Source organism: Rhizobium sp. BK181, from assembly GCF_014193305.1.
In the GTDB taxonomy this organism is placed as follows: Bacteria; Pseudomonadota; Alphaproteobacteria; order Rhizobiales; family Rhizobiaceae; genus Rhizobium.
The window spans coordinates 1-181,485 of record NZ_JACHZA010000011.1 but is presented as its reverse complement, the minus strand read 5'-3'; the positions used below and the strand labels follow the sequence as shown (position 1 = coordinate 181,485).

The following is a 181,485-nucleotide window of genomic DNA, read 5'->3' as shown; positions in this document are numbered from 1 at the left end:
CAGCAGACCACGACGACAGGACAACAAGGCCAGCAAGGCTCCAGGGGAACACCGCGATGATCACCACCACCAGCGACAAGACCGGCACCGACAAGACCGGCACCGACAAGACCGGCACCGACAAGGCCGGCAGCGACAAGGCCAAGGCCGCCGACAAGGCCAGGCAGAACGCCCGGCAGTTCGGCATCACCTCGCGCATCGTCGCCTCCTCGGCACTGGCCGGCGTGCTGGTCTTCGGCATCGGCGGCTGGGCCGCCCAGGCGAAGCTGTCGGGCGCCGTCATCACCCATGGCCAGGTGGTCGTCTCCGAGCAGGTCAAGACCATCCAGCACCGCGACGGCGGCATCATCGCCGCCATCCGCGTCGACAACGGCACCGTCGTCAAAAAGGGCGACGTCCTGCTCGTCCTCGACGACACCCAGACCCGCGTCGAGCTGTCGATCGTCAAGGCGCAGCTGCAGCAGCTGACCGCCGCCCATGCCAGGCTGGTGGCCGAGCGCGACGAGGCAGACACCGTCGACTTCGCGGCGCTCGACCTGTCCGCCGCGGTGATATCAGGCGAGACCAGGCTGTTTGAGGCCAACCGCCGCATGGTCGCCAACCAGAAGGAACAGCTGCGCCTGCAGATCGTCCAGCTCGACGAACAGGTGCGCGGCTTCAAGGCGCAGAGCCGCTCCAACGACAGCGAGGCCGAGATCGTCGAGCAGGAGCTCGCCAAGACCGAGAAGCTGCTTCAAAGCCAGCTGGTGCCGATCTCGCAGAAGCGCGACCTGTTGCGCCAGCGCGCCCGCATCGAGGGCAGCCGCGGCGAGTTGATTGCCAAGGTCGCCGAGGCCGAGGGTGAGATCAGCGAGCTCAACATGAAGCTCATCTCCATCGACCAGACCACCCGCAAGGAGGCGCAGACCGAGATCGTCAACCTGCTCGCCAAGATCGCCGAGCTCAACGAGCGCGAGATCGCCGCCCGCGACCGCCTCACCCGCATGGAGGTGCGCGCCCCCGTCGACGGCTTCGTCTATGACCTGCAGGTCCACACCATCGGCGGCATCATCGCGCCGGGCGCCACCGTCATGTCGGTCGTCCCGAAAAGCGAGCACCTCAGCATCGAGGTCCGCATTCCCCCCGTCGACATCGACCGCGTCTCACCCGGCCAGCCGGCCCGCATGCGCTTCACCGCCTTCAACCAGCGCACCACCCCGGAACTGCACGGCAAGGTCGACGTCGTCGCCGCCGCAACCACGCTTGATCGCGCCACCGGCCAGCCCTACTACCTCGCCTCCCTGTCGCTTAACGACCAGAACCTCCTCAAGGACAACAAGCTCATCCCCGGAATGCCCGTCGAGGTCTTCGTCCAAACCGCCGAGCGAACCGCCCTCTCATACCTCCTCAAGCCATTCACCGACCAAATGATGAAGGCATTCAGAGAGGAATAAGGGGCAAGAAGGGAGACGCAGCGGCAGGCAGATGCCATCATGGCGGTCGGATCGTGGAAAGCGCCCCAAGCCGAACGGATCGATGACGCTTCTACGCATTTGGTATCCCTGAGCGCCCCTAAGCAAAAAGGGCGCTGCGAAGGACAACAAAGTCGATCAAATGATTTCGATATGGTGCGAGCGACGGGGATCGAACCCGTATGACCGAAGTCGAGGGATTTTAAGTCCCTTGCGTCTACCAGTTTCGCCACGCTCGCGCAGGCTCCTCCTTCAACGACTGATGCGATTCAGTCAAGAGCGCCAAGGCCTGTCACGGTCGCGAAAGGTTTGCTGCCGACTTGGCGATGCGGATCTTGTTCAATAGGCAACCGATCGACACGCCCAGGGATGCGCCGAGAATCTTCACGGCGGCATCATGCAGGCGCGCGTGGCGCGTCGGAGACAAATATTGCAGGTATTCAATCGCCAAGGCGCCGGCAACCAGGAGAAAGGCAACCACTATCCAGTGCCGCGGATAGGCAATCGCGAACATGAAGCCGACGACCAAGTAGGCTAACGCGCGGTCGAGATTGACCGAGGTTACCGTATGTGGCCGCAGCCCGATCGGCGACAGCGTGACGAAAATAATCGCCGCGAGAAGCAGCCAAGCGATCGGTCGTGCAAATTTACTTGAGATCATTGCTGCGATGTAGCCTCATCGCGGATGAATTGGTAGCGCACAATTGCGTTATTGTATCGGCCGCAGTACCGCTCGAAAGGATGACGATCTGAGTAAACAATATTGGCCGATATGGGCTTTTTCCCGCAGCCCGCTTATGTGATAGCGGCAACGGCAACAGGAATAGATGAATGACCGTGACCAGACAGGATGTCGAGAGCGCCGAGACGGCAATGCGTAGCCTCTTTCCAGCAACGCCGCTGCAGCTGAACGAACATCTGTCGGCGCGTTATGGCGCCGACATCTGGCTTAAGCGCGAAGATCTGTCGCCGGTACGCTCCTACAAGATTCGCGGGGCGTTCAATTTCTTCCGCAAGGCGATCGCCGAGGGTGCCGGCAACAGGACCTTCGTATGCGCCTCGGCCGGCAATCATGCTCAGGGCTTTGCCTTCGTCTGCCGGCATTTTGGCGTGTCCGGCGTTGTTTTCATGCCGGTGACGACGCCGCAGCAGAAGATCGACAAGACCCGCATATTCGGGGCGGAGTTCATCACCATCAAGCTGACGGGCGATTTCTTCGATCAATGCTACCAAGCCGCTCGCGACCACGTCGACGCCATCGACGGCGTCATGGTGCCGCCTTTCGATCACCCAGACATCATCGAGGGCCAGGCAACGGTTGCCGCGGAAATCCTCCAGCAGCTCCCTGACGGGACGGTCCCTGACATCATCGTAATGCCGGTCGGCGGCGGTGGTCTCGCTGCAGGTATCACCGGCTATCTCGATGGCGTCATGCCTAAGTCCGGCTTCATCTTCACGGAGCCGGCAGGGGCACCGAGCCTGAAGCGAAGCATCGAGGCTGGGCACTTGGTGACGCTGAGCAAGGTTGACAATTTCGTCGATGGCGCTGCCGTGGCGCGGATCGGCGACCTGAACTTCGCAGCCTTGGAGGCTTTCCCGACCGAGCAGGTCATGCTGATGCCGGAAAACGCCATCTGCGTGACCATTGGCGAGATGCTTAATGTGGAAGGCGTCGTGCTCGAGCCGGCAGGCGCGTTGTCGCTGACCGCGATTGCGGCGATGGACCCGGATGCCTTGAGAGGCAAGACGGTCATCGCCGTCGTATCCGGCGGCAACTTCGATTTCGAACGCCTTCCGGATGTGAAGGAGCGCGCCATGCGCTATGCTGGTTTGAAGAAGTATTTCATCTTGCGGATGCCGCAGCGTCCGGGTGCATTGCGTGACTTCCTGAACCTGCTTGGCCCGGACGACGATATCGCCAGGTTCGAATATCTGAAGAAGACGGCTCGCAATTTCGGCTCGGTGCTGATCGGCATCGAAACCAAGGCGCCGGAGAATTTCGCGCAGCTGATCGCAAACTTCGAAAAGGCTGCCATCGGCTTTGAGGACATCACCGAAAACGAGATCCTCGCAAACCTCATCATTTAGCTTTTCCGGCACGGGCCGGCATGGTAAGGCGAAACATGGCTTCGATCTTTTCCAGCATTTTCTCAATGTTTTCAGGCGGCGGTAAATCGGCTGACGCCCCGGCAGGCGCCTCGTCCGAGCCTCAGCTCTATGGGGACTGCACGATCTACGCGGAACCCCAGAAAGAGGGCGGCCAGTATCGCCTTGCGGGGCGCATTGAGAAGACCGTCGGTGGAGAAGTTCTCGTTCGCAACTTCATCCGTGCCGACATGTTCGGCTCGTCGGATGACGCGATCGAGTGCACGGTGCGCAAGGCGCAGCAGATCATCGATCAGAATGGCCCGTCGCTATTCAGCGATGGTGCAAAAGTTCGGCAGGTCTGATCCACTCATTCGGGTCCGATCCACGTCTGCGCAGGGTTTCGGTACCTGGCGAATTGGATTCCGCCTAACTCAATAGTCCCAGTATCCGCGGTGTTTGCCGTCGGTATCGGCGCGAGAAAGGCTGATACCAACGACGTGGGATACTGGCGATCACCCTGCACGAAACATCTTGGCGCCCGAAGGTGCACTCGTGGCACCGCCGTCAACGACGATCTCGATTCCCGTGACGTTGGACGAGTCGCTTGAAGCGAAATAGAGCGCGGCCTTGGCGATTTCTTCCGCTTCGCTCATCCGCCCGAGAAGGCTCATGCCGCCCAGCCGGGCTTCGAGCCCGGACATCGCGTCGGCCGTGGATGCGAGCGGTTGCCAAATCGGCGTCTTTGTGCCGCCTGGCGTCACCTGATTGACGCGGATGCCGCGCGGCGCGAGTTCTGACGCCATATTGCGGGTCAAGGCGCGCACCGCACCCTTGGTGGCGGCATAGGCCGACCAGCCGGGTGCACCCAATACGGCGTGCACCGATCCATTGAGAATGACAGAACCGCCGTCGTTGAGATGTGGCAGCGCCGACTGGACCGTAAAGAACACGGCGGTCAGGTTCGTGTTGATGATGGCATTGAATTGTTCGAGCGACGTGGCTCCAAGCGGTGTCGTGCCGGCAACACCGGCATTTGCAAACAGCACATCGAACTTGCCGGCCTTTTCAGCGGCTTCAGCGAATGCGCGTTCCGTTACCGCGACGTCCGTAACGTCGACTTTTAGCGTGAGCACGTTGCCGCCGAGTGCTTTTCCGGCAGCGGCAAGAGTCTCGGCATTCCGGCCCGTAATCACCACCTTGGCCCCTTCTTCGAGGAAGACCTTGGCGGTCGCAAGACCGATGCCACTGTTTCCGCCCGTGATGAGGGCGACCTTATTCTGCAGACGCATTGCGTGACTCCTCTTGGAAAAATCTGCGATCTGGATTACGATCAATATCCATGAGGATTATGACCGTAATCTACGTTAGTCAACAGCTGTCGGAAGAGAATTTTCATGGGGCACTCACAGCAGGACAAGCGCAAGACGCATGAGAGGATCGTCGAGATCGCCTCGAAGCGGTTGCGCGAGAAGGGTTTGGAAGGCGTCGGGGTCGCGGACCTGATGAGGGAGGCGGGGCTGACAGTCGGCGGCTTCTACAAGCATTTTGCCTCGCGTGACGAACTAGTCGCGGAGGCTATGCAATCTGCCTTTGGCTCCTGGACCGAAAAGATGCGGTCGGAGGGCCGGGCTCCGACCGATATTACCCTCAAGGAATATGCGGCGAGCTATCTGAGCCGCGAGCATCGGGACGATACGGCTGGAGGATGCCCGTTCGCCGCTCTCACCGCTGACATAGCGCGCGGCGGCGAGAGGTGTCGGTCACTGGCGACCGATCAGATGCAGACGAACTTGCGCAATATGCAGGCACGCATAAAGGCGGCGGACGAAGCGGAGGGGCGCCGCAAGGCGATCATCCTGTCCTGCCTCATGACCGGCGCACTCGGGCTTGCACGGATAGCGAACGACGAAACCCTGGCCGGTGAGATACTCGATACCGCCAGGGCTTTTGTGAACGAGCTCGGCGCCAAATGAAAACGGCCGGCTAGAACCGGCCGTTTCGATGGCAGTCTCGACCCCGATTAGGCGGCGAGGGCTATTTCATCGGCGCGGGCCTTGGCGGCGCCAATTGCCTTCTCGGCAGCTTCCGGACCAAAGGCGAGGCCTTCGACATAGATCGTCTCGATGTCGGCGATGCCGAGGAAGCCGAGGACCGACTTCAGGTACGGAACAGCATGGTTCATGCCGGCCGCCGGACCCTGCGAGTAGACACCGCCGGAGGCAAGGACGACGTAGACCTTCTTGCCGGTGGCAAGGCCAACCGGGCCGCTTTCGGTGTACTTGAAGGTCAGGCCAGCGCGGGCGACGTTGTCGATCCAGGTCTTCAGCGACGAATAGATGTTGAAGTTGATGAGGCCGGTGCCGATGACGATCGTATCAGCTGCAAGCAGTTCGGCGACGAGTTCGTCCGACGTCTTCACAGCTGCCGCTTCGGCGGCCGTGCGGTCATCGGCCGGCTTGCGGATGGCTGCGGTGAAGAGATCGTCGATGTGCGGCAGCGGGTTGGAGGCGAGGTCGCGACGGACGACGACACTGCCCGGCTGCTGAGCCTTGATCTTTTCGACAAGGTCAGCTGCGATGGTGGTGGAAAGCGAGTCAACGCGCGGGCTGGAAGTCAGGAGCAGAATGGACGACATGATTGAATTTCCTCTCGAATTGGGGTCTGCAGCTCGTCTAGGGAGCGTCGAGCCGCTGGTTCGAGACAGAAAATAGGGGTGGCCGATTATCGAAAAAACTGTGATAATGTCGATCGAAATCATCGATAGATTGGATGGAAGATGCTTCCAAACCCCACACTGGACCAGTTGCAAGTGTTCCTAACCGTTGCGGAAACGGGCAGCTTTTCGGCCGCTTCACGCACGCTCAATCGCGCACAATCGGTCATCAGCTACACCATTGCCAACCTTGAGGCGCAACTTGAGGTGCCGCTTTTCGAGCGTTCGGGCGCGCGGCAACCGAAACTGACGGAGGCGGGCAAGGCGCTTCTCGAAGATGCGCGGCGCCTCGTTGCGAACCTGGAGGTGATGCGCGCCCGGGTGAAGGGGCTGAAGGAAGGGCTGGAGGCCGAGGTTTCGGTCGCCATCAGCGTCATGGTGCCGTCGCAGGCGGTGGTCGAAGTCCTGCGCGAGTTCGGTGACGAGTTTCCATCCGTGGCCCTCAATCTGGCAGTCGGTGAACTGGGCGTCGTGATGGATCTGGTCTCGAGCGGCAAGGCGACCGTCGGGATCGGCGGGGCGATCCTCCAGCAGCATGACTTGCTTGCGACCGAGCGTATTGGCCATTCCTTCATGATGCCTGTAGTATCGAGCACTCATCCACTGGCGCGGATCCGCCGGCCGCTGACGCTCGCCGACGTACGCGAAGAGACTCAGCTTGTCGTGACAGACGCGTCGGGATTGACGAAGGGACGCGATTTCAATGTGCTCTCGTACAAGACGTGGCGCGTCAGCGATATCGCGACCAAGCACTCGCTCATCCGGGGTGGTCTCGGCTGGGGTGGTTTGCCGGCGTCGCTCATTCGCGATGAACTGATAAGCGGAGCGCTGGTTCACCTTGATCTGCAGGCTTATGAGCAGGGCGAGTACCCGATCTACGCGATGCGGCGAATCTCGACGCCACCCGGGCCGGCGGCGACCTGGATGATCGACGCGTTTCGGTCCAGGCTTTCGCAATGCCCCAGTCAAGCCGACTTCACCGCTCAGATGGCGGAATATGCCGCGCGCGACCTCTCTGTCGCGGCGGAGTAGGCGAGGCATCAGCGCCTCGCCACCGATCACAATCTCTAGAGGATCAGCCGGAATTTGGCGAAGCCGTCGGTGCCTTCGCCGGCATCTTCGATCTTCACACTCTTCACGTCCGCGAGGTATTGCTTGGCCTTTGGACCGCTCTGGAAGACCGCCGTCGTCCCAGGCAGCGGTTTGAAGGTCCAGTTGCCGTCGGCGGACGGATTGATCGTACCCTCTTCGTGGACGAAGCGGACGATGACGTCACGGTTTGTGTCCGGTGCCTGGAATACGACCTTGTCGGCGGCGATTTCCGGAAACTTGCCGCCACCGCCGGCGCGGTAGTTGTTGGTGACGACGACGAATTTTTGGGTGAGATCAATAGGCTTGCCGCCGAATTGGAGGTTCTGGATACGGTTCGCATCGGCATTGATCAGCTTGCCGTCATCATCGAACCTGCGCGGCTGCGACAGGTCGATCTGGTAGACGACGCCGTCGATCACATCGAAGTTATAGGACGGGAAGGCGTTGTTCAGCAGCTCGGCGTCCTGCGATCCCGGCTTTACCTCGTTGAACATGGCGGCTGACATTTCCAGCCAGTTCTTCACCTGCTCGCCGGTAATGACGACCGCCTGAACCGTGTTGGGGTAAAGGTAGAGGTCGGCGACGTTCTTGATCGCGATATCGCCGGCGGGTACGTCGGTATAGTAGTCCGCGCCCCCTCGACCGCCGGCCTTGAACGGCGCTGCAGCCGAGAGCACCGGCAGATCCTTGTATTCCGTGTCATCTAGCATCTGCTTGATGTACCAGGTCTGGGCCTGGCTAACGATCTGGACAGACGGGTCGTCGGCGACGAGGGCGAAATAGGAATAGAGCGGCGCCGACGTCTTGCCGACCGGGGTGCGCACATAGGCGAGGGTGGCTTCGTGCTCAGCCTTCGCGGCCTCGATCACGTCGGTCTTGTCGGCCACGTCAGCGACGACTTTCTTTTTGTCGTCGCGATGGTAGATCGGCCGTGCCTCCGAGGTGAAGTCGACGATCCGCCAGCCCTTGCCGTCCTTCTCCAGCAAGAGATCGATGAGGCCGAGATGCGATCCCCAGAAACCGGCCATGACAGCGGGTTTACCGTGCAACGTGCCCTTCACGGGATCCGCGTTCTGAATGCCGTCCCAGGTTTTCGGGCCGGGGAAAACCAAGTGCTGATGCCCTGTGAAGATCGCATCGATCCCATCGACCGCGGCAAGGTGCAGCGATGCATTTTCCATCTTCTCCGACGGGGCTGCACCGTCGATCCCGGAATGCGAAAGCGCGATCACGATGTCGGCACCTTCCTGTTTCATGACCGGTACCCAGGCTTTGGCTGCCTCGATGATGTCGCGCGTCTGCGCTCTGCCTTCGAGGTTCTTGATATCCCACAGCATGATCTGCGGCGGCACGAAGCCGATGAAGCCGATCTTGACCGGGCTCTCGTTGCCCGCCCCGTCCTTGATCGCCTTCTCGACGATGAGATAGGGCTTGAAAAACAGCTCGTCCTTCGTCGGATCGGAGGCAAGCTTGCCTTTGGTCAGGTTTGCGCAAACGAACGGAAAATTTGCCCCGTTCAGGACCTTGAACATGAAATCGAGGCCGTAGTTGAACTCGTGGTTACCGAGCGTGCCTACGGTGTAGCCGAGCGTGTTCATCGCCTTGATGACGGGATGCACGTCGCCATCTTTCATCCCTCTTTGATAGGCCATGTAGTCGCCCATCGGGTTGCCCTGCAGGACGTCACCATTGTCGATCAGCAGTGAGTTGGCAGCTTCCGCCCGGATGGTGTCGATGATCGTCGCAGTGCGCGCCAAGCCCATCGTGTCGTTCGGCTTGTCAGCATAGTAGTCGTAGGGAAAGACATTGACGTGAATGTCGGTTGTTTCCATCAGGCGAAGATGCGCCTGATTGGCGGCCGCACGGGCGCTGAAGGGGTGAAGCAATATGAGTGCTGACGTGGCAGCAAGACCGCCAAGCAACGAGCGGCGGGTCATTGGCGGCAGATCCAGAATGGATGACATGAAAACTCCTTCGAAAATCACGCGACGCCCGGCCCGCAGGCGAGACTAGGATGATTTGCGAAGGAGTAAACCCTGAAAATGACAGGGCAATTATCGCTTCAGGACAGGTTTCACTTCCTTGTGGAAGAAGCGGAAATAGGACGCGACCTGCGCGCGGGCATTCGAGTTCGGATCGAACTGAATTCCGAGGCGGCCGTTGTGGCTCCAGCGGATGATGCCGTGCAGCGTTCCGAGATCGTCGGCAAGGATCTGTATGCGGCTGCCGGAGGAGGCATGAATGGGCGAGCGGATTTCGACGGCCATACCGCTCGTCGACATATCCAGGATGCGCGCATCCACTTCTTTCGTAAGATAGCGGACCTTGCCGAATATGCGGCAAGACTTCCGCTCGGCCTTGCGAGTGATAATATTCAGATTGTTCTGCATGCTACGCTCCACAAGAAACATACAGGTGAATTCTACGGAGCGACCGTTGAGAATACTTTAACAGCTCGATCTAAAATTGCGAGGACGGTGGTTGCAAACGTGACCGACGGGCAACAACATGTTCCCGCCATACCGTGAAAATGCCTGCTGCAACGACAATGAAAGAGCCGATAATCATGGTGAGGCTCAGCTTCTCGTTGTAGATCACGACGCCAATGATCGACGCATAGACAAGCTGCAAATATGTCAGCGGTTGCACCGCGGCAGCATCGAGCATGTCATAGGCGCGGATCAGGAAGTAGTGGCTCGATATGCTCGTCATACAGACAAGCGCCATCCATCCCCAGTCCCAGCCCGACATCCATGTCCAGTAGAAAGGGCCGACGAGCGTCATGGCGATACCGCCGACGACGCCCGTATAGAAGAAACTCGTCATCGCCGAGTCGTCCCGACTGACGAGGCGTGTGGCTATGACATAGAAGGCGAACAGGAAGCAGGAGAAGACGGCAAGCAGGAGCTTGACGTCGAAGAATTCGCCTTCCGGCTTCAGGATAAGCAGCACGCCGACCAGGCCTGCCGCGATTGCCGTCCAGCGGCGCCAACCCACGCGCTCGCCAAGAATGGGCATCGAGAGCAGAGCGATCAGAATTGGAGTGGCCGAGAAGATCGCCTGCGAATGCGCTAGGCCGATCAAGGCAAAGCAGTTGATGACGACGACGACCTGAGCGGCCAGCAGAATGCCTCTGATCACCTGTAGGAGCGGTCTCTTGGTCTTGGCCGTCTCCTTCAGGCCACCCCTCATCTTTGCCGCGAGCGCAATGGTGAAGGCGGCAAATGCCCAATAGCGGATCATGGTGACGAACACAGGCGGGTAGGCGGATGCGAGATGCTTCGAGATGCCGTCCTGCAACGAGAAAATGGTGATCGCCAGCAGGACGAACATATAGCCTTGGGTCTTGGATTTCATGCGTACGTCTTACTGCGGGGGATCAAGCGGGAGATAGCGAAGCCGTAGCTTCGGTGCGGACTGTCTGCCGATTTTGCCTTGCTGTCAAAGCCTCAAAGCCCGACATTTGGCCTATCGATAACTTCCCGCAGGGCGAAGCTCGAATTGATCTTCACGACGTGCGGAAGCGCCGACAGCCAGTCGCGATGAATACGCTCGTAGTCTTCGAGGTCACGAGCGGCGACGCGGAGAATGTAGTCGTATTCGCCCGACATCAGGTAACAGACCAAGACGTTCGGACAGCGTTTCACCGCTGCCTCGAATTCGGAGAGTGTCTTGGCAAACTGGCCGGATAGCGAGATGTGCACGATCGCTATCATCTTGTAGTCGAGCGCCTTGGGCGATACGTGAGCGTGATAGCCGCTGATGACGCTGCTCTTCTCCAGGATATCAAGCCGGCGGGAACAGGCCGATGCCGATAATCCAACCTTCGCCGCAAGGTCGGCATTGGTCATGCGGGCATTGGATTGAAGAGCCTTCAGAATCGCAAGATCAATGGCGTCGAGTTCGGACATTCGAAGAACTTTCGATTATTTGCGCGAATTCGCAATATTCTTCGAAAATCAGCATCGGCGCAAACCTTCTTTGCAAGGACATTTCACGTCTGCGGTGGTTGGATTTGCCCGTCAAAAACACTCCGCCAAGCGGATATAACGTGAGAGGAACGCTTATGCGTGTCGGTTGCCCGAAGGAAATCAAGAACCATGAATATCGTGTCGGCCTGACACCTGCATCTGTTCGTGAATATGTCGCCCACGGCCACGAGGTCTGGGTTGAAACCAAGGCAGGCGCCGGCATTGGGGCCGACGATGCCGCCTACATGGCCGCTGGCGCAAAGATTGCCGCCTCCGCCAAGGACATTTTCGAGAAGTGCGACATGATCGTAAAGGTCAAGGAGCCGCAGCCCTCCGAGTGGGCTCAACTTCGCGATGGCCAGATTCTCTATACCTATCTTCACCTCGCACCTGATCCGGAACAAACCAAGGGCCTCCTTGCCTCGGGCGTTACCGCCGTTGCCTACGAGACCGTAACGGACGATCGCGGCGGTCTGCCGCTCCTGGCTCCGATGTCCGAAGTCGCCGGACGTCTGTCGATCCAGGCTGGCGCGACGGCACTACAGAAAGCCAACGGCGGCCTTGGGATTCTCCTTGGCGGCGTTCCCGGCGTATTGCCGGCCAAGGTTACGGTCATCGGCGGCGGCGTCGTCGGTCTGCACGCTGCACGAATGGCCGCCGGCCTCGGTGCGGATGTCAGCATCCTCGACAAGTCTTTGCCGCGCTTGCGCCAGCTTGACGATATCTTCGGCGGTCGTGTCCACACCCGCTATTCCAGCATTCAGGCCTTGGAGGAAGAAGTGTTCTCGGCCGACCTGGTCATCGGGGCCGTGCTCATTCCGGGAGCCGCCGCACCAAAGCTTGTGACTCGCGAAATGCTATCGGCCATGAAGAAGGGATCTGTCATCGTCGACGTTGCCATCGATCAGGGCGGCTGCTTCGAGACGTCGCACGCTACTACCCATTCGGAGCCGACCTATGTCGTCGACGATGTCGTGCATTATTGCGTGGCCAATATGCCCGGCGCAGTGCCGGTCACCTCGGCGCACGCCTTGAACAATGCGACGCTCGTTTACGGCCTGGCGCTGGCTGACCGCGGACTGCGCGCGATTGCGGAAGATCGCCACCTGCGTAATGGCCTCAACATCCATAGAGGCCGCGTCACAAACAAGCCGGTGGCCGAGGCACTCGGCTATGAAGCCTACGCACCGGAAAGCGTATTGAACGTAGCGTAAGCTGCATCACGTTAGGTGAGTTTGGGCTGGTCGCATTCTCGTGCGACCAGCCCTTTTTCCGTTATCTGTCGATGCGGCACTGATAGCAGTTGTTGCGAGCCGAGCGCACATGCACGTAGGCGATTTCCGGCCGCTCGAGAAGTTCGGCGGCATAGGAGCGGATATCTGGCGTCAGAGTCACTGCCCCGGTGCCGTAGACTATGCGATTTTCGGCATTGTAGCCGCGCACAATGAAATCCGGGCTGGTAAGCACCGGCGGTAGCACCTCTTCGGCGGCGTAGCGCTCACAGCGCACCTTATGGAGAAAAACAGGGCCGGTTTCCGCATAGGGTTGAAGCTCGGGAAACGGCCTGTAGGCGAAAACCAGCAGTTCCTCGCCCGCGTCTATATTCTTCAGGCAATGACGGCAGGGGTGGCCGGGACCGTCGGAGACCATCGTCTCGGGCAAGAAGCCGTAGGCATCGGTACCACCGTTCCAAAGGTTTTGCGCGTCGGCGGTGGGCATGGCGGAAAAGTGGATGTCGGTCATGGCAGATCTCCTTGCTGATCGCCATCAGATGCGCCTTTACCGTCATACAAGCCACCCGATTCCTGCGAAACGCCGTCAGTCGGCCTGGTCACCAGCCCTTTTTACCCAGCTCCAGCAATTCCTTGTCGCTGAGCGGCCGGACAATGCCCAAACCGGTCGAGACCGGAGAAAAACCGAACATCTGGTAGAGCTGGAGGGCCCGCGGATGATCGAGATTGTTGGTGGTCGTTGTCACCCGCTTCGGATTGACCGTCCAGATCGCATAGAGCGCCTGCAGCAAGAACCACTTTCCGATTCCGAGGCCGAGGGCGTGCTCGATCAGACCGAAGTGGCTGAGCTCGATGGTGTCCTCGTCCTCGAGGAAATATTCATAGAAACCCGCGGGCGCTCCGTTGACGTAGAGCACGCTGATATTGTTGCGCTTGTCGTGCAGCGTCTTGGCCAGATCCTCGTCCGTCATCCGCAAACGATCCACCCACTGCCATCGGGCGCCGACCTGGCGATACAGATAGCGGTAGAAGGGCAGCGGAATATCTGGGGTCCGCATGATCGCTGTCTGAATATTGATCGGCATCGGCAGGCTTGCCTTCGGCGGTGCCGTCATTTCGAGGCGCGTGATGTGGGTTTTTAGCGAAGAAGGGGCCTTCACCATCGTGTCAGGCTTTGACCGGTTCTGGCGGGCCAGTGACGACAGGTGTGTCGTCGCGCCCACCCCATTCGCTCCATGAGCCGTCGTAGAGTTTATTGTCGCTGTGGCCGAGCGATTCGAGCGCGAGCGTAATAATCGCCGCGGTGATGCCGGAGCCGCAGGAGGTGACGACCGGCTTCGACAGATCGATGCCCGCGTCCTCGATTGTCCGCTTGAGTTCGGGCAGCGACTTGAAGCGGCCCTGGCTGGCGAAAACGCCCGACGGCAGGTTGCGTGCGCCGGGCATATGACCCGAACGCATGCCAGCACGCGGCTCGGGCTCGATCGCGGCGAACCGGCCGGCGCTTCTGGCATCGGCTATCTGCAGGGCACCGCTGGCAACGATGTCTCGCATTGTGTCCAGGGTAACGACCCTTGAGGCGTCATAGGTTGGCTCGAAAGCTTTGGGCTCGTATCGAGGGACATTTGTCTCAAGCGGACGGCCTTCTGATTTCCATCCATCCAGGCCGCCATCGAGTACGTAGACATTTCTCGCGCCCATGACACGAAATAGCCACCAGACCCGCGGCGATGCGAACATCCCAATCCCGTCATAGACGACGATTCGGTCATTTTCGCCGATTCCGAGTTTTCCAACCTCGGCTGCGAAAAGCTCGGGCGACGGAATGGTATGCGGCAGTGGCACGGAGTGATCCGCGATCTTGTCCTGATCGAAGCGGACGGCGCCCGGTATATGGCCGGCGGCGTATTCCGCGTCAGCATCACGCTTCTGTGCCGGCAGATAGAAGGACGCGTCCAAAACTCGCAAGTCCGGCTTGCCCAGTTCCGCCTGCAGCCAATCGGCCGAAACGACGAAACGGCTCTTTTCTTCGCTCATTCTGCTCTCCGTGACTCAAGCTTCGTCGCCGGGAGCGCCGAAGCGAATGCGGAAGCGCCGGTTTTCCTTGCCCTTCTTCTCGATCTTGGCAATGTGAATCTGGCCGACTTCCTGCGTTTCGGACACATGTGTGCCGCCGCAGGGCTGACTGTCAATCGCAGAGTTTTCGCCGATGCAGACAAGGCTGACCCGACCGAGGCCGATCGGCGGGCGAACATTCTTGGATTTGACGATGCCGGGATTGGCCACAAGTTCTTCGTCGGTGATCCACTGCAGGTAAACCGGATGGTTCTGCCGCACCAGTTCCATCAGTTTTTCCGTTACGCCGTCCTTGTCGATCGTCTCGGTCATGTCGAAGTCGACACGGCTCTCATCTTCGCCAACAGCCGCGCCTGTGATCGGGTATGAACAGACGACCGAAAGCAGGTGACAGGCGGTGTGCATCCGCATCAGCTTGTAGCGGCGCGGCCAGTCGACATGCAGGACCAGCTTCTCGCCGAGACCCGGCTGCGTCTCACCTGCAAGCGGCACGTGGATGACGATATCCTTGGTGGCCCCGTGCCTCGTCTGTCCTAGGGCGATTTTGCTGCCGTCGGCCCGCTCGAGAAAACCGGTGTCGCCCGGCTGGCCTCCTGAAGTGGCATAGAAGCAGGTCTGATCCAGCTCAATGCCCCCGTCTTCGTGAACGGCGGTCACTACCGCCTCGCATGTCGAAAGATAGAAATCGTCACGATAGAGGGCATTGACGGGCATGGGATCTCACGCTGCTGGTTCGTATGGGATTTGTATCTCTTGCGTCTTGGTGAGCCACGCCGGAATCGGAAGCCCCTTAGACGTCAGGAAGTCGGGATTGAAGAGCTTCGACTGATAGCGATTGCCGTAGTCGGCAAGGATCGTCACGATGGTATGGCTAGGACCGAGTTCCCTGGCAAGCCGAACGGCGCCGGCAATGTTGACCGCCGTCGATCCGCCGAGGCACAGTCCCTCGTGTTCGACGAGATCGAAGACGTAGGGCAGGGCCTCCGCATCCGAGATGCTGTAGGCGAAGTCGGGCGTAAAGCCTTCCAGATTCGCCGTGATCCGGCCCTGACCGATCCCTTCGGTGATCGATGAGCCAGCGGATTTTAGTTCGCCGTTCTTGTAGAATTCATAGAGCGCGGCACCGTCGGGATCGGCAAGGCCGATCTTGACGTCCTTGCTAAATGCCTTGAGGCCGGCCGCGACACCCGCAAGCGTCCCCCCCGAGCCAACAGAGCAGATGAAGCCATCGACCTTGCCGTTCGTGTCGTTCCAGATTTCGCGAGCCGTCGTTTCGATATGGGCCTGCCGATTGGCGACGTTGTCAAACTGGTTCGCCCAGATCGCGCCGTTCGGGTCCGTCTTGGCCAGTTGTTCGGCAAGCCTTCCGGACACCTTCACATAGTTGTTCGGGTTCCTGTAGGGAACCGCCGGGACCTCGACGAGTTCAGCGCCGAGCAACTTCAGCGCTTCCTTCTTTTCCTGACTCTGAGTCTCCGGGATAACGATGACGGTTCGGTAACCGAGCGCCTTTGCCACCACCGTCAAGCCGATGCCGGTGTTGCCGGCCGTTCCCTCGACGATAACGCCGCCCGGCTTCAGCAGACCCTTCTTCTCGGCGTCGCGAATAATGTAGAGCGCGGCGCGATCCTTCACCGACTGGCCGGGATTGAGAAATTCCGCTTTGCCGAGAATGGTGCAGCCGGTCGCTTCCGACGCACCCTTGAGCTTGATCAAGGGGGTGTTGCCGATTGCCTCTAAAACGGAGGGATGAACGGTCATGGACTCTGCCTCTTTTGAACGCTTAGTTTAGGAACGGTCTTTTCCCTTCACAAGGCTAGGTTGGCAAGAAATGCTATTCCATGCCTTTGAGCGCCGTGACAAAATTAGACTTTCCTTCGGGCTGGAGAAGTCGAGGTACAGCGGGTCGCCAGCGTCCTTGTGATCTGAAGGTTGACTTTCAACGTAGGGATTACGACAAAGCATCCCCAAAAACGGAAACCACCGAAGCCTTCATGGTTCACGAGCATATCGACACCGTCGATGCATTGATGGCGCATTATGTCGCCGGATCTCTTCCTGAGCCGGCACGCGTATTGGTGGAATCGCATCTCGAAATGAAGTCCGATCATCGCTGGCTGGTGAGAGATCTTGAATCGCTGAGCGGCGAGGCCCTGGAAGACATTTCGGAGGCTGCGATCAGCGAGCGCGACGCACGGCTCGCCGCTATCTTCGCCTCCGCGTCGCCTGCCGAGGATGTGCCGACCGATCTGCCGGCCTTCCGTGGGGGCTTCCCGAGAGCGATTCGTAATTTGGTCGGCTATGACGTCGATACGGTGCCGTGGAAGACGAAGCTGCCGGGCTTCAAGGAATACTCCATCGATATCGACGGCTGCGAGGCGAGTCTGATGTGGATCAGGCCGGGGAGGGCACTGCCCGCACACACACACAAGGGAACGGAACTCACCTTGATCTTGGACGGCGCGTTCAATGATGCACGCGGACGTTTCGGACCTGGCGATATCTCAATTGCCGACGAGAGCGTCGACCATCGGCCGATTGCCGAAAAGGAGCGTCCCTGTATCGCGTTCATCGTTCTTGACGCTCCTGTCAAGCTGACTGGGTCTTTCCGGCAGCTCATTGGTGACCTCATCGGCTGAAAGCAGCCACAATGGGGTGATAAAAGGGTTGAAACCGGGAGATGGCGAGGAGCTCCTGGACCTTTTTGACGTTCACAAGAACGGCCCGGAGGAGATGTCATGCAAGCTTTCGTTGCTCGTCCTGAACATGGAATAGCTTGGATATCAGGCGCGAGTTCTGGAATTGGGCGAGCGCTGGCACTGAAGCTTGCGGGAGATGGGTACAAGGTCGCGGTGACGGCTCGCGATCATGAAAAGCTTGCCGAGTTGCAGGCCGAGGCGTCAGACCTTTCCGGCAGCATTATTGTACTCGACGGTGACGTTACTAACGCCGAAGACATGGAGCATGTCCTTGCTTCAATCGAATACGAGCATGGCACGCTGGCGCTGGCCGTCTTCAATGCGGGCGTCAATCTGCCTGTGCATGCGGAGGAGTTGAAGCTCGTTGATTTCGAGAAGAGTTTCGCGGTCAACCTGCAAGGCGTTGTGAACTGCCTTATCCCCGCCGTACGACACATGAAAGCAAAGGGGCAGGGCCAAATCGCCATCGTTTCGTCCGTTTCGGGCTATGGCGGCCTGCCGACGAACGCCGCTTACGGCGCAACGAAAGCCGCCTTGATCAATATGGCGGAGAGCCTGAAGTTCGATCTCGACAAGATGGGTATCCGCATACAGCTCATCAATCCGGGTTTCGTCGACACCCCGGCAACGAAGGGGAGCGAATATCCCCTCCCGTCGTTAATCTCGGTAGATGAAGCCTCCGAGCAGATTTCGGCGGGTCTCAAGTCTCAGAGTTTCGAGGTTACCTTTCCGAAGCGCTTCAGCTACATGATGAAGCTCATCAATCTTCTGCCCTACGCTCTGTATTTCTGGCTCGTCAATCGCTTTACTGGCTGGCGCGAACGGCCGCTAAAAAAGCGCGAACGTCCGGCCGTGGCGCACCCTGCTGAGTGAGTTGAATCTAGAGGCAACGACGAGGCGGATGGCGGCCACACAGGAGGTCATCTGTCGGATCGGACGCCATCCGCTCTCGTCGACTCCGCGCAAAGACGACCGACCGGACGTCTATATTTTCAGCGCGGAAGCCTGCTTCACTTCAAAACTCGCAGAGCCCTTTGAAGCGCTCACCACCCCATGGGGCGCAGTCTAACCCGAAACGAAAGTCTCTGACCAGTGACAAATTTGAACCATCGCCCAGGCGGTCGGAAGCGCGCCGGGAGGAAGCGCTGGCCGCCAGGGTGCAGGCCGAAGACCCGTGAAGTGCCAGTGTTTTTGCTTGTTACGGAACAACGGCAGGCTTGGATCTGAAATCTCTCAGTCCTATGGGCGGAATTTTCCGCGCGCTCGCAAACGAAAGGGCCGGTCAAACCGGCCCTTTCGGAAAACAGGGTAGGTCAGATCAGTTGTCGTATTCGCGGCAGGCGTCGCTGATGGATGCACCGCTCTCGCCACCTCGCGTGTCCACTCCCGAATTTGCCTGTGGCATGCCCGGGCAGTCCATTGCCTTGGGCTGGGGCGTGATGCTCTGCGTCGTGGTCGGATCGACAGGCGCGACAGCGATCGGGTGAGTGCCGTTGTCGCTGCTTGTGTAATCGCCCGACTGGGTGCTGGAGCTGGGATTTGTCGAGCCGCCGTTCGTCGGACCGATTGGATCAGGATTGGATTGGGTAAACGCAGAGGTTGCCAGACCCGCGGCAAAAATTGCCGCCACTATCATCGGACTACGCATAGGAACTTCCTTTTTGTCGTCGTTTTTCGTCTGGGTGACATGGGCAAAACCCATCGGCCAAGCGTTGTTCCGAAATTTTTGTCCACTAAGGCGCGGATTTTTGTCAGTTGCCAAACCTTGGCGGGCGTTGCGTAGGAGGGAGTCGGGTGTCAGCATCACGCACCATTATTTCCCTTTGATGCGGCGCATCCGTCGATAAGATCCCGGGTGATCTCGGAAAAAGAAAAGAGCGGCTCGAAGCTCGAACCGCTCTTGTAAGAGTTCAGCAAATCGCTGAGAAAACTGGCTCCCCGGGCCGGATTCGAACCGGCGACCTGTCGATTAACAGTCGAATGCTCTACCGCTGAGCTACCAGGGATCACCGCTTGCGGCGGCGTGAGTGGCCTAATACAAATGCTTGCCCGATTTGCCAAGCGGTTTTTTCAAAAAAATGACATCCGCTTGTATTTGCTCTGTATAACCCCATCTCCAGTCGATGACTGAAACACATGATACCACGGGAAAAAGAACCACCAAGCGCTTTGGCATTGATCACACCACCGGTCGCCTCGTTCTGGGCTCCATAAGTATCCCGTTGCCGCAGTCGCGCATTGCCCGACTGACGATTGGGGTGCTGCTGATCTTTGGCGGCGTTCTGGGTTTTCTGCCGGTTCTCGGCTTCTGGATGCTGCCGCTCGGGTTCATCCTGCTGTCGCACGACCTTCATCTCGTACGCCGGATGCGGCGGCGTTTCTCGGTCTGGTGGACGAAGAGGCGTAAATCTTGAATCGATGAACGATGGCACTAGAGCCCGGCCTGCATCAAGGAACCTTGGACCGCGCCCTGCGTTATGGAAATAGGCGTAAGTGTCGTAAGCATACCGGAAATGAGAAGGTGCTGGAATGAAGAAACTTGCGGTATTGGTGTTGGCGATTGCGACAAGCCTGGCTGGCGTCGGTCCGTCTTTTGCAGAGAACTCCGGCGATGAGCATTCAGCTCAGAGCCGCGGTGGTTTCGGAGATTCCGGAGTGAGAAACAGCCGCAGCTTCGATCGCTGCAGCATCTATCGTTGTGGCGGTTACCGCCACGGTGGCTATGGAAATAGGTACTACGGAAACCGCTATCACGATGGCTATTACCGCCATCATGACAACGATGCTGGCGCACTGATCGGCGGACTTGCAGCCGGTGCAATCATCGGCGGTCTGATCGCGTCGCAGCCGCAGGCTGGACCGGTGGGTAATTCGCACGTCGATTGGTGTTACAGCCGCTACCGGTCTTACCGAGCATATGACAACACCTATCAGCCGTATTACGGTCCGCGACGGCAGTGCTATTCGCCTTACTAAAAGTGACTACTTAAACCGACGGTGTGCGATCCGAAATCCCGTCGGTTTTTCAACAACCCCCCTTGCACTCGATTTCTATTCATTCTAAATGCCCGCCAACGCTTCGGTGACGAAGCGTCGTGAGGCCTCGTGGCGGAGTGGTGACGCAGAGGACTGCAAATCCTTGTACCCCGGTTCAATTCCGGGCGAGGCCTCCAAAATTTCCCCACTGTTTCAAGGTAATAGAGCCGCTACGGGCGCGGACGCGAGTGAAAGCGTCTTGCCTTCAGGCGCGGCAAATTTCCTTCCATTTCATCATTTTTCAGCCCGCGAGGCGAATCTGCGACATGCGGTCGCCAAACCCCGCTATTGGTTCCTGTCCCAGGCAAAGAATGGTCGATAGTGCCGTTGGGCAATCAGCAGAGTTCGATCCGGTTGAATGATATAGATTTCCTCGACCGTGCGTCCCGTCTGATCCGTGAACGTATGCGGGAAAGAAGAGCCGATCGGCGCCTTCGTCAGCTTCGTTCGCGGCTGGCCGCCATAAGTGATACTGCCGGGAATAGGCGCGTAACCCTCCGATGGATATGAGCCCGAAACGGCCGTGCAACTCGCGACAAGCGCTGCCATCGCACCGATCGCTGCTATTGTCCGGATCATCCTGCGCCTCCTCATCGATGCAGTCCCACGAAGCGGCACTCGACTGCGTTCCGCCAGATCGTAGTGTAATGCCTCGGCCCCCTTCTCGCCAGCGGGATTGACGCCTCCCTCAGTTCGCCGCGACCCGATTCTGTCACATGATCTTTACTGGCTTCAACGGCGCAAGAATGCGGTTTGCAAGCGTGCAATTGTCCTCGCTTACTCCAATCGAAGTAGGACCTAGGTCCGTCTAGGATAACCGTTGCGAGGGCGCTATTGTTTCTCTTGCTGGTCTGCCACGGACGGTGGGCTTTGAGGGCATCGGACCCCCTCTATTGGCTCCATTCCGCCGCGGCGGCAGACAGGGCGGGGGTAGTTTTCAGTCCCGGCAAAGCTGGAGGGGGTCGCCGCAGTGGCCGACCCTCTCCGGGCGCCTCGTTTCACTATTCTAATGAGCTTGGGCGATATAGACGGGAGATCGCTCTCCTTCCGTCTATGGTGGCGAAGCCCGCTGGCGTTTCTTCCATTCCTATAGTGACAATCCATACGGCACTAGCGTTGGTGCATGTTTATCAAGGCAAATCACCGGATTGTCGAATTTTCGATAGGGCGCTATCTTTCATTGCGAGTTCTTAGGAGCACCTCCGATGCCGGCGACCCAAATGCCGCAACTGATCTTTGCCCTGAGCGTGGCGCGAGAAATGGCGGAGCGCGAACGACATGCGGAAATGCTTGTCATGCTGATCGACGAGGCTCTGAAGGAGGCAAAGGAAGAGGCTTTACGGCACGGCATTCTGGTCGACACGGAAGAAGAGACCAAGCTGCAATAGCTTTTCCGGGGGCGAGTGGCCCCGGCCGCGACCGTCTTAAGCCCCGGCCGGGTTGCCGATCTGGGAGGGGCTGGGGAGGCTCCAAGATCGGCACAGACACGCTACAGGTCTCGTCTGATGATCGAAACCGGTGCTTAAAGGTATGTTTCGTCCTTTGTTCTTGCTTAAAAAGAACCTCATCGCGAATGGCCGGGACCGGCCACCAAAGAGCTTGCCGGCTATCGCGGCACCGGCAAAGCTGGAGCCGTCGAGTTCAGTTGATCCGCTGCAACGACGGCATCGGGGACACACCGTTTGTCGCGACATTCGGGGCGCCGCCTCTCACAAAGGGAATGAGGAGTATGATCCCGAGCAGCGCACAAATGAAAAAGCTGCCCAGCAGAATTGGTCTAATTGCCATGTCCGGTCCGTCGAATCCCAAGGGACCGGCACTATCCGGCGAAAAACTGACAATAGCCTGAAGTCAGTCAACTCGTTTCACGATCGAAAAGCCCGCAGCAAAAGATGCCGACCAGTGTGATGATGATGAAGAAGTCGAACAACGAAAGATATTCGATGATGTTAGGCATTGCCTGCTCCTCCTCTATTCCTCCGGTTGCAATAATATCACAGGGCGCGCGTTTGTTCCATGAAGGATTGCGAAGAGCGCCAGCGGGCAGCGGCGCCATCCCGAATTCTTGTCATGCGCATTCGCGAAGCCTTGAAAGGCCAGTGTGCTGAGATTAAGAGACGTGCAGACAAAGCCGCTTCTATCGGGCGAGAGGACAACATGAATTTCGAATCAGCACGCGCAAACATGGTCGACAACCAGCTCCGCACGACGGACGTCACCTCGCATTCCGTGCTGACGGCGTTTCTCACCGTCCCGCGCGAGGCCTTTGTTCCCGAGAAGGCAAAGCCGCTTGCCTATATCGATCGGGATGTCGAAATCTGTCCTGCAGCGGCGGGCAAGCCCGCACGCTATCTCATGCAGCCGTCGCCGCTTGCAAAGCTGCTGCAGCTCGCCGCGGTTACCAAGGATGACGTCGTCCTCGAGATCGGCGCCGGTAGTGGCTACGTGTCGGCCCTCTTTTCACAGATTGCCGGCACGGTGGTCGCGGTGGAAGAGGACGAAACGCTGGCGGCGGAAGCCAAGACCAATCTTGCGAGCTACACAAACGTTTCGATCGTCGCCGGTTCATTCAATGCCGGTAATCCGTCGGGCGCTCCCTATGACCTGATCTTTATCAGCGGTTCGGTCGAGGAAGTTCCGTCCTCCTTGCTGTCGCAGCTCCGCGACGGCGGGCGTTTGGTCACTGTTCAAGGCTACGGCGGTTCGGCACGCGCCAAGGTCTTCGTGAGCGAGCGCGGCACAATTTCCGAAAACGTCTACTTCAACGCTTCGGTCAAGCCGCTTCCCGGTTTCGCCAAGGCGCGCGAATTTGTATTCTGAACCACGCCGCGATGATTGATTTTCGACGGGCGCCTCAGGCGCCCGTTTTGTTTCCCGCGATAGAATCTAACCGCGTCAGAAAAGCTGTGCATGGCATCATTCATTTGATTCGCGATGATTTTTTTCAATCCTCGGCTATCCTAAGCTCTGGGTGATTCGGATGCCCACTCCACGCAATCCGATCGTTTTTCGGAATAACGGGGATAGATATGGCTCAGCCAAGCGTAGCGCGTGAACCGTCCATGGAAGAGATACTGGCGTCGATCCGCCAGATCATCGAGAGCAATGACCCAGGTGCGGGCAGGGCGCTATCGGCATCGCTGCCGGCGGCTTACGGCGTTGATGAGGATGCTCGCGATTCGGACATCCATTTGACGGTGGACGAGGCCTACGCTGGCGTGGAATTCCCTGAAGCGGCTGCTCAGTCTGACCCACGCTTCGTTGCGGCCAATTCGGCAGGCTCGGCTCCCGTGCCGGAAGCGCAGCCGCGTGCCATGTCGCTGGCCGATGTCGCCGCGCGGGTCCGTGCGGCGTCGGAGCGCAACACTGCCCAGTTGCGCGACGTGCCGCCAGCCTTGCGGCAAGCCGAAGCAAGGAGCGCGGAACTGAGCATGGAAGCGCCGGAAGCTACTCGCGAGGCGCCCGGTTCTGCGCCAGTTGCTGCACACTCCGAGGCGGCCGTGACTGCTCCTATCTCGGCGCCGGCGCCGAAGGTCGTCGCGGTTCGTCCGCCCGTAGAAATCCCCTTCGAACTGCCTCCAGTGGCTATGGAGCCGTTACCGGCGGTGGCCCAGGTGCCCGAGGTATTCGTTCCCGCGGTCGTTGAACCGGCCGTGGAAGAAGCAATCCAGAGCCTCGCTGAGCAAGAGCAGCAGCCGGCATTGCTCTCGCACGACGCGGGACTCCAGATTGCCCGTTCCTTTGAAGAGTTGTCTGCCGCCATCGATGGCGCCGAGCGGCGTTCTCTCGATGAGATCGCCGAAGACATGCTGCGCCCGATGCTGCGCGAGTGGCTGGATGACAATCTGCCGACCCTGGTTGAGCGTCTCGTGCGTGAAGAGATCGAACGCGTGGCGCGTGGCCCGCGCCGCTGATCGGAAACGCCTTTTCCCAAAAAGCCGCTCCGGTCTCCGGGGCGGCTTTTTTATTGACTTGCCCGAAGCCATCCTATTTACAACCCGCATCAAAGAACCTCCAGATTTTGGTCCCCAAATGCTCGACAAGACCTACGATTCCGCTGCCGTTGAACCGAAAATCGCTGCGAAATGGGATGAGGCGGACGCCTTCCGCGCGGGCGCCAACGCCAAGCCGGGCGCCAAGTCCTTTACCATCGTGATCCCGCCGCCCAACGTGACGGGATCGCTGCACATGGGCCATGCGCTGAACAATACGCTGCAGGACATCATGGTCCGCTTCGAGCGCATGCGCGGCAAGGACGTGCTCTGGCAGCCGGGCATGGACCATGCCGGCATCGCCACCCAGATGGTTGTCGAGCGCAAGCTGATGGAACAGCAACTGCCGGGCCGCCGCGACATGGGGCGCGAAGCCTTCATCGACAAGGTTTGGGAATGGAAGGCGGAATCCGGCGGCCTTATCTTCAACCAGTTGAAGCGCCTCGGCGCCTCCTGTGATTGGTCCCGCGAGCGCTTCACCATGGATGAGGGGCTTTCGGCCGCCGTTCTTGAAGTCTTTGTAACGCTTTACAAGGAGGGCCTAATCTACCGCGACAAGCGTCTCGTCAACTGGGATCCGAAGCTCCTGACGGCGATCTCCGACATCGAGGTCGAGCAACACGAGGTCAACGGAAACCTCTGGTACTTCCGTTATCCGCTGGAGCCTGGTGTCACGTATCAGCACCCGATCGCCTTCGATGATGACGGTAAGGCGACAGAATGGGAAACCCGCGACTATATCGTCGTTGCGACCACTCGTCCGGAAACGATGCTCGGCGACACCGGCGTTGCGGTCAATCCGAAGGATGAGCGTTACCGGCCGCTTGTCGGCAAGCACGTCATCCTGCCGATCGTCGGTCGGCGTATTCCGATTGTCGCCGATGATTATCCGGATCCGACGGCCGGCACCGGCGCTGTCAAGATGACGCCGGCGCATGATTTTAACGACTTCGATGTCGGCAAGCGCACCGGTCTGCGTGTCGTCAACGTGCTCACCGGCGACGCGCGGATCACGCTCAAGGATAATGAGGATTTCCTGGAGGGCATTCCTGACGCCGCCGCACTGCATGGCGCCTGGGACGAACTCGAAGGCAAGGATCGCTTTGAGGCCCGCAAGATCATCGTCCGCATCTTCGAAGAGGGCGGTCTGCTCGACAAGGTCGAACCGCACAAGCACATGGTTCCCCACGGCGACCGTGGCGGTGTTCCGATCGAACCGCGCCTGACGGAGCAATGGTACGTCGACGCCAAGACGCTTGCAGCACCGGCGATCGCCTCGGTTCGCGAGGGTCGCACCAAGCTCGTTCCGCGCAGCTGGGACAAGACCTATTACGAGTGGATGGAAAACATCCAGCCGTGGTGCGTTTCCCGCCAGCTCTGGTGGGGCCATCAGATCCCGGCCTGGTACGGTCCGGATGGCCAGGTCTTCGTTGAAAAGACCGAAGAAGAAGCTCTGCAGGCGGCAATCCAGCACTATCTGTCGCACGAAGGCCCGATGAAGGCCTACGTCGAGGACCTGCTGGAGAATTTCAAGCCTGGCGAAATCTTGACGCGCGACGAAGACGTTCTCGACACCTGGTTCTCGTCTGCGCTGTGGCCATTCTCGACGCTCGGCTGGCCTGATAAGACGCCGGAGCTTGAGCGCTACTATCCGACCAACGTTCTGGTCACCGGCTTCGACATCATCTTCTTCTGGGTTGCCCGCATGATGATGATGGGCCTTCATTTCATGAAGGACGATGACGGCGTTCCGGTCGAGCCGTTCAATACCGTTTATGTCCACGCGCTGGTCCGCGATAAGAACGGCCAGAAGATGTCGAAGTCCAAGGGCAACGTCATCGATCCGCTGGAACTGATCGACGAATACGGTGCCGACGCGCTGCGCTTCACGCTCGCGATCATGGCAGCGCAGGGTCGTGACGTTAAGCTCGATCCGGCCCGCATCGCCGGCTACCGCAACTTCGGCACAAAGCTCTGGAACGCGACGCGCTTTGCTGAAATGAACGGTGCCAAGAGCGATCCGCACTTCGTGCCCGAAGCGGCCGAACTGACGATCAATCGCTGGATTCTGACGGAGCTTGCCCGTACGGAACGTGACGTCACGGAAGCCTTGGAGTCCTACCGTTTCAACGATGCGGCTGGCGCGCTCTACCGCTTCGTTTGGAACCAGGTCTGCGACTGGTATCTCGAACTGCTGAAGCCGGTCTTCAACGGTGCGGACGAAGGCGCCAAGAAGGAAGCGCAGGCTTGCGCCGCCTATATTCTGGAGGAGATCTACAAGCTCCTGCACCCCTTCATGCCTTTCATGACGGAAGAGCTCTGGGCGCACACCGCCGGCGAGGGTGTCGAGCGCGACACGCTGGTCTGCCATGCCGAATGGCCGGCGCCGTCCTATGCCGATGACGCCGCAGCCGATGAAATCAATTGGCTGATCGATCTGGTTTCCGGCATCCGCTCCGTTCGTGCGGAAATGAACGTGCCGCCGTCGGCTGTTGCGCCGCTGGTTGTCGTCGGCGCCAATAGCCTGACCCGCGAACGCCTTATCCGCCACGATGCTGCGATCAAGCGCCTTGCCCGCGTTGACGGCATCTCGCTGGCCGGTGAAGCGCCGAAGGGCGCTGCGCAGATCATTGTCGCCGAGGCGACGATCTGCTTGCCACTTGGCACGCTGATCGACCTGGCGGCCGAAAAAGCGCGCCTGGAGAAGGCAATCGCCAAGGCTGATGGAGAGATCGCGCGCATCAACGGCAAGCTCTCCAACGAGAAGTTCGTTGCCAACGCCAATCCTGATGTCGTCGCTGCTGAGCGCGATCGCCTGGACGAACTGCAAGGTCAGATTGCGAGCCTGCGGGTTGCACTGTCACGTGTATCCGAGGCGTCGTAAAATCAACGCTTGGTAGCAAGAATTTTCAGGGGCGCCCGACTTCGAATCGGGCGCCTTTTTCTTGGGGCGATCGGAGTCGCCGAACTTTGCTGCCCGGTTTGCCCAAAGTGCTAGCCGTAGGCGTTGATTCCACACGTTTTATCGGTGCGCACGGCGAAAAATATGACTGTTGTTTCCCTGTTACAGGATGGCGCTATCGTGGAATGGTCGACCCTAAGTGAGTAGGTATTTTTACTATCTTTAGAATTTCGTTCTAATTTGCGAAAATATTGACGTGCTCGTCAATCTGTTACGTAAAACTTCCGTTAGCCGCGTTTCCAATCGCGCCCGAACACAAAGTTGCCATTTATCGGCATCGCCTGCACAGTCCGGCCTCATTGCAATTGCCTGAGTGGGGGAGACACATTGGCATCTCGTATGACATCGGCCGGCGTTCTGTCGCTTGCCCTCTTTTCAACGCTGGCGCAGCCGTCCTTCGCGGGCGGCCTGGAGCGCGGCGGCTACAATATCGACCTGCTCTTCGATCAGTCGCGTTTTTCGTCACAGGCGGCCGTGATCTACGTCATGCCGCAGCGGGAGCTGGAGAATGTGAAGGATAACCCAGCGCGCCGTGGAAATCTCAATGGTCGGCCGCATTCGGCGGATGAGACAGAAAACTATGCCGTCCCCTATGTGGGGTTCAAGGGCGGTTACGAAGCGGTTGACTGCCTTTTAGACTATTCCGAACCGTTTGGTGTTCACACCAATCCAGGCGTGAACTGGGCTGGTGCAAACAGCAATGTCGAAACAAAGATCAACACAGAGAACTATGCGGCCACCTGCTCCTACAAGTTCGATGTGGGGCCTGGCCAACTGCGTTTCATCGGCGGCACATTCTATCAAAGCCTCGACGGCTTTCAGGAAAAGTTGGTGGCGGTTATCCCGCCTACCTTCGGTACGGGCGTCGGTCGTTTAGATTTGGCCGACGAGGCATGGGGATGGCGTGCCGGTGTCGCGTACGAAATCCCTGAGTACGCCATGCGCGCCAGCTTGGTATATAACAGCAGGGTGAAGTACGACGACCTGACGGGCACACTGGACCTTTCACAAGTCGCTGGCGGAGCAGTTATTCCCGTGAAGGGTTCGGCCGACGCGCCGGACTCCCTGGAGTTGAAGCTTCAGTCCGGTGTCGCCCCTGATTGGCTCGCTTTCGGGTCCGTGAAGTGGACGAATTGGAGTGTGCTGCAGTCGGTTCCTTTTTGTCCAACGAACGGACTGCCATGTCCAGCTGGCGGCATAACATCGCTCGATCTTGCTTATCGTGACGGTTGGACGGTGATGGGCGGTATTGGTCACAAGTTCGACGAACAGTGGACGGCTGCCCTTAGTCTCACATGGGATCGCGGCACAAGTGACGGCTATGGCTCGCAGACGGATACCTGGTTGGTAGGCGCTGGCGCGGCCTACAATCCGAATGAGCACGTTGAATGGCGTGTTGCCGGAAGCCTCGGCGTCATGACCAGCGGCGAGTCCGGAACGTTCACGAGGGACGGCGTCACCTACGGCAATGACGCCACCTATACCTTCGGCAATGATCTTGTCGCTGCCATCTCGACCAGCATCAAGGTGAAATTCTAAGTTTCAAAGACGAACCTCAGAAGAACCCGGCAAAGCTGCCGGGTTTTTCTTTATGTACGCCTCGTTAAGCATGCCCTTTTGGCGTCTCATTTTGTGACGATTCAGCAACAGTTTTTTACCAGCATTTGCGTAAGATGATCTCAGGGCGAAATTGTCCATTTCCCGCCACAAACTAGGCGCAGCGCTATAGTCGGGCGAGGAAATGACAGGCGTGAAGTGCGCGTAAAAGAGTACGATGAGCGAGTTTGCAGCGGGTGCAATAAGGATGGGTGAAGCGTACGGCAGAGATGCCGCGGCCAGCGCCATTTTCCTTTTCCCGCAAGGCGATTCCGCCCCGGAGTTTCGCTCTGACGTTGCGCTTTCGACCCTTTCTTTTCTTTCGTGGCCGAACCGATCGGCATCGTCGGAATCGGCTTCCGGTAACGACGATACAGGTTTGGTCACAATTGGTGATTACCTTTTTCTCGACGGCAGAACGGCACATGGCCGAGCCGCGGGAGTGAGGCAAATCGCATCGCGGGCGAGCCGTGCCGGACTATGGACGGAGAGTGTCGATGCGCTTGGAATTGAGGTCCTCGAGGGAGGGCTGAGGCTGGATGCGACGCGGGCAAAGGGGCCTTTGAGCTCACCGCGGGATCGCTCGCCGGGAGGAATGCATCCACGGATCGAAAGTCCGTCCGGATGGGAAGCGAAAGAAACCGAGTGAAATGCTGACGTCCGAGTTCAGACCTTTCAGACTAATGCTCATGGGCCTTTCCATTGCCTGTTGCGCGGCAATTGCATCGCCTGCAGGTGCATTCGACATCAAGTCGGGCGTTTCGAAGGAATCCGGCCCCTTCGATCTCTTCAAATTCGGTTTCAAGGCCTACAAGAACGGTCAGAAGGAAGAGGCAGTCGAAGCTTACAAATACGCGGCTGAAAAAGGTCATACAGGTTCGCGCTGGGCACTCGCCAACATGTATGCCGACGGCGATGGCGTCGCGCAGGACGACTTCGAGGCCTTCAAGATCTACAGCGAAATCGCGCAGCAGGGCGTCGAGCCGGGCTCGGAAGATACCGGCTTCTTCGTCAATGCGCTGCTCTCGCTCGCCAACTACTACAAGCATGGCATCCCCGGCAGTCCGGTGAAAATCGATCTCAACCAGGCGCGTCAACTCTACTTCCAGGTTGCGTCCACCTTTGGCGTGCCCGAGGCACAGTTCCAGCTGGCACAGATGATGTTGGCGGGTGAGGGTGGCAGCACGAGTGCGCAGCAGGCGAAAAAATGGCTCAACCAAGCCCGCAAGAGCGGCCATCCGGGCGCCATGTCCGTCTTTGGCAACATCCTCTTCCAGGAAGGGCAGGCGGCCAACGGGCTGGCGCTAATGACCGCCGCTCTCGACCGCTGCAAGCCGAAGGACTGTGGTTGGATGGAGGCTCTGCAGGAGCAGGCCTTTTCGGTCGCGACCGAAAGCGACCGCCGCTCGGCCGTCGCCCTTTCTCACAAGATTGCAGTCAACGGCTCCGACTAAGCCCGCGAACGGTTCTCGCCTACACCTTACGAGTGGAGGGATCGCGACGCGTTTTCGGCTCAAGCCGCGAAATCGAAATAGACCACAACAGGCACGTGGTCTGACGGCTTCTCCCAAGCCCGGACATGCTTTTCAATCGCCGCCGACGTCATTCGATCGGCAGCCTCCGGCGAAAGCAGCAGGTGGTCGATGCGAATGCCGTTGTTCTTCTGCCAGGCACCTGCCTGATAATCCCAGAACGAGTAGAGTTGAACGGCATCGGTTGTCGCGCGCACGGCATCCGTCAGTCCAAGGCCTTCGAGCCGACGAAAAGCCTGGCGCGTTTGCGGCAGGAACAGCGCGTCGTTTTCCCAAACCTTCGGATCGAAGCAGTCGTGCGGCTCCGGGATGACGTTGTAGTCGCCCGCGAGGATCAGGATTTCCTCGTAAGCCAGACGCTCCGCGGCGAAAGTCCGCAGCCGCTCCATCCAGGCGAGCTTGTAGGTATATTTCTCGGTTTCAACAGGATTGCCGTTCGGTAGGTAGAGGCAGCAGACACGCGCCACGCGGTTGCCCGGGAGGGAGAAGACGGCTTCCAGGAAGCGAGCTTGCTCGTCCAGCGGATCGCCCGGCAGGCCGCGACTTACTTCATCGGGCTTCGTCTTGGAGAGGATCGCGACGCCATTGAAGCCCTTTTGGCCATGTGTCTCTACATGATAGCCCATGGCCTCGATCTCGAGCCTCGGAAAACCCTCGTCGACCGTCTTGATCTCCTGCAGGCAGACGATATCGGGATCGGAGTCCTTTAGCCACTGAGTCAGGTTGTCGATGCGCGCCTTGACGCCGTTGATGTTCCAGGTCGCGATCTTCATGGAATGTCCTGTTCCGCTTCGTCGGCTCCCTTGTATCGCGCTCTTTCGATTGCGGACAAGACGAGAAACCGGTCGAAAGGGATTCTTTCGGCCGGTTCGATGTGGATACGCGGAGATACGGTACTAGATCGAGAAGCTTGTGCCGCAGCCGCAGCTGGCAACCGCGTTCGGGTTCTTGATCTGGAAGGACTGGCCGAGCAGGTTATCGACGAAGTCGATCTCGGATCCCGCCATGTAGACCAGTGACAAGCTGTCGATCAGCACCTTCGCGTCATTCTTTTCGACCACCACATCGTCGTCATGGGCGCCGTCCGCGAGGTCGAACTTGTAGGAAAAGCCTGAACAGCCGCCACCTTCCACGGAGACGCGCAAGGCGCTCTTGCCGGGCTCCGTGCCGACGATGGCCGCGATTCGTTTTGCCGCGGCTTCAGAAAGGGTTACATTTACGTCCGTCATGTTTGCTCCTGCCGGGGTCAAGATCCGGAGAGAATCGTTCTTAGCCGCCGGTTTCAAGCGACTGTTTTCAAAGCTACTTACGATTCATACCACAGAAGCGCAAGTTTGGCTAAGGCGGCCGAGAAAGCATCGCTTTGCCGTTTATGTGCTCTATAGGTATGAAGAGCGCAAGGCAGCGTCAATGGGCGAGCTGCTGCATATCGGTAACGGTGACGAATGACGATCGACAGGCAAGCATTGGGTTACGGCAACGGTGACAGGGCGGCGTATGCGGCTGATCCCTGGGCGACGCGCGGCAGGCTCTACCCCGAAGACCTGAGCCCAACCCGTTCGGATTTTCAGCGCGACCGCGACCGCATCGTTCATACGACGGCATTTCGTCGGCTGAAGCACAAGACCCAGGTCTTCATCGCTCAGGACGGTGACCACTACCGTACACGGCTGACGCACACGATTGAGGTCGCGCAGGTGGCCCGCGCTCTTGCCAGGGCCCTGAAGCTGGATGAGGACCTCGCCGAGGGAGTGGCGCTCGTCCATGATTTCGGCCACACGCCGTTCGGCCATACGGGCGAGGACGCGCTGCATGAGGCGCTGTTGCCCTACGGCGGCTTCGATCACAACGCCCAGTCGCTGCGTATCGTCACCAAGCTGGAGCGCCGCTATGCCGATTTCGACGGCATCAACCTGACCTGGGAAAGCCTGGAAGGTCTCGTCAAACATAACGGCCCGCTTCTGACCAAAGACGGCGCCGGCACGCGTGGGCCGGTTCCGCAGCCCATCCTGGATTACTGCGAGATTCACGACCTGGAACTGGACACCTATGCAAGCCTCGAGGCGCAGGTGGCCGCAATCGCCGACGACATCGCCTACAACACGCATGACATCGATGACGGGCTTCGGTCCGGCTATTTGACCTTCGAGATGCTGGAGGAGATCCCGTTTTTGGCCGCTCTAATGGCCGAGGTGCGGGAACGCTATCCGAACCTCGAGCCTAGCCGCTTTACCCACGAGATCATGCGCCGCCAGATCACGCGCATGGTCGAAGACGTCATTTCCGTTGCCCAACAGGGCCTTGCGGAAATCAAGCCGAAGAGCGCAACGGATATTCGCGAAGCAGGTCGCGTCATTGCAACCTTCTCCGAAGAAATGTCCGAGACCGACCGGCAGATCAAGGCGATGCTTTTTAAACGCATCTACCGGCATCCCGAGATCATGCGTATTCGCGCCGGCGCGGCGCAGATTGTCACCGATCTCTTCGGAGCCTATATGGCCAACCCGAAGGAGATGCAGAGCCACTATTGGGTGGATCATATTGCGGGCCTTGCAGAAGCGGCGAGGGCGCGCCATGTCGGCGACTATCTGGCGGGGATGACCGACACTTACGCGATCAGTGCCCACAGGCGATTGTTTGACCACACTCCGGATTTGCGATAGGCAGCGGTCGCCCGGCTGGGACCGGACAAATGCCTTGTGGCAAAGCCTATGCATGGAAGAGTGCGATGAACCTTTTTACCGATTTCGACGCCCGGATTAAAACCGCCCTTGAACAGATCGATCTGGTCAAGGAGAAGCGATCTGAGGTGGATTTCGGCCGCATCGCGATCGAACCGCCACGCGACCCAAGCCACGGTGATGTTGCGACCAATGCCGCCATGGTGCTGGCAAAGCCGCTTGGGACCAATCCGCGCGCCCTGGCCGAGATGATCACGGAGAAGCTGAAGGAAGACGCCGACGTCGCTGATGTCTCGGTCGCAGGCCCAGGCTTCATCAATATCAGGCTTTCCGTTGGCTACTGGCAGCGCCTGCTCGCCTCAATGATCGAGGCCGGTACCGACTACGGCCGCTCCATGATCGGCGCCGGCAAACGCGTCAACGTCGAGTATGTCTCCGCAAATCCGACCGGGCCCATGCACGTCGGCCACTGCCGCGGCGCTGTCGTCGGCGACGCGCTGGCCAACTTGCTTTCCTTCGCCGGCTTCGACGTCGTCAAGGAATACTACATCAACGATGCGGGCTCGCAGATCGACGTGCTGGCGCGCTCCGTGTTCCTGCGTTACCGCGAAGCACTCGGCGAGAAGATCGGAGAGATTCCGCCCGGACTTTATCCGGGCGACTATCTCGTTCCGGTCGGCCAGTCCCTGGCCCGTGACTATGGTGTGAAGCTGCACAATATGCCGGAAGACCAGTGGATGCCGCTGGTGAAGGATCGCACCATCGATGCGATGATGGCGATGATCCGCGAGGATCTCGATGCATTGAACGTGCATCACGACGTGTTCTTCTCGGAGCGCACACTGCATGCGAACGGCGCGGCTGCGATCCGCACGGCTATCAACGACCTGACCTTCAAGGGCCATGTCTACAAGGGTACGCTGCCGCCGCCAAAGGGCCAGTTGCCCGAGGATTGGGAAGACCGCGAGCAGACGCTGTTCCGCTCCACGGAGGTCGGTGACGATATGGATCGGCCGCTGATCAAGTCGGACGGCTCCTACACCTATTTTGCTGCCGACGTCGCCTACTTCAAGAACAAGTTCGATCGTAATTTCAACGAGATGATCTATGTTCTCGGCGCCGATCATGGCGGCTACGTCAAGCGTCTGGAGGCGGTCGCTCGGGGCGTTTCCGAAGGTAAGGCGAAGCTGACGGTTCTTCTCTGCCAGCTCGTGAAACTGTTCCGCAATGGCGAGCCCGTGAAGATGTCGAAGCGCTCGGGCGACTTCGTGACGCTGCGCGAAGTTGTCGAGGAAGTCGGCCGCGATTCGGTGCGCTTCATGATGCTTTATCGCAAGAGTTCGGAGCCGTTGGACTTCGATTTCGCGAAGGTAACGGAGCAGTCGAAGGACAATCCGGTTTTCTACGTGCAGTATGCGCATGCGCGCTGCATGTCTGTTTTTCGGCAGGCAAAGGAGGCGTTTCCTGACCTCGACGTCAGCCCCGCCGACCTTGCGAAGGCGGTTGCAGGAATCTCGGATCCCGCTGAATTGCAGCTGGTTGCGAAGGCGGCCGAGTTTCCACGCTTGGTCGAGTCTGCGGCGCAGTCTCAGGAGCCTCACCGCGTCGTATTTTACCTCTACGATCTGGCAAGTTCTTTCCATGCGCACTGGAATAAAGGTAAGGATCAAGTAGACTTACGATTTATTAACGATAAGAACCGAGAATCGAGTATAGCCAGATTAGGGCTGGTGTACGCCGTTGCGTCGGTTTTGAAGTCGGGACTTGCCATTGCGGGTACCGCTGCGCCGGATGAGATGCGGTAGCGTCACCATTTACCCACAATGCTCTGGCATAAACCTTAGCAAGTGCGAGTGGGATGAGTATGGCAGACAAACAGCGGGCGTATGACACGCGTAAGAATACGGACCTCTTTGCTGACGATGATCCTTTGGCGGAACTTGCCCGCATCGTTGGTTTCGAGCCACGGGTAGCGGCGAATACTGTTGAGGATGCGCCCCGACAGGAGCCAGCTTTCAATCTCGAAGATGAGTTGTTGCGCGAGTTCGATCGCTACGAGGAGCCTCAGTCTGCTGCTTCGTTTGATCGTTTGCCTGAGCCCGTATTCGAGCAACCGGCTGCGCATGAAGCCCCAATTGGCGAAGCTGAAGTCGCGCCGGCTGCCGAGGCTGAGCCCGACTTCGTCGTCGAGCCTGAAGTTGCCATCGAGCCGGTGGTTTCTCAACAGCAGGAAGTGGCATCCAACCTTACGCCTGCCGCTTGGGCGTCGAACGCCGTCCGTGACGGTGAGCCGGTATCTGGTGGGGCCCGTGATCTGATCGAAGAACTCGAGATGTCGATCGGTACTGCGCCGGTCCCACCGACGGCGCCTGCCAAGGCTCCCCAGTGGTCTGCCGCCAGCATCCGGCTTCCGATCGCCAATTTCCATCCGGCACGCCGCGACGAGCTCTCAGTTCCGGCAGTTGTTCCTGTTGCTGCGCCTGTCGTCCAGCGGGACATTTCCGTGCCTGAGTCGACTGCCGCTGCTTCCGAACACGTCGCTGTCTTTGAGGCGCCCGCTGCCGCAGGCTTCCCCGCCGAAATCGATCGGCATGAAGAGCCTGAGGTTCTTCACGAAGAACTTGAGGTGTTTCAAGACTCGCCCGTGGTCGACCCTCTCATCGATCACAGCGCCTTCGATCTGGCCGCTGCCGCGAAGGATGGTGACGTTCAGGCCGATGCGGCGCTGACGGAAGCCCTGCCAACGGAGATCGACGATATCAATTTCGATATCGACGATCTCCTTGCCGATGTTTCGCACTACCCTGTTCCCGAGCGTCAGGCCGCGCCTGCAGCCGATGCTGCGGAGCTATCGCGCGCTGCAGAACCGGTTCGTGTCGCAGCGCCCATCGTTGCCCCGATGCCGAAGCCGGTCGAGCAACCGTTGGCCGTTCCCTCCGCCAAAGCCGAACCGGAGGGCGATGATCCTTTCGCTGGCCACGACTTCGAACTCGATCTTGAAGGCATCGAGCTCGAGCTGGCGGACTTTGACTTTGCCGAGCCTGCAAAGCCGCAACCGCAGCCACAGGCGATTGAACCGGCGAGAGTGCAGACCCCTGAGCTAGCCACAGTGAAGACGCCGCATGTCGAGGCAGCTAGACCGGTCGCGCCAATGCCCGTCTTCCAGGCGGCGCAGCCCGCTGCGGCCGTCGCTGGTCCGATCCGCCAAGCACCGGTGGAGATGGCGCCCGCCACCAACACGACCGCTACGCCTGCGTTCTCAGCAGATGCTGGAGACGACCTTCCATTCGATCCGTCGATGATTTCGGATGCCGAATATCATCCGGAAGCGGTCGAAGAAATGCATGTGCCGGTGCTGCCGCCGGTTGAGCAGCCGGAACTTGTCGTAACGACCTCCGACTTCGATTTCGACGTCGACGCCGAAATCGCTAATCTGCTTGCTCCTGCAAGGCCAGCGGAAACGCCCGCGAAGCCAGTTGTCGAGGAATGGCGGACCCGAGCTCCGATCTCCGTTGCGCCAACCGCAGCACCAGCCGCGCCTATCGCCAAACAAGCTCCGTTGCAAAACTTGGACGAGTTCGAACGTGCTCTGGAAGAAGATTTCCGTCGCAGCGTCAACGAGCCGGTACAGCGCCGCGAAAATGTTTCTCAGGTTCAGATCCAGTCGGCAAGCGAAGCCGAGGACATGAGCCGGGCACGCTCCATGAAGCGGATGCTGGCTGCAGCTGCAGCGATTGTCGTCTTCGGCGGCGTTGCCTATGCAGGCTACACCTTCCTGGCCGGCAACGGCCGGCTCGGCATCGCCTCCGGCGAACCGCGCGTAATTACCGCTGACAAGGACCCTGTGAAGGTTGTTCCCGAAAATCCGGGTGGCAAGACCGTGCCGAACCAGGACAAGGCTGTTTACGACAGCGTTGGCGGCGCGGCTGCAGAAGAGCCGAAGCAGAAGGCCTTGGTATCAAGCAACGAGCAGCCGGTGGACGTTGTCCAGCGCACCCTGACGCCAGAAACGCTGCCGGAGGACAATGACAGCGACGTCGCGACACCGCCCATGGCGACGCCGGTTGGCGACACTCAGGATCCGCGCCTGCTGCCGAGCCAGGATACGGCCGTTGCCGTCGAGGCTGACAGCGCGAACCAGGCGCCGTCTGTTTCCGCCCGTAAGGTCCGCACGATGATCGTCCGTCCGGACGGTACTCTGGTGGCCCGCGACGAGCCGGCACCCCAAGCCGCACCGACGCTGCCCAAGGCAACGCCAGTTCAGACGCAGAAGATCACGGCTGGCGCCAAGCCTGCCGGTGGCACAGCTGCGAATTTCCCGGCATCCGCGCAGGTCGCTTCCGCTGATATACGCTCCACCCCGGTTGAAGAAACCAAGCCGACGCCGGCTCAGGCTCCTCCGGAAAGTGCTTTGGCCAAGGCCGCCGCGGCCACTCCCGCGAACGTCGAGCCGCCGGTCCGGGCGGTGAAGAGTGCACCAGTCGACGCCGCTCCGGCTCCGGCAGCTCGTCCAGTCGAAACCGAACAGACGAAGGCTGCGGCCGCGGAGGCGCCTGCTGCGCCGGCAGCACCAAAGCCGAAGGAAGTTGCCGCTGTTTCGCCTGCTGCGACGCAAGTTCAGCCGACAGCGGCGGCTGGCGGTTACGGGGTTCAGATCGCATCGCTTCCTTCCGAAGAAGAGGCGAAGAAATCCTACGCGAGCCTTTCGAAGAAGTTTGCGGGCGTGCTCAGTGGCCGCAGCTACGAGATCCGCAAGGCGGAGATCGCAGGCAAGGGAACTTTCTACCGCGTTCGTATTCCGGCCGGCTCGAAGGATGAAGCCGCGGCGATTTGCGAAAAGTACCGTGCTGCAGGCGGCAGCTGCCTCATCTCGAAGTAAGATTTCGCAGGCATTCAATCGAAGCGGCGGGCCATTGGTCCGCCGTTTTTTTGTGAATGCCGGTTGACGCCGCTCGTATTTCCGCATGGCACCTCTATGATTCGGATATGACCGAATCAAAAGCGATGATCCTTGGCTGTAGCGGCCACTCACTCACTCCCGAAGAAAAGGCGTTCTTCAGCGCCGAGCGTCCTTGGGGCTTCATTCTCTTTGGGCGCAACATATCGGAGCCGCAGCAGATCAGCGACCTCGTCGCGGAGATGCGGGAAGCAGTCGGATGGCATGCTCCGGTTCTGATTGACCAGGAAGGCGGGCGCGTTCAGCGTATCCGTCCGCCGATCTTCCAGCATTACCCCTCGGGGCAGCAGCTTGGCGATCTCTACCGTCAGGACAGGGAGAAGGGCGTCCGCGCCGCCTGGCTGATGTCGCGGTTGCACGCCTTCGATCTTTCGGGCCTCGGGATCAATGTTGATTGCCTGCCGGTGCTGGATGTTCCTGTGGAAGGCAGCAGCAACGTGATCGGCAATCGCGCCTACGGGGGCAATCCGGAAACAGTCACGGCCATGGGGCGTGCCGCATCCGAGGGTCTGAAGGCGGGCGGCCTTCTGCCTGTGATGAAACACATGCCTGGCCACGGTCGCGGCTTTGCTGACTCCCATCACGAGCTGCCGGTTGTTACGGTTTCGCGGGCGGAACTCGAGGCGCATGATTTTCCGCCGTTCATTGCCATGAAGGACGAATTGATGGCAATGACGTGCCATGTTGTCTTTGCGGCAATCGATTCTGAGCGTCCGGCGACTACCTCCCGTAAGGTTATCGACGGCATCATCCGCGACCATATCGGCTTCAAAGGGCTGTTGCTTTCCGATGATACGTCGATGAACGCGCTTGCAGGTACGATCGGAGAGCGTGCCGCCAACATCATCGCCGGCGGATGTGATATCGTGCTGCATTGCAATGGCCACATGGACGAGATGCAACAGGTTGTCGAAAACGTGCCCGTCTTGCAGCACCAGTCGCTCTTGCGCGCACAAGCGGTGCTGAACGGTTTCCCGACGGCGGATAACGCCGAGGAGGCGGCGGTCCGCGCCGAATTCGACGAGATGTTTGCGACTGTCTGATCGCGGAAGGAGCTGGGCTGGGTGAACACGATAAAGGGCACGGAACGGCTACAGGCCGCGGCAACGCCGATGGACAAGCTGTGGCAGGAGAACGACGCGGAGCGCGCGACCTCCGATCCCGCGCTACTGATCGACGTTGCCGGTTTCGAAGGGCCGCTCGACCTACTGCTCTACCTTGCTCGCAATCAGAAGGTCGATCTCTCCCGCATCTCCGTGTTGGCGCTGGCGGAGCAATATCTGCAATTCATCGAAAGCGCACGGCGTATCCGGATCGAGCTTGCGGCCGACTATCTCGTCATGGCGGCGTGGCTCGCCTATCTGAAATCGCGCCTGCTGATCCCGCAACAGGCCAAGGATGACGGCCCCTCAGGGGAGGAAATGGCGGCAACGCTTGCCTTCCGCCTGAAGCGCCTCGAAGCAATGCGCGAGGCTGCAAGCGGTCTCGTCAACCGCAACCGTCTGGGCCGCGATATCTTTGCTCGCGGTGCGCCCGAGCATATTCCGGACAGGCAGCAGTCAGCATACACCGCTAGTCTCTACGATCTCCTGACGGCTTATGCGTCTCTCAGGCAGCGTCAGGCGGTGACTCAGGTGACGATTGCACGACGGAATGTTTGGTCGCTGACGGATGCCCGCGAGCTTCTGACCCGCATCATCGGCGAGATCGGCGATTGGACGGCCCTGGAAACCTATCTCCTGCGTTATACGGCGTCGCCGGAAGACAGAGTGACAGCAATTGCCAGTGCGTTCGCGGCTTCCCTCGAGCTCGTTCGCGAAGGTAAGCTTGAAATCCGGCAGGACGGGGCCTTCCAGCCGCTCTATATGCGGCGTGGTCCGAAGCACGGGACGCTGCAGGTGGTCGAACAGGAGCGACCGGCGTGACCGATCTGGAAGACGAACATATCGACAATACGATGGCGGAAGATTCAGAGGATGATCTCCGTGCGGAGGCAGAGGCGGAGCGCATTGCCGAAGCACTGGTCTTCGCGTCCGCGCAGCCCGTCTCCGAAGGCTTCATCGCGGACCGCTTGCCGCGTGCGCTGAATGTCCGCGCGATCATGCTGCGCCTGAAGGAGCAGTACGCCCATCGCGGTGTAAACCTTGTCCAAGTGGATGACGCTTGGGCCTTTCGTACGGCGGCAGATCTCTCCTTCGTCATCAGGCGCGACGAGAACGAGGCAAAGAAGCTATCACGAGCGGCCTTGGAAGTGCTGGCGATCATCGCGTATCACCAGCCGGTGACGCGCGCTGAGATCGAAGACATCAGAGGGGTGCAGACCTCCCGTGGCACGCTTGATGTGCTGATGGAGGCTGGCTGGGTTCGCTTTCGCGGTCGCAGGCGCACGCCCGGTCGCCCCGTCACGTTAGGCACGACGCGCGATTTCCTTGACCATTTCGGCCTGGAGGAGATCCGTGATTTGCCTGGCCTTGAAGAATTGAAGGGCGCGGGATTGCTCTCCGGTCGCATACCGGCCAATTTCAATGTACCATCACCTGCGATGAACGACGAGTTGACCGAGGACGAAGATCCGATAACGCAACTCGATCTTGAAGAACTCGGTCTGCTTGCGCCTGGTGGCGCCTCCGAAGACTAGGCGGATTGACCTTTGTTCCGTCACGCATTTCGAAAACAACGCCGATCACGGTTTTTCGAATGTGTATTCTCTTGTCACAGACGGCGATACCGTGACATTAAGCGACAATCTACAGGGAACTTTGATGTTGGAATTGGTGTAGGGAACTCTTACATCAAGGAACATCGCAAAAGGGAGTTAGCGTAATGGGTTCTTTTAGCATGTGGCACTGGCTGATCGTTTTGGCCATCGTGCTGTTGTTGTTCGGTCGCGGCAAGATTCCGGAACTGATGGGCGATGTTGCCAAGGGCATCAAGAGCTTCAAGAAGGGCATGAACGACGACGACAGCACGCCCGAGACCACGGCTGGCAAGACCGTCGATCACAAGGCCGACGAAACCAAGTAATCACCTCCGGGCAAACGTAGCCCCCACGTTTCCCGTCCAGGAGCCTTGAATGTTCGATATTGGCTGGACCGAGCTGCTTGTCATCGCGGTCGTACTGATCGTGGTGGTTGGTCCGAAGGACTTGCCGCCGATGCTGCGTGCGTTCGGCAAGATGACCCAGCGTGCGCGCAAGGTCGCAGGCGAGTTTCGCGCGCAGTTCGACGAGGCGCTCCGTGAAGCCGATCTGGACGATGTGCGCCAGACGCTCGCTGATGCGCAGAAGTTGAACCCCGTCAACAGTTTGCGCGATGCGATGAACCCGCTTCGGCAAATGGGCAACGACATCAAGGCGGACCTGCAGAAGGCGACGACTGTCGACAACAAGACCGAGGTTCCGGCTGCTGCCGTATCGGTGCCTGAGCCGTCGATGAGCCTGCCGGAAACGCCGCCGGTCGTAGCGCCGCCGCCGGCCGCAATCTCGGAGCCGGTCGTGGCGGCAGCAAGCCCGGTAACGGCGACTGTCCAAGAGAAGCCGAAAGCAGTTCGCAAGCCGCGTGCGAAGGCAGAACCTGCGACGGTTGCCGCTCCAATCGAGAAGCCCAAGCGGGCTTCGACGAAGCCTGCGACCGTCAAGAAGACAGCGGCGGTTGCCGCCACAGCCGCTCCGAAGAAGACGGCAGCAAAGAAGAAGAAGGACGACGCATGAGCGGTGAAATCGAAGACAAGCCGCAGCCATTGATCGAACACTTGATGGAGCTGCGTACGCGGCTGATGTGGTCGATCGGTGCGTTTTTCGTTGCGTTCATCGCCTGCTTCATATTCGCCAAGCACCTCTTCAATGTCCTGGTCTACCCATACAAATGGGCCGTGATGTGGGCGAAGCTCGATGTTTCCAAGGCGCAGTTGATCTACACGGCGCCACAGGAGTTCTTCTTCACGCAGGTGAAGGTTGCCATGTTCGGCGGTCTGGTGATCGCGTTTCCGATTATCGCGGCTCAGATCTACAAGTTCGTGGCGCCCGGCCTCTACAAGAACGAGCGCGCCGCCTTCCTGCCGTTTTTGGTCGCGTCGCCGATCCTGTTTCTGATGGGCGCTTCGCTCGTCTACTTCTTCTTCACGCCGATGGTCATGTGGTTCTTCCTGACCATGCAGCAGGCGCCGGGTGAGGGCGATGTCGCGATCTCCCTGCTTCCCAAGGTTTCCGAATATCTCAGCCTGATCATGACGCTGGTGTTCTCGTTTGGCCTCGTTTTCCAGCTTCCCGTGATCACCACGCTGCTCGCCCGCGTTGGCCTGTTGACGTCCCAATGGCTTGCCGAGAAACGCAAGTTTGCGATCGTGCTTGCCTTTATCGTTGCAGCGGTGCTGACGCCGCCCGATCCGATGTCCCAGATCGGCCTTGCGCTGCCGACCATCCTTCTCTACGAGATTTCCATCTACGCGGCGCGACTCGTGGAGCGCCAGCGTGCCCGCGAGGCGGTCGAAGAGGCTGAAGGAACCACGGACGTTGCCAAGACGGACAACGTCTGACGATCTCCCTCAATGAGCGCTTCCAAGCATCCGGTCGAGGCCCAGCCGGGCTTTGGCTGGCTTATCTTTTTTACAACGACCTGGAACGACGATGCTCGATATCAAATGGATCCGTGAGAATCCCGAAGCGCTCGATGCGGCACTTGCCAAGCGTGGTGCCGAGCCTTTGTCTGAAAGCCTGATCGCGGTCGATGAAAAACGCCGCTCGTCCATTCAGAAGGTCCAGGACATGCTGTCCCGCCGCAATGCCGCCTCGAAGGAGATCGGCGCTGCGATGGCGCAGAAGAACAGTGAGCTTGCCGAAAAACTCAAGGCTGAAGTGGCCGACTTGAAGGTGCTGCTGCCGAACGCCGAAGAGGACGAGCGCCAGGCGACCGACGAACTGAATGACGCGCTGTCGCGCATTCCGAACGTCCCGCATGACGACGTACCGGTCGGCAACGACGAGCACGACAATGTCGTTGCCCGGATCGTCGGAGAGAAGCCGCGCTGGAATCACACGCCGAAGGAACACTTCGAGATCGGCGAAGCGCTCGGCTACATGGACTTTGAGCGTGCCGCCAAGCTGTCGGGATCGCGCTTTACCGTACTGACCGGCCCGCTGGCTCGACTGGAGCGAGCGCTCGGTCAGTTCATGATCGACCTGCATACCAGCGAGCATGGCTACACCGAAGTCAGCTCTCCGCTGATGGTTCGTGACGATGCGATGTTCGGTACTGGTCAGCTGCCGAAGTTTGCAGACGATCTCTTCAAGACGACGGACGGCCGCTGGTTGATCCCGACCGCTGAGGTGACGCTCACCAATCTTGTCTCCGGCGAGATCCTCGATCAGGAGAAACTGCCGCTTCGGTTCACCGCCCTGACTCCGTCCTTCCGTTCGGAAGCAGGCTCGGCCGGCCGCGACACGCGTGGCATGCTGCGCCAGCATCAGTTCTGGAAGTGCGAACTCGTCTCGATTACCGATGCTGAAAGCTCGCTTGCCGAACACGAGCGCATGACGGCTTGTGCCGAAGAGGTCTTGAAGCGTCTCGGCCTGCATTTCCGTACGATGACGCTCTGCACCGGCGATATGGGTTTTGGTGCGCGCAAGACCTACGACCTCGAGGTCTGGCTGCCCGGACAGAATACCTATCGCGAAATCTCGTCCTGCTCGGTCTGCGGCGATTTCCAGGCGCGTCGTATGAATGCGCGCTATCGCGGCAAGGAAGACAAGGCGACGAAGTTCGTTCACACGCTGAATGGCTCCGGTACGGCCGTCGGTCGCTGCTTGATTGCGGTTCTGGAGAACTATCTGAATGAGGATGGTTCGGTGACGATTCCAGATGCGCTGCTGCCATACATGGGCGGCTTGAAGAAGATCGAACGGGCGGCTTGAGCCAATGCGCATTCTGCTCACCAACGACGACGGCATTCACGCAGAAGGCCTCGCGGCGCTGGAGCGGATTGCACGGACACTCTCCGACGACGTCTGGATTGTCGCGCCGGAGACGGATCAGAGCGGCCTCGCGCATTCGCTGAGCCTTTCCGAGCCGTTGCGGCTTCGCAAGATTTCCGACAGGCATTTCGCGCTGCGCGGAACGCCTACCGATTGCGTCATCATGGGCATCAAGCAGGTCATGGACATTAAGCCGGATCTGGTGCTTTCAGGCGTCAATTCTGGCTCGAACGTCGCCGACGATATCACCTATTCGGGCACCGTCGCCGGCGCCATTGAAGGCACGCTGCAGGGTGTCCGCTCTGTTGCATTGAGCCAGGCCTACCTGCACCAAGACGGCGCAAGGACAGTCCCCTGGGAGGTCTGTGAGGCGCACGCCCCGGCGCTCCTCGATAGACTGATGACGCTCGAATTGCCCGTTGGGACGTTCCTGAACCTGAACTTTCCGAATTGCAGGCTCGAGGAAGTCGAGGGTGTCGAAGTGACGGCACAAGGTAAGCTCGCCTTCAATCTGCAGGTCGATGAACGGGCGGATGGACGGGGCTTTCCATACTACTGGCTCAGATTCGGCGAGCGTGCCGGCGCCTTCACCGCAGGCACGGATATTCACGCTCTGAAGCATCGCAAGATTTCGGTAACTCCTTTGAAACTGGATTTGACTGATTATTCCGTACAGGACCGCGTGGCGCGGGCGCTTTCGGGTACGGAGTAAATCGCTTTGACTGCACGGTTGGTGGAGAAGGAAGGCTTTGCGGCGCTCGTGTTGAGGCTGCGAGCCGAGGGTGTATCCGATCTGGACCTGCTGACGGCGGTCGAGCAGACGCCGCGGTCATTGTTCGTGCCGCCCCAGTTTGCCGAGCAGGCCTATTCCAGCCGCACGATACCGATCGAATGCGGCTCCTTCATTGAGGGCGTGGATTTCGCGGTCAGGGTTCTGCACCACTTGAAAGTCAAACCGGGGCAACGTGTCCTCGAGGTCGGCACGGGCAGCGGCTTCATGTCCGCCGTCATGGCGCGTATGGCCGAACGCGTGCTGACGATCGACCGCTACAAGACGTTGACGACAAACGCGCAGCGCCGTCTCGATTCGCTTGGGCTCCGGAATGTCATTATCCGCCAGGCCGACGGCAGCGCCGGCCTGCAAGGCGAGGGGACGTTCGACCGGATTCTGGTCACCGCCGCGTTCAACGCGATGCCGCGGTTCTACACCGACCAGCTTGTTTCCGGCGGTTCGATGATTGCCCCTTTGATGATTTCCGAGAATGAGTGTCGCCTGGTGCGGCTTACGAAAACGGGCAGCCGCTTCGAGCGCGAAGAACTGTTCGACACGCCTTATCTCCCGATCGTGCCACGGCTGGCTTCGCAACTTTGAGGCGATCCGCCTGTTGGTGTTGCTATGGTTAGCAATCTCTCAAAAAAATCTCGCGAATTTCGGCACCTTAACCGCGTGGTAATACTAACGCGCTTTAATAAACCCACAAATGGTTGCGTTCATCAGTGGGTCGAGTCATGCGTTTCAGTCTTTCGCCAAGAGTAGGCAAGTCTGCCGGTAATGTCCTGATAGCGGCTTTGCTGGCGAGTACAGTAGCGGGTTGCAGTTCCGATGTGACACGTTTCGGTGGTCTTTTCTCGTCGTCCGGTCAGGATCAGATGACGACCAATTCCATTCCGCGCCGAAACATGAGTGGCCTACAAGCCGATCCAGTTCCACAGGCAGATCTTGCCCAGGGTGGCTATGCTGCGAACAACCAAGCGATGAACCAGCCTTATCCGGCCCAGCCAGCTTACGGCGCCTCCAGCGCCCGGATGGCCTCTGCACCCGTCTCTGTTCAGCGTTCCGAGCTTGCTGCGCCGTCCGCAGTAGCGCCGGCCGCGCCGTCCAGGGAAAAGCAGGTCGCACTCGCTCAACCGTTCCCCGCTGCCGCGGCTCCGAAGAAGTCGGCGCCAATTCTCGTTCCGCCAAAGGCGGCAACCGACTCGATCGTTACCGGCACGACACCCAAGGTTTCCGGCTGGTCAGCAAACAACGCGCCGTCCGTGACCCTTCGCCCGGGTGAAAGCATTACAACGCTCGCCAATCGCTATGGTGTGCCGGAAAAGGAAATCCTCAGGGTCAACGGCTTCAAGACTGCCGCTGCAGCCAAGCCCGGTCAGATCATCCTGATCCCGACCCTCAACGGTGGCAATGCCGCCAAGGCATCTGCCCAGACGGCAGATCTCTCCAAGGGTGGCCACCTGCCGCAGCCTGGTAAACAGCAGGAACAGAACGTTGCGGTCGTGCCGGGCGCGAACTCCGCCCGCGACAAGTCGGTCGCAAATGCGGATTCGTACGGCAAGCTTTCGGCCGGTGCAGGCAAAGGGCCGAAGGGCGCCGGCGGCACTTACGTAGTCAAGCCGGGCGACTCGCTTGCCAAGATCGCCAAGGCGACGGGCACCAGCATCGACGATCTGAAGGCTGCCAATAATCTGTCGGCCGGTTCGATCCGCATCGGCCAGGAGCTCAATCTGCCGGGCGCTTCGCGGGATGGCATGAAGACGGCTTCCATTCCGGCGAAGGCAGAGCCGAAGCCGGTCGCGGAGCCCGCCTCCGCAACGTCGACTGCGGCTGCACAGCCGGCAACCTACAAGGCTCCTGTTGCCACCGAGACGGTGGACGAGGCGGCCAAGAAGGAAGTGGCGTCCGCAGCACCTGAGGCAACCGGCATCGGCAAATATCGCTGGCCGGTCCGTGGAGCCGTCATTGCGGCCTACGGCGCCAACGTCAACGGCAGCCGCAACGATGGTATCGACATTTCCGTGCCGCAGGGTACGCCGATCAAGGCCGCCGAAAACGGCGTGGTGATCTATGCAGGCAACGGCCTGAAGGAACTCGGCAACACGGTTCTCGTCCGCCACGACGACGGGACGGTCACTGTCTACGGCAATGCCGATACCCTGAGCGTCACCCGCGGCCAGAAGATCCAGCGCGGCCAGACGGTTGCCGTCTCCGGGATGAGCGGCAGCGTCAAGCAGCCGCAGGTCCACTTCGAAGTCCGCAAGGATGCGACTCCGGTCAACCCGATTACTTTCCTCGAATAGGTATTGCGTCCGAGGGTGCTCAAAAGCCCGGCCTCAAAGCCGGGCTTTTGTCATTGGGCGCGGTCGAGCGCGATACGCATCCGGCCGGCGAGATCCTGAATGTACTGCCACGCGACGCGGCCGGAACGCGCACCACGGGTCGTCGCCCACTCCAGCGCCTCCGCATGCATTTTCTCGCGATCGACCGGCAGCTTGAAATGGTCAGCATAGCCGTCGATCATCGTCAGATAGTCGTCCTGGCTGCATTTGTGGAAGCCAAGCCAAAGGCCGAAGCGGTCGGAGAGCGAAACCTTCTCTTCGACCGCTTCAGAAGGGTTAATCGCCGTCGACTGCTCGTTCTCCATCATGTGACGCGGGAGCAGGTGGCGGCGGTTCGAGGTCGCATAGAAGAGGACGTTGTCCGGTCGACCTTCCACGCCGCCGTCAAGGGCTGCCTTTAGCGATTTGTATGCCGTATCATCGTGATCGAACGAGAGATCGTCGCAGAAGACGATGACACGATGCGGCGTGTCCTTGAGAAGATCGAGCAGTGTGGGGAGGCTCGCAATGTCTTCGCGATGCACTTCCACCAGCTTCAGTGATACTCCACTCTCGCGCCGCACGTCCTCGTGAACAGCCTTGACGAGCGAGGACTTGCCCATACCGCGCGCACCCCAAAGGAGAACATTGTTTGCCGCATAGCCTTCGGCAAAGCGCACCGTATTCTCGTGCAGGATGTCCCGCACGCGGTCGACGCCGCGGATCAGCTTCAGGGCCACGCGATTCGGGCGAGCAATCGGCTGGAGGTGCTGGCGGGCAGGGGACCAGACGAAGCAGTCTGCCGCGTCCCAGTCGTTGATCGCCGGCGCCGGACCAGCCAACCGGTCGATGGCGTCCGTCAGCCGGCGCAGCTCTGCCAGAATGGCGTTGTTGACGTCTTCGGCCATGGGCCTTCCTCCTGAATTCTGGTTGCGACCAGCGTGCTGTGTCTTTTGCCTGCGGCGTAGCATGGCCTTTTGCGAGCGGAAAGGTTATGAGGCAGCGGAATCGGTACGGTTTCCGGCTCTTTCTGTTGCATTCGCAAAGACCATAATTATAGTCCGGCCACCCGAGAAAAGGCGGAGTTCCGCCACCGGAAAGTTTTGAGGAGTTTAGCATGTTCATCACCCCGGCATTTGCCCAGGCTGCCACCGACACCGCGGCGTCGCCGTTCGGCTCTGGCCTTGAAATGATCATCCTTTTCGTGCCGCTGATGGTCGTCTGGTACTTCCTGCTGATCCGTCCGCAGCGCGCGCAGGCCAAGAAGCGTGAAGAAACGCTGAAGGCGATCCGTCGCGGCGATCAGGTTGTCACCGGTGGCGGTCTCGTTGGCAAGGTTACCAAGGTTGTTGACGACAAGGAGCTCGAAGTGGAAATTGCAGACGGCGTTCGCGTTCGCGTCGTCCGCACCGGCATTACGGAAGTTCGCGTAAAGGGCGAGCCGGTCAAGGCGGACGCTGCATAATATTGCAAATCCAGCTGTGAACCGGATTGGGCCGGGTCGGAAATAGTCGAGAGAAAATGCATCGTTTTTCCCGCCTGAAGGCCGTTCTGATCCTGGTTCTGGTAGCGGTGGCCGCGGTAATCGCGGCCCCAAATCTGTTATCGAACGCGCAGCGCTCTACGCTGCCTGCATGGCTGGCCGGTAGCCGCGTTGTCCTCGGCCCTGATGTCCAAGGCGGTTCCCATCTGCTTCTCCAGATTGAACGCGCCGATATCGTGAAGGATCGGCTGGAGCGCACTGTAGCGGATGTTCGCGGCAAGTTGCGCGAAGCCAACATTCGCTACACCGGCCTGACTGGCACAGACCAGGATATCACCGTCAAGATTACCGATGTGAGCCAAGTGGATGCTGCCGTCCACGCGTTAGACCCGCTGACCGTGGCGACAAAAAGTGGCTGGTTCGGAGGCTCTGTCCAGAGTGTATCCCTGCAGAAGGGCAACGACGGACAACTTTCGTTGCGAATTTCCGACAACAACATCGACGAGGGCACCGTAGCCGCTCAGGCGCAGTCCCTGGCGGTTGTAGAGCGGCGCATCGCCGGCCTTGGGATAACGGATTTTTCCGTTCGCGCCGATGGTAACGACCGTATCGACGTCAAGGCCCTCGGCTCCATCGACGTGGAGCGGCTGAAGAACATTTTGAATGAGCCTGCCCAGCTTTCAGTTCGGCTGATCGATGAAAGTATGTCCGGGCAGCAAGCTCTTGCCGGTCGCTGGCCGGCGACATCGGAGGTGCTCTACTCGCTTGACGATCCGCCCGTTCCGTACCTCGTCGATCGAACGGATTTCGTCACGGGCAAGAATCTGGTGGATGTCCAAGCGGTTGCCGATGCGCAAGCGGATGCGGTCGCGATCACCTACAAGCTGGATGCTGAAGGGACCGAGCAGCTCGCACAGAAGACGCGCCAGAACATTGGCCGGCACCTTGCCATACTCTTCGATGATCAGGTCATGGCGGCGCCGCTGATCAATGCACCAATCCTGGATGGGACCGGACGGGTTCCTGTCAGTTTCAGCGAGGATGGAGCTCGCGATCTTGCGCTGATGTTGCGAAGTGGCGCCCTGCCGGCGACATTGACGACCGTGGAAGAGCGCACCGTCAGCCCGGCCCTCGGCGCGGAATCGAAGCGCGCCGGTCTGGTGGCTGGCTTTGTCGCCGCGATCCTTGTTACCGGTTTGATGTTTGCCTTCTATCGCAAGCTCGGCATCATCGCGGGTATTTCGCTGGTCCTGAATCTCCTCCTGATTCTCGCCGTGTTAAGCGTGATCGGCGCAACACTGACGCTGCCCGGCCTCGCAGGCATTGTCTTGATCATAGGCATGGCGGTCGATGCCAACGTGCTCGTCTACGAGCGCATCAGGGAAGAGGCGAAAGCAGGCCATTCCTTCGCGGACGCGATCGATAACGGGTTTTCGCGTGCATTCCTGACGATCCTTGACGCCAATGTCACGATCGTCATTGCGGCAGTCATTCTCTACTACCTCGGCAGCGATACCGTTCGCGGTTTTGCGGTAACGCTCGCGGCGGGGATTCTGACGACTGTCTTTACCACCTTCACGCTGACCCGCTGGATCGTCGTCACCTGGCTTCACCGCAAGCATCCGAGGCACCTGCCCAGGGATGTGCAGACGGGTATCTTCGATCATGCCAACATCCGGTTCATGGGCATACGGCGCTACACGTTCACGGTGTCGGCGGCACTTTCGATCCTGGCCATGATCGGCTTTGCAACGCTTGGCGCAAATCTTGGGGTGGATTTTGCCGGCGGGTCGTTGGTGGAGGTCAAGGCGAAGCAAGGAAATGCCGATCCGGATGATATTCGCGCCCGTCTCGGTGACCTGAACATTGGGGACATCGAAGCACGCCGCCTATCCGACGCATCGACAGCGCTGGTTCGTATCCAGTCGCAGGGCGGTGGCGAGAATGCCGAACAGTCGGCGATGACGTTGCTGCGCGATGAGTTGGCGGACGACTACGAAATCCGTCGGGTCGAGGTCGTCGGCCCTGCCGTGTCCGGAGAGCTGACCAGGGCCGCGACATTCGGCCTCCTTGGTTCGCTTGCCGTCATTTTGTTTTACATCTGGCTCCGCTTCGAATGGCAGTTCGCGGTCGGTGCGATCATCGCGACGCTCCACGATATCATCCTGACGCTTGGCCTCTTCGTGTTGACCGGTATGGAATTCAATCTGACAAGCGTTGCGGCCATCCTGACGATCGTTGGCTATTCGCTCAACGATACGGTGGTGGTCTACGACCGAATGCGCGAGAACCTGAAACGCTATCGCAAGATGCCCATGCCAATCCTGATTGACGCTTCCATCAATCAGACCCTGTCGCGCACGGTTCTGACGGCGGCGACAACATTGCTCGCGCTGCTAGCGCTCTGCCTTTTCGGCGGTGAGGTGATCCGCCCCTTCGCCTTTGTAATGCTATTCGGCGTTGCCATCGGCACCTTTTCCTCCATTTACATAGCCGCGCCCGTGCTGATCGCGTTCAAGCTCCGCCCGGACGCGATCGATAGCGATCAACATGAGAAAGTGGCCGAGCCGGAGACAAACCCCGGCAATCCGGCAGTGTGAGAATATGGCAAGAGGCATAGAAATCCGCGAGGCGCATTTTCCAGGACGTGCGCCCATCGACACTTACGGCAATGGCGGCTTCCGTTTCGCCGATATGTCCCACCGCGGGTCCATCCTGTGCCTGCCATCCGGCATTTATGGCTGGGACATGGATGCGTCGAAGCCACTGTCGATCGAGAATTTTCAAAAGGTGATCGACGAGGCTGCCGAGATCGAGGTCCTGCTGATCGGCACCGGAGATGATATGCGCCCGATTCCGGCCGATCTGAAGGCGGCGTTGAAGGCCGCGGGTATTTCATCGGATCCCATGAATACCGGTGCTGCAGTTCGGACCTTCAACATCATGCTGATGGAATCCCGCGCGGTTGCCGCGGCATTGATAGCGGTCTGACAATGGCCGATCAGTCTTTGACGAACCAGGATCTTTGCCTGGCGACGCTCCGCGACAATGACCGCGACCGCTACCTTGCCTGCCTGCTGTCGCCGCAGGAGAAGCGCGGCGCTCTGGCAGCGCTCTACGCCTTCAATGCCGAGCTTGCGCGTATTCGCGATCTGGTGCACGAGCCGCTTCCCGGTGAAGTGCGCATGCAGTACTGGCGGGACCTGTTGGAGGGCAACGCCCACGGCTCCACCCAGGCAAATCCGATTGCCTCGGCCCTATTGACTGCCGTGGATCACCACCGCTTGCCGAAACAGACGCTCGTGAACATGGTCGATGCTCGTATCTTCGATCTCTACGACGATCCGATGGAGACGCGCGTTTCGCTCGAGGGATATGCCGGCGAAACGGCATCCGCTCTCGTTCAACTGGCTAGCTTGGTACTTGCACCGACCGAGGCTGCCGCTTCCGCAGAAGCCGCCGGACACGCAGGCGTTGCCCAAGCGATCGCCGGTCTTCTGCTTCTGATGCCGTTGCATCGCCACCGCGGGCAACTCTACGTTCCGCTTGAAATCCTGTCAGCGACCGGACTTGACCGCGAAACATTTCTCGCCGGTGAAGATAGGGCCCGGATCTCCGCAGCGATCGAAGCCTTTGCTGGGCTCGGCCGCGACCATCTCGCGAAGGCGAGAAACGTCGCAATAGCTCCAAACGTGTTTCCGGCCTTCCTGCCAGCTACTCTGGCGGAGCCGGTCCTCGTCAGCGCCCAGAAGGCCGGCGCAGGACTGTTCGAACGTCAGCTTCAACGGTCGCAGTTGCGGCGCCAGACACGCATGCTGCTTGCGATGATGCGCAAGAAAATCTGATCCTGTTTAAACTCGCGCAAGGCTCGTGTGTTATAACGACGCCATTGCCGTTTTTGATCGGAGAGGGATGTGAGCATAGTCGTCTGGGGCGTTATTTTCGCGATCGTCATCTTCATCGCCTTCATCTCGACGCGGATGGCTGCGCAGAACAAGGAAGACGGTCTCCACGATACCGGGCTCGCCATCATCGAGTTCAACCGCGCTTTCCCGAATGAAGCAATCCGCCAACTGCAGGCGACCGCCAACGGGCAGGCGGTGTTCGTGCGCCTGCATGACAACAAGGCAGGCTACATGCGCAGTATGCAGAGGCACTATTCATGCCACGTCATCGAGCCGGGCAGGGTGCGCGTTCTAAGCTCGGAAACCGGCAAGGGTCTCAGCATAGAGTTCCTTGACGCGCCGCATCAGAGCGGCACGTTCGAATTCGCGTCCGCCAGGGAAGCGTCGGAGGTCTCTCTCTGGCTCCTTGGCAACTATGTGGCGGAGCCGGACAAGTCCCTGCCGCCCCACAATTCCACAATCGCAAACCGCCACTAAGGAAGCTTGGCGCTGCTATTTCCGTGGCCGCTGCGGCACCTCGCGTGAGGCGTTGCTGCGGCCGTTTTGCCGTTGCCTACGGCCTGAAATAGGCGCAAGATTTAGGCTCATCCGGTAAAGTTTGAGTTTGTATTCAAAAGCGCTATGGGAGGTGCGTGATGCTTGCAATCAATGATACCGCTCCGGATTTCGAAGCCCAGACAACCGAAGGCAAGATCAGTTTTCACGAATGGATGGGCAATTCCTGGGCGGTGCTGTTTTCGCATCCGAAGGACTTTACGCCCGTATGCACGACCGAACTCGGCTATATGGCACGGATCAAGCCTGAATTTGACAGGCGCGGCGTGAAGATCATCGGCCTTTCCGTCGATCCGCTTGAGCGCCATGCCAGTTGGATGAAGGATATCGAGGAAACGCAGGGTTATCGTCCCAACTATCCGATGATCGCCGACGTCGATTACACGGTGTCGAAGCGCTACAACATGCTGCCCGCGCTGGTATCCGGTGATCCAACAGAGCGCACGCCGGCCGATAACCAGACCGTACGCAATATTTTCGTGATCGGCCCTGACAAGAAGATCAAGCTCGTTATGGTCTATCCCATGACAACCGGTCGCAATTTTGATGAGGTGCTGCGGGTCATCGATTCCTTGCAACTCACTGCAAAGCACAAGGTCGCCACGCCGGTGAACTGGAAGAATGGGGAGGACGTGATCATTGCCGGTTCTGTTTCCGACGAGGACGCGAAGAAGCAGTATCCGCAGGGTTGGCGGGCCCCAAAACCCTATATCAGGATCGTGCCGCAGCCGCACGGATAGTCGCTCGCAAACCATGTCGCCACGAAGGAGGTGGGGATGATCTTCCGGCAGCTGTTCGATCCGGTATCGAGCACCTATTCCTATTTGCTGGCAAGTCGGAAGGGGGGCGAGGCACTGATCATCGATCCAGTGCTGGAAAGGGTCGAGCGCTACCTCCAGCTCATCCACGAGCTTGATCTAAAGCTGGTCAAGGCCGTGGATACCCATCTCCATGCCGACCACATCACCGGTCTTGGCGCGCTGCGCGACAAGACCCATTGCATCACCGTGATGGGAGAGCAGACAAAGGCCGATGTCGTCTCGATGCGTCTCTCCGACAACGACACGCTGACGATCGAAGGGCTCTCCCTCGATGTGATCTATACGCCGGGCCATACGGACGATTCCTACAGTTTCGTTTTGCCTGACCGCGTATTCACCGGCGACACGCTGCTGATCCGTGGTACCGGCAGGACTGATTTCCAGAATGGCGATCCCAGGGCTCAGTACGAGTCGATCTTCGGGCGGCTTCTGAAGCTTCCGGAATCGACCTTGGTTTTCCCGGCGCACGACTACAAGGGAGATACGGTTTCCACTATCGGTGAGGAAAGGGCCTTCAACCCGCGCCTGCAGGTGAAGTCAGCCGATGAATATGCCGAGTTGATGAACAATCTGAAGCTGGCGAACCCGAAGATGATGGATGTCGCGGTCCCCGCGAACATAAGGGTTGGAATGAACCAGGACAATGTCATGCGTCACGGCTGGGCGCTGACCGCGCAGCAAGCGCTGGGCGTCGTCGGTCTCGGCGATGTCGCGCTGATCGATCTGCGCGAGAATGCCGAGCGACAGCGAAACGGCACGATTCCCGGGTCGTTGCACGTTCCCTATCCTTCGCTCGAGGAAAGCATAGGGGCCGGTGGGACGCTCCATGAACTGGCAACGTCAACCCGCAAGAGGCTGCTCTTCTATTGTGCCTTTGGTGAACGATCGGCAATGGCCGTACAGGCTGCGCACGACGCTGGTCTTCCGCTGGCCTTTCATATTCAAGGCGGCATCGACGCCTGGAAGAAGGCGGACGGACCGATCGCGCGCTAAGGGCAGCGTGATCGAGATGATGCTATGGAACGGCGGTCAATTCTGACATGTCCCATCTGCGGCCACCGGGCGGTGGAGACGATGCCGGTTGACGCGTGCGTCTGTCGCTATGAGTGTCGAAGCTGCGGAACAACGCTCACGCCGAAGCAAGGGGATTGCTGCGTCTTTTGCTCATACGGATCCGTTCCCTGTCCACCGGTTCAGGCCTGCGGGGCAACCGTTCCGTCATCACGCTAGGTGGAAGATCGCCGCGTAGTGGTATGGTGAGAGATCCTCCGCGTGCGAAAGCCGGCCGCCTCAACGACCGCGCGGACAGAATCGGCTGACATGCGCATTTCGGCGTGGGCTGCCAGGGACAACCGTTTCTTCCCGCCGCTCCGGATGCTAGCTGGCGATGCAGAACAACTCGCCTCGTCTCAGAACCGCCCTAACGGAATGTGAAAGTCTCGTTTGGTCAGGAACGCCGTGGAACGTATTGGCCATCAAGACAAATCGCCCGGCTCGTCGAAAGACGATGACCTTGAGAATGCTGTTACAAGCGTCCGCTCACGCACTCTCCGCGAGTTTGACGTCGAGCCCCAACCAGCTCGCACAATCGCCAAGCGCGCGCCTTGCGATCAACTGGCGCTTCATGATGGTCTTGTCCTTGCCGCGGAAACGCTTGACGCCTTCGGGCTTGACGATCGAACCGGGCTCGAGTTCGGGAAAGAGGCCGAAATTGATGTTCATCGGCTGGAACGATCGCTTGCCAGGCTCCTCGTCGTTGACGATGTGGCCGCCGGTGATGTGGCCGAGCAGCGAGCCGAGCGCTGTCGTTGCGGGCGGCAGTGAAACGTCCTCTCCCTTGCGCTCGGCTGCGGCGAACCGGCCGGCCATCAACCCGACGCTTGCGCTTTCGACGTAGCCTTCGCATCCGGTGATCTGACCGGCGAAGCGCAGTCCTCGGCGCGACTTGAGAGTGAGCGACGGGTCGAGCAGTGTCGGCGAATTGATGTAGGTATTGCGATGGAGACCGCCAAGCCGGGCAAACTCGGCGTTCTGCAGTCCCGGGATCATCCGAAAGATCTCAGCCTGGGCGCCGTATTTCAGCTTCGTCTGAAAGCCGACCATGTTGTAGAGGGTACCGAGCGCATTGTCCTGCCGCAGCTGGACGACCGCATAGGCCTTGACGGTCGGGTTGTGCGCATTGGTCAGGCCCATCGGCTTCATGGGGCCGTGGCGTAGCGTCTCGCGGCCGCGCTCCGCCATCACCTCGATCGGAAGGCAGCCATCGAAATAGGGCGTGCCTTCCCATTCCTTGAAGCCGACAGTGTCACCGGCAATCAGGGCGTCGACGAAAGCATTGTATTGCTCTTCGGTCATCGGGCAGTTGATATAGTCCTTGCCGGTGCCTCCGGGGCCGACCTTGTCGTAGCGCGACTGGTACCAGCAGATATCCATGTCGATGCTGTCGCGATGAACGATCGGCGCGATCGCATCGAAGAAGGCGAGTGCGTTGGCACCCGTCTCGGCCTGGATGGCGTTTGCGAGGGCAGGGGCCGTCAGAGGACCGGTCGCAACGATCGCAAGATCCCATTCCTTCGGCGGCAAGCCGGTCACTTCTTCACGAACGACCGTTATCAATGGGTGGTCCTGGATCGCTTTGGTAACGGCGTCCGAGAAACCATCGCGGTCGACGGCCAGTGCGCCACCGGCGGGAACCTGGTGCTTGTCGGCGCATGCCATGATCAGCGACCCCGCCATGCGCATCTCGGCATGGATGACGCCGACCGCATTGCTGGTCGCGTCGTCCGATCGGAAGGAGTTGGAGCAGACGAGCTCGGCCAGGCCGTCGGTCTTGTGAGCGTCGGTGCCGCGCACGCCGCGCATCTCGTGCAGGATGACAGGCACGCCGGCACTTGCGATCTGCCAGGCCGCCTCTGAGCCGGCGAGCCCGCCGCCGACCACATGGATGGGAGAATGGGAAGAGGTCTTGTTCATGCGCGGCTGATTACCACGCTGGGCCGGCGCAGGAAACCGAAGAATTGGCGAGGGCTCTATGCCAACGCCGATGGCCTCATATATCCAACTCCAGCCGAGCGGCCGTGTCGCTCGCCGCAGGCACAGCGCAACAGATCAGCGCTTCGTCATCGGCGACGTCCGCGGTCGGCTCCTTGATATAGGCGACGGAACCTGACAGGATTTTCGTCCTGCAGCTTCCGCAATTGCCGAGGCGACAGCTGAACTCGGGCGCCAAGCCGCGCTCTTCGGCAAGCTCCAGCAACGTGCCCGATCCCGGCTCCCAGCGTGCTTCCTTTCCGGAGCGCATGAAATAGACCGGCTGCGGTTCCTCCGCGGTTCGTGCGGACCACCGCGTAGTCTCGTCCCCCGACCGCTGGAGCGATGCGGGGCCAAACGCTTCCGCATGGATTCGTCCATCGGCAACATTCAATCCGCGCAGGCCATCATAGACTGACTGCATGAAACCTGGTGGACCGCAAAGATAGAAGTCATAATCGTTGAACGGCAACACGCTGGTCAGCAGCGTCATGTCAACGCGCCCCTGCTGTTCGTAGTCTTCGCCGCCGACTGTATCACTCGCATCACTGAGTAGCCGGACCAGCTTGACGACGCCACCGGACGCGGCGGCGAGGGCATGAAGCTCGGCATCAAAGGCGCGCTCCGGCTTGTTGTGAGCCGAGTAGATCAGCCAGGTCGGCCGTATCCGCCGCGTCCGCAGCCCCTCGTAGACGATATGCCGAAGCATTGCGAGCAGTGGTGTGATGCCAATGCCCGCCGCCAGCAGGACGGCAGGGCGTCTCTCCGCGGCGTCAATCGTGAACGCGCCGGCCGGCGCGCGGACATCGATGACGTCGCCTTCTCGGATAACGTCATGAAGATGCGTCGAAACTAGCCCCTCTCGCTTGACGCTGATGCGATACACGCTGTCGGAGGGAGCAGAGGATATCGTGTAAGTACGAACCAGCGGCGAGCCAGCTCCCGCTATGTTGACGCGAATGGGCAAATGCTGCCCGGCGATATGGGGAACGATCCCGCCCGCATCTATAGGCTCAAGATAGAATGAGCGCACGCTTGCGCTCTCCTGCACGACATGTGCAACGCGGAACGGCCGCCAGCCCTTGGCAAGGACAGTCGCGCGAAGCCGGGCGGCGGCCTCATTCCAACTTCCGGTCATCAGGGAATTCGGCGACTGGCCATCAGCACGCGAACGCCAGCGGAGCGGCAGCGCGCCCGCCCTGTAGACGATCTCGCTCGGACGAAAACACCATAGCCGTTCGGCACCCTGGAAGGCGGCGATTTCAGGCGATTCCAGAATGACCCACGCTTCACCAGAGAGTTGGAGTAGATCGCCGCTCTCGAAATCCGCGAAGACTAGCCCGGCCCGCGGATTGGCAACGATGTTGCCGAGCGTGTTGAAGAAGAGGTTGCCGGCAAAGTCGGGGATTGTCAGAACGCCGTCCTCGCCGATTCTCACGAACCCCGGCCTGCCGCCGCGATGCGAGATGTCGATCTGCCGCTCGCCATCGCGATCGACATAGGATGCAACAAAAAACGTATCCGCCTTCGCAATCATCTCTGCTGGACGGCCGCCGAGACTGTCTAAACGGACTGGGGGTGGCTCGGCCGGCTGCAACGGATCCCGCACGAACTCGAAGTCGCGCAGCTGTATATATTGCGGGCAGTTGCCATATGATTGTCCGACGCGCACATCGAAGCGGTCGGGTCCGGTACGGTGGATCGTTCCGTTCAGACGGTTTCGGCGGCGCGTATGGAGCTCGATACCGAGCATGGCGACCGCGTTGCCGTCCTCCATCCCTTCATCGGCCGGGTCGAAAGGCGTGCGCGGAAGACCGACACTCAGGGTATGAATGTCGGGGCTGTGCAGGAATCCCGGCCGATTGGCGCGCAACGTCGCCCAGGGGTTGCCTTCCGTGTCCACGCTTCCGAGGGCGATGAAGGGTAGCTGCGGATAGAATTCGCGGTGCTGATCGATCAGGTAATCTCGCAGCACGCGACGGCCCACTTCGTCCATTCGCTTGGCGACGCCGACCTTGTCCTGAAGCGCGACCTCCCCGGCATGCCAGGGAGAAGGCTTGGCGCCGCCTATTTCGACAGACATGGCTGCCTCCTTTCTCGGCTGGTGTGCCTCAAGCCGCTTCGACTATGCCGACGGGCGATTTCTGGAATGGCTCAAAGCCGGGCAGGCCCTCGATCCGCTTGAGCCATGCCGTCACGTTGCGATACGCCGATCGATCGACATTTCCTTCCGGTGCGCGGGCGATATAGCTGTAAAGGGCGACATCGGCGATGGTTGGTCGGCTTGCGGCGATCCATTCACGATCGACCAGCCGGTCATCGATCAACTGCAGAATGCGATGAGCCCGCGCGATCACTTCGCCGCTATCGAATGTCGCGCCGAACAACGTCACGAGCCTTGCCGCACAAGGGCCATAGGCAATCTCGCCGGCGGCAACCGAAAGCCACCGCTGGATCGCCGCCGCGGCTGCAGGCTCCTCCGGAAGCCACCCTTCGGGCGCGTACTTCTTGGCGAGGTAGACGAGGATAGCATTGGAGTCGCTGATAACGACATCGCCATCTTCGAGCACCGGCAACTGGCCGAACGGATTGAGCGCCAGGAACTTGGCGCTCTTGTGTTCCCTGGCAGCAAGGTCAACTTGCACGACCTCGGCGTCGATACCGATAAGCGACAGGAAGAGATGAGCGCGATGGGAATGGCCCGAAAGGGGATGCGAATAGAGCTTCATCAGTCTGATCTCCACGTTGCGATAGGTCGGATAGTAATTGTTCCTTGCTCCATGTTGAATTACGATAACGCACAAGAGACTATTTCATTTGGCGGAATAACGGTGGGTGATGGATCGACTTCAATGCATGAGAGTTTTCGTCAAAGTCGCCGAAACGGCGAGCTTTGCGCAGGCCGCTCGCCAGCTCCATATGAGTGCCCCGGCCGTCACGCGCGCAGTCGCCTCTCTCGAGGAGGCCACCGGGGCGCGGCTCTTCGTGCGCTCAACACGCTCCGTAAAGCTGACGCCGTCCGGCAGCCGCTATGCCGATGACTGTCGGCGCATCCTCGGGGATATTGACGAGGCGGAAGCCTCGGCGGGCGGATCTCATGCAACGGCATCGGGGATCCTGACGATCACAGCGCCGGTTCTGTTCGGTCAGATCTATGTCATCCCGATCATGACGGAGTTTCTCAGTCTGCACCCGGCCGTGACAGGGCGTGCACTCTTCTTCGACAGGATGGTCAATCTCGTGGAGGAGGGCATCGACGTTGCCGTCCGCATCGGACACCTGCAAGACTCGGATCAGCAAGCAGTCAGGGTCGGTAGTGTCCGCCGCGTCGTATGCGGCGCGCCCGGCTATTTCGAGAGCCACGGCGAACCGACGACGCCGGCGGACCTTGCCCGGCACGTCACGATCGTCAATACCGGGTCGTCGGCGCCGCTGGAATGGCACTTTGCGCCGGACCACGCGCCCGTGAAGCTTCACCCACGCATGTATTGCAACACTGTCGGTGCATCGATCGAAGCCGCGGTGACCGGGTGGGGGCTCTCACGGACCCTGTCCTATCAGGTGGCGGAACACCTTGCGGCCGGTCGGTTGAAAACAGTGCTCGAGGAGTACGAGGAAGAGCCTTTGCCAATTCACGTCGTTCATGTGGAGGGGAGACATGTCTCGGCGAAGACGCGTGCATTCGTAGATTTTGTGGCTCAGAAGCTAAAAGCACTCGGCCTCTGAGCGGGGAGCGGAATGCTGACGTGGGGTTGGACGCACAGTGGTGATGCACATCTTCATGCCGTTGCTCTGGCCGATGTTTCGTAGCGTTTGGACATGAAGCTTATTCGGTCGAGATTATTCAGCAGATCGACCATGTCGCATGCTTCGCGCCACGTCATCCTAGCCATCGGAACGCCGTTCAGTTCAGCCGGGCGCTGTGTCGTGGCGTCGACGACTGTCCAAAGGCCGTCCTCCATCCGAAGATTATATCGGCACATTCCGCATGTCTCCGTTATGCAACGGCCGGATACTTTCACAATGGTTAATATTAGTCCACCCTAAAGGACGACCGATATCGCGCGTATCAACAGGCTGGCAGAATGTTCATTTCGCATGTTGCGCTTTGATCTCGGAGATCCGGGTCCAACCGAATGGTTGGCGTCTGTATTGGGCAATAAGGCCCCAGAATCAAAAACGGCGCCGTAGCGCCGTCTTGGAAGCTTAGCGCTCGCCGCTATTAGCGGAACGAGCGGGAAGCGATGTTGCGGATGTCGTAGCGGCTAACGCCAATGTCGGCGAGCGTCTGGTTGGAGAGGCTACCAAGTTCGCTGAGCGTGCGGCGGTAGCTAATCCAGCTCTTTGCAATGCGGATCGGGTTCATGTTCATCTTCCTCAAAGTGACCGTCGAGAGCGGCGCCATCGCCGCCTGATCGTTGATCACTCATATAGATGTTCTCTGTCATATTGTGCAGTGCAAAGAAAAGGCATCTGCTATGCAATTGTGCATGCGATGCTCATTTCGGATGCAGGGTTACTATCTGGGCGCCGCCCCTTGAGAACCCGATTCCGGCCACAACCATTGCGGAAGCCGGTAGCCAGACAAAAGAAAACGCCCGTTGCCATTGGCAGCGGGCGTCTTGGGTAAGCGATCTGCTTGGGAGGATAGCGGATCGTTTGTATTAGCGGGCAGAAGCCTCGCGAGCAACGCGCTGGATGTCGGAGCGATCGATGCCGAGATCGTGCAATTCGCGGTTGGTCATGCGGCCGAGTTCGGTAACGGTCTGACGATACTTGCGCCAGTTGTTGAAAGAGCGTGTGAAGTTCATTTTGGTCCCCTTTCCTAGGGCTTGCGATTTGCCAGCTGCCGCCGATCGGCGCTGACCTCTATTTGATGAACTGAAATATATGTTGCAGTGCGAAACTTCGCCAGAGACAAGATTTCAGAGCACCTATGCAATAGATGCAGGTCTAGAACCGCTTATTGCATGATTTGGCCACTATCTGGTCAATCAATAGGCAGAATGCCTTGCTGCCGATCGGTTCGGGGCTGTTTTCCGGCCGCTGGGGCGCAGGGCATCCTGTGCCTAACAGGTCTCAGGCAAAGTTCGCTCGGTTCGCTCGTCGCGAGCGACGATTTTTCCGTTTGCTTGCGAGGGCGGGCCTGGTGGTCATATCTGTCGTGCGCGAGCTTCCGCCTGAGCGATTGTCATGGTCCTGCCGCAGATCGCTGGAAACGTTGGGCTTAGGCGGCTGTGCTCCGAAAACAAAACGCCCACCGGGGGAGGATCCGGTGGGCGTCATTAGAGTGACTGACAACTGGGAGGAGGAGTGTTGCCAGTCTATCGGAGGGCGCTGGGAGGAGGAGTGCGCTGCTCCGAATCTCGTTACGAAGATCATCTTCGCAGGCTTCCGGAAATCCGGGCAAGGACGCCATTCCCTGTCTTATGATCAAGCATATAGGATGGCCGATCTCGATTTTGCAGTGCAATATTCTCATGCTGCCCATGCATCAAGTGCATGGCTGCGAGTATGGAGCATATATTAGCGATTTGACGTTATCGATCGGTTAAGGCGCGCGCCTAATTTGTACAATGAGGAATTCATATGGGAATATTTCCCTCCTGCTCAATCAACGGCTATAAAGTAAGGAGAAAGCGCGTCATTGCGTGTTTGGCGGAGTAGGGCATGTACCGCGGTCGACTGGAGCGAGATCTTTCAGTTTGGGTGGAAAAAGGGCTTTTGCCGGAAGCGACCGCAGGAGCGCTGTTGGGGGAATATGATGCCCGTCCGGCAAGCTTCAGCCTCGGCAAGGTGTTGATGATCCTTGCCGCAATCCTGCTCGGCGCGGCGATCCTGCTTGTCGTGGCTTCGAACTGGGACGCCATCCTGCGCCTCGTGCGCCTGGTAGTCATCGTTGCGGTTATCTGGACCGTGCATCTCGGCGCGGCCGCCATGTTGAGGCGTGGTGCGATCGCGGCGGCAAGCGGGTTGCTGGTGATTGGCACCCTATCCTTCGGCGGGGCGATTTCGCTGGTCGGGCAGATGTATCATCTGTCGGGCGACGAGTTGACGGTGATGTATCTCTGGTTCGTCATTGCCGTGGTTTCGGCGATTCTGTTCCGTTCGGGCGTCGTCGCTGCGGTGGCGGGGTTTTTGTCGTGGGGCAGCTTTGCCGCCTATCTCGACACCTACGATACCCGGTGGGTCGGTCTTGATCCTTGGGTCGTGCCGTTGATGGCGGTGGTTGTCATTGGCCTTGTGCGCTTCACCGGTGCAGGCCGCGTGCGGCATCTGGCATATCTGCTGCTTGTCGGCTGGCTGACTTGGATCTATGCGGTCAACGAAAATTTCTGGCTTGCGCTCGTCTATTTTGTTGCCGGCATGCTGGCTTTCGTGGTCGTCAGCCTGCCGCTGCCGCGTCTTTCTGCACTCGTCAGAAGCGCCGGTTCCGCGCCCGCGTTCTACGCGTTCCTCGTGGCAGTGATTGGCTTGTTCTTCCTGCACGTCGAACTCGAGCATGGCTGGCAGTTCGTAACATTGGCGGTGGTGACGCTCGGCGCCGCGATTCTTGCGATCGGGCTCCAGGGCCGCGACAACGGCGCGGTGCGCTATCTGGGTTACACCATGTTTGCGGTGGAGATGCTCTATCTTGCGTCGGTGACGGTCGGATCGATTCTCGGTACATCCAGCCTCTTCTTGTTCTCGGGGCTTTTCGTTGCTGTCGTGGCATGGATCGTCATTCGGCTTGAGCGGCGATTTGCATCGAGAACGCAGGGGGCAAGCGTATGAGCGTCTTTTCAATGCAAGGCTCAGGGCGCCGCTACATTGTCGCCGCAGTCATTGTTGCCGCTCTGCAGACGGCGGTGCTGGGGTACGTCATTGAGAGTCGTGCTTCGATTTTGCGTAGCGGCGCCGATATTCTTCTAAAGACTGCGCCGGTCGATCCGCGCGACTTTCTGCGCGGCGACTACGTGGTGCTGAACTACGACATATCCTCGGTCCCGGTCGCCTCGATCATTGGTGGTGTGCCGCAGGATCAGGGTAGCAAGAGCCTCTGGGTGCGCTTGAAGCCTGGTGAAGGGGGCTTCTGGGGCATTGTCGAATCATCGTTCGCGCCTTTGCCGGAGCAGGCGGGGACTGTCGTTTTGCACACCAGGCCTTTCTACAGCTACGGTCCCAGTTCCGCCGATCATCTTCGCGTCGAGTACGGGATCGAACGTTACTACGTTCCCGAAGGACAGGGGACGGCCCTCGAGCGGGCTCGCCAAGATGGTGATGTATCCATCGCCGTTCGTGTGGCGTCCGACGGAACGCCGCAGATCCGCAGCCTGCTCGTCGACGGTAAGCCCGCTTACGACGAGCCTCTTTATTGAATAGAGGCCAAATGGGTGTGGAGGCCTGCTCGTGCGGGCAAAAACACTGTCATTTGCTCTTCATTTTTCCTTTGCCTCTCCCAAATCGGGTGATATAGAGACGCCGCGCTCCGGAAGGCCTCATGTGCAGGCATATGCATGCGGTTTTTGAGAACGCGGGTATGGTGAAATTGGTAGACACGCCAGATTTAGGTTCTGGTGCCGCAAGGCGTGGGAGTTCAAGTCTCTCTACCCGCACCAAAAGCTGGCTTGCAGGCGGGGGGACCGAAACCGGTGTCCCTCGATACCCGGAAGCAAAGCGCCGTTCCGCCTTGGGTGGAATGAATAAGAATTGAGAACAAGCCACGCTCGGCAATTTTCCGGCGTCGTGCTCATCGAAACGAACGGCGTCTGGGCACGGCCGCCACGAAATGAAGGTAGGAAGACATGCAGGTTATCGAAACGCTCGCTGAAGGGCTGAAGCGCGAAATCAAGGTCGTAATCCCGGCCAAGGACATGGAAGTCAAGATGAACGAACGTCTTGCCGACGTGAAGGACAAGGTCCGCATCAACGGCTTCCGTCCGGGCAAGGTTCCGGCCGCTCACCTCAAGAAGGTCTACGGCAAGTCGATCATGGCCGACCTCGTCAACGAGATCGTTCGCGAGCAGCCGACCGCGATCCTGGCGGAGCGCGGCGAAAAGTCCGCGACGCAGCCGGAAATCGCGATGACGGAAGACAAGGACGAAGCAGAACAGATCCTCGCTGCGCAGAAGGATTTCGAGTTCACGCTTTCCTATGAAGTTCTGCCCCCGATCGAGCTGAAGTCCGTTAAGGGCGTCAAGATCACCCGCGAAGTCGTTGATATCTCCGACGAGGAAGTCAACGAGCAGGTTCTCAAGGTTGCCGAAAGCGCCCGTTCTTACGAAACCAAGAAGGGCAAGGCTGCCGACGGCGACCGCATCACCATGGACTACCTCGGCAAGGTCGACGGTGTTGCCTTCGAAGGCGGCACCGATCAGGGCGCCGAACTGGTTCTCGGCTCCGGCCGTTTCATCCCGGGCTTCGAAGACCAGCTGGTCGGCACGAAGGCTGGTGACGAGAAGACTATCACCGTCACGTTCCCGGCTGACTACCCGGCCAAGAACCTGGCTGGCCAGGAAGCAACCTTCGACGTCACCGTCAAGGACGTTGCTGCTCCGGCCGACGTTGAAATCAACGACGAACTGGCAAAGAAGCTCGGCCTTGAATCGGCCGACCGCCTGAAGGAAATCGTCCGCGGCCAGATCGAATCGCAATACGGCTCGATGACCCGCCAGAAGGTCAAGCGCCAGATCCTCGACCAGCTGGATGAGATGTACAAGTTCGAGACGCCTGCCTCGCTCGTCGAAGCAGAATACAACGGCATCTGGAACCAGGTCGCCAACGACCTCGCTCAGTCCGGCAAGACCTTCGAAGACGAAGACACGACGGAAGAGAAGGCTCGCGAAGAATATAAGAAGCTTGCTGAACGCCGCGTTCGCCTCGGCCTCGTTCTCTCCGAAATCGGCGAAAAGGCCGGCGTTGAAGTGAGCGAAGACGAAATGCAGCGCGCCATCTACGAGCAGCTGCGTCAGTATCCGGGCCAGGAAAAGCAGATCCTCGACTTCTTCCGTAGCCAGCCGGGTGCAGCCGCCTCGATCCGCGCACCGATCTTCGAAGAAAAGGTCATCGACCACCTGCTGACCGAGATCGACGTTACGGACAAGAAGGTCACCAAGGAAGAGCTTCTCGCCGACGAAGAAGGCGAAGGCTCGGAGAAGGAAACCAAGAAGGCTGCTCCGAAGAAGAAGGCAGCTGCCAAGGCTGAGGCTTCCGATGGCGAAGAAGCCGCCGCTCCGAAGAAGAAGGCCGCTCCGAAGAAGAAGGCTTCCGAGGACAGCGCCGAGTAATCTTCGGCCAATTGAACTTACAGAAAGCCCCGCCTTGTGTGGGGCTTTTTTATTCTCCAGGCCGCATGTTGCTTTCAGGTCACCGCCTATCCGATCTGCGCTTGAGGCGCACCATCTGGTTGCATTTTAGAATGTTCGGATGCAAGCTGCGTATTGCTGGCAGGGGAGGGATTGACGATGACTTCCGGCGCAGACTTGAAAGACCTGACAAGACAGATTTTCGAGGCGCGACATCAGGGGGACCTTGATGTCCTTATGTCATTCCTCGGTGACAATTGTGTTTTCCGCGCTGCCGGAAGCCGGTATTTGGCGCCGCTTACCGACCCGGTTGTCGGCAGCGCAGCACTTCGCGCGACAATGCGACAGTTTATCGACACTTGGGATATGACGGCGCTTGAGATCCTCGACATCCATGTCGATGGCAATGTGGCGCTGGTCCATCGTAGGGGGCAGATGCGGCACGGTACTACCAAGTTCGATACCGAGGTCATGGACAAGATGACCTTCGAGAACGGCAAGGTGATTGAGTGTGTCGAATTTCTCGACACGCTTCAAGCTGCGTCGCTACTTAACATAGCAACGATCGCCGCGGCACAGATATAACCGTCCGTTCTTGGGCTGTCGACGGCGGCGCTCGGCCTCAGACGGCCGGGCGCACCTTGTGGGCGTGGGTCAATTCCGCGACCTTGTGAATGTGGGAGACCGCAGCTCGCCCGCCCGCTGTCTTCGTGAAGAGTTCAAGCGTCTCATCCTCATGGTCACCGACCGGTGTCAGTGCTTGGTCCATATAGGTCTTCGACTTTTTGTCTCGTGCGATGAAGAAGGCGCTGACTGCAAGCTTGGCAATGGTTGCACCTAGCGACACGTGCTTAGCGACCGTTTCCCAGACGAAGCGGGGCCAAAAGATTACAGCGCTTTCGCGTGGCAGATCGGGCCGCCGTTCCGAGGGATGCTTGAGCCGTAGAAGGCCGCTCTGCAATGGATGCACGTTTTCCAATGGTACAGTCGTGGCGAACGACACAAGGACCTTTACGAGACTGGCGAGCGGCACACCCGTGGCAACGGCCCGGCGCAGCAGCGTCTTCATGTGCTCTGGCGAATAGTAGAGCGACCAGGCCTCCTGGTAGATGTCTTCCCATTCCTGCTTGGTCATCTTCGGATGCGCCGTGCAGACGTGCTCGACGTCATAAATATTGAGGTCGGCGTCCATCTCGACGCCCTTCTTCCATAGAGTCTGGTGGTCTTCGGAGCCCGGCAGTGGCGTCAGCACGAAGAATTCGATGACATCAAGCGGCAGTTCGTGCTGGATGATCGCGATGTCGCGTCGAATCGTCTCTGGCGTGTCTGCCGGGAAGCCAAGAATGTATCCGGCTAATGTCATGATGCCTTGCGCCTTCCACGCAAGCAACATTTTCCGGTACTCAGTAATTTTGTTCTGGTTCTTCTTGGCCGCGGTCAGGTTATCAGGGTTTACATTTTCAAGCCCGATGAAGACGCGCGTAACGCCGGCGCGCTTGGATTTTTCGATGAAGTTGGGGATCTTGTGGCAGAGGGTGTCAACCTGGATCATCAATCCAAGTGGAATGCCGTCCTTCTCCCGGAGCTCGATCAAGCGATCGAAGATTGCCTCCCAATCTCTGTTGCGGGCGAAATTATCGTCGGTGATGAAGAACTTGTGGATGCCTTGCGCCCAGTTCATCCGCACCAGTTTTTCGACATCGTCGGCCGAGCGGAAGCGTGATTTGCGGCCTTGCACATTGATGATGGTGCAGAAAGAGCATTGATAGGGGCAGCCGCGTCCGGCGTCGAAGCTGGTGCTGAGGCCGAGCGTCTGCGCCACATTGGTTTTCGGCAGGAATGGGACGGCCGCACCTTCGATGCTCGGCAGGTCGTTCATGAAATTGTAGAGTGGCTCAAGCTGGCCGCTGGCCGCATCCTGCAGCACGCGCTCCAGGCGTCCTTCAGCCTCTCCGGCAAACATCGAGATACCCATCTCGCGACAGGCGTCGAGGCCGACCGCCTTGCCGTCGAGCATGGCGAGGCACCCCGACACGTGAAAGCCGCCCATCGAAACCGGAACTCCGGCCTTGCGGAAAGGGCGCGCGATGTCCAGCGCCCGGGGATACTGGTTCGACTGAACACCGACCAGCGCAACCATCCCGAAATTGTCGTGTTGAGCGAGTCGTTTCAGCAGCGCCGGAGTGTCGACCCGCGTGTTGGTCTCGTCGATGACCGTGATCTCGATCTTGACCCCTGGTCCCAGCACCTCGCGTTCTGCGCAGTCGGAGGCGATCCCGTAAATCGCGGCCAGGGAATTGGAGGGGATCATCGCCCGCCACCACCGGATCACATAGCCGTCGTCGTCGTAATGCGACGGCTTGATCAGGATGAGCTGGAAATTCCGTTCGGCAGTCTTTGGCAGATCTTGCACGGTCACTCGCTGGTAAGAGAAATCCCCGAAAATGGACGCTACCAGACGCGGTGGATTATACAAGGGAAGGTTTTACGGGGACTATCTGACACAAATAAGTCAGGCCGAACGGATTTTTATACGCTACTATCATTCTGTTTTTGTTTGATAAATCGCCAAAGATTTGCGGTAGAGCTTGATGGCTAGCTGTCAAAGCTCCGATTTGATGTCGCCCATCCGGTTCCATGCATCAAGACCGGCGATCTTGTAGGCTTCGGCGAGAGTCGGATAGTTGAACGTATTTTCCACAAAATACTCAACCGTGCCCTTGAGGTTTAGCACGGCCTGGCCGATGTGCACCAGCTCGGTCGCCCCTTCGCCGACGATGTGCACGCCAAGCAGCCGGCGCGTCTTCAGCGAAAAGATGAGCTTCAGAAGCCCCGTATCGAGGCCCATGATATGACCGCGCGACGTCTCGCGGAAGCGCGCAATGCCGCATTCATAGGGAATGCCGCGCTCCTTCATTTCTTCCTCGGTCAAGCCGCAGGTGGAAATCTCAGGCACGGCGTAGATGCCGTAAGGGAAGTATTTTGGCGGCTCCTTTGCGACCGCGCCGATCGCAACGCGGGCGGCGATGCGACCCTGTTCCATCGATGTGGACGCGAGGCTCGGGAAGCCGACGACATCGCCTGCGGCATAGATGTTCGGTACCGAAGTCTGGAAGGTTTCCGGATTGACCTTAAGGCGACCGCGGCTGTCGGCTTCCAGCCCGGCAGCCGGTAGATTGAGTGTGTCGGTCGCCCCCAGACGTCCGGCAGCAAACAGAACCATGTCAGTCACCAAGTGGCGACCATTGTCGAGCTTTAGTTCTACCTTGCCGTTGTCCAGGCGCGTTACCTTGTCGGCTTTGGTGCCGAGCAGGATCTTCATGTTGCGATCGCGCAGCTGATAGGTGAAGTCTTCGACGATTTCCCGGTCGATGAAGTCGAGCATCGTCGTTTTGGGATCGATGACTGTGACCGCGGTATCCAGGGCGCTGAAGATCGTGGCATATTCAATGCCGATGACGCCGGCGCCGATGACAGCCATCGAGCGCGGCAGCTCTCCGATATCGAGCAGTTCGTCGCTGTCGAGTACCGTCTTGTTGTCGAACGGGATGTAGTCCGGGCGGAACGGTTTCGTGCCGACCGCAAGCAGGACACTAGCCCCGGTGACCTTGACGACCTCGCCGTCGTCCTTGACGACTTCGAGCGTCGACGCGTCGACAAAGCTTGCTTTGCCCCTGATATGCTGCACGCGGTTTCGGGCGAACTGGTGCTCCAACACCTCGACTTCGTGATCAAGGGTGATCAGCAGGCGCCGCCGAAGGTCATCGGCGCTGATTTCCTCCTTCACCCGGTAGGATCGGCCGTAGAAACCCCGCTCGCGCCAACCCGAGAGATTGAGCGCCGTTTCGCGCAGCGTCTTTGAGGGGATGGTGCCAGTATGCACCGAAACGCCGCCAACACGCTTGCCCTGTTCGATGACCAGTACCTTCTTGCCGAGCTTTGCGGCCTGGATAGCGCCGCGGCGGCCTGCCGGACCGCTACCGACAACAACGAGATCGTACTGGAACATTCACCTGGCCCCGATTGCTAAGCTGGAATCATTTTTGCGACGCAGTATGTCGCGCGTCCACGGGTAGCAGGTCAATGTTGCAGAATATTTTATGAGCGAATATCAGGATTCACTGAAGCCAAGCAGGGGTTCTAGCTTCTCGAAGGTGCGATCCATCGCGAAAGCGCGGCTGATCGGAAGCGGAATATGGCCATAGAGAATCGACATCTGTCCCTCCGCCACGTGTTCGTTCGTCTTGCTGATTGCCGCAAGGTACAGGGCTGCTGCAAGCCCGGTGCGATCGGAACCGGACAGGCAATGGATCAACAAGGGTTTCGGAGCGTCCTTCATGACCTGGATCAATTCTTTCGCCTGCTCCGGAGTAAGCTCCCTGTACGCGGACATTGGAAAATCGATGTGCTCGATACCGAGCGACTTCGCTTGCGCGACTTCGGCTTGCCACACGGGGGTATTGACGCCGCCACGCAGGCTGATGATGGTCTTGATCCCGTAGCGCTTCTCGAACTCCGCGATGGCCCGCGGGGAGGGCTGCGAAGAGCGGTAGACCTCGCCGGCGACTACGCTGTGAAAATTGTCGGTCGCAAACAGGTAGACGGCGTAGCCGCCGATCGTGAGCGTGAGGAGCGCAAGACATTGTACTGCAAGTCTCCAGGACCGTGGAAATTGGCGGGGGGCGATCGTGGTCATGGAGGTCTCGAAGCAGGACGGTTGCAGCGTCCTCGCTTTGCCACCCAAACCTGACTGGCACCTGAAGCGGCCCAGGCCCCTAAATCAGACGCAGGCCCCTAAGGCTCGCATGGCCATCCTTGCCGATGATGATGTGATCGTGGACCGTGATCCCGAGCGGCTTTGCCGTGTCGACAATCATCTTCGTCATGTCGATATCGGCGCGCGACGGCGTAGGATCCCCGGAAGGATGGTTGTGGACCAGGATCAAGGCGGTGGCGGAAAGCTCGAGCGCCCGCCGCACCACCTCGCGCGGATAAACCGGCGTATGGTCGACCGTTCCGCGTCCCTGAACCTCATCGGCGATCAACGCGTTGCGCTTGTCGAGAAACAAAATGCGGAACTGCTCGCGTGTTTCGTGCGCCATCGCCGCATGGCAATACTGGATGACCGACGACCAGGACGAGAGCACCTGCTTGCCGCGCAGTTCGCTCTTCAGGGTTCGCTGCGCCACTGTCGACATCAGTTTCAGATCGAGTGCCACGGCCTCGCCGATGCCCTTTACCTCTTGCAGCAGCGGCAGAGGCGCACCGAAAACCGCTGCGAGTGAGCCGAAGCGCTCGAGCAACGCCTTGGCGATCGGTTTGGTGTCGCGCCGCGGGATCAATCTGAACAGCAGCAATTCGAGCAGCTCGTAGTCGGCAAGCGCCGTATCGCCATGCTGGCGAAAGCGGTCACGCAATCGCTCGCGGTGGCCGTGGTAGTGCTCTTCCTTGCCAAGCGATGCCGGGAGATTGGATTGTTTCACCAGAGAGGCCGGTTTGGCGGCCTGTTCCGCGAAGAAAGAGCGTTCATCGCTTCCGTCGCTGGTGGCGAAGGGCAGTTCGGCGTCGTTGGAGTGCGAAACAGGACCCTTCGTCATCAAGTGCTCATCGGTTCAAGGGCGGAAGGCCGGGGCGGTCGAGGCCGCCGGGAGAAAGAGTGAAGATCTCGCAGCCGTCGGCGGTGACGCCGACCGTGTGTTCGTATTGCGCGGAAAGCGAGCGGTCGCGCGTGACGGCGGTCCAGCCGTCGGCCAGCACTTTCACATGCGGGCGACCGAGGTTGATCATCGGCTCGATGGTGAAGATCATGCCTTCACGCAGTTCCGGTCCTTCACTGGCACGCCCGTAGTGCAGAATGTTCGGGGAGTCGTGGAAGAGCGCGCCTACACCATGGCCACAGAAGTCGCGCACCACGGAACAGCGCTCGGCCTCGGCGTACATTTGAATGGCTTCCCCGATCGCACCGGTGCGAGCACCCGGGCGAACGGCTGCGATGCCGCGCAGCAGGGATTCGTAGGTTACCTCGAGAAGCCGCTCTGCGGCACGCTTGATGGTACCGACCGGATACATCCGGCTTGAATCACCGTGCCACCCGTCAACCACATAGGTGACGTCGATGTTGACAATATCGCCCTCGCGCAGCGGCTTGGCATCCGGAATACCGTGGCAGACGACATGGTTGATCGAGGTGCAGGTCGATTTCGTGTAACCGCGATAGTTGAGGGTCGCCGGAATCGCACCGTTGTCCATGCCGAACTCGAAGACGAAACGGTCAATTGCATCGGTAGGCAGACCGGGCTTTACGACAGCGGCCAACTCATCCAGGCAGCGCGCCGTGAGGCGGCAAGCCTTGCGCATTCCCTCGAAAGCTTCGGAATCGTAGAGCCTGATTGCGCCCGTATTCTTCGACGGTGCGGAAGAGGCTTCGATATAATTCACCATTGCAGGCCCTTAGCAATTGTCATTCTGGTACATAATGCAGCTATGCCGGGTTCGTCCATCGCGATCAATGGGTGGAACATTATTTCTGGCTGCGCGGTCGCTTTGAACCTGCACTCCGGCCTTTCAACCGACCGCAGCACTAACCTACACGCGATCCTTTCGGCCCGTGGCTTGATCCTGCACTTCACTCGGACGGGGCGCTGGAAATTGCCTCGCTGGAGTAAAAACAATATGGCGCTTCCCAGCGCCCCGTTCGGCGGTTTGTGCCCGCAACTCCGGTCCCTCTGCAGCCTTGCCGGAGGAAGCCCAAGCTTCTTCAGGGGCCATGTGTGCCACACAGGCACGTCCGAGGCTCAACTCGGCGCCGCATTCGCGCGGACGCCGCCGTCCCCGGAGGGAGACCATTTTCTGCGGACCCCTGATGCGGAAGCTCACGTCCTTCTTCCACACCCGGCGCCGATCCCGCCTCGCCGCAACGCCTTGCGGTGTATCCGCGGCGGGACGAGGGGATGATGGCATAGCCGCTCAATACGGGGAAAATCGAGTATGTCGTTTAGTGATAACGACCTACTCAGGAGCGCGACGAAAACAGCGAGGCGAAGGTGGAGGTCGGTTTGTTCGGCATGCTGGTGACCACAACCAGCTGACGTATCTGGCCGCGCTTGAAGGCGGCGAGGAAGCGCTTGTAATCCCTGAAGGATACACAACCGTTGGAGTCGCCACGGGCGCCGAGCATGTAGGTGTGCGCGAGCAGACCGACGCGGTTATAGACGTAGCCTGCGCCACCGACAGGGTTGAGGCGGATCGCTTCGACACCGTGGAAGAGGCTTTCACGCATCGTCAGATTGTACGTGTGCGGTGGGGTCGGTCCGCGGTTCTTGGCATGCACGAAACGCGGGTTGTCACGCATCTTGCCGAGGCCGGAATGGGCCTCCAGGCGTTCGCCGTTAGGAAGGTAGACGACGTTGGCGGAAATGTCGTACACCGCGACGCCGCTGCGCGCGACCGGGGCAGACAGTCCCTTCTTTAAGGTCGGCATCGCGTCTTCGTCATCATCCGAGGCGCCCGCATCCGGCCGGGCATAGGCGAGTACCGGTTCTGCTGGAGCGCTGCGATCGCTAGGCGTCGCGCGCTTGCTCAGGCCGTCGGGCCGAGCCATCGGCAAAGGGATCGACGTGTCGCTGCCGCTCAACACGAGATCGAACGGCTGGCTTGTGGCCGGAGCCGGTTGCGCGGCCGGCGCAAGGCTTGCAACCTCGACCGGGCCAGGCTTGGGGGCGGCGGGCGGGACCTGCCCCTTGATGACGGCCTCGGGTTGCGCGGCGAGCGCCAGTAGGGCAGGGCCTTCGGCAGCCGCGACCTCTGCCTTCGAGGGAATGATGATCCGATCACCTGAGGCAACGGCGACAGCTGTCGTCGTAGCAGCGTCATCCTTTGCCCGCGCCGGCTGGGCAGGTGCTGTTGCTACCGCAATCATGGCCGGCTTGTTCGGCGAGGCTTCAGAAACGGTAAGAGGCTCGGACTGCCCGACGAATGCTGCTGCGAGCGCTGCGGACGGGGTCGCCACGCGAACGCCCCTTGCCAGCGCCAGTTCACTCGCGGTGCTCATGCGCAGCCTCGAGAATTTCTTGACGTGAACGAGGCGCTGCGTCGGCTCAGCCTTGGTGACGGCTAGGGGTGCAAGCGCGGCGTTGGCAAGCGGACCCGCGCTCGGGGCGACCATATGCATGGTCGCGACGGTGGCGACGACCCAAGCTGAAGCGGCAAACCCGGCACCGATAAGAGCTGCACCTGAAAGGAAGCGGAAAGCGGAAACGAAACGAGAAATGGGGGTACCTATGGGCCTGCTACTGCTAAACACATCGACCGCCAACGCCATAATACTCGTCTTTCACAACTCGTTACTGGGCCGGCGGTACTAACTGATCTTCTTCGCCGGGGCCGGTATAGGAGCATCAGGGCTAAATTGCGGCTCGCTAATATGTCCGGTTGCCTGGTAGGATGACGAATTATGGTAACCAATTCCTTTACGGGAGCGCGCAAGCCGTTCGAAATTGAAACGGGGGCCCTTTGCGCGTCGCCGCGGCCTTCTTTTGCGCAATCCTCCCTCTTCTCATGACGTGCCGAGAAGTGCGGATTCTGCTATATGTCCTTCCCGTCGTAGCTCCACGCTGGGAGGGAAAAGCCGATGTCTTCGACGCAAGTGGTTCATGAAGAGGTCTCGCCGGCCTTGCTGGTCGAGGCGATGTTCGCATTTCGGAAAACGGCCGCGATGAAGGCGGCCATCGAATTCGATGTTTTCACGAGACTTGCCGGGGACGGTAAAACCGCGGCGATGCTCGCGTCGGAGTTGGGTTGCGCCGAGCGCGGAGTGCGCATTCTCTGCGACTTTCTGGTGACTGCCGGCTTCCTGACGAAGGGCGGCGACAATTACGCGCTGACGCCGTCGAGCCAGGTCTTTCTCGATCGGCGCTCGCCAGCCTATATGGGGGCTGCCATCGATTTCCTCGGCTCGCCACAAATGGTGTCGTTGCTGCTCGACGACCCGGCTGCCTATGTCCGCAATGGCGGCTCCGTCGGCTTGGCGAACGTTGCCCCTGACAATCCGGTGTGGGTCAAGTTTGCCCGCGCCATGGGTGCGTTCACCGGCGTAAGCGCAAAAGCCCTGGCATCTGATGTCGCGACGTGGCCAACGCCGCCAAGCAAGGTGCTCGATATTGCTGCCGGCCCCGGGTTCTTCGGGATCGAAATCGCCAAGGTGGCGCCGTCGGCACGCGTGGTTGCACTCGATTGGAAACCGGTTCTTGCTGTAACCCAAGAGAATGCGGCGAAGGCGGGCGTGGCGGACCGGTTCACCTTCCAGGCTGGAAGTGCGTTCGAAGTCGATTGGGGCGGCGGCTATGACCTCATACTGCTCCCGAACTTCCTTCATCACTTCGATGTTGACGGCTGCATCGCGCTTTTGAAGAGGGCGCGAGCGAACCTGGTTCCCGGGGGGCGGGTCGGGATCGTTGAGTTCGTTCCAAACGAGGATCGCGTCTCGCCGGAGTTCCCGGCTGCCTTTGCCATGGTCATGCTGGCCACGACGCCGAGAGGCGACGCTTATACGCAACAGGAGCTTGCCGACATGGCCGAATCGGCTGGGTTCCGCGTTGTCGCTTTCAAGCCGCTGCTACCATCGCCGGCCAGCCTGATCTTCCTGGAGTGATGGGATAAGGTCTCGACCCTAGGCTCGCTCCATCACATAGCTTCCCGGCGCCTCTTCGATGGCGTTGAGCGCGGCACCACCCGGCTTCCGGGCGGGCACGCGCTTGCCATCCTTGGCCTCGATCCAGGCTTGCCAGTGTGGCCACCACGAGCCGGCATTTTCGGCGGCTTCGGTGAGCCACGCATCGTAATCGCCCTTTGCCGCGCCACCGGTCCAGTATTGGTATTTCTTCTTGTCCGGCGGATTGACGACGCCGGCGATATGGCCGGAGCCCGCGAGCACGAAATCCACCTTGCCGCCGAAGAACTGGCTGCCGAGAAACACCGATTTTGCCGGCGCGATATGATCCTCGCGGGTTGCTAGGTTGTAGATCGGGATCTTGACGTCCTTGAGCGACAGCTTGTGGCCGTCGAGGATCATCTCGTTCGCGGTCAACGCGTTCCTGAGGTAGCAATTGCGCAGGTAGAAAGCGTGGTTGGCTGCCGCCATGCGGGTGGAATCGGCATTCCAGAAGAGCAGGTCGAAGGGCATGGGATCCTGGCCCTTCAGGTAATTGTTGACGAAGTAGGGCCAGATCAGCTCCGAGGCCCGCAGCATGTTGAAGGCGGTTGCCATCTTCGAACCGTCGAGGTAGCCGATCTCGTCCATATGGGCTTCAAGCCGTCCCAACTGTTCCTCGTCGACGAAGACCTTGAGATCGCCGGCATAGGTGAAATCCACCTGCGTCGTGAAGAGGGTGGCGGTCTTGATCCGCTTGTTCCTTTCCTTGGCATGCAGCGCCAGCGTTGCGGCAAGCAGCGTGCCGCCGACGCAGTAGCCAACGGCGTTTGCCTCCTTCTCGCCCGTCGCCTTCTCGATCGTATCGAGGGCAAAGTCGATGCCCTCGCGCGCATAGGCGGCCCAGTCTTTTTGCGCATGGCGGGCGTCTGGATTGACCCAAGAAATCACGAAGACGGTCTGTCCCTGGTCGACACACCATTTGATGAACGATTTCTGCGGGTTGAGATCGAGGATGTAGAACTTGTTGATCCACGGCGGGCAGATGAGGAGCGGGCGTTTCAGCACTGTCTCGGTCGTCGGCTCATACTGGATGATCTGGCAGATCTCGTTCTGCGCGATCACCTTGCCGGCAGTAAGCGCCATGTCGCGGCCGACGGCGAATTTGGTCATGTCTGTCTGGCGAAGCCTCAGGTCGCCTTGGCCGGCGACGATATCCTCGGCGAGCATCTTCATGCCGCGAACCAGGTTTTCGCCGCTGGTGGCAATCGTTTCGCGATAAAGCTGCGGATTGGTGGCGACGAAGTTGGTCGGCGAAAGGGCGGCCGTGATCTGTTTCACATAGAAGCCGGCCTTGTGCTTCGTATGTTCGTCGAGGCCGTCGGTTTCGGCGACGATCTTCTCGGCCCAATCTGCGGTGATCAGGTAAACCTGCTTTAGAAATTCGAAGAACGGGTTCTTTTGCCAGTCCTCATCGGCAAAGCGTTTGTCCTTGCTGACCGATTCTTCCGCCGGCGTCTCGCCCTGCATGCGCTGCATCGACCGCATCCAGATTCCGAAGTAGCTGCTCATCAGCTGCGTCTGCGCCTCGAAGGTGCGGCGAGGATCGGCGATCCAGTACTCGGTGACCTTGGAGAGCGTCTTGACCATATCGGTCATCGGCTCTGCCGCATTCTCAGCGATCTCGCCGCGTTCGCGCGGCGCAAGCCAGGCAGTTGCCGCCTTGCCGAGATTTTCGAGCGCACGGGCGAAGTTGACCGCCATGGCCTCGGGATCTTTCAACAGGTAGGGATCTAGGTCCTTTGCATTGAAGCCCGGGTTTTTTGCCTTGTTGCCGTTTTCCTGCTTGCTGTCGGTCACGCGTTTCCTCCGGCGGCAGCATGTTCCTGCAAATTGAGTTGTACATCTGGAAAGATCGATAAAACAAGTTCCGCTGACGCTTGCTCGTGCTATTGCTTTGTGGCTGCGACGAATCTAACAGTCGAAGCACCGCAGGATTTGGGACCTCTGGCACATGACGACAAACGGCATCCGCATCATCGCAAACGTGACCCGCATCGCGCTCATCAGCGCCGCCGCGGCCATGACGCTTGCCGGATGCCTGCAGACGCCGGAGGAAAAGGCCGCTTTCCGCGCCAGCCAGGCAGCGCCCACCCCTGTTGTCATGAATGCGACAAAGGGCGAAGCGCCGACCGTGAGCGGCCTGTCGCACTACAAGGACGGCTATCCCGGGTTTGGTGCGCCGCTAACAGCCGCAAACGTCCAAATGAGCGATCAGGAGGCCGGCGGGCTCCAGCAGAAGTTGACGGCACTCGCCGCCCAGCGCAAGGCCGGCACGATCTCGGAAGCCGAGTATCAGCGTCGCGTTGCGGAATTCCGCAAGCTGGCTGCCGAGCACGGCGCCGATACGCTCTCGGAAATCGCCAATTAGGCCTTGCCTTCGCTGCGATTTGGAAGCAAAGCCTTCCATCAGTGGCGGAAGATGAATTTTTCCCGATAATGCAAGGCCTGCACGGCTCTCTGTCAAAGAATTGCCGTGTGACGCAAGTCTGATGAATACGGCGTTTGTGATTCTGAAGTTCGTATCGCGAACAGCCGGGAATTTAGGACGAACTTCGAGCGCGGCCGCGGTGGCCGCATTTCCGTGGGGAAAGAAATGGAAGAGTTTCACAAAGTCCGGCGTTTGCCGCCTTACGTTTTCGAACAGGTCAACCGTTTGAAAGCAAGCGCGCGAGCGGGCGGGGCCGATATCATCGATCTCGGCATGGGAAACCCTGACCTTCCGACCCCGAAGGCGATCGTCGACAAGCTCTGCGAAGTGGTCCAGGATCCGCGCACACACCGCTATTCGTCGTCCAAGGGCATTCCCGGCCTTCGCCGGGCCCAGGCCGCCTACTACGCGCGCCGCTTCGGCGTGAAGCTCAATCCGGACACGCAGGTCGTCGCGACGCTGGGCTCCAAGGAAGGCTTCGCCAACATGGCGCAGGCAATCACGGCGCCTGGCGACGTGATTCTTTGCCCGAACCCGACCTACCCGATTCACGCCTTCGGCTTCCTGATGGCCGGCGGCGTCATTCGCTCGATGTCAGTCGAGCCGGACGAGAGCTTCTTCCCGCCGCTGGAGCGCGCGGTTCGTCACTCGATTCCAAAGCCGCTGGCGCTGATCCTCAACTATCCGTCCAACCCGACGGCTTTTGTGGCGACGCTGGACTTCTACAAGGACGTCATCGCCTTCGCCAAGAAGCACGACATCATCGTCTTGTCCGACCTTGCCTACTCCGAGATTTACTTCGACGGCGAGCCGCCTCCGTCGGTGCTGGAAGTTCCGGGCGCGATGGATGTGACTGTCGAGTTCACCTCGATGTCGAAGACCTTCTCGATGCCAGGCTGGCGGATGGGCTTTGCGGTCGGCAACGAACGCCTGATCGCGGCACTGACGCGCGTCAAGTCCTACCTCGATTACGGCGCGTTTACGCCGATCCAGGTTGCGGCAACGCACGCGCTGAACGGTGACGGCTCCGACATTGCGGAAGTCCGCAACGTCTACAAGCGTCGCCGCGACGTCATGGTGGATACCTTCGGCAAGGCCGGCTTCGAGGTGCCGCCACCGGCAGCGACGATGTTTGCCTGGGCCAAGATCCCGGAAAAGTTCCGCCACCTCGGTTCGCTCGAGTTCTCCAAGCTGCTCGTCGAAAAGGCCGACGTGGCCGTCGCGCCGGGCATCGGGTTCGGCGAGATGGGCGATGACTACGTGCGCCTGGCGCTCGTTGAGAACGAGCACCGCATTCGCCAGGCAGCCCGCAACATCAAGAAGTTCATGTCGACGGCAGACGAGACGATGCACAACGTCATCTCGCTCAACGCACATCGCTGATATAATCCCCTCAACGGCAGCCGCTCCGGCGGCTGCCCTTCATGACACATTTCAGGATCGATCCATGGCAGATGCCCTCAAAATCGGCATTGCGGGCTTGGGTACCGTTGGTGCTTCGCTTGTCCGTATCATTCAGCAGCGCAGCAACGAGCTGGCCGCAACGTGCGGACGCCCGATCCTGATTACGGGAGTTTCCGCCCGCGACAAGACCAAGGACCGCGGCATCGATGTTGGCGGCATCGAATGGTTCGACCGGCCGGAAGATCTGGCGGAGAAGGGCGACATCGACGTTTTCGTCGAACTCATGGGTGGCGTCGACGGTTCCGCAAACAACTCCGTGCGCGCGGCTCTGCAGCGTGGTCTCCATGTGGTGACCGCGAACAAGGCGCTGCTTGCCTATCACGGCGTCGAGCTGGCGACGATCGCGGAAGAGAAGGGCGCGTTGCTGAACTTCGAAGCAGCCGTTGCCGGCGGCATCCCTGTCATCAAGGCGCTGCGTGAGTCACTGACCGGTAACACGATCTCCCGCATCTACGGGATCATGAACGGCACCTGCAACTACATCCTGACGAAGATGGAGAAAGAGGGCCTGTCCTTCGCCGACTGCCTGAAGGAAGCACAGCGCCTCGGCTATGCAGAAGCCGATCCGGCCTTCGATATTGAAGGCAACGACACCGCCCACAAGCTCTCGATTCTCACGACACTTGCCTTCGGAAACCAGATCGCTGCCGACGATATCTATCTCGAAGGCATCACCAACATCTCGATCGAGGATATTCACGCTGCAGCCGATCTCGGCTACCGCATTAAGCTGCTCGGCGTTGCGCAGCGCACGGATACCGGCATCGAGCAGCGCGTGCATCCGACCATGGTGCCCGTCGATTCTGTGATTGCGCAGGTCGATGGCGTGACGAACGCGGTTGCGATCGAGTCGGACGTTCTCGGCGAGTTGCTGATGGTCGGCCCGGGCGCCGGCGGCAACGCAACGGCTTCGTCGGTGCTCGGTGACATCGCGGACATCGCCAAGAGCCGACCCGGCGCACAGCGCGTTCCCGTTCTCGGCCATCCTGCCAAGTCGCTGGAGCCCTATCGCAAGGCGCAGATGCAAAGCCACGAAGGCGGATATTTCATTCGCCTGACGGTACTCGACCGCACCGGCGTGTTCGCGAGTGTGGCCACCCACATGGCGGAAAACCAGATCTCGCTGGAATCGATCGTACAGCGTTCGAAGCAGCATCTGGCGCCGTCGCATCACCAGACGATCATCATGGTGACGCATGCGACAACCGAAGAGTCCGTCCGCAAGGCGGTCGCCGCAATCAAGGGCGAGGGTTACCATGTCGGAGAGCCGCAGGTGATCCGCATCGAGCGGCCGAAGGAAGACTGAGTCTTCTACGGCGCTGTAGGCGATGCGGGATGCGGCGGCGGACCGCGCATCCACAGCTAACGTCGACTGTCTCGTCCAAAACCGTTGTGCGGCTGATCCAAGCCGCATAAAGCTGCCAATATCGCGCCCTGTCTCGGGGCGGTGACAAGCGTTAAGGGCAGCAGACGAGATGGAGATTCCGGCCGATCCGGTACAGCGCGCGTTCCTAGGCGTCGAGAAGTCCGTGTTAGACAACCGCTGGATTTCGCGACTGGACCAGGCTGGCCAAAACCGGGCGCTCGCGATGTCTCAGATGCACGGGCTGCCTGAACTCATTGCGCGTGTTCTCGCCGGACGCGGCGTCACGGCTGACGAAGCGCTGGAGTTTCTTGATCCGACCCTTCGTGGCCTGATGCCTGATCCTTATACGCTGACGGATTGTGAGAAGGCTGCCAGGCGGCTTATGGAGGCAATTCGAAGCCAGCAGCAGGTTGCAATTTTCGGTGACTACGACGTTGACGGCGCATCGTCGTCGGCGCTGATGTTCCGATTTTTCAAGCACTTCGGCGTCAAGGCTGAGATCTATATTCCGGATCGCGTTTTTGAAGGTTATGGTCCCAACGCTGCGGCAATCGGCAGCCTGATCGACAATGGCGCACGGCTGATCGTCACCGTTGATTGTGGATCGACAAGCCACGACGCATTGGCCGAAGCTGCCAGGCGCAATATCGACGTCGTCGTCATAGATCACCACCAGGTGACACACGATTTGCCGCGTTGCCACGCGCTGGTCAATCCGAACCGCGAGGACGATCTCTCCGGGCAGGGACATCTTTGCGCCGCTGGCGTCGTGTTCCTGGTTCTCGTCGCGACGCTGCGGTTGTTGCGAGAGGCTGGCGATCCGCGCGCCAGGTCGATCGATTTGCTGCAATGGCTCGATATCGTTGCGCTTGCGACTGTCTGCGACGTCGTCCCGCTGAAAGGCTTGAACCGGGCCTACGTGGTCAAGGGGCTGATCGCCGCACGACATCAGGGCAATGCCGGCCTGTCCGCGCTGTTCCGCAAGGCCGGTCTCGCCGGACCTGTCACACCCTACCATTTCGGATTCCTGATTGGCCCGCGCATCAATGCCGGCGGACGTATCGCCGACGCCGCGCTCGGGAGCCGGCTGCTCACTCTCGACGACACGGGCGAGGCCGAGGCGATCGCCCAGCGATTGGACGAGCTCAACCGTGACCGGCAGGCGATGGAGGCGGCAATGCTCCAGGAAGCCGAGGCGGAGGCGCTGGCGGAATACGGGGATGGCACAGGCGCCTCGGTGATCGTCACCGCGCATGAAAAGTGGCACCCTGGGATCGTCGGCCTGATTGCAGCCCGTCTCAAGGAAAAGTTCAAACGCCCGGCCTTTGCCATCGCTTTCGACCCGTCCGGCAAGGGCACCGGCTCGGGCCGCTCGATCAACGGCTTTGACATGGGCAAGATGGTGCGCGCAGCGGTGGACGAAGGCCTGCTGATCAAAGGCGGCGGCCACGCCATGGCTGCCGGCCTCACCGTTGAGCGCGACAAGCTCGGCCGTCTACGCAGCTTTTTTTATGAACGTGCCGAAAAGACAGTAGCGGCGCTCGTCGCCAACGAGACGTTGAAGATCGACGGGGCGATTGCAGCCAGCGGCGCGACCCTCGATCTGATCGATCGGCTCGAGACAGCCGGCCCCTATGGTTCTGGCCACGCGCAGCCTCTCTTTGCGATTCCAGCTCACCGTCTTCGCGACTCCCGCCTGGTGGGCGAGAAGCACGTGAAAGTGACGCTCGAGGCCATGGACGGCACCCGGCTGGACGGGATTGCATTTCGGGCTGCCGATACGCAACTGGGCAACCTGTTGCTGAATTCCAGGGGCGCCAGCCTGCACGTTGCCGGCTCTCTCGGCGCGGACCACTATCAGGGCTCACGACGCATTCAGCTGCGCGTCCAGGACGCCGCGCCGGCGCGGTGATATCGGCGGATGCAGATGGCACAGCCGTTTCTGGACGACTGTGCCACAGACGGGCGTCAGATGAGAATGTGCTGCGTCAAGTCGCTCTCGATGAAGATCATGTTGGGCTTGTAGCCGCGCTCAAGGAATGCCTCGCGGCGGCCCATATCGGCTGCGAAGATCATTGTATTTTCGATCCCGATCGGATCATTGTCGTCGAGGTCGGCGGTGACATCGATTTCCGGCGGTAGACCGACATCGCGAAGCAGTTCGGTGATCAATGCCGGATCGGCCATGCCGCTGAGAATGAGCCGATCGACGCCTGCGGTTGCGCTCACTTGGTAAGCGAGGGTCTGCATGGCGACCAGCATCGGGAAGGATTCGCGCAGTGCCGCGACTTCCGGGTGATCGCCCATGCCTCCGAGCGCCATGCGTGTATAAAGTTCGTAGGCCTTGATGAAATCCTTGCGAACCGCCCAGAAGCGAACCGCGACGGCCATGCGGTTGAGCGTGAAGACCTTGCACATTTCCTCGTATATCGCACGTGCCTCGGGCGTCGTGCTGAGCTTTCCGCGCTTGGCGGCCATGTACAGGAAGTATTCGAGCCCGCCGCGATACTTGTCCCAGGCGACCATAACCTCCTCGTTGCCGGTTTGCGAGCGATCGGGGGCCACCTTCGAGGCGACGACGGAGCGATAGAACGGCTGCTTGAGGAAGGCCACGCCGCTTTGGTCGAGCACATGAGCGAGATAGGGAAAGAAGCAGAAGCAAAAGTCGCGTGGAACCCACACGGAGCGCAGTGCCGACGAGCGATAGATCGCAATTTCCGGGAAGATGTGGCGTTCGAACAGGAACTGAAACACTTCGACGAAGTCATGTTGGCCGAATTTGGTATCCTCATCGACCTTGTAGAACGTGGTGAGGTCGCGGTCATTGATTTCGTCGTAGAGATACCAGGGCGCGTGGCAGGCGGACACGTCGGAATTAGCATCGAGGTAGGCGACCGCCGCCTTGACGCCCTCGGGAATGAGAAAGTCGTCGTCGGCGAGGTAGATCGAATACTCGCCGACCGCGTGGTGGAACGAGCTCGCGATATTCTTGTACGGCCCACCGTTGACTGCGCGACGGTAAAGGCGAATGGGAAGGCCCCTCGCGATGAACTCTTCGACGACCTCAGCCGTATTGTCGGTTGAGGCATTGTCGGAAATTACGATCTCGTAGGGGAAGTCGAAGTCGTAGGTTTCGCAATGCTCAAGTGCGTTGCGCAGATACGCTTCCCGATTGTAGGTCGGGATGCAGATGCTGAGTTTTATACCGCTCAATTGAATGCTCTCCGGGGCAGGGCGTTGCCTTCATGGCGTTGGTCGAAGGGCGCGGGCGCCCGAAATTCTGCGGATCATGATTTCAAGGCGAGACGCTGCGATCACGGGCGGACCAAGGGGCCGCTCTCTCCACGGGGAGTCGCTCCCCTGTGAGCATTGCAACTTCCATCAAGATCGCCTCCGCGATGGGGATCTGTGCGCGGCCGCTTGCCGGCAAAGATCTTGATGTGACTATCTATGGGATAAAGTTGGAGCGAGGCTGGTGTTCGCGGTCGTGCGGGAAGCCGCAGCGACCGATACAAAAGGCAATCGGAGAGATGAAGTCACGTTTTGTGGCGAGGGCGCCGCGCGTTCGCTAACTCAGACCGCGAGGTTGTGCGTCCATGCGTTGCTTCGAATTTGGAACGCCCTAAGCCGGTATTGCGACCTCAAAGGACTTGAAATTCAGCGACGGCTCGTTCGAGCCTATAGTTTTTCTGCTCGCAACGAAGCGAAGCACTGTTTTCGCATGGGCTCACGCGGCGTGCTATCAGGATTGAGCGCGCATGGCCCCAAAGTTCCTGCAGGAGCAACGAATTGACCGTGGAAGAAGTAACGACGATTACTCTCGCCATTCTCAAGAGGGCAGCTAGCGTTCGCGCCACCGGACCGGCAAGTGGGGCGGCTCAATGAACTCGCTCGAAAGTGAAAGGATCTGTCAGAAAGAGCCACTTTCAGTGATTTCAGCAAGCTGGAACAAATCCGTCTGCTCCAATGGAACACCTTCCGTCAACCGCGCTGCAGCAACCGGTGGCAGCTAGACGAATACTTGATCAGCTTCCATCGAACCCGTGGAAACGTCAGTGCTCATGCCTCGCCCTATTTAGGAGTGGAGGGGGAAATGGCTTACCCCCTCGCGTTACCTCAATGATGGCTGCCGTTGCCGTTGTTGCCATTTGACAAGCCATTGGCATTGCCGTTCATCACACCATAGGATTGCATCAAGTTAGGGCGGGATGCCGGCCCCGTTGTCTGGTCGACGCCAGATGTACCGTTGCCGCCAATGTAGTCCCCGTTACCGGTGTAGGACGACGACGACCGGCCGACGGTCGAGCCGTTGGATGTGGTGGGCTTACTGTCAATCGTAGCCTGCGCAAAGGCAGAGCTGGCGGCAAGAGTGATTGCGGCGGTGGCTATAATGAGAGACTTCATAGTTCGTTGTTCCTTTTAGCTCGAAGCATGATTGCTTCGCACTCAGGTTGTATTAGCGTCGTTGCAGCGAAGGCGCTTGTTCTGGAATGCCAGTTGTTTGCCCGTGTCTGCCAGGACACAGATTTGTCTTTCGCTCATTTGCGGGCTTAGGCGCTGGGAGGTCGTCACGAACGCCCCGGCCAATGCACAGATTTGCGTCTCAAAACGTTTCGTGCTGTCCAATCGTCATCGCCGGTGATCCACTGGTGGCCACGCCCAAGGACCTTAGCGCGGTCGTGCTTCCCGTATTCCTGGCTCTTGGCCCGACGCTCTGGCTTCGTTGCGCGCTACCCTCTCGTTATTGCGATTGGGAGGCTCAAATCGATAAACCGAGCCTGCAGAAGGGACAGGGCAAGATGGCCGCCCGCATTGACCCATCTGCTGTTGTCACCCGAAAACGCGCCCTAATGGAAAATCAGGTGGGGCTGCGCACCTGCTTCCGAGAGGGTCGGACCAAGATCGAGTTTGTGCAAAAGCTTGTATGCCCGCGTAGTCGGACTATCGGTTGTGTCAAAATGGTCTTGCCAGAACGGCCCATCGATTTGGTTGTCGTAGTTCGCTGGTTCGACGCCGTACGTCTCCCATACAAGAGCCAAATCTGTTGGATTGTTGTGGCGAACGTCCTCACTGACGAAGGAATTCTCGCCACGTGGGTGGTCGGGGAGGGGCCAACTCATATGGTCCCAGGGACAGAAGCAACTCGTCGCCAAGCGCGCGGTCGCGCGAGTGTCCATTCGGCGTCTTCTTGTTGGTGGCGGTTGTATTGCGCGGAAAGGCGCTTGGCTTGTCGTGTGCAGACATTAGTTTGCGCTAAGCTGCCACATTACAATTGCAAAAAAAGTGAGCGCTCTTGGTTGAAGATTGCGCGGGTCACGACAGATAGTAGCAATATCTGGCTTGGTGGGGACAACGCCATGGCTGGGCGGGGTAAAGCTAATATTCAGAGCCTGATTAACGGACCTACTGCATGGGGACTTGCCACGCGTTTGGCAGTTCGGCATCTGGAACGCGCTGGAATGGAGGTCGCGCCGCTTCTGTTGCAGTCTGGTCTATCAAGCGTGGCCATCGCGGAGCGCCAACGAATTCATGTTACGGCGCAAATGCGGTTCCTGGAGTTGGTGGGCTACGCTTTGAAGAATGCGTGGATAGGTCTCACCTTGGCCAAGGAGTGCGACCTGCGCGAACTTGGGATGCTTTATTACGTGGCGGCCTCATCACATGATCTAGGTGACGCTTTCAAGCGCCTCTCAAGGTACGTAAGCCTTGGAAATGAGGCGCTCGTCGTGAGGTTAGGGGAAAGGCCTACATGCTCCATCGAAGTCTCGTACGCCGGCGTGCAGCGTCATCGGGACCGGCACCAGATGGAATTGCTGGCCTTTGCCGTCTTGCGTTTGTGCCGAAAACTCGTCGGACGGGATCTTTCGCCACACAAGGTGAGATTCATCCACCATCGAACTGGCGACCTGAGTCAAATCAGGCGAACGTTTGGGTGTGAGGTCGAGTTCGATGCAGAAATGGATGAGATCATTTTCAACGCCGGAACACTGGAGCTCCCTGTCGTTGGAGACGACCCATTTCTCAACGAACTGATATTGAGGATGTGCGACGAGGCGATGACGGCGCGCCTGGCCAACACTAGCCGCTTTCGAACTATCGTGGAAAACAACATTGCGCCACTCTTGCCGCATGCCGAGGCGACCATAAAAGCCGTCGCGAAGCGACTTGGTCTAAGCGAAAGGACATTTGCTCGGAAATTGGCGGCGGAGGGGATAAGCTTTGGCGAAATCCTAGACCAAATGCGCCGTGATCTTGCGATCCGCTACCTAGAGGACGATCTTCAGGCGTCCCAGATTGCCTGGTTATTGGGATTTCACCATCCGAGCTCCTTCAGTCATGCGTGCCGACGTTGGACAGGCAAAAGCCCGCTTGAATTTCGGCGCGCTCCTGTACGTGACCCCGCAGAGTAGTCAAGCGGACAGATCCTCGTCTTTCAGCGCGAGAGGTGCCAAATTTTCGCTTTCCCGGCCGATGCTATGCGCCCGCCCATAGTTCAGGGTTCGACTTGATGGTCATTTCTCACCCTTCGGAACGTGCTTCTTGAGGATGTCGACACTGGCTTCCAGCTCCGTGATCACGTGCAGCGTGCTGGCGTCGAGCATGATCTGAAGCCGCCAGCGATTGGACGGTGATTTGTTTTCCATCACTTGTTCTTCCCAGGCTTGTCATTCTTATCCTTGTCCTGTCCCGGAGGGCCGGAGTGCTCATGATTGTCGTCGCCATAGCCATGACCTGGCTTGGTGTCACCGCTGTCGGTTGGCGTCGATGGCGTCTGGCCCTTGGTGGGTTCGCCCGAGCCATCATTCGGATCTGTTTCGCTTGGCGTGCTTGGGCCTAGGCCGCCACCGGTTGGGCCAGTATCCGCAGGTCCAGTGGGGCCAGTCGCGGTATTGTCGCTGGGGCCGCTGCCGTCAGTGGTGCCACCCGTCGAGCCGCCAATGCTGCCGCCACCACCCGATGGTGAGGAAGGGGACGACGATGCTGTCTCCTGCCCACGAGAAGGCTGATTGCTGGCACCTCCACCCTGCTGCTCACTGTTCCCTGCGAGAGAGCCTCTTGTCGTTCCATCGGTGGCGCTGCCATGCGTGGATCCGAAGGTGCTACCGCCAGAGAACCTGACGTCGGTGGAGGTGCTACCCCAGAGAGCAGAGGAGCTTTTGCGGGCGGGTCGTCCGGTGCTATCGGCGAAAATGCTACCCGTATAGAAGCCGACCGCAATTTCCGAATTTGGAAGTTTCGCGCGGGTCTTAGAGACCTGATTGGCGCCAACATAGCTGTAGGTGCAGCTTCTCCAGAAAAGAAAGAGTTGTCGGCAATGCTTCTTCGGCGCGCTTGTAGTGTAACGATGGTGGTGTCTTGTCTGCCCTGCGTAAGAAGCAGAGGAAAGCGCCACGCAAACCGCTAAAGCGGAAGCAACAGTTTTTACGGTATTCGTGAGAAGACGTTTCATATTCCGGTCGTCCTTTGGGGTGTATTTGATGAGAGACAAATTATCTATCCAAAGGGCGCGCCGTTTGTTTCTGGCTGCCAATCTATTGCTGACGACTGCCACGGCTCTGATCCTGGCTGTTGAACCGGGTCATCCGATAGGAAAAACGGACAAGAATGTGACGGGACTTTGGGAAGGGAGCGTGTGAAGGAAACGCGTCGACCGGGCGCCGAATTGATCGCTTAAGCATGGAAGCTCAGTCATTGCCCGGTCAGCAGGAAGGGCCGCTCACCGAACGGAGATGCGGATGCAGCGCTCGCAAACGCTGCGACAACCGGAACAGTCGATGAATACCTAGCTCATCAGTCGGGGAACCTTGTGGCCGCTCAGTGCAAATTGTTCTCCGAATTCTGTACAGCCGACTGACCTCCTGGCACTGGGATCACAAACATGCTGTCTTATCTCGTTGGCACCGCTTCAATTGGTCAACCATCCATCCTGAAAGTATTGGGTAGTGGCGATTCAGTCGAGTTGGTGGAAAAGACCGGAAAATTATCGCTGGCTGCCAAATCAACGAAATCGGAATGGCCATGCTCCATCTGCGAAATAAAGCCCCCGAAGCGATTGAGCCGCCACATGGCTAAGAACACCAAGGATGCGATTATCGTCTTTGTTTGCCTCATCGTGGTTACGGCGCTGTTTCCCCCAGCAATGTTCGGAGGGGAAAGGGGCGGTCTGGAGATTCGTGTGTGAGTATCAACGCTGATAACTGGCACGATGGCGGTTGGCGCCGCCTGGCTGACGATTCGGCAGATGCAAGCGCGACCGATCGCCTCCAAATCGCTCACCATCAGCAACAGGTGAACATCGCGATGCTACCTAGCCACCTTGCCATTCTGCGATTGATGGGAGTTTTGCCTAAGGCATTGCGGAACTGCAGCGACAAGGCGTTTGAGTTCGTCAGCCTCTGCGAAGGAGAATTTGGAGAACCGGTATGGGATAGGAAGGCGAACTTTGCGCTAGGAATGTGTATCGTCGGGTACCGGCATGTGGCGGACAGCTTTACCCACAGCAGGTTTACGTCTTGCTCTTCAAGACAAAACCCTCATCACTGCGCTATCCCACACGACTGGACGGCCTGAGTGGTACACGGACATGATGAACCCGATTCTTTCGGACTTGGCTGCAACGACTCAAAATCTGAATGCTTCGCTGGCACATTGGAGCAAAGCCCCTTGGGCTACGAGGCGCCAATCATAGGGTAGATTTTCATTTTCCCCGGCTTGCCCCCGAAAACAAATTATTCTTCGGAACTATCCGCAAACTGGCTATGTTGTAAATGAAATCAAGGAGTTGAAGTGGCACGCCCTAGGGGAGTCGAACCCCTCTTCCCAGAATGAAAATCTGGTGTCCTAACCGATAGACGAAGGGCGCTTCCTTCGTGGTGGCGCCCTTATAGTCAGGCACTTTGAATCCCGCAAGCGGCAAAACAAGAAAAAATCACAATGGCGAGATTTTTTCCCTGCTTCCAGCATCACGCTCCCACTCAGTCCCACTTATCGTTTTGATATTGTTCCGTATTATCAATTCGCGGGCCGCCTGCGAAGATGTGGAAAGGTTTGGCGATGCAGCCGATCGTAGCCGGCAGCATCGCCAATGAGCAGTTTTCTCAGGCGCGCACCTCGAAAACCATGTTGAACGGTGTTTCGGTGGCGCGGCGGAAATGCTTGAAGCCGGCGTCGAGCGCGACTTTCCTGAGCTTGGTCTCGCCGGCCTGCGCGCCGAGGGCGAGCCCGACCTCTTGAGAGAGCGATGCCGGTGTGCAGATCATTGTCGATGCGCCGTAGTAGACGCGGCCGACCGGGTTGAGATTGTCCTTCAGGCAGTCATTAGCGAAGGGCTCGACGATCAGCCAGGTGCCATCAGCAGAGAGCGATTTCTTGACATGTTTGCCGGCGCCGACCGGATCTCCCATATCGTGCAGGCAGTCGAACATGGCGATGAGATCGTAACTCCCTTCAGGGAATCCGGCCGCCGGAGACTGTTGGAAGGTGACGCGCTCGGAAACACCAGCCTCCTTTGCCGCGGCCTTCGCCCGCTCAATCGACGGCGCGTGATAGTCGAAGCCGTAGAATGTCGACGCGGGGTAAGCTTGAGCCATCAGGATCGTTGAGGCGCCATGACCGCAGCCGACATCCGCGACCTTCGCGCCCGCTTTCAGGCGAGCTTCGACGCCCTGCAAAGCCGGTATCCAGTCTGCGACCAGATTATTGTTATAGCCGGTCCTAAAGAACCGCTCGGTTCCGCGGAACAGGCAGGCGCTGTGCTCATGCCACCCCACACCCGTGCCGGCGCGGAAGGCGTCGGCCACCTTGGGTTCGTCCATCCACATGGACTGCACGACCTGAAAGGCCCCGGCGAAGAAGGCAGGGCTGTCTTCCTCGGCAAAGACCATTGCCTGCTCAGGCGTAAGGTGAAAGCGATCGGTCTTCTCGTCGTAGCTGAGGTAATCGGCTGCCGCCAAGGCAGACAGCCACTCTCTGAGATAGCGCTCCTTTATGCCGGTTTCCTTCGCTATCTCAGCTGAGTTGCGTGGTTTGCCGTCGGCCATCGCCTTGAACAAGCCGAGGTCATCGCCCAGTACCACCAGCGCTCCGGATACGGCCGCGCCCACGTCGCCGATCAACCGGCCGACGAGTGCGTCTACTTTCTGCATGTCGGGTTCGCGCATGTCTTCCTCCCTAGTAAAACGCAGGAAAAGCCAGCCCACCCGGCACTATAGCACCGTCGTCGTTCGCCGCTAAAACAACACTGAGGCATCATGGGCGCGAGTTTCATTTTCAGAATGAGAAGGCGACCTGCAAACGAAACTAAACGTACTGGTTGCGACAATTGTCGCGTTGACAAGAAAATTGGCCAGATCGATAGTTCGATTGCCCCTAGAGGCTTGGAGGAAAGATCATGATCAAGCAGTTGACTATTCTTGCATCCGTTTCCCTGCTCGGGGCGCTGGCATTTGCAACGCCATCCTCGGCGCTGACCATGAAAGAGTGCAGCGCGAAGTACAAATCAGCCCAGGCGGATGGCTCCGCAAAGGACATGAAGTGGAACGACTTCCGCAAGGCGCAGTGCGGTCCAGACGCGACGGCAGAACCGGATGTCACGCTGAATAGTGGCGAGGAACCGGAGAAGCCGACGATGACGGCGCCCAAGGGCGTTTCGTTCCCGACAGCCGTTGCACCAAAATATGCGAAGGAAACGCCCGGCAAGGGCAGGATGCACACCTGCGTCGACGCCTACCACCAGAACAAGGACGCCAATACGCTCAATGGCCTGAAGTGGATCCAGAAGGGCGGCGGCTTCTACAGCCTTTGCAACGCCAAGCTAAAGAGCTGACATCTTCGTCGCGTTTGGTGATCGAAGGAGAACATTGCGATAGGTTCCGAAATGAAAAGTCCGCCGGACAAAATCCGGCGGCCTTTGAATTGATCGGAGGCGTCTGCCTAGTGCAGGATCTGGCTGAGGAACAGCTTGGTGCGTTCGTGTTGCGGATTGTCGAAGAACTCGGCCGGCGAGTTCTGTTCGACGATCTGGCCTTGGTCCATGAAGATGACACGGTTGGCGACCTGACGCGCAAACCCCATTTCGTGTGTCACGCAGAGCATGGTCATGCCTTCTTCGGCGAGCCCGACCATCGTCTCCAGCACTTCCTTGATCATCTCAGGGTCGAGCGCCGATGTCGGCTCGTCGAACAGCATGATCTTCGGATTCATGCAGAGCGAACGGGCGATCGCCACGCGTTGCTGCTGACCGCCGGAGAGCTGGCCTGGATACTTGTTGGCCTGCTCCGGGATCTTCACGCGCTTCAGGAAGTGCATGGCGACTTCTTCCGCCTGCTTCTTCGGCATCTTGCGCACCCAGATTGGGGCCAGCGTGCAGTTTTCCAGGATGGTCAGATGCGGGAACAGGTTGAAGTGCTGGAAGACCATGCCGACTTCGCGGCGGACTTCATCGATCTTCTTGAGGTCGTTGGTGAGTTCGACGCCATCGACGACGATCTGCCCCTTCTGGTGTTCTTCCAGGCGGTTGATGCAGCGGATCATGGTCGACTTGCCGGATCCCGACGGGCCGGCAATGACGATGCGCTCGCCACGCATTACTTTCAGATTGATGTCACGCAGCACGTGAAAATCGCCGTACCACTTGTTCATCCCAATGATGTCGACGGCAACATCCGTTGCCGAAACGGTCATCTTTTTTTGCTGAGCTTCAGCCATGTGTTCGTTCCCTTGATCTTTTATCGTTTGTGGCCGGTATCGAGATAGCGTTCCATGAAGTTTGAATAGCGCGACATGCCGAAGCAGAACAGCCAAAAAACGAAGCCTGCGAAAATCAGGCCCGTCAATGGCGTCACAGCGCTTGCCCAGTTGGCGTCGGTAAAGTTGAACCGGACGATGCCGAGCAGATCGAACATACCGATGATCGATACGAGCGACGTATCCTTGAACATGCCGATGAAGGTGTTGACGATACCCGGGATGACCAGCTTGATCGCCTGCGGCAGGATGATCAGCCGCATCTTCTGCCAGTAGCCGAGGCCGAGTGAATCGGCGCCCTCGGACTGGCCTTTCGGGATCGCCTGCAAGCCACCGCGAATGACTTCGGCCATGTAGGCTGAGGCAAAGATCGCCACACCGATCAACGCGCGCAACAACTTGTCGATCGTGTAGCCTGCTGGCAGGAACAGCGGCAGCATCACGCTCGCCATGAACAGCACCGTGATCAGCGGGATGCCGCGGATTATCTCGATGAAGCCGACGCAGACCATCTTGATGACAGGCATCTTCGAGCGGCGACCGAGCGCCAGGATAATGCCGAACGGCAGAGACACGGCGATGCCCACGAATGAAAGCACCAGCGTCACCATCAGCCCGCCCCAGAGCGGTGTGTCGACAATCTCCAGGCCGAAGCCGCCGTAGAGCAGCCAGAAGGCAAGGAGCGGCAGGGCGATGAAGAGCAGGACTGCGTTGGTGCCCTTGAACGGTGCCTTTGGTATCAGCATGGGTACCAAGAGCAGCACGAACAAAATCCCGACGATGGTCGGGCGCCAGCGTTCGTCGAGCGGGTATCGACCGTACACGAACTGGTCGACCTTCGCATTCACGAATGCCCAGCAAGCACCGCTCCAGCCGTCGGGCTGAATGCCGCCCTGAACCGCTGTTGCACAGAAGGTGCGATCCGTTCCGGTCCAGACGGCCTGGATGAACAGCCAGTTGATCACGTGCGGCAACGCCCAGCCAAGGAAGGCAATGGCCAAGACCGTCAGCACGATATCCTTGGGTGTCGCCATCAGGTTCTTGCGAACCCAGGCCAGCGGGCCGCTTTCGCTGCGCGGCGCCGGCTCGGCATCGAGGAAGTTGGTTCTGACGAAGGGTTGGTTGGATGTCGGCATCTTATCTCTCCACCAGAGCCATCTTGGCATTGAACCAGTTCATCAACAGTGAGGTGAGGATGCTGAGGGTGAGATAGACGACCGCCCAGATAAAGACGATTTCGATCGCCTGGCCCGTCTGGTTAAGGATCGTGCCGCCGACCGCAACGAGATCCGCGAAGCCGATGGCAATGGCCAGCGACGAGTTCTTCGTCAAGTTGAGGTACTGGCTGGTAAGTGGTGGAATGATGATGCGCAAAGCCTGCGGGACTACGACGAGGCGCGTAACACTTGCAGGATGCAGACCAAGCGCACCGGCTGCCTCGGATTGACCCTTCGGTACACCGCGAATACCTGCGCGGACGATTTCAGCAATGAAGGCCGCCGTATAGAAGGACAACGCCAAGAACAGCGACATGAATTCCGGCCCGACGACCGCGCCACCGGTGAGATTGAATTTTCCGGCCACGGGTACGTCAAACGACAGCGGCATGCCGGACAGCAGGAACGCCAGGAGCGGCAGGCCGACGACGAGCGCAGTCGATACCCAGATTGTATGGAATTGCTTTCCAGTTGCGGCTTGGCGCTTGTGCGCCCAACGAGCGACGAATGCGGATGCCACGATCCCAACGAGGAAGGCCAGGCCGACCGCCCACATGCCTTCGCCGAAGATCGGCTTGGGAAACGCGAGCCCGCGATTGTTGAGGAATACGTTCAGCGGCAGATGCAACGACTCGCGAGCCCCTGGCAGGACGGCAAGAACGCCCTGATACCAAAAGAAGATGACGAGCAGGGGCGGGATATTGCGGAAGACCTCGACATACACCGTGCAAAGCTTGGCGATCAGCCAGTTATGCGACAGGCGGCCGATGCCGACGACAAAGCCGATGATCGTTGCCGTGATAATGCCGGTAACCGCTACCAGAACGGTGTTGAGAAGGCCGACCACCAGCGCGCGGCGATACGTGGCGTCGCTGGAATAGCCGATCAGCGACTGGCCGATGTCGAAGCCCGCGCGCCCGTTCAGAAAGCCGAAGCCGGAAGCGGTGCCGGAACGTGCCAAATTCTGGGCCGTGTTGTGGGCGATCCACCATACGAAGCCAACAATGACGACGATGGTGAGAACTTGGAAGAAAATACCCCGATACCTCGGGTCGTAGAGCGCTGACTGGAAGCTCCAGCCAGTGCTTTGCACATGCGACGTGTGCACAGCCTCTTGCGTCATGCCGAGCCTAATCCCCTATGAGCCCGTTTTCGGGCTTTTCTCTTTGTGGTGGGAAGGCGGAAAACCGCCTCCCCACAGTTTCGTCAGTCGATCAACGTACCGGCGGCGCGTACTGGAGGCCGCCCTTGTTCCACAGCGCGTTCAGACCACGCTCGATCTTGAGCGGGCTGCCCTGACCGACGTTGCGTTCGAAGACTTCGCCATAGTTGCCGACGCCCTTGATGATGTTATAGGCCCATTCGTTGGTGAGCCCCATGTCGGTGCCGATCTTCGTATCGGTTTCCGTGCCGAGGAAGCGCTTGATGTCAGGATTCGCCGAGTTCTTCATCTCATCGACGTTGGCCTGGGTGATGCCGAACTCTTCTGCGGTGACGAGCGCGTAAGCCGTCCACGAAACGATGTCGAACCACTGGTCGTCACCCTGGCGAACGGCCGGGCCGAGCGGTTCCTTGGAAATGATTTCCGGAAGGACCATGTGCTCGTCGGGGTTCTTCAGCGTCAGACGCAATGAGTAGAGGCCAGACTGGTCGGTCGTGTAGACGTCGCAACGGCCCGCGTCGTAGGCGGCGTTGACTTCCTCAAGCTTTTCGAAAACGACCGGATTGTACTGGAGGTTGTTCGACTTGAAATAGTCTGCGAGGTTCAGTTCGGTCGTTGTGCCGGACTGCACGCAGACGGCCGCGCCGGAAAGTTCGAGCGCCGACTTCACGTTGAGGCCCTTGCGAACCATGAAGCCCTGGCCGTCATAATAGGTAACCGGGCGGAAGTTGAAGCCCTGTGCCGTATCGCGGTTGATCGACCATGTCGTGTTACGCGACAGGACGTCGATTTCGCCCGACTTCAGAGCCGGGAAGCGGTCCTTGGCCGACAGTGGCGTATATTTTACCTTGGTCGGGTCGCCGAAAACGGCCGAAGCGATTGCCTTGCAGAAGTCTACGTCGAAGCCAGCCCAATTGCCGGAAGCGTCAGGCTGCGCGAAACCGAGAAGGCCGGTGTTGACGCCGCACTGAATAAAACCCTTTGCCTTGACGTCTTCGAGCGTGGTGGCAGAAGCTGCCGAAGCGCCAAGTCCGAAGACTGCTGCGCCGATGGCGGCCGACAGAAGCTTAATCTTCATTTTTCCCAACCTTTTCCTTTGTCTTATCTTTTTGTGGGAGCGTCGCTGAAGCAAGCAAAACCTCCCATATGGCTCGACACCCTCCCGGCGCGAGCAGTGCTATCTCAGTCGCAAATGTCACCACGGTCAAGTGTCGCAGTGAAAGATTGCGTGATATTTCGGCAATTCCCTAATTGAGGCGCGCAAAATAAGCAGATGGCTAACGAAATGGCGGCGTTTTGCCGAAAAAAATCGCGCAAAATCACTGATATATCTGCAGAATCCTCAGATAGGCGGGCATTTTACCCAATTTTCCTTCGGGGTTGACCGATCGTTTTGACCGGTTCAAAAAGTTTGCCGACTGCATCCCACCGCCAAAGGCATTTCCGACATGACAGATAAAGACGGCCTGCTTCAAAACGCAGGCATCAACACGCGCCTTTCCCACCTCGGCAACGATCCGGCCGAATACCACGGTTTCGTCAATCCGCCGGTTGTTCATGCCTCGACGGTGCTCTTTCCCAATGCAAGGGCGATGGAAACCCGCGCGCAGAAGTATACTTACGGAACACGCGGTACCCCGACAACGGACGCCCTTTGCGAGGCGATCGATGCGCTCGAGGGCTCTGCCGGGACAATTCTCGTGCCGTCGGGCCTGGCGGCGGTTACCGTCCCGTTCCTGGCTTTCCTGTCTGCCGGTGATCATGCGCTGATCGTCGATTCCGTCTATGGGCCGACTCGGCATTTCTGTGACACCATGCTGAAGCGCCTGGGCGTTGAGGTCGACTATTACGACCCGATGGTCGGGGCGGGCATCGAGGCGTTGATCAAACCGAACACGAAGCTCGTCCACACAGAAGCTCCGGGGTCGAATACCTTCGAAATGCAAGATATTCCGACAATTTCCGCGATTGCGCACAAGCACGGCGCAATTGTAACGATGGACAACACCTGGGCGACGCCGGTCTATTTCAAGCCGCTCGATTTCGGCGCCGACATCTCCATTCACGCAGCCACCAAGTACCCGTCCGGCCACTCGGATATCCTGATGGGAACGGTTTCGGCGAACGCCAAATACTGGCCGCAGTTGCACGAAGCCAACATTACTCTTGGCATTTGCGGCGCCCCCGACGACGCCTATCAGATCCTGCGTGGGCTGCGCACCATGGGTGTTCGCCTGGAGCGCCACTATGAAAGCGCGCTGACCATCGCCAGGTGGCTCGAGGGCAGGGAGGACGTCGCCACGGTGCTCCATCCGGCGCTTCCGAGCTTCCCTGGGCACGAGCTGTGGAAGCGCGACTTCAAGGGCGCGAGCGGCATCTTCTCCTTCGTTCTTGCGGTTGACGCTCCGGAGAAGTTCAAGGCCAAGGCGCATGCCTTCCTTGACGCTCTGCAGATCTTCGGCCTCGGTTGGTCGTGGGGGGGCTTCGAAAGCCTTGCAGTCCATGTCAACTTGAACGATCGCCGCATTCGAAAGGCGCCGACCGAAGGACCGGTCATCCGCCTGCAGATCGGGCTCGAGGATGTCGTCGATATCAAGGCCGATATCGAGCGCGGCTTTGCCGCGGCAAAAGCCGTCTGATCAGGTGCCGGCTCGGTAGCCGTAAATCCAGTCGAGATCCGCCGCAAGGCTTTGCGGCGGTCGCAACCCCAGGACGACGTCACGGCCTACGCGGATTGGCCCGCGCGCGTGATAGGCAAACTGGTTGAATGCACCGCGCTTGCGCAGCCGCGCGATCCGCGGAGCGCGATGCGTCTCGAACAATTGCAGGGCCTCAGCGACGGGCCCTGCGGCTAAGAACATAGCTAGCTCATATGCATCCTCAATCGCCATTGCAGCACCCTGAGCCGCAAACGGCATCATGGCGTGAGCGGCGTCGCCGATAAGAACGCTGTCACGGCCATTCTGCCAGCGTCCCTCCGTTGTTTCGTAGAGGGGCCAGAAGGTCATGCCGCGTGCGTCGGCAAAAAGCCGCGTCATGGCAGGGTGCCATCGGGAAAACCGTGAAAGCAACTGTTGGCGTTGCGTTTCCGTTGGTCGCGTCGTCCAGTCGTGCGACACGGCATTGCCTGTCGTGATCGCCACCATATTGAAACCGTTGGTTTCGCTCAGCGGATAGCAGACGAGATGTGCTGATGGACCAAGGAAAGCAGAGACGCTTGTCGGTTCAAGAAACGCGGGTGCGTTCGCCGCATCGATCGTGAAACGGTAGGCAATGTTCCCCGAGAAGCGAGGCGAGGGCGCGCCATCGATGCTCTCTCTTACCTGCGACCAGACGCCGTCGGCGCCAATCAGAAGATCCCCAGGACCGCCGGAAACGTCCGAGAGTGTCCCGCGCCCGATCTGCGCTCCGAGATGCAGTTTGCAGAGTGGCTCCTTGGCGACTGCATCAAGCAGTGCCCGCTGCAGCGAGGCGCGATGCAGGACGCCATAAGGGGCTCCCCATCGGGCGCGCGCAAATCCGCCGGCCGGAACGGCTGCCAGTTGACGCAAGGTGGTTCCGGATACGAGTCGAATGGAGTCTGGCTCCAGCCAGATGTCGGTGAGGCGCTCGAGGATGCCGAGCTCCGCCAGAATGTGAGCGGCATTCGGCGAAATCTGCAGACCAGCGCCGACCTCTGTCAGTTCAGGGGCTTGCTCGAAAATCTCGGAATGGATGCCGCGCCGTGCCAGTGCAAGCGCAGCCGTAAGGCCCGCGACACCCGCGCCGACGATGGCGGCATGTTCAGCCGGCATGGGCTGTCCGATCCCGAGTTGGCGCTCTTAGGCAGCCTTGACGTGGAAGACGCAGCCGGCCGGATTGGTCTGGTTTGCCTTCAGCGCGCCATTCAAGCGGTAAAGGGTTGAGCAGTAAGAGCAGACCTTCTCGTTCTCGTCGCCCATGTCGATGAAGATGTGCGGATGATCGAACGGAACGGAGGCGCCGGTGCACATGAACTCCTTCACGCCGACTTCGATAACGCGGTGTCCGCCGTCGTTCTGGAAGTGGGGAATGTTGTGGCCGGCCATGCTCGTCTCCGAATGCTTCGTAAATGTGCGCGGACCTTATAGTCGTTCATCGCAAATGTGTAGAGCCAAAGAGAGGCAGGACGCACAGTTTTTGCAACTGCGAGGGTTCCAGTTCGGCGGCCTATAAAATATGGTCCGGCAAAAAAGGACAGTCTGATGAACTTGAATACGCCCGTCTTTTCCAGCTTCACGCATGACGGTCTGAAGCTTGCCTTCTTCGACGAAGGTGATCCGTCGGGCGTGCCGGTGCTGCTGATCCACGGATTTGCGTCAAGCGCCAACGTGAACTGGGTTTATCCGGGCTGGCTGAAGACATTGGGCGATGCGGGCTACCGGGTCATTGCCATCGACAACCGGGGACATGGCGCAAGCGACAAGCCACGCGATGCCGAGGCCTACCGCCCCTGGCATATGGCGAGCGACGCCATCGCGCTGCTCGATCACCTCGGGATTCCCGAAGCCAACCTGATGGGCTACTCGATGGGAGCCCGCATTTCTGTGTTCGCGGCGCTCGCCCATCCCGACCGCGTGCGTTCGCTGGTCCTCGGCGGCCTCGGGATCGGGATGACGGACGGAGTCGGCGACTGGGATCCGATTGCGGATGCCTTGTTGGCGGCTTCCCTCGATGATGTCACCCATGACCGCGGGCGAATGTTCCGGGCTTTTGCCGACCAAACAAAAAGCGACCGGGATGCGCTCGCCGCCTGTATCAAGGGGTCGCGCGATCTCGTTGCGCGGTCCGACATGGCGAAGATCGAAGCTCCGACCTTGATCGGCGTCGGAACCAAGGACGACATCGCGGGTTCAGCCGCGGAGCTCGCCGCACTGATGCCTCGCGCGACGGCGCTTGATATCCCCGGCCGCGATCACATGCTGGCCGTCGGCGATCGGGTCTTCAAGAAGGCGGTGCTGGAGTTTTACGCCGAAGTCGCCGGATAGTGACTTGGCTTCTGTTGTGGCAGGTGGGAACGATGCAAGATTGCCGAAGCACCCATTTATGTTAACAGGTTTTTGCCCTATATAGAGCCGATCTACGCATACGAGGAGACCTTTCATGGTCGCAAAGACAGACATTCGCTCTCTTGAGACGGGCAACCCCCTCAAGGTGATAGATCCGATCTGGGACAGCCTGCGCGAGGAAGCGCGCGCCGCCGCGGAAAGTGATCCGGTGCTGGCCGCGTTTCTTTACTCGACGGTACTCAATTACCGGTCGCTGGAAGAGTGTGTGATCTATCGTATCTGCGAACGTCTCGACCATCCCGACATGCAGGCGATTTTGCTGCGCCAGACCTTCGATCAGATGTTGGAGGATTGGCCGGAGTGGAGCGCGATCCTCCGTGTCGACATCCAAGCGATTTATGATCGTGATCCCGCATGCCTGCGTTTCATGGAAGCGGTGCTCTACTTCAAGGGATTCCATGCGCTGCAGACGCACCGCCTCGCGCATTGGCTGCTGAACCGCGGCCGGCGCGATCTGGCGCTGTATCTGCAGAGCAGATCATCAAGCGTGTTCCAGACCGATATCAATCCGGCCGCGCGCATCGGCAGAGGCATCTTCCTCGATCACGCCACCGGGCTGGTCGTTGGTGAGACCGCCGTGATCGGCGATAATGTATCGATCCTGCATGGCGTCACCCTTGGCGGCACCGGCAAGGAAGGCTCGGACCGCCATCCGAAGATTGGCAGCGGTGTGCTGATCGGCGCCGGCGCCAAGATCCTCGGCAACATCGAGATCGGCTATTGCTCGCGCATTGCCGCTGGCTCAGTCGTGCTGAAGGCGGTGCCGCCCAAGACCACCGTGGCAGGCGTTCCGGCCAAGGTGGTCGGAGAGGCAGGGTGTTCGGAACCGTCGCGAATAATGGATCAGGTGATCGGCGCGGATATCTAAGCCGCGCGTCACCTAACAGTTGGCATATCGGCGGGGATAGCGTTTGTGCGTCGGTCCCCGTGCCTTTACAGCGCCGTCTTTCCCATGCAAGAAGCGGCCAACCGAGACCGCTCAGGAGATGCAGTGTGAAGCCCGAAGAAATCAAGAAACTCGACGCCTATTTCAAGCGCACGTTCAACCCCGAGGTCATCGTCAAGGCACGCCCGCGAAAGAACGATTCCGCTGAAGTGTATCTCGGCGAAGAATTTCTGGGTGTCGTCTATATCGATGACGAGGACGGCGACCGCTCCTACAATTTCTCGATGGCGATCCTCGACGTCGATCTCTGAAATCGGATCGATGGGCGGTCTGTTGGCCGCCCGTCAATCCAGGCGATGTCCCGCCCCACACCGCCCAAGCCGCGATCGCTAACCTCCGATTGTTTCCTACCGCAGAGCAATCTCTAGCGGAAAATTGGGCAACCTTCTCTGGACCCATCCGTCGAACGCTCCATCTCCTCCGCTGAGCATGTGCTCTAGCCTAGGAAGGGATGTTGAGAATGGGTATTTTCGACAAGATCAAGAACGCGATTTTTGGGAAAGCTGTGGCTGCTCCAGTTACTCCGCCTGCCACACCCGCGCCATCGCCGACTGCGGCTGCGCCGAGCGCCGCGCCCACTGCCACACCCCAGCCGGCACCGACGGCCGCGTCGCCCGCCGCTGCGACCATTGACATCGTGCCACTGCTGGATGCGGCAGTGAAGAAGAGCGGACAGAAGCTGGATTGGCGCCGTTCTATCGTCGATCTGATGAAGGCGGTCGGCATGGACGCGAGTCTTGCGGAGCGCAAGGAACTTGCCGCCGAACTGGGCTTTACGGGCGATCCGCATGACACCGCCACCATGAACATGTTCCTGCATAAGGCATTGATGAAACGCCTTGCTGAGAATGGCGGAAAAGTTCCGGCTGACCTTCTCGACTGACCCGACGGTTCCATTGGCATCGCGACGATATTTTTGATGAAATCTCTGGTTGCGGTGTCCTGATATATTTTAGGGAAATCAAATGCAGCGCGTTGACTAAGGGCGAGAGCCGGGCTCGACACTCGCATAGGATGTTGTGCGATGCACAACAATACTTGACTATTTGTGCGTTGCAGCTAGGCTCCATCAAGCCACACATGCCAAGGAGGATGATGGTCATGTTGAACTTCGACGACGTCAATCGGAAGAACAAGGAAGCCATGGACACGGTCCTGAAGAGCTATTCGGAGACTGCCAAGGGTTTCCAGGCCATTGCCGCCGAAGCCGTGGAGTATTCCAAGAAGTCGTTCCAGGACACGGTCACGCATTTTGAAAGCCTGTCGGGAGCGCGTAGCTTTGAAGCAGCCTTCGAGCTGCAGACCACCTATGTGAAAACCGCATACGAGAACTTCGTGAGCGAAGCCACCAAGCTCGGCGAAATGTATTCCGATCTCGCCAAAAGCGCTTACAAACCATACGAGGCGCCTGTTGCTGCAGCGGCCGCGAAGGCGATGAAGACGGCTCCAGTTGTTGCGCCCGCTGCGGCGTAACCATAACCGGCAATTGCCGTACAGCTCTTGAAAATCGAAGACCGGCTACGCATCTGCGGCCGGTCTTTTTGTTTTTCACAATGCCCGTCGCATGCCCACCGCCCGGTTTCTGTGTCTTTGCATCAAGACTGGCCGAATTGTGATTGCAGTGTGAAACGAGGGGCTTAAAATCGCTCCAGGATGGACTAAGTTAGTATTTCGAATATTCGGCGGGAAACCACTCCTCCCAGCTTCTTGCCGGACTGATCGAGGAATGAAAGAAAATGATCGCAGAGCCGATCCGGATGCAAAACGACAGCGAAAGGAACGGGGACAACGGAAATCGCGGAACCTCGGTCATTACACGTACAAAGCCGAAGACCAAGAAGCCTAATCTCTACCGTGTACTACTCCTGAATGACGACTACACTCCCATGGAATTTGTCATTCATATCCTCGAGCGTTTTTTTCAGAAGGATCGTGAAAGTGCCACCCGCATCATGCTCCACGTCCACAACCACGGCGTCGGTGAGTGCGGAATATTTACATACGAGGTAGCGGAAACGAAGGTGAGCCAGGTGATGGACTTCGCCCGACAGCACCAGCATCCGCTGCAATGCGTCATGGAAAAGAAGTGAGGATCTGAACGTGCCAACATTTTCGCCTAGTCTTGAGAAGGCGCTCCATCAGGCACTGACCTTTGCCAACGAGCGGCATCATGAATATGCCACGCTCGAGCATCTGCTGCTCGCCCTGATCGACGATGCCGATGCGGCCGCGGTTATGGGAGCCTGCAATGTCGACCTCGACGCGCTGCGCAAAACGCTTGTTGAATATGTCGATAACGAACTCTCCAATTTGGTCACTGGCTATGACGAGGACTCCAAGCCCACTTCCGGCTTTCAGCGCGTTATTCAGCGAGCGGTGATTCATGTGCAGTCGTCCGGGCGTGAGGAAGTGACAGGGGCCAACGTCCTCGTCGCGATCTTCGCCGAGCGCGAGAGCCACGCCGCATACTTCCTGCAAGAGCAGGAGATGACCCGATACGATGCCGTCAACTATATCTCTCACGGGATCGGCAAGCGCCCCGGCGCATCCGAGGCTCGTCCGCCGCGTGGCGCCGATGACGGCGAATCCGAGAGCAAGCCAGCTTCGCGCAGTAGCGGTGACCAGGAGGAAGGCGGCTCCAAGAAGCAGCAGGACGCCCTGAAGGCCTACTGCGTAAACCTCAACGAGAAGGCTAAGAGCGGCAAGATCGATCCGCTGATCGGCCGGCAGTCCGAGGTCAATCGCACGATTCAGGTTCTGTGCCGCCGATCGAAGAACAACCCGCTCTATGTTGGTGATCCCGGTGTCGGCAAGACGGCGATTGCCGAGGGCCTGGCCAAGCGCATCGTTGAAGGCAAGGTGCCGGAAGCCCTGGCCGATGCCACGATCTTCTCGCTGGATATGGGCACGCTGCTCGCCGGTACGCGCTATCGCGGCGATTTCGAAGAACGCCTGAAGCAGGTCGTCAAGGAGCTCGAAGAATATCCGGGCGCCGTGCTCTTCATCGACGAAATCCATACCGTCATCGGTGCGGGTGCGACGTCAGGCGGCGCGATGGATGCCTCGAACCTTTTGAAGCCGGCTTTGTCCTCGGGCGCGATCCGTTGCATCGGTTCGACGACGTACAAGGAGTATCGCCAGTTCTTCGAGAAGGATCGCGCTCTGGTTCGTCGTTTCCAGAAGATCGATGTCAATGAACCCTCGATCGATGATGCGATCGAGATCATGAAGGGCCTGAAGCCGTACTTCGAAGAGTATCATCACCTGCGCTACTCGAATGAGGCGATCAAGACGGCTGTCGAGTTGTCGGCCCGCTACATCTCGGACCGCAAGCTGCCCGACAAGGCGATCGACGTCATCGATGAGACCGGTGCTGCACAGATGTTGCTGCCGCCCTCCAAGCGCCGCAAGCTGATCACCGAGAAGGAGATCGAGGCGACGGTAGCGACGATGGCACGCATCCCGCCGAAGACGGTGTCGAAGGACGACGAAGCTGTCCTTGCCAATCTCGAGCAGGAACTGCGCTCGGTCGTTTACGGCCAGGACAACGCGATCGAAGCGCTATCGACCTCGATCAAGCTCGCTCGCGCGGGCCTGCGCGAACCGAACAAGCCGATCGGCTCCTACGTCTTCTCCGGCCCGACCGGCGTCGGCAAGACGGAGGTTGCCAAGCAGCTGGCGTCGTCGCTCGGCGTCGAACTGCTGCGCTTCGACATGTCCGAATACATGGAGCGGCACACCGTATCGCGTCTGCTCGGCGCACCTCCTGGCTATGTCGGCTTCGACCAAGGCGGTCTCCTGACCGATGGCGTCGACCAGCATCCGCACTGCGTCGTGCTGCTTGACGAGATCGAGAAGGCGCATCCCGACATCTACAACATCCTGTTGCAGGTGATGGACCACGGTGCGCTGACCGACCACAACGGCAAGAAGATCGACTTCCGCAATGTCATCCTGATCATGACGACAAACGCGGGCGCATCGGAGATGGCCAAGGCTGCGATCGGTTTCGGCTCGTCGAAGCGGACGGGCGAAGATGAGGAGGCATTGACCCGCCTGTTCACGCCGGAATTCCGCAACCGTCTCGACGCGATCATTCCGTTTGCGGCATTGCCGACTGAGGTCATCCACAAGGTGGTGCAGAAGTTCATCATGCAGCTGGAGGCGCAGCTTTCCGAACGGAACGTCACCTTCAACCTGCAAGAGGACGCAATCTCCTGGCTGGCTGAAAAGGGTTACGACGACAAGATGGGCGCCCGCCCGCTTGCTCGCGTAATTCAGGACGTCATCAAGAAGCCGCTGGCGAACGAAATCCTCTTCGGCAAGCTGCGGAAGGGCGGCGTCGTCAACGTCACGGTCGGTCCGAAGGAAGATGGCAAGCCCGGTATTGTCCTCGAAGCCGTATCGGACAGCGCACCGATCAAGCCGAAGCCAGAAGCCGAAGTTGCCCATCCCGAGGCTGACGATGTGGATGACGGCGAACTGAAGACGAAGGCCCGCCCGAAGAAGACGACGGCCAAGAAGGCTAAGGCCGCCGCCGATCCCGAGGTCAAGAGCTTGCCCAAGAAGGGTAGTGCGGTTCCACGGGTTCCAAAGAAGTAAATGAACAAAAGGCGGCTCGAGTGGCCGCCTTTTTTTTGCTGCTCTCTTCGCCAACGCTAGGTCGGTACTCGGCGTTGATTAGAGTTCAGCCTTGATCTTTTCGGCATTCGCGGCAAGCACCGCATTGTCCTCCATCTGGCCAGAATGAGGACGCAGCGCCATTCCCTCGTGACGTGGGATCACGTGGAAGTGCAGATGGAAAACGGTCTGGCCGGCGGCGGGTTCGTTGAACTGGCAGACGAAGACACCATCGGCGTCGAAGGCTTCCTTGACTGCGTTGGCAATCTTCTGGACGACGGGGATCGTCTTGGCGAGAACGACAGGGTCAGCGTCGAGCAGGTTGCGTGACGGCGCCTTCGGAAGGACGAGTACATGGCCAGGAGCCTGTGGCATCACGTCCATGAAGGCAACCGTGTCGCTGTCCTCGTAAATGCGGTGCGAGGGAATTTCGCCGCGCAGGATCTTGGCGAAAATATTGTTGCTGTCGTAGGCGGCGCTGGTCATACGAACTCTCCTCATTACTGCTGTGATCGCGTAGCGCGACAGGGGCGAAAGCGTCAATCCTCCTGCTGGCGTTCGCCCTTTCGAAACGGGCTGTGCTCGGTCAGGATCTCGTTCATGTGTTCGATGTCGTCGCGCTCGCGTTCGAGATAGTCGGAGATTGCCCGGCGCAGTCCGGAATGGGCAACGTAATGCGCGGAGTGGGTTGTCACCGGCAGGTAGCCGCGTGCGAGCTTATGCTCGCCTTGGGCGCCAGCTTCGACGCGCTTGAGACCCTTTGCCAGGGCAAAGTCGATCGCCTGGTGGTAGCAGACTTCGAAGTGCAGGAATGGGTGATCCTCGACGCAGCCCCAATGACGACCATAAAGCGTATCGCCGCCGATGAAGTTGATCGCACCGGCAATATAGCGACCGTCACGCTTTGCCATCACGAGCAGGATGTCGTCGGGCATGCGCTCGCCAATCAGCGAGTAGAACTTGCGGGTGAGATACGGTCGGCCCCATTTTCTGCCGCCTGTATCCATGTAGAATTCAAAGAACTGGTCCCAGATCCGCTCGGTCAGGTCGCCACCGGTCAGCCAATCGATGCTGATGCCGTGGTCAAGCGCGGTGCGGCGCTCCTTTCGAAGCGCCTTGCGCTTGCGTGACGCGAGCGTTTCCAGAAACTCCTCGTGATTGGCATAGCCCTCATTGATGAAGTGGAACTGCTGGTCCGTCCTGTGCAGGTAATCCTCGCCCTCAAAGATCCCAATCTCGTCCTCGGGTACGAAGGTGATGTGTGCGGAAGAGACGCCAAGCTGGCGTACGACCTCCTTGAGGCTCTCGGCTATGGCGTGCTGGATCGGCAAGCGCTGTAGCCCCTCGGTCACAAGCAGCCTTGGGCCGGTCGCCGGTGTAAAGGGAATGGAGCATTGGAGCTTCGGATAGTACCGTCCGCCCGCTCGCTCGAAGGCATCTGCCCAGCCGTGGTCGAAAACATATTCGCCCTGGCTATGGTTCTTGAGATAGCCGGGCAGGGCACCGATAAGCTCGCCTTTGTCCGTTTCCAGGAGAAGATGGTGGCCCATCCAGCCGGATTGCGCAGTCGCCGATCCGGATTCTTCCAATGAAGAAAGAAAGGCATGCGACACGAAAGGATTGTAGGTGAGCGCGGTGCTCTTTGGGGAGGTCCCGGAAAGCCGCGACCAGCTCTCCGGGGAAATCGCGGTGAAAGACCGCTCGATGCGGATTGAAAGTTCGTCTGTCATGGAGCGAATGCGAGACCGTTTGGGAGGAGAATAGGGCTCACCAGCAGTCTGCGCATGATCTTGTCCAAAAAGCGAGCATCAAACCGAAACGCGCGGATCGAATCCCTCGAATGTCATCTGGTCGGCATTCTCAAAGGTGTGCTTTCGTGCCTTTTCGTCACGGACGGTCCAAGTGATGACCATGACACCCTTTTCGCGCTGCGCCGTGATGAATGGGTTTGGGAGATCCGCGAAGAAGTAAGAAATGAAGTCAAGGCCGAGTTCCATGGCCTTTTCGTGGACTTCAAACTCTTCCGGTTTGTTGCCGCCGGCCGTCAGCCCGAGTGGATAGGGGGCATTCAGCCCCTTCAGGTCGCGAAGCAGCCAGTGGTCGAAGCTCATCAGGGCGACCTTGCCTTCATACCCTTCGAGCACTTCGAGAACGGCTTCCGCAAAGCCCTCGTCGTCGGCCTCACGGCCCTTCAGTTCGATGACCAAAGGCACTTGACCCTTTACGAGATCGAGCAGCTGACGCAGCGTTGGAATCTTGTCGGCTGTCCCGCCGACGGAGATGAGGCCGAGCTCTCGTGACGTACGCTCGCGCACGTCTCCCTTGAGATTGCACAGGCGCTCCAGGTCCTCGTCGTGGAAGACAACAGGCACGCCGTCAGAAGCGTAGTGCAGGTCGCATTCGATGGCGAAGCCCGCTTCGACTGCGCGCGAAAACGCCGAGAGCGTGTTCTCCCACACCGCCTTGTTGAGATCATGGTAGCCGCGATGAGCGACCGGCTGTTCCTTGAGCCATGCAGCGGAGGTCATCAGGCAATTTCCACAATCGCGTCGATTTCTACAGCAGCATTCAGCGGCAGCGCGGCCATGCCGACCGCGGCGCGCGCATGCTTTCCGGCCTCACCGAGTACGGCTCCGATCAGGTTGGAGGCGCCATTGATAACGAGGTGCTGTTCGACGAAGTCGGGGGTCGAAGCCACGAAGCCATTGAGCTTGATAACACGTTTGATGCGGCCGAGATCGCCGCCGAGAGCAGCTCGTGCCTGAGCAAGGATATTGATGGCACAGAGCTCCGCTGCGCGCTGGCCAGTTGCGACGTCGACGGTCTTGCCCAGATGACCGGTGATGATCTTGCCGTTTTCGAGCGGCAACTGCCCGGAGATGTAGAGCAGGTTCCCGCTGATGACGTAAGGAACGTAATTTGCGGCCGGTGCGGCAGCTTCAGGCAGGGATATCCCCATTTCTTTCAGGCGCGCAACGATTTGATCGGACATTTTCCTCTCCGCTTTTATTGTCAATAGTTCTAAAATTATGCATCAAGGCTTGGAATCAAGATTGTGACATTTTCGAGCCTCGATTTGGCCGAAAGCGTTCTTATAACATTGCAGGCGAGTCCAACAGGAGATTGTCAATGTTCCGATCGAGTCTTGCCGCAGTTCTTTTGGCGAGCGTTTCGACGACCGTCTATGCGGCGGCGCCAGTAACGAGTGCCGCAATTGCGACCGGTCTCGTTGCCCACCGGGCGGTCTACGATCTGGAATTGAAGGATGCCTCCGAGCGCTCCGGTATTTCGGGGATGTCCGGCCGCATGGTGTATGAGTTCGACGGCAACTATTGCACCGGCTTTACCACCAACTTCCGCTTTGTGACGCAGATCGACACCGGCGATACTGTCCGCGTCAGCGACCAGCAGACGAAGACCTTCGAGAATCTCAAGGATCGCAGGTTCACCTTCGACACGAAATCCTTCACCGACGACCAGCTTGATAAAGAAGTCAACGGCGCCGCCCAGGACCTGGCCGAAGGTGTGAAGGTTGCCCTGACGCAACCGGCCAGCAAGGAACTGCAGCTTGGCGCAAGCCGTTTCCCGACGGAGCACATGCTTGATGTGATCGAGAATGCCAAGGCAGGCAAGCGCCTGTTCGAGGCACGCGTCTTTGACGGCTCGGATGACGGTGACAAGGCGCTGGTGACGACGACTGTCGTTGGCAAGCAGGTGGCGCCGGCGACCGATGAGGCCGATGCGGGCAATGCCGGCGCCTTCTCGAAGGCCGCCTTCTGGCCCGTCACGATCTCGTATTTCAATGAGAATACCAAAACGGATACGTTGCCCGTGTATCGCATGTCGTTCAAGCTCTACGAAAACGGCATCACCCGCGATCTGACCATGGACTACGGCGACTTTGTTTTGACCGGCAGGCTTGCCAAGCTCGAGCTGCTCGACAGCAAGTCGGCTGCCTGCAAATAATCGTCGCGGCTGGCCGCGATCGCGATTGTCGCTATGTCTAAGTAAACCCTCTCTATGCTACTAATTCAAATGGCGCGCTGATTTCAGCGCAAGGGTCGGATTTGGAGTGAGAATCTTGGCGATACGGCATGGTGTTTTGGGTGGTGGGCTCTTCGGTATCTCAACTGCGGTCGCGCTAATGTGGCTCACCGGCGCCCCACCACTGGCGTCGGATTGCAGCAGCATGCCGGTGGCTGGAATCGACTGGAGGGAGTGCACCAAGAAAAATCTCATGTTGCAGGGGAGCGACTTTCAGGGCGCCAACCTGGCTGACGCAGATCTCAGCCTGACCAATCTCAGCGGTACCAATTTGTCCTCCGCGAATTTCGAGAAAGCAACGCTGGTGCGGGCTTGGTTCACAGGGGCACAAGCTGGCAAGGCGAACTTCTCGAAGATCGAGGCCTATCGCTCTGGCTTCGAGAATGTCTCTGCAGAAGGCGCGTCGTTCGCGGGGGCGGAACTGCAACGCTCGAATTTCAGTGGTGCCAAGCTCAGCGGCGCAAATTTCGAGAAAGCCGAACTTAGCCGCGCCAGCTTCGCCAGGGCCGTTCTCACCGGTACCAAGTTTTCTCTCGCGAACCTGTCGCGCGCCGATCTGAATGGGGCAACTCTTGAAGGACCGGCGGCGTTCGATCGCGCCTTTATGTTTCTGACGCGAATCGAAGGACTTGATTTGTCTGCCGCGACCGGTCTCGAGCAGGCTCAAATCGATCTTGCCTGCGGCGATGCCAAGACAAAGTTGCCTGTCGGACTTTCCGCTCCGGCGAGCTGGCCCTGCGAATCCGATTGATTGTGCAGGTGTAGCGCAGCTAGTTGTGCGTCACATCCTTGGCTTCTATTGTCGCTTTTTTCGCTGAGAGCCTTGATTTTCCGCGGAAGGGGGGGTAAGGGCACCCGCATTCCACACGTAAGGCATGGGATTGTCCGGGAGAAATCCGGATGGTTCCGCCCGGTGGCATCCTCGAAGAGGGTGCTGTTAGCCTTGCGGAGGTTCAACCGGAAAAGGATAACAAGGCATGGCATTGCCCGATTTTTCTATGCGCCAGCTCCTCGAAGCAGGCGTCCACTTCGGCCACCAGACGCACCGCTGGAACCCGAAGATGAAGCCGTACATTTTCGGCGATCGCAACAACATCCACATCATCGATCTGGCTCAGACCGTTCCGATGCTGTCGCGCGCCCTGCAGGTTGTCTCCGACACCGTTGCTCGTGGCGGCCGCGTTCTCTTCGTTGGCACCAAGCGCCAGGCTTCCGAGCTCATCGCTGACTCGGCCAAGCGTTCCGCTCAGTACTATGTCAACTCGCGTTGGCTCGGCGGCATGATGACCAACTGGAAGACGATCTCCAACTCGATCCAGCGCCTGCGCAAGCTCGACGAAATCCTGTCTTCGGAACAGTCCGGCTACAACAAGAAAGAGCGCCTGAACCTCGAGCGCGAGCGCGAAAAGCTCGACAAGGCTCTCGGTGGTATCAAGGACATGGGCGGCACGCCTGACCTGATGTTCATCATCGACACCAACAAGGAAAAGATCGCGATCGACGAAGCCAAGCGCCTCGGCATCCCGGTTGTCGCAATCATCGACTCGAACTGCGATCCGGACCTGATCGACTATCCGATCCCGGGCAACGACGACGCTTCGCGCGCCATCGCTCTCTACTGCGACCTGATCGCTCGTGCAGCTATCGACGGTATCGCTCGCCAGCAGAGCTCGTCGGGCCGCGACCTCGGCGCATCGATCGAAGCTCCGGTTGAGCCGGCGCTCGAAGGCGAAGCCGAAGCCTGATAAAAGAAGCAGGCGGATCGAATGGTCCGCCATGCTTTCCAGAGATTGGGAAAGGCCGCTCGCGACTCTCAGAAGTTCGGCGGCCTTGACTGTTTCAGGCGAGGGAAATCAGTCCTTCGCCATACAAGTTTCGTTATGACGCGTCATTCATCACGCTGTCATACATACAGGTACATTTCGTGCCTCAATCCGGTGCCGCACCGCTTTAAGCGGGCCACCGTTTGAACCGACAAGAGGAAGCTTATGACCGAGATTACGGCTGCACTGGTGAAGGAACTGCGCGAGAAGTCCGGCGCAGGCATGATGGACTGCAAGAAGGCGCTGCTGGAAAACAACGGCGACATCGAAGCATCGATCGACTGGCTCCGCGCAAAGGGCATCTCGAAGGCCGACAAGAAGGCCGGTCGCGCTGCTGCTGAAGGCCTGGTTGCCATCGCTGGCGCCGGCCACAAGGCTGTTGTCGTCGAGCTGAACTCGGAAACCGACTTCGTTGCCCGTAACGATGCCTTCCAGGATCTCGTTCGTGGCATCGCCAACGTTGCTCTGTCCACCGACGGCACGGTTGAAGCCATTGCCGCTGCGACCTACCCGGCATCCGGTAAGCCGGTCGCCGACACCATCAAGGACGCGATCGCAACAATCGGCGAAAACATGACGCTCCGTCGCGCTGCCAAGCTGGAAGTCGAGCACGGCGTTGTTGCGACCTACATCCACAACGCTGCTGGCGACGGCATCGGCAAGCTCGGCGTTCTCGTCGCGCTGAAGTCGGAAGGCGATAAGGCCGTCCTGACCTCGATCGGCCGCCAGGTTGCCATGCACATCGCTGCGACCAACCCGCTGGCGATCCGCGCTGAAGAAGTCGACGCTGCTGTTGCCGAGCGTGAACGCAACGTCTTCATCGAGCAGGCTCGCGAATCCGGCAAGCCGGAAGCCATCATCGAAAAGATGGTCGAAGGCCGTATGCGCAAGTTCTTCGAAGAGGTCGCTTTGCTCTCGCAGGCCTTCGTCATCAACCCTGACCTGACGGTCGGTGCTGCTGTCAAGGAAGCTGAAAAGGAAGCCGGCGCCAAGATCGAAGTCGTCGGCATGGCGCGTCTTCTCCTCGGCGAGGGCGTCGAGAAGGAAGAGAGCGACTTCGCTGCCGAAGTTGCCGCGGTCGCCAAGGGCTGATCGACCTATACATGTGAAAACCGAAGGGCATCGCGTGACAACGCGGTGCCCTTCGTGTATCCGGCACACAGCGGTAAAATACGAGGAGCCACGATGTCGTCAGAGCCTGTCTACAAACGCGTTCTACTCAAGGCTTCCGGCGAAGCCCTCATGGGCAGCCAGGGATTTGGAATTGATGTAGCGGTCGCAGACCGCATCGCGGCTGACATAGCCGAAGCGCGGCAGATGGGTGTGGAAGTTGGCGTCGTCGTCGGCGGCGGCAACATCTTCCGCGGTGTCGCAGTTGCCTCTAAGGGAGGCGATCGCGTTACCGGCGACCACATGGGGATGCTCGCTACCGTGATCAACGCGCTGGCGTTGGCAACGTCGCTGCGCAAGCTGAACATCGATACTGTTGTTCTCTCGGCGATTGCCATGCCTGAGATCTGCGAAAGCTTCTCGCAGCGTGCAACCCTCTATCATCTGTCGCTCGGACGCGTCGTGATCTTTGCCGGCGGTACTGGCAACCCGTTCTTCACGACGGACTCGGCAGCCGCGCTGCGCGCCGCCGAAATGGGCGCGGAAGCGATCTTCAAGGGAACCCAGGTCGATGGTATCTATTCGGCTGACCCGAAAAAGGATCCTGAGGCGACGCGTTTCGACCACCTGACGCACAAGGAAGTCCTCGACAAGGGGCTTGCCGTGATGGACGTTGCAGCCGTTGCTCTGGCGCGCGAGAATTCAATTCCGATCATCGTCTTCTCGATCCACGAGAAGGGTGGTTTTGCTGAAATCCTCAAGGGTGGTGGTCTCAAGACCGTCGTCTCTGATAATTGATTGAGTGGGCGGCTCGTTTGCCGCAGCTTCTACCAAGACGGGAGCAATGACATGAGTGAAGGCATCGACATCAAGGAACTCAAGCGCCGCATGGATGGTGCGATTTCCGCGTTCAAGCACGATATCGCATCGCTGCGCACCGGCCGCGCCTCGGCCAACATCCTCGACCCCGTCATGGTCGAGGCCTATGGTTCGCGCGTGCCGCTGAACCAGGTGGCAAACGTGACGGTTCCGGAGCCGCGTATGCTTGGCATCTCCGTCTGGGACAAGTCGATGGTCAACGCCGTCGATCGCGCGATCCGCGAGGCCAACCTCGGCCTCAATCCGATCATCGACGGCCAGAACCTGCGCATTCCGCTGCCGGAACTGAACGAAGAGCGCCGCAAGTCGCTGGTGAAGGTCGCCCACGACTATGCCGAGAAAAGCAAGGTTGCGATTCGCCACGTGCGTCGTGATGGCATGGACGGCCTTAAGAAAGCCGAAAAGGACGGTGTGATTGGCCAGGACGAAAGCCGGGCGCAATCAGATCGTGTGCAGAAGATGACCGACGAGACGATTTCTGAGGTCGACCGCTTGCTTGGCGATAAGGAAAAGGAAATCATGCAGGTTTAAGGCGCGCTACGGCTGCGCCTTGGCTGCAAGAACCGGACGGGAAATGTCGGAACGAACATTTTTGACTGTGCCAGAACACGTTGCCATCATCATGGATGGCAACGGCCGATGGGCAAAGCAGCGCGGACTTCCGCGAACGATGGGGCATCGAAAGGGCGTGGACGCCGTGCGCGAGACGGTTCGTGCCGCCGGCGACGTGGGGATCAAGTATCTCACGCTCTTCGCCTTTTCCTCGGAAAACTGGCGCCGCCCGGAAACGGAAGTGTCCGATCTGCTTGGCCTGCTGAAGGCCTTCATTCGCCGCGACCTGGCTGAGCTTCATCGTCAGAACGTGCGCGTGAAGGTGATCGGCGACCGATACAGCCTGAAGAGCGATATTCTCAATCTTCTCGTGGACGCCGAAGAGACGACGAAGTCGAACACCGCGCTCACCCTCATTATCGCATTCAATTATGGGTCGCGCGACGAGATTGCTCGTGCGATGGCAAGCCTTGCGCATGACGTGGAGGCCGGGCGGCTGAGGGCGCAGGACATATCTCCTGCATTGATCAACGCGCGGCTCGACACGGCTGGTATCCCGGATCCCGATCTGATCATTCGCACCAGCGGCGAAGAGCGCCTTTCCAACTTCCTGCTCTGGCAGGCCGCTTATTCGGAGTTCGTTTTCGTTCCGGAATATTGGCCCGATTTCAGCCGGGATATCTTCTATTCAGCACTGGAGACCTTCGCGTCGCGCGACCGTCGCTTCGGCGGATTGGTGTCGCAGACGGCCGCGGCAGTAGGCACCTGATGCAGCAGGAGCTGAAGCTACGGATTGTCTCGGGCATTATCCTTGCCGTCATCGTTCTGCTGGCCACCTGGTACGGTGGCATGGCCTTCAGTCTGTTGTCGGCCGCGATCGGACTTCTGATCTACTATGAATGGTCGACGATCACGACGCTTGCCACGGAACAGCCGGTCGCCAATGCCATCGGTTGGATAGGGCAGGCGGCGATCGCAGTGGCCGTTGTCGCTGGGACACTCGGATATTCTCTGCTTCTGCTGTCGCTGTTTTTCCTGATTGCGGTTGGCTTCGTGTTTGTGTCCGGCGTGTCGCGCTGGTTTCCTACGGGCATCGTGTATGCCGGCCTTACGGGAATTGCCCTCTCGAGCATCCGCGGTGCCGATAGCGTCGGGCTTTTCGCGATGCTCTTCCTATTCGCAGTTGTGTGGTCGACCGACATTCTTGCCTATTTCGTCGGGCGCGCCATCGGTGGTCCGAAGCTGGCGCCGAAGATATCCCCCGGCAAGACGTGGTCCGGCGCCATCGGCGGCGCAGTGTCTGCGGTGATCGCCGGCAGCCTGGTTGCCTACTTTGCCTTTCCGCAAAGCGTCCTGCTCGCAGCGCCGGTCGCCTTCATGCTGTCTGTTTGCAGCCAGAGCGGCGATCTCTTCGAATCCTTCATCAAGCGCCGCTTTGGCGTCAAGGATTCAAGCCATCTGATTCCGGGGCACGGTGGCGTCATGGATCGTGTCGACGGGCTCATTTTTGCCTGCTTTGCGGCGTTCTTGCTAGCTGGGTTTTTTTCGCTGATAAAGGGTGGCGAAATGACGTCGCTCGGTGCAGCCCTGTTCGGCGTATAGTATCTGCAAAGGCTGGCGGAAGAATCAGATGCTTGGCTTGACCGGTATATTCGCGTTCCTGACGGGCTACATCGTGCCCTTCGTCCTGGTATTGTCGTTGCTCGTCTTCGTGCACGAGATGGGGCACTATCTTGTTGGGCGCTGGAGCGGCATCCGGATATTGGCGTTCTCGATCGGCTTTGGCCCGGAATTGGTGGGCTTCACCGATAAGCATGGGACACGCTGGAAGCTGTCACTGATACCGCTTGGCGGCTATGTCCGGTTTTTCGGCGATGAGGACGTGTCCAGCAAGCCTGATGACGGCAAGCTCGCGGGCATGTCGGAAGAAGACAGGGCGCGATCGTTCGCCGGCGCGAAACTGTGGAAGCGCGCAGCGACGGTCGCCGCCGGCCCGATTGCGAACTTCATCCTGGCGATCGCGATCTTTGCGGTTCTTTTCGCGATCTACGGCCGGTCGGTTGCCGATCCCGTGGTTGCAGAGGTTAAGGCGGGAAGTGCTGCTGCCGAAGCCGGCGTGGCGCCGGGTGACCTTTTGATCGCCATCGACGGCACGAAGGTCGAGACCTTCGACGACGTACGGCGCTATGTCAGCATTCGGCCAGAACAGCGGATTATCGTGACGATCGAGCGCAACGGCGAGAAGCTGGACGTGCCGATGGTGCCGGCCCGGACAGACATGACCGATCAATTCGGCAACAAGATTGAGATCGGCCTGATCGGCATCGTAACCAATCAGGAGGTCGGCCACTTCCGGGTGCAGACCTACACGCCGTTGGAGGCCGTCAAGGAAGGCACGATCCAGACCTGGCACATCGTAACCGGCACCTTCAAGTACATCGGCAATCTGGTTTCCGGCTACATGAAGCCCGACCAGCTCGGTGGACCCATCCGCGTTGCCCAGGCTTCCGGTCAAATGGCGACGTTGGGCGTTGCAGCTTTGCTTCAGCTCGCCGCCGTCTTGTCGGTTTCCATAGGATTACTGAACCTGATGCCGGTTCCGGTACTTGATGGTGGTCATTTGATGTTCTATGCGATTGAAGCGGTGAGGGGAAAACCGTTGGGTTCATCTGCCCAGGACATTGCATTCCGCATTGGCTTGGCGATGGTCTTGGGCTTGATGGTTTTTGCCACCTGGAACGATATAAGCGCTTTGATTGGTTGATTGCCGGACGAGGGAAAATTACCGTTTATTTACGATGTTTCAAAGGTGTAGTGGCGAATGCGTCACGCTTTGAAATGAAGTAAACAGAAATTAACTTGCTCCCTTGCTTGTATGACAAAAGCGGGTAAAACGACACACGTGGCCGGAATCGGGGGACGCCTGGAGCCGGGGACGAGAAAAAAGGTAATGGGTGAAATGAAGGCTGGTTCAAGATTTTTGAACGCAGTATCGGCGGTTGCGCTGTCTGCAGGTATTGTTGCTTCGGGGGCAGGTGCAACGTTTTTCGTCTCGGCAACGACGGCAGAAGCTGCAGTTATTCAGCGCGTAGATGTGCGTGGCGCGAGCCGTGTCGGCGCCGAAGCCGTTCGCTCAAACCTCACGATCCAGCCTGGCAAGAGCTTCTCCAACACCGATATCGATGACTCGGTGAAGCAGCTCTACGACACCGGCTATTTCTCCGACGTCAAGATTTCCGTCTCGGGCAGCACGCTCGTCGTCACCGTCGAGGAAGCGCAGCTCGTCAATCAGGTCGTCTTTAACGGCAACCGCAAGATCAAGGACGACAAGCTTGCGGCTGTCGTAAAGACGCATGCCGCTGGCCCTTACAATGAGGCGCAGATCCAGTCGGATATTCAGGCGATCAAGGACGCGTACGCCGCGACGGGTCGCAGTGAAGTTCAGGTAACCACGCAGGTCGTTCCCCTCGGCGAAGGACGCGTGAACTTGGCTTTCGTCGTCGACGAAGGTGACCGCACCAAGATTGCTGCCATCAATTTCGTAGGCAACAACGCCTACAGCTCCGGTCGTCTCTCCTCGGTCATCGCGACGAAGCGCTCGAACTTTCTGTCTTTCCTGACCCGCAAGGACGTTTACAGCGAAGACAAGCTTCATGCGGACGAAGAGGCGCTGCGCCAGTTCTACTACAACCGCGGCTACGCAGACTTCCGTATCATATCTTCCGACGCGGCTTTCGACGAGGCAACGAACAAGTACACGCTGACCTTCAATATTGAAGAAGGCCCTCGGTATGATTTCGGTGCTGTATCCGTGCAGTCGACGGTACCGGGTATCGATTCCAATCAGCTTCAGGGGCTCGTCCGGACACACGAAGGTCAGGTCTACAGCGCCAAGGAAGTGCAGAAGTCCATGGAGGCGATCTCCGATCAGGTCGCTTCCGCCGGCTATCCGTTTGCCCGCGTTACGCCGCGCGGTAACCGTGATCTGGGCAACAACACGATCGGTGTCGAATACCTGGTTGACCAGGGTGAGCGCGCATACGTCGAGCGCATCGAAATTCGCGGTAACAGCCGTACGCGTGACTTCGTCATCCGTCGTGAGTTCGACATGAGCGAAGGCGACGCCTTCAATCAGCAGATGATCACCAGGGCCAAGCGCCGTCTCGAAGCTCTCGGCTATTTCTCGTCGGTTAACATCTCGACGCAGCCGGGCAGCTCGCCGGATCGCGTTGTCGTCGTCGTTGACGTCCAGGACCAGGCGACCGGCTCGTTCGGCATCGGCGCAGGTTACGCTGCCGGCGGTGATGGCCTTCTTCTCGAAGCCTCAGTTGAGGAAAAGAACTTCCTCGGTCGTGGTCAGTACATCAAGGTTAGTGCCGGTGGCGGTCAGGAAGGTTCGCAGACTTACGGTCTGAACTTCACCGAGCCGTACTTCCTGGGCTATCGTTTGGCGGTTGGTTTCGACCTCAACCACAGCGAGACCTCGAGCAACGATAATTATGACTACGAGGAAAACAGCGGTGTTCTGCGTGCTACCGCGCCGATCACCGAAGACCTCGCGACGACGTTCCGCTACAACTACAAGCAGATGAAGTACGACCCGTCGGGTTCGCTGAGCAACTTGTCTGCGCCGTACCAGAACCTCGTTGAGAACAGCCCGTGGGTGAAGTCGTCTGTTTCGCAGACGCTGACCTACAACACTCTTGACGACATGACGCTGCCTCGCGAAGGCATCTATGCAAGTGTTACGCAGGAAATTGCCGGCCTGGGCGGCGACTCGCAGTTCTATAAGCTCTACGGTAAGGCACGCTATTTCCACCTGCTCGCTGATGATGCCGACATCATCGGGTCGCTTACCGGCTCGGCGGGCTATGTTGTCGGCTTTGACAAGAACCTGAACGTCTTTGATCAGTTCACGCTGACCAACGGCGATATCAGAGGCTTTGAAAACAAGGGCATCGGCCCGCGCATTGCCGGCTCGAACGACGATCCGCTCGGCGGCACGACCTACTTTACCGTGTCGGCTGAAGCGACATTCCCGCTGCCGTTGGTCCCGCGTGACTTCGGCTTGCGTGGCGCCTTGTTTGCCGATGCCGGTACACTGTTCGGCAATGATGTCGACCCGCTTGGTGATACCGTCAACGGCGAAGATGCATCACTGCGCGCGTCCGTTGGCGTTGGTCTCATGTGGGCGTCGCCATTTGGTACGCTGCGCGTCGACTACGCTATTCCGGTCGCCAAGGAAGACTTCGACAAGACGCAGCACTTCAAGTTTGGCATAAACAACCAATTCTGATATCGGCAGTCCGGAACCGTAAAACCGAATTCCGTTCTGGAGATTTGCCGATGGAGCAAAATGGCTTTTTTCTGCCCCATGATGGCGTGAAACTCTCGGAGTTGGCGCAGTATCTTGGGGCAGAGCTTGCTGACCCCAAGGACGCAGATGTTGTGATACGCTCCGTTTCGCCCGTAAGCCGGGCGAAGGCGGGTGACATCTGTTATATCATGTCGAAGAGGAGCAGGGACGAGCTCGCGACGTGCGCGGCGTCTGCTGTGCTTTGCACCGCCGGCTTGCGATCGTTGGTACCCGATCATCTGCCTGTCTTGATTTCGAAGAATGCTCATGCCGCCTTTGCTATGGCGGGTGGCTATCTCTACCCGAAGGCACTTCGGCCGGAGGCGCTGTTATCCGAAGGCTCCGGCATCTCGGATCGCGCAGTTGTCGACAAGACGGCGCGTCTGGAAGGGCAGGTTTCGGTCGAGCCATTCGCGGTCATCGGCGCACATGCCGAAATCGGAGAGGGCACGCACATCGGAGCCGGCGCGATCATCGGGCCAAACGTCAAGATCGGCCGCAATTGCACGATCGCCGCCGGCGCAAGCGTGCTTTGCGCGCTCTTGGGCAACGGCGTGATCATTCACAATGGCGCGCGCATTGGCCAAGACGGCTTCGGCTATGCTCCGGGCCCACGCGGGATGATCAAGATCGTTCAGATCGGCCGGGTCATCATTCAGGATCATGTGGAGATCGGCGCCAATACCACGATTGATCGCGGTGCCATGGATGATACCGTCATCGGCGAAGGCACGAAGATCGATAATCAGGTCCAGATTGGTCACAACTGCCGAATTGGGCGTCATTGCGCCATCGTTTCGCAGGTCGGCATCGCTGGTAGCACGGTTCTCGGTGATGGCGTGCAGATCGGCGGGCAGGCCGGACTGAACGGGCATATCAAGATCGGTGACGGAGTGCAGATCGCCGCGAAGAGCGGTGTGGTCGGCGACATACCTGCCGGCGAACGTTACGGTGGTGTGCCGGCGCGTCCCATCAACGATTTTCTGCGAGAGACCGCAGCGATTTTGGCCCGGTCGACCGGCAGCAAGAAAACGGGAGAAAAGAATGACTGAAGAAGCAAAGACTTCGCTCTCTTCGGCAGACATCATGGAGATCATGAAGCTGCTGCCGCATCGTTATCCGTTCCTGCTGGTGGATAGGATCATCGATATCGACGGTGACGAGTCCGCGATCGGCATCAAGAACGTGACCGCAAACGAACCGCATTTTACCGGTCACTTTCCGGAGTCTCCGATCATGCCGGGTGTCCTGCTCATCGAGGGTATGGCACAGACAGCCGGTGCGATCTGCGCCAAGAAGCAGGGGGAGACCGGGAACTTGGTCTACTTCATGACGATTGACAACGCGCGCTTCCGCAAGCCGGTCGTTCCCGGCGACCGCGTCGAATATCACGTGAAGAAACAGAAGCAGCGCGGTAATATCTGGAAGTTCCACTGCGATGCGAAGGTTGATGGCGCGCTCGTCGCCGAAGCCGACATCGGGGCGATGATCGTTCGCAAGGATCAGGCATGAGTAGGATAGCAGCCAGCGCCAAGATTCACGCCATGGCGGTCGTCGAAGACGGCGCTGTGATCGGCGAGAACGTCAAGATCGGTCCCTTTTGTTACGTTGGACCGAATGTCACGCTGGGTGATAACGTAGAGTTGCTTGCGCATTCCGTCGTATCGGGCCGCACGACGCTCGGCAGCGGGTGCCGCATTTTCCCAATGGCCGTGATCGGCGGGGATCCTCAGAGCGTTCATCACGGTGGCGAAGAAACGACCTTGACGGTCGGCGACAACTGCACCTTCCGCGAAGGTGTCACGGTCAATACGGGTACCGCTGATTTCGGTAGCCAGACGATTGTGGGCAACAACAACCTGTTCCTGGCGAATTCGCATATCGCCCATGATTGCCGGGTTGGAAGCAACGTCATCATGTCCAACAACGTCATGCTTGCCGGCCACGTAACGATCGAGGATCGCGTCATTCTCGGTGGCGGCTGCGCCGTGCATCAGTTCACGCGCGTCGGTCGACAGGCATTTGTAGGTGGGCTTTCAGCGGTTAGCTACGACGTCATCCCTTATGGGATGCTGAATGGCAATCCGGGCCTTTTGAGCGGCTTGAATGTCGTCGGTATGACCCGCGCCGGCATTGACCGCGCGACGATTCACACAGTGCGCCGGGCCTATAAGGCGATCTTCGAAGGCGATAATTCGATCCGAGACAATGCCGCCGCACTCCGCGACGAGTATGCTGGTTGCGAGCAAGTCATTCAAATTCTTGATTTCATCGCTGCCGAAAGCGACCGCGCTCTTTCATCTCCGACCAGGGGACAGAAAGGGTGATGCTTGGCTCTCGCGGGTGACATGGCAAAAGGCCGCTTGGCAATCATCGCAGGCAGCGGTCTTCTGCCGTCCTATGTTGCTACGGCCGCGCGCCAGGCAGGTGAAGATCCCTTCATTATCGCGCTGAAAGATGAAGCGGACCGCTCCTGGGATGGCTTTGATCACGCGGTGATCGGCGTCGGTGACTTCGCTGCTCTCAGTCGGATATTCGCGAGCAACGGCGTAGATCGAGTCGTCATGTCGGGAGGCGTGCGCCGGCGTCCGGAGTGGCGTGAGGTCCGCCCGACGCTGAAAACGATCGTGAAATTGCCGTCGACGGTCCGCACGCTGCTCGCTGGTGGCGACGATGCCGTATTGCGCATGGTCATTACCTTGATCGAGGGGAACGGACGCCGCGTCGTCGGCGCGCATGAGATCGCACCACACCTCCTTGCGACCGTCGGTCCGTTGGGCGCAGTGCGACCGGGACCTGATGATCGAAGAGATATCGCGCGCGCCGCGGAAGCGGCCGATGCGCTTGGCAGGCTGGATGTCGGGCAAGGGGCGGTTTCAGTTGGCGGCCGCATTGTTGCGCTCGAGGGCGTCGAAGGCACGGACAGCATGCTGGACCGTATCGCTGACCTGCGATCAGCCGGGCGCATTTCTGCGCGTCGCCGCGGCGTACTCGTCAAACTCTGCAAACCTCAGCAAGATATCCGTGCGGATCTGCCATCGATCGGCATTTCGACGATCGAGAACCTGAAAAGGGCGGGCCTGGCGGGCGTTGCTGTCGAGGCGGGTCGCTCGCTCATCCTGGAGCGTGACGCTGTCATCAAGGCTGCGGATGAGGCCGGTATTTTCGTGTGCGGACTGGATAGAGGTTTGCCATCCTGGGGGCTAGCGTGAGCGATGCGTCGCTAAAAGTTGCCATCGTTGTTGGAGAGGTCTCGGGTGACCTTCTGGGGGCGGATCTGATCGCCGCCCTGAAACGACAGTTTCCGGGCGGTGTAGATCTCGTCGGCGTTGGCGGCGAGGGGCTCGAGACGCAGGGCCTGCGCTCGTTTTTCGATTTTTCTGAACTGCAAGTGATGGGCATCACACAAGTACTGTCGACGTTGCCAAGGCTCGTCCGGCGTATTGGCGAGACGGCGTCGGCAATCATCGCGGCAAAACCCGATGTGCTCGTAATCGTCGACAGTCCGGATTTCACGCATAGGGTTGCAAAGCGGGTCCGCACGGCGCTGCCCGGCTTGCCTGTTGTCAATTATGTTTGCCCGAGTGTTTGGGCATGGAAGGAATATCGCGCACAGCGCATGCTCGCCTATGTCGATCATGTGCTCGCTGTCTTGCCGTTCGAGCCTGAGGTGATGCGCAAGCTGGGCGGGCCGCCGACGACCTATGTTGGCCACCGTTTGACGGCCGACCCAAACTTGTTGGACGCCCGACGCCAGCGTGCGCAGACCAAGCCACGGACACGGGCCGACCGCAAGACAGTGATGTTGCTGCCAGGCTCGCGCTCAAGCGAGATTATCAAGCTGCTGCCCCACTTTGGCGACGCCGTCACCGAGTTGGTGGCGCGCAACGGTGAGATGCGTTTCGTCTTGCCGACGATGCCGCGCCGCGAGGCTATGATCCGTGAGTTCGTCAAGGACTGGACGACCAAGCCGGAGATCGTGACCGGCGCCGAGGCGAAGTGGCAGGCGTTCACCGAAGCGGATGCCGCCATGGCGGCGTCTGGGACAGTCGTGCTTGAGCTGGCGCTGACCGGCGTCCCGTGTGTTTCGGCCTACAAGACGGACTGGATCATCAAGCTCATGACCAGCAAGATCAAAACCTGGAGCGCGGCCCTTCCGAACCTGATCGCCGACTACGCCGTTGTGCCTGAGTATATCAACGACGTGGTGCGAGGCGGCAGCTTTGCGCGCTGGATGGAGAAGCTGTCGGTGGACACCTTGCCACGGCAGGCGATGATGGAAGGGTTTGACGTTCTCTGGCAGAGAATGCAGACCGAAAAGCCGCCGGGGGAACATGCGGCCGAAATCGTCCTCGATGTCCTTCAAAAGAAAAAGCCCGGCCATTCCTGACCGGGCTTCTTTGCAATCTGTGATCGCTGATTAGCGCTTGGAAACAGGCACGTAATCGCGTTGCGGCTCACCGACATAGAGCTGACGCGGGCGACCGATGCGCTGTTCCGGATCCTCGATCATTTCGTTCCACTGGGCAATCCAGCCGACCGTACGGGCGAGAGCAAACAGCACGGTGAACATGGTCGTGGGGAAGCCCAGAGCCTTCAGCGTGATGCCGGAGTAGAAGTCGATGTTCGGATAGAGCTTCTTCTCGATGAAGTACTCGTCAGTCAGTGCAATGCGCTCGAGTTCCATCGCCACTTCGAGCAGCGGATCGTCCTTGACGCCCAGCTCGCCGAGAACTTCATGCGTCGTCTTCTGCATGATCTTGGCGCGCGGATCGTAGTTCTTGTAGACGCGGTGACCGAAGCCCATCAGGCGGAACGGATCGTTCTTGTCCTTGGCGCGGGCGATGTATTCCGGAATGCGGTCAACGGTGCCGATCTCGGTCAGCATGTTCAGCGCTGCTTCGTTGGCGCCGCCGTGCGCCGGGCCCCAGAGGCATGCAATGCCGGCTGCGATGCAGGCAAACGGATTCGCGCCCGACGAGCCGGCAAGGCGAACGGTCGAGGTCGAGGCGTTCTGCTCGTGGTCGGCGTGCAGGATGAAGATGCGGTCCATTGCTCGCGAGAGCACCGGATTAACGACATATTCCTCACAGGGAACTGCAAAGCACATGCGCAGGAAGTTCGAGGCGTAGTCGAGATCGTTCTTCGGGTAAACGAAGGGCTGGCCGATGTGATACTTGTAGGCCATGGCGGCGAGTGTCGGCATCTTGGCGATCATGCGCAGGCTTGCCACCATGCGCTGATGCGGATCCGTGATGTCGGTCGAGTCATGGTAGAAGGCGGACAGCGCGCCGACACAGCCGCACATGACAGCCATCGGATGCGCATCGCGGCGGAAGCCCGTAAAGAACCGGCTCATCTGTTCATGCACCATCGTGTGATGCGTGACGCGATAGTCGAAATCCTTCTTCTGGGCAGCGGTCGGCAGTTCGCCGTAGAGAAGCAGATAGCAGACTTCGAGGAAGTCACCGTGCTCGGCAAGCTGTTCGATCGGATAGCCGCGATGCAATAGCACACCGGCGTCGCCGTCGATGTAGGTGATTTTCGATTCACAGGATGCGGTCGAGGTGAAACCAGGATCGTAAGTGAAGGAAGCCGTGTTCTTATAGAGGGCGCCGATATCGATGACATCAGGACCGATCGTGCCGCTCTTGACGGCGAGATCGACTGATTTGTCACCGATTTTCAGTGTTGCGCTTTGTTCCGTCATTCTGATCCTCCAAACTGGCGGGTGGCGCCATAAAAGCGCCATAGGGTTAAGCGTCGTCGATGATTGCTATATGATCGCGCGCCTAATGCCAAGTTACCGTGATGCCATTTTGTGCATTGCAGTATCAACTTTTGGGCACTGCTGCGATGAGCCCTGCGCATAGCAGAAGCCGATGATAATCCTTGGCTTTTCAGCGTTCAGATTTTCCTTCAGATTTCAATCGATTATTATTGCCTGACGCCTCGATAGCTTGCATTGTGGTTGCAAGGGCGGCTGTTTTTTGGCGCAAATGCATGCCGGGGTTGAAGCCATTTGAAGTAACGAAGGCCGCGCCTGCCGCGGATGCTTCCGCGCGTGCAGCGGAGCGGTCTCTCCTGTTGAATCGATCGGCCGCCAAGCTGTTGCCGGCCATGCGCACGCAGTCCTCCATCGCGTGGCCGACACGGATCAAAGCTGCGACACGGGACTGGGCTTCATGGCTCCAAGGTTCCGCGACAGCGGAGATGGAACATGGACGGTTGTTTCTGTTCTCGCCGGTCTTCCTCGGAGCCGGCGCCGTCCTCTGGTTCGAACTCGCAAGTGACCCTCCCACGACGCGCTTGATGGCATGGGTTGTTGTGTTGGCACTTGTTGCAATGGCGGCGGGCCAAGGGCGTCCGTTTGTCCGGAGTTCAGCACTGGCCGGCTTGCTTTGCGTCGCGGGAATGCTTTCGGCCCAATACGAAACGCGGAGCAGGGCGACCGTCATACTGGATACGCCCGTCACCACAACGATCACTGGTCGGGTCGAGCGTCGGGAGGGGGATGGCGCGGGTCGTTGGCGCTATATCGTCTCCATTTCCGGCACCCAGTCGCCTCAGATTAGGCGGCCGCTAGACCGGGTTTCAGTCGTCGCGCGTGGGCAGAAAGAACCGTTCGAAATCGGGGAGTGGTTGACGGGACGGGCACGATTGACCCCGCCTGCGGGACCGGCGCTGCCTGGGCTCAACGACTTCGCCTTCAGCGCCTATTTCGACGAGATTGGCGCGAACGGTTTCTTTTATGGTTCGCCAAGCGTTTCAATGCCGCCAGCGGTCGGCACACCATCGATTTCGGAGCGCGGAGCCAACTGGCTGGATGGTCTTCGAAGCGGAATTGGAGACCGCATCCGTGGAATCCTGCCGGGCGACACCGGCGCCTTTGCGGCGTCGCTTGTCACCGACGAGCGGCGCGCGATCTCGCGGGAAACCACCGACGCGCTGCGACAGGCGGGTCTGGCGCATATCGTGGCAATCTCCGGTCTCAACATGGCGCTCTCCGCGGGTATCTTCTTCGTCGGCCTACGCCAACTGCTGAGCCTGTTTCCATCCGTTACGCAGGCGTACCCGACCAAGAAGATTGCAGCTGCTGGCGCGCTCGTCGCCCTGACAGCCTATTACATGATCTCGGGCTTTGCGGTCTCGGCAGAGCGAGCCTTCATCATGATGGCAATCATGCTGGCCGCTGTATTCTTCGACAGGCCGTCAATCAGTCTACGCAACATTGCCCTATCGGCTTGGGTGATTCTGCTCTTGTCTCCATCCGAGGCGCTAGGCCCGAGCTTCCAGATGTCATTTGCGGCGACTCTTGCGCTGGTTGCCGGTTATGCGATGTGGTCGAAGCGAGCCGCGCGCGAACATCCCTTGCTGCAAGTCAGGGCAGTGAAGCCCGTAGTTTTTGTCGCACGCTTCTTTGCTGGCATCCTCCTTTCCTCAATGATCGGAGGCTTCTCGACCGCGCTCTTTGCAGTCGAACATTTCCATCGGCTCAGCGCTTATGGATTGCCCGCAAATCTCATGGCCATGCCGGTAATCTCCTTCGTGGTGATGCCTATGGGCATGTTCGCGATGCTGCTGACGCCGTTTGGCCTCGATGTCGTTCCCTGGAAAATCGCCGGGTTCGGGCTCGAAATTGTGATCGCCATTGCAAAGATGGTCTCGGGATGGGGCGGCAACGTCGATATCGGTCGATTGCCGGTTTGGTACTTTCCTGTCGCCGTCGCAGGCTTCCTCGTGCTTGCGCTTCTGCGCACCAGACTGCGGTACCTTGGCGCTGTTGCGATCGCGTTGGCAACTCTGTTCGTTGTGCTCGCGCCGTCCAGACCGGCGCCAGATTTCATCATTGCCGAGGATGGCGGTCTCGTCGCGATTGTCGACAATCAGGTTATTGCTTCCAACCGGACGCGCCCACCCGACTTCATTTTCGACCAATGGCGAAGGGCTCTGGTTGCGGAGCAAGCCCGGCCGCCGCTCCTGATAGAGGGTGTCAAACCGGTCCGCCGGCGAGACGGCGACGGCAAGCCTCGGAGGCTCTCGGCCGACGAATTGCATAACGCTCGCAACGCGTTGCGGCAGGTCGTTGCGAGAGGCGTTGAGAACCGTTTCGTCTGCCTGAAAGGCGCTTGGTGCACAGCGGCGCACGACAGCGGCTACGTTCTGACGATCGTCGAAGATCCCGCCTACGTCGGCGCTGCCTGCGACACCGCCGACATCGTCGTTACACCCGCTCGCCTGCGCGCAAGCGAATGCCGGTCAGGTGCATTGTTGTTCACGGGGGAAACCTTGCGCCGCTCGGGTGCGGCAGAGATACGAATAGACGAACAGGGAACGCCTGTCGTGACGACGGCCTACAAGACACTTGACCGGCCCTGGATGCGGCATCGGGCATACAATTGGCGAAGCGGCACCTTCGATGGAGAGCCGCCTGTCTTTAGTGATAGCGGCGAATGAGGCCGACCAGCTTGCCCTGAACCTTGACGCGATCGGGTCCGAAAATACGCGTTTCATAAGCCGGGTTCGCAGCTTCAAGCGCGATCGAAGCGCCCTTGCGGCGGAAGCGCTTGAGGGTTGCTTCCTCGTCATCGACAAGTGCGACAACAATATCGCCGGCGTTGGCGGTGCTGCCGTTGCGGATAATCACCGTATCGCCGTCGAAGATGCCGGCCTCGATCATCGAGTCACCCTTCACCTCGAGCGCATAATGCTCGCCTGGGCCAAGCATGTCGGCCGGAACCGTGATGTCGTGCGTATTGTTCTGGATTGCAGAAATTGGCACGCCTGCAGCGATCCGCCCCATAACAGGTACAGAGGCCGAATTGCCATTGTCCGCATGCGCGGCCGGCTTTGGCGGCGCGACCGGTTGAGGTTTGCCAAGGCTGCCCTCGATCACGCTCGGCGAGAAACCGCGGCGCGGCTGGAGACTGGGATTATATGCCTCTGGCAGCTTGATGACCTCCAGAGCGCGGGCTCGATTCGGCAGTCGGCGAATGAAGCCGCGTTCTTCCAGCGCCGTAATCAGGCGGTGGATGCCCGACTTCGACGCGAGATCGAGAGCGTCCTTCATTTCGTCGAAAGATGGGGGGACACCGGACTCCTTCATTCGTTCGTGAATGAAGAGAAGAAGCTCCTGTTGCTTGCGCGTCAGCATCGAAGTTGAACCCCAGAGTTGTGAAACAAAGCCAGAACAGACACTATATGTTCCATATGTGTTCTGCAAGTACCTAAATTTTCGTAAAACTTGCCTGCAACTTGTTCAGTTTTTGCGTCGCTTTTGAGTGAATGCGGAGAAGGGGGTTGCATTGTTCTCTTGCCCGGCGCACATCTTCGCAAATCCCCGGGGAGTTTGCCATGAGCGAAGCACATCCGCTGGACCACATTGTGCTGCCGGTGTCCAACATCAGGCTTGCGCGCGAGCGCCTCGGAATGCTGGGATTCACCGTCGCGCCAGATGCGCGGCACCCGTTCGGAACAGAGAACGCCTGTATCTTCTTCGCCGACGAAACTTATCTGGAGCCACTGGGCGTCGCCAGCCTTGAACTGCACGAGGCGTCGGCGAGGAAGGGCAACGTCTTCACCGCGCGTGACCGTGCCTTTCGGTTTCGATGCGGCGAGGATGGACTGTCCGCAGTGGTCTTCGCGACGGGGGACGCCGACCGCGACCACGCTAGATTCCTTGGGGAGAAGATCAACGGCGGTGAGATGCTGCAGTTCGAGCGGCCGATGAAGATGCCCGACGGCTCGGAAGCCACTGCTGCATTCAAACTCGCGTTCGCAGTTGACCTGCGCGCACCTGATTTCTTTTTTTTCACCTGCCAGAGGGTCAATCCGCTGCCTGCCGATCGAAGGGCACTGCAAGTGCACCCAAATGGCGTGGGCGGGATCGCGGAGATCGTTCTTGGCGCGCCGGACCCAAAGGCGTTTGGACCATTTGTGCGCGCGGCGGCGCACGGCCTGACGGTGATCAACGAGGCCTTTGGTGTAAGTGTTGCAACGCCCAACGCCAGGATCATCGTTCTGTCCCCCGATGGACTGGATGCCTACTTCGATATTTCTGCTCCCTCAGACGATCGCGGCCTTCGCGGCGTTGCCGTTGTTTTCAAGGTCGGTGATCTCGCCGTGACAGAAGCGCATTTGGCTGCTAACGGGATGACCTACACGCGCAAGAACAATCGAATTCTGGTGAAGGCAGCGCCCGGGCAGGGTGCGCTCTTCGCCTTCGAGGAGAAACGATGAGCCAGACAAATTCCGAAGTCGCGGTCGGCGAAGGCGCCGGCCGCGTCACCTTTTCGAATACCGGCAAGCTGTCGCTGATTGCCGGACCGTGTCAGATGGAGAGCCGCGAACATGCGTTCATGGTCGCCGGTGTATTGAAGGAGCTTTGCGACAAGCTTGGTCTCGGCCTTGTCTACAAGTCCTCCTTTGACAAGGCGAACCGGACATCGCTCTCCGCCCAGCGCGGCATCGGCCTTGATAAGGCGCTGGAGGTTTTTTCCGACCTCAAGAAGGAATACGGTTTTCCTGTCCTGACCGACATCCATACCGAGGAGCAGTGCACCGAGGTGGCGACGGTCGTCGACGTCCTGCAGATCCCGGCCTTTCTCAGTCGCCAGACAGACCTGCTGGTCGCAGCCGCCAAAACCGGTCGCACAATCAACGTCAAGAAGGGCCAGTTCCTTGCCCCTTGGGACATGAAGAATGTCTTGAACAAGCTCAATTCCAGCGGCAACCCGAATATCCTGCTTTGCGAGCGCGGCGCTTCCTTCGGCTACAACACGCTGGTCTCCGATATGCGCTCGCTGCCGATCATGGCGGCGATGGGCGCCCCTGTTGTTTTCGACGCCACCCATTCGGTGCAGCAGCCCGGAGGGCAGGGTGGTTCCAGCGGCGGCCAGCGCGAATTCGTGGAGACGCTGGCGCGCGCGGCCGTTGCCGTCGGTGTCGCCGGTGTGTTCGTCGAAACGCACGAAGATCCTGACAACGCGCCGTCTGACGGTCCGAACATGGTCTATCTCAAGGACATGCCGAGGCTTCTCGAAAAGCTCCTGGCCTTCGACGCGATCGCGAAAACCTGACGTTCAAAAGACTGACATGTTCGTGTAATAGGCCACGCACGAACATCGCTGCGAAGCATGCGCAAAGCGCCATTGTAATTTGCGCGTCTTCGATTAAGACGGATTTCAAACGATTTATCCACCCTCAAGTAGGAAAAGCCGATGACCGCAATTACCGACATTATCGCCCGCGAGATTCTCGACAGCCGTGGCAACCCCACCGTCGAAGTCGATGTCTATCTGGAAGATGGCAGCATGGGCCGCGCGGCGGTTCCGTCGGGCGCGTCGACCGGCGCGCATGAAGCCGTCGAAGTTCGCGATGGTGGCAAGCGCTACCTCGGCAAGGGTGTGGAAAAGGCTGTCGAAGCCGCCAACACGGAAATCTTCGACGCAATCGGCGGCATCGATGCCGAAAACCAGATCCAGATCGACAACATCATGATCGAGCTGGACGGCACGCCGAACAAGTCGCGCCTCGGCGCCAACGCCATCCTCGGCGTATCGCTCGCTGTTGCCAAGGCCGCTGCGCAGGCTGCCGGACTGCCGCTCTACCGCTACGTCGGTGGCGCTTCCGCCCACCTGCTGCCGGTTCCGATGATGAACATCATCAACGGCGGCGCGCATGCCGACAACCCGATCGACTTCCAGGAATTCATGATCCTTCCGGTTGGCGCCGATTCTATCCGCGAAGCCGTTCGCATGGGCTCGGAAGTTTTCCACGTCCTCAAGAAGGAACTGTCGGCTCAGGGTCACAACACCAACGTTGGCGACGAAGGCGGTTTCGCGCCGGGCCTGAAGAGCGCCCCTGAAGCCCTCGACTTCATCATGAAGTCGATCGAGAAAGCCGGCTACAAGCCGGGTGACGATATCTGCCTTGGCCTTGATTGCGCCTCGACCGAATTCTTCAAGGACGGCAAGTACGTGCTCGAAGGCGAAGGTCGCACTCTGGAGCCGGGCGCCATGGCCGAATACCTTGCTCAGCTCGCTGCCCAGTATCCGATCATCTCGATCGAAGACGGCATGGCCGAAGACGATTGGGACGGCTGGAAGGCTCTGACCGATCTCGCTGGCAAGAAGGTCCAGCTGGTCGGCGACGATCTCTTCGTCACCAACTCGGCTCGCCTGCGCGACGGTATCAAGATGGGCGTCGCCAACTCGATCCTCATCAAGGTCAACCAGATCGGCTCGCTGACGGAAACGCTCGATGCCGTCAACACCGCGCACAAGGCAGCCTACACCGCGGTCATGTCGCACCGTTCGGGCGAAACCGAAGATTCGACGATCGCTGACCTCGCGGTTGCCACCAACTGCGGTCAGATCAAGACCGGCTCGCTGTCGCGCTCGGATCGCCTCGCCAAGTACAACCAGCTGATCCGCATCGAAGAAGGTCTTGGCCCGCAGGCCCGCTATGCCGGCCGCTCGATCATCCGCGGTTAATTGCGCCTGATTTTAACCACTTCGACCCGCGCCTTCGAAAGGCGCGGGTTTTTTCTTGCCTGATTTTTCATAGTCAACGGACAGTTAATCTCTGCCCGGTAGTCTTGAGCGCATCGAGGTAATGCGTTCGAGCGTGCGTTTATGTGGACAAAGCATCACAAGAAGAAAAAGATCGGTCGTTTCGTGGTTCCAGCCATGACGGTCGCGTTTCTTTCCTACTTCGGCTATCATTGTATTCATGGTGATTACGGTCTGCGGGCAACCGAAGGGTTCGAGCGCCAGCGGATAGCGCGTGAGAGGGAGTTGGCGGTTCTGAAAGGCAAGCGCGAGCATCTCGAAAAGCAGGTCGCGCTGCTGAGTGACGGTTCGATGGACAAGGATATGCTGGACGAGAAAGCGCGTCTTCAGCTTAATGTTTCTCGTGCCGATGAGATCGTCATATTCAATCACTATTCCAATTAACTGGAATTCGGTTAATTCAAATAAAGCGTTATTTATCAGTGAATTGCTGGTGAATACGAGCCATGCATTTATGGCATTGCTGTGGCGAAATTTCTTCCCTATGGTACGCCCAACCAAAGAACCGACAAACCCATAGGGAGGGTTGAATGGCGCCGCGAAAAACCGCGACCGTTTCCAGCCGTAAAACTAGCGCAAAGCCGGCAAACAAGGCCACCAATGGTGGTCCTGTTGCCGATTTCACGCGTGATGAAGAGCTCAGCGCTTATCGCGATATGCTGCTGATCCGCCGCTTCGAAGAGAAGGCCGGCCAGCTTTACGGCATGGGCTTCATTGGCGGTTTCTGTCACCTTTATATCGGCCAGGAAGCTGTCGTCGTCGGCATGCAGATGGCGCAGAAGGAAGGCGATCAGGTCATCACGGCCTATCGTGATCACGGCCACATGCTGGCGACCGGCATGAGCGCGCGTGGCGTCATGGCCGAGCTGACCGGCCGTCGCAGCGGTTATTCGCACGGTAAGGGCGGCTCGATGCACATGTTCTCGAAAGAGAAGCATTTCTACGGCGGTCACGGCATCGTCGGTGCTCAGGTCTCGCTCGGAACGGGTCTTGCCTTTGCAAACCGGTATCGCGGCAACGACAGCGTTTCCGTCGCTTACTTCGGTGACGGCGCTGCTAACCAGGGCCAGGTCTACGAGAGCTTCAACATGGCTGCTCTCTGGAAGCTTCCGATTATCTACATCGTCGAAAACAACCGCTACGCCATGGGTACCTCGACCGCTCGCGCAACCGCGCAGTCGAACTACTCGCTCCGCGGTTCCGGCTTCGGCATCCCCGGCATTCAGGTCGACGGCATGGATGTCCGCGCGGTCAAGGCTGCAGCCGACGAAGCCCTCGAGCATTGCCGCTCCGGCAAGGGCCCGATCATCCTCGAGATGCTGACCTATCGTTATCGTGGTCACTCCATGTCCGACCCGGCGAAGTACCGCACCAAGGAAGAAGTGCAGAAGATGCGCTCGGAGCAGGATCCGATCGAGCAGGTGCGTGCGCGCCTGCTGGAGAAGGGTTGGGCCTCGGAAGACGATCTCAAGGCGATCGACAAGGACGTCCGCGATATCGTTGCCGACAGCGCAGACTTCGCCCAGTCAGATCCCGAGCCGGATGCATCCGAGCTCTACACTGACATTCTGCTCTAATCGGGGAGGGACGACCCATGCCAATCGATATTCTCATGCCCGCCCTCTCTCCGACGATGGAAGAAGGCACACTTTCCAAGTGGCTCAAGCAGGAAGGCGACACCGTCAAGTCTGGTGACGTGATCGCCGAAATCGAAACCGACAAGGCGACGATGGAAGTTGAAGCCGTTGACGAAGGCGTCATCGGTAAGCTGCTGGTTCCGGCCGGCACCGAAAACGTGAAGGTCAATGCCAAGATCGCAGTCCTGCTTCAGGACGGTGAATCGGCATCCGACATCTCGACTGCACCTGCTGCTCAGCCCGCACCTGCCGCAGCCGCTCCGCAGGCGGAAGAAAAGCCTGCCGCCGCTGCTCCGGTTCCGGCCGAGCCGAAGGCCGCTGTGCCAAACGATCCGGAAATTCCGGCCGGCACCGAAATGGTCTCCATGACCGTTCGCGAAGCGCTTCGCGATGCCATGGCCGAAGAAATGCGCGCTGACGACAGCGTCTTCGTCATGGGCGAGGAAGTTGCCGAATACCAGGGCGCCTACAAGGTCACCCAGGGTCTTCTGCAGGAATTCGGCGCTCGCCGCGTCATCGACACCCCGATCACCGAGCACGGCTTTGCCGGCGTTGGCGTCGGTGCCGCAATGTCCGGTCTGAAGCCGATCGTCGAGTTCATGACCTTCAACTTCGCCATGCAGGCGATCGACCAGATCATCAACTCTGCCGCCAAGACGCTCTACATGTCCGGCGGTCAGATGGGTGCTCCGATCGTGTTTCGTGGCCCGAATGGTGCGGCTGCCCGCGTCGGCGCCCAGCACAGCCAGGACTACTCGGCCTGGTACAGCCAGATCCCGGGCCTCAAGGTCGTCATGCCCTACACGGCATCCGACGCAAAGGGCCTGCTCAAGGCCGCCATCCGCGATCCGAACCCGGTCGTCTTCCTCGAAAACGAAATCCTCTACGGTCAGCACTTCGACGTGCCGAAGCTCGATAATTTCGTTCTCCCGATCGGCAAGGCCCGCATTCATCGTCCGGGCAAGGACGTCACGATCGTCTCCTTCGGCATCGGCATGACCTATGCCACCAAGGCGGTCGCCGAACTCGAGAAGATCGGCATCGACGCCGAGCTGATCGACCTGCGCACGCTGCGCCCGATGGACCTTCCGACCGTGATCGAATCGGTCAAGAAGACCGGCCGCCTCGTCACCGTCGAGGAAGGCTATCCGCAGAACTCAGTCGGTACCGAAATCGCCACCCGCGTCATGCAGCAGGCCTTCGATTATCTCGATGCGCCGGTTCTCACGATCGCCGGCAAGGACGTTCCGATGCCTTACGCCGCAAACCTCGAAAAGCTCGCTTTGCCGAGCGTCGACGAAGTCGTGCAGGCCGTGAAGGCCGTCTGCTACAAGTAACAAGGGGAGGGTATTTCGATGCCTATCAACATCACGATGCCTGCCCTTTCTCCGACGATGGAAGAAGGCAATCTGGCCAAGTGGCTCGTCAAGGAAGGCGACACGGTAAAGTCAGGCGACATCATTGCGGAAATCGAAACCGACAAGGCGACGATGGAAGTCGAAGCCGTCGATGAGGGCACGGTTGCCAAGATCGTTGTTCCTGCCGGCACGGAAGGCGTCAAGGTCAATGCCTTGATCGCCGTTCTTGCTGCCGATGGTGAAGACGTATCCGCTGCCGCAAGCGGTGCGGGCTCTGCTCCGGCGCCGAAGGCTGCTGAAGCTCCGAAGGCGGAAGCAGCACCGGCCGCCCCGGCTCCGGCTGCTGCGGCACCGGCTCCGGCCGCGGCACCTGCTGCGGTTTCAGCTGGCGGCAATCGCACGTTTTCCTCGCCGCTCGCTCGTCGTCTGGCGAAGGACGCGGGGATCGACCTGTCAGCGATTGCTGGCTCCGGACCGCACGGCCGCGTCGTCAAGAGCGACGTCGAAGCCGCCGTTGCAGGTGGTGGCGCCAAGGCGGCACCGGCTGCCGCTGCGCCGCAGGCTGCTGCACAGGCTCCGGCCGCTGCCCCGAAGGGTGCTTCCGACGAGTCCGTTCTCAAGCTCTTCGAACCGGGCTCCTACGAACTCGTGCCGCATGACGGCATGCGCAAGGTCATCGCCAAGCGCCTCGTCGAGTCCAAGCAGACCGTGCCGCACTTCTACGTCACGGTGGATTGCGAGCTCGACGCGCTGATGTCTCTGCGTGCCCAGCTCAACGACGCTGCACCCCGCAAGGATGGTGCGCCGTCCTACAAGTTGTCGGTCAACGACATGGTCATCAAGGCTATGGCGCTGGCTCTGCGCGATGTTCCGGATGCAAACGTCTCCTGGACTGAAACCAACATGGTCAAGCACAAGCACGCCGACGTCGGTGTTGCTGTCTCGATCCCTGGCGGCCTGATCACCCCGATCATCCGCAAGGCCGAGGAAAAGACCCTGTCGGCGATCTCCAACGAGATGCGCGATCTCGGCAAGCGGGCCAAGGACCGCAAGCTGAAGCCCGAGGAATACCAGGGCGGCACCAGCTCGGTCTCCAACATGGGCATGATGGGCGTGAAGCAGTTCGCAGCCGTCATCAACCCGCCGCATGCAACGATCCTCGCGGTCGGCGCAGGCGAGCAGCGCCCGGTGGTCAAGAACGGTCAGCTGGCTGTGGCAACCGTGATGACTGTCACGCTGTCGACCGACCATCGCTGCGTCGATGGCGCGCTGGGTGCGGAGCTGCTGCAGGCGTTCAAGGGCTACATCGAGAACCCGATGGGCATGCTCGTCTGAGACAACGGCGGAGGCGGAAATGACGAAGACCGTTCTTTGCTATGGTGACTCGCTGACCTGGGGCTATGACGCCGATACGATCGGACGTCATGCCTACAAGGATCGTTGGCCAAGTGCGCTTCAGGCGGCACTCGGCAACGAAGTGCGGATCATCGCCGAAGGATTGAACGGGCGAACCACCGCCTTCGATGACCATCTCGCCGACTGCGACCGGAACGGCGCACGCATTCTGCCAACGATTCTGCAGAGCCATGCGCCGCTTGATCTCGTCATTTTGCTGCTCGGCACCAACGACATGAAGCCCGTCGTGGCGGGGTCGGCCTTTGCCGCCTGCCAGGGCATCGCCCGGCTGGTGCGGTTGATCCGCAACCACGCCTGGCCCTTCGAATTCGATGGACCGGACATCCTTATCGTGGCACCGCCGAAGATCCGCGACACTGCGAATGTGCCCTTTGCGGCGTCGTTCGTCGGCGGCATCGAGGAGTCGGCAATGCTGCCGACCCTTTATCGCGACCTCGCGGACGAGCTCGGTTGCGGCTTCTTTGACGGCAATTCGGTAGCGAAGACGACACCGGTCGATGGCATTCACCTCGATGCGGACAATACCCGGGCTCTTGGGCGCGGCATGGAATCGACTGTGCGGATGATGCTGGGGCTTTGAGTATGGGATCCTTCGTCTCGCTTCGTCCTGCGAAGCGGGAAGATGCGACGGAGCTGGCTTTGCTCACGGATATAGCATCGCATGGTTTTGCTTCCTGGCTGTGGCTCTCTGAGCTCGGAAACGGCGGCTGCGATACGCCGATGGAGCGAGGACGGCAGAAGCTGCGCGGAGACCAGGAGCAGGGCAACTGGAGCGACGCGGTGATTGCCGAAGCCTATGGCGAGATCGCGGGGGCCGCGATCGGCTACTGCCTCGACGAAGGCATATGGAATATTGAGGCGGACCGCCCGGCGCTGAAGCCGGTCATCGATCTGCAGAAAATGGTGTTGGGAAGCTGGTTTATCGGAACGCTCGGTGTCTACAACCATTTGCGCGGCATCGGGATTGGTCGACGGCTTCTTGGTGATCAGATTGAGCGGGCGGGAAGCGCCCCGGTCAGCCTGATTACTGCAAGTTACAACGAAGCGGCTCTGTCGCTTTACAAGAAGAATGGATTTTCGGAGGCGGCGCGAGCGAATGCCGTGGCCTTCTTCGAAAACGGCAGGAAACACGAGTGGGTGCTTCTCACCCGCGACGCCCGATAACAAAGGCAGGAAAACATGGCTGAGAATTACGACGTCATCATCATCGGTTCGGGCCCCGGCGGCTATGTCGCCGCCGTGCGCGCCAGCCAGCTTGGCCTCAAGACCGCGATCGTCGAACGCGAGCATCTGGGCGGCATCTGCCTCAACTGGGGCTGTATCCCCACCAAGGCGCTGCTGCGCTCGGCCGAGGTTCTCGACCATGCCAATCACGCCAAGGATTACGGCCTCGTGTTGGAAGGCAAGATGACTGCCGACGTCAAGGCTGTCGTCGCGCGCTCGCGCGGCGTCTCGGCACGGCTGAACGGCGGCGTCGGCTTCCTGATGAAGAAGAACAAGGTCGACGTGATCTGGGGCGAAGCCAAGATCACCAAGCCCGGCGAAATCGTCGTCGGCAAGTCCTCCAAACCCGTCGTCGAGCCGCAGAACCCGGTTCCGAAGAACATCAAGGGCGAGGGCACCTACAACGCAAAGCACATCATCATTGCCACGGGCGCCCGCCCGCGCGCGCTGCCGGGCATCGAGCCCGATGGCAAGCTGATCTGGACCTATTTCGAGGCGATGAAGCCGGCAGCCCTGCCGAAGTCGCTGATCGTCATGGGCTCGGGCGCCATCGGCATCGAGTTCGCGAGCTTCTACCGCTCGATGGGCGTCGACGTCACCGTCGTCGAAGTCATGCCGACGATCATGCCGGTCGAGGATGTCGAAGTCACGGCGATCGCCCGCAAGCAGCTCGAGAAGCGCGGCATGAAGATCCTGACCAGCGCCAAGGTCACCAAGGTCGAAAAGGCTGCCGACAGCCTGACGGCGCATGTCGAGACGGCTGACGGCAAGGTCCAGCAGATCACCGCCGACCGTATGATCTCGGCCGTCGGCGTGCAGGGCAATATTGAAAACCTCGGTCTCGAGGCCGTCGGCGTCAAGACCGACCGCGGCTGCGTCGTCATCGACGGCTACGGCAAGACCAATATCGCGGGCATCTACGCCATCGGCGACGTCGCCGGCCCGCCGATGCTCGCCCACAAGGCAGAGCATGAGGGTGTCGTCTGCGTCGAAAAGATCGCCGGCCTCCCGAACGTTCACCCGACGGACAAGGGCAAGGTTCCGGGCTGCACTTATTGCCACCCGCAGGTAGCCTCCGTCGGCCTGACCGAAGCCAAGGCCAAGGAATTGGGCCGTGACATCCGCGTCGGCCGCTTCTCCTTTGCCGCCAATGGCAAGGCGATCGCGCTTGGCGAGGACCAGGGTCTCTGCAAGGTGATCTTCGACAAGAAGACCGGCGAACTGCTCGGTGCGCACATGGTCGGCGCCGAAGTCACCGAACTGATCCAGGGCTTTGTCGTCGCCATGAACCTGGAAACGACCGAAGAAGAACTGATGCACACCATCTTCCCGCATCCGACGGTTTCCGAAACCATGAAGGAAGCGGTTCTGGACGCTTATGGTCGTGTGCTGAACGCTTGATAGTTTCCTTTTCCGCTCTCTATGACGGATTGGATCCCATCCGATCCCGGACTGGAAAAAGCGAAAGGAAATCATCATGTCTATGGGTACGCAGGCACTGCTTATCTTTCTCCTGATCGGCCTGGTGGCGGGGTTCCTCGCCAGTCTGGTCGTCGGAGGAGGTGGATTGATACGGTGCCTGCTGAGCGGCATTATCGGCGCGTTCGTCGGAGGCTTTCTCTTCAACGCGCTCGGCATATCGCTCGGTATCGACAATGTGTTGGTGGTGCAGATCATTCACGCGACGGTCGGGGCCATCATCGTGGTTCTGATTGCAAGGGCGATAGCGTAAAGGGGCGAGGGCAGGATGGAAGGCGTAGGTTGGATTGCCACGGTCATCATCGGCGGCTTGGCGGGGTGGCTCGCGGGCATTCTGATGGGCATACGTTTCGGCGTTCTGATGAACATTATCATCGGCATAGTGGGCGCGGTCATCGCCAGTGCGATCTTTACCCGCGCCGGGATCTATGTCGCCAGCGGTTGGCTGGGTTACCTTGTGACGGGTTTCATAGGCTCTTGTATCTTGCTATTTCTGGCAAAACTCGTCAGACGCTGACGAAAGAGGCCGCTTCCGGCGGTTTGAAGGCAGGTTATTGATGGTAACTATTCTCGACAGGATGAATCCAGACGCTGAAAAGCGGGTGCGGCACCCGGAAAAGGCCCATCGGCCCGATCAGGAAGTCATGCGCAAGCCGGATTGGATCCGCGTCAAGGCACCGACCTCCAAGGGATACGCGGAAACGCGCTCGATCGTGAAGGAGCACAAGCTCGTCACCGTCTGCGAGGAAGCCGGCTGCCCCAATATCGGCGAGTGCTGGGACAAGAAGCACGCGACCTTCATGATCATGGGCGAGATCTGTACGCGCGCCTGTGCCTTCTGCAATGTCTCGACTGGCAAGCCGAATGCACTCGATATGGCCGAGCCCGAGAACGTCGCCAAGGCCGTCAAGCAGATGGGCCTCAGCCATGTGGTCATCACGTCGGTTGACCGCGACGACTTGGAGGACGGTGGTGCCGAACATTTCGAAAAGGTGATCTGGGCGATCCGTGCAGCGTCGCCGACGACCACCATCGAGATCCTGACACCTGACTTCCTGAAGAAACCCGGGGCCCTCGAGCGCGTCGTTGCCGCCAAGCCCGACGTGTTCAATCACAACATGGAGACGGTCGCCGGCAACTACCTGACGGTTCGCCCCGGGGCCCGCTATTTCCACTCCATCCGCCTGCTGCAGCGCGTGAAGGAGCTGGACCCTACCATGTTCACCAAATCAGGCATCATGGTCGGCCTCGGCGAAGAGCGAAACGAAGTGTTGCAGCTGATGGACGACCTGCGGACCGCCGACGTCGACTTTCTGACGATCGGCCAATACCTGCAGCCGTCCCGCAAGCATCACAAGGTCATGAGCTTTGTCACACCCGACGAGTTCAAGTCCTACGAGACGGTTGCCTACACCAAGGGCTTCCTGATGGTGGCTTCGAGCCCGCTGACCCGTTCGTCGCATCATGCCGGCGATGATTTCGCGCGCCTGAAGGCCGCACGCGAGAAAAAGCTGCTAATCGCAGCGGAATAATCAACGAGCGCTTGCATTTTTCGAAAGCCGCGGCGATTTTCCCCGCGGCTTTTTGTTTGCGGAGGCGACGAGAAATGCCGGCCTACATCTACGATACGCGGAAGGCCGCCAGTGTACTCCGGCAGTCCGCGCGCATCATGATCATCGGCTGCTCCGGGGGCGGCAAAAGTACCTTATCGCGGAAGATCAGCCGCAGGCTCGATCTTCCCTATTTCTCCATGGATAGGGAGTTCTTCTGGCTGCCGGGATGGGTCAAGCGCTCGAAGGACGAAGAGCGCCGCCTGATCACCGAGGTTGTCGCTGGCGAACGGTGGCTGATGGACGGAACCGGCCCATCGACTTTCGATCTTCGCGTCCCGCGCGTAGAGTTCGTTGTCTGGGTGCGAATGCCGCGCTGGCTTTGCCTCTGGGGTATCTGCAAGCGCGCATTCTTCCATTTCGGCAGAACGCGGCCGGACATGGCGCCCGGATGCCTGGAGCGCCTGCCGGACCGGGAATTCCTGACGTACATCTGGACCTTCGAGAAGCAGTTCGCGCCTCTTGTGATCGCGGGATTAGACAAGCACGGGCGAGATGTCCCGGTTTTTCAGCTGAAAAGCCGGCGGGAGGTGAACCATCTTCTTGATCTTCTCGGCGCTGCCACTTAACTGCCGGTCATGCCTCAGTTCGAAACGCATCGCCCCGTCCCGCATTCCGCCGATCAGATGTTCGACCTCGTCGCCGACGTCGAGCACTATCCGCAATTCCTTCCGCTCTGCGAGGCGCTGAGCATTCGCAGTCGCAAGGAGCGTGACGGCAAGGTTCTGCTGATCGCGGATATGACCGTCGGTTACAAGGCGATTCGCGAGACTTTCACGACGCAGGTGCTTTTGAACCGGGCCGAACGCGTCATCGAGGTCAAATATATCGACGGGCCATTCCGTTATCTCGACAATCGCTGGCGCTTCGAGGATACGGCTACGGGCAGCAACGTCCACTTCTTCATCGACTACGAGTTCAAGAGCCGCATCCTGGGCGCGGTCATGGGCTCGATGTTCGATCGCGCCTTCCGCATGTTCTCGGAAGCCTTCGAAACGCGGGCGACGAAGATCTACGGCTGAGCCAGTTCCCGGATCATGCTGAGCGCGGTTCTGACCGTCGCAAGCCGTACTTCAGCGCGACCGATGTCGCCATAGAGCATCTTCCGATGGATAAGGCCGCCCGCGCGCGACTTCGCGGCTAGGTGGACAAGGCCTACCGGCTTCTCAGCCGATCCACCGCCAGGCCCGGCAATTCCGGTGACAGCGACCGCAATGGCCGCGCGAGAGCGGAAGAGGGCCCCATGCACCATCTGCCGCGCCGTCTCTTCCGAGACTGCGCCGAACCGGATCAGCGTTTCCGCCTGCACGCCAAGCATCTCCATCTTGGCGGTATTCGTGTAGGTGACGAAACCTCTGTCCACGACAGCAGACGATCCTGAAATTTCAGTCAAGGCGCCGGCAATCAGCCCGCCGGTACAGGATTCCGCCGTCGAGACCATCAGGCTCGAGGCTGCGAAGTCGCGAATGATTGCCTCTGCCTGCACGATGATATCGTCAGGGAAGATACTCATCTCAGACGCTCCGATAGACGACCGTTGCGGTGGCGATCGCCGCGATACCCTCGCGCCGACCGACAAAGCCGATCGTCTCGTTCGTCGTTGCCTTCACCGAACATCGGTCGATGGTGATGCCGAGAAACTCGGACAGTTTGGCGCGCATCTCGTCGCGATGCGGCCCGACCTTCGGCGCTTCGGCGATCAGCGACACGTCGGCGTTCATGATCGTACCGCCGCGTTCACGCACGATCTTGGCCGCGTGCTCGATGAAGATGCGAGACGGTGCACCCTTCCATTGCGGATCCGATGGTGGGAAATGATCGCCGATATCGCCCGCGCCACAGGTGGCAAGCAATGCATCGGTGAGGGCGTGCAGAGCCACGTCCGCATCGGAGTGGCCCTTGAGCTTTTGGTCGTGCGGAATGAACACGCCGCAGAGCGTTACGCCGTCGCCGACCTCGAGCTGGTGGACGTCGTAACCGTTGCCGGTGCGCACATCCGGAAGTGCCTGTCCTGAAAGTTTGCTGTCTGCCATGGCGATGTCCCGTTTGACCGTCAGTTTTACATTGTCCGCCAGTCCCTCGATAATGCGCACCGGCAGGCTGGCCCATTCGGCAATGGCGGCGTCGTCGGTAAAATCGGTGAGGTTTGCGGCAGCCGCCTTCTCGTGGGCGGCGAGGATCGGCTCGAAGGCGAAGGACTGCGGCGTCTGCGCTGCGTAGAGGTGAGAGCGGGAAACGGTATCGAGTACCGTTCCGTCGAGATCAGCTCGCTTCAGCGTGTCGGAAACGGGCATGGCGGGGAGAATTGCCGGCACGCCCTCCGAGAGCAAGCCGGCGATGCGATCAAGAAGCGCATGATCGAAGAAAGGCCGCACGGCGTCGTGGATCAGAACATGCGAGAGGTTCTTGCCGCGCAAATGGCGCAGTCCCGCCAAAACGGATTGCTGTCGCGTTGCGCCGCCGTGAATAGCTTCGATCTGCGTGCCGGACTGGAGTTGAGCGGTGGCCTTGGCAAACAGGGCCTCGTCGTCGGGATGGATGACCACGACGATGTGGCGGGTAAGCTCCCAGCTGGCGAACTTTTCCAGTGTGTGCGTGATCACAGGCTTGCCGCCAATCGCCCGATACTGCTTCGGGCCCTCTGCCGACGCGCCTGCGCGCTCGCCGCGTCCGGCCGCGACAACGACAACACCTATTGCTGGTTGCTTTTGATGCATTTGCGGCATAAATCCTCAAAGCGCGACTTTGCAGTCGGTGCTTAGCGGCTTGGCGCACCGAATTCCAGCATTTGCCCGAAAAATATCAATTCGCGCACTCCCCTCTTGGCAAGCCATTCAAACCTGTCTAAAAATAGTGCACGCATTCGGCGTGCCTGAAAGATAATCAATTGCTGGACTTTGACCTCGCTTCACCTTTGCGGATTGGACCTGTGGAAGTCAGGAACCGTGTTGTTCTGGCGCCTATGTCCGGCGTGACGGACATGCCGTTCCGGCAGCTGGCGTGGCGTTATGGCGCCGGGCTTGTGGTCACGGAAATGGTTGCGAGCCGTGAACTGGTCAATAGCACTGCCGAATCATGGGCGCGCCTCGAGAGCGCGGGTTTTGAGCCCCACATGGTGCAGCTCGCTGGCCGTGAAGCGCATTGGATGGCCGAGGCTGCGAAGATCGCTGCCGATCATGGCGCCGACGTCATCGATATCAACATGGGATGCCCCGCCAAAAAGGTGATTGGTGGCTACTCCGGCTCCGCCTTGATGCGCGATCCTGACCATGCCCTCAGCCTCATTGAGGCGACAGTCAAGGCGGTCAGCGTTCCCGTAACTCTGAAGATGCGGCTCGGTTGGGACGAGAATTCAATCAACGCGCCCGATATCGCACGTCGAGCAGAAGACGCTGGCGTCCAGTTGATCACCATCCACGGCCGCACGCGCATGCAGTTCTACGAAGGCCGGGCCGACTGGGATGCGATCCGCGCGGTTCGCGATGCCATTGCGGTGCCCCTGGTTGCAAACGGCGATGTCGAAACCGTCGAAGATGCACATGAGATCCTGCGTCGCTCGGGAGCCGATGCCGTCATGATTGGGAGAGGCTGTCAGGGCAGGCCGTGGCATGCCGGCGTACTGACTGGCAAGACGGCGCCGGAAGTGTGGGAAATCCCCGACATCGCCACCGAGCATTACAGAATGATGCTCGAGTTCTACGGTGAGGCAGTTGCCGTTCGCCATGCAAGGAAGCACCTTGGCTGGTATCTCGAACGTTTCGCGCCTGGTCTTGCTGCGCAGGAGAAGGCCGCGATCATGACCGCGCGCGAGCCCGATGAGGTAGCTGCAAGGCTTTACGATGCATTGATGGCTGCGGCGTCGAACACGCAGACCCGGGAGGCTGCATGACGAATGACGTGCCATCGTCGATCGACAACGGCGGTAGCGCAGTTGCGATCGCAGTACTCAATGCGATCCAGAATCCGGTCGTGATGGTGAACGAGGCCGGCCTCGTCGCTTTCGCGAATTGGGAGGCGGAGGCCTTCTTCGGTGCAAGCGCCGCCCACCTTTCCCGCTACAAGATCTCGACCTTCATTCCGTTCGGCAGTCCGCTGCTGGCCTTGATCGATCAGGTTCGCGAACGGCGGGCGCCGATCAACGAGTATCGTGTCGACCTCAGCTCGCCGCGCCTCGGGCAGGACAAGCTCGTCGATCTGTATGTTGCCCCTGTTGTCAGCGATCCGGGTTCCGTCGTGATTGTCTTCCAGGAGCGATCTATGGCGGACAAGATCGATCGGCAGCTGACGCATCGCGCGGCGGCCCGCTCGGTCACCGGGCTTGCATCGATGCTGGCGCATGAGATCAAGAATCCGCTGTCTGGCATTCGCGGCGCGGCACAGCTGTTGGAGCAATCGGTCGTTGATGACGACCGCGCTTTGACGCGGCTGATCTGCGACGAAACCGACCGCATCGTCTCGCTCGTGGATCGTATGGAGGTCTTCTCGGACGAGCGGCCTGTTGATCGGATACCAGTCAATATTCACTCCGTTCTCGATCATGTGAAGGCCGTGGCGAAGGCCGGATTTGCGCGGCACCTCCGGATTACCGAGAACTACGACCCGTCGCTGCCGTCGGTCTACGCAAACCGTGATCAGCTCGTGCAGGTGTTCCTCAATCTCGTAAAGAATGCCGCTGAGGCTGTGGGCGATCGCCCGGATGGCGAGATCGTTTTAACGACGGCTTATCGCTCCGGCATTCGTCTGTCGGTCGCCGGGACCCGCGAAAAGATCTCGTTGCCGCTGGAGTTTTGTGTTCAGGATAACGGTCCCGGCGTGCCAGCTGACCTCCTGCCGCATCTGTTTGATCCATTCATTACGACGAAGACGAACGGCAGTGGGCTTGGCCTCGCGCTCGTCGCGAAGATTATCGGTGATCATGGCGGCATCATTGAATGCGACAGCCAGAACAACCGCACGACATTCCGCGTCTTGATGCCGGCCTCCAAGGACGCATCGATGGACGACGCAACGACCATAACTCCCACAGGACCTACTCGATGACAGCAACGATCCTCGTCGCGGATGATGATGCGGCAATTCGTACCGTGCTTAATCAGGCTCTGAGCCGCGCCGGCTATGACGTGCGAATTACCTCCAACGCCGCCACGCTCTGGCGTTGGGTGTCGGCAGGCGAGGGCGATCTTGTCGTGACCGATGTCGTAATGCCGGACGAAAATGCGTTCGATCTGCTGCCGCGGATCAAGAAGGCGCGTCCGGATCTTCCCGTGCTTGTCATGAGCGCCCAGAACACCTTCATGACGGCGATCAAGGCTTCCGAGAAGGGCGCCTACGACTATCTGCCGAAGCCGTTCGATCTGACCGAACTGATTGGTATCATCGGCCGTGCGCTAGCCGAGCCGAAGCGTAAACCTGCCAAGCTCGACGAGGACATGCAGGACGGTATGCCGCTTGTCGGTCGTTCGGCAGCGATGCAAGAAATCTACCGCGTCCTTGCGCGCCTGATGCAGACCGATCTGACGCTGATGATCACCGGCGAATCTGGTACCGGCAAGGAACTTGTGGCGAGGGCGCTGCATGACTATGGCAAGCGCCGCAACGGACCGTTCGTCGCCATCAATATGGCTGCAATTCCGCGCGACCTGATCGAATCCGAGCTATTCGGCCACGAGAAGGGTGCATTCACGGGCGCCCAGACACGTTCCACCGGCCGCTTCGAGCAGGCAGAAGGCGGCACGCTGTTCCTCGATGAAATCGGCGATATGCCGATGGACGCTCAGACGCGGCTACTGCGCGTTCTGCAGCAGGGCGAATACACCACAGTCGGGGGGCGCACGCCGATCCGTACCGACGTTCGGATCGTCGCGGCGACCAACAAGGACTTGAAGCAGGCGATCAATCAGGGGCTTTTCCGCGAGGACCTGTACTACCGCCTGAATGTTGTTCCACTGCGTCTGCCGCCGCTGCGTGATCGTGCCGAGGATATACCGGATCTGGTGCGCCACTTCGTCCAGCAGGCGGAAAAGGAGGGACTTGGCTCCAAGCGTTTCGATCAGGAAGCGCTCGATCTGATGAAGGCCTATGCCTGGCCGGGCAACGTGCGCGAACTGGAGAACCTCATTCGCCGACTGATGGCACTTTATCCACAGGACGTGATCACCCGGGAAATCATCGAAGCCGAGCTTCGGTCGGATGTGCCCGACAGCCCTATCGACAAGGGGCCGATCCGCAATGGCAACATGACGATCGCCCAAGCTGTCGAAGAAAACATGCGGACGTACTTCGCCGGTTTCGGCGACGGCCTGCCGCCGCCGGGACTTTACGACCGTGTGCTGACGGAAATGGAGTACCCGTTGATTCTTGCTGCCCTTACCGCGACGCGCGGGAACCAGATCAAGGCTGCCGATCTGCTGGGGCTGAACCGCAATACGCTGCGCAAGAAGATCAGAGAGCTGGGCGTATCGGTGTATAGAAGCTCCCGCACTGCTTGACAATGTGACCGGCGACGTTGCATTTTCGCCACAATGCGTTGCTTAGAAGTCACGCATGGGGCTCGGGTTTTCGTAGCTGTCTAAGAGCGCAACGACACGGGTTGTTGTCGCACAGGCAGGCTGGCGGTTTCCGCGCCTGTCCGCGGGAGCGGCGGAAGCGAGTGTCTGCCGCCAGGAGAATTAAGCGAATGGAACAGGATGCAATGCCGCCGGCGGCGGAAGGCGAAGCTGTCACGGCAGTGACCGATCGCCGTGCCCTGTTTGCGCTGCCGGGCCTGATCCTTGCCGGCGGCGCGCTTCTCTGCGCCACGCTGACGCTGTTCGTGCTGTTGGGGCTGACCCCGATCGCGCCGACCTATCACGTCGTCGTCACCTCGGTCGTCGTGAACTCGTTCTTCGTGCTCGGCCTGATGGCGTTGATCGCGCGCGAGGTCTCTCGCCTGCTCAAGGCACGCAAACGCGGGCGAGCGGCGGCGCGGCTTCACATCCGCATCGTTGTACTTTTCTCGATCGTCGCGATCACTCCGGCGATCCTCGTCGCCATCTTCGCCAGCATCACGCTGAATGCCGGCCTCGACCGGTGGTTTGCGCTTCGGACGCAGTCGATCATCAGTTCCTCCCGCAATATCGGGCAGGCCTACATGATGGAAAATGCGAGCTACTTGCAAGGCCAGACGGTGTCGATGGCGAATGACCTCGAACGCAACCGAGCGCTGTTCAATCTCGATCGCACGGGCTTTTCCGACCTTATGACTCGGCAGGCCCGTGGACGCGGGCTTCTTGGCGCCTTCCTTGTCCAGTCTGACGGTTCTGTGATCATCCAGGCCGATATCAAGACCGAGAAGCCATTGCCGGCGATTCCTCAGGACGCTCTGGATAAGGCGGCCGCCGGACAGCCGACCCTGATCCCGCCAGGCATCACCAACCTCGTCGGCGCCATCATCAAGCTTGAGGCGATCGATGGGGCGTTTCTCTACACTGTTCGCGCCGTGGACCCGAAGGTTATGGGCGCCATGCGGATGATGGAGGAGAACGCCACCGAGTACAAATCGATGGAGGCGGGGCGCTTCTCGCTGCAGATCGCCTTCGCGGTTCTGTACATCGGCTTTGCCTTGATCGTTCTGCTGGCCGCCATCTGGACAGCAATCGCCGTCGCCGACCGCATCGTGCGTCCGATCCGCTTGTTGATTACAGCCGCCGACAGTGTCGCTTCTGGCAACATGGATATCATTGTTCCCGTTCATGCTGTGGACGGCGACGTTGCCAACTTGTCACGTACCTTCAACAAGATGATCTCGGAAATTCGCACGCAACGTGATGAAATTCTGGAGGCCAAGGATGAGGTGGACGACCGTCGACGCTTCATCGAAGCGGTCCTTTCCGGCGTCACGGCCTCGGTTATCGGCGTCGAGCACGACCGCAGGATCACAATCGTCAACAGTTCGGCGGAAGCGCTGATGGCCCTCTCGGCCTCAGAGATGCTCGGCAAGCAACTCTCCGAGATCGCACCTGAAGTCGACCAGGTCCTGACGGAAGCCGCATCCCGCTACCGCGGCGATTTCCGCAAGCAGATTGCCCTTGTCCGAGCCGGGACCGTCCGGACGCTCAGCGTGCAGGTCACGCGCGAAGAAGTGCGCGACATGAGCGAATCCTATGTCATTACGCTCGATGACATTACTGACCTTGTCATCGCGCAGCGCTCGACCGCATGGGGCGACGTCGCTCGCCGTATTGCCCACGAGATTAAGAACCCGCTGACGCCGATTCAGCTGTCAGCAGAACGCATCCAGCGCCGCTATGGCAAACAGATCAACCAGGATGACCGCAGCGTCTTCGATCAGTGCACGGAAACGATCATCCGGCAGGTCGGCGACATCGGCCGCATGGTAGACGAGTTCTCTTCCTTCGCCCGGATGCCGAAGCCGACCAAGGAGCCAAGCGATCTGCGCAAGATCCTGCACGATGCCGTGTTCCTGCGCGAGATGGGCAATAGTCATGTGAACTTCCTGCAGGAACTGGGTGACCAGCCGCTGGAAGGGCAGTTCGACAGCCGCATGCTTGGTCAGGCCTTCGGCAATTTGATCAAGAATGCGGTTGAAGCGATCGAGGCGGTGCCGAGCGGAGAACGCGACGAGCGCAAGGTCCTGGTAAGAGCCTCGCTCGACCCGGTACGCGACCGCTTTACCGTCGATGTGATTGATAACGGTCGCGGTCTACCGGTGGAGAACCGCCACAGCATTCTGGAACCCTACATGACGATGCGCGAGAAGGGCACGGGCCTCGGACTAGCGATCGTCAAGAAAATTATTGAGGAACATGGCGGGCAGCTCGAGCTTCACGATGCGCCCGCTGATTTCGACCGGGGAAGAGGGGCGATGATCCGCGTGCAGCTGCCACGTCTGGAAAACGCGCCGTCCGTCCCGGCCGCAAGTGACAAGGAAAGCGTTTATGGCCTCTGATATTCTGGTCGTCGATGACGAGCACGACATCCGCGAGATCGTCTCCGGTATCCTGTCTGATGAAGGACATGAGACCCGCACGGCACATGATAGCGACAGTGCGCTGGCTGCGATCTCCGATCGCGCCCCGCGGCTTATCTTTCTGGACATCTGGATGCAGGGCAGCAAGCTCGACGGTCTGGCGTTGCTCGACGAGATAAAGACACGGCACCCGGACATTCCTGTTGTCATGATCTCCGGCCACGGAAACATCGAGACCGCCGTGTCGGCGATCAAGCGAGGGGCCTTCGATTTCATCGAAAAGCCGTTCAAGGCCGACCGACTGATCCTCATCGCCGAGCGCGCGCTTGAGAATTCAAAGCTCAAGCGCGAAGTCTCTGAACTGAAGCGCAAGGCTGGCGATCCGGTCGAGCTTATCGGTACCTCCGTTGCCGTCTCGCAGCTCCGCCAGACGATCGAAAAGGTATCGCCCACCAACAGCCGCATCATGATTTTCGGCTCGTCGGGTTCCGGCAAAGAGCTCGTCGCGCGTATGATCCACAAGAAGTCGACGCGTGCCAACGGCCCCTTCGTGGCGCTGAACGCCGCCAACATCACGCCCGACCGCATGGAGATCGCTCTCTTCGGTACGGAAGGCTCTCCGGGCCAGCCGCGCAAGATCGGCGCCTTGGAAGAGGCGCACCGCGGCATTCTCTACCTGGACGAAGTCGGCGAAATGCCGCGAGAGACGCAGAACAAGATCCTGCGTGTTCTCGTTGATCAGCAGTTCGAGCGCGTCGGCGGTTCCAAGCGCGTGAAGGTCGATGTTCGGATCATATCGTCGACAGCCTACAACCTGGAGACCCGCATCGCCGAGGGTTGGTTCCGCGAAGATCTTTACCATCGCCTTGCCGTCGTACCGGTGCGCGTGCCTGCACTCGCCGAACGGCGCGAGGACATTCCGTTCCTAGTCGACCAACTGATGCGGCAGATCTCCGAGCAGGCCGGCATCCGCCCGCGCCGGATCGGCGATGACGCGATGGCCGTGCTGCAGGCCCATGATTGGCCGGGAAACATCCGCCAACTCCGCAACAACATTGAGCGGCTGATGATTCTCGCCCGTTCGGACGGCCCTGATGCGCCTATTACGGCGGAAATGCTGCCGACCGACCTCGGCGACATGCTTCCGAAAGTCTCGGCGAAGAACGACTATCACATCATGACGCTGCCGCTTCGCGAAGCGCGCGAAATGTTCGAGAAGGACTACCTGATTGCGCAGATCAATCGCTTCGGTGGCAATATCTCGCGCACGGCGGAGTTTGTCGGCATGGAGCGCTCGGCCCTGCACCGCAAGCTGAAGTCGCTCGGCGTTTGATTGAGACGGCGCTGCGGCGCCGTCTCTCATTTTCCCGCACATATCCACGCACAGGTTTCCATGCCCAGAATAGCCTACGTAAACGGCCGCTATGTCCCACACGCGAATGCGATGGTCCATATCGAAGACCGCGGCTATCAGTTCGCTGACGGCGTCTACGAAGTCTGCGAGATAAGACACGGCTATATTGTTGATCTTACCCGCCACCTGAACAGGCTGGAGCGGTCACTGGGGGAGTTGCGCATTGCCTGGCCGATGAGCCGCAATGCGTTGACTCGAGTTATTCGCGAAACTGTGCGACGCAATCGGGTTCGTAACGGCCTCTTCTATCTGCAGGTCACCCGCGGTGTTGCGCGACGTGACCATGTGTTTCCAGTCGAGGGAACGCCATCCTCCCTGGTGATCACCGCCAAGAGCACGGATCCCTCTGTTATCGCGAAAAAGAATGCGACGGGCATCAAGGCGATCACGGTTGCGGACAATCGCTGGGACCGAGTCGACATCAAGTCCGTCGGCCTCCTGCCGAACACCCTGGCGCGCCAGCAGGCGAAAGAAGCCGGTGCGCAGGAAGCGATCTATGTCGACGCGGACGGCATGGTGAAGGAGGGAGCCGCCACCAACGTCTGGATCGTCGATCGTGACGGCACACTCGTTACGCGCCCGGCCGACCACGGTATCCTCCGCGGCATCACCCGCACGACGCTGATCGACGTGGTAGCCAAGCTGGGAGTGAAAATCGAGGAGCGGAAGTTCTCTGTCGCGGAGATGCTCGCCGCACGCGAAGTCTTCATCACAGCTGCCACGAGCATCTGCTTTCCGGTTGTGTCGATCGATGCGCAAACGATCGCAAATGGCCATCCCGGCAGCGTCTCCCTGAAAATCCGGGAAGCCTTTTTCGACGTTGCGGAAAAGATTGCGATTTGATACCAAGACTTTCTGGGCAGAGGGGATGAGGGTTGTCAGCTGCCTGCAGGCGAGGTTGATTAGTATTCCACCGGCAAAACAAAGCCGGCAATAAAGAAAGAAGCGGCGCGATGGCGGAACGTTCTCAGAATTTGCAGGACCTATTTCTCAATACTGTTCGCAAGCAAAAGATTTCCCTGACAATTTTTCTCATTAACGGCGTTAAGCTGACGGGCGTCGTTACGTCCTTCGACAACTTCTGTGTTTTGCTTCGCCGTGACGGCCATTCGCAACTCGTGTATAAGCACGCAATCTCGACCATCATGCCCGGCCAACCGATGCAGATGTTCGAAAGCGAAGAAGCCGCCTCCTAACGGGACCTGCAATTATCTCGACACGCGATACCAAGAACGATTCGATCATCCCGGAAGCTTTAAAGCACCGGGATGATATGCGCGCGACTGTTGTCGTGCCTGTGCTCAAACAGCCGCGTGCTGGGCGGGGAGGCGGTGATTCTGCGCCCCTGGTTACACGCACACCAGAGAGTCGCCTGGAAGAGGCGACTGGCCTTGCCCAGGCTATCGACCTTGATGTCGTGCACGGCACTATCGTGTCCGTCAACGATCCGAGGCCCGCGACGCTGATGGGCACCGGCAAGATCGCAGAGATCAAGGCAACGTTGGATGCCAACGATTCCGGCCTCGTGATCGTCGATCACCCGTTGACACCAGTGCAGCAGCGCAATCTCGAGAAGGAATGGAACGCCAAGGTTATTGACCGCACCGGTCTTATCCTTGAGATCTTCGGCCGACGCGCGTCGACCAAGGAAGGCACGCTGCAGGTCGATCTGGCGCACCTGAATTACCAGAAGGGCCGTCTGGTCCGCAGTTGGACCCACCTTGAACGCCAGCGCGGTGGCGGTGGCTTCATGGGTGGTCCCGGTGAAACCCAGATCGAAGCCGACCGCCGTTTGCTGCAAGACCGTATCATCAAGCTCGAGCGTGAGCTTGAGCAGGTGGTGCGCACGCGCCAACTCCATCGCGCGAAGCGCAAGAAGGTGCCACATCCGATCGTTGCGCTCGTCGGCTATACCAACGCCGGCAAGTCAACGCTTTTTAACCGCATCACGGGTGCAGGCGTGCTTGCCGAAGATATGCTCTTCGCAACGCTCGACCCGACGCTGCGCCGGATGAAGTTGCCACATGGCCGTACCGTGATCCTCTCAGACACCGTTGGTTTCATTTCGGACCTTCCGACCCATCTTGTCGCCGCTTTCCGCGCGACGCTGGAAGAGGTGTTGGAAGCGGACTTGATCCTTCATGTCCGCGACATGTCCGACGTCGACAATCAGGCGCAGAGTGCCGACGTGCTCCGCATCTTGAAGGACCTCGGCATCGACGAGGAAGAGGGCGACAAGCGGATCATCGAAGTCTGGAACAAGATCGATCGCCTTGAGCCGGAAGCGCACGATGCGATCGTGCAGAAGGCAAGTAGTGCCGAGAACGTCGTCGCCCTGTCCGCGATCAGCGGCGAGGGCGTCGATACGCTAATGGGAGAGATCAGCCGCAGGCTCTCGGGCGTGCTGACGGAGGCGACAGTACGCCTGCCTGTCGACAGGCTCGCGCTGCTGCCGTGGCTCTACGATCATGCGATTGTCGATAGCCGCGAAGACAATGAAGACGGCTCCATCACACTTGACGTGCGCCTGTCTGAAGCTGAAGCGGTGGAACTGGAACGCCGCCTTGGCAACGGGACGAAAGCCGCTAAAGAGGACTGGGAGCGCTAACGCAAGCCCGCCGGGACGACCGGCTTTGCGCTTCCGCAAACGACTGTCTTCGCGCTAGGTGTCCTGGGGTCAGCCCAGCCGCCGTTCGATTGCCTTCGCTGCCTGCCAGATTTCCTCCATCCGCTCCAGACTCGCAGCCTCCAGCGTCTCGCCTTCTGCATCAAGAACAGTTTCTATATGATTGAAACGTCGACGAAACTTTGTATTCGTGCCCCGCAATGAGTCTTCAGGATCGGCCTTTACGTGCCGGCCAATGTTGACGACCGCGAAGATAAGATCGCCGAGCTCATCGCTGACCTTTGCCTGATCCCCATCAGCCAGCGCAACGCGCAGTTCGCCAATCTCTTCCTCGATCTTGTCGAGGATCGGTTCGGGAGCGGACCAATCAAATCCCACCTTTGCGGCGCGCTCCTGGAGCTTCAACGCTTCGGTGAGGGCTGGGAAGCTCCGTTGGACGGACCCCAGGAAACCAGCCTTGAAATCCTCGCCGAGGCCGCGCTTGGATCGTCGTTCCGCGCGCTCGTGTTTTTCGGCCTGCTTGATATCATCCCACTGCTTCTTCACCGCATCCGGGGTGTCTGCATCGGAACGGGCAAAGACATGCGGATGCCGGCGGATCATTTTCCGCGTGATCGCCTCGACGACGTCGCCAAATGAGAACTCGCCTGCCTCTTCCGCCATGCGTGCGTGGAAAACGACCTGCAACAGCAGGTCTCCCAGCTCTTCGCAAAGGTCGTCCATGTCATTGCGCTCGATCGCGTCGGAGACTTCGTAGGCTTCCTCGATCGTGTAGGGCTTGATCGTCTCGAAGGTCTGGACGATGTCCCACGGGCAGCCAGTTTCGGGATTGCGCAGCGCGGCCATGATCTCGATCAGGCGGGAAATGTCTTTGGAGGCTTCCATGGTCACTCAGTTCAGTGGAATGTCGTTGTCGCTCTTCGATGCCTGGTAGCTGTTCGAGAGCGTGTCGTAACGCGCCTTGATGCGCGCAGTCTGTGCCTTCAACTCGGCCTTCAAAGGCTCGTCTTCGGTCTCGACGAGATCGGCAATGGCAAAGCTGTTCCAGAATGCATTGCTGCGTCGATAGCCACCCGGTTCCAGGCCGAAAACCTCCTTCAGGATCTTGAGGTCGTGCGGGATGGCGAAGGCGTCGCGCGAATCCTCGTGGCTGAAGAAATAGTAGAAATTGTCGAACCCGGCCCAGGTGATAGCCGACATGCACATGGTGCAGGGTTCGTGCGTCGACAGAAAGATGAGATCCTTGGTGGCCGGCTTTTCGCCCAGTTCGTAGAAGCGCTTCAGCGTGTGCACCTCGCCATGCCACAGCGGATTTTCAAGCTCGTTGTTGGTCTCTGCGATGACGAGCGAGAGATCTGATTTGCGCAGGATCGCGGCGCCGAACACCTTGTTGCCGGCAGCGACGCCGCGTTCGGTCATCGGCAGGATCTCCTTTTCCATGACGTTGAGCAGGCGGGCGGCGATAGTCTTATCGGGCATGGCGTTCTCCTTGGTGGCTGCACTCTAACGGCAGCGGCAGGCGAGGCAAACGCCGATTTCGACAGCGAGCGGGATTTGTCACAGTCTTTCTGCTGCGCTGCGGCAGACGCAGGTGTGTCCGCTGCGCCGCACCGGTGACTTTTACTCAAATCATTGGAAGACCGAGTAAAAGAATACGCGCCCGCGCGGGCATTGGAATTTCTGTTTCTTCATTTGGTTGGGCAGAGAGTGCATATTCCGGCAACTTCGAAATGGATTGATGATGTCTCCCAAGACTGAACAACTGTCGGTATTTCCTGCCTTCTTCCGCGTTGAAGGCAGGATCGCGGCTGTCTTCGGCAATGGCGACGAGGCCTTCGCCAAGGTCCGCCTGCTCCTCAATACCCAGGCGCGGATCGTTGCCTATACGGACCGTCCTGAGGCCGATTACCATGCCTTTCTGATCGCCAACCGGATCGAGACCGTACGATCAGGCTTTGCTGCCGAACAGATCGTCGGAGCAACACTCGTCTTCGCGGCGACCGGAGATGCTGCGCAGGATCGCGCCATCGTTGAGGCGGCGCGCGCCGAGAAGGTGCCGGCCAATGCCGTCGATCAGCCTGATTACTGCGACTTCTTCACGCCAGCGCTTGTCAATCGCGCGCCGGTGGCCGTCGCTATCGGCACGGAAGGAGCCGGCCCGGTTCTGGCGCAGATGATCCGTGCACAGGTCGATCAGTTGCTTGCGCCGTCGCTCGGTCGTCTTGCCGATTTCGCGATCGGTTACCGTAAGGCTGTCGAGCAGATTGTGCCCAAGGGCGCTGCCCGCCGCCTTTTCTGGCGCCGCTTCTTCTCAGGCGCTGTCGCCGATGCTGTCGCGAACGAGAACCTGCCGCAGGCGCGGCGTGCGGCCAATGGCTTGTTGCAGTCCGCCGAAAAGGTCCAGGGCCACGTCTGGCTCGTCGGCGCCGGTCCCGGTGCCGCGGATCTGCTGACGCTGCGCGCCCAGCGTGTGATGATGGAGGCCGATGTCATCGTCTACGACGCCCTCGTGCCGCAGGAAATCGTCGATATGGGCCGCCGTGACGCCGAGCGTTTGTCTGTCGGCAAGCGTAAGGGATGCCATTCGAAGTCCCAGGACGAGATCAACGATCTGCTCGTGCATCTCGGTCGTGAAGGCAAGCGGGTGGTTCGTCTGAAGTCCGGCGATCCGCTCGTGTACGGCCGGGCAGGCGAGGAGATGGCTGCACTGCGGGCTGCAGGCATTTCCTATGAAGTTGTACCAGGCATCACGTCGGCTTTCGCCGCTGCCGCCGATTTCGAACTGCCGCTGACGCTGCGGGGCGTGGCGTCGTCGCTGGTCTTCACCACTGGCCACGATCTGACCGGTGACGTCTTGCCGGATTGGGCGAGCCTTGCGGTCTCGGGCGCAACGATCGCCGTCTACATGGGTCGCACCGTCGCGGCATCCGTGGCCGAGCGCCTGATGCAGGCAGGCCTGCCCGCGGAAACGACCGTCGCCGTCATTGAGAATGCAAGCCGTTCCGATCGCCGCCTGCTGCATGGTATTCTGCGGGATCTTCCTGATCTGCAGCACCGCGACGAGTTGACCGGTCCGGTCATGGTCATTATCGGCGATGCGGTTGCAGGCGCCAATTTCGAACTGTCGGAACCGCTGGTGCGCCAACGCGCCCGGTCCGAGGAATTTGCAAGGAGCTGAAGATGGCAGACAAGGTTCTCACCGCCAACCGCTTGACGGATGGCATTGCCGTCTGGCTGAACGCCAATGGCGAATGGGTCGTTTCTCTGCAGGAAGCCCTCGTTGCCCGTCATGCAGAGGCCGTAGCGGCGCTGGAAGCAATCGGCAAGAAGTCCTATGCTGACAACCAGGTGGTGGACGTCGCCGTTGTCGAGGTTCAGGAAACTGATGGCGTGCTCTGGCCGTTGCGTCTTCGCGAGCGCATTCGCGCCCAGGGTCCGACCATGGAATACGCGCCGGGCTACCAGCCGGCCGACCCCGCATTCATCGCAGTCTGAGGAAGCAGATGTATCGTTACGACGAATTTGACCACGCTTTTGTCGCCGAGCGCGTCGAGCAGTTTCGCGACCAGGTCCAGCGCCGCCTTTCTGGCGAGCTGGCCGAGGATGCGTTCAAGCCGCTGCGCCTGATGAACGGCGTCTATCTGCAGCTTCACGCCTACATGCTGCGCATCGCCATTCCCTACGGCACGCTGAGCTCGCGCCAGGTCCGCATGCTCGCCCATATCGCGCGCAAGTATGACCGTGGTTACGGCCATTTCACGACCCGCCAGAACCTGCAGTTCAATTGGCCGAAGCTGTCCGAGATCCCGGATGCGCTGGCTGAACTCGCTTCCGTCGAAATGCATGCACTGCAGACATCGGGCAACTGCATTCGCAACGTGACTGCCGACCATTTCGCTGGCGCTGCAGCCGACGAAGTGGCTGATCCGCGACCCTATGCCGAAATTTTGCGCCAGTGGTCGTCCGTGCATCCGGAATTCTCGTTCCTGCCGCGCAAGTTCAAGATCGCCGTCACCGGCGCCGATCGCGACCGCGCGGCGATCCAAGTCCATGACATCGGCCTGCATCTGAAGAAAAACGAGAAGGGCGAAATCGGCTTTGCCGTTTACGTCGGTGGTGGCCAGGGCCGCACGCCGATGATCGCCAAGCTGATCCGTGACTTCCTGCCCGAAGAAGATCTGCTGTCCTACACGACCGCGATCGTCCGCGTTTATAATCTCAACGGCCGCCGCGACAACAAGTACAAGGCTCGCATCAAGATCCTCGTGCACGAAACGGGGACGGAAGAACTGACCCGTCAGATCGAGGCCGAGTTCGCGGAACTCAAGGACTCCGAACTGAAGCTACCCGAGGCGGATGTCGAAGCGATTGCTACATATTTCGCGCCACCGGCTCTGCCTGACCGTGCCGAAGGATGGGAAAACCTCGCTCGCTGGAAGAAGGCCGACCCGGCCTTCGCCCGTTGGGTTCAGCAGAACGTGCAGCCGCACAAGCATCCCGACTACGGCATGGTGACGATCTCCCTGAAGCCCATCGGCGGCATTCCGGGCGATGCTTCCGACAGCCAGATGGATGCGGTGGCCGATATCGCCGAGGAATACGCCTTTGACGAAGTTCGCGTCAGCCATGAGCAGAACCTGATCCTGCCGCATGTGGCGCTTGCTGATCTTGAGGCTGTCTATCGCGGTCTGGTTGCCATCGGCCTTGCCGAAGCCAATGCCGGTCTGATCACCGATATCATTGCCTGTCCCGGGCTGGACTACTGCGCGCTCGCCAATGCGCGCTCGATCCCCGTTGCGCAGGAAATCTCCCGGCGCTTTGGCGATCCGGATCGTCAGGCCGAAATCGGCGAACTGAAGATCAAAATCTCCGGCTGCATCAACGCCTGCGGCCATCACCATGTCGGCCATATCGGCCTGCTTGGCGTCGAAAAGAAGGGCGCTGAACTCTACCAGATCACGCTTGGCGGCTCCGGCGATGAGCATACGTCGATCGGCGAGATCATCGGTCGCGGCTTCGAGCCGGAAAAAGTAACCGACGCGATCGAAACGATCGTCAACACCTATCTGGCAATCCGTAAGGATCCGTCTGAAATCTTCCTCGAAGCCTATCGCCGCGTCGGTCCGCAGCCGTTCAAGGACGCGCTGTATGGTTCAGCGGCAGAAGCGGCGTAAGGAGAGGACGATGACCAAGATCTGGAGAGAAGCAGGCTTCGTCGAGAACGATCCGTGGGTGATCGAGACGGAAGAGGTGAAGGCAGGCGAGGGGAAGAAGCCCCTTCTCGGCCTTGACGAGTTGATCGCCAAGGCAGACGAGAGCAACGAGGTCGGCTTCGGCGTGCTGATCAAGCCGGCTGATGATGTCCGCAAGCTCGAGCCCTACCTGTACCGCCTGGAGATTGTTGCTGTTGCTTTTCCGGCGTTCAACGACGGCCGGGCCTTCAGCCACGCATCCCTGTTGCGCGACCGCTTGGGATACACCAACGAACTGCGTGCCGTCGGCGATGTGCTGATCGATCAGATTCCGCTGATGCAGCGTGTCGGGATCGACAGCTTCGCTGTCACCAACGAGACTGCGATAAAGCGTCTCACGGAACATCGTCTGCCGGGGATTCCGCATCATTATCAACCGGCTGTGCGTGACGCGGACGCCGGCAAAGGCTATAGTTGGCGCCGTCAGGCGAAGCCGGCTGCGTAAGCACCGGATCGCCGTCAAAGAATTGACGGAACGGTGCAATGAAGACTTTTGAAATCGCGGTGATCGGTGGCGGACTTGCCGGCATGATCGCCGCCATCGCGCTAGCTCGCGGCGGACGCAACGTTGCTCTTGTTGCTCCGCCGTCGGCGAGCCAGGACCGGCGCACGACCGCGCTCATGGATCAGTCGATCCGTTTCCTCGACAGGTTGACCCTTTGGGAGAAGCTGCGCCCGGCGGCTGCTCCGCTTTCGACGATGCGGATCATCGATGGCACGAATCGCTTGTTGCGTGCGCCGATCACCACCTTCCGGTCCGTTGAACTCGATCTCGAGGCCTTCGGCTACAATTTCCCGAACAAGGCGCTGATGGAAGTGCTGGAGGCAGCGATTGCCGCTGAAGGCAACATCACGCGCTTCAGCTCCTTCGCCGACGTCATCGATATCAATGCCGATTCGGTGATCGTCACGCTCGCCGATGGCGAAATCCTGTCCGCGTCGTTCGCGGTTGGCGCCGATGGGCGCAAGTCGAAGCTGCGCGAGGCCGCCGGCATAGACGTGAAAACCTGGTCCTATCCGCAATCGGCCATGGTGTTGAATTTCGAGCATTCGCTGCCGCACGAGAATATCTCGACAGAGTTCCACACCGAAAGTGGCCCCTTCACTCAGGTACCGCTGCCGGGCAACCGCTCCAGCCTCGTATGGGTCCAGAACCCGTCGGATGCCGTGGCTCGCAATGAACTCTCGCTCGTTGAACTGAGCAATGTCGTCGAGGAGCGCATGCAGTCGCTGCTCGGCAAGGTGACTGTCGAAGAGGGCGTGCAGCTCTGGCCCCTGTCAGGCATGATGGCCCATCGCTCCGGCAAGGGACGAATTGCCCTGATTGGTGAAGCTTCGCATGTCTTCCCACCGATTGGCGCACAGGGGCTCAATCTCAGCCTGCGCGATGTGCTGGCGCTGTCGGACATTCTGTGTACGCGGCCGGAGCTGCCGATCGCTGCCGATGCCGGCGACCAGTTCGATCGTAAGCGTCGCGCCGATATCATGACCCGCACCGCAAGCGTCGATCTTCTCAACCGTTCGCTTTTGTCCGATTTCCTGGCGGTTCAGATGATGCGCGCGGCCGGTCTGCATATCCTGTCGGCGCTGCCGCCGCTACGCAGCATCGTCATGCGCGAGGGTATCGAGCCCGGACGGGGATTGCGCGATCTCCCGGGCGCGATCAAGGAAAGGCTAAGCCGGAAGAAAGCCTGACTTGATCGCGATCAGGACGGCCGAGACGGTCACGACGGAAAGCGCCGTCGTGATCAGGATTGTTGCTGAGGCGCGCTCCTGCCAGACGCCATATTGCTGCCCGATGACGAAGACGTTGGTCGCCGTCGGCAAGGCCGCGAGCAGGACGGCTGCGTAGATCCAGATTGGATCGAAGCCACCGACGGTGGTCAGTGCAAGATAGACGACGATCGGGTGAACGATCAGTTTCGCCGGAACGATGTAGCCGATCTCAACAGGCACGCGCTTCAATGGCCGAAGTGCCAGTGTCACCCCCATTGCAAAGAGGGCGCACGGCGCGGCAGCCTGCGCGAGATAATCGACGAAGCGCTGGAATGCAAGCGGCTGATCGACGTGCAGGCCGGCGGCAACAAAGCCGAGGGCTGTCGATAGAATAAAGGGATGAAAAGCCACCTTCCGAGCGATATCGATCGCCAGGCGACCAACGGAGCGCCGGTCGTCGCCAGCCACCGCCATGAGCGCCGGAGCGACGATGAAATGCAGCGCGTTCTCCAGGCAGACGATCAGCGCCACCGGCACGGCCGCGCCTTCTCCGAGTGCCAGCAAGGCGAGCCCCGGCCCCATATAGCCGATATTGCCGTAGGCACCGGCAAAGGATTGGATTGTGCAGTCTGCCAGCGAATTGCCCCGGACCCATCGGCCGATCGCAAACAGCACAACGAAGATTGAATAGGTTGCCGCGAGGTCGGTAGCAATGAAATCGATGCGCGTCAGATCCTCGAAGGGCGTGCGTGAGACTAGCTTGAAGAAGAGCGCGGGTAGGGCGGCATAGATGATGAAGGTGTTCATCCAGCCGAGCGCCCCGGCCGGCTGCTTCGTCACTTTGCCTGCGATATAGCCAATGAAGATCAAGCCGAAGAACGGCAGAAGCAAACTGACGATATCGGACAACTATTATTCCAATGCAAATTTCCGCGGCGCGGTTTCGGCTTAGCCGATTTTCATCAGGATTGGAAAGGTCTGCTGGAACCAGATTGCGACATCACTGACGAAACCGAACATAAAAGCGAGACCAGTTAGGACGAGAAATACGCCCATAACTTTCTCTACCGTCCCGAGATGTCGGCGGAAGCGCGTCAGGAAGCCCATGAAGGCACCGGAAAAGCCTGCCGCAATCCAGAAAGGTATGGCAAGACCAAGGGAATAGACGGCCAGCAGACCGGCACCCGAGCCGACGGTTTCTCGCGAAGCCGCAACGCCAAGGATCGCGCCGAGCACGGGGCCGATGCAAGGCGTCCAGCCGAAGGCGAAGGCTAGGCCCATCACATATGCGCCGGTCAATGTCGCCGGTTTGCCGCTGCCTTGAAAACGCGCCTCACGGGCTAGGAGTCCGATCCGAAAGATCCCCAGGAAATTCAGACCCATAACGATGATGATCAGGCCGCCGATCTTTGCCAGCAGATCGAGATGTTGGCGAAGCGCCATCCCAATGCTGGATGCCCCGGCCCCGAGGGCGACGAAAACGGTGGCGAATCCGAGCGTGAAGAAAAGGGCTGAAAACAAAACGTCCCGTCGGCCGTTCGGCACAACGGCGACCGCGTTGCCACCGCGGAACTGCTCGACGGAAATGCCAGCCATATAGCAAAGATAGGGCGGAACGAGAGGCAGTACGCAAGGAGATAAGAACGACAGCGCGCCGGCAAAAAGGGCGCTCAATAACGAAATATCGGCAATCGACACTTAGGCACTCCGGCGGCAAGCAATCATCGGCGAAGTCCTACCCCAGGCTAGGCTTCGGGGCCAATCACCTTTTTGCGCTTTCGGATAATCGAGCATCTGCCAAGCGCGCAAAGCGTCCCAGAACAGAAATGGCGCGCCAACTGGCGCGCCATCAGGCATTCAGGCGTTATCAGACGCCAGCATCAACGATCCCGGCAGACGGTCCGGTACTTGGTGATATAGTGATGATGGCTCTTCTTTTGGTAAGGCTCTTCCCAGCATCTTTGCCGCGATGCGTAACGGGGACGATCGTAATCATAGTCCTCGTCATCATAGGCATAGCGCGGACCATGCCTGTAATAGCGCGGAGGTGGCTGATCGTCATAGTAACGCGGGCCGCCACCGCCGAATTCGAAGTAGACGCCGTCTGCAAAGGCGGGCGCGCTCACAAGCAGCGTCGCGAGACCGGCGGCCGCAATAACAAGCTTTCTCATAGTCAGTCTCCATGTGTCTCTGACGTAGCGCCCTCGAAGCGCTCTTGGTTGAACAGATTAGGGCCGACGAATGAATGTGCACTGAAGCCGGCGTTCATCTTACAGTCATGCTCGGCAAGTTCCCGAACAGCGGTGATGATTCCCTAAATGGCCGATGCGGGGTGCCGCAGCAGGCCGGGCGCGTCAAGTGCGCGCTTTTCTTGAGCGCGTCGCAGGGCGGCGGCACGCTTAATTATCAACGCAGGATCGGTGTTGCCGGTCAGTGATCAGTGTCGGAAATATGCGGAACGTGCAGTATCTGGCCATCGAGCAGAAGCAGGAAATGTTCTTCATCGAGCCGATTCACGATCTCGCCTTCCTCCGTCATATAGTCAGTCTTGGGCGAAGCCGCGTTCTGGCCGGAAATCCTCATCTGCTGAATGACGACATAAGTCTTCCCTCTGTCGTCCTGACACCGAAACCGCCTTTCCTCTCTATAGTTCGACATGGCCGAGCCTCCATCGCATTGAACAGAATCTTTGCTCGCAGCAGTGCAATTTCAAGGCCTACCGATTCCCTCGAGCAGATTTTGCTTTCTGCGCGGAAAACAGCATCTGGAGTGGCAGCCGAGGGAGGCTCGGCTGGGTTCGATCATCAACCGTCTTGCCCGGCTAAGTCACGGGCCGTGAGGCTACAGCGAGATCAACGGGCAGCATTCGCGACGCGATTGCCGGCGTTCTGAGTAGCGTTGACGGTATTAGCGGCATCACGCCCGACACCCTTGATGGTGTTTGCGCACGAGGTGAGGGCGATGAGCAGGCACAAGGCGGCAGCGACTTTGGCGGTGATCGTCATTGAGGCGTTTCCCAGTTGAAGATGTTAAGTAATGCGCGAGACCGCAAGTTGTTCAAAACGAACCAAATTCGCGCCTGAGCGAGTGCGGGAGACGAAGAGAGGGACGGCCACAAAGAAAGCCCGGCGGGATATAGTCCACCGGGCCTTTTAAACGGACCTACATAGGCGATGCTGGTCCGGCAGCGCAGATTTCAGACACTGCAATCAACTAACGACCGACGCGGCCAAAAGTTCCTCAATGCTCGCCAAAACCGAGTGGCCGAAGAGGCGGCCTTTCACTAGCCCGAACCGGCCGGAAGCGGTGTACCGACTACATTCAATCTTGCGGTCGGCTTAGGCGAACGGCGGAAGCCAAGGTGTGTGTGATGGGGCATATGAGAGCATCGAATTTCAAGCTCTCCCCGCACAAGGAAACTTCATTTCTTTTGTTCACTAATTTTATAGACAATATTCGATGCAATAACGAAGGAGAGATATATGTCGCTGCGATTGGTGGGCCTTGCCGGTAGTTTCAACCGTCCATCCAAGACCTTTGCCCTCGTCGGGCACATTGCTGGGCTTGCTGCAGAAACCTACGGGTTCTCCAAGACGGTTTACGATCTCAAGGACCTGGGGCCGTCTCTCGGAACTGCCTTGTGGCGAAGCGAGTTGGATGAGCAGGCTAGCCAGGTGATCGATGACATCGTCAAAGCCGACGTTCTTGTTATCGGCTCGCCGACTTACAAGGGGTCTTACCCGGGCCTGTTTAAGCACCTGATCGATCTGATCGAGCCAGCCGAACTTCGGGCCAAACCGATCATCATTTCCGCAACCGGCGGTGGGGACCGCCATGCGCTGATTGTCGAGCATCAACTGCGACCGCTTTTCGGCTTCTTCATGGCCCACACACTGCCGACGGCCGTCTATGCCTCGGACCGCGATTTCGTCGACTACAAGGTTGCATCCGAAGCGCTGTCTACCCGCATCGGCTCTGTCGTCGGTGAGCTTGGCAGCTTCTCCTTCGTGCCGTCCGCAAGGGGTTCGTTGCAGGCGGCCGAGTGAACGGGCGAGGGAGGGTGACATGGCCAGTCCAGAGAAAGCGGCAATGGGAGGCGAGTTTTGGAGCGTGTTCGACTTCGCGCGCCGCTACCGGCTGACGATACGCGAGCAGAATCGCCTCCTGATGCTGTTTGGTCCCGTCGCCGGTGCGGCGGAGCTGCTTGCGAACGCCAGGCGCAACCAACTCATTTTGAGCGAGAGGAAGGAAAGATGAGGATGCAGTCTCTTTTTCTATGGTTCTGGTCGGTGATTCGCCACGGTCTTTCGCATCCGGGTGGGTCATGGAGTGAACTGACTAGGGAAGGCGAGCCGACTGCCCGCGATTACGAAATCTACTATTGGAACCCATCTCCCGGGCCCTGGTAATGAAAGAAGGATCGAGATGGTCGTTTTCGATGATCGCCGCGTCGCTCCGCGGTTCCGGTTTGCGGGTGCCGCAGCAGACCTTGCCGCCCAAGCGGCCACGATCCTCGCTTTCGGGTTCCTCTTCGCAGCCACCCTTGGGATCTTCTAGGACCAATAGCTCGTTCATACGCCGCGATAAGGATTGATGATGACGCCAGTACTTATTCTTCCCGGTCTTTTTGGATCAGAGAACACGCACTGGCAAACCGCCTGGTTACAGGATCATCCCGAAAGTCGGCTCGTCGAACAGGACAACTGGGACAACCCGCACCTCATGACATGGCGGGCAAAGCTTGAGGCGACACTTGAAGATGCAGGAGAAGCCTACATCGTTGCTCATAGTTTAGGATGTCTGCTGGCGGCAAGCCTCGCCGGTAGGTCCTCCGTGGCGCGAGTGAGGGGAGCGCTGCTGGTTGCGCCCTGCGACCTGCCGGCGACCGACAGATTGCATCCAGGACGGATTGCTTTCGGTACGATGCCGACGGCCGAGTTGCCGTTTCCGAGCATGGTGATTGGAAGCCTGAACGATCATTACATGTCGCTCGATCGCTTGACGCTCTTTGCTCGCCTCTGGGGCAGCGAGCTGCACAATGTCGGCCTGGCAGGGCACATCAACGTCGCCAGTGGCTATGGCCGCTGGCCGGGTGGCTATCGTATTTTCGAGAAGCTGAAGGCCAGAACGCATCACCTCGACAAGATACCGACGAAAAGGCCGTTACTCGGCAGAGCGTCGTCTTCCGCGTGGTAGGGATTACTGTGCCGGCGCACCGATCGACCGTGCTGTCGAGCGTCAAACCAGCGACAGAGTTACTTGGGATACTGTGAGGGCCAATCAGGCGGGCCCAGGCGCTATCCGCTGCCGTGACCATTTTGGGCACAAGTGCTTGAATGGCGACAAAAAACAGCTACACAATCACCCACCATTGAAAGCCGATATCACCTACCAACAAGGGTCACCGCTCATGAGCCTCCGTATCAACGATATTGCACCTGATTTCACCGCGGACACCACGCAGGGTCCCATCCAGTTCCATGACTGGATCGGCGATGGCTGGGCGGTTCTCTTCTCGCATCCGAAGAACTTCACGCCGGTTTGCACCACCGAGCTTGGCGCGATGGCGGGGTTGGAGCCCGAATTCCGGCAGCGCGACGCCAAGATTATCGGTATTTCCGTGGATCCGGTAGAAAGTCACAGCAAGTGGAAGAGCGACATCAGGACGGCGACAGGCTTTGATGTCGACTACCCGCTGATCGGCGACAATGAGCTGAAGGTTGCCAAGCTCTACGACATGCTGCCGGCCGGAGCCGGTGAAACCTCGGAGGGCCGGACACCCGCCGACAATGCGACCGTCCGCTCGGTCTTCATCATCGGCCCGGACAAGAAGATCAAGTTGATCCTCACCTATCCGATGACGACGGGAAGGAACTTCAACGAGATCCTGCGCGCCATCGATTCCATCCAGCTGACGGCGAAGCATCAGGTTGCAACGCCTGCGAACTGGCAGCAGGGCGAGGACGTGATCATCACGGCGGCCGTCTCGAACGAAGACGCCATAACCCGGTTCGGTTCGTTCGACACGATTCTTCCGTACCTGCGCAAAACCAAGCAGCCGCAGGCGTAATCTTTCGGGTGGGAGCCGGGTACGCCCGGGCGCCCATTCTACGCAGACTGGCTTGAAGCGCTTCACGGCTCTGCCCAAAAATTGAGAGGCGGCGAAATTCGGCGCCTCTTTTGTTGTTCGCCATGTTGTCGTGCCTCGGCACGCATGGCGGCACAAACTCCCACCTGTTTCTCGCGTTTGCTGGACCAATGCGAGTAGGGTAGGGTCGCACACAGCAAGAAGGTCATTGGCGCCGTTTGCCCATTTATTTCCACTTTTACGCGTGATGCCCCTCGCATCTGCTGGGAGGCACGGATACATTGCGTCGTGAGCATAACCGCCGGGCAGGAGAAACGAGCATGAGCAGATTTCGCGCTTTGATGGCAGCCGGAGCGATGTTTGGCCTTTCCGCGCTCGCATCAGCGTGCGCGACCCCCCCGAACTCGATGGGCTCTGCCTCAGGCTATTTGCCTGGGGATTCAATGAATCGAGCTTGCGAGGATGGCTTCAGACCAAGCGACGGGCGCTCGTGCAGCTATTGACGGAGCGCTGTGATTCGATAGCAGCGGATCGCTAATCTCGGCCGTCCGCCTTCTTGATCTCTTGCCAATGCGGATAGTGCTCAGCACACCACCATCGCGTTTCGCCGCTCTTCGACGATGTGTGCCCGAAGCCTCCCCATTTCCTGCATCCCGTGACACAGCAATAGTGGTTTATATGGATGTTGGCGCCAGGCGCATTCGAGTGGTTTTCGATGCTCATCGCGAAGGATTCCCACTATCCCCGTCAGCTTCAGGCGTGTGGCACCTCAGTCTACACTACTTAAATATCAAGTAAAAAAGCATGTATGGCGAGATAGTTGCCCGGCGAGCTGGCGGCCGCAAGTGCGCGTCATTGTTCCACTTCGCCGTGGAAATGTTGCAACTTCTCTTCCCAAAGTCCCCGCTGTTCGCCAAAGATTGCTATTGCCGCAATCGGACCTCCGTAAGAGAAAAAGGGCATTCCGGCGCGTACGCGGTATTGACGTCGTCAGCGTGTTAGTATGGACAAGAACACTACGTCTGGCTCGCAGTACCATCCTCTCAAAACTGAAATTAGTCGCGGAATGATCACAGAAAGAAAGCAAGAAACCAAATCGGTCGAATCAAGCAGCCGTGAAGCGCCAAGCTTCCGCGCGCGTGTCGCCGTTGTCATCCCTTGCTATAATGAAGAGGTCACGATTGGAGCGGTCGTCCGCGATTTTCGCGTGGCACTTCCCGACGCAACGATCTACGTCTTTGATAACAATTCTTCTGACCGGACGATCGCCTGCGCGCGGGAGGCAGGCGCAATTGTCAACACTGTCCGTGAGCAAGGCAAAGGCAATGTCATCAGGCGCATGTTTGCCGATGTGGAAGCGGACGTCTATCTGCTCATTGACGGCGACGGGACATACGATGCGAGCGCCGCACCAATTCTGATTGAGGAAATGTTGGCGCATGGCTTGGACATGGTAGTGGCTAGCCGAACTTCCACAGAGCGGGAGGCATATCGGCCCGGACACAGGTTTGGAAACTGGCTCTTGACCGCTTGCGTAATGATGATTTTTGCACGGTCTTTGACTGATATGCTTTCGGGTTATCGGGTGTTCTCGCGGCGCTTTGTTAAGTCGTTCCCTGCCCACGCCTCCGGCTTTGAGACCGAAACGGAATTGACAGTACACGCTTATGAACTCCGGATGCCAGTATCAGAGATAAAGACCGTCTACCGGTCGCGCCCCCCGGGCTCGTCAAGCAAGCTTAATACATATCGTGATGGACTGCGGATTCTTCTCACAATATTCCGTCTTTTCAAGGCTGAGAAGCCGCTCGTATTCTTTGCAATAGGATTTCTATTCTGCGCTGCTGCCTCGGTGATACTCGCACTTCCTCTTCTGGCAACTTATTTGGAAACAGGCCTTGTTCCTCGCATCCCGACTGCTGTGCTGGCGGCATCACTCATGCTATTCGGTGCGCTGCTCTTAACATGTGGCATCGTATTGAACACCGTTACGAGAGGCCGCATGGAAATAAAGCGCCTTGCCTATCTCGCTGTGCCAGGGCTTTGGCGCTCAGGTACTCATGGCTGAACTGCCTAGACAGATACTGAGCTTCGCTGTCGCGGGCATCGTCGGTTTTGCGGTTGATCTGGGTGTCTTGCTGCTCGCCGTGCACTGCGGCTTAGGGTTCTTTTTGGGCCGATCAATCTCGTTCCTCGCTGCGGTACTCGCAACTTGGCAAATCAACCGGCACTTTACTTTTGAGCGCGGGCCCGATCAGGAAGTTCAAAAGGAGTGGTGGCGGTATTTCGCCACCATGTTACTGGGCGGATTCTTCAACTACGTGGTTTACAGCTTAATCGTCTTGTCATTTCCGAAGCTCTGGTTATTGCCCGCAATTGCGGTAGCCGGCGGCTCTCTCGCTGGCATGAGTTTTAATTTCGTAGGTGCGAAATTGTGGGTATTCAAACCAGATCTGGTACGGTCGCCGAAATGAGGGTGTCAAAAGCTGAGGGGCGAACGGCACTGCTCAATAAACCGCAGGCGCCGTTAGTGGCCGCCATCATCGTTCCGCTATTATTCGGCTTCTACTCGGTGATCCTGGGTGCGGATGCAAACTGGGACCTCTACAACTATCACGTCTATGCGCCGTTCGCGTTGATGAATGGCAAGGTGTCAATCGACCTGGCACCTGCTGGATTTCAGGGATATTTCAATCCGACACTAGACCTCTTCCCATATCTTCTCAACCGAACGCTGCCTCCCGCAATGTCAGGCTTCTTGCAAGGGATGCTGCACGGCATGACTTTCGTCTTGGTTATGGGTATTGCGTCCGTAGTCCTTCCGGAAAGGCCCATTGAGGATCGATACCGTCTGCCGATCCTGCTTGCGCTTTCGGGGTGCCTCACCGCGGTCTTTTTGTCTGAAGTTGGCAATTCCATGGGAGACAACACGACCGCACTCTTCATTCTCGGTTCAGTCTCTATCATCGTTTCAAATTGGTCGACTCTCCGAAGTTGCAACATGGCGGCGGCGATGCTCCTTGTGACCGCTGGCTTGTTGGCTGGCCTCAGCATGGGGCTGAAGCTGACAAATGTCGTCCCTGCGTTTTCGATCTGTGTCGCCTTATTGTTCTGCGGCCGTGGTACCTTGCCCCTGCGATTGTGGTTGTCGATTGGTTTCGGCGTCGCTGCAATAATTGGCTTTGCCATAACGGGTGCCCACTGGATGATACGGTTGGCACAAGAATTCGGTAATCCGCTCTTTCCACAATTCAGCAACGTCTTTCCGCACCCGCTTGTTGCGCCAGTCGGCGTCGCCGACATGCGTTGGCGCCCGCAAGGCCTCCTCGAGACGTTTTTTTGGCCGTTCATTTTCTCCGTAAACCCTCGCAGAGTTGGCGAGCTACCCCTTAGGCAAATCATCTGGCCCATCGTCTATGTGACGTTCTGGATCTGGACGCTGCGAAAGCTCTGGGCTCGCTACCTTGGTGCCGCGACGCCCACCCTTAGACCCGAGGCATCGTTCCTGCTACTCTTCATCGCGACAGCTTATCTGCTGTGGATGCAATTCTTTAGCATCTCCAGATACATGGTGTCGTTTGAAGTCCTTTTGCCGCTCGCGTTGTTCATCCTTCTGACGCAGCTGCGTCCCTATACATATGCCCGTCGCACAGCCAAATGGTTGTTGGTCGCCGCGGCCGCGGTTGTTCTGACGGCCGGAGCTCGTACCTGGGGCCATGAGGGATGGGGAGACCCGCTATACCACGCAGAAGCCCCAGCGCTGCCTGATCCCACTCGCGCGACCGTTCTCCTGGCAAGCGCCCAAAAACCGCTGGGTTGGCTGGTCAGTCTTTTTCACCCTGAGATCGCCTTTGTCGGCCTGGCGACCGCTTTTCCCGCGACTCCAGCCTACAACGAAAAGGCCCAGGAGATTGCACGGGGACGCGGCGGCCCGATCTTTGTAATCACGGACGGTGAAGATAACACCCGTGCCTCCGATATGGCCTTTTACGATGACCTTGCACGTCGGACAAAGTTGACTGCGAGCCCAAAGGGCTGCGGCTTTCTCCGGTCCATCGTCTCGCAGTTGCGCCTGCGGGCAGATGTTGTCGGCTCGGAGGCCGACGATGCCGCGTGCCGCCTTGACGTGCCGCAATCGAGGAAGGTCGATGTGAGCGCCTCGGAGCGGGCACGTCGCGAGCAGGCTGGTCAGATCGTTGCGCAGGCAGGATTCACCCTGGATCCCGAGAGTTGCACCGTGTTCACGGCGGGGATCGGCAGCGGTTCGCATCGATACCAGTTGTGCAGGGCGACGATACCCTGATCTCCGGCTCGTCTCTCGGAGTTGGTTAACTGTGATTCTCTCTTGGTCGACCAGCGGCCAACGGAGCTGTGTTGATCCCTTGGCGAAAATCACTGCAAATATTATCAATTGTTGCCCGGATCGTGATTGAACGTGCGTTGAAGCACGCCTAACCGCCCCACTCACACCGTGCCCGCCATCGGATCTTTGAGCTCAACGCGAAAAGTGTTGCTGCAAAAGCGGAGCGCGGTCCTGCGAGGGACGCTCTTCATATCGGAAACTACCCCCCCAACTGGTCCTCTTCCTCAGTGTCGCGAACTGGGGCCGCAGGTGGGCTCGCCCGATGAATATTGGAGCGGTAGATTGTCCCCCACATAATTCACCATGCGAGGAGACACAAATGAGCAAATTTCGGACTCTCGTAGTGGCCGGCGTGTTGATCGGGCTGGCCGCGCTATCTTCGGCTTGTACGACCCAGCAAAATTCAAATCGCGCTGATTTCCAATACCAACCACGGCATTCCGTGAATCCCGCCTGCAACCATGGCTTCAGACCGACCAACGCGCTCTCCTGCGCCTACTGACGAGCGAGTACTCGGCTTTTGTTCCTGCCGATTACCAAAAGGAGTCCCGTATGCGTGGCCGGAGTTGGAGATCCGCTGGCCCACTTGTCCATTGCCATCGCCTTAGCACAAGTTTGTCTCTCGTCGACTTCGGGATGGCGGCGTCGGTCACTGCTGAGAGATGAAGGGCGGGCTTTTGCCGAACCAGCACTTCAACTCCAACGCAAACGTCGCGCTGGCTGTCACAAGGGGCGAGTATCGCTATCCAATCAGCAGCCATCATTGGCTTGTGTGCCGCCGGTGTCTCAGCGGCCATTCTCAGGTGCGGCAAGGAGATGGTATGAAAAACGCAATTAAATCAATATGATTGGCGGAAGAGGTGGGATTCGAACCCACGGTACGGTTTCCCGCACGCCGGTTTTCAAGACCGGTTCCTTAAACCACTCGGACACTCTTCCATGCAGTCGATTGAATGCCGTTTTTGAAACCGGCGCTTCCGCTGCGTCGCCTGTCGCGGTCAACGCAGGCATGGAGCGTTTAAAGCCGTTCGCTGACAGCGTCAACTGGTTCTAACGGCGTAGAGTTCGTAATGGAAGGAGCTTTGCGCCTGGTGCGTCAGCCGTGAAGCGCGCATTGTCCGGAGTCTTAAATTAGTGAGTTATTAACCATATTAATTAGAATTATTCCTAGCTTGGCGAAATGCTTCGCAAAATTGCCATGAAAGCCGCATGATTAAAGTCTCGTTAGGTTGGTGGGATTAGGGGTGTCTGACCCAGATCGGGGCAGATTTCTTAACCATAACGGTCTTGAGCGGCGTGGGACATATGAGACGAGAGTGCGGGGCGGCGTCATTCGCAACAGGAATGCGATGGGTTGGGCTATCGCTGATCTGTGCGACGGTTACGGCTTGTGGCACCGCGCCGACACCGACAAAACGCACGCACGGCAAGGAATATTTTTCCGAGAAGGAATACGGCGTAAAGGCCAGTCCGCGCGTTGCCACCGGGAACAATATCCCGAAGGGCGGCGGCCGGTACATGGTCGGAGACCCCTATGTCGTGAAGGGCAAGTGGTATTATCCGAAGGAAGATTTCGCCTATAACAAGGTCGGCATCGCGTCCTGGTACGGCTCGGCCTTCCATGGTCGCCTTACGGCAAACGGTGAAGTCTACGACCAGATGCACCTTTCCGCCGCACATCCGACATTTCCCTTGCCGAGCTATGCGCGCGTGACGAACACGGAAAACGGTGCGTCCGTCATCGTGCGTGTCAACGACCGTGGTCCGTATCACGAAGGGCGTATTATCGACCTGTCCAATAAGACCGCTGATATGCTCGATCTGCAGCATAGTGGTACCGGAAACGTCCGCGTTCAGTATGTTGGTCGTGCCCGCATGGATGGCCACGACATGCCTTATCTGATGGCCTCCTATGTGCCGAAGGGCAGCCGCATTCCAGGGATCAATCCCGGCGGCGGACAGATCGCCAGTGGCGTCATGGTCGCCTCCAACAGCAAGCGCATAACGGCAGATCAGCTGCAAGGCTTTGGCGGTTTCACGCCCGATCCAGAAAATGTGCCCGTGCCGGTCTCGGCGACGTCTTATGCCGGCTCGACCCCCAGTGCCCGCAACGCTGCGCCTATTCCGACGCCAATGCCGTCGCCGTCTTTCGGTGGCGTCGCTCCCTTGGCGGAGCCAGGGGCCGGGCCGATGGTTGTCCTGCCGGAGTTTGGACCCTTCCCATACGAGCGTCCCAACGGCGGCTCGCTGGGTTCTCTCGCAATGGGGTATCAGGACGTGGGCGTAAAGACCGTGACCGTCGAGCTCGCCTTCGATGCGGTGATGGTTCGCAACGATGGGCTGACGCCGGATTCCATCCTTGCATCCTTCAAGCGGCAGAAGCCGACGGCCGTATCCGGTAAGTGACAGACGCCGTTGCGTTGCGGTCGGTCCGCCATTAGCATCTTCAAAGTCGCCCGAGCTATGGGGTTTTCGGTGTTGAAGCGTCTTGCTCGCCTCTGTGTTTGTATCCTGCCTTTTGCAACAGCCGCCGTTGCCGCAAGCGGTGACACCAACGCATCCTTTGTCACCAAGGCTGCGCAAGCCTATATGATCGAAGGATCCACCGGCACGGTGCTTCTTGCCAAGAACGAGAACCAGACTTTCTCGCCGGCGTCGCTGGCGAAGCTGATGACGATGGATCTCGTCTTTGACGCGCTCGCGCAGAACCAGATCACCCTCGATACGCAATATCCCGTTTCCGAGTATGCTTGGCGAACCGGGGGTGCGCCATCGCGCACGGCAACGATGTTTGCTGCCCTCAAATCGAATGTCCGCGTCGAGGATCTGGTCAAGGGCATCGCCATTCAGGGCGCTAACGACAGCTGCATCATTCTCGCTGAAGGAATGAGTGGCGGCGAACCTGCCTTTGCCGCCGCCATGACCCGGCGGGCTAAGACCCTCGGCATGGAGCGGTCCATCTTCGGCAATTCGACCGGACTGCCCGATGGCAAGAGCAAGACGACCGCGCTCGACATGGTGACACTGGCTGCGGAATTACAGAAGTCCTATCCGAACCTCTATCCCTATTTCGCTCAGCCGGATTTTGAGTGGAACAGGATTTTTCAGCGCAACCGCAATCCCTTGCTTGGTTTCGGCATGGGGGTTGATGGTCTGGCGACCGGCTTTGCCGAGGGCGAGGGGTATTCGATCGTCGCCTCGGCAGAGCGCGACGGCAGGAGGTTGTTCATGGCCCTTGGCGGCATCGCCTCCGACAAGGAACGCACGGAGGAAGCGAAGCGGGTGCTCGAGTGGGGGCTGACCGCATTCGAAAGCCGCCAGATTTTTGCCGATGCGGAGATAATTGGCCAGGCAAGCGTTTATGGAGGAACGTCGCGTAGCGTCGACCTCGTCGCAAAGGCTCCTGTGAGTGTCTATATACCAATCAACAATCCCGAGCGGTTGTCGGCGCGCATCGTTTACCGCTGGCCTTTGATGGCGCCGGTGGAGGCCGGGCACGAAATCGGGACGCTTCGCATCTCAGCGGGGGCCCGCCTGCTGCGTGAGGTGCCGCTCTATACGAAAGAGACAGTGGCAGTGGGCTCTTTGAGCAGCCGCGCCGTCGATGCTCTCATGGAACTCGCCGAAACGCTGCTGTTCTCTTGGCTGTGGGACAAGCCCGAACCCACGTGATCGCCATATTCGCCCTTCAGGGTGGGAGTTATTGTCGTCGGGCGGTTCCGTTTTTCGCTGCCTTTCGCTAGATGTACGGCAGTGGTGCGGACGAGCGCCGTAATGCAGGAAGTAGTCATTGCCATCCAGTCGTGGATTGTTCGTAACGTTTGAGGGCGGGGAGGGCGCGGGAAAATCGACCCAAATCCGTCGCCTTGCCGAGGCTCTGCGTGCTCGCGGCCATGACGTGCTGCTGACGCGGGAACCGGGCGGCTCGCCCGGTGCGGAGGCCGTACGTCATGTGCTTTTGTCGGGTGCAGCGGAAGCGTTCGGAACGCGCATGGAAGCGATCCTTTTTGCAGCTGCGCGCAATGATCACGTTGAGGAAATCATCCGACCCGCGCTTGCGGGCGGAAAGGTCGTCCTTTGCGATCGTTTCATGGATTCTTCCCGCGTCTACCAAGGCGTGACCGGCAATCTGGAGTCGGAATTCATCGAGGCGCTGCAGCGCGTGGCGGTGAATGGGATCGTGCCGGATTGCACGCTTGTTCTCGATCTGCCGGCCCAGGCCGGCTTGGAGCGTGCCCGCAGGCGGGGGGTGGCGATCGACCTAAGCCCGGATCGTTTCGAGAAGGAAGAGCTCGAGACCCACGAGAAGCGCCGGGAAGCCTTTCTCGATATAGCCGCCCGCGAGCCAGGCCGTTGCAGCGTGATCGACGCAATGCAGACTGAAGAGGCCATCGCGGCAGAGATTCTGGAGATCGTCTGGCAGGGTCTGCAGCACCCGGCGGCGGCGAAGGTGACGGAAGCAGCGCATGAGTGATGAACGGCCGGGATTGCTCGACGGCGCCATTTGGCCAGCCGAGAACATGAAGCTATTTGGTCACGAGAACGCCGAGGAGTTCCTTGCGCAATCGTACCGCTCGGGTAAGGGCCACCACGCGGTTCTAATCGAGGGGCCGCCGGGCATCGGCAAGGCAACTCTGGCGTTCCGGTTTGCAAATCATGTCCTAACGCATCCCGATCCTGCGCGTGCGCCGGAGTTGTTGGCGGATCCTGATCCCGCTTCACCGGTTAGCCGCCAGATCGTCTCCGGCGCGTCGCACAATCTGCTTTACCTGGCGCGTCCCGTTGATGAGAAGACGGGGAAGGTCAAGTCCGCGATCACTGTCGATGAGGTGAGGCGGGCAGGGCGCTTCTTTTCACAGACATCTGGCACCGGTAATTGGCGGATCGTCATCATCGATCCCGCGGATGACATGAACCGCAATGCCGCGAATGCGATCCTAAAAATTCTTGAGGAGCCGCCGAAGCGGGCCCTGTTCCTACTGATCTCGCATGCGCCCGGCAAACTGCTACCAACGATTCGTTCGCGCTGCCTGCCGCTGAAGCTTGCGCCGCTTGAAGACGGCGCCCTCGGCGCGGCGCTTGCACATCTTGGCATCGAGGCCGGCGACCCTGATCTGCTTGCCGCCGCGAACGGCAGCGTCGGCGAGGCGCTGAAGTTGGTGAACTACGGCGGCGGCGAGATTGTCGAAGCCTACAACGAGGTTCTGCGAGCGCAAGGGGCATCCGCGCGCAGGGCGATGCATCGGCTGGCGGATGCCCTTTCCGGCAGGGACAGCGACACAATTTTTGAGTTCTTCACGGGTCACGTCGGCGAGGATCTGATGCGCAGGGCGCGGGCGGCTGCCGTTGCGGGGCAAGTTGCTGCGGCCGAGCGGCTCGCCCGCCTGCATTCCGACATAAGCGAGCGGCTGACGGTTTCGGATGATTACAACTTGGATCGGAAGCAGACGATCCTCAGCATCCTCGGAGACATCAAGCAGCCTGGTCCTTGATCAGGTCGCCAGCAGCTTCCAGGCGACGACGCAGAGTGTCAGCGCGAGGACGACGCGGATCGTTCGTTCATGAAGCTTTGGTGCGATCAGGCTGCCGGCAATGATGCCCGGTATCGAGCCAACCAGAAGCGCAAATAGCATTCCCCAGTTGATCTCACCGATCATCCAATAGCCCATGCCACCAATCAGCGTCAGCGGGACGGCGTGGACGATATCCGAGCCGACGATTTCTCGGACATCAAGTCGCGGGTAGAGCACCAGCAGGACAGTCACGCCCAGGGCGCCGGCACCAACCGATGTCAGGGTCACCAGGATGCCAAGAGCCAGGCCGAGCACCGTTGTCCAGATGGCAACCGTAACCGGCTTAGGTGGAGAGCGCTCTCCGATTGCGCGTAAGGCGAAAGCCAGGACCTGCTTGCGAAAAACCAGCATCAACGCCGTCATGACAAGCAGCCACCCAAGTGCCGTCGTGATTGTGTGTGCGACTTCCACGCTCTTGCGGTCGACACCCGCCATCAGCCAAAGCATCAATAGGGCAGCTGGAACGCTGCCAGCGGCAAGACAGCCGACGATACGCCAGTTTATCCTACCGTGCATGCCGTGCACCGCCGTGCCTGCCGTCTTGGTGACTGCCGCGTAAAGCAGGTCGGTGCCAACGGCCGTGGCCGGATGAACACCAAAGACCAGCACCAGCAGTGGCGTCATCAGCGATCCGCCGCCAACGCCGGTGATGCCGACAAGCGCGCCGACGAGTAGCCCCGAGAGGGAGTAGAGAGGGTCGAAGCTCGAAAAGTCAGTCAAACAGGCGACCTCGGTCCTGCACGCGAATGCTGTTGCCAAGTGCTGGAGATGTCACGTCGCCGATGCCCCGCCTTTTGAGTTTTCTTTGGGTAGAATGCGCCTAAAATCGAGTCAAGTGCAGCACACAGTCATCGGCAAATCGCCGATGCTTTCGAAACTTGGTGTTTCGCTTCGCCATGACATGCGCTAAGAGCGGCTAACAAATTTTATAGAGTAAGCCGGACAAGAATGGCCGCCATGACAGACAAGACACCCTTTTACATCACCACCGCGATTTCCTATCCGAACGGCAAGCCGCATATTGGCCATGCCTACGAATTGATCGCGACGGATGCGATGGCGCGCTACCAGCGCTTTGATGGCAAGGATGTGTTCTTTCTGACCGGCACCGACGAGCATGGCCAGAAGATGCAGCAGACGGCTCGCGCGGAAGGCATTTCGCCGCAGGAGCTTGCGGACCGCAACTCCGGCGAATTCCAGGCGATGGCGAAGCTGCTCAATGCGTCGAATGACGATTTCATTCGCACGACACAGGAGCGTCACCACGAGACGTCCAGAAACATCTGGAACCTGATGGCCGATAACGGCGATATCTACAAGGATTCCTACGCCGGCTGGTACTCGGTGCGCGATGAAGCCTATTATCAGGAAAACGAAACCGAGCTGCGCGCCGACGGCGTGCGCTACGGCCCGCAGGGCACGCCGGTCGAATGGGTGGAAGAGGCCAGCTACTTCTTCAAGCTTTCCGAATATCAGGAAAAGCTGCTCGCGCACTATGAAGCCAACCCGGACTTCATCGGCCCGGCCGAGCGTCGCAACGAAGTGATCTCGTTCGTGAAGTCGGGGCTCAAGGATCTGTCGATCTCGCGGACGACGTTCGATTGGGGCATCAAGGTCCCGAATGACCCGTCCCACGTCATGTACGTCTGGGTCGACGCCCTGACCAACTACATCACCGCGACCGGCTATATCGAAGACAAGAATGGTCCCCGCGCCAAGTACTGGCCGGCAGATGTTCACATCATCGGCAAGGACATCATTCGCTTCCATGCGGTCTACTGGCCGGCCTTTCTGATGTCCGCCAAGCTGCCGCTTCCCAAGCGCGTCTTTGCGCACGGCTTCCTGCTCAACAAGGGCGAGAAAATGTCGAAGTCGCTCGGCAACGTTGTCGACCCGGTCAACCTTGTGAACCACTTCGGCCTGGATCAGGTGCGCTATTTCTTCCTTCGCGAAGTTTCGTTCGGCCAGGACGGCAGCCACAGCGAAGAAGCGATCGGCACCCGCATCAACTCCGATCTTGCCAACGGCATAGGAAATCTTGCCAGCCGCTCGCTGTCGATGATCGTCAAGAATTGCGGCGGCATGATCCCGGAATGCGGTCCGCTGACGGATGAAGACAAGGCCATGCTGGCTCAGGCCGACGCGCTGCATGCTTCGACGCGCGACGATATGGGCAAGCAGCTCATTCATCGTGCGCTGGCCTCGATCATCGCGGTCGTTTCCGAAACGGATCGCTATTTCGCCGGTCAGGAGCCCTGGGCGCTGAAGAAGACTGATCCGGCGCGCATGGGCACCGTGCTCTATGTCACGGCCGAGGTCGTCCGCCAGATCGCGATCTTGCTTCAGCCTTTCGTGCCGGAATCGGCCGGCAAGCTGCTCGATCTTGTTGCGGCACCTGCCGGAAAACGCGACTTCGCCGCACTCGGCGAGAGTGGTCGACTTATCACCGGCACGCCTCTCGAAGCGCCGAAGCCGGTCTTCCCGCGCTACGTTGCGCCGGAAGCGTGAGGACGTCATGCTGATCGATACGCATTGTCATCTGGATTTCGCCGACTTCGGAGAGGAGCGCGACGAGATCGTCAGGCGCGCCCACGATGCCGGCGTCAAACAGATGGTGACGATCTCAACGCGCGTGCGCAAGCTCGACGGTCTGCTGGCGATCACCGAGAGATATCCGTCGGTCTTCTGCTCCGTTGGTACCCATCCGAACAATGCCGGCGACGAGCTCGATATCCTGACGGACGACCTCGTCCGACTGGCCAACGCACATGAGAAGATCGTTGCGATTGGTGAAGCCGGTCTGGATTACTTCTACGATACGCAGAAGCCGGAAGACCAACAGACCGGATTGCGGCGCCATATTGCGGCATCGCGTCAGACACAGCTGCCGCTGGTGATTCACAGCCGCAGCGCCGACGATGACATGGCGGCTATTCTGACCGAGGAAACGGGGAAGGGGGCATTCCCCTTCATTCTCCATTGCTTCTCGTCGGGCCCAGGGCTCGCGAAGGTCGGGGTCGAACTGGGCGGCTACGTCTCCTTTTCGGGCATCCTGACTTTCCCGAAATCTGAGGAGCTTCGAGACATCGCCAAGTCCATCCCGCATGACCGCCTGTTGGTCGAGACCGACGCGCCGTACCTTGCGCCGAAGCGTTGGCGCGGCAAGCGCAACGAGCCATCCTACGTCGTGAATACGGCTGAGGTTCTGGCCGAGACGCTCGGTCTCAGCTATGCCGAGATGGCTCGGATCACCACCGAAAACGCATTCCGCATTTTCTCGAAGATGCCAAGGATCTGACAGCGTGGGTTACAGACGACGTTTCACCATTCTCGGCTGTTCGTCGTCGCCTGGCGTACCGCGCATCACTGGCGATTGGGGTGCCTGCGATCCCGCCAATCCGAAGAACCGCCGCACCCGTGCAGCCTTCATGGTGCAGCAATTCGACGACAATGGCGGTGTCACGACACTCATTGTCGACACGGGGCCGGATTTTCGCGAGCAGATGATTGCCGCGCGTGTCACGCAAATCGACGCAGTCCTTTATACACACGCTCATGCCGACCATATTCACGGTATCGACGATCTGCGCGGCTATTTCTACGGTGGCCAACAGCGGGTTCCGATCCACGCGACGCCGGATACGATGGATCGCATTCGGCAAGGTTTCGGCTATTGCATCGAGACGCCGCCAGGTAGCAACTATCCGCCAATCGTTGAGACGAAAATTATCGAAAACCTCGATTCTCCGCTGCGCATCAGCGGCGCCGGCGGAACCATTTCCATCTGGCCACACCTCCAGCAACACGGCGATATTCACTCACTCGGCATTCGGGTTGGTGACGTGGCTTATTGCAGTGATATCAGTGATTTTCCGCCGGAAACTGTCGAAAAGCTTCAACATCTCGATGTTCTCATCATCGATGCCTTGCAATACCGATATCATCCCAGCCATCTGTCGCTCGAGCAGTCGCTGGATTGGATCGATCGCCTGAAACCGAAGCGTGCGATCCTGACCCACATGCATACGCCGCTCGACTACGACACTGTGATGGCCGAGACGCCGGACCATGTCGTTCCGGCTTACGACCAGATGAACTTTGATATCGAATTGGCGGATATCGAAGGCCTCTGACTTCACCATCGGCACGTTTGAACTGTGTTCCACCGCATTAATACCGTCGCGTGTTTGCAGCGAACTAAGCTTTCAATGCGTCTTAGGATACAGTGATGACCTGAAGGAAAAGAAACTTCACAGCTTCCGCCGGTGACAGTGTGTGTGTGTGTCAGAGGCGATCGATGTCTTTCCAAGTTGGATATACCAGATAGTTCCATAACCTATCTTATCTGATTTATGGATGTGGCCGGGGTGGGTTCTAGAATGAAGTGCGACTTGCTAATGATCCCAATGGGTTATCAATTGCAAGGACGATGCAATGAAACGCACCTACTCTCAGATTGGA

178 protein-coding genes and 6 tRNA genes are annotated in these 181,485 nt (G+C 59.3%); 120 read left to right on the top strand and 64 right to left on the bottom strand.

The window, feature by feature from the left end:
• Window positions 1-56: 56 nt before the first annotated feature.
• A complete protein-coding gene (locus FHT77_RS22325) occupies window positions 57-1,433 on the top strand; it encodes an HlyD family type I secretion periplasmic adaptor subunit (RefSeq protein ID WP_183757024.1) in 1,377 nt (458 codons plus the stop codon).
• Window positions 1,434-1,605: 172 nt separating this feature from the next.
• Here the strand turns inward: FHT77_RS22325 and FHT77_RS22320 are convergent.
• Both FHT77_RS22320 and FHT77_RS22315 read right to left on the bottom strand, forming a co-directional pair.
• Window positions 1,606-1,690: transfer RNA gene (locus FHT77_RS22320), tRNA-Leu, on the bottom strand.
• Window positions 1,691-1,743: 53 nt separating this feature from the next.
• Window positions 1,744-2,112, bottom strand: a complete 369-nt coding sequence (locus FHT77_RS22315) for a VanZ family protein (RefSeq protein ID WP_183757023.1) — start codon at window positions 2,110-2,112, stop codon at window positions 1,744-1,746.
• A 176-nt stretch (window positions 2,113-2,288) separates the two neighbouring features.
• On the opposite strand from FHT77_RS22315, the gene ilvA reads away from it, so the two are divergent.
• Entirely contained in the window at window positions 2,289-3,539 is a 1,251-nt protein-coding gene (ilvA, locus tag FHT77_RS22310) for a threonine ammonia-lyase (RefSeq protein WP_183757034.1), read from the top strand.
• Between the two features lie 35 nt (window positions 3,540-3,574).
• Entirely contained in the window at window positions 3,575-3,901 is a 327-nt protein-coding gene (locus FHT77_RS22305; RefSeq protein ID WP_183757022.1) for an HlyU family transcriptional regulator, read from the top strand.
• 150 nt (window positions 3,902-4,051) lie between these two features.
• Here the strand turns inward: FHT77_RS22305 and FHT77_RS22300 are convergent, their stop codons facing one another.
• Window positions 4,052-4,828, bottom strand: a complete 777-nt coding sequence (locus FHT77_RS22300) for an SDR family NAD(P)-dependent oxidoreductase (protein ID WP_183757021.1) — start codon at window positions 4,826-4,828, stop codon at window positions 4,052-4,054.
• Between the two features lie 105 nt (window positions 4,829-4,933).
• Here FHT77_RS22300 and FHT77_RS22295 point away from each other — a divergent pair, with 105 nt between their 5' ends.
• On the top strand, window positions 4,934-5,512 hold the full coding sequence (locus tag FHT77_RS22295) for a TetR/AcrR family transcriptional regulator (RefSeq protein WP_183757020.1): 579 nt from the start codon (window positions 4,934-4,936) through the stop codon (window positions 5,510-5,512).
• A gap of 47 nt (window positions 5,513-5,559) precedes the next feature.
• Here FHT77_RS22295 and FHT77_RS22290 read toward each other — a convergent pair whose 3' ends face one another.
• Window positions 5,560-6,174, bottom strand: a complete 615-nt coding sequence (locus FHT77_RS22290; RefSeq protein WP_183757019.1) for an FMN-dependent NADH-azoreductase — start codon at window positions 6,172-6,174, stop codon at window positions 5,560-5,562.
• A gap of 141 nt (window positions 6,175-6,315) precedes the next feature.
• Between FHT77_RS22290 and FHT77_RS22285 the strand changes: the two genes are divergently transcribed.
• Window positions 6,316-7,284, top strand: coding sequence for a LysR family transcriptional regulator (locus FHT77_RS22285; RefSeq protein WP_183757018.1), 969 nt, complete (start codon window positions 6,316-6,318; stop codon window positions 7,282-7,284).
• A 35-nt stretch (window positions 7,285-7,319) separates the two neighbouring features.
• Here FHT77_RS22285 and FHT77_RS22280 read toward each other — a convergent pair whose 3' ends face one another.
• From FHT77_RS22280 to FHT77_RS22265, 4 genes are all read right to left on the bottom strand, one after another.
• On the bottom strand, window positions 7,320-9,308 hold the full coding sequence (locus tag FHT77_RS22280) for a bifunctional 2',3'-cyclic-nucleotide 2'-phosphodiesterase/3'-nucleotidase (protein WP_183757017.1): 1,989 nt from the start codon (window positions 9,306-9,308) through the stop codon (window positions 7,320-7,322).
• Window positions 9,309-9,398: 90 nt separating this feature from the next.
• Complete coding sequence (locus FHT77_RS22275) at window positions 9,399-9,734, bottom strand: PilZ domain-containing protein (protein WP_183757016.1); 336 nt, start codon at window positions 9,732-9,734, stop codon at window positions 9,399-9,401.
• 70 nt (window positions 9,735-9,804) lie between these two features.
• Window positions 9,805-10,701: a DMT family transporter gene (locus FHT77_RS22270; RefSeq protein ID WP_183757015.1), complete on the bottom strand. Its 897-nt coding sequence runs from the start codon at window positions 10,699-10,701 to the stop codon at window positions 9,805-9,807.
• Window positions 10,702-10,793: 92 nt separating this feature from the next.
• Window positions 10,794-11,255 carry an Lrp/AsnC family transcriptional regulator gene (locus FHT77_RS22265; protein ID WP_016553703.1) on the bottom strand — a complete coding sequence of 154 codons (462 nt, stop codon included), beginning with the start codon at window positions 11,253-11,255 and terminating at the stop codon, window positions 10,794-10,796.
• 155 nt (window positions 11,256-11,410) lie between these two features.
• Here FHT77_RS22265 and ald point away from each other — a divergent pair, with 155 nt between their 5' ends.
• On the top strand, window positions 11,411-12,529 hold the full coding sequence (gene ald / locus FHT77_RS22260; RefSeq protein ID WP_183757033.1) for an alanine dehydrogenase: 1,119 nt from the start codon (window positions 11,411-11,413) through the stop codon (window positions 12,527-12,529).
• Between the two features lie 61 nt (window positions 12,530-12,590).
• Here the strand turns inward: ald and FHT77_RS22255 are convergent, their stop codons facing one another.
• The 5 genes from FHT77_RS22255 to FHT77_RS22235 all read right to left on the bottom strand — a co-directional run bounded on the left by FHT77_RS22255 (window position 12,591) and on the right by FHT77_RS22235 (window position 16,384).
• Window positions 12,591-13,058, bottom strand: coding sequence for a DUF1203 domain-containing protein (locus tag FHT77_RS22255; protein ID WP_183757014.1), 468 nt, complete (start codon window positions 13,056-13,058; stop codon window positions 12,591-12,593).
• A gap of 88 nt (window positions 13,059-13,146) precedes the next feature.
• The gene (locus FHT77_RS22250; protein WP_183757032.1) at window positions 13,147-13,710 is read right to left on the bottom strand and encodes a GNAT family N-acetyltransferase; all 564 of its coding nucleotides are present in this window, start codon (window positions 13,708-13,710) and stop codon (window positions 13,147-13,149) included.
• A 4-nt stretch (window positions 13,711-13,714) separates the two neighbouring features.
• Window positions 13,715-14,584: a 3-mercaptopyruvate sulfurtransferase gene (gene sseA, locus FHT77_RS22245; RefSeq protein ID WP_183757013.1), complete on the bottom strand. Its 870-nt coding sequence runs from the start codon at window positions 14,582-14,584 to the stop codon at window positions 13,715-13,717.
• A gap of 15 nt (window positions 14,585-14,599) precedes the next feature.
• Window positions 14,600-15,337 carry an alanyl-tRNA editing protein gene (locus FHT77_RS22240; RefSeq protein WP_183757012.1) on the bottom strand — a complete coding sequence of 246 codons (738 nt, stop codon included), beginning with the start codon at window positions 15,335-15,337 and terminating at the stop codon, window positions 14,600-14,602.
• Window positions 15,338-15,343: 6 nt separating this feature from the next.
• Window positions 15,344-16,384, bottom strand: a complete 1,041-nt coding sequence (locus tag FHT77_RS22235) for a cysteine synthase A (RefSeq protein ID WP_183757011.1) — start codon at window positions 16,382-16,384, stop codon at window positions 15,344-15,346.
• Between the two features lie 233 nt (window positions 16,385-16,617).
• On the opposite strand from FHT77_RS22235, the gene FHT77_RS22230 reads away from it, so the two are divergent.
• Together FHT77_RS22230 and FHT77_RS22225 are read left to right on the top strand one after the other, a co-directional pair.
• Window positions 16,618-17,262 (top strand): ChrR family anti-sigma-E factor, encoded by a 645-nt coding sequence (locus FHT77_RS22230; protein ID WP_183757010.1) that lies wholly within the window; start codon window positions 16,618-16,620, stop codon window positions 17,260-17,262.
• A 99-nt stretch (window positions 17,263-17,361) separates the two neighbouring features.
• The gene (locus tag FHT77_RS22225; RefSeq protein WP_183757009.1) at window positions 17,362-18,195 is read left to right on the top strand and encodes an SDR family NAD(P)-dependent oxidoreductase; all 834 of its coding nucleotides are present in this window, start codon (window positions 17,362-17,364) and stop codon (window positions 18,193-18,195) included.
• A gap of 445 nt (window positions 18,196-18,640) precedes the next feature.
• Here FHT77_RS22225 and FHT77_RS22220 read toward each other — a convergent pair whose 3' ends face one another.
• Both FHT77_RS22220 and FHT77_RS22215 read right to left on the bottom strand, forming a co-directional pair.
• Entirely contained in the window at window positions 18,641-18,970 is a 330-nt protein-coding gene (locus FHT77_RS22220) for a hypothetical protein (RefSeq protein WP_183757008.1), read from the bottom strand.
• Window positions 18,971-19,253: 283 nt separating this feature from the next.
• Window positions 19,254-19,328 (bottom strand) — tRNA-Asn (locus tag FHT77_RS22215).
• 117 nt (window positions 19,329-19,445) lie between these two features.
• Here FHT77_RS22215 and FHT77_RS31525 point away from each other — a divergent pair.
• The 3 genes from FHT77_RS31525 to FHT77_RS22200 all read left to right on the top strand — a co-directional run bounded on the left by FHT77_RS31525 (window position 19,446) and on the right by FHT77_RS22200 (window position 20,495).
• Window positions 19,446-19,736: a hypothetical protein gene (locus FHT77_RS31525; RefSeq protein WP_246720051.1), complete on the top strand. Its 291-nt coding sequence runs from the start codon at window positions 19,446-19,448 to the stop codon at window positions 19,734-19,736.
• Between the two features lie 115 nt (window positions 19,737-19,851).
• Window positions 19,852-20,298: a BA14K family protein gene (locus FHT77_RS22205; RefSeq protein WP_183757006.1), complete on the top strand. Its 447-nt coding sequence runs from the start codon at window positions 19,852-19,854 to the stop codon at window positions 20,296-20,298.
• Between the two features lie 123 nt (window positions 20,299-20,421).
• A tRNA-Cys gene (locus FHT77_RS22200) sits at window positions 20,422-20,495 on the top strand.
• Between the two features lie 148 nt (window positions 20,496-20,643).
• Here the strand turns inward: FHT77_RS22200 and FHT77_RS22195 are convergent.
• Complete coding sequence (locus FHT77_RS22195) at window positions 20,644-20,937, bottom strand: hypothetical protein (RefSeq protein ID WP_183757005.1); 294 nt, start codon at window positions 20,935-20,937, stop codon at window positions 20,644-20,646.
• A 626-nt stretch (window positions 20,938-21,563) separates the two neighbouring features.
• Between FHT77_RS22195 and FHT77_RS22190 the strand changes: the two genes are divergently transcribed.
• On the top strand, window positions 21,564-21,746 hold the full coding sequence (locus tag FHT77_RS22190) for a hypothetical protein (RefSeq protein ID WP_114712548.1): 183 nt from the start codon (window positions 21,564-21,566) through the stop codon (window positions 21,744-21,746).
• 467 nt (window positions 21,747-22,213) lie between these two features.
• Here the strand turns inward: FHT77_RS22190 and FHT77_RS22185 are convergent, their stop codons facing one another.
• Window positions 22,214-22,414, bottom strand: coding sequence for a hypothetical protein (locus FHT77_RS22185; protein ID WP_183757035.1), 201 nt, complete (start codon window positions 22,412-22,414; stop codon window positions 22,214-22,216).
• A gap of 101 nt (window positions 22,415-22,515) precedes the next feature.
• Here FHT77_RS22185 and FHT77_RS22180 point away from each other — a divergent pair, with 101 nt between their 5' ends.
• From FHT77_RS22180 to FHT77_RS22165, 4 genes are all read left to right on the top strand, one after another.
• Window positions 22,516-23,178 (top strand): protein-L-isoaspartate O-methyltransferase family protein, encoded by a 663-nt coding sequence (locus FHT77_RS22180; RefSeq protein ID WP_183757004.1) that lies wholly within the window; start codon window positions 22,516-22,518, stop codon window positions 23,176-23,178.
• A gap of 209 nt (window positions 23,179-23,387) precedes the next feature.
• Window positions 23,388-24,272: a DUF2497 domain-containing protein gene (locus FHT77_RS22175; RefSeq protein ID WP_183757003.1), complete on the top strand. Its 885-nt coding sequence runs from the start codon at window positions 23,388-23,390 to the stop codon at window positions 24,270-24,272.
• Window positions 24,273-24,390: 118 nt separating this feature from the next.
• Window positions 24,391-27,234, top strand: coding sequence for a valine--tRNA ligase (locus tag FHT77_RS22170; RefSeq protein WP_183757002.1), 2,844 nt, complete (start codon window positions 24,391-24,393; stop codon window positions 27,232-27,234).
• Window positions 27,235-27,639: 405 nt separating this feature from the next.
• A complete protein-coding gene (locus tag FHT77_RS22165) occupies window positions 27,640-28,851 on the top strand; it encodes an OmpP1/FadL family transporter (RefSeq protein ID WP_183757001.1) in 1,212 nt (403 codons plus the stop codon).
• Between the two features lie 3 nt (window positions 28,852-28,854).
• Here the strand turns inward: FHT77_RS22165 and FHT77_RS22160 are convergent, their stop codons facing one another.
• A complete protein-coding gene (locus FHT77_RS22160) occupies window positions 28,855-29,295 on the bottom strand; it encodes a hypothetical protein (protein ID WP_246720049.1) in 441 nt (146 codons plus the stop codon).
• Window positions 29,296-29,558: 263 nt separating this feature from the next.
• Here FHT77_RS22160 and exoR point away from each other — a divergent pair, with 263 nt between their 5' ends.
• Complete coding sequence (exoR, locus tag FHT77_RS22155) at window positions 29,559-30,362, top strand: exopolysaccharide production regulator ExoR (protein WP_183757000.1); 804 nt, start codon at window positions 29,559-29,561, stop codon at window positions 30,360-30,362.
• 59 nt (window positions 30,363-30,421) lie between these two features.
• Here exoR and xth read toward each other — a convergent pair whose 3' ends face one another.
• Both xth and erpA read right to left on the bottom strand, forming a co-directional pair.
• The gene (xth, locus tag FHT77_RS22150; protein ID WP_183756999.1) at window positions 30,422-31,213 is read right to left on the bottom strand and encodes an exodeoxyribonuclease III; all 792 of its coding nucleotides are present in this window, start codon (window positions 31,211-31,213) and stop codon (window positions 30,422-30,424) included.
• Between the two features lie 123 nt (window positions 31,214-31,336).
• Window positions 31,337-31,669 carry an iron-sulfur cluster insertion protein ErpA gene (erpA, locus tag FHT77_RS22145; RefSeq protein ID WP_183756998.1) on the bottom strand — a complete coding sequence of 111 codons (333 nt, stop codon included), beginning with the start codon at window positions 31,667-31,669 and terminating at the stop codon, window positions 31,337-31,339.
• 216 nt (window positions 31,670-31,885) lie between these two features.
• On the opposite strand from erpA, the gene FHT77_RS22140 reads away from it, so the two are divergent.
• The 13 genes from FHT77_RS22140 to FHT77_RS22080 all read left to right on the top strand — a co-directional run bounded on the left by FHT77_RS22140 (window position 31,886) and on the right by FHT77_RS22080 (window position 47,124).
• The gene (locus tag FHT77_RS22140; protein ID WP_183756997.1) at window positions 31,886-33,103 is read left to right on the top strand and encodes a deoxyguanosinetriphosphate triphosphohydrolase; all 1,218 of its coding nucleotides are present in this window, start codon (window positions 31,886-31,888) and stop codon (window positions 33,101-33,103) included.
• A gap of 65 nt (window positions 33,104-33,168) precedes the next feature.
• Window positions 33,169-34,926, top strand: coding sequence for an arginine--tRNA ligase (gene argS, locus FHT77_RS22135; RefSeq protein WP_183756996.1), 1,758 nt, complete (start codon window positions 33,169-33,171; stop codon window positions 34,924-34,926).
• Between the two features lie 59 nt (window positions 34,927-34,985).
• Window positions 34,986-38,000, top strand: a complete 3,015-nt coding sequence (locus FHT77_RS22130) for an SPOR domain-containing protein (protein WP_183756995.1) — start codon at window positions 34,986-34,988, stop codon at window positions 37,998-38,000.
• 107 nt (window positions 38,001-38,107) lie between these two features.
• Complete coding sequence (gene nagZ, locus FHT77_RS22125) at window positions 38,108-39,121, top strand: beta-N-acetylhexosaminidase (RefSeq protein WP_183756994.1); 1,014 nt, start codon at window positions 38,108-38,110, stop codon at window positions 39,119-39,121.
• Between the two features lie 21 nt (window positions 39,122-39,142).
• Complete coding sequence (locus tag FHT77_RS22120; protein ID WP_183756993.1) at window positions 39,143-40,003, top strand: ScpA family protein; 861 nt, start codon at window positions 39,143-39,145, stop codon at window positions 40,001-40,003.
• A gap of 32 nt (window positions 40,004-40,035) precedes the next feature.
• Window positions 40,036-40,716 (top strand): SMC-Scp complex subunit ScpB, encoded by a 681-nt coding sequence (scpB, locus tag FHT77_RS22115; protein WP_183757030.1) that lies wholly within the window; start codon window positions 40,036-40,038, stop codon window positions 40,714-40,716.
• 185 nt (window positions 40,717-40,901) lie between these two features.
• Window positions 40,902-41,102 (top strand): twin-arginine translocase TatA/TatE family subunit, encoded by a 201-nt coding sequence (locus tag FHT77_RS22110; RefSeq protein WP_183756992.1) that lies wholly within the window; start codon window positions 40,902-40,904, stop codon window positions 41,100-41,102.
• A gap of 49 nt (window positions 41,103-41,151) precedes the next feature.
• Window positions 41,152-41,787, top strand: a complete 636-nt coding sequence (gene tatB, locus FHT77_RS22105) for a Sec-independent protein translocase protein TatB (RefSeq protein ID WP_183756991.1) — start codon at window positions 41,152-41,154, stop codon at window positions 41,785-41,787.
• Window positions 41,784-42,611 (top strand): twin-arginine translocase subunit TatC, encoded by an 828-nt coding sequence (tatC, locus tag FHT77_RS22100; protein WP_183756990.1) that lies wholly within the window; start codon window positions 41,784-41,786, stop codon window positions 42,609-42,611. Before tatB ends, tatC begins: the two co-directional genes overlap by 4 nt.
• Window positions 42,612-42,702: 91 nt before the next feature.
• On the top strand, window positions 42,703-43,986 hold the full coding sequence (gene serS / locus FHT77_RS22095) for a serine--tRNA ligase (protein ID WP_183756989.1): 1,284 nt from the start codon (window positions 42,703-42,705) through the stop codon (window positions 43,984-43,986).
• A gap of 4 nt (window positions 43,987-43,990) precedes the next feature.
• Window positions 43,991-44,758, top strand: coding sequence for a 5'/3'-nucleotidase SurE (surE, locus tag FHT77_RS22090; RefSeq protein WP_183756988.1), 768 nt, complete (start codon window positions 43,991-43,993; stop codon window positions 44,756-44,758).
• A 6-nt stretch (window positions 44,759-44,764) separates the two neighbouring features.
• A complete protein-coding gene (locus FHT77_RS22085) occupies window positions 44,765-45,418 on the top strand; it encodes a protein-L-isoaspartate(D-aspartate) O-methyltransferase (RefSeq protein ID WP_183756987.1) in 654 nt (217 codons plus the stop codon).
• A 137-nt stretch (window positions 45,419-45,555) separates the two neighbouring features.
• The gene (locus FHT77_RS22080; RefSeq protein ID WP_183756986.1) at window positions 45,556-47,124 is read left to right on the top strand and encodes a peptidoglycan DD-metalloendopeptidase family protein; all 1,569 of its coding nucleotides are present in this window, start codon (window positions 45,556-45,558) and stop codon (window positions 47,122-47,124) included.
• A gap of 50 nt (window positions 47,125-47,174) precedes the next feature.
• Here FHT77_RS22080 and FHT77_RS22075 read toward each other — a convergent pair whose 3' ends face one another.
• Window positions 47,175-48,050, bottom strand: a complete 876-nt coding sequence (locus FHT77_RS22075) for an ATP-binding protein (protein ID WP_183756985.1) — start codon at window positions 48,048-48,050, stop codon at window positions 47,175-47,177.
• Between the two features lie 209 nt (window positions 48,051-48,259).
• Between FHT77_RS22075 and yajC the strand changes: the two genes are divergently transcribed.
• The 8 genes from yajC to FHT77_RS31520 all read left to right on the top strand — a co-directional run bounded on the left by yajC (window position 48,260) and on the right by FHT77_RS31520 (window position 55,136).
• The gene (gene yajC, locus FHT77_RS22070) at window positions 48,260-48,607 is read left to right on the top strand and encodes a preprotein translocase subunit YajC (protein WP_114712569.1); all 348 of its coding nucleotides are present in this window, start codon (window positions 48,260-48,262) and stop codon (window positions 48,605-48,607) included.
• Window positions 48,608-48,663: 56 nt separating this feature from the next.
• Window positions 48,664-51,225: a protein translocase subunit SecDF gene (gene secDF, locus FHT77_RS22065; protein ID WP_183756984.1), complete on the top strand. Its 2,562-nt coding sequence runs from the start codon at window positions 48,664-48,666 to the stop codon at window positions 51,223-51,225.
• A gap of 4 nt (window positions 51,226-51,229) precedes the next feature.
• Window positions 51,230-51,616, top strand: coding sequence for an Mth938-like domain-containing protein (locus tag FHT77_RS22060; RefSeq protein WP_183756983.1), 387 nt, complete (start codon window positions 51,230-51,232; stop codon window positions 51,614-51,616).
• 2 nt (window positions 51,617-51,618) lie between these two features.
• Window positions 51,619-52,470, top strand: coding sequence for a phytoene/squalene synthase family protein (locus FHT77_RS22055; RefSeq protein ID WP_183756982.1), 852 nt, complete (start codon window positions 51,619-51,621; stop codon window positions 52,468-52,470).
• A gap of 69 nt (window positions 52,471-52,539) precedes the next feature.
• Window positions 52,540-53,007 (top strand): hypothetical protein, encoded by a 468-nt coding sequence (locus FHT77_RS22050; protein ID WP_183756981.1) that lies wholly within the window; start codon window positions 52,540-52,542, stop codon window positions 53,005-53,007.
• Between the two features lie 158 nt (window positions 53,008-53,165).
• Window positions 53,166-53,825, top strand: a complete 660-nt coding sequence (locus FHT77_RS22045) for a peroxiredoxin (protein ID WP_114712573.1) — start codon at window positions 53,166-53,168, stop codon at window positions 53,823-53,825.
• Window positions 53,826-53,861: 36 nt separating this feature from the next.
• A complete protein-coding gene (locus FHT77_RS22040) occupies window positions 53,862-54,899 on the top strand; it encodes an MBL fold metallo-hydrolase (protein WP_183756980.1) in 1,038 nt (345 codons plus the stop codon).
• Between the two features lie 24 nt (window positions 54,900-54,923).
• Window positions 54,924-55,136: a GDCCVxC domain-containing (seleno)protein gene (locus FHT77_RS31520; protein WP_246720048.1), complete on the top strand. Its 213-nt coding sequence runs from the start codon at window positions 54,924-54,926 to the stop codon at window positions 55,134-55,136.
• A gap of 309 nt (window positions 55,137-55,445) precedes the next feature.
• Here FHT77_RS31520 and trmFO read toward each other — a convergent pair whose 3' ends face one another.
• From trmFO to FHT77_RS22025, 3 genes are all read right to left on the bottom strand, one after another.
• Complete coding sequence (gene trmFO, locus FHT77_RS22035) at window positions 55,446-56,879, bottom strand: methylenetetrahydrofolate--tRNA-(uracil(54)-C(5))-methyltransferase (FADH(2)-oxidizing) TrmFO (protein ID WP_183756979.1); 1,434 nt, start codon at window positions 56,877-56,879, stop codon at window positions 55,446-55,448.
• Window positions 56,880-56,955: 76 nt separating this feature from the next.
• Window positions 56,956-59,019 (bottom strand): pyridoxamine 5'-phosphate oxidase family protein, encoded by a 2,064-nt coding sequence (locus tag FHT77_RS22030; protein ID WP_183756978.1) that lies wholly within the window; start codon window positions 59,017-59,019, stop codon window positions 56,956-56,958.
• Between the two features lie 28 nt (window positions 59,020-59,047).
• Window positions 59,048-59,665, bottom strand: coding sequence for a glutathione S-transferase family protein (locus FHT77_RS22025; RefSeq protein ID WP_183756977.1), 618 nt, complete (start codon window positions 59,663-59,665; stop codon window positions 59,048-59,050).
• 127 nt (window positions 59,666-59,792) lie between these two features.
• On the opposite strand from FHT77_RS22025, the gene FHT77_RS22020 reads away from it, so the two are divergent.
• Entirely contained in the window at window positions 59,793-60,662 is an 870-nt protein-coding gene (locus tag FHT77_RS22020; RefSeq protein ID WP_183756976.1) for a LysR family transcriptional regulator, read from the top strand.
• Between the two features lie 53 nt (window positions 60,663-60,715).
• Here FHT77_RS22020 and FHT77_RS22015 read toward each other — a convergent pair whose 3' ends face one another.
• The 3 genes from FHT77_RS22015 to FHT77_RS22005 all read right to left on the bottom strand — a co-directional run bounded on the left by FHT77_RS22015 (window position 60,716) and on the right by FHT77_RS22005 (window position 61,747).
• On the bottom strand, window positions 60,716-60,919 hold the full coding sequence (locus tag FHT77_RS22015; protein ID WP_183756975.1) for a hypothetical protein: 204 nt from the start codon (window positions 60,917-60,919) through the stop codon (window positions 60,716-60,718).
• A 239-nt stretch (window positions 60,920-61,158) separates the two neighbouring features.
• A complete protein-coding gene (locus tag FHT77_RS22010; RefSeq protein ID WP_183757029.1) occupies window positions 61,159-61,302 on the bottom strand; it encodes a DUF1127 domain-containing protein in 144 nt (47 codons plus the stop codon).
• A gap of 298 nt (window positions 61,303-61,600) precedes the next feature.
• The gene (locus FHT77_RS22005) at window positions 61,601-61,747 is read right to left on the bottom strand and encodes a DUF1127 domain-containing protein (protein ID WP_016553779.1); all 147 of its coding nucleotides are present in this window, start codon (window positions 61,745-61,747) and stop codon (window positions 61,601-61,603) included.
• Window positions 61,748-62,606: 859 nt separating this feature from the next.
• Between FHT77_RS22005 and FHT77_RS22000 the strand changes: the two genes are divergently transcribed.
• From FHT77_RS22000 to FHT77_RS21980, 5 genes are all read left to right on the top strand, one after another.
• Window positions 62,607-63,710: a DUF2157 domain-containing protein gene (locus FHT77_RS22000; protein WP_183756974.1), complete on the top strand. Its 1,104-nt coding sequence runs from the start codon at window positions 62,607-62,609 to the stop codon at window positions 63,708-63,710.
• On the top strand, window positions 63,707-64,294 hold the full coding sequence (locus tag FHT77_RS21995) for a GDYXXLXY domain-containing protein (RefSeq protein ID WP_183756973.1): 588 nt from the start codon (window positions 63,707-63,709) through the stop codon (window positions 64,292-64,294). The genes FHT77_RS22000 and FHT77_RS21995 overlap by 4 nt, the downstream gene beginning before the upstream one ends.
• 155 nt (window positions 64,295-64,449) lie before the next feature.
• A tRNA-Leu gene (locus FHT77_RS21990) sits at window positions 64,450-64,534 on the top strand.
• Between the two features lie 186 nt (window positions 64,535-64,720).
• A complete protein-coding gene (tig, locus tag FHT77_RS21985; protein ID WP_183756972.1) occupies window positions 64,721-66,202 on the top strand; it encodes a trigger factor in 1,482 nt (493 codons plus the stop codon).
• Window positions 66,203-66,379: 177 nt separating this feature from the next.
• On the top strand, window positions 66,380-66,805 hold the full coding sequence (locus tag FHT77_RS21980) for a nuclear transport factor 2 family protein (protein WP_183756971.1): 426 nt from the start codon (window positions 66,380-66,382) through the stop codon (window positions 66,803-66,805).
• Between the two features lie 37 nt (window positions 66,806-66,842).
• Here the strand turns inward: FHT77_RS21980 and FHT77_RS21975 are convergent, their stop codons facing one another.
• From FHT77_RS21975 to FHT77_RS21950, 6 genes are all read right to left on the bottom strand, one after another.
• Window positions 66,843-68,639, bottom strand: a complete 1,797-nt coding sequence (locus tag FHT77_RS21975) for a B12-binding domain-containing radical SAM protein (protein WP_409527468.1) — start codon at window positions 68,637-68,639, stop codon at window positions 66,843-66,845.
• A gap of 183 nt (window positions 68,640-68,822) precedes the next feature.
• Window positions 68,823-70,229 (bottom strand): Si-specific NAD(P)(+) transhydrogenase, encoded by a 1,407-nt coding sequence (sthA, locus tag FHT77_RS21970; protein WP_016553785.1) that lies wholly within the window; start codon window positions 70,227-70,229, stop codon window positions 68,823-68,825.
• Window positions 70,230-70,331: 102 nt separating this feature from the next.
• Window positions 70,332-70,916 (bottom strand): tyrosine-protein phosphatase, encoded by a 585-nt coding sequence (locus FHT77_RS21965; RefSeq protein WP_183756969.1) that lies wholly within the window; start codon window positions 70,914-70,916, stop codon window positions 70,332-70,334.
• Between the two features lie 79 nt (window positions 70,917-70,995).
• A complete protein-coding gene (gene radC, locus FHT77_RS21960; protein WP_183756968.1) occupies window positions 70,996-71,817 on the bottom strand; it encodes a RadC family protein in 822 nt (273 codons plus the stop codon).
• Between the two features lie 7 nt (window positions 71,818-71,824).
• Window positions 71,825-72,661 carry a type I methionyl aminopeptidase gene (gene map, locus FHT77_RS21955; RefSeq protein ID WP_183756967.1) on the bottom strand — a complete coding sequence of 279 codons (837 nt, stop codon included), beginning with the start codon at window positions 72,659-72,661 and terminating at the stop codon, window positions 71,825-71,827.
• Between the two features lie 571 nt (window positions 72,662-73,232).
• A complete protein-coding gene (locus FHT77_RS21950) occupies window positions 73,233-74,540 on the bottom strand; it encodes a DUF2778 domain-containing protein (RefSeq protein WP_183756966.1) in 1,308 nt (435 codons plus the stop codon).
• Window positions 74,541-74,849: 309 nt separating this feature from the next.
• Here FHT77_RS21950 and FHT77_RS21945 point away from each other — a divergent pair, with 309 nt between their 5' ends.
• Complete coding sequence (locus FHT77_RS21945) at window positions 74,850-75,869, top strand: class I SAM-dependent methyltransferase (RefSeq protein WP_183756965.1); 1,020 nt, start codon at window positions 74,850-74,852, stop codon at window positions 75,867-75,869.
• A gap of 18 nt (window positions 75,870-75,887) precedes the next feature.
• On the opposite strand, the gene phaC is transcribed toward FHT77_RS21945, so the two are convergent.
• Window positions 75,888-77,726, bottom strand: a complete 1,839-nt coding sequence (phaC, locus tag FHT77_RS21940; RefSeq protein WP_183756964.1) for a class I poly(R)-hydroxyalkanoic acid synthase — start codon at window positions 77,724-77,726, stop codon at window positions 75,888-75,890.
• Window positions 77,727-77,880: 154 nt separating this feature from the next.
• Between phaC and FHT77_RS21935 the strand changes: the two genes are divergently transcribed.
• The 4 genes from FHT77_RS21935 to recJ all read left to right on the top strand — a co-directional run bounded on the left by FHT77_RS21935 (window position 77,881) and on the right by recJ (window position 83,099).
• Window positions 77,881-78,297, top strand: coding sequence for a hypothetical protein (locus FHT77_RS21935; RefSeq protein ID WP_183756963.1), 417 nt, complete (start codon window positions 77,881-77,883; stop codon window positions 78,295-78,297).
• Between the two features lie 225 nt (window positions 78,298-78,522).
• On the top strand, window positions 78,523-79,740 hold the full coding sequence (locus FHT77_RS21930) for an LL-diaminopimelate aminotransferase (protein WP_024314005.1): 1,218 nt from the start codon (window positions 78,523-78,525) through the stop codon (window positions 79,738-79,740).
• A gap of 64 nt (window positions 79,741-79,804) precedes the next feature.
• Window positions 79,805-81,127, top strand: a complete 1,323-nt coding sequence (locus FHT77_RS21925; protein ID WP_183756962.1) for a homoserine dehydrogenase — start codon at window positions 79,805-79,807, stop codon at window positions 81,125-81,127.
• 169 nt (window positions 81,128-81,296) lie between these two features.
• On the top strand, window positions 81,297-83,099 hold the full coding sequence (gene recJ / locus FHT77_RS21920) for a single-stranded-DNA-specific exonuclease RecJ (RefSeq protein WP_183756961.1): 1,803 nt from the start codon (window positions 81,297-81,299) through the stop codon (window positions 83,097-83,099).
• Window positions 83,100-83,155: 56 nt separating this feature from the next.
• Here the strand turns inward: recJ and FHT77_RS21915 are convergent, their stop codons facing one another.
• Window positions 83,156-84,400, bottom strand: coding sequence for a glycosyltransferase family 2 protein (locus tag FHT77_RS21915; protein WP_183756960.1), 1,245 nt, complete (start codon window positions 84,398-84,400; stop codon window positions 83,156-83,158).
• A gap of 903 nt (window positions 84,401-85,303) precedes the next feature.
• Entirely contained in the window at window positions 85,304-85,591 is a 288-nt protein-coding gene (locus FHT77_RS21910; RefSeq protein WP_183756959.1) for a hypothetical protein, read from the bottom strand.
• 953 nt (window positions 85,592-86,544) lie between these two features.
• Between FHT77_RS21910 and FHT77_RS21905 the strand changes: the two genes are divergently transcribed.
• Window positions 86,545-87,597 carry an AraC family transcriptional regulator gene (locus FHT77_RS21905; protein WP_183756958.1) on the top strand — a complete coding sequence of 351 codons (1,053 nt, stop codon included), beginning with the start codon at window positions 86,545-86,547 and terminating at the stop codon, window positions 87,595-87,597.
• A gap of 102 nt (window positions 87,598-87,699) precedes the next feature.
• On the opposite strand, the gene FHT77_RS31955 is transcribed toward FHT77_RS21905, so the two are convergent.
• Both FHT77_RS31955 and FHT77_RS21900 read right to left on the bottom strand, forming a co-directional pair.
• Complete coding sequence (locus FHT77_RS31955; protein ID WP_281412578.1) at window positions 87,700-87,831, bottom strand: hypothetical protein; 132 nt, start codon at window positions 87,829-87,831, stop codon at window positions 87,700-87,702.
• Window positions 87,831-88,637 (bottom strand): hypothetical protein, encoded by an 807-nt coding sequence (locus FHT77_RS21900; protein ID WP_183756957.1) that lies wholly within the window; start codon window positions 88,635-88,637, stop codon window positions 87,831-87,833. Before FHT77_RS21900 ends, FHT77_RS31955 begins: the two co-directional genes overlap by 1 nt.
• A 429-nt stretch (window positions 88,638-89,066) precedes the next feature.
• Between FHT77_RS21900 and FHT77_RS21895 the strand changes: the two genes are divergently transcribed.
• Entirely contained in the window at window positions 89,067-89,369 is a 303-nt protein-coding gene (locus FHT77_RS21895; RefSeq protein WP_183756956.1) for a hypothetical protein, read from the top strand.
• A 606-nt stretch (window positions 89,370-89,975) separates the two neighbouring features.
• Here FHT77_RS21895 and FHT77_RS21890 read toward each other — a convergent pair.
• Window positions 89,976-90,050 (bottom strand) — tRNA-Glu (locus FHT77_RS21890).
• A 235-nt stretch (window positions 90,051-90,285) separates the two neighbouring features.
• Window positions 90,286-91,347 (bottom strand): class I SAM-dependent methyltransferase, encoded by a 1,062-nt coding sequence (locus FHT77_RS21885; protein ID WP_183756955.1) that lies wholly within the window; start codon window positions 91,345-91,347, stop codon window positions 90,286-90,288.
• Window positions 91,348-91,577: 230 nt separating this feature from the next.
• Here FHT77_RS21885 and FHT77_RS21880 point away from each other — a divergent pair, with 230 nt between their 5' ends.
• On the top strand, window positions 91,578-92,012 hold the full coding sequence (locus FHT77_RS21880; RefSeq protein ID WP_016553801.1) for a hypothetical protein: 435 nt from the start codon (window positions 91,578-91,580) through the stop codon (window positions 92,010-92,012).
• Window positions 92,013-92,119: 107 nt separating this feature from the next.
• Here the strand turns inward: FHT77_RS21880 and FHT77_RS21875 are convergent, their stop codons facing one another.
• The 4 genes from FHT77_RS21875 to FHT77_RS21860 form a co-directional block, all read right to left on the bottom strand.
• Entirely contained in the window at window positions 92,120-92,893 is a 774-nt protein-coding gene (locus FHT77_RS21875; RefSeq protein ID WP_016553802.1) for an amino acid ABC transporter ATP-binding protein, read from the bottom strand.
• Window positions 92,894-92,913: 20 nt separating this feature from the next.
• The gene (locus FHT77_RS21870) at window positions 92,914-94,068 is read right to left on the bottom strand and encodes an amino acid ABC transporter permease (protein WP_114712612.1); all 1,155 of its coding nucleotides are present in this window, start codon (window positions 94,066-94,068) and stop codon (window positions 92,914-92,916) included.
• 1 nt (window position 94,069) lies between these two features.
• The gene (locus FHT77_RS21865) at window positions 94,070-95,272 is read right to left on the bottom strand and encodes an amino acid ABC transporter permease (RefSeq protein WP_183756954.1); all 1,203 of its coding nucleotides are present in this window, start codon (window positions 95,270-95,272) and stop codon (window positions 94,070-94,072) included.
• 91 nt (window positions 95,273-95,363) lie between these two features.
• Window positions 95,364-96,389, bottom strand: a complete 1,026-nt coding sequence (locus FHT77_RS21860; RefSeq protein WP_183756953.1) for an amino acid ABC transporter substrate-binding protein — start codon at window positions 96,387-96,389, stop codon at window positions 95,364-95,366.
• A 370-nt stretch (window positions 96,390-96,759) separates the two neighbouring features.
• Between FHT77_RS21860 and FHT77_RS21855 the strand changes: the two genes are divergently transcribed.
• On the top strand, window positions 96,760-97,950 hold the full coding sequence (locus FHT77_RS21855) for a cystathionine beta-lyase (RefSeq protein ID WP_183756952.1): 1,191 nt from the start codon (window positions 96,760-96,762) through the stop codon (window positions 97,948-97,950).
• On the opposite strand, the gene FHT77_RS21850 is transcribed toward FHT77_RS21855, so the two are convergent.
• Both FHT77_RS21850 and FHT77_RS21845 read right to left on the bottom strand, forming a co-directional pair.
• Window positions 97,951-99,105, bottom strand: a complete 1,155-nt coding sequence (locus FHT77_RS21850; RefSeq protein ID WP_183756951.1) for an FAD-dependent monooxygenase — start codon at window positions 99,103-99,105, stop codon at window positions 97,951-97,953. It lies immediately after the preceding gene.
• A gap of 27 nt (window positions 99,106-99,132) precedes the next feature.
• Window positions 99,133-99,378 (bottom strand): zinc-finger domain-containing protein, encoded by a 246-nt coding sequence (locus tag FHT77_RS21845; RefSeq protein ID WP_016553808.1) that lies wholly within the window; start codon window positions 99,376-99,378, stop codon window positions 99,133-99,135.
• A gap of 156 nt (window positions 99,379-99,534) precedes the next feature.
• On the opposite strand from FHT77_RS21845, the gene FHT77_RS21840 reads away from it, so the two are divergent.
• The 7 genes from FHT77_RS21840 to clpA all read left to right on the top strand — a co-directional run bounded on the left by FHT77_RS21840 (window position 99,535) and on the right by clpA (window position 105,946).
• Window positions 99,535-100,317: an alpha/beta fold hydrolase gene (locus tag FHT77_RS21840; protein ID WP_183756950.1), complete on the top strand. Its 783-nt coding sequence runs from the start codon at window positions 99,535-99,537 to the stop codon at window positions 100,315-100,317.
• 115 nt (window positions 100,318-100,432) lie between these two features.
• The gene (cysE, locus tag FHT77_RS21835; RefSeq protein ID WP_183756949.1) at window positions 100,433-101,266 is read left to right on the top strand and encodes a serine O-acetyltransferase; all 834 of its coding nucleotides are present in this window, start codon (window positions 100,433-100,435) and stop codon (window positions 101,264-101,266) included.
• A 125-nt stretch (window positions 101,267-101,391) separates the two neighbouring features.
• Entirely contained in the window at window positions 101,392-101,595 is a 204-nt protein-coding gene (locus tag FHT77_RS21830) for a DUF3126 family protein (protein WP_016553811.1), read from the top strand.
• A gap of 209 nt (window positions 101,596-101,804) precedes the next feature.
• The gene (locus FHT77_RS21825; protein ID WP_183756948.1) at window positions 101,805-102,227 is read left to right on the top strand and encodes a DUF3597 domain-containing protein; all 423 of its coding nucleotides are present in this window, start codon (window positions 101,805-101,807) and stop codon (window positions 102,225-102,227) included.
• A gap of 218 nt (window positions 102,228-102,445) precedes the next feature.
• A complete protein-coding gene (locus tag FHT77_RS21820; protein WP_183756947.1) occupies window positions 102,446-102,817 on the top strand; it encodes a phasin family protein in 372 nt (123 codons plus the stop codon).
• A 263-nt stretch (window positions 102,818-103,080) separates the two neighbouring features.
• On the top strand, window positions 103,081-103,434 hold the full coding sequence (gene clpS / locus FHT77_RS21815; RefSeq protein ID WP_016553814.1) for an ATP-dependent Clp protease adapter ClpS: 354 nt from the start codon (window positions 103,081-103,083) through the stop codon (window positions 103,432-103,434).
• Window positions 103,435-103,444: 10 nt separating this feature from the next.
• Window positions 103,445-105,946, top strand: a complete 2,502-nt coding sequence (gene clpA, locus FHT77_RS21810; protein ID WP_183756946.1) for an ATP-dependent Clp protease ATP-binding subunit ClpA — start codon at window positions 103,445-103,447, stop codon at window positions 105,944-105,946.
• A gap of 78 nt (window positions 105,947-106,024) precedes the next feature.
• Here the strand turns inward: clpA and FHT77_RS21805 are convergent, their stop codons facing one another.
• The 4 genes from FHT77_RS21805 to FHT77_RS21790 form a co-directional block, all read right to left on the bottom strand.
• Complete coding sequence (locus FHT77_RS21805; RefSeq protein ID WP_183756945.1) at window positions 106,025-106,450, bottom strand: HIT family protein; 426 nt, start codon at window positions 106,448-106,450, stop codon at window positions 106,025-106,027.
• 53 nt (window positions 106,451-106,503) lie between these two features.
• Window positions 106,504-107,694 (bottom strand): GNAT family N-acetyltransferase, encoded by a 1,191-nt coding sequence (locus tag FHT77_RS21800; protein WP_183756944.1) that lies wholly within the window; start codon window positions 107,692-107,694, stop codon window positions 106,504-106,506.
• A gap of 78 nt (window positions 107,695-107,772) precedes the next feature.
• Window positions 107,773-108,492, bottom strand: coding sequence for a glycerophosphodiester phosphodiesterase (locus FHT77_RS21795; protein ID WP_183756943.1), 720 nt, complete (start codon window positions 108,490-108,492; stop codon window positions 107,773-107,775).
• Entirely contained in the window at window positions 108,492-108,956 is a 465-nt protein-coding gene (locus FHT77_RS21790; protein ID WP_183756942.1) for a RidA family protein, read from the bottom strand. The genes FHT77_RS21795 and FHT77_RS21790 overlap by 1 nt, the downstream gene beginning before the upstream one ends.
• Window positions 108,957-109,093: 137 nt before the next feature.
• Between FHT77_RS21790 and FHT77_RS21785 the strand changes: the two genes are divergently transcribed.
• The 15 genes from FHT77_RS21785 to lpxB all read left to right on the top strand — a co-directional run bounded on the left by FHT77_RS21785 (window position 109,094) and on the right by lpxB (window position 124,118).
• Window positions 109,094-109,930: a cell envelope integrity EipB family protein gene (locus FHT77_RS21785; protein WP_183756941.1), complete on the top strand. Its 837-nt coding sequence runs from the start codon at window positions 109,094-109,096 to the stop codon at window positions 109,928-109,930.
• A gap of 115 nt (window positions 109,931-110,045) precedes the next feature.
• Window positions 110,046-110,759, top strand: a complete 714-nt coding sequence (locus FHT77_RS21780) for a pentapeptide repeat-containing protein (RefSeq protein WP_409527467.1) — start codon at window positions 110,046-110,048, stop codon at window positions 110,757-110,759.
• Between the two features lie 226 nt (window positions 110,760-110,985).
• On the top strand, window positions 110,986-111,753 hold the full coding sequence (gene rpsB / locus FHT77_RS21775; RefSeq protein ID WP_016553822.1) for a 30S ribosomal protein S2: 768 nt from the start codon (window positions 110,986-110,988) through the stop codon (window positions 111,751-111,753).
• A gap of 243 nt (window positions 111,754-111,996) precedes the next feature.
• Window positions 111,997-112,923, top strand: a complete 927-nt coding sequence (gene tsf / locus FHT77_RS21770; protein WP_037127686.1) for a translation elongation factor Ts — start codon at window positions 111,997-111,999, stop codon at window positions 112,921-112,923.
• Window positions 112,924-113,016: 93 nt separating this feature from the next.
• Window positions 113,017-113,739, top strand: coding sequence for a UMP kinase (pyrH, locus tag FHT77_RS21765; protein ID WP_024316951.1), 723 nt, complete (start codon window positions 113,017-113,019; stop codon window positions 113,737-113,739).
• A 51-nt stretch (window positions 113,740-113,790) separates the two neighbouring features.
• The gene (frr, locus tag FHT77_RS21760) at window positions 113,791-114,351 is read left to right on the top strand and encodes a ribosome recycling factor (protein ID WP_016553825.1); all 561 of its coding nucleotides are present in this window, start codon (window positions 113,791-113,793) and stop codon (window positions 114,349-114,351) included.
• Window positions 114,352-114,394: 43 nt separating this feature from the next.
• Window positions 114,395-115,141: an isoprenyl transferase gene (locus FHT77_RS21755; RefSeq protein WP_183756940.1), complete on the top strand. Its 747-nt coding sequence runs from the start codon at window positions 114,395-114,397 to the stop codon at window positions 115,139-115,141.
• Window positions 115,141-115,974, top strand: a complete 834-nt coding sequence (locus FHT77_RS21750; protein WP_183756939.1) for a phosphatidate cytidylyltransferase — start codon at window positions 115,141-115,143, stop codon at window positions 115,972-115,974. The genes FHT77_RS21755 and FHT77_RS21750 overlap by 1 nt, the downstream gene beginning before the upstream one ends.
• Before the next feature lie 28 nt (window positions 115,975-116,002).
• The gene (gene rseP, locus FHT77_RS21745; RefSeq protein WP_183756938.1) at window positions 116,003-117,136 is read left to right on the top strand and encodes an RIP metalloprotease RseP; all 1,134 of its coding nucleotides are present in this window, start codon (window positions 116,003-116,005) and stop codon (window positions 117,134-117,136) included.
• A gap of 195 nt (window positions 117,137-117,331) precedes the next feature.
• Window positions 117,332-119,668, top strand: a complete 2,337-nt coding sequence (gene bamA / locus FHT77_RS21740; protein WP_183757027.1) for an outer membrane protein assembly factor BamA — start codon at window positions 117,332-117,334, stop codon at window positions 119,666-119,668.
• A gap of 50 nt (window positions 119,669-119,718) precedes the next feature.
• Window positions 119,719-120,780 carry a UDP-3-O-(3-hydroxymyristoyl)glucosamine N-acyltransferase gene (gene lpxD / locus FHT77_RS21735; protein ID WP_183756937.1) on the top strand — a complete coding sequence of 354 codons (1,062 nt, stop codon included), beginning with the start codon at window positions 119,719-119,721 and terminating at the stop codon, window positions 120,778-120,780.
• Complete coding sequence (gene fabZ / locus FHT77_RS21730) at window positions 120,773-121,240, top strand: 3-hydroxyacyl-ACP dehydratase FabZ (RefSeq protein WP_183756936.1); 468 nt, start codon at window positions 120,773-120,775, stop codon at window positions 121,238-121,240. The genes lpxD and fabZ overlap by 8 nt, the downstream gene beginning before the upstream one ends.
• A complete protein-coding gene (lpxA, locus tag FHT77_RS21725) occupies window positions 121,237-122,055 on the top strand; it encodes an acyl-ACP--UDP-N-acetylglucosamine O-acyltransferase (RefSeq protein ID WP_183756935.1) in 819 nt (272 codons plus the stop codon). Before fabZ ends, lpxA begins: the two co-directional genes overlap by 4 nt.
• Before the next feature lie 3 nt (window positions 122,056-122,058).
• The gene (locus FHT77_RS21720) at window positions 122,059-122,940 is read left to right on the top strand and encodes an LpxI family protein (RefSeq protein ID WP_183756934.1); all 882 of its coding nucleotides are present in this window, start codon (window positions 122,059-122,061) and stop codon (window positions 122,938-122,940) included.
• Window positions 122,937-124,118, top strand: coding sequence for a lipid-A-disaccharide synthase (gene lpxB / locus FHT77_RS21715; protein WP_183756933.1), 1,182 nt, complete (start codon window positions 122,937-122,939; stop codon window positions 124,116-124,118). Before FHT77_RS21720 ends, lpxB begins: the two co-directional genes overlap by 4 nt.
• Before the next feature lie 30 nt (window positions 124,119-124,148).
• Here the strand turns inward: lpxB and gltA are convergent, their stop codons facing one another.
• Together gltA and FHT77_RS31515 are read right to left on the bottom strand one after the other, a co-directional pair.
• Entirely contained in the window at window positions 124,149-125,438 is a 1,290-nt protein-coding gene (gene gltA / locus FHT77_RS21710) for a citrate synthase (RefSeq protein WP_016553835.1), read from the bottom strand.
• A 190-nt stretch (window positions 125,439-125,628) separates the two neighbouring features.
• Window positions 125,629-125,850 carry a hypothetical protein gene (locus FHT77_RS31515; protein WP_246720047.1) on the bottom strand — a complete coding sequence of 74 codons (222 nt, stop codon included), beginning with the start codon at window positions 125,848-125,850 and terminating at the stop codon, window positions 125,629-125,631.
• On the opposite strand from FHT77_RS31515, the gene FHT77_RS21705 reads away from it, so the two are divergent.
• Window positions 125,849-128,185, top strand: coding sequence for a ComEC/Rec2 family competence protein (locus FHT77_RS21705; protein ID WP_409527466.1), 2,337 nt, complete (start codon window positions 125,849-125,851; stop codon window positions 128,183-128,185). The two genes, FHT77_RS31515 and FHT77_RS21705, sit on opposite strands and share 2 nt — an antisense overlap.
• Here FHT77_RS21705 and lexA read toward each other — a convergent pair.
• A complete protein-coding gene (lexA, locus tag FHT77_RS21700) occupies window positions 128,166-128,882 on the bottom strand; it encodes a transcriptional repressor LexA (protein WP_016553836.1) in 717 nt (238 codons plus the stop codon). The genes FHT77_RS21705 and lexA overlap by 20 nt on opposite strands.
• 200 nt (window positions 128,883-129,082) lie before the next feature.
• Here lexA and FHT77_RS21695 point away from each other — a divergent pair, with 200 nt between their 5' ends.
• From FHT77_RS21695 to FHT77_RS21625, 15 genes are all read left to right on the top strand, one after another.
• The gene (locus FHT77_RS21695; protein WP_183756931.1) at window positions 129,083-129,967 is read left to right on the top strand and encodes a VOC family protein; all 885 of its coding nucleotides are present in this window, start codon (window positions 129,083-129,085) and stop codon (window positions 129,965-129,967) included.
• A complete protein-coding gene (kdsA, locus tag FHT77_RS21690; RefSeq protein WP_183756930.1) occupies window positions 129,964-130,806 on the top strand; it encodes a 3-deoxy-8-phosphooctulonate synthase in 843 nt (280 codons plus the stop codon). Before FHT77_RS21695 ends, kdsA begins: the two co-directional genes overlap by 4 nt.
• A gap of 141 nt (window positions 130,807-130,947) precedes the next feature.
• Window positions 130,948-132,222, top strand: coding sequence for a phosphopyruvate hydratase (gene eno, locus FHT77_RS21685; protein ID WP_037127725.1), 1,275 nt, complete (start codon window positions 130,948-130,950; stop codon window positions 132,220-132,222).
• A gap of 141 nt (window positions 132,223-132,363) precedes the next feature.
• Window positions 132,364-132,684 (top strand): FtsB family cell division protein, encoded by a 321-nt coding sequence (locus FHT77_RS21680; protein ID WP_007532419.1) that lies wholly within the window; start codon window positions 132,364-132,366, stop codon window positions 132,682-132,684.
• A 146-nt stretch (window positions 132,685-132,830) separates the two neighbouring features.
• Window positions 132,831-133,877, top strand: coding sequence for a pyruvate dehydrogenase (acetyl-transferring) E1 component subunit alpha (gene pdhA / locus FHT77_RS21675; protein WP_016553840.1), 1,047 nt, complete (start codon window positions 132,831-132,833; stop codon window positions 133,875-133,877).
• Window positions 133,878-133,894: 17 nt separating this feature from the next.
• Entirely contained in the window at window positions 133,895-135,274 is a 1,380-nt protein-coding gene (locus FHT77_RS21670) for a pyruvate dehydrogenase complex E1 component subunit beta (RefSeq protein WP_183756929.1), read from the top strand.
• 18 nt (window positions 135,275-135,292) lie between these two features.
• Window positions 135,293-136,630, top strand: a complete 1,338-nt coding sequence (locus FHT77_RS21665) for a pyruvate dehydrogenase complex dihydrolipoamide acetyltransferase (RefSeq protein WP_183756928.1) — start codon at window positions 135,293-135,295, stop codon at window positions 136,628-136,630.
• A gap of 19 nt (window positions 136,631-136,649) precedes the next feature.
• Window positions 136,650-137,291: an SGNH/GDSL hydrolase family protein gene (locus tag FHT77_RS21660; RefSeq protein WP_183756927.1), complete on the top strand. Its 642-nt coding sequence runs from the start codon at window positions 136,650-136,652 to the stop codon at window positions 137,289-137,291.
• 2 nt (window positions 137,292-137,293) lie between these two features.
• On the top strand, window positions 137,294-137,875 hold the full coding sequence (locus tag FHT77_RS21655) for a GNAT family N-acetyltransferase (RefSeq protein WP_183756926.1): 582 nt from the start codon (window positions 137,294-137,296) through the stop codon (window positions 137,873-137,875).
• Between the two features lie 15 nt (window positions 137,876-137,890).
• Entirely contained in the window at window positions 137,891-139,336 is a 1,446-nt protein-coding gene (lpdA, locus tag FHT77_RS21650; protein WP_183756925.1) for a dihydrolipoyl dehydrogenase, read from the top strand.
• Between the two features lie 76 nt (window positions 139,337-139,412).
• On the top strand, window positions 139,413-139,667 hold the full coding sequence (locus FHT77_RS21645) for a GlsB/YeaQ/YmgE family stress response membrane protein (RefSeq protein ID WP_183756924.1): 255 nt from the start codon (window positions 139,413-139,415) through the stop codon (window positions 139,665-139,667).
• Between the two features lie 15 nt (window positions 139,668-139,682).
• The gene (locus FHT77_RS21640) at window positions 139,683-139,931 is read left to right on the top strand and encodes a GlsB/YeaQ/YmgE family stress response membrane protein (protein ID WP_183756923.1); all 249 of its coding nucleotides are present in this window, start codon (window positions 139,683-139,685) and stop codon (window positions 139,929-139,931) included.
• 40 nt (window positions 139,932-139,971) lie between these two features.
• Window positions 139,972-140,946, top strand: coding sequence for a lipoyl synthase (gene lipA, locus FHT77_RS21635; protein ID WP_114712640.1), 975 nt, complete (start codon window positions 139,972-139,974; stop codon window positions 140,944-140,946).
• 74 nt (window positions 140,947-141,020) lie between these two features.
• On the top strand, window positions 141,021-141,593 hold the full coding sequence (locus tag FHT77_RS21630) for an AAA family ATPase (RefSeq protein ID WP_183756922.1): 573 nt from the start codon (window positions 141,021-141,023) through the stop codon (window positions 141,591-141,593).
• A gap of 9 nt (window positions 141,594-141,602) precedes the next feature.
• On the top strand, window positions 141,603-142,046 hold the full coding sequence (locus FHT77_RS21625) for a type II toxin-antitoxin system RatA family toxin (RefSeq protein WP_113363054.1): 444 nt from the start codon (window positions 141,603-141,605) through the stop codon (window positions 142,044-142,046).
• On the opposite strand, the gene FHT77_RS21620 is transcribed toward FHT77_RS21625, so the two are convergent.
• Window positions 142,037-142,537 (bottom strand): CinA family protein, encoded by a 501-nt coding sequence (locus FHT77_RS21620; RefSeq protein WP_183756921.1) that lies wholly within the window; start codon window positions 142,535-142,537, stop codon window positions 142,037-142,039. The two genes, FHT77_RS21625 and FHT77_RS21620, sit on opposite strands and share 10 nt — an antisense overlap.
• Window position 142,538: 1 nt before the next feature.
• The gene (locus tag FHT77_RS21615; protein WP_183756920.1) at window positions 142,539-143,750 is read right to left on the bottom strand and encodes a bifunctional 2-C-methyl-D-erythritol 4-phosphate cytidylyltransferase/2-C-methyl-D-erythritol 2,4-cyclodiphosphate synthase; all 1,212 of its coding nucleotides are present in this window, start codon (window positions 143,748-143,750) and stop codon (window positions 142,539-142,541) included.
• A gap of 161 nt (window positions 143,751-143,911) precedes the next feature.
• On the opposite strand from FHT77_RS21615, the gene dusB reads away from it, so the two are divergent.
• The 8 genes from dusB to hflX all read left to right on the top strand — a co-directional run bounded on the left by dusB (window position 143,912) and on the right by hflX (window position 154,014).
• Window positions 143,912-144,913, top strand: a complete 1,002-nt coding sequence (gene dusB / locus FHT77_RS21610; protein WP_409527465.1) for a tRNA dihydrouridine synthase DusB — start codon at window positions 143,912-143,914, stop codon at window positions 144,911-144,913.
• The gene (locus FHT77_RS21605; protein ID WP_183756919.1) at window positions 144,910-146,064 is read left to right on the top strand and encodes a nitrogen regulation protein NR(II); all 1,155 of its coding nucleotides are present in this window, start codon (window positions 144,910-144,912) and stop codon (window positions 146,062-146,064) included. Before dusB ends, FHT77_RS21605 begins: the two co-directional genes overlap by 4 nt.
• Window positions 146,061-147,512, top strand: coding sequence for a nitrogen regulation protein NR(I) (gene ntrC, locus FHT77_RS21600; RefSeq protein ID WP_016553855.1), 1,452 nt, complete (start codon window positions 146,061-146,063; stop codon window positions 147,510-147,512). Before FHT77_RS21605 ends, ntrC begins: the two co-directional genes overlap by 4 nt.
• Before the next feature lie 188 nt (window positions 147,513-147,700).
• The gene (locus tag FHT77_RS21595) at window positions 147,701-149,971 is read left to right on the top strand and encodes a PAS domain-containing sensor histidine kinase (RefSeq protein ID WP_183756918.1); all 2,271 of its coding nucleotides are present in this window, start codon (window positions 147,701-147,703) and stop codon (window positions 149,969-149,971) included.
• On the top strand, window positions 149,961-151,325 hold the full coding sequence (locus FHT77_RS21590; protein ID WP_183756917.1) for a sigma-54 dependent transcriptional regulator: 1,365 nt from the start codon (window positions 149,961-149,963) through the stop codon (window positions 151,323-151,325). The genes FHT77_RS21595 and FHT77_RS21590 overlap by 11 nt, the downstream gene beginning before the upstream one ends.
• A gap of 60 nt (window positions 151,326-151,385) precedes the next feature.
• Window positions 151,386-152,249, top strand: coding sequence for a D-amino-acid transaminase (locus tag FHT77_RS21585; protein WP_183756916.1), 864 nt, complete (start codon window positions 151,386-151,388; stop codon window positions 152,247-152,249).
• 110 nt (window positions 152,250-152,359) lie between these two features.
• On the top strand, window positions 152,360-152,602 hold the full coding sequence (gene hfq / locus FHT77_RS21580; RefSeq protein WP_003539403.1) for an RNA chaperone Hfq: 243 nt from the start codon (window positions 152,360-152,362) through the stop codon (window positions 152,600-152,602).
• 77 nt (window positions 152,603-152,679) lie between these two features.
• Window positions 152,680-154,014: a GTPase HflX gene (gene hflX / locus FHT77_RS21575; protein ID WP_183756915.1), complete on the top strand. Its 1,335-nt coding sequence runs from the start codon at window positions 152,680-152,682 to the stop codon at window positions 154,012-154,014.
• Between the two features lie 69 nt (window positions 154,015-154,083).
• Here the strand turns inward: hflX and mazG are convergent, their stop codons facing one another.
• Both mazG and FHT77_RS21565 read right to left on the bottom strand, forming a co-directional pair.
• Complete coding sequence (gene mazG / locus FHT77_RS21570) at window positions 154,084-154,917, bottom strand: nucleoside triphosphate pyrophosphohydrolase (RefSeq protein ID WP_183756914.1); 834 nt, start codon at window positions 154,915-154,917, stop codon at window positions 154,084-154,086.
• Between the two features lie 6 nt (window positions 154,918-154,923).
• Window positions 154,924-155,511, bottom strand: coding sequence for a nucleoside deaminase (locus FHT77_RS21565; RefSeq protein ID WP_183756913.1), 588 nt, complete (start codon window positions 155,509-155,511; stop codon window positions 154,924-154,926).
• A 262-nt stretch (window positions 155,512-155,773) separates the two neighbouring features.
• Between FHT77_RS21565 and cysG the strand changes: the two genes are divergently transcribed.
• From cysG to FHT77_RS21540, 5 genes are read left to right on the top strand one after another with little or no spacing between them, the layout of a single operon-like run.
• On the top strand, window positions 155,774-157,210 hold the full coding sequence (gene cysG, locus FHT77_RS21560; protein WP_183756912.1) for a siroheme synthase CysG: 1,437 nt from the start codon (window positions 155,774-155,776) through the stop codon (window positions 157,208-157,210).
• Window positions 157,211-157,212: 2 nt separating this feature from the next.
• The gene (locus FHT77_RS21555; RefSeq protein ID WP_183756911.1) at window positions 157,213-157,527 is read left to right on the top strand and encodes a DUF2849 domain-containing protein; all 315 of its coding nucleotides are present in this window, start codon (window positions 157,213-157,215) and stop codon (window positions 157,525-157,527) included.
• Between the two features lie 8 nt (window positions 157,528-157,535).
• The gene (locus FHT77_RS21550) at window positions 157,536-159,206 is read left to right on the top strand and encodes a nitrite/sulfite reductase (protein WP_183756910.1); all 1,671 of its coding nucleotides are present in this window, start codon (window positions 157,536-157,538) and stop codon (window positions 159,204-159,206) included.
• A gap of 10 nt (window positions 159,207-159,216) precedes the next feature.
• A complete protein-coding gene (locus FHT77_RS21545; protein WP_183756909.1) occupies window positions 159,217-159,729 on the top strand; it encodes a DUF934 domain-containing protein in 513 nt (170 codons plus the stop codon).
• 38 nt (window positions 159,730-159,767) lie between these two features.
• Complete coding sequence (locus tag FHT77_RS21540) at window positions 159,768-160,979, top strand: UbiH/UbiF family hydroxylase (RefSeq protein WP_183756908.1); 1,212 nt, start codon at window positions 159,768-159,770, stop codon at window positions 160,977-160,979.
• On the opposite strand, the gene FHT77_RS21535 is transcribed toward FHT77_RS21540, so the two are convergent.
• The 5 genes from FHT77_RS21535 to FHT77_RS21515 all read right to left on the bottom strand — a co-directional run bounded on the left by FHT77_RS21535 (window position 160,959) and on the right by FHT77_RS21515 (window position 164,005).
• Window positions 160,959-161,909 (bottom strand): AEC family transporter, encoded by a 951-nt coding sequence (locus FHT77_RS21535; RefSeq protein WP_183756907.1) that lies wholly within the window; start codon window positions 161,907-161,909, stop codon window positions 160,959-160,961. The two genes, FHT77_RS21540 and FHT77_RS21535, sit on opposite strands and share 21 nt — an antisense overlap.
• A 39-nt stretch (window positions 161,910-161,948) precedes the next feature.
• The gene (locus FHT77_RS21530) at window positions 161,949-162,698 is read right to left on the bottom strand and encodes a cytochrome c biogenesis CcdA family protein (RefSeq protein WP_183756906.1); all 750 of its coding nucleotides are present in this window, start codon (window positions 162,696-162,698) and stop codon (window positions 161,949-161,951) included.
• 182 nt (window positions 162,699-162,880) lie between these two features.
• Window positions 162,881-163,171, bottom strand: a complete 291-nt coding sequence (locus FHT77_RS21525) for a hypothetical protein (protein ID WP_183756905.1) — start codon at window positions 163,169-163,171, stop codon at window positions 162,881-162,883.
• A 259-nt stretch (window positions 163,172-163,430) separates the two neighbouring features.
• Window positions 163,431-163,658 (bottom strand): hypothetical protein, encoded by a 228-nt coding sequence (locus FHT77_RS21520; protein ID WP_114712659.1) that lies wholly within the window; start codon window positions 163,656-163,658, stop codon window positions 163,431-163,433.
• A gap of 194 nt (window positions 163,659-163,852) precedes the next feature.
• Complete coding sequence (locus FHT77_RS21515; protein ID WP_016553871.1) at window positions 163,853-164,005, bottom strand: hypothetical protein; 153 nt, start codon at window positions 164,003-164,005, stop codon at window positions 163,853-163,855.
• 477 nt (window positions 164,006-164,482) lie between these two features.
• On the opposite strand from FHT77_RS21515, the gene msuE reads away from it, so the two are divergent.
• From msuE to FHT77_RS21480, 9 genes are all read left to right on the top strand, one after another.
• The gene (gene msuE, locus FHT77_RS21510; protein ID WP_183756904.1) at window positions 164,483-165,046 is read left to right on the top strand and encodes an FMN reductase; all 564 of its coding nucleotides are present in this window, start codon (window positions 164,483-164,485) and stop codon (window positions 165,044-165,046) included.
• A 19-nt stretch (window positions 165,047-165,065) separates the two neighbouring features.
• A complete protein-coding gene (locus FHT77_RS21505; RefSeq protein WP_183756903.1) occupies window positions 165,066-165,257 on the top strand; it encodes a hypothetical protein in 192 nt (63 codons plus the stop codon).
• 168 nt (window positions 165,258-165,425) lie between these two features.
• The gene (locus tag FHT77_RS31950) at window positions 165,426-165,557 is read left to right on the top strand and encodes a hypothetical protein (protein ID WP_281412577.1); all 132 of its coding nucleotides are present in this window, start codon (window positions 165,426-165,428) and stop codon (window positions 165,555-165,557) included.
• A 39-nt stretch (window positions 165,558-165,596) separates the two neighbouring features.
• On the top strand, window positions 165,597-166,196 hold the full coding sequence (locus FHT77_RS21500) for an alpha/beta hydrolase (RefSeq protein ID WP_183756902.1): 600 nt from the start codon (window positions 165,597-165,599) through the stop codon (window positions 166,194-166,196).
• Window positions 166,197-166,410: 214 nt separating this feature from the next.
• Entirely contained in the window at window positions 166,411-167,070 is a 660-nt protein-coding gene (locus FHT77_RS21495; RefSeq protein WP_183756901.1) for a peroxiredoxin, read from the top strand.
• A gap of 338 nt (window positions 167,071-167,408) precedes the next feature.
• Window positions 167,409-167,591: a hypothetical protein gene (locus tag FHT77_RS31510; RefSeq protein WP_246720037.1), complete on the top strand. Its 183-nt coding sequence runs from the start codon at window positions 167,409-167,411 to the stop codon at window positions 167,589-167,591.
• A gap of 563 nt (window positions 167,592-168,154) precedes the next feature.
• Window positions 168,155-169,156, top strand: a complete 1,002-nt coding sequence (locus FHT77_RS21490) for a glycosyltransferase (protein ID WP_183757025.1) — start codon at window positions 168,155-168,157, stop codon at window positions 169,154-169,156.
• Complete coding sequence (locus FHT77_RS21485) at window positions 169,149-169,562, top strand: GtrA family protein (RefSeq protein WP_183756900.1); 414 nt, start codon at window positions 169,149-169,151, stop codon at window positions 169,560-169,562. The genes FHT77_RS21490 and FHT77_RS21485 overlap by 8 nt, the downstream gene beginning before the upstream one ends.
• A gap of 56 nt (window positions 169,563-169,618) precedes the next feature.
• Window positions 169,619-171,391, top strand: a complete 1,773-nt coding sequence (locus FHT77_RS21480; protein ID WP_183756899.1) for a hypothetical protein — start codon at window positions 169,619-169,621, stop codon at window positions 171,389-171,391.
• Window positions 171,392-172,300: 909 nt separating this feature from the next.
• Here the strand turns inward: FHT77_RS21480 and FHT77_RS21475 are convergent.
• A tRNA-Ser gene (locus tag FHT77_RS21475) sits at window positions 172,301-172,390 on the bottom strand.
• A gap of 366 nt (window positions 172,391-172,756) precedes the next feature.
• Here FHT77_RS21475 and FHT77_RS21470 point away from each other — a divergent pair.
• The 4 genes from FHT77_RS21470 (at window position 172,757) to FHT77_RS21455 (ending at window position 176,943) form a co-directional block, all read left to right on the top strand.
• Window positions 172,757-173,857 carry a septal ring lytic transglycosylase RlpA family protein gene (locus tag FHT77_RS21470; protein WP_183756898.1) on the top strand — a complete coding sequence of 367 codons (1,101 nt, stop codon included), beginning with the start codon at window positions 172,757-172,759 and terminating at the stop codon, window positions 173,855-173,857.
• A 69-nt stretch (window positions 173,858-173,926) separates the two neighbouring features.
• Window positions 173,927-175,123: a D-alanyl-D-alanine carboxypeptidase family protein gene (locus FHT77_RS21465; protein ID WP_312859768.1), complete on the top strand. Its 1,197-nt coding sequence runs from the start codon at window positions 173,927-173,929 to the stop codon at window positions 175,121-175,123.
• A gap of 118 nt (window positions 175,124-175,241) precedes the next feature.
• Entirely contained in the window at window positions 175,242-175,925 is a 684-nt protein-coding gene (gene tmk, locus FHT77_RS21460; protein WP_183756896.1) for a dTMP kinase, read from the top strand.
• Window positions 175,918-176,943 carry a DNA polymerase III subunit delta' gene (locus tag FHT77_RS21455; RefSeq protein WP_183756895.1) on the top strand — a complete coding sequence of 342 codons (1,026 nt, stop codon included), beginning with the start codon at window positions 175,918-175,920 and terminating at the stop codon, window positions 176,941-176,943. Before tmk ends, FHT77_RS21455 begins: the two co-directional genes overlap by 8 nt.
• On the opposite strand, the gene FHT77_RS21450 is transcribed toward FHT77_RS21455, so the two are convergent.
• Window positions 176,944-177,744, bottom strand: coding sequence for a sulfite exporter TauE/SafE family protein (locus FHT77_RS21450; protein WP_183756894.1), 801 nt, complete (start codon window positions 177,742-177,744; stop codon window positions 176,944-176,946). It lies immediately after the preceding gene.
• 237 nt (window positions 177,745-177,981) lie between these two features.
• Here FHT77_RS21450 and metG point away from each other — a divergent pair, with 237 nt between their 5' ends.
• Genes metG through FHT77_RS21435 form a run of 3 tightly spaced genes read left to right on the top strand, consistent with a single transcriptional unit; the run spans window position 177,982 to window position 181,157 of the window.
• Complete coding sequence (gene metG / locus FHT77_RS21445; RefSeq protein WP_183756893.1) at window positions 177,982-179,532, top strand: methionine--tRNA ligase; 1,551 nt, start codon at window positions 177,982-177,984, stop codon at window positions 179,530-179,532.
• A gap of 7 nt (window positions 179,533-179,539) precedes the next feature.
• The gene (locus tag FHT77_RS21440) at window positions 179,540-180,322 is read left to right on the top strand and encodes a TatD family hydrolase (protein ID WP_183756892.1); all 783 of its coding nucleotides are present in this window, start codon (window positions 179,540-179,542) and stop codon (window positions 180,320-180,322) included.
• 4 nt (window positions 180,323-180,326) lie between these two features.
• Complete coding sequence (locus FHT77_RS21435) at window positions 180,327-181,157, top strand: MBL fold metallo-hydrolase (RefSeq protein ID WP_183756891.1); 831 nt, start codon at window positions 180,327-180,329, stop codon at window positions 181,155-181,157.
• The last annotated feature ends 328 nt before the right edge of the window (window positions 181,158-181,485 follow it).

Coding starts and splice junctions, on each gene's coding strand:
- FHT77_RS21755 (WP_183756940.1), top strand. CDS start 114,395: ATGTCGGAACGAACATTTTTGACTGTGCCAGAACACGTTGCCATCATC.
- FHT77_RS21790 (WP_183756942.1), bottom strand. CDS start 108,956: ATGTCCGATCAAATCGTTGCGCGCCTGAAAGAAATGGGGATATCCCTG.
- cysG (WP_183756912.1), top strand. CDS start 155,774: ATGTCTCCCAAGACTGAACAACTGTCGGTATTTCCTGCCTTCTTCCGC.
- FHT77_RS22265 (WP_016553703.1), bottom strand. CDS start 11,255: ATGTCCGAACTCGACGCCATTGATCTTGCGATTCTGAAGGCTCTTCAA.
- FHT77_RS22015 (WP_183756975.1), bottom strand. CDS start 60,919: ATGTGCCGATATAATCTTCGGATGGAGGACGGCCTTTGGACAGTCGTC.
- trmFO (WP_183756979.1), bottom strand. CDS start 56,879: ATGAACAAGACCTCTTCCCATTCTCCCATCCATGTGGTCGGCGGCGGG.
- FHT77_RS22185 (WP_183757035.1), bottom strand. CDS start 22,414: ATGGCGCCGCTGCCCGCTGGCGCTCTTCGCAATCCTTCATGGAACAAA.
- FHT77_RS21805 (WP_183756945.1), bottom strand. CDS start 106,450: ATGACCAGCGCCGCCTACGACAGCAACAATATTTTCGCCAAGATCCTG.
- FHT77_RS21905 (WP_183756958.1), top strand. CDS start 86,545: ATGGCTGGGCGGGGTAAAGCTAATATTCAGAGCCTGATTAACGGACCT.
- tatB (WP_183756991.1), top strand. CDS start 41,152: ATGTTCGATATTGGCTGGACCGAGCTGCTTGTCATCGCGGTCGTACTG.
- FHT77_RS21520 (WP_114712659.1), bottom strand. CDS start 163,658: ATGTCGAACTATAGAGAGGAAAGGCGGTTTCGGTGTCAGGACGACAGA.
- FHT77_RS22140 (WP_183756997.1), top strand. CDS start 31,886: ATGACGATCGACAGGCAAGCATTGGGTTACGGCAACGGTGACAGGGCG.
- FHT77_RS21855 (WP_183756952.1), top strand. CDS start 96,760: ATGACAGATAAAGACGGCCTGCTTCAAAACGCAGGCATCAACACGCGC.
- metG (WP_183756893.1), top strand. CDS start 177,982: ATGACAGACAAGACACCCTTTTACATCACCACCGCGATTTCCTATCCG.
- FHT77_RS21470 (WP_183756898.1), top strand. CDS start 172,757: ATGAGACGAGAGTGCGGGGCGGCGTCATTCGCAACAGGAATGCGATGG.
- FHT77_RS21980 (WP_183756971.1), top strand. CDS start 66,380: ATGACTTCCGGCGCAGACTTGAAAGACCTGACAAGACAGATTTTCGAG.
- FHT77_RS22045 (WP_114712573.1), top strand. CDS start 53,166: ATGCTTGCAATCAATGATACCGCTCCGGATTTCGAAGCCCAGACAACC.
- FHT77_RS21455 (WP_183756895.1), top strand. CDS start 175,918: ATGAGTGATGAACGGCCGGGATTGCTCGACGGCGCCATTTGGCCAGCC.
- lpdA (WP_183756925.1), top strand. CDS start 137,891: ATGGCTGAGAATTACGACGTCATCATCATCGGTTCGGGCCCCGGCGGC.
- fabZ (WP_183756936.1), top strand. CDS start 120,773: ATGACTGAAGAAGCAAAGACTTCGCTCTCTTCGGCAGACATCATGGAG.
- FHT77_RS21910 (WP_183756959.1), bottom strand. CDS start 85,591: ATGAAGTCTCTCATTATAGCCACCGCCGCAATCACTCTTGCCGCCAGC.
- FHT77_RS22280 (WP_183757017.1), bottom strand. CDS start 9,308: ATGTCATCCATTCTGGATCTGCCGCCAATGACCCGCCGCTCGTTGCTT.
- FHT77_RS22230 (WP_183757010.1), top strand. CDS start 16,618: ATGGTTCACGAGCATATCGACACCGTCGATGCATTGATGGCGCATTAT.
- lexA (WP_016553836.1), bottom strand. CDS start 128,882: ATGCTGACGCGCAAGCAACAGGAGCTTCTTCTCTTCATTCACGAACGA.
- FHT77_RS21840 (WP_183756950.1), top strand. CDS start 99,535: ATGAACTTGAATACGCCCGTCTTTTCCAGCTTCACGCATGACGGTCTG.
- FHT77_RS21900 (WP_183756957.1), bottom strand. CDS start 88,637: ATGAAACGTCTTCTCACGAATACCGTAAAAACTGTTGCTTCCGCTTTA.
- frr (WP_016553825.1), top strand. CDS start 113,791: ATGAGTGAAGGCATCGACATCAAGGAACTCAAGCGCCGCATGGATGGT.
- FHT77_RS31525 (WP_246720051.1), top strand. CDS start 19,446: ATGACTGAAACACATGATACCACGGGAAAAAGAACCACCAAGCGCTTT.
- FHT77_RS31515 (WP_246720047.1), bottom strand. CDS start 125,850: ATGGCCGGCAACAGCTTGGCGGCCGATCGATTCAACAGGAGAGACCGC.
- FHT77_RS21880 (WP_016553801.1), top strand. CDS start 91,578: ATGATCAAGCAGTTGACTATTCTTGCATCCGTTTCCCTGCTCGGGGCG.
- serS (WP_183756989.1), top strand. CDS start 42,703: ATGCTCGATATCAAATGGATCCGTGAGAATCCCGAAGCGCTCGATGCG.
- FHT77_RS21930 (WP_024314005.1), top strand. CDS start 78,523: ATGGAAGAGTTTCACAAAGTCCGGCGTTTGCCGCCTTACGTTTTCGAA.
- FHT77_RS22060 (WP_183756983.1), top strand. CDS start 51,230: ATGGCAAGAGGCATAGAAATCCGCGAGGCGCATTTTCCAGGACGTGCG.
- FHT77_RS21925 (WP_183756962.1), top strand. CDS start 79,805: ATGGCAGATGCCCTCAAAATCGGCATTGCGGGCTTGGGTACCGTTGGT.
- FHT77_RS21865 (WP_183756954.1), bottom strand. CDS start 95,272: ATGACGCAAGAGGCTGTGCACACGTCGCATGTGCAAAGCACTGGCTGG.
- FHT77_RS21800 (WP_183756944.1), bottom strand. CDS start 107,694: ATGACAGACGAACTTTCAATCCGCATCGAGCGGTCTTTCACCGCGATT.
- hfq (WP_003539403.1), top strand. CDS start 152,360: ATGGCGGAACGTTCTCAGAATTTGCAGGACCTATTTCTCAATACTGTT.
- FHT77_RS21825 (WP_183756948.1), top strand. CDS start 101,805: ATGGGTATTTTCGACAAGATCAAGAACGCGATTTTTGGGAAAGCTGTG.
- bamA (WP_183757027.1), top strand. CDS start 117,332: ATGAAGGCTGGTTCAAGATTTTTGAACGCAGTATCGGCGGTTGCGCTG.
- FHT77_RS21695 (WP_183756931.1), top strand. CDS start 129,083: ATGAGCGAAGCACATCCGCTGGACCACATTGTGCTGCCGGTGTCCAAC.
- FHT77_RS22025 (WP_183756977.1), bottom strand. CDS start 59,665: ATGAAGCTCTATTCGCATCCCCTTTCGGGCCATTCCCATCGCGCTCAT.
- FHT77_RS22285 (WP_183757018.1), top strand. CDS start 6,316: ATGCTTCCAAACCCCACACTGGACCAGTTGCAAGTGTTCCTAACCGTT.
- FHT77_RS22240 (WP_183757012.1), bottom strand. CDS start 15,337: ATGCCCGTCAATGCCCTCTATCGTGACGATTTCTATCTTTCGACATGC.
- FHT77_RS22020 (WP_183756976.1), top strand. CDS start 59,793: ATGAGAGTTTTCGTCAAAGTCGCCGAAACGGCGAGCTTTGCGCAGGCC.
- FHT77_RS21795 (WP_183756943.1), bottom strand. CDS start 108,492: ATGACCTCCGCTGCATGGCTCAAGGAACAGCCGGTCGCTCATCGCGGC.
- FHT77_RS21670 (WP_183756929.1), top strand. CDS start 133,895: ATGCCAATCGATATTCTCATGCCCGCCCTCTCTCCGACGATGGAAGAA.
- FHT77_RS21495 (WP_183756901.1), top strand. CDS start 166,411: ATGAGCCTCCGTATCAACGATATTGCACCTGATTTCACCGCGGACACC.
- lipA (WP_114712640.1), top strand. CDS start 139,972: ATGGTAACTATTCTCGACAGGATGAATCCAGACGCTGAAAAGCGGGTG.
- FHT77_RS21550 (WP_183756910.1), top strand. CDS start 157,536: ATGTATCGTTACGACGAATTTGACCACGCTTTTGTCGCCGAGCGCGTC.
- FHT77_RS21935 (WP_183756963.1), top strand. CDS start 77,881: ATGACGACAAACGGCATCCGCATCATCGCAAACGTGACCCGCATCGCG.
- FHT77_RS22190 (WP_114712548.1), top strand. CDS start 21,564: ATGCCGGCGACCCAAATGCCGCAACTGATCTTTGCCCTGAGCGTGGCG.
- FHT77_RS21625 (WP_113363054.1), top strand. CDS start 141,603: ATGCCTCAGTTCGAAACGCATCGCCCCGTCCCGCATTCCGCCGATCAG.
- FHT77_RS31520 (WP_246720048.1), top strand. CDS start 54,924: ATGGAACGGCGGTCAATTCTGACATGTCCCATCTGCGGCCACCGGGCG.
- FHT77_RS21665 (WP_183756928.1), top strand. CDS start 135,293: ATGCCTATCAACATCACGATGCCTGCCCTTTCTCCGACGATGGAAGAA.
- FHT77_RS21630 (WP_183756922.1), top strand. CDS start 141,021: ATGCCGGCCTACATCTACGATACGCGGAAGGCCGCCAGTGTACTCCGG.
- tsf (WP_037127686.1), top strand. CDS start 111,997: ATGACCGAGATTACGGCTGCACTGGTGAAGGAACTGCGCGAGAAGTCC.
- FHT77_RS22270 (WP_183757015.1), bottom strand. CDS start 10,701: ATGAAATCCAAGACCCAAGGCTATATGTTCGTCCTGCTGGCGATCACC.
- argS (WP_183756996.1), top strand. CDS start 33,169: ATGAACCTTTTTACCGATTTCGACGCCCGGATTAAAACCGCCCTTGAA.
- tatC (WP_183756990.1), top strand. CDS start 41,784: ATGAGCGGTGAAATCGAAGACAAGCCGCAGCCATTGATCGAACACTTG.
- FHT77_RS22220 (WP_183757008.1), bottom strand. CDS start 18,970: ATGCGTAGTCCGATGATAGTGGCGGCAATTTTTGCCGCGGGTCTGGCA.
- lpxD (WP_183756937.1), top strand. CDS start 119,719: ATGGAGCAAAATGGCTTTTTTCTGCCCCATGATGGCGTGAAACTCTCG.
- FHT77_RS21540 (WP_183756908.1), top strand. CDS start 159,768: ATGAAGACTTTTGAAATCGCGGTGATCGGTGGCGGACTTGCCGGCATG.
- lpxA (WP_183756935.1), top strand. CDS start 121,237: ATGAGTAGGATAGCAGCCAGCGCCAAGATTCACGCCATGGCGGTCGTC.
- FHT77_RS21490 (WP_183757025.1), top strand. CDS start 168,155: ATGATCACAGAAAGAAAGCAAGAAACCAAATCGGTCGAATCAAGCAGC.
- FHT77_RS21950 (WP_183756966.1), bottom strand. CDS start 74,540: ATGGCGTTGGCGGTCGATGTGTTTAGCAGTAGCAGGCCCATAGGTACC.
- FHT77_RS22295 (WP_183757020.1), top strand. CDS start 4,934: ATGGGGCACTCACAGCAGGACAAGCGCAAGACGCATGAGAGGATCGTC.
- FHT77_RS21870 (WP_114712612.1), bottom strand. CDS start 94,068: ATGCCGACATCCAACCAACCCTTCGTCAGAACCAACTTCCTCGATGCC.
- FHT77_RS22175 (WP_183757003.1), top strand. CDS start 23,388: ATGGCTCAGCCAAGCGTAGCGCGTGAACCGTCCATGGAAGAGATACTG.
- FHT77_RS21500 (WP_183756902.1), top strand. CDS start 165,597: ATGACGCCAGTACTTATTCTTCCCGGTCTTTTTGGATCAGAGAACACG.
- rpsB (WP_016553822.1), top strand. CDS start 110,986: ATGGCATTGCCCGATTTTTCTATGCGCCAGCTCCTCGAAGCAGGCGTC.
- FHT77_RS22030 (WP_183756978.1), bottom strand. CDS start 59,019: ATGTCTGTCGAAATAGGCGGCGCCAAGCCTTCTCCCTGGCATGCCGGG.
- FHT77_RS22075 (WP_183756985.1), bottom strand. CDS start 48,050: ATGGCCGAAGACGTCAACAACGCCATTCTGGCAGAGCTGCGCCGGCTG.
- FHT77_RS21640 (WP_183756923.1), top strand. CDS start 139,683: ATGGAAGGCGTAGGTTGGATTGCCACGGTCATCATCGGCGGCTTGGCG.
- FHT77_RS22130 (WP_183756995.1), top strand. CDS start 34,986: ATGGCAGACAAACAGCGGGCGTATGACACGCGTAAGAATACGGACCTC.
- radC (WP_183756968.1), bottom strand. CDS start 71,817: ATGACGAAGGGTCCTGTTTCGCACTCCAACGACGCCGAACTGCCCTTC.
- FHT77_RS31950 (WP_281412577.1), top strand. CDS start 165,426: ATGGTCGTTTTCGATGATCGCCGCGTCGCTCCGCGGTTCCGGTTTGCG.
- xth (WP_183756999.1), bottom strand. CDS start 31,213: ATGAAGATCGCGACCTGGAACATCAACGGCGTCAAGGCGCGCATCGAC.
- FHT77_RS21545 (WP_183756909.1), top strand. CDS start 159,217: ATGACCAAGATCTGGAGAGAAGCAGGCTTCGTCGAGAACGATCCGTGG.
- FHT77_RS22205 (WP_183757006.1), top strand. CDS start 19,852: ATGAAGAAACTTGCGGTATTGGTGTTGGCGATTGCGACAAGCCTGGCT.
- gltA (WP_016553835.1), bottom strand. CDS start 125,438: ATGACGGAACAAAGCGCAACACTGAAAATCGGTGACAAATCAGTCGAT.
- eno (WP_037127725.1), top strand. CDS start 130,948: ATGACCGCAATTACCGACATTATCGCCCGCGAGATTCTCGACAGCCGT.
- FHT77_RS21605 (WP_183756919.1), top strand. CDS start 144,910: ATGACGAATGACGTGCCATCGTCGATCGACAACGGCGGTAGCGCAGTT.
- FHT77_RS22250 (WP_183757032.1), bottom strand. CDS start 13,710: ATGGTGAAGGCCCCTTCTTCGCTAAAAACCCACATCACGCGCCTCGAA.
- hflX (WP_183756915.1), top strand. CDS start 152,680: ATGCGCGCGACTGTTGTCGTGCCTGTGCTCAAACAGCCGCGTGCTGGG.
- FHT77_RS21525 (WP_183756905.1), bottom strand. CDS start 163,171: ATGAGAAAGCTTGTTATTGCGGCCGCCGGTCTCGCGACGCTGCTTGTG.
- FHT77_RS21680 (WP_007532419.1), top strand. CDS start 132,364: ATGTGGACAAAGCATCACAAGAAGAAAAAGATCGGTCGTTTCGTGGTT.
- FHT77_RS21965 (WP_183756969.1), bottom strand. CDS start 70,916: ATGACCACGATCGCCCCCCGCCAATTTCCACGGTCCTGGAGACTTGCA.
- FHT77_RS22235 (WP_183757011.1), bottom strand. CDS start 16,384: ATGACCGTTCATCCCTCCGTTTTAGAGGCAATCGGCAACACCCCCTTG.
- surE (WP_183756988.1), top strand. CDS start 43,991: ATGCGCATTCTGCTCACCAACGACGACGGCATTCACGCAGAAGGCCTC.
- secDF (WP_183756984.1), top strand. CDS start 48,664: ATGCATCGTTTTTCCCGCCTGAAGGCCGTTCTGATCCTGGTTCTGGTA.
- FHT77_RS22055 (WP_183756982.1), top strand. CDS start 51,619: ATGGCCGATCAGTCTTTGACGAACCAGGATCTTTGCCTGGCGACGCTC.
- FHT77_RS21860 (WP_183756953.1), bottom strand. CDS start 96,389: ATGAAGATTAAGCTTCTGTCGGCCGCCATCGGCGCAGCAGTCTTCGGA.
- FHT77_RS21515 (WP_016553871.1), bottom strand. CDS start 164,005: ATGACGATCACCGCCAAAGTCGCTGCCGCCTTGTGCCTGCTCATCGCC.
- sthA (WP_016553785.1), bottom strand. CDS start 70,229: ATGTTCCAGTACGATCTCGTTGTTGTCGGTAGCGGTCCGGCAGGCCGC.
- FHT77_RS21615 (WP_183756920.1), bottom strand. CDS start 143,750: ATGCCGCAAATGCATCAAAAGCAACCAGCAATAGGTGTTGTCGTTGTC.
- FHT77_RS21945 (WP_183756965.1), top strand. CDS start 74,850: ATGTCTTCGACGCAAGTGGTTCATGAAGAGGTCTCGCCGGCCTTGCTG.
- pyrH (WP_024316951.1), top strand. CDS start 113,017: ATGTCGTCAGAGCCTGTCTACAAACGCGTTCTACTCAAGGCTTCCGGC.
- FHT77_RS22195 (WP_183757005.1), bottom strand. CDS start 20,937: ATGATCCGGACAATAGCAGCGATCGGTGCGATGGCAGCGCTTGTCGCG.
- FHT77_RS21895 (WP_183756956.1), top strand. CDS start 89,067: ATGCTGTCTTATCTCGTTGGCACCGCTTCAATTGGTCAACCATCCATC.
- tig (WP_183756972.1), top strand. CDS start 64,721: ATGCAGGTTATCGAAACGCTCGCTGAAGGGCTGAAGCGCGAAATCAAG.
- FHT77_RS21875 (WP_016553802.1), bottom strand. CDS start 92,893: ATGGCTGAAGCTCAGCAAAAAAAGATGACCGTTTCGGCAACGGATGTT.
- ald (WP_183757033.1), top strand. CDS start 11,411: ATGCGTGTCGGTTGCCCGAAGGAAATCAAGAACCATGAATATCGTGTC.
- FHT77_RS21585 (WP_183756916.1), top strand. CDS start 151,386: ATGCCCAGAATAGCCTACGTAAACGGCCGCTATGTCCCACACGCGAAT.
- FHT77_RS22000 (WP_183756974.1), top strand. CDS start 62,607: ATGTACCGCGGTCGACTGGAGCGAGATCTTTCAGTTTGGGTGGAAAAA.
- FHT77_RS22080 (WP_183756986.1), top strand. CDS start 45,556: ATGCGTTTCAGTCTTTCGCCAAGAGTAGGCAAGTCTGCCGGTAATGTC.
- kdsA (WP_183756930.1), top strand. CDS start 129,964: ATGAGCCAGACAAATTCCGAAGTCGCGGTCGGCGAAGGCGCCGGCCGC.
- erpA (WP_183756998.1), bottom strand. CDS start 31,669: ATGACGGACGTAAATGTAACCCTTTCTGAAGCCGCGGCAAAACGAATC.
- FHT77_RS31510 (WP_246720037.1), top strand. CDS start 167,409: ATGAGCAGATTTCGCGCTTTGATGGCAGCCGGAGCGATGTTTGGCCTT.
- FHT77_RS21555 (WP_183756911.1), top strand. CDS start 157,213: ATGGCAGACAAGGTTCTCACCGCCAACCGCTTGACGGATGGCATTGCC.
- FHT77_RS22275 (WP_183757016.1), bottom strand. CDS start 9,734: ATGCAGAACAATCTGAATATTATCACTCGCAAGGCCGAGCGGAAGTCT.
- FHT77_RS21995 (WP_183756973.1), top strand. CDS start 63,707: ATGAGCGTCTTTTCAATGCAAGGCTCAGGGCGCCGCTACATTGTCGCC.
- FHT77_RS21595 (WP_183756918.1), top strand. CDS start 147,701: ATGGAACAGGATGCAATGCCGCCGGCGGCGGAAGGCGAAGCTGTCACG.
- FHT77_RS21620 (WP_183756921.1), bottom strand. CDS start 142,537: ATGAGTATCTTCCCTGACGATATCATCGTGCAGGCAGAGGCAATCATT.
- scpB (WP_183757030.1), top strand. CDS start 40,036: ATGGCGGAAGATTCAGAGGATGATCTCCGTGCGGAGGCAGAGGCGGAG.
- FHT77_RS21590 (WP_183756917.1), top strand. CDS start 149,961: ATGGCCTCTGATATTCTGGTCGTCGATGACGAGCACGACATCCGCGAG.
- FHT77_RS22040 (WP_183756980.1), top strand. CDS start 53,862: ATGATCTTCCGGCAGCTGTTCGATCCGGTATCGAGCACCTATTCCTAT.
- FHT77_RS21505 (WP_183756903.1), top strand. CDS start 165,066: ATGGCCAGTCCAGAGAAAGCGGCAATGGGAGGCGAGTTTTGGAGCGTG.
- FHT77_RS21750 (WP_183756939.1), top strand. CDS start 115,141: ATGCAGCAGGAGCTGAAGCTACGGATTGTCTCGGGCATTATCCTTGCC.
- nagZ (WP_183756994.1), top strand. CDS start 38,108: ATGACCGAATCAAAAGCGATGATCCTTGGCTGTAGCGGCCACTCACTC.
- rseP (WP_183756938.1), top strand. CDS start 116,003: ATGCTTGGCTTGACCGGTATATTCGCGTTCCTGACGGGCTACATCGTG.
- pdhA (WP_016553840.1), top strand. CDS start 132,831: ATGGCGCCGCGAAAAACCGCGACCGTTTCCAGCCGTAAAACTAGCGCA.
- FHT77_RS21705 (WP_409527466.1), top strand. CDS start 125,849: ATGCGCACGCAGTCCTCCATCGCGTGGCCGACACGGATCAAAGCTGCG.
- cysE (WP_183756949.1), top strand. CDS start 100,433: ATGGTCGCAAAGACAGACATTCGCTCTCTTGAGACGGGCAACCCCCTC.
- FHT77_RS22255 (WP_183757014.1), bottom strand. CDS start 13,058: ATGACCGACATCCACTTTTCCGCCATGCCCACCGCCGACGCGCAAAAC.
- FHT77_RS21440 (WP_183756892.1), top strand. CDS start 179,540: ATGCTGATCGATACGCATTGTCATCTGGATTTCGCCGACTTCGGAGAG.
- FHT77_RS22225 (WP_183757009.1), top strand. CDS start 17,362: ATGCAAGCTTTCGTTGCTCGTCCTGAACATGGAATAGCTTGGATATCA.
- mazG (WP_183756914.1), bottom strand. CDS start 154,917: ATGGAAGCCTCCAAAGACATTTCCCGCCTGATCGAGATCATGGCCGCG.
- FHT77_RS22315 (WP_183757023.1), bottom strand. CDS start 2,112: ATGATCTCAAGTAAATTTGCACGACCGATCGCTTGGCTGCTTCTCGCG.
- FHT77_RS21655 (WP_183756926.1), top strand. CDS start 137,294: ATGGGATCCTTCGTCTCGCTTCGTCCTGCGAAGCGGGAAGATGCGACG.
- FHT77_RS31955 (WP_281412578.1), bottom strand. CDS start 87,831: ATGGAAAACAAATCACCGTCCAATCGCTGGCGGCTTCAGATCATGCTC.
- FHT77_RS21885 (WP_183756955.1), bottom strand. CDS start 91,347: ATGCGCGAACCCGACATGCAGAAAGTAGACGCACTCGTCGGCCGGTTG.
- FHT77_RS21645 (WP_183756924.1), top strand. CDS start 139,413: ATGTCTATGGGTACGCAGGCACTGCTTATCTTTCTCCTGATCGGCCTG.
- FHT77_RS21785 (WP_183756941.1), top strand. CDS start 109,094: ATGTTCCGATCGAGTCTTGCCGCAGTTCTTTTGGCGAGCGTTTCGACG.
- FHT77_RS21820 (WP_183756947.1), top strand. CDS start 102,446: ATGTTGAACTTCGACGACGTCAATCGGAAGAACAAGGAAGCCATGGAC.
- exoR (WP_183757000.1), top strand. CDS start 29,559: ATGCTGACGTCCGAGTTCAGACCTTTCAGACTAATGCTCATGGGCCTT.
- FHT77_RS22290 (WP_183757019.1), bottom strand. CDS start 6,174: ATGTCGTCCATTCTGCTCCTGACTTCCAGCCCGCGCGTTGACTCGCTT.
- FHT77_RS22005 (WP_016553779.1), bottom strand. CDS start 61,747: ATGAACTTCACACGCTCTTTCAACAACTGGCGCAAGTATCGTCAGACC.
- map (WP_183756967.1), bottom strand. CDS start 72,661: ATGGTGAATTATATCGAAGCCTCTTCCGCACCGTCGAAGAATACGGGC.
- recJ (WP_183756961.1), top strand. CDS start 81,297: ATGGAGATTCCGGCCGATCCGGTACAGCGCGCGTTCCTAGGCGTCGAG.
- FHT77_RS22300 (WP_183757021.1), bottom strand. CDS start 4,828: ATGCGTCTGCAGAATAAGGTCGCCCTCATCACGGGCGGAAACAGTGGC.
- FHT77_RS22170 (WP_183757002.1), top strand. CDS start 24,391: ATGCTCGACAAGACCTACGATTCCGCTGCCGTTGAACCGAAAATCGCT.
- FHT77_RS22325 (WP_183757024.1), top strand. CDS start 57: ATGATCACCACCACCAGCGACAAGACCGGCACCGACAAGACCGGCACC.
- FHT77_RS21565 (WP_183756913.1), bottom strand. CDS start 155,511: ATGCCCGATAAGACTATCGCCGCCCGCCTGCTCAACGTCATGGAAAAG.
- FHT77_RS22010 (WP_183757029.1), bottom strand. CDS start 61,302: ATGAACCCGATCCGCATTGCAAAGAGCTGGATTAGCTACCGCCGCACG.
- msuE (WP_183756904.1), top strand. CDS start 164,483: ATGTCGCTGCGATTGGTGGGCCTTGCCGGTAGTTTCAACCGTCCATCC.
- FHT77_RS22180 (WP_183757004.1), top strand. CDS start 22,516: ATGAATTTCGAATCAGCACGCGCAAACATGGTCGACAACCAGCTCCGC.
- FHT77_RS21845 (WP_016553808.1), bottom strand. CDS start 99,378: ATGGCCGGCCACAACATTCCCCACTTCCAGAACGACGGCGGACACCGC.
- clpS (WP_016553814.1), top strand. CDS start 103,081: ATGATCGCAGAGCCGATCCGGATGCAAAACGACAGCGAAAGGAACGGG.
- FHT77_RS22110 (WP_183756992.1), top strand. CDS start 40,902: ATGGGTTCTTTTAGCATGTGGCACTGGCTGATCGTTTTGGCCATCGTG.
- FHT77_RS21850 (WP_183756951.1), bottom strand. CDS start 99,105: ATGCCGGCTGAACATGCCGCCATCGTCGGCGCGGGTGTCGCGGGCCTT.
- sseA (WP_183757013.1), bottom strand. CDS start 14,584: ATGAGCGAAGAAAAGAGCCGTTTCGTCGTTTCGGCCGATTGGCTGCAG.
- FHT77_RS21660 (WP_183756927.1), top strand. CDS start 136,650: ATGACGAAGACCGTTCTTTGCTATGGTGACTCGCTGACCTGGGGCTAT.
- ntrC (WP_016553855.1), top strand. CDS start 146,061: ATGACAGCAACGATCCTCGTCGCGGATGATGATGCGGCAATTCGTACC.
- yajC (WP_114712569.1), top strand. CDS start 48,260: ATGTTCATCACCCCGGCATTTGCCCAGGCTGCCACCGACACCGCGGCG.
- FHT77_RS22305 (WP_183757022.1), top strand. CDS start 3,575: ATGGCTTCGATCTTTTCCAGCATTTTCTCAATGTTTTCAGGCGGCGGT.
- FHT77_RS21485 (WP_183756900.1), top strand. CDS start 169,149: ATGGCTGAACTGCCTAGACAGATACTGAGCTTCGCTGTCGCGGGCATC.